Source organism: Luteibacter jiangsuensis (assembly GCF_011742555.1).
GTDB lineage: Bacteria > Pseudomonadota > Gammaproteobacteria > Xanthomonadales > Rhodanobacteraceae > Luteibacter > Luteibacter jiangsuensis.
This window is the reverse complement of the sequence record NZ_JAAQQR010000002.1, coordinates 508,120-694,132: the sequence shown is the minus strand read 5'-3', so window position 1 is coordinate 694,132 and position 186,013 is coordinate 508,120. Positions and strand designations below refer to the sequence as shown.

The window sequence follows — 186,013 nt, the reverse complement described above, 5'->3', positions numbered from 1 at the left end:
GTGGCCGCATCCCGCCGTCGCAATTCGCTGCTCACCACCGCGCACAACAGGACAACAACGCAGTAATCTTCAACCCCGGACTTTCACAGTGATCATTGGTACGGCTGGTGGGGGCAGGTCACAATATCGAAATACAGCGCATCACACGCCCAAGAGCAAAGAACAGGCCGCAAAAAAGTATAGGGACTGCCGGCATGGCTTTCTTGAGGGACTCAGAAAGATTCCGCTGTTTCGCAATGCCATGCGCAATCTTGGTCTATCGGGCGGGCTCGATCCGATTTGATTTTTAGTGCAGTGCCATATCTTGATGGGCTGATACGAAAATGCCCCGACGCAATCGTCGGGGCACGTGTCTAGGTCAGGTTGAAGTCGATTATGGTGGCGGATCGTGTTTAGCCGCGCCAATTGATCTCATCTTAGGTGTACTTCCTACCGCTTCATCGAATTGAAGAACTCGTCGTTGGACTTCGTGTTCTTCATCTTGTCGAGCATGAACTCCATAGCGGCCAGTTCGTCCATCGGATGGAGGAGCTTGCGCAGGATCCAGATCTTGGCGAGCAGGTCGGGGTCGATCAGCAGGTCTTCGCGGCGCGTACCGGAACGGTTGATGTCGATAGCCGGATAGACGCGCTTTTCGGAGATGCGGCGGGACAGGTGCACTTCCATGTTGCCCGTGCCCTTGAACTCCTCGTAGATCACCTCGTCCATCTTCGAGCCGGTGTCGGTCAACGCCGTGGCGATGATCGTCAGGCTGCCGCCTTCCTCGACGTTGCGCGCGGCGCCGAAGAAGCGCTTCGGACGCTGCAGCGCGTTGGCGTCGACACCGCCGGTGAGCACCTTGCCGGAGCTGGGCACCACTGTGTTGTAGGCGCGAGCCAGGCGGGTGATGGAGTCGAGCAGGATCACGACGTCCTTCTTGTGCTCGACCAGGCGCTTGGCGCGCTCGATCACCATTTCGGCAACCTGCACGTGGCGCACGGCCGGCTCGTCGAAGGTGGAGCTGATGACTTCGGCGCGCACGGTACGGGCGATTTCCGTGACTTCTTCCGGACGCTCGTCGATCAACAGCATGATCAGGTGCACGTCGGGATGGTTGTACTGGATGGCCTGCGCGATGTTCTGCAGCATCATCGTCTTACCGGATTTCGGCTGGGACACGATGAGGCCACGCTGGCCACGGCCGATCGGCGCCACGAGGTCGAGGATGCGGCCCGTGATGTCCTCCGTGGACCCGTTGCCGCGCTCGAGCTTGAACGCCTTGCGCGGGAACAGCGGGGTGAGGTTCTCGAACAGCAGCTTGTTCTTCGACGCCTCCGGCGGATCGCCGTTGATGTCGTCGACCTTCAGCATGGCGAAGTAACGCTCGCCTTCCTTCGGGTGGCGGACGCGTCCGGTGATGTAGTCGCCGGTGCGCAGGTTGAAGCGGCGGATCTGGCTGGGCGAGACGTAGATGTCGTCCGGGCCGGCCAGGTAGGACTCGTCGGCCGAGCGCAGGAAGCCGAAGCCGTCCTGGAGGATCTCGAGCACGCCCTCGGCCCAGATGCCACCGCCGGAGCGGGCGTGGGCCTTGAGAATGTTGAAAACGACGTCCTGCTTGCGCTGGCGGGCCACGCCTTCACGGATGCCGAGCGATTCGGCGAATTCCAGGAGCTGGATGGAATTCTTGCGCTTCAGTTCGGTGAGGTTGATCAGGCGGTCGTTGCTGCCGGCATCGGCATTCTCGTCGTCGTCGACGGGGTAGCCGTTGTTGTTGCGCGGATGTTGGTAGTTGCCGCCGCCATTGCCGCCACCGCCCTGACGCTGCTGGTTGCGCTCGTTCCGGCGGCGCCGGCCGCGGCCTTCGCGCTCGTTACGGTCGTTGCGGTTCTGTGGATGCTGCTGGCCGCCGCCTTGCTGCTGGCCCTGCGGTGGGTTCTGACCCTGCTGCGGCTGACCTTCGCGCGCCTCGCCCTGCTGCTGTTGCGGCTGCGGGAGCGGCGGAAGTGCCGGCGGATGGTTGCCGAGCTGCAGTTCCGCCTGCGGAGCGGGAGCGGGAGCGGGCGCCGGGGCAGCCTTCGCGGGAGCCGGCGCGGGCGCGCTCGTCTCTACCGCGGGAGTCTCGGCGGGTGCCGCCTTGCGACGGCCACGAGGACGCGGTTCGGTCGCAGGCTGGTCGCCGGCGCCCTTGGCGTCGATGGATTCTTTGCTTTCGATATCGGACACGGGCAAACCTCACGGGGCGCCGTTGGAAGAAGAAGGGGAGAGGGTTCGCGGCAGGGGGACAAGCGGTGTCCCGGCGAACGCTTAGAGCCTAGCATCGCGTGAGGCGCTGCGTAAAGCGCCCCACGCGGCGGCGGGATGAGTCGGGACGATCAGATCGTCTTTTCGATGAACTGGCTGAGCTGCGCCTTGCCGACGGCGCCTATCTGAGTACCGGCGACCTTGCCGTCCTTGAAGATCATCAGGGTCGGGATGCCGCGAATGCCGTACTGGCGCGGCGTCTGCTGGTTTTCGTCGATGTTGATCTTCACGACCTTCAGCTTGCCTTCGTACTCGCCCGCCAGCTGGTCGAGCACCGGTGCGATCGACTTGCAGGGACCGCACCACTCCGCCCAGAAGTCGAGCAGTACCGGGGTGTCGGATTCGAGCACTTCCTGCTGGAATGCAGCGTCGCTCGTATGGGTGATCTTGTCGCTCACCGGAATCTCCAGAATGGGTGAAATAGGGGGGTTGACGACCGTGACGCTCGCATCGGCTACACTAAGGAGCCCCATGTCGCGGGTCCAACCGGAACCGAAGGTCTTGGCCATTGCGGCCGGTGGCCCTCATTCCAACCCAACTAGGGGCGCGATTCAAGCAATTCAAGGTTGCCGGCGGGTGGTTTCCGTTGACATAGGTAAACCGGTTTCGACAGCCGGTTCACCTATGCCAGCGGGAACCCTCGGGTGCGACCACCTCCGCTTCCGGCCTTCGCGCGCCGGGCGCGTCGCAGGCGCCGCCGGCATGGCATCCGGCCGCTTCCCGACACTCCCGTGACCCGGTCGGACCCTCCTCACGTCCCGCGGGCTCCTCATGCCGCCGGGGCGGCGCCGCACGATGCGGCGCGCGTTTCAGGCCCATCTTCACTATGTCCCAAACCGTTCTCACCGACGTCTTCTACGAAAACCTCGACCTGCACCCGCTGCTCCAGCAAGGTCTCGCCGCCGCCGGAATCACCCGCTGCACGCCCATTCAGGCGCTGACGCTACCCGTCGCCCTCACGGGCCGCGACGTCGCCGGCCAAGCCCAGACCGGCACCGGGAAAACCTTCGCCTTCCTCGTCGCGCTCATGGACCGCCTGCTGAAGCATCCGGCCCATCCCGACCGCAAGGATTCGGACCCCCGCGCCCTCGTCATCGCACCCACGCGCGAACTGGCGATCCAGATCGAGAAGGACTTCCAGGCCATCGGCAAGGCCACCGGCCTGCGCAGCGCCCTCATCTATGGCGGCGTGGACTACGACAAGCAGCGCCAGCAGCTGCGCGACGGCTGCGACATCATCATCGCCACGCCGGGTCGTCTGCTCGACTACTACAAGCAGGACGTGTTCGGCTTCGGCAGCGTCGAAGTCATGGTCATCGACGAAGCCGACCGCATGTTCGACCTCGGCTTTATCAAGGACGTGCGCTTCATCTTCCGTCGCCTTCCGGCCCGCGAGAAGCGCCAGGTCCTGCTGTTCTCGGCCACGCTGAGCCACCGGGTGCTGGAACTGGCCTACGAGCACATGCACGAGGCCGAAAAGCTGGTGGTCGAGACGGAAAACGTCACCGCCGACCGCGTGCGCCAGGTGGTCTACTTCCCCTCCAAGGAAGAGAAGATGCCGCTGCTGTTCAACCTGCTGGAAGAGAGCAAGGCCGAGCGCAGCATCATCTTCGTCAATACCAAGGCCGCCGCAGAGCGCATCACCGACCGGCTCAAGCGGCACAATTTCCGCGTGGGAGCCATCTCCGGCGACGTGCCGCAGGTCAAGCGCCAGAAGCTGCTGCAGCGCTTCCAGGACGGGCAGATCGATCTGCTCGTGGCCACCGACGTCGCCGCGCGCGGCCTGCACATCCCGGCCGTCAGCCACGTGTTCAACTACGACCTGCCGCAGGATGCCGAGGACTATGTCCACCGCATCGGCCGTACCGCCCGCCTGGGCGCCGAAGGCGACGCGATCAGCTTCGCCTGCGACCTCTACGCCATGGGCCTGCCGGACATCGAGGCTTACATCAACCAGAAGATTCCCACGGCATCGATCGAGGCGAAGATGCTGGTGATGCCTGCGCCGCGGCCTCGTGCCGACGGCGTCCAGGACGAAGTGGACGATCCGAACGACACCGGCGGTCACATCCCCACGCGCGGTGCGCCGCCGGAAAAGGGTGGCCGGGGCAGCCGTGACGGCCGCGGCTCGCGTTCGGGCGACCGCTCGGGCAGCCGCGAACGTCGTCCGCGCCCGCCGCGCGAGGACCGCCCGGCCACCGCCGCGTCGTCGACGGAAGTACCGGTGAAGACCGTCGTGGTTGCCGAGACCGTGGCCGAACTACCCGCCGCCACGGAAGCGATGGCCGCCGAGGGCGCCACGAAGAAGCGCCGCCGCCGTCGTGGCGGTCGCGGCCGCGGCGCCCGCGAGGGTGCGGAGAACGCGGGTGCCGGTGCCGCTGGCACGCCGAACGGCAATGCGGCGCGCGGCGACCGTGCGAAGCAGGGCGCGCCGCGTCGTGCCGAGGGCGAGAATCCGAACCGCCGCCCGTCCCGCCAGGTGACCGCCACCCGGCCGGCGTCGGCGCCGACACCGGCCGCCGCGCCGGTGAAGGAAAAGATCGGCCTCCTGCGTCGCATCGGTCGGCTGTTCGGGGGGCGTTGAGCCCCCGCTGGAACGGCTTTTTGTGGGAGCCGCTTCAGCGGCGATGAGTGCTCGCGGCAAGCGTGCCTGCTGCCACGGGATCGCCGCTGAAGCGGCTCCCACATTTATATGAACTGCGTGGGGCGCACTGCCGCAAAATTTCCGGCACATCCCTTATCCTCTGGGACTACACGAGCCAACGGATAAAGCGGTGATCGGTTTCGATCTGGTGAGCAAACGGTACGAGGGCGGTCACCAGGCCCTTACCGATGTGTCGTTCCATGTCGACGCGGGCGAAATGGCCTTCGTCACCGGGCATTCCGGCGCCGGCAAGAGCACGCTGCTGAAGCTGCTGGCGATGATCGAACGCCCCACGAATGGCGTGGTGACGCTCGACGGCCAGAAGCTCAACACCGTTCGCCCCGGCGACATTCCCAGGATCAGGCGCAAGCTCGGCATGGTGTTCCAGGACCATCGCCTCCTGCTCGACCGCACCGTCTTCGCCAACGTGGAACTGCCGCTGATCATCGGCGGCGTCGCTCCCGCCGATCGCGGCCGCCGCGTGCGCGCGGCCCTCGAGAAAGTCGGCCTGCTCAGCTACGAAAAACAACTGCCCGAGGCACTGTCCACGGGCGAGCAGCAGCGCGTGGGCATCGCTCGCGCCATCGTCGCGAAGCCCGCGGTCCTCATCGCCGACGAACCGACCGGCAATCTCGATCCCCAGCTGGCCATGGAAATCATGACCCTGTTTGCCGAATTCCAGGCGGTGGGCACCGCCGTCCTCGTTGCCAGCCACGACCTCATGCTCATCAAGCGGATGAAAAAGCGCGTCGTGGTCCTCGACCACGGCAAGCTCGTTGCCGACGTGCCCGCCACGGAGGTGGTATGAACGCGGTGCGCGACACCCGCAAGGCCCCGGAGCAACCGGAGAAGACGCGCCGCAGCGAGCCGCGAAAGGTCGGCGCGTGGCGCGAGCACCATCTCTGGAGCATGTCCATCAGCCTGCGTCGCCTCGGCACGCGGCCGCTCGGCACCCTGCTCACCGTGGCTGTCATGGGCGTGGCGCTGGCCCTCCCGCTCACCTTCTACCTGCTGCTGGGCAACGTGCAGCGGATGGGCGACGCGCTCGGACGCAACCAGTCCATCAGTGCCTTCATGAAGCCGGGGCAGAACGCCGCCATGGCGGAAACCGCCGCGTCCGCGTTGCGCGGTCGCCCCGAGGTGGCCGACATCGTGGTGCGCACACCCAAGGACGGTCTCGCCGAACTCGCCGAGGTACAGGGGTTCTCGGGTGCCTTGCAGTCGCTCGACGCCAACCCGCTTCCCTATGTGCTGTCCGTGCAGCCGAAGCCGGGCCTCTCGGCGGAGGACGTGAGCCGCCTTGTCGAATCGATGAAGGCGACTCCCGGCGTCGACATGGTCCAGGACACCGGTGCGTGGCGACAGCGCCTGGATGCCCTCGTGGGTGTCGGCGGCCGGGCCGTCGCGCTCCTCGCGCTGCTGCTCGGCATCGCCGCCCTGCTGGTCGTGGGCAACACCATCCGCGTGGACATCCAGAGCCGCAGCGCGGAGATCGGCGTGCTGCTGCTCATCGGGGCCAGTCGTCCGTTCGTGCGACGCCCTTACCTGTATGCCGGCATCTGGCTCGGCTTCCTTGCCGGCGTGCTCGCGGTCGTGCTCGCCGTGGTGCTGGAATTGGCCATGGCCGGACCGGTGGGGCGGCTCGCGGCAGCCTATGACGGCAGCGTGAGCTTCGGCGGGCTCCCCGCATGGCTGCTGCTTTCGGTACCCTTCGCGTCGGCCGTGCTGGGGTGGCTCGGGGCGCGACTGGTCAGCGCGCGGCAGATCCGCCGCGCAGCGGCGGGCTGAAGGGGGTAGGGGTGGGATCCAACATCGGTTCGGGTGTGGCCAGCGCGACGCCGCGCATTCTCATCGTGGACGGCTCGAAGGTCGTGCGCCAGCTCATCGCGCGCGTGGTCGCGGCCGAGGTGCCGGGGGTGGAGATCGTGGAGGCCACCACGGGTGCGGAGGCCCAGTCCGAGCTGCAGCGCGGCGTCTTCGATTTCGTCACGGTGGCACTTCGCCTTCCCGACATGGACGGACTCGACGTCGCCCGCTTCGTGCGCGAATCCGCGCCGCAGATCTACATGCCGATCGTCGTCGTCTCGGGCGACGTCGAGCAACGCCTGCACCGACGCGAACTTGGCGAGTTCGTCACCGACTATTTCGACAAGTCCCTCGGCTTCGGCGCGCTGGCCGAATTCATTCGCGGCTATGTGCGACCCGAGGGCGGCGCCGAGGGCGAGGTGCTGTACGTGGAGGACAGCCGCGTCGTGGCACTGGCCACGCGGCGCATGATGGAGAAATACGGCCTCACCGTGCACCACGTCATCAGCGCGGAGGATGCCCTGCAGCACCTGCGTCAGGCGCGCGAGCGTGGCGAGGTGGGCGCCGATGTCGTGCTGACGGACGTCAGCCTGAAGGGCGAACTCACCGGCGGCGACCTCGTCGAGCGCATCCGCAACGAGTTCGGCTACGGCAAGGGCCAGTTGCCCACGCTGGTCATGACCGGCGACGAGAATCCCGCGAACCAGGCCGCGCTCCTGCGCGCCGGCGCGAACGACCTCGTGGAAAAGCCGGTGGAAGAAAAGCTGCTCATCACGAAGCTGCTTTTCCAGCTTCGCGTTGCCCTGCATCTGCGTGCGAGGGCCACGCATTGAACGACAGGGTGAAGCTGGAGCCGTCGTGGAAAGCCCGGATCGGCGCATACCTCGATCGCCCCGACATGCTGGCCCTGTCCGACTTCCTGCGCAGCGAAAAAGCCCGGGGCAAGACGATCTACCCGCCCGGTCCCGAGATCTTCAACGCTTTCACCCACACGCCCTTCGACAAGGTGCGCGTGGTCATCCTCGGCCAGGATCCGTACCACGGGCCCGGCCAGGCCCACGGCCTCAGCTTCTCCGTACGTCCCAGCGTGCGCGTGCCGCCGTCGCTGCAGAACATGTTCAAGGAAATCGAGGACTGCCTCGGTATCCCGCGCCCCGACCACGGCTGCCTTACGCCCTGGGCCGACCGCGGCGTGCTCCTGCTGAACGCCGTGCTGACCGTCGAAGCGGGTAACGCCGGGTCGCACCAGGGCAAGGGCTGGGAAGGCTTCACCGACGCGGCCATCGATGCCCTCAACCGCGAGCGCGAGGGGCTGGTCTTCATGCTCTGGGGCAGCCACGCCCAGCGGAAAGGCCAGCTGATCGACGGCAAGCGCCACCTCGTCCTCCGTAGCGTCCACCCGTCGCCGCTCTCCGCCCACCGCGGCTTCATGGGCTGCGGCCACTTCGCCAAGGCGAACGCCTACCTGGAATCCCGCGGGGAGCCGCCGATCGACTGGTCGCTGCCGGCCCGCTCCGCCCTTTCCATGTAGGAGCGCGCCCTGCGCGCGACATGTGTTGAGGCCGTGCCGGGGAGCTGGCGCGGGAGGCCGCGGACCGGGGCGAAAGATGTCGCGCGCAAGGCGCGCTCCTACAGCAGTGGTCCAGCAGTTCTTGTAAAACAATGGGTTAAGCCGTAATCCGGCAAGCCAAAGCCGCCCCGACCCATACGGCACATTAACCAGCCTTGCCCTGCGCTGGACATGTCGGACCTATTTCTGTACCATTGCGTACAGTTAACCGATGAACTTCGGGCCGACTTAGCACTCTCATTCCGGGACTGCTAATCTGCGTAAAGACTTTCAGGAGGTTCCACACATGTCCCAAGCCCTCGCCACCCGTAACTACGGGCTACCGAGCGTCGTTGGCAGTCTGGATTCCTATATCTCGGCCGTCCATCGCATTCCGGTGCTCAGCCTTGACGAGGAGCAGTCGCTGGCGCGCCGCTTCCACGACGACGCCGACCTCGACGCCGCCAAGCAGCTCGTGATGTCCCACCTGCGTTTCGTGGTCCACGTGGCCCGCGGCTACAACGGCTATGGCCTGCAGCTTTCCGACCTCATCCAGGAAGGCAACATCGGCCTGATGAAGGCCGTGAAGCGTTTCGACCCGGATCAGGGCGTTCGCCTGGTCAGCTTTGCCGTGCACTGGATTCGCGCCGAAATGCACGAGTTCATCCTGCGCAACTGGCGCATCGTGAAGGTGGCCACCACCAAGGCGCAGCGCAAGCTGTTCTTCAACCTGCGCAAAAGCAAGAAGCGCCTGGGCTGGATGAACGCCGAGGAAGTGCGCGTGGTCGCGAACGACCTGGGCGTGCCGGAAGCCACCGTCCGCGAGATGGAATCCCGTCTCTCGGGCCGCGACGTCGGTTTCGAAGCCCCGGCCGACGCGGACGACGACGACAAGCCGGCTCCGGCTGCGTTCCTCGTCGACGAAGGCGCCGACCCGTATGACAACCTCGCCGAGGAAGACGCCAGCAACAACCAGATGGGCGCGCTCTCCACGGCGCTCGGCAACCTGGACGATCGCTCGCGCGACATCATCCAGCGCCGCTGGCTGGCCGAAGACAACAAGGCCACGCTGCAGGACCTCGCGGACGAGTACGGCGTTTCCGCCGAGCGCATCCGCCAGATCGAGGCGAACGCCATGAAGAAGATGCGCGTCGCCATCGCCGCCTGAGATCGCGGTTCGGCGTAAGATCGGAAACGGCCCCTTGTGGGCCGTTTTCCGTTGAGGTCACCACCGCAGGAGCAAAGCGGATGCCCAGGGCACTGGTCATCGAAGACGACGAGGTCACCGCGCGCGACATTGTCGCGGAACTGCACGCGCACGGTCTGGCCGCCGACTGGGTGGCCGACGGTCGCGAGGGCCTTGCGCGCGCGCTTGCCGACGGCTACGACATCGTCACCCTGGACCGCATGCTCCCGGGCATGGATGGCATCGATGTCGTGTCCGCACTGCGCCAGCGCGGCGTGGACACGCCGGTGCTGATGATCAGCGCGCTGTCCGACGTGGACGAGCGCGTACGCGGCCTGCGTGCGGGCGGCGACGATTACCTGACCAAGCCATTCTCTCCAGACGAACTCGCGGCCCGTGCCGAGGTGCTGTTGCGCCGGCGTCGCCAGGGCCCGAACGAGACGCGCCTGCGCGTGGCCGATCTCGAGCTCGATCTGGTCCGCCACAATGCGCAACGCCGGGACCAGGAACTGACGCTGCTTCCCACGGAATTCCGCCTGCTCGAATTCCTGATGCGCAATGCCGGGCAGGTGGTCACGCGGCAGATGATCTTCGAACACGTGTGGGGCTTTCATTTCGATCCGGGCACGAACGTGATCGACGTCCATATCGGCCGGCTGCGCCGCAAGATCGACGGCGCAGGCCATTCGCCGCTCATCCGTACCGTTCGCGGCTCGGGATACGTCCTTGCGCCCGCTGACTGACGCCTGGCGTTCCGCCACCTCGCGCCTGATCATCATCTATGGCGCGTTGTTCGCCATCTGGTGCGTGGTGCTCCTCGGCATCGTGCAGTGGGAAACGTCGCGCTACCTGTCCGGCGTGATCGACCAGATGCTGGCGTCGCGCGTCCACTACCTGGAAGGCACGGCACCGCGCGACATGCGCGCCACCGTCGACGCCGCCAGCCGGATCGACGTGCAGGGCGCCATGTGGATGGGTCTGTTCGACGCGCAGGGCCGCCACCTTGCCGGCAACATTGCCGCGCTGCCGAAGGGCCTGGACGAAGACGGCATGGCCCGGTCGATCGACGCCAGTCTCGACTCTCCCACGCGCAAGGGCAGCACCCGCGTGCGGGGGCTTTCCCATGAACTGCCCGACGGCACGCGCCTTGTCGTAGCGAAGGAAAGCACGACCATCGACGGTATCGGCACGATCATCCGTCGCGGAGTCCTGTGGGGCCTCTCCCTCACGTTGATCCCCGGGGTGCTTGGCGGCGTGCTGATCGCGCGCGGGCCTGCCCGGCGTATCCGCGCCATCCAGCAGGCGATGGAGCCCATTCGCGAGGGGGACCTGAGCGTTCGCCTTCCGGTGAGCGGCATCGGCGACGAAGTGGACCTCCTCGCGGAAACCGTCAACGCCACGCTGGCCGAGATCGAACGCCTCCTCGGCGAAGTGAAGGGCGTGACCGACAACATCGCCCACGATCTCCGCACGCCGCTCACCCGGATGCGCACGCGCCTGTACCGGTTGCAGCAGGTGTTCGAGTCGCGCCCGGAGGGCGAGCAGCTCGACGCATGCGTCAGTGAGATCGACACCGTGCTGGCGCGCTTCCGCGCATTGCTTCGGGTGTCCGAACTGGAAGACAGGCAGCGCAGCGCCTGCTTCGAGAACATGGATCTGGGCAGCGTCCTGCGGAACGTGCACGAGTTCTATGCGCCCGTTGCCGAAGACCGCGGGCAGCGGTTCGACCTGGAACTCGGCCGACTGCCGCCGTTACGCGGCGATCCGCAGCTGTTGTTCGAGGCATTCGCCAATCTCGTCGGGAACGCGATCAAGTTCACGCCCGACGGCGGCACAGTGCGCCTCGTCGCATCCACCGGTGTCGATGGTGGCGCCCGCGTGGATATTGCCGATACCGGGCCCGGCATTCCGCCGGACGAACGCGAGGCCGTGTTTCGCCGCTTCTATCGCAGCGACGAGACACGGTCCAAGCCGGGGTGCGGCCTTGGCCTTGCCATCGTGAGTGCCATCGTGCGCTTGCACGGGTATTCGCTGTCGGTGGGCGGCAGCGACCGCGGCGCGGTGTTCACCGTCACCTGTCCCGCCAGCGCCTAAATAAATATTAACTACGCCGGCGGCGTGCCGCGGCGCAAAATTCGCGCCGACGCAAACACGCCTCGGAATCCGTCCCCCATGATTGGCATCGTCCGGATCGCGCTCACGCGGCCGTATACCTTCGTTGTCCTCGCATTGCTGATCCTCATCGTGGGCCCGCTTTCCGCGTTGCGCACGCCGACTGACATCTTCCCCGACATCAAGATTCCCGTGATCGCGGTGGTCTGGCAGTACAACGGCCTTCCCCCCGACCAGATGGCCGGCCGTGTGTCGTCGCCGTTCGAGCGCGTGCTCACCACGACGGTGAACGACATCGAGCACATCGAGGCCAACTCGATCCAGGGCTTCGGCATCGTCAAGATCTTCTTCCAGCCGACCGTGGACATCCGCACGGCGAACGCGCAGGTGACGGCAGTGGCGCAAACCCTGCTGAGGCAGTTGCCGCAGGGCACCACGCCGCCCCTGATCCTCAACTACAACGCCTCGACGGTGCCGATCATCCAGCTGGCGCTCTCGGGCAAGGGGCTCACCGAACAGAACCTAGCGGATCTCGGCCAGAACATCATCCGGCCGCAGCTGGTGTCCGTACCCGGCGCTTCCATCCCGTATCCCTTCGGTGGCAAGACGCGCCAGGTGCAGATCGACATCGATCCGCAGGCACTGCAGGCGCGGGGACTCTCCGCGCAGGACGTCGCCAATGCGCTGGCCGCGCAGAACCTCATCACGCCGGTGGGAACGCAGAAGATCGGCCGCTACGAATACACATTGCAGCTCAACAACTCGCCGTCGGACATCGACGAGCTGGGCAACCTGCCGGTCAAGGTGGCCAACGGTGCCACCGTATACATTCGCGACGTGGCGCAGGTGCGCGACGGCTCGCCGCCGCAGACCAACATCGTGCATGTGGACGGCAATCGTTCGGTGCTGATGACGGTGATGAAGAACGGCTCGGCGTCCACGCTGGCGATCATCGCCGGCATCAAGCAACGCGTCGCGGAGATGAAGGACGCGTTGCCGGAAGGCCTGACCATCTCGCCCATCGGCGATCAGTCGCTGTTCGTCAGCGCGGCCATCGAGGGCGTGGCCCGCGAAGGCGTGATCGCCGCGGCGCTCACCAGCCTGATGATCCTTCTCTTCCTTGGCAGCTGGCGCTCCACCGTCATCATCGCCACGTCGATTCCGCTGGCCATCCTTGGCTCGATCGCCGCGCTCTCCGCCATCGGCGAGACGATGAACATCATGACCCTGGGCGGACTGGCGCTCGCCGTCGGCATCCTGGTGGACGACGCCACGGTGACCATCGAGAACATCAACTGGCACCTGGAGCAGGGCAAGGATGTCGAAACGGCGATCCTCGACGGTGCGGCGCAGATCGTGACGCCCGCCTTCGTGTCGCTGCTGTGCATCTGCATCGTGTTCGTGCCGATGTTCTTCCTGGAGGGCGTGGCGCGGTTCCTCTTCGTGCCGATGGCCGAAGCGGTGATGTTCGCGATGATCGCGTCGTTCATCCTCTCGCGCACCTTGGTGCCGACGATGGCGAAGTACCTGTTGAAGCCGCACAGCCATGAAGACCCGCACGGAGAGCACGGTGCCGTCTCGCGCAATCCCTTCGTGCGTTTCCAGCGTGGCTTCGAGAAGCGCTTCGAGAGCATTCGCGCCAGCTACCACGTGCTCCTGGAGATGGCGCTGCTCCATCGCAAGGTGTTCACCATCGGATTCCTCGGCTTCGTGCTGCTGTCGTTCCTGCTGGTGCCCATGCTCGGCCGCAACTTCTTCCCGTCAGTGGACGGTGGCCAGATCCTCATGCACGTGCGAGCCCCGATCGGCACGCGCGTGGAAGAGACCGCCCGCCTGTTCGCCGAGGTGAACGAGGCCGTGCGCAAGGTCATTCCCAAGGAGGACCTCGGCACCGTGGTCGACAACATGGGCCAGCCGATCTCGGGCATCAACACGGCGTACAACAACACCGGCACCGTCGGATCGCAGGACGGCGACATCCAGATCGCGTTGAACGAAGGGCATGCGCCCACGGCCGACTACGTGCGCAAGTTGCGCGAGATATTGCCACGCCAGTTCCCGGGCGCCACGTTCTCCTTCCCGCCCGCGGACATCATCAGCCAGATCCTCAACTTCGGTTCGCCCGCGCCCATCGACCTGCAGATCCGTGGTCCGAACGTGTCCGCGAACTTCGCGTATGCCAAGCGCCTGCTGCGCGAGATTCGCCGGGTACCGGGCGTTGTGGATGCACGCATCCAGCAGTCGCAGGCGAACCCGGGCTTCAATGTCGACGTCGATCGCAGCCGCGCGCAGCAGGTTGGCATCACCGAGCGCGACGTGACCACCAGCCTTGGCGTGAATCTCGCCGGCTCCAGTCAGGTGGCGCCGACGTTCTGGTTGAATCCCAAGAACGGCGTGTCGTACCCGATCGTGATGCAGACACCGCAGTACCGCATCGACAGCCTGCCCGATCTGGAAAACGTGCCGATCAGTCCGAGCACGGGAACCGCGGGCGCGCAGATCCTCGGCGGCTTCGCCACGCTGTCGCGCACGGCCACCAGTTCCGTGGTGAGCCAGTACAACATCAATTCCATGGTGGAGATCTTCGCCACCACGCAGGATCGCGACCTCGGCGCGGTCGCGTCCGACATCCAGACGATCGTCGATGCGAACAGGAAGTTCCTGCCCAAGGCCTCCAGCACCGCGCTGCTGGGCCAGGTGCAGACGATGAACAGCGCTTTTTCCGGGCTCATCCTCGGCCTGCTGGGCGCGATCGTGCTCATCTATCTGCTGATCGTGGTCAACTTCCAGTCGTGGAGCGATCCCTTCGTGATCGTGACCGCGCTGCCGGCCGCCATCGCCGGCATCGTCTGGATGCTCTTCGCCACGCACACCACGCTCTCGGTCCCCGCACTCACCGGCGCCATCATGTGCATGGGCGTCGCCACGGCGAACTCGATCCTGGTGGTGAGCTTCTGTCGCGAGCGTCTTGCCGAGCACGGCGACGCGGCCAAGGCCGCGCTCGAAGGCGGCTTCGTGCGCTTCCGCCCCGTGCTGATGACCGCGCTGGCGATGATCATCGGCATGGCGCCCATGGCCCTGGGCCTCGGCGAAGGCGGCGAGCAGAACGCGCCGCTGGGCCGTGCCGTGATCGGCGGACTGATCTTCGCCACCACCGCCACGTTGTTCTTCGTGCCCATCGTCTTCAGCATCGTCCATGGCCGTCGCGGCCATCCGTCTTCCAACCCGGCGAACGTTTCCGGAGAGCCCGTCCATGTCGCCTGATAACCTGCACCAACCCCCGCCGCGTCGCCTTCGTCTCGCGGCGACCATCGCCGCCATCGTCGTCATCGCCATCGTCGTGGCCGGCGTGGCGACACGCGCCAACGACTCGCGCAAGCTGCGCGACTGGACCGACGCCCAGGCCGTGCCCACCGTCAACGTGGTGTCGCCGGAAAGCGGCCAGGGCGGTGGCGAGCTGGATCTTCCCGGTCGGCTCCAGGCCTATGCGCGCGCACCGATCTTCGCCCGTACGAGCGGATACCTGAAGTACTGGAAGGCCGACATCGGCCAGAAGGTGAAGGCCGGCGACCTGCTGGCCGAAATCGAGACGCCCGACTTGGATCAGCAACTGCTGCAGGCCAAGGCCGACCTGGCCAGCGCGCGTGCGAACGAGGCGTTGGCCCTCACCACGGCGAAGCGCTGGCAGGCGATGCGCGATTCGGACTCCGTGTCGCGCCAGGAAGTGGACGAGAAGACCGGCGACTATGAAGCGAAGCATGCGCTTGCGCAGGCGGCGCAGGCGAATCTCGAACGGATCCAGGCGTTGAAGGGATTCGCGAAGCTGGTCGCTCCGTTCGACGGCGTCGTCACCGCGCGCGAGACCGATGTCGGCGCATTGATCAACGCGGGCGGCGGCGGACAGGAGCTGTTCGTCGTGTCCGACGTGCACAAGCTGCGCATGTACGTGAACGTGCCGCAGAACTATGTACCGTCGATTCGCGACGGGGCCACCGTGAAACTCACGGTGCCGGAATACCCGGGCAAGACGTTCTCGGGCACGGTCGAAGCCACGTCCGCCGCGATCAACGCGGCCTCCGGCACCACCCTTGTGCAGGTCTCGGTCGACAACGCGGACGGCAAGCTGCTGCCCGGTGGATACGCCAGCGTGACCTTCGATCTTCCGGCCGATGCCGCACTGCTTCGTGTGCCGGCAAGCGCGCTCGTCTTCGATGACAAGGGCCTGCGCGTCGCCACCGTGGACGGACAGAACAAGGTGGCCTTCAAGGTGGTCACCATCGCGCGCGACTTTGGCAAGACGGTGCAGCTCGGATCGGGCATCGCCGCAGGCGATCGGCTCATCGAAAGCCCGCCCGATGGTCTCGCGGACGGCGATACGGTGCGCGTGAACGCGCCCAAGGCGGATGGCGACCATGCCAAGGCGTGACGCATTCCAAGGAGCCGTGCTTTGCATGCTTCTGGCCGGCGGTCTTTCCGCCTGCTCCCTGGCGCCGGCATACAAGACCCCCGACGTGCCGACGGCCGCGCAGTACGCCAATGCCGACACCCCTTGGACAGAGGCCAGGCCGGCGGATCAGCTGGATCGGAACGGCTGGTGGAAGCTGTACGGCGACGCGCGCCTCGACGACCTGCAGACGAGACTGGTGGCGAACAATGCCACGCTCGCGGCGGCACTGGCGCATTACGAGCAGTCCGAAGCCTTCACGCGGCAAGTGCGTTCCGGTCTGTTCCCCCAGGTTGGCCTGAACGCGAGCGGCCAGCGCAATCGCGAATCCGACACTCGGCCGCTGCGTGGCGCGACATCGCCGAGCAACTATAACGCCTACACCATCGGCGCCCAGCTCGACTACGAGGTGGACCTCTGGGGCCGCGTGCGCGACAGCGTGGTTGCCGGCAAGGCGGAGGAGGCGGCCTCCGCCGCCGACCTCGCCTCCGTGCAGTTGAGCCTGCAGGCGCAGCTGGCCGACGATTACCTTCAGCTCAATGGATTCGACCGGCAGATCAAGGTGCTGAACGAAAGCATCGATGCGTTCACGCGTGCGCTTTCGCTCACGCAGTCTCGCCACGAGGGGGGGATTGCGTCCGGCCTGGACGTCGCGCGCGCGCAAACGCAGCTTTCGAATGCGAAGTCGCAGCTCACCCAGGCCCAGGCGCAACGCGCCCTCGTGTTGCACGCTATCGCCGTGCTCGTCGGCGACTCCGCGTCGAACTTCTCGCTGGCCACCGACGACGGGCAGGTGAAGGTGCCCACCATCCCTCTGGCGGTGCCGTCGGCTATCCTGCAGCGCCGTCCGGACATCGCCGCCGCCGAACGGCGCACCGCCGCCGCCAACGCCCGCGTGGGCATCGCGCGGTCGGCGTTCTTTCCGCAGTTGACGCTCGACGCGCAAGGCGGCTGGCAGAGCGACCGCTGGGCAAGCATCGCGACGGCACCGAACCGCTTCTGGGCCATTGGCCCCACGGTACTGTTGAATGTCTTCGACGGCGGCCGCCGCAAGGCGGCCGTGGAACAGGCGAAAGCCGCCACCGACGAAGCGGGCGCGCAATACCGCTCCGTGGTGCTCGATGCCTTCGCGCAGGTGGAGGACAACCTCACCTTGCTGCGCGACCTCGGCACGGCACTGGTGGACCAGCGCGCCGCCGCCGAGGCGGCGCAACGCTCGGTGGACCTGTCGCTCAATCGCTATCGCGAAGGTGCGGTCGGATATCTCGACGTGGTACAGGCGCAGACGGCGGCCCTGGACGCGCGACGCAGCGTGATCGACCTCGAAACGAGGCAGTTGCGCGCAAGCGTACAGCTCGTTCGCGCACTGGGTGGCGGTTGGCACGCGTGAGTTTGCGGAATAACTGACGCAAGAAGGGGCCTTTCGGCCCCTTCGTCGTCATTGCTGCGCTGCCTGAAGGTTCAGAGCTTGGCGCCGATCAATGCCTCGAGCTTGCGCTGATCGGCGGCAAACTTGCGGATGCCATCGGCAAGCTTGTCCGTGGCCATCGCGTTCTCGTTGTGGCCCCAGCGGAACTTGGCTTCGTCGATCTTCGCCTGCGCCGGTTCGCGGCGGCCGCTATCTTTCAGCGCGATCGGCAGCGGTGCGTCCGTTTCGTCGAGCTGCTTCAGCAGTTCGGGCGAAATCGTGAGCCGGTCGCAACCGGCCAGCGCCTGGATCTGGCCGATATTGCGGAAGCTGGCGCCCATCACCACGGTTTCGAAGCCGTGCAGCTTGTACCAGTCGTAGATGCGGCGCACGGACTGCACGCCCGGATCTTCCTCGGGAGCGTACGTCTTCTTGTCGGTGTGCTCGACGTACCAGTCGAAGATGCGGCCGACGAACGGCGAGATCAGGAACACGCCGGCCTCGGCACAGGCGACGGCCTGTTCGAAGCTGAAGAGCAGCGTGAGGTTGCAGTTGATGCCTTCCTTCTGCAGTTGCTCCGCCGCGCGGATGCCTTCCCACGTGGAAGCCAGCTTGATGAGGATGCGCTCGCGCTTGATACCGATGTCTTCATAGAAACCGACGAGGCGGCGCGCCTTCTCGATCGAGGCATGGGTGTCGAACGAAAGCCGGGCGTCGACCTCGGTGGACACGCGGCCGGGAACGATCTTGAGGATCTCGCGGCCGATCAATACGGAAAGACGGTCGCTCGCGTCGGTGAGCTGGCTGTCGCGGCTGTTGCTCTGCGACTTCGCCCAGTCCACGGCCTCAGTGATGTAGCCGGCGTACTCGGGAATGCCGGCGGCCTTCAGGAGCAGCGACGGGTTGGTGGTCGCGTCCTCCGGCTTGTACTTCTGCATGGCGGCGATGTCGCCCGTGTCGGCGACGACGGTGGTGAACTTGCGAAGCTGCTCGAGTTGGCTGGTCACGTTGGGGGTTCCGTTACCTGGTAAGAGGTCTATTGTCGCGCCGAACGCGGAGCAAATGTAGGCATCCATACGTTTCGGTTCAGAGATATCCAACAGGTGTGAGCAAGATGCATCCGATTCAACCGTCGTGGCATCGGTCAGTACAGGTCGATCGGGTCCACGTCGAGCGACCAGCGCACCTTGCGCGCGGCCGGCAGCCCGGCGAGCGCCTGTCGCCATGCGCGCAGGAAGGCATGCAGGCGCGCCCGCGTGCCGGCTTCCACCAGCAACTGGCCTCGATGGCGGCCCGCGCGAAGCGGCATGGGCGCCGGCATGGGCCCTGCCACGCGCAGGTCGCCCGGATCGCCGATGGCCCTGTGCGCCTCTGAGAGGAACGCGTCCACCTCGGCACGCCCCAGCGCATCCGCGCGCAGCAGCACCTGGTGGGAATATGGGGGCAGGTCGAGGAGACGGCGTTCTTCGAGCAGGCCCTCGGCCACGGCGGGATAACCGCCGCGAAGGAGGGCGTGCAGCATCGCGTGGTCGGGGTGGTGTGTCTGGAGGAGCACGCTTCCGGGCTTGCTGGCCCGTCCAGCCCTGCCGGCCACCTGGACCACCAGCTGGGCCAGTCGTTCGCCCGCGCGGAAATCCACGCTGTGCAGGCCCTCGTCCACCCCCACGATGGCGACCAGCGTGAGGTTCGGCAGATCATGACCCTTGGCGAGCATCTGGGTACCGACCAGGATCGCCGGTTTGTCCTCGCGCAGGCCGTCGAGGATGTCGCCGAAGGCGTCGCGCCGCCGTGTGGTCTCGCGGTCGATGCGGACGACGGGAACCTCCGGGAAGCGCTCCACAAGCGCCTCTTCCAGGCGCTCCGTGCCCTGGCCCTGGGGGCTGAGGTTCGCCGAGCCGCAGGCGGGGCAGGCGGACGGCACCGGCATCGTGTTGTCGCAGTGGTGGCAGACCAGCCTGCGTCGGCCTGCATGCAGGGTCATGGGCCGTTCGCAGCGTGGGCAGTCCGCGTGCCAGCCGCAGTCGTGGCACAGCAGCACGGGGGCGTATCCGCGGCGATTGCGGAAGACGAGCGCCTGTTCGCCGCGTTCGACGCAAGCGGCAACGGCGTGCACGAGCGTGGGCGACAAGCCGTGGTCGAGCCGTTGCGCGCGCATGTCGACGATCTGGACCCGGGTGGGCTGCGAGGCACCGGGGCGCGCTCGCAGTACCAGCCGCGTGTAGCGGCCGGCCTGCACGTTGGCCAGCGTCTCCAGCGACGGTGTCGCCGAACCCAGCACCACAGGCACGCCCAACGTGCGCGCCCTGAACACGGCGAGGTCCCGCGCGTGGTAACGGAATCCTTCCTGCTGTTTGTAGGACGGGTCGTGCTCCTCGTCCACGACGATGAGACCCGCGTGGGGGAGTGGGGTGAACACCGCGGAGCGTGTTCCCAGGACGACGCGCGCGCTGCCGTCGCGTGCCCTGAGCCATGCCCGTGCGCGTTCGCCTTCGGCAAGGTTCGAGTGCAGTACCTCGACGGCCACGCCCAGGCGTTCGCGAAGCCGGCGGACCGTCTGCGGCGCGAGGCCGATCTCCGGCACCAGCAGCAGCGTTTGCCGCCCTTCGGCCAGGGCCCTTTCGATCAGGGCGAGGTAGACCTCGGTCTTGCCGCTGCCGGTGACGCCGTCCAGGAGGTAGGGACGGAACGCACCGAAGCCTTCGCCGATGGCGGCGACGGCAGCGGACTGCTCGTCGCTCAGGGCGGGGCCGGGGGCCGAAGGCGCGGGCAGGGTGGCTCCCTCGAACTCGATCCGCTCGACCAGGCCGCCTTCGAGCAGCCGGCGGGCAGCCGTGCGCCAACCGGGCAAGGCAGCCGTCAGGTCGTCGGCGGCCCGCGGCCCATGACGAAGTGCGTCGAGGAGCGCGGCGGAGCCGCCCTTGCGGCTTCCTGCGTCGAGCGCCGAGCGCCCCTGGACGGTGAGTGCCCAGGCTTCGATCCCCGTCGCGGGCAACGGCCGGGGCTCGCGCAAGGCCAGCGGCAGCGCGTTGGCGAAGGCCTCCCCTGGCGCGCCCGCCCAGTAGTCGGCGGCCCAGGCAAGGGTCGCCATCAGCTCGTCGTCGAGAAGGGGGAAGGGGTCGAGGACCTCGGCGATCCGTTTGAGGCGCGTCGCGCCCACGGCGGCCTCGGCGGTCGGGTCGATCACCACGCCCACCATTTCCCCGCGTCCGAAGGGCACCCGCACGCGCGCGCCCGTTCGCGCCTCGCCGTCCAGAGGCGGCAGGTAGTCGAAAAGGGTCGGCAAGGGCACCGGAAGGGCGACGCGGACGACGGCGTTCATGCGGAGCCTAGTTTATAGGGAGATGCCGATTTCGCTGGTCAATCATTGACCACTGCCACATGGGTTTGCCTGCAAGTGACGTGTACGGAGGGAGGAAGAAGCTGTAAGTGCCCGCGCCGCGACCGCTTTCCGTGTTATCCACAAGCGCTGTGGATAACTCTGTGGATGAGCCTCGGATGGGGGGCATCCAAGGCGCATGGTTGGGCCGTTCCGGTTAGCTTGGGTACATTTTAACCAAGCTGAAATGTACCATGATTTCAATCACTTGCGAATGGGTCGCAGAGGGCCGTCACCGGCTCTGCATTTTGTCTTGACAAACGCGAAGGGGCCCCGTCGCCTGTGCACAACCGCCCGCCGTTAGGAAAAAATCCTAGTGCGCCGCGCCAATCAGGGCTGCGACCGACAGGGCGAAAAGCAGCAGCCAGAAATAGACGCTGCCTATCAGCCAGTATTTCAGGAGGGTCATGGGCCAGCCCTGGCGATACACCCTCTTCTGCATGATCAGCAGGTAGACAGGCATCCACACCCACATGGCCGCCTGCACCAGCCCGATCGCCTTGCCCGCCAGTGCCACGTGGGGCTCGATCGCATGCTTCGCGAAGCCCAGCAGCATCAGCCCGAGCAGTGAGATGAAAAGGAAAGCGTGACTGTGCAGGGCGACGATCACGTGCTCCATGTAAAGGCGGCGCTTGAAGACATAGAACAGCTTCAGGATGAGCGCGAACACCGGGATCATCACCAGCAGCGTCTGCGGCAGCACCGAGAAGAATCCCTCGATGATGCGGCGGATCGCCTCGCTCTTGCCGGGACCGCCATCCATTACCTGGGCGATGTTGGCCTTGAAATGCGCGATGCCCAGGGCCAGGCGCCGTGTCATCACGTCCGGTAGCCAGGCGATGTCGACAACGGTTGGCCGCGAGAACCAGCTGTCCTTGTCCGCCTCGCGTGGCGCGAGGCCCGTTTCCGCGTTGGTGCCCGGAGCGATGGGCTCGGCCTTCAGTTCGGCCAGACGACGGTTCGCGGCGTCGCGCACCACCTGCTGGGTCAAGCCGATGGCGGCCTTGGCGGCGTCGGGCACGTCGGGCGCCGCCTTGGACGCTTCCAGTTCCTCCATCTGTCCCTGGTAGATCTTGCGCACCTCGTCGGCGGTGTCCGCCGCGTGCAGCGCCGCGACGTCGTCTTTCGCCGGCTTGGTACCGTAGAGGCCTTCGTCCAGGTGCGTGTCGCTGACCGCCAGGTGCATGAAGAAGAAAGCGAGCAGGCAGAAGACGAACATCAGCCGGAAAGGAGCGATGTAGCGCACCCGGCGGCCGGCGAAGTATTCCAGCGTTAGGAAGCCGGGCTTGGTGTACAGCGGCGGCAGGGTATGGACGATGCGTTCGTCCATGTGGAAGAAGAGGTCGCCGGCGTCCTCCAGCATGTGCGACACCGGCTTGATCACGCTCCGGATCGACTGGCCGCAGGCATGGCAGAACTCGCCCTGCAGCGCTTCGCCACAGTTGGCGCAAAGCAGGCCTGGCGACGGCGTGAGTTGATTCATCGCTTCTTCCCCCCGAGATTTTCCCCTTTCGGCTGCGGATGATGGCACGGCAACCGCTACAATGGGCGGCCATCCTTCGACTGCAGTCCCATGAGCATCGACCGCGCCCGCGCGCGCCGGGAGATCGGCGCCACCGTACGGCTGGCCCTGCCGATGATCGTCGCGCAACTTTCCGCCATCGGTACCAACGTGGTCGACGCGGTGCTCGCAGGACACCAGGCCGCGCACACGCAGGCATCGGTCGTGACCGGCGCCAGCATCTGGGTGCTCGCCATCGTCACCGGTATCGGCACGATGATGGCCGTACCCCCCACCGTGGCGCAGCTGGACGGCGCGGGCCGCCGCGGCGAAGTGGGGCCGGTGTTCCACCAGGCCCTGTACATCGCGTGGGTGCTGGGTGTGCTGCTCGGTATCGGCGTGTGGCATGCCTCGCCCCTGATGGTGCTTTTCGGCGTGGTGGAATCGATGCGCCCCGACGTGGAGGCATTCCTGCACGCCATCTGCTTCGCGGCCCCCGCGCTCACCACGTATTTCGCGTTGCGCGGCCTGTCCGAAGGCCTCTCGATGCCGCGGCCGTCCATGTACTTCAGCTTTGGCGGACTCGTTCTGCTGGCGCCGCTGGGCTACGTGCTGATGTACGGAAAGCTCGGCTTCCCTGTCATGGGCGCGCGGGGCAGCGGCATCGCCACGGCGGTGGTGCTCTGGGCGGAAATGCTCGGTTTCGCCACCTACGTGCTGAAGCACCGCAACTATCGTGACCTGAACCTGCGCGGACGCCTGGCGAAGCCCGATCTGCGCCAGATCGGCCCGTTGCTGCACATCGGCCTGCCGATGGCGGTCACCCTGCTCATGGAAGCGGGACTCTTCGTCGCCGTGGCGCTGCTGATCGGCCGCCTCGGGGAAACGGTCACGGCGGGTCACCACGTGGCGCTGAACGTGGCGTCCGTCGCCTTCATGATCCCGCTGGGCCTGTCGATGGCGATCACCGTGCGCGTGGGCAACGCGGCGGGACGGCGCGACGTCGCGGGCGTGCGCTATGCGGGCCTTTCCGGCATCGCGCTGGTGCTCGTCACGCAGTTCGTCTCATCCGGCGTCATGCTGGCCTTCCCGGGATCGATCGCGCGCCTCTACACGAGCGATGCCGGTGTCATCGCGATGGCGTCGCAACTGCTCGTGCTGGCTGGCTTCTTCCAGTTCTCCGACGGCATCCAGGTGGCGTCGAACGGCGCGTTGCGGGGGCTCAAGGACACCCGCGTGCCGATGGGCATCACCCTGTTCGCCTACTGGGTGGTGGGCATGCCGGTCGGCTGGTGGCTGGCGTTCCACCGGGACATGGGGGCGCGGGGCATGTGGATGGGCCTGATCGCCGGGCTCAGCATGGCCGCCATCCTCCTTTTCGCGAGATTCTGGCGCAGCAGTGCGAAAGGCGCCTGGCAGAACGATCCCGACACCGCGGCGCCCATGCCATTCCACACGTGATACCAACGGTCCGACGGGTTACGCTGCACACAATCCCGAAGGAACCACTTAGATGTCGGATCGTTACGACGCCGTGCCGCCGCCCCTGCCACATCGTCCGCAACCCGTTCCCCCGCCGCGCCGGCGGGGCGGCTTCGGCCGCTTCATGCTGGGCCTCGGTCGCGGTCTGAACATCACCCGGCTGGTGATCATCAACGCGATCTTCTTCGGTCTTCTCGCTGTTTTCCTGCTGCTCCTGTTCCTCGGCGGCCGGGCCGGCCAGGTGGACGACCGCACGGTGCTGGTGCTGGCCCCGGAGGGCGCGCTGGTGGAGCAGTACAGCGCCGACCCGCTGTCGCGCGCCATCGGCCGCATGACGGGCGACGGCGTGCAGCAGGTGCAGGTGCGCGACCTCGTCCGCGCCATCGACAGCGCGGCCACGGACGACCGCATCAGCCGCATCGTGCTGCGCCCCGACAAGCTGCAGGCCGGCGGCTTCGCGGCACTGCGCGAAGTCGGTGCGGCGCTCGACCGCTTCCGCAAGGCCGGCAAGCCCGTGCTCGTCTGGGCCGCCAGTCTCGAGCAGGGCCAGTACTACCTGGCCGCGCATGCCGACAAGATCTACATCGATCCCCAGGGCGGCGTCATGGCCGTGGGCCTCGCCAACTACCGTCTGTTCTACAAGGACATGCTCGACCGGCTCGGCGTGCAGGTGCACCTGTTTCGCGTAGGCCAGTTCAAGAGCGCGGCGGAGCCGTTCATCCTCGACCATGCCTCGCCCGAATCGAAGGAAGCCGACACGTACTGGCTGGGCGGCCTGTGGGGCACCTGGATCGACGAAGTGGCACGCATGCGCCATCTCGACCCCGCCGCCTTGCGCGCCGACATCGACGGTCTGGCCGAACGCGTGCGCGATGCGAAGGGCAGCCTCGCCCAGCTCGCGGTCGACGAGAAGCTCGCAGACGGCATCGCTACCGAGCAGCAGTTCGTGAAGATGCTTCGCGACGAGGGCGTGCCCGCTGGGAAGAAAGACCAGGGCTTCCGCCAGGTCGACCTGGCGTCGTACGTCGCCACGCAAGGCCTTTCCACCGTCGACGTGCTGCAGACGGGGCCGGGCGTCGCCGTCGTGGTGGCCGAGGGCGAGATCGCGGGAGGCAAGCAGGCGCAGGGCCGCATCGGCGGCGAATCCACGGCCGCCCTCATCCACGCCGTGCGCCTGGATCGGCGCACGAAGGCACTGGTACTCCGCGTGAACTCGCCGGGCGGCGAGGTCTACGCCGCCGAGCAGATCCGCCGCGAGGTGGAGCTCACCCGCGAGGCCGGCATTCCCGTGGTGGTATCGATGGGCGACGTGGCCGCGAGCGGCGGCTACTGGATCTCGATGAACGCCAACCGGATCTATGCCGAGCCCAACACCATCACCGGGTCGATCGGCATCTTCGGCATGTTCTTCACCGTGCCCGACACTCTCGCCAAGATCGGCGTGAAGAGCGACGGCGTGTCGACGAGCCCCCTGGCGGGCGCATTCGACATGACCCGGCCGCTCGATCCGAACGTGGGGGTGCTGATCCAGAGCATCATCGACAAGGGATACCGCGACTTCGTCGGCAATGTGGCGAAGGCGCGCGGCAAGGACTTCGCGGCCATCGACGCCATCGCGCAGGGCCGCGTGTGGACGGGCCAGCAGGCCCTGGATCGCGGCCTCGTCGACCGCCTCGGCAGTCTCGACGACGCGATCCGCGACGCGGCGGAACAGGCGGGGCTGGGCAAGAGCTTCAACGTACGGTACGCGGAGAAACCCATGGGCGCGTTCGAGCGCTTCCTCACCAGCATCGGCGACAGTTCCGAAGCGCGGGTGGCGATGTCGTGGGGCCTGCGCCTGCCGTCGTGGGTGGCCGAGCTGCCGAAGCTGGCGCCGGAGTGGTCGCTGTTCCGCAATGCCGAAGCGGGCAAGCCGCACGTGTACGCCTACTGCTTCTGCTCGCCTCGCTGAGCGCGGCCCCGAGAGCCGCCACGGCGGCTCGTTCGGGTCACTGCGTCTGGGCGTCGATATCCTTCGCCTGGGCCTTGGCTTGGTCGTCGACGGTCTTCTGCACGTCCTGCGCCTTCTTCTTCTGCGCCTCCAGCGAATCCCAGGGCGTCTCGGCCCTGGCCTGCGGCGTTGGCGGCTCGTGCGGCTGCGGCGGTTTCGAGCAGGCGGCGCAAGCGCCGATCAGAACAAGCAGCGGAAGGTAGCGGGCCATGTCGTGTCCTCCGGTATCGGGGCCGAGTCTGGTCCGGATGACGGTCCCGTGCAATCGGCGCGGACACATCCGACGTTCGATCCCTTACGATCGGCATAACGCACGGAGATGACACATGCACCCACGACTCGCCAGTTGGCGCCTCGACGGCCGTACCGCCCTCGTCACCGGGGCAAGCAAGGGCATCGGTTATGCGTGCGCGCGCGAACTGGCGGCTCTCGGTGCCGATGTCCTTCTCGTCGCGCGCGACGAACTGGCCTTGCAGGAGGTGCGCGACGAGCTCGCCGACGAATGCCCGGATGTCGAAGTGCTGGGCATGGCTGCCGACCTTTCCGATCACGAAGACTGCCTCGCCGTGTTCGACTGGGTGGCCGACCTGGGCGCGAACCTTTCCATTCTCGTGAACAACGTAGGCGGCAACTCGCCAAAGGCCACGCTCGACTATTCGGAAGACGAGTACCGGAGCCTGTTCGAGCTCAACGTGTTCTCCGCATACGAGATGAGCCGGGCGGCGTATCCGCACCTCGTGCAGCATGCGAACGCGGCCATCGTGAACGTGGGCTCGGTGTCGGGCATCGTGCACGTGCGCACCGGCTCGCCCTATGGCATGACCAAGGCCGCCTTGCACCAGATGACCCGCAACCTCGCCTGCGAATGGGCCGAGGACGGCATCCGCGTGAATGCCGTGGCGCCCTGGTACATCCGCACGCAGCGCAGCGAACCCGCGCTGGCCGATGCGGAATACCTGGAGGAAGTGCTCGACCGGACGCCGATGGGGCGCATAGGCGAGCCCGAGGAAGTCGCGGGTGCCGTGGCTTTCCTGTGCCTGCCGGCCGCGAGCTACGTGACGGGCGAGATTATCGCCGTGGACGGCGGATTCCTGCGCTACGGCTTCTGACGTTAGAATCGGGAGTTCCCCCGAGGAACTCCCATGCACATCGGTATCGATTTCGGCACGAGCTACACGGCCGCGGCGACCTTCGTCGACGGTGAGCTGACCCACGTCACCTTCGGCGACGCGAAGCAGTTCCGTACCGCCGTGTTCTTCCCCGAAGTGGTGCCCGACCCGACGAAACGCCGCGCGGCGGACACGGCGGCAGCGACCGTGGAAAGTTTCGAGGACGCCCTGTTCGGCGACGAGGCCGTCGCTGCCTATCTCGAATACGGCGACGGCAATCTGATCGAATCGCCGAAGTCGATGCTCGGATTCCGCATGGATGCGCAGGTACGCCGGGTGATCGTGCATATCGCCACCTACGTGCTCGAGCACATCCGCCTTGCCGCCAGTCGGCAGCTTGGCGAAAACGTGCGCACGGCGGTGATCGGCCGCCCCGTGCATTTCCGCAGTTCGATGGGCGAGAAGGGTTCCGAGCAGGCGGTGGAGATCATTCGCGAAGCGGCCGCCGTGGCGGGCTTCGACAGTGTCTCCTTCCTCGAAGAGCCCGCCGCGGCGGCGATGCACTACCACAAGCGCCTTTCGCATCGGCAGACCGCGCTCATCGTCGATATCGGCGGCGGTACCACCGACGTGGCCTTCGCCGAGCTGGGTGGCGACGAATTGCCGAGGATCGTGCGTACGTGGGGCCTGGCCAAGGGCGGTACCGACCTCGACGTGAACCTGAGCATGCGTGCCTTCATGCCGGAACTCGGCAACAACGTCACCCGTGTGCCGGTGCATCACTTCGTGGAAGCGGCAAGCGTGCACAACCTGCCCAAGCAGCGCGAGTTCCGCCGCCAGGACTATCGCTTCGTGGACGAGCCGTGGCGGTCCCGCCTGCAGGCGCTGCAACAGCCCGGTGCCACCACCCGCCTCAACCAGACGGCGGAACGCAGCAAGATCGCGCTGAGCAGTCGCGACCGGACCGAAGCGGATCTCGGCTTTCTCGACCCCGGACTGGGCGTGAGCATCGTGCGCGACGACATGAACGAGGCGGCCGAGCCCTTCGTCGAACGCATGCAGCGCCTGCTCGCCGAAGTGCGCGAGGAATGGCCGTCCGTGCCCGCCAGTATCTTTCTCACCGGTGGCACCTCGCGCTCGCCCATCGTGAAGGAGGCCGTCCGCCGGAGTTTCCCGGACATCCCGATGGTGGAAGGCGATCCCTCGCTGGGCGTGGTGTCGGGCCTCGCCGTTGCCGCGACGGAACGGGACGCCACCTCGGCCTGAGGCGTGGCGCCGGCGTTCAGTCGCAGCCTTGTAGCTGCTGGCGCAACTGCGCGTCCTTCGCTTCCAGCGGACCGCGTTCGCTCTTGAAGGCCTGGCGGATCGCGCGCTGGTTCGACTCCGCCTCGTCGCGCAGCGCGCCGCAGGCCTCGGCCGGCGACAGCTGCCGGCATTGGTCCTGTACCCATACGTAGTTGCTGGTGGCCACCGCGGCGGCATTGCCCTTGCCGCGGTTCAGTTCGGGCGCCGAGGCGATGGCCGCGCCGCGGCTTCCGTAGGTATCGGCGAGCGGCTGACTGACCGCACCCAACACACCCAGAGGCGCCATGTACGGCTGCGGTTCGCCATCGCGACTGGTGTATGGCTTGCCATCGGTGGCACGGATGCAGCCGAACAAGGTTGGCGGCGGCGTGAAAGCGCGGGCCGCGACCGGTGCGGCAGCGGGGCGTTCTTCGGCGGGCGGCGGCGGACGCGGAGCGGGTGATTCCGCCGGGGGAGCCGGGTCCGCCAACCGGATGGCTTGCTGCCGCTGGTCCCGCGCGCAGGGCGTTTGCTGGTAGATCGTGCGACCGCCGGCCTCGCACTTGTAGACGGTTTCGCCTGACGCGCCAGCGGTCGCGGCCAGCGCGATCGCGACCGCCGCGCCGCGCATCGCGCGCACGTTCAGAACTCCGCCACGTGGTCTTCGGAGGCCAACCCCAGCGTCATGGCGCCTTCCCCCACGTTCACCATGCCGGTGATACCCATGGGGCTTTCCAGTATCTGCACGCCCGCGTCTTCACAGGTGCGAACAAGCCGGCTGTAACCTGGAAGGTCGCGCATCTCGTCGAGGTCACCCCCGTAGCTCAGCGACAGCGAGGGCACCATCAGGCCCGCCTGCACGCGCTTCGCCGCGTACTCGAACAAGGCCAGAGCCCCCTGTTCGAAGCCACGGATCTTGCCGACCGGCCCCGTTTCGCCACGATGGGCGCGGAGGATGGGCTTGATGTCGAGCGCGGTGCCGAGCATCGAACTCAGGAAGCTGACGCTACGGTCGCCCTTGCTGCGGGCGCGAGACCGCAGATAGTTGAGGTCGCGCGGGAGCATGTAACCGTACGAGCAGTCGGCCACCTGCGCCGCCCGCTCGCGCACTTCGGCCGGCGATTTGCCCGCCTGGATCATGCGCACGGTTTCCGCAATGGCGGGGCCCGCGCCGGCGAAAATGTTCCGTGTGTCCACCACGCGCATCAGGAAGGGGCCGGAGCGCCCCACGGCCTCGCGCACGGGGCGGTAGTTCTTGAGGATGGCGAAGCTGGCCTTGATCACGTTGTCGTGAATGGGGCTGCGCGTGGCCATGATGGTGAGGCATACCACGCAGTCGTATTCCTTCACCAGGCGGTCGAGGAAGAGGGACTGCACGTCCTCCACCGAACTGGCCTCGGTTTCGGCCGAATGGCTCCGGCTGCCCAGCTTCCGGTCACGGAAGCGCTGGATCTCGGCCGGATCGCGGTCGTCCTTGAAGCGTTCGTCATCGACCTTTACCGCGATGGGCATCACCGCGATGTCGTTCCGTTCCAGAAAGTCCTGCGGCACGTCGCAGGCCGCATCGATCGCCACGCCGATCCGCATCGGCCACTCCCGCTCGAACCCCCCTGGGTTCCTTGAGGCCGATGCTACACTCGCAGAAATGAATTTGGCACTCCGCCGGCGTGGCGTCGCCGGTAACCGTGCCGTCGGCTTGAAGTCCACGACGGCGCATGCGCATCCGGATTCGACATGAAAACCAAGAACGAGATCGTCTCCAACTGGCTGCCCCGCTACACGGGCACACCCCTGGAGGCCTTCGGCCAGCACATACTGCTGACCAACTTCGGTCACTACGTGGACCGCTTCGCACATGAACACGGCGTGGAGGTGCGCGGCCGAGACCGGCCCATGCCCAACGCCACGGCCGACGGCATCACCCTGATCAACTTCGGCATGGGCAGCCCCAACGCCGCCACGATCATGGACCTCCTGAGCGTGATCGAACCCCAGGCCGTACTGTTCCTCGGCAAGTGCGGTGGCCTCAAGAAGAAGAACGCCATCGGCGACCTCGTTCTTCCGATCGCCGCCATCCGTGGGGAGGGCACGTCCAACGACTACCTGCTTCCCGAGGTGCCGGCGCTGCCCGCATTCCAGTTGCAGCGTGCCGTCTCCACCATGATCCGCGACCTCGGCCACGACTACTGGACCGGCACCGTCTACACGACCAACCGCCGCGTGTGGGAACACGACGACGCCTTCAAGGAATACCTGCGCCGCACGCGCAGCATGGCGATCGACATGGAGACCGCGACGATCTTCGCCGCGGGCTTCGCCAATCACATCCCCTGCGGGGCACTGCTGCTCGTCTCCGACCAGCCGATGATCCCTGAAGGCGTGAAAACCGAGACGAGCGACGCCGCCGTCACGGCCAACTTCGTCGAGCGGCACATCAAGGTCGGCGTGGAAGCGTTGAAGCTGGTACGCCGCCACGGTCGCAGCGTGAAGCACCTGCGCTTCGAGGACGACGGCGAATAGGCCAGGAAACCTGGCTCCGTTCCCGACGACATACAAGTACTCAGTCCTTTGTGTGGGAGCCAGCTACGCCGGCGATCCCGCGGTAGCGGGCAAGCTTGCCGCAGGCACCCATCGCCGCTGAAGCGGCTCCCACAGGAGTGCGGCGCGCCGGTATCGCAGCGCCCCCACGTACCGTCGTGCCTGCGAAAGCAGGCACCCAGCGCCTCGGTCTACGACGATGCGAAAGCAAACCATCGTTGAGCTCTCCCAACAAGAACCTGCACCGTCGGCTACTGGCTCTCAGGCAACGGCACAGGCGCCGATGCGAGGCCGAAGGCGAGCCCACCCTACGAAGCGAAAGCCATAAGCATCAAACAGCGAAGCCGCAATCCCGGAAATGCGCGACAGAAAAACAAAAAAGGCCGCTCCCTCCGGAGCGGCCAATCTGGGGAGTGTTGCCACTTTCTTGTTATGGATCAGAGCGTGAAGTCGTACCGTGCGCCGAGGCGGACGTAGCGCGGATCCTGGAACGAGCGGGCGCGCAGGTAGTTGGGGTTCGGCAGTCCGGCGGCCGTTTCGCCGGTCTCGTAGTACTGCGTCACGCGCTGCTTGCCGAGGGCGTTGAACACGTCGGCCGACAGCGTGAGCTTGTGGTCCGCGAAGGCGGGCTTCCAGGCGGCGCTGAGGTCGAGCGTGTACGTCCACGGCGTGCGGCCGCGGGAGCCGCGCGGCGAAGGCTGCCCGTTACACCAGAAGTAGTTGTTCTGGTAGTTGTACGGATCTCCGCCGGCGGATTCCGGACGAACGCCGAGGCAGCTGACCGGGTAACCCGAGGCGATGCGCGTCACCGTGGAGAACTGCCATTCGTCGGTCGGTGCGTACGTGCCGTAGATGCGCAGCTGGTGCTTCTGGTCGTTCGGCAGGTCGCCGTTCGTGTTCTCCATGATGGCCGGGAAGTCCCAGCTCTCCGTCGTGGAAACATCGGCCTGCACGATGTTGGAATCGAGCTGGCCTTCGGAGTTGCCGTAGCTGCGCGAGTACGTGTAATCGATCTTGCCGTACCACTTGTCGCTGAACTGGTGCTCGGCGTAGAGGTCGAGCATGTAGTACGAGCGCTTCGGCTTCGGCTCGCCGATGTCCTTGGCGGAAAGCGGCACGCTGAGATACTGGCCATCCGCGGGTGACAGCGTGAACGTGTTGGCGCGGCCCGGGTTGTACAGCCAGCAGCCCGTGCTTCGCGCGATGCCGGCGGCCACTTCGTCGCTGAGACCGTTGCGGTCGCCCCATGCCTGCAGCGGTGCCGAATCGCAGGTGTCGTCGATCAGGCTGCGCAGGCGGCGGTACATCGCCTTGGCGCCGACCGTCCAGTTGTCGCCGAGCTGCTTGTCGAAGCCGAAGATGTACTCGTCCTGGTAGTAGGAGTGCAGCTGCTGGGCCGAGACGGTCTTCGCATCCGGCGGCACGCCGTTGGCACCGTTGTTGTAGTAGGTGGCGGACCACGGCCCGGTGCCGAGCCCGGTAGGTATGCCGCTGACCGGGTCGATGCCCGTGAAGCTGTAGAACTGCGAAGGATAGGTGGACGGGCCGGCGCCGCGCACGGCCACCGAGGTCGGCAGGCCGAGGTGATAGCGGCCCGCATTGGCGTAGATCTTCAGCGAACTGTCGCCATAGACGTCCCACGAGGCACCCAGGCGCGGATCGAGCTGGTGGCGCGAGCTTGCATAGGCCTCCCCGGAGCCGTTGTAGTTGGTGAACTGCTCGTTGCGCAGGCCGATGTATGCGTGCCAGCGGTCGGAGATCTGCCAGTTGTCTTCCACGAACTGCGAGCGCTGGTTCGTGCGCGCCGAGGTGCCGGTGGTGAGTGCGGTGGACTCGACGTAATAGCCGTTCGGGAAGTCGGCCGGGTTGTAGAGGTTGGGATCGAGGCCGAGGTTGCTCAGGCGGTTGCGGATCGACTTGCCGTCGCCCACGTCGGCGTAAATGTAACCCGTGCCGCCCACGGGCACCGAGCCCCAGGTAGCGCGGAGTACATAGTTGTCCACGCCCGCACGCAGGTCGTGGTCGCCGATGCGGTATTCGATATTCGCGCTCCAGCCGTTCGTGCGATCTTTCGAGCCCGGCAGCAGGAACGAGGTGGCGCCTACCGTGCACCCGGTCTGCGGGTTGGCGGCGAACTCCACTCGGTTGTCGGTGATGCCCGGGCAGGTGCTCCCGGATGCGGAGCTGATCGTCTGCTGGTGATTGGAGCTGGACTTGCCGTACATCGCGTTGATGGTGAGATCGTCGGTGATGTAACCGGTGTAGTGCCCGATGTACATGTTGCCGCCCGGCGTGGCGTTGGTCTGCGTGCCGTTGTAGTTCTTGGTGTAAGTGTGGCCGAGGTAATCGCCGCGGCCCGTCGCGTAGTCGTAGCCGAAGATGGAGGCGTCGGTGGTTTCGGTGTCGCCGATCCCGGTGAACTCGAGGATGTTGTTGTCGGTGATGTTCCAGTCGATCTTGCCGAGCCAGCGCGTGGTCTTGTTCGAGTCGCGTTCGTCGTCGCTGACCGTGCTGGGTCCGGTGTAGTTGCCGGTCTGATGGATCCAGTCGGCGGCCGCGAAGATGAACAGCTTGTCCTTGATCAGGGCGCCGCCGAGCGAGCCGGAATACTGGAGGTTTTCCTGGTCGCGCAGGGTGTAGGGGTTGCCACGCTGATAGAGCGTGCCATTAGTGAGGCGGATGTCTTTCGGCTGCTGCGCCAGGCCGCTGGGCGAGAACAACACCTGCACGTCACCCTTCCACTCGTTGGAGCCGCGTTTGGACACCACGTTGATCACGCCGCCGGTGGAGCGGCCGTATTCCGCGCCATAGCCACCGATGAGCACCTGCTCCTGGTCGATCGCATCGTAGGGAAGCTGGCGCGAACTCACGCCCGTCAGCGGGTTGGTTGCCTGAAATCCGTTGATGTAATACGCGTTCTCAGACGCCGACGAGCCGCCGAACGACAACGCATTGCCATAGCCGCGCGCGGCGGGCGTGGTGCCCGGCGCGAGCAACGCCACGGAACTGATCGACGTACGCGCGATGGGCAGCTTCGACAGCTGGTCGGCCGTGAGCACCGTGCGCGAGTCGACGGAGCTCACGTCGATGCTGGGCAGGCTGTTCGCCGTGACCTGCACGCTGCCCAGGGTGGTGGCGTCCGCCGAGGTGGTCGCGAACGACACGTCCGTGCCCTGGCTGATGGACGTCTGCACGCCCTTGTGCGAATCGACCACGGCACCGTTGTGCATCAGCGAGACGTCGTAGCTGCCGATCGGGAGCGAGTTGGCACGGTAGCGGCCGCCCGCGTCCACGGTGATGTCGCGGCGGAGGCCGGTGGCGGTGTTTTCGATGTGGACGACGTCGCCGGGCGTGGCCGAGCCGAAGATGGAACCGGTGGCGTTGCTCTGCGCGAGTGCGCCGCCGGCGATTCCCGCGGCGATGGCGAACGCCAGCGCGGTCGCAAGTCGTCGGCGTGCGGTTGCCGGGGCATGGTTTGCGAACTGCATGGAAGTACCCTCCTGTGGGTGACGCGGAACGAAATCGGGGCGGCAGCACCCGTGCCCGCGCGGCACGCGGACAGGCCGCCGAAGAACGGCGGTGGGTTTTGCGGGGAATGGCTTATCTCACCGCCGTCACACAGGGTGCGTGCGGCGGCGCGACGTCATGGCAGGCGGGCGAGCCTGTCCTCTTCGCGGAATGGGGGTACGGACCGATACGGGAACGGCATGGGGTTCTCCCCTGGAAAAGCTCGTGCAAGGACATCGTCCATGGAGCGAAATCGTCGTCGACGAACGCACCGGAACCGATGCGTTTGTAAAACGTAAACCTCCGTTCCACAAAGGAACAATAGGAATAAGTCCTAAGCAGGTAATTACGTATGACGTGCAGCATATTACGGTCGTCGAAGGTTCCTGTTGCCTCTTCCATGGCCGGCCGCTAGCGTCGCGGCATGGACCTCGTCATCACCGTGCTCATCCTCCTGCTCGTCGTCGCGCTGTCCGGTTCGGTGGTGCGCATCCTGCCGGTCAGGCTGCCGCTTCCGCTGTTGCAGATCGCCCTCGGCGCGGTGCTCGCGCGGCCGTTAGGCATGCATGTCGAGTTCGATCCCGACCTCTTCTTCCTCCTGTTCATTCCACCCCTGCTCTTCGCGGACGGCTGGCGCATTCCCAAGCGCGAGCTGTTCCTCCTGTGGCGTCCCATCCTGGCGCTCGCGATCGGGCTGGTGTTCTTCACCATCGTCGGGGTGGGCTACTTCGTGCACTGGATGATTCCCACGGTGCCGTTGGCGGTGGCGTTCGCGCTCGCCGCGGTGCTCTCTCCCACCGATGCCGTGGCCGTGTCCTCCATAACCGGCGGGTCGAAGATGCCGCCGCGACTCATGCACGTGTTGTCCGGCGAAGCGCTGCTGAACGACGCGTCGGGCCTGGTCGCGTTGCAGTTCGCCGTCGCGGCCGAGTTGACCGGCAGGTTCTCCCTGACGTCGGCGGCGGGCGACTTCGCCGTGATGGCCATCGGCGGTGTGCTGGCGGGTGCGTTCGTGGGAGTGGTGTTCGGCGTGGTTCGCCGCCGCTTCATTCGTTGGGCCAGCGAGGTCGATCCACCGAGTCAGGTAGCGCTGGTCCTGGTGCTGCCCTTCGCCGCCTACCTGCTTGCGGAGCACTTCGGTATGTCGGGCATCCTGGCGGCCGTTGCGGCGGGCGTCACGATGAATCGCACGGACGTATCGAAGGGCGGCTATGTGGCCACGCGCGTGCAGAACGGCGCGGTCTGGTCGATGCTGGAATTCGTCTTCAACGGACTGATCTTCCTTCTGCTGGGTCTGCAACTGCCCGGCATCGTCGACGGCGCGGGGCTGGATCTGCGCCAGGCGGGGGGAGGTGAGCCGTGGTATCTCGTGGCTTACGTGGTGGCGATCACGCTGGTGCTCGTGGTGCTGCGCTTCATCTGGGTCTGGGTGTCGCTGCGCTTCATGCTGATGCGGGCGTGGCACCGCGGCGAGCAGCGACCGAAAGTCGGTACGCGCCTCGTCTGGACGACCGCCCTGGCGGGTGTCCGTGGCGCCATCACCATGGCGGGCGTGCTGTCGTTGCCGCTCATGAAGCGCGAGGGCGTGGTGTTCCCGACGCGGGATCTCATGATCTTCCTCGCAACCGGCGTGATCCTCTGCACGCTGCTGTTCGGCGCCATCGGTCTCCCGCTGCTGGTGAGGGGGCTGAACCTGGACGGGGAAGATCCCCGCGTTCGGGAAGAGAGGATGGCTCGCGCGCTTGCGGCGGAGGCGGCGCTGCGTGGCATCGCGGCGGAACAGAAACGCGTGGAGGACGGCGGCGACGAGCATGCCATCGCGCTTGCCTCGCGCGTCGCGGCGCGCGTCATGGCGGATTACCAGCAGCGGCTGGCCGCCGCGGGCGAGGATGGCGACGTACCGGAGAGGGCGCGCGCCGAGGCGGGCACCGAACGCAGTATGCGTCTCGCCGCGCTACACGCTGAGCGAAAGGAGCTTGCCGAACTCCGCCGCACGCACCGGATCAACGATGAGACGTTGCGGGCGCTCACGCGCGAGGCGGACCTGGCCGAAGCGGCGTTGACGGGATTGCATTCGGCCTGAGGCTCAGGCCGGAAGGCCGAAGAATGCTTCCGCCGTGCGCGTGGTCGACTCGGTCAGGGCCTCGCGCGTTTCGCCACGGTCCTTCGCCACCTCGTCGCGGATGTGCGCGAGGTACATCGGTTCGTTGCGGCGGTCCTTGGGCATCGGACGGATCGTGCGCGGCAGCAGGTACGGGGCATCCGTTTCCAGCATCAGGCGATTCGCCGGAATGGTGCGCACCAGTTCGCGCAGATGCGCCCCGCGGCGTTCGTCGCAGATCCATCCGGTGATGCCGATGTGGCAATCGAGATCCAGATAGTCGCGCAGTGCCTCGGCGCTGTCCGTGAAGCAGTGCACCACCGCCGCGGGAACGCGGTCGCGATAGCGCTTCAGGATGGCGAGGAAGTCGTGGTGTGCGTCGCGCTGGTGCAGGAACAGCGGTTTGCCGACCTCCGCCGCGATCTCCAGCTGGCACTCGAACACCTCCCGCTGCACGTCGCGCGGCGAGTAGTTGCGGTTGTAGTCGAGCCCGGTTTCTCCCACGGCGCGGACCTCCGGCTCGCGCGCCAGTTCGCGCAGCAGCGTATCGGTGTGCCGGTCGTAGTCCACGGCATGGTGCGGATGGACGCCGGCGGTGGCGAACAGCCGGCCGCCACTCGCGCGTGCCAGCTCCAGCGCGTGGACACTGCCCTCGCGGGACGCGCCCGTCACGACCATCCGGCCGACGCCGTGCGCGCTGGCCCGTGCCAGCACATCGTCAAAATCCTGACGGAAGGATTCGTGGGTGAGATTGGCACCGATGTCGATCAAGTCCATGTTTTCTTTCGCGTTGACGAGTGGGGGTGTGCGGCGAAAAGAAGCGTTATCGCCGTGCAAGGCCATGAATTGGAAAGGATATGGACGTCCGAACGAACTTTCGCCGAGGTTTCAGCATAGGCCGTAAGGACGATTGGAAAATGCGCGTCAAAAGATTGACGTTCGCTTTTTCTTGCTGCTACGTTCCAGAGACCGCCGTCAAGAAGACGACGCGTGGGACGGAATGGGAAGGATCGCAAGACCAACCTTTTTCGGCAGGGGATGTCCGCCAGGACACCAGAAGGGAATACGGCCTTGGCCGTCTACGGCAATACCACGGGGCAAGGGGAAGTGCAGATGGTAAACCGTTCCGCCGCGGAGCCTGCCAAGGCTTCCTGCATCCAGGGCCACGTGCCCGATGTCACCGGTCCGATGGGCCTTTCCACGTCATGAATCGTCGCCGTCGCGCCTGGCGCGACGGGCAGGATTTGGGTTGGCGTTGAGGGGAACGTCGAATCCTCGAGTGTTTACGCCGGCGAGGGGGTCTTCGCCGGTGGGCGTGCAGGGAGGGGTCCCGGCGCCGCACTAGGGAGGTACTGGTAATGACTTCACGAACACTGGCACAGGCCTTGGGTCTTGTGCTGACGGGCATGTTCACCGTGGCGGGGGCGGCCTATGCTGCCGAGACGCCGTCCACCCAGGCCACACCGAAGGCCACGACCGGGCAGAGCCTGCAGGTCGTCGCCATCGACCCGGCAACGGGCAAGCTGCGTGCGCCGACCGCCGCCGAGCAGGCCGCGTATGCCAAGGGCGCCCAGCTGCGGCAGAGCCGCGTATCGGCACTCACCGGTCAACCGCGCACCAACGCCGAGGCGGTGAAAACCGCCCGCAAGATCACGCTGCACAACGGCGCGAAGGTCACCGGCATGCGGCTGCCGCTGGAGCGCATGACCAGCGTGGTCGCCACGCGCGAGGCAGACGGCTCCCTCTCCATCCACCATGACGACCACGGCGTGCAGGCTGCGCCCAAGGCACCGGAGGCAACACGATGATCCGTCGCGGCCTTCTCTACTCAGCCCTTCTCGCAGCCGGACTGTGCGGTGCCATGAGCGCCACCGCTGCCGAGATCAAGATCGTCAACCAGGACGTCGGTACCGGCCAGGGTTTCGACGACCACACGCCCGCCACGCCTATCGGTGGCAACCCGGGCACCACCTTCGGGCAGCAGGCGTTCAATGTCTTCCTGTTCGCCGCCGAGATCCACGGCGCTTACCTGAAGAGCGACGTCACGATCGTCAACAATGCCACCTTCGAACCGCTGGAATGCGACGCCACGGGCGGTGTCCTCGGTTCGTCCGGTCCCCTTTCCGTGTTCACGTTCGATGCCGCCAACCTCCCTGCGGGCGCCAAGGCCGACACGTGGTACGCGGGCCCGACGGCCGATGCCCTTGCGGGCGAAGACCTCGATCCGGGTCAGGCGGACATCCAGAGCCAGTTCAACGGCGCGTTGGGTTCGCCGGGTTGTATCGAAGGCTCGAAGTGGTACATGGGTCTCGATCACCAGGTACCGGATGGGCAAATCGATTTCCTCAACGTGGTGCTGCACGAGATGGGCCATGGCCTTGGCTTCCTCGGCCTCACGGACCTGAGCACGGGCGAGGATTTCCCGGGCGGGGCGGATTCGCATCCCGACATCTACGGTACCTTCGTCAAGCACAACGGCACGTTCTGGGACGATCTCACCCCCGCGCAACGCGTCTCCGCCGCACTCGACGACGGACACCTCGCGTTCTCGGGCCCGACCGTGGTCGCCGAGGCGCCGCTCGCCCTGAGCCAGCCCGACGTGTATCGCGTGTCGGCACCCGCCGCAGCCGCCGGCGATTACGAGTACGCCCAGGCTTCGTTCGGCCCGAAGGCCACGTCGGCGAATTTCTCGGGCAGCGTGGCGCGCGCCACGCCGAACGACGGTTGCGCCGCCATCACCAACGCATCGGATGTCGCGGGCAAGGTCGCGCTCATCGATCGCGGCACCTGCGACTTCACGGTGAAGGCTCTCAACGCCCAGGCGGCCGGTGCCAGCGCGGTGCTGCTTGCCAACAATCAGCCCGCGGCGGTCACGCCCGGTGGCACGCCCGCCTCGCCGGTCAACATTCCGGTGATCCTGGTGAGCCAGGCGGACGGCAATACGCTCAAGGCGAACCTCGCCGGTCTGACCGGTACGGTGGCGAAGGGTACGGGCCTTTCCGGCACGAACGCGGACGGTGTGCTCATCTATGCGCCAGCGCAACTGTCGCCGGGCTCGTCGTTCTCGCATTACGACACGCGCCTGACGCCGAACGCGATCATGGAATACGCGATCAACCAGGACCTCCGCGGCGAGATCGACCTCGACCTCACGCCCGCGCTGTTCCAGGACATCGGCTGGGGCATCGACCGCGGCAACCAGTTCCTGCTCCAGTGCGACACGGGCATTCCGAAACTGGTCCCGGGCGGCATGGTCATCGGCGCCAACGTGATTGCCAACGCGAAGATCATCGCCGGCAACGCGGACGACGTGGGCGCCTATCGTGCGGGCGTGACGGCATACGCCGCGCAGCTCGCGGCCGATGAGCTCATCACGGCCGACCAGGCAAGCAGCCTCAACGCGTGCCTCACCGATGCCCAGACCCAGGCGCAGTACGACGAGTGGGGTCCGCCGCCGGCACCTCCGGGCATTGCGCTCAACAACAACCAGCCGCTGGCCAACCAGAAGGGCGCGGCGGGTGCGAGCACGGTGTACACGCTCGCGGTGCCTGCCGGTGCGAAGACGCTGAACCTGCGCACCTACGGCGGTTCGGGCGACGTCTCGATCTCGGTCACCGATCCGAGCGGCAAGGTGAAGGACCAGCCGAATCGTCCGGGCAACAGCGAGATGTTTACCGCCGGCAAACCCGCGGCGGGAACCTGGACGCTCACGGTGAAGGGAGTCAAGGCGTACTCCGGCGTGACGGTGCTGGGCGCCTACACGCAGTGACGGCATGAGGCCCCGGTTCGCCGGGGCCTCGGCCTTCATGGGGAACGCGCACCGGGCCGCAGAATGGCGAGCTGCATCGGCGGTCCGGTGCCAGGGGTCATCAATCACAGGACACATCGTCCGCCGCGGCCAGCGACGGACTGGCGATGGGCCGCGCGTTCGCGCGCCCGCGCATCGATCGCTCACAAGCGGACATCTGGGAGGAAGGTTGACGTGAACACCATCTACAGCAAGGTCTGGAACACATCGCTCGGCATGCTCGTCGTTGCCTCGGAACTGGCGAAGGCACACGGCAAGGGCGCTTCCTCCCGACGCCTGCGCGCCGCCATGGCTGCGCTGCCACTGGCTGCCGGCATGGCGCTGGCGCTGGGCAGCGCGCCCGCACAGGCAGGCAACGTATGCGGCGGCTACCTGCTCGGGTTGCAAGGCAAGGCACCGGTGGCAAAGGGCGCCGACGCATTCGCCTGCGGTACAGGGGCAAAAGCCGAAGGCGACTACAGTTCGGCGGTCGGCACGAAGGCGCGTAGCGACGGAGCCTACAGCGTGGCCGTCGGCAATGACGCCCAGTCGCCCGGTCTCTGGTCCACCGCGGTGGGTCAGGCGTCCCGCGCCGTCGGCATCAGTGCCGTTGCGATAGGCGAATCCGCGTACGCCAGCGGCTCGGCCAGCACCGCCATCGGCACGGATGCGCGTGCTACCGCGAAGAATTCCGTGGCGCTCGGTGACAATTCGATCGCGGATCGCGCCAACACGGTGTCGATCGGCAAGGTCAACGAAGATCGCCAGCTCGTGCACGTCGCCGACGGCACGCAGGCGAACGATGCGGTGAACAAGCGTCAGCTCGACAAGGTGTCGACCTCGGTCACCGGTGTCTCCACGCGTGTGGATGCGTTGACGCAGACGGTGGACGGCGTGTCGCAGAACGTGGATGCGCTGGCCGACAGCGTCAGCGACGCCGCGCATTATTTCAAGGCGAACGGCGCGGGCGACGGCAGCGACGACGCGCTGGCGACGGGTCAGTACGCCACGGCGTCGGGCTCGGGTGCGTTCGCGGGCGCTCAAGGTGCCACGGCAACAGGCAGCGGTGCTGTGGCCACGGGGCAACAGTCGACGGCGACGGGTTATGGCGCGGTGGCGACCGGCCAGAACAGCGCCGCTTACGGTGCGGGCGCGCAGGCGGACGGTCCCGGCAGTGTCGCAGTCGGCGGCAACGCCGTGGACGAAGACGGCAACCCGCTGATTACCAACGCCGGTGTGCCGGTGGATACCGCGGCGACGAGCGCGGGCGTCGGCGGCACCGCTGTCGGTGCCAGCGCCAATGCGAGCGGTTTCGCCTCGACGGCGACGGGCGTGGGCGCGTATGCCTCCGGCGCGCAGTCGGCGGCGTTCGGCGCGGTCGCCAATGCGATCGGCGATTTCTCGACCGCGGTCGGCACGCAAAGCGCGGCCACGGGCATCAGCAGTGTCGCCGTCGGCGAGACCTCGCAGGCAACCGGCGAGGAAAGCGTGGCGGTGGGCGGTACCGCTTATGGCGGCTTTATTCCGACAATCGCCAGCGGCGTGGGCTCCGCGGCCTTCGGCAACGGCGCCTGGGGCACGGCCGATTACACGACCGCGCTTGGTTGGTCGAGCACGGCCGACCATCTCAATGCCACCGCCGTCGGCGCGGTGGCGGGCGCGCTCGATGTCGGCGCGGTGGCGGTGGGCTACCGCAGCGCCGCCATCGGCGGACTGACCACCACCGTCGGCACCAGTTCGTTCGTCTGGGGCGAGAACGCGTCGGCCTACGGTTCCAATGCGTTCGTCTGGGGCGACAACGCCACCGGCCTGGGCAGTGCCACGAACATCGACGGCGACGACAGCACGGCGGTGGGTGCGAACACCGAGATCGTCGGCAGCGGATCGACCGCGACCGGTGCCGGCAGCGCCGTGTATGGCGACGAGTCGACGGCTAATGGACACGGTGCGATCGCCACCGGTGCCGCGGCCTCGGCAATCGGCGCGAGCAGCCTTGCCAGTGGCGATTACACGACGGCCGTGGGGCAGGGCTCCTTCGCGGGTGCGCAAGGCGCCACGGCGACCGGCAGCGGCGCGGTGGCGACGGGCCAGCAATCGACGGCGACGGGTTACGGCGCGGTGGCGACCGGTCAGAACAGCGCCGCGTACGGTGCGGGCGCACAGGCGGACGGTCCCGGTAGCGTTGCGGTCGGCGGCAACGCGGTGGACGAAGACGGCAATCCGCTGATCACCAACGGCGGTGTGCCGGTGGACACGGCGGCGACCAGCGCGGGCCTGGGCGGCACGGCGGTCGGCGCGAGCGCGAACGCCAGCGGCTTTGCTTCGACGGCGACGGGCGTGGGTGCGTATGCCTCCGGTGCGCAGTCGGCGGCGGTCGGCGCGGTGGCGAATGCCATCGGCGACCTGTCCACGGCGGTGGGCACGCAGTCGTTCGCCAATGGCGTGCAATCGACGGCGGCAGGCGCGGGCGCTTCTGCTTACAGCGATGGTTCGACTGCACTGGGCACGGCGTCGAGCGCATCGGGTGTGGCAAGTGTCGCCATCGGTGCCGGCGCGGAAACGGGCTTCGGCCTGTTCGGTCTGGAAAGCGCGAACGCGGTGGCGCTGGGCGCGGGCAGCTGGGCGCTGGGCGACAATGCCACCGCCCTGGGCGCGAATGCCTGGGCCGTGGCCGACAACGCGGTGGCGCTCGGTGCGGGTTCGTACGCCGATCGCGCGAACACAGTATCCGTAGGCGACGTGGGCGCGGAACGGCAGATCACGAATGTGGCCGCCGGCACGGAAGACACCGATGCGGTGAACAAGGGCCAGCTGGATGCAGTGGCGGGCAGCGTCAGTGACGCCAGTCACTACTTCAAGGCCAATGGCCTGAACGACGGCAGCGACGATGCAGTAGTCGCCGGGAACCAGGCGACGGCGGCCGGTTCGGGTGCGTTCGCTGGGGCGCAAGGTGCCAGTGCCTTCGGCAGCGGTGCGGTGGCGACGGGCCAGCAGTCGACGGCGACGGGTTACGGCGCGGTGGCCACCGGCCAGAACAGCGCCGCCTACGGTGCCGGTGCACAGGCCGATGGCCCGGGAAGCGTGGCGGTCGGCGGCAACGCCGTGGACGAAGACGGCAATCCGCTGATCACCAACGGTGGCGTGCCGGTGGACACGGGCGCGACCAGCGCGGGCGTGGGTGGCACGGCGGTGGGCGCGAGCGCGAATGCCAGCGGCTTTGCCTCGACGGCGACGGGCGTCGGCGCGTACGCCTCCGGCGCACAGTCGGCGGCGTTCGGCGCGGTGGCGAATGCGATCGGCGACTACTCGACCTCGGTCGGTACATTGAGCGCGGCGACCGGCGTCAGCAGCACGGCGGTGGGCGAAAGCGCGCAGGCTACGGGCGACGAGAGCGTGGCGGTGGGCGGCACCACCTTCTTCGGCTTCATCCCCGCGCAGGCCACCGGCACGGGTGCCGCGGCGTTCGGCGCGGGCGCCTGGGCGACGGCCGATTACGCTACGTCGCTGGGCTGGAACAGCTGGGCCGACGGCGTGAGCAGCACGGCGATCGGCGAATCGGCGATCGCGGCGGCGGCCAACTCGGTGGCGCTGGGTGCCGGCTCGTACAACGAGCGCGCGAACACGGTATCGGTGGGCGACGTCGGTGCGGAACGGCAGATCACGAATGTCGCCGCCGGCACGGAAGACACCGACGCGGTGAACAAGGGGCAGCTCGATGCCTCGGTGAACGATGCGACGCGTTACTTCAAGGCCACGGGCAACAACGACGGTTCCGACGACGCGCTGGCGACGGGTCAGTACGCCACGGCGTCAGGCTCGGGTTCGTTCGCGGGCGCGGATGGCGCCACGGCGACCGGCAGCGGCGCGGTGGCGACGGGCCAGCAATCGACGGCGACGGGTTACGGCGCGGTGGCGACCGGCCAGAACAGCGCCGCGTACGGTGCGGGCGCGCAGGCGGACGGCCCCGGTAGTGTCGCGGTCGGCGGCAACGCGGTGGACGAAGACGGCAATCCGCTGATCACCAACGGCGGTGTGCCGGTGGACACGGCGGCGACCAGCGCGGGCGTGGGCGGCACGGCGGTCGGCGCGAGCGCAAACGCCAGCGGCTTTGCTTCGACGGCGACGGGCGTGGGTGCATATGCCTCCGGTGCGCAGTCGGCGGCGGTCGGCGCGGTGGCGAATGCCATCGGCGACCTGTCCACGGCGGTGGGCACGCAGTCGCTGGCCAACGGCGTGCAATCGACAGCGGCAGGCGCGGGCGCTTCTGCTTACAGCGATGGTTCGACTGCACTGGGCACGGCGTCGAGCGCATCGGGTGTGGCAAGTGTCGCCATCGGTGCCGGCGCGGAAACGGGCTTCGGCCTGTTCGGTCTGGAGAGTGCGAACGCGGTGGCGCTGGGCGCGGGCAGCTGGGCGCTGGGCGACAATGCCACCGCCCTGGGCGCGAATGCCTGGGCAGTGGCCGACAACGCGGTGGCGCTCGGCGCGGGTTCGTACGCCGATCGCGCGAACACAGTATCCGTAGGCGACGTGGGCGCGGAACGGCAGATCACGAATGTCGCCGCCGGCACGGAAGACACCGATGCGGTGAACAAGGGGCAGCTGGATGCGGTGGCGGGCAGCGTGAGCGACGCGAGCCATTACTTCAAGGCGAATGGCCTGAACGATGGCTCCGACGATGCGCTGGCAACGGGTCAGTACGCGACCGCGTCCGGTTCGGGCGCGTTCGCGGGCGCGGACGGTGCTACGGCGACTGGTAGTGGCGCGGTGGCGGCAGGCCAGCAATCGACGGCCACGGGTTACGGTGCGGTAGCGACCGGCCAGAACGCCGCGGCGTATGGCGCGGGTGCACAGGCCGATGGCCCGGGAAGCGTGGCGGTCGGCGGCAACGCCGTGGACGAAGACGGCAATCCGCTGATCACCAACGGTGGCGTGCCGGTGGATACGGGTGCGACCAGCGCGGGCGTGGGCGGCACGGCGGTGGGCGCGAGCGCGAACGCCAGCGGCTTTGCCTCGACGGCGACGGGCGTCGGTGCGTATGCGTCCGGCGCGCAGTCGGCAGCGTTCGGCGCGGTGGCGAATGCCATCGGCGACTACTCGACCTCGGTGGGTACGTTGAGTGCCGCAACCGGTGTCAGCAGCACGGCGGTGGGCGAAAGCGCGCAGGCCACGGGCGACGAGAGCGTGGCGGTGGGCGGCACCACCTTCTTCGGCTTCATCCCGGCACAGGCCACCGGCACGGGCGCCGCGGCGTTCGGTGCGGGTGCCTGGGCCACGGCCGATTACGCCACGTCGCTGGGCTGGAACAGCTGGGCCGATGGCGTGAGCAGCACGGCGATCGGCGAATCGGCGATCGCGGCGGCGGCCAACTCGGTGGCGCTGGGTGCCGGCTCGTACAACGAACGCGCGAACACGGTATCGGTGGGCGACGTGGGGGCGGAGCGGCAGATCACGAATGTCGCCGCCGGCACGGAGCGCACCGACGCGGTGAACAAGGCCCAGTTGGATACCGTGGCCGACAGCGTCAGCTCGGCCGCGCATTACGTCTCGGCCACGGGGGCCGGAGACGGTTCGGACGACGCCTCGGCCACCGGCGAACTCGCCACGGCCACCGGTGCCGGCAGCAGTGCGTCGGGCGACTTGTCCACGGCTTCGGGTGCCTTTGCCACGGCAAGCAACGAGTCGTCAACGGCGGTCGGTGCGTTCGCCACGGCCAGCGGTGCGGGATCCACGGCCATCGGCGATAGTGCGAGGGCCCTGGCCGCCAATTCGGTCGCGCTCGGCAATGGCTCCCTGGCGACACGGGCGAACACGGTCTCCGTGGGCAGCGCCGGTAACAATCGCCAGATCACCAACGTGGCGGCGGGTACGCAGACCACCGACGCGGTGAACCTGGGCCAGTTGAACAGTGCGCTGTCCAGTGCGTTCTCGGGAACCTCGGGCACGGCGGGCAGCGCCGTCGCCATGGCCCTGGGTGGCGGGGCGACGATGGGCGCGAATGGCTTCGTCGGCCCGGTCTATCGGGTGCAAGGCAGTTCCTACGGCTCGGTCGGCGACGCCGTGGGCGCGTTGGACGGCGCACTGTCGTCGCTCGACAATCGCGTGGGTGCGCTCGAGACCCAGTCCGACGGCGGCAGCCTGAAGGCCAGTTCCACGGTGCAGCGCACGGCGGCTCCCTCGATCGCCGCCCGGTCGGCACCGACGCCGGCGGTCGCGCCGGAGGTCACCGCCGCGGTCACGGCGGCGGCGGCGCCGGTCGCGACTGGGACGCCCACGGCGGCGGCCGTCGTGCCGATCACGCCGGCGGCCGTGGACGGTGGCGGTGCGCCGATCACCAATGTCGCAGCGGGTACCGCTCCGACGGACGCCGCCAACGTGAGCCAGGTGGACCAGGCCGTCGCCACGGCCAAGTCCTATGCCGATCAGGGCGACGCCACTACCTTGCAAAGCGCCAAGGCCTACACTGACCAAAAGTTCGGCGATGTGGTCAGCGGCGGTGCCTTCGACGAGTACAAGCGCACGGTCGACCATCGCTTCAATAATCTGAACGACCGCCTCAACAAGGTGGGTGCGATGGGCGCGGCCATGTCGCAGATGGCCTTCAGTACCCAGGGAGTCAATGGGGACAACCGGCTGGGCGTGGGTGTCGGCGGCTACAAGGGTCAGGGCGCCCTGTCGGTCGGCTACTCGCGCAGCCTCACGCCGAATGCGACCCTCACCTTCGGTGCCGCGATCAGCGGCGGCGAGAGTTCCGGCGGCGTCGGTGTAGGCGTGGGCTGGTAATGAACCCGGCGGCGGCCCACAAGGCGCCGCCAAGTCCTTGAAAGCCGGCGGCGACGCCGGCTTTTCCTTTTTGCGCCACGTCGCGGATCACGAGGCTCGCGGTCGCCGTCGACGCACGGTATGTGCTACCAATAGCGGCCCGTGCGGTCAGGAACGATCGCGGCGGAAAACGCATTCAACGGACCGTGTGGAGAAGGCATGTCTGCGATGACCGAGCACAGGGACATGCTCACCGGGGAACCCGGCGAGGCACAGGTCTGCGCGCACCTCGTCGCGCATGGCCGCCTGAAGGACACCGACCTCGCGCGGGCGCGCCGCCTGCACGACGAAACCCCGGAGGGCACCCTCACGGGTCTCATGGCCCGGCTGGGTCTGGTGTCCGAACGCGACCTGGCCGACGCCTGGGCCGACCTGCTGGGCCTGCCCCTGCTGGCGGCCAAGGATGCACCGGAGTTGCCCCCGGCCGACGTCGAACTGTCGACGCGATTCCTGAAGCAGTACCACGTAGTACCCGTGCGCGAAGGCGAGGACGGCCTGGCGCTGCTGGTGGCCGATCCAGCCGATCCTTACCCCTTGCAGGCCGTGCGCCTGGCCACAGGGCGCGAGGTACAGCTTCGCGTCGGACTGCGCTCCGAGATCGACGACCTCATCGAAAGGTATTACGGCCAGGGCCGCTCGGCGATGGGCAGCATTGTGGAAAGCCTGGACGGTAACGCCGCGGTGGAAGACGACGTCGAGCACCTGCGCGACCTCGCCTCGGAAGCGCCGGTGATCCGCCTGGTGAACCTGATCCTGCAACGCGCCGTGGAACAGCGCGCCTCCGACGTGCACATCGAGCCGTTCGAGAATCGTCTCAAGGTGCGCTACCGCATCGACGGCGTGCTGCACGAGGTGGAAGCGCCGCCGTCCAGTTCCACCGCCGCCGTCATCTCTCGCGTGAAGATCATGGCGCGCCTCAACATCGCCGAACGCCGCCTGCCGCAGGACGGCCGCATCCAGCTTCGTGTGCAGGGCAAGGAGCTGGACCTGCGCGTGTCCACGGTGCCGACCAGCTTCGGCGAGTCGGTGGTGATGCGTATCCTCGACCGCGAGTCGGTGGTGTTCGACTTCGCGTCGCTGGGCTTTACCGATAACTTCCGCGACCGCTTCGTGGAGGTACTGGACCGCCCGCACGGCATCCTGCTGGTGACCGGCCCCACCGGCTCGGGCAAGACCACCACGCTCTACACGGCGCTGTCGCAGATCAACACGCCGGATGTGAAGATCATCACGGTGGAAGATCCGGTCGAATACCAGATCGAGGGCATCAACCAGATCCAGGTGAAGCCGCAGATCGGGCTCGACTTCGCGGGCGCGCTGCGCTCCATCGTCCGCCAGGATCCGGACGTGATCATGATCGGCGAAATGCGCGACCTGGAAACCTGCCGCATCGCCATCCAGTCGGCGCTCACGGGTCACCTCGTGCTTTCCACGCTGCATACGAACAGCGCGTCGGGCGGCATCACCCGCCTGCTCGACATGGGCGTGGAGGACTACCTCCTGGGTTCCACGGTCAACGGCATCCTGGCGCAGCGCCTGGTGCGTCGCCTCGATCCGGAAACGGCGGTGCCCTACGAGGCATTGCCCGAGGTCATCGAACAGTTCGAACTGCACAAGTACACCGACGAGCGGCCGATCCGTCTCTGGAAACCCGGTTCCAGCGCCGCCAACCCAACCGGCTATCGCGGGCGCCGCGCCATCATGGAGTTCCTCGTGATGAGCGATCCGCTGCGGCGCCTGGTGATGCAGCGTGCCGACGCCGGCGAGATCGAGCGTCAGGCTCGCGCCGAAGGCATGCGCACCATGTACGAGGACGGCCTGGCGAAGGCGGTGGCCGGCGTCACCACGATCGAGGAAGTCCTGCGCGTCACGCAGGAATCGTAGGCCTGCGCATGAGCCAGTTCCGTTACCGAGCCATCAGCGCCGCCGGCGAAGTCCTCTCGGGAAGGATGGAAGCCACGTCCGTGGAGGACGTGGTCGCGCGGCTGCACGACCAGGGGCACACGCCGCTGGAAGCCGCGCCGGCCGATGGCGAATCCTCGGGTGGCGGCATCGCCGCGATGTTCCGCAAGGGCCCCTTCACCGGCGACCAGCTCGCCCAGTTCACGCACCAGCTGGCGACACTGCTCGGTGCGGGCCAGCCACTCGATCGCGCGCTGGGCATCCTGCTCGACCTCCCCGAGGGCGAGCGCGCGAAGAACATGGTCGAGCGCATCCGCGACCGCGTACGTGGGGGAACCGCGCTGTCGACCGCCCTCGACGAGGAAAACGGCGTGTTCCCGCGTCTGTACGTCAGCCTGGTGCGTGCCGGCGAAGCGGGCGGATCGCTGGACGAAACGCTGCGCCGCCTCGCCGATTATCTCGAACGCGCGCAGGCCCTGCGCGGCAGCATCATCAATGCGCTGATCTATCCCGCCTTCCTCATGGTCGGCGTGCTCGGTTCGCTGGTGTTGCTGCTGGCTTATGTGGTGCCGCAGTTCGTGCCCATCTTCGCCGACATGCAGGTGCCGATTCCGCTCATCACCCAGGTGGTGCTGGCCATGGGCACCGCCATCAGCGACTGGTGGTGGGCGATCATCGTGCTGCTCGTGATGCTCGGCATGGTGCTCCGGCTGCGCCTGCGCGATCCCGACACGAAGCTGGCGTTCCATGGCCGCCTGCTCACGATGCGCGTGGCCGGTCCGCTGCTGCTGAAGGTGGAAACCGCACGCATCGCGCGCACCCTCGGCACGTTGCTGAAGAACGGCGTGCCGCTGCTTTCCTCGCTCGCCATCGCGCGGCAGGTCACCGGCAACCGTGCGCTCGACCTGGCGCTGGAGCAGGCCGCCGATCGCGTGAAAGGCGGCGCCGGACTCGGTAGCGCGTTGGCCCAGACGGAACGTTTCCCCCGGCTCGCGCTGCAGATGATCCAGGTGGGCGAGGAGGCTGGCGCGCTGGATACCATGCTGCTCAAGGTGGCGGACACCTTCGACGTGGAAGCCAAGCGCGCCATCGATCGCCTGCTTGCCGCGCTGGTGCCGACCCTCACCATCGTCATGACCGTCCTCGTCGCCTTCATCATGGCGGCGATCCTGCTGCCGCTACTCAGTCTCACCAGCAACATCAACTGACCGAATCCGTTCCAAGGAGCTTTCCCATGCGTGCCTTCCGTCCCCTCCGTCATAGCCATGCCCGCGGTTTCACCCTGCTGGAAATGCTCGCCGTGATCGTGCTGATCGGCATCATCGGCGCCATCGTGGTCACCCAGGTCGGCAAGAACGTCGACAAGGGCAAGTACGGCGCCGGCAAAGCCCAGCTCACCACGCTCGGGCAGAAGATCGAGAACTACGCGCTGGACAACGGCACGCCGCCGCATGCCCTGGAAGACCTGGTCGCCAAACCGGCCGATGCCAGCAACTGGCAGGGTCCCTACGCGAAGGAATCCGACCTCAAGGATCCCTGGGGCCATGCTTTCGGTTACCGCTACCCCGGCGAACACGGCAGCTTCGACCTCGTGTTCTACGGCCAGGACGGCAAGGCCGGTGGCGACGGCTACGCGGCCGACGTCGGCAACTGGCAGTAAGAAGGACACCTGGCAATGCGTGCGTGGGAAGCGCGCTGGCGCGCGAATGGAACACGCGGAAAGACGGTTCGTACCCCGGCGGGCATAAATGGTCCAGCGCGCTCCTCACGGGGATTCACATTGTTCGAAATGCTGGCCGTGATCCTGCTCATCGGGATCGCCGCGGCCGCCGTATCCATTCCCATCACGCAGGGCCTTGCCAGCGCGCGCGTGAACGCGGCCAGCGGCGAACTGGCCGCCGCACTGCGCTGGACACGTGCGCAATCCATCGTGCGCGGCAAAGCCCTCGCACTGGAAGTGGACACGGCGGCGTCGACCTATAAGGCCCCGGGCAAGCCGGACGTACGCCTGCCCAAAGACATGCGCGTGTCGATCACCAGCGCGCGCGAAGATCAGGCCAACGACACCACGGGCCGCATCCGCTTCTTCCCAGACGGCAGTTCCACGGGGGGGCGCATCACGCTCAAGCGCGGGCAACGCGAGTGGCACGTGAACGTGGCCTGGCTTACCGGCGCCGTCAGCGTCGTGGATTCGAAATGACGTTTCCCCGGCGCCAGCACGGTTTCAGCCTGCTCGAGGTGATCGCGGCCATCGCCGTGCTCGCCATCGCTTTCGCGGCCCTCATGCAGGTCGCCGGCAGTTCGTTGAGCCTCACCGCGCGCGCGAACGAACGCACCCAGGCGGCCCTGCGCGCACGCACGCTGCTCGACGGCGCGTTCGTCATGGAGCCCGTGCGCGAGGGCGCAACCGAGGGCCGCTTCGACGACACGTATCGCTGGCGCATGAACGTCACTCGCTACCAACCGCAGGACGAGGCGCCCACGACCGACGCGCGGCCTGGCGACGACATCGGTGGCGGCTTGTATCGCCTGGATCTCGACGTGGTGTGGGGGCAGGGCGGCGACGAACGCCATGCCCGGTTCTCGACCCTGCGCCTCGCCGGTTCGGGCGGAGGCAACCCGCCGTGAGGCGTGCGCACGGTTTCAGCCTCATGGAGGTGCTGGCGGCGCTCGCGCTGCTCACGATCGTATTGCTGGGGGTGTACTCGGGCATCAGCACGGCCACGCGCATCGTGCGTAGTGGCGACAACGCCATCCAGCGCATGGACGAGATCCGCTCGGCACAGAACTTCCTCCGCGCGGAACTCGCGCAGGCACTGGTGGTGCCGTTCGATCAGACCGACGATGGCGACCCCATCGTGTTCTCCGGCGATAGCAAGGGGCTGCGCTTCGTGGCACCCCTGCCGGGGTACCTGTCGCGGCTTGGGCCGCAGCTGCAGACCGTCTCGCTCGTCGATGACGGCGCGTCCGGCTATCGGCTCGAAGTGCGCCTTGCGCTGTTGCCGCCCGACGGCAGCGATCCACAGCCGCTCGGCGAGCCGGAGGTACTGCTGCGCGGCATTCGCAAGGGGTCGTTCAGTTACCGTGGCATGGACGAGCAGAACCGTCCCGGCGACTGGTCGGACGCGTGGTCCGATGGCCGCCGCACCCCGTCGCTGGTTCGCGTCGAGCTGGAGGTGGACGGCAACGTGGCCTTCCCGATGCTGGTCGCCCCGGTGCGGATCGATCCCTCCGCATCGCGCAACGGCTTCAACGTCGGGCGCCTTCCGCATGGACCGGTGAGGCGATGATGTCCACGCGCGAACGGGGCGTCGCCCTCCTCATCGTGCTTTGGGGCTGCACGCTCCTGGCGATCATGCTCGGCGGCTTCGCCGCACTGGCCCGCACCGAGGGCCTGCAGGCGAGGTACCAGTACGCGCAGACACGCGCGCACTACGCGGCCGAAGCCGGTGTGATGCGGGCCATCGAAGCGCTTCAGGCTCGGGACTTCCGTTCGCGCTGGATCGCGGACGGCCGCGTCTATGCCTTCGACTTCGACGACGCGAAGGTGTCGATATCGATCGTGGACGAAGACGGCAAGGTGGATCTCAACGCGGCCTCCGGCGACGTTCTCGACGGACTCTTCAAGGCGGCTGGCGTCGCGGACGACAGGGCTCACCGGCTCTCCGCAGCCATCCAGGACTGGCGGCGGCCGGGCGACGCCGCTTCGCCCAACGGGGCGAAGAAGCCACAGTACGATGCCGCCGGCCTCGGCTACGGACCGCGCAACGGACCGTTCGCCACGGTCGAGGAAGCACGCATGGTGCTGGGCATGGACGCGACCACCTGGACGGCGGTGGCGCCGGCGCTCACCATCTGGTCCGGCCGCGAGCGGCCTAACGCCGAGCACGCGCAGCCACTGGCGCTGGCGGCGATTCCCGGGCTCGGCCGCGCGGGAGCGGAGGCCATACTGGCCAAGCGCGGTCAGGCCGATGGGGCAAACCTCGCGGGCGGTAACGGCGTCACACACACGATACGTGCGGAAGCGATCCTTGACGATGGAACCAGGAGTTCCCTTACATCGACCGTCCGATTGCGTGGGATAAGATCGGGTAACCAGCCCTACGCCGTATTGCGTTGGCGCGAAGGAGACGTTGAATGAGCACCCTGCAGGACGCCTCGCAACTACAGCTCGACCGCCTGCGCCGTGCCTGGCGCGGCAGCGCGCTGCCCGGCTTCCTGCGCTGGTGGGGCAACGAACTGGCGCCGCTGGTGCCGGTGCGATGGCGCTCCGCGTTCGCGGGCGGTCAGCGCTGGTACGTCGTCGAGCGGGTCGCCGAGGGCTGGCGCCTGCGCCGGGCAGGCGAGGGTGGCAGCCTTGTCGACGTCGCCGACGTCGATCCGCCGGAGCATCGCGCGGGCCTGCTGGCGCACGCGCTGGCGGAAGCCGACCCGGCCGACCGTCGCGTCGCGCTCGTGTTGCCCGCCACACAGGTGTTGCGTCGACGCCTGGTGTTGCCGCTCGCCGCGCGGGACAACCTGCGTCAGGTCGTGGGCTTCGACCTCGACCGGCAGACGCCTTTCCGCGCGGAAGACATCCACTACGGTGTTCGCGAACTCCAGGAGACGGCGGCGGAGGGCCGCTTCGTCGCGGAACTGGCCGCCACGCCGCGGGCCACGCTCGATCCGCTGCTCGACGAACTCGTCGCGCTCGGTATCCACCCCGATCGCGTCGACGTGGGCCAGGGCGAGGCGCTCGCGGGAGTCGACCTGCTGCCGCCGGCGCGGGCGCCGCGTCGTGTCGACCGCCGTCGCCGCCTCAATGCGGCGCTTGCGGCGGCCATCGTGCTGCTCGTCTTCGCCGCCATGGCAGCCTGGCTGCACAATCGCAACGTGGCGCTGGAAACGATGACCGCCACGGTGGAGTCGATGCGCGCCGATGCGCAGCGCGTGTCGGCATTGCGTCAGCGCCTGACCGAGAGCGCCGGCGCTTCCGGATTCCTCGCCCGCAAGAAAACTGAAAGCCCCTCCATTCTTCCCGTGCTGGACGAACTCACCCATCGGTTGCCCGACGACACATGGCTGGAGCGCTTCACGCTCAACGCCACGGGCCAGCTGGGTTTCCAGGGGCAGAGTCCGCAGGCGGCACGCCTCATCGACGCTTTGAAGGGCGCGCGCACCATCGGCGAGCCGAGCTTCCAGGGCACCATTCAGTCCGACCCCACGTCAGGCAAGGAGCGCTTCTACATGCAGGCGAAAGCAGTGATGCCGAAGCAGGAGGCCGTCAATGCGCATGAAGCCCGTTGAGTCCCGCATCGCCGCGTTGTTGCTGCTGCTGGTCGTGGTCGTCGCCGGCTATTTCGCCCTCGTGCACTGGTGGTTCGTAGCCCCCCAGCTTGCCATCGCGGAACAGATGGACGACCTGCGCGACACCCAGCGCCGGTTCGCCGCGGCCATTGCCGAGCGGCCGCAACTGGAAAAGCGCCTGGCCGCGCTGGAGCAGGGGCAAACGCGCAGCGACGCCTTCCTGCCCGGCGACGACACCAACGCCGCGGCCGCCGGGCTCATGCAGCGCATCGTCGATGTTGCTGCGGCCCATCGCGAGGACGGCGCATGCGACGTCGTGCAGAAGATGCCCGTGCCCAGCCAGGAGAAGGCGGGCGACCCCTACCGCAAGGTCACGGTCAACATCAGCCTGCGCTGCCAGATGCAGCCCATGACGGCCGTGCTGCACGACATCGAGGAAGAAACGCCTTATCTCTTCATCGAGGATTTCAGCATCTACCGCAACCCCGTCGCCGCCCGCTCGGGAGCGGCGGCACCGATGGAAGTCCAGTTCACCGTTTCCGGTTACATCCATGCCGCGCGCGCGGCGAAGGCGGCTTCGTGAACGCCGCGGGCCAGCGTCGCCTGACGCCCGTGCTCGCGGCCGTCGCCGCCGTGCTGGCCGCGCTCGTCGCTGCCCTCCTGCTGGGCGTGGGACAAGGCGTGCGCTGGGACGCCCCAGGCACGCCGGAGCCGCTTCCCGCTGCCCGTCCCGTCGCCATGCCCGCGCCCACGCCGCTGGCGCGCTTCGCGGAGGTCTGGCAGCGTCCGCTCTTCATGGCCGACCGCAAGCCTGCCGCTGTCGCGGACGCGGGCGACGACACCGGCAACATCGGCGACCTCGAACTCACGGGCATCATCGTCACGCCCGGCCTTCGCATGGCGCTGCTTCGCGACCGGAGCAAGGACACCACCGTGCGCGTCAAGGAAGGCACCGCACTTGCCGACGGGCACTGGACGCTCGCCTCGCTCACGCCTCGCAGCGCCATCTTCGAAAGCGGTGGCGAACGTCGCGAACTCACACTGAAGGTGGCGGCGCCCGATCCGCTGACCAACGGCGCGCAGAGGCCTGGCGTGCCGCCGGTGCCTGGGCAGCCATCCGTTCCGCCGCGTCCGCAGCCGGCCGGCAATGGCGTGCACGTGGAACGGCAGGTTTCGTCCGGCATCACCGGGCCTTCGCTGCCCAAGCCCGCGCCGGCGTCGACTTCGCGGGCGCCGCAACCCCGGCAGGACGACGACGCGCTTCAGCGAGCCCGCATCGAAGCCTTGAAGCAAGCCGTGCAGCGACGGCGCATGGAACAGCAGCAGCGACAACAACAGGCCACGGATCTGAAGTAGCAGGGCACGCACGCCCTCAGGGAAGGAGGAAACATCATGAAACGCGGAAACATCGGCATGGCCGTGCTCACGGCCATGCTGACGGTGGCTTGCACCCCGAAGAACCTGCGATCCGACGGCGACCTCGAACGGGAGGCCCTGGTGGGGCTCGACCGGCCCGTGCCTTCGGCACTTCCCATCCCGGGGCAAGACGCTGACATCTCGGCCGCCGAAGCCGCCGCGTCGGCCAACGCGAAGGGCGACATCCGGCGCGGCAGCGGTCGTTTCATCGCGCCGAATGCCGCCAAGAACCCCAGACAGGATGCGGAGGGTGCGGGCTCCGTCACGCTCAACTTCGAAAACCAGCCGATCGAAGCGGTGGTGAAGGCGATTCTCGGCGACCTGCTCGACGTGAACTATTCCATCGCTCCCGGCGTGGAAGGCTCGATTTCCTTTTCCACCGCGAAGCCGGTCCGGCAGGAGGAAGCCCTGCCGATCCTGGAGACCCTGCTCTCGTGGACGGGCAATGCGCTGGTACGCGAGCAGGGCCGTTACAGCGTGCTGCCCGCCGCGCGTGCCGTTCCCGGGCGCATAGCGCCCAGCCTGAAAGCCGCGAAACCGGCGCCCGGCCTGCAGGCGCGCCTCTATCCACTTCGACACGTGGCCGCTCCGGCCATGGCCAAACTGCTGGAGCCTTTCGTCGTCCCCGGTTCGGTACTCCTGGCCGACCCCGCGCGCAATGTGCTCGTCGTGGCGGGTACGCGCGACGAACTGTCGAATTACCAGGAGACCATCGACACCTTCGACGTCGACTGGATTTCGGGCATGTCGGTGGGGGTGTTCAGTCTCGAGCACGCGTCCGTCGACGAACTGCTGCCGGCGCTGGAATCGGTGTTCGGGGAGAAGAGCGGCACGCCGATCGGAGGCCTGTTCCGCTTCATTCCCATCACAAGGACGAACGCGCTCGTGGTCATCGCCACCCGGCCGGATCATATCGACCAGGTGGGCGACTGGGTGGCCCGCATCGATCGCGGTGGCGGCAACGAGCCACGGCTTTTCGTGTACGAGGTACGCAATCTGCTTGCATCGGACGTGGCGAAATACGTCGGCAACGTGTTCGGTGGTGCCGTATCGGGCGACACGGCGCCGCGTGTCGCCCCCGGCCTCGCGCCGGCCACGTTGGACGGCGAACAAGGGTTCGGCACCGGCGCGGCGGACGCGCTCGGTAGCGATGCGCAGGCCGACGCCGGCGAGTCGTCGTCGTTCTTTCAGGGGCCGGCCCCGGCCGCGTCCTCCGGCAAGGGGGGCGACGCACGCTCGGGTATCAGCATCACCGCCGTGGACTCGAACAATCAGCTGATCGTGCGCGCGCGGCCGTCGCAGTGGGCCGAAATCCGGCAGGCGATCGAGCGCCTCGACGCCGTACCCCTGCAGGTCCAGATCGAGACACGCATCCTCGAGGTGTCGCTGCGCGACGAGTTTCGCTTCGGCGTCCAGTGGTACCTGGAGGGCCTTGCCGGCGGCAATGGCGGCGTGGCGCAACCCGGCAACCAGCAACAGTGGGCCCTGGGCGCCGCGCCGGCCATCGGCGGCAAGCCGGACACCTTCTTCTATTCGTTCGTCAATAGCGAATTGCAGGTGGCCATCCGCGCGATGGAGCGCGACACGAACACCAAGATCCTCTCCGCGCCGTCACTCGTCGTCGTCAACAACCGCAAGGCCCGTATCCAGGTGGGCGACCAGATCCCGGTAACGCAGACATACGTCAACACGGGTCTGGGCAACAACAACCAGGTCGGCCAGGTGGAATACAAGGATACGGGCGTCATCCTCGACGTCCGCCCGCGCGTGAATCCGGGTGGCCTGGTCTACCTGGACGTTGCGCAGGAAGTGAGTCGCCCCGATCCGGCGCCAGCCGGACAGAACCGGCCGATCGTCAAACGCAAGCTGACCACGCAAGTGGCCGTGCAAAGTGGGCAGACCGTGCTTCTGGGCGGGTTGATACGCGACCTCCGCACGAAAGAGGAGAATGGCGTGCCGGGACTCTCGCGCATTCCGCTCCTGGGCGCACTGTTCCGGGACCGTTCGAACGCACGCGTGCGCACGGAGTTGCTCGTGCTCATCACGCCGCGCGTCATCACCAACGGTGAGGACGCCAAGCGGGTGTCGGACGACTACCGGCGCGCGTTCCGCTCGCTCAGGCCGTTCGAGGATTCGGCCGGCGCGGCTGCGGAACCGGCATCGGCCGTGGAAGGCTGATAGCGGAGATGCTCCGAACAGATCGTTCGGAGCATCATCGGGCCGCTCGGCTTGCGTACCATAGCGGGGCATGGATCCTGTCTTTCCCATTACCCCGCTGCTTCCGGAGATCGTCGCTTCCCTCGAGGCGCATCCTCGACTCGTGCTCGAGGCGCCCCCGGGCGCAGGCAAGACCACACAGGTGCCGCTGGCCTTGCTGCGTGCATCCTGGCTTGGCGACAAGCGCATCGTCATGCTCGAGCCGCGACGCATCGCCGCGCGCGCCGCGGCCGGGTTCATGGCCCGGCTTCTCGGCGAGGAAGTAGGCGAGACCGTCGGCTACCGCATCCGGTTCGAATCGCGCGTGGGCCCGCGCACGCGGATCGAAGTGGTCACCGAGGGCATCCTCGGCCGCATGATCCAGGACGATCCGGCGCTCGAAGGCGTGGGCGCGGTGCTCTTCGACGAGTTCCACGAGCGTCATCTGGCAGGGGACCTCGGCGCGGCACTCGCGCTGGACGTGCAGGCCAGCCTGCGCCCGGATCTCCGTCTCGTGGTGATGTCGGCCACCCTCGACGGCGAGCGTGTCGCGCAATGGCTCGAGGCGCCCCGGTTGGCCAGCCCCGGCCGCAGCTATCCGGTACGCGTGGAGTACCCGCCCGCTCGCTCGCAGGAGACAGTTGAGCAGCATCTCGTGCGTACCGTGCTCCAGGCGCTGCGGGACATCGACGGTGACGTGCTCGCGTTCCTGCCGGGCCGCCGTGAGATCGAACGCGCGCGGAGCATGCTCGAGCGTGCCGAAGAGCACGTTGAAGTGGTGCCGCTGCATGGCGAACTGTCGCTGGCGGAGCAGCAGTGGGCACTCACGCCCGCCGAACCCGGCACGCGCCGCGTCATCCTCGCGACCAACGTGGCCGAATCCAGCGTCACCTTGCCGGGTATCCGCGCGGTCGTGGACACGGGGCTGGCGCGCGAACCGCGCTTCGACCCGTCGTCGGGCTTCGCGCGCCTGGAAACCGTGAACATCTCCCAGGCCTCCGCGGACCAGCGTGCGGGCCGCGCGGGTCGCGTCGCCGAAGGTATCGCCTATCGCCTCTGGCCACAGAGCCGTCGTCTCGAAGCCTCGCGCAGCGCCGAAATCGAGCACACGGAACTGTCGGGTCTCGCGCTGGAGCTTGCGGGGTGGGGCAGCGACGACCTGCCCTGGCTGGACAAGCCGCCCGCCGGCGCGATGGCGCAGGCGCGCGACCTCCTGCGGAGGCTGGGCGGCATCGACGACGCGCTCGCCATCACGGCACTTGGGCGCGACATGTTGGCCCTCGGCGCCACACCCCGCCTCGGTGCCGCCGCGTTGCGGGCACCGGCAACCCATCGGGCGCTCGTGGCGGACATCCTCGCATTGGTCGAGGCACGGTCGCCGTTGCGCGGCGAACAGGCACGTACCGACGACTTCCGGCAACGGGTGGCCGCACTGCACGTGTGGCGCGATGGAGGCGCTCGCGCGGCCAGGGCCGGATCGGCGGACGTCGGCGCGCTGGCGGCGATAGAGAAAGCCGCATCCGGCTGGCGTCGTCGCCTCGGCGTACGCACGGGTGCGAGCGGCGTGCCGCACAGCCACGCCGTGGGCGATCTGCTTGTCCACGCGTTTCCGGACCGCGTGGCACGCCGTGACGACACGCAGCCCACACGCTACCAGCTCGCGAACGGACGCGGTGCACGCCTGCACGAGGCGAGTGCGCTGCATGGCGAGCCGTGGCTCGTCGTCATCGATCTTCGCCTGGAGGCGCGAGACAGTCTGATAACGACCGCGGCTCCCTTCGATCCCGCCACGCTGGAACGCGACCATGCGGAACGTTTCGTGGTCGAGCGCGTGGTGCGCTGGGACGATCAGCGGCAGATCGCCGAGGGATTCGAGGAGCGCCGCTTCGACTCCCTCGTGATGTCGCGCCGACCGGTGCCTTTGACTGACGAGGACGCGGTGCCGGCGCTCCTCGCCGCGGTCCGCTCACGCGGGCTGCGCGCACTGCCTTGGAGCGAGCACGCCTTGCGTCTGCGCTCGCGAATCGGCGCCCTGCGCGCGTGGCGTCCCGAACTGGGGCTTCCCGATGTGGGTGACGACGCGTTGCTGCGCGATCTGGAGACATGGTTGTCGCCGCATCTGGCGGGCAAGCGAAGGCTCGAAGCCCTGCAGGCCGCCGACCTGTCCCACGCCTTGTCGTCGATGCTCGACTACGAACAGCGGCGCGCCGTGGATGCGCATGCGCCGGAAGAATTGAAAGTGCCCAGCGGTATGACGCGAAGGCTCGACTATGGCACGCGCGACGACGATGCCGGCGCGCCGCCGGTGCTTGCGGTGAAACTGCAGGAGTTGTTCGGCCTGGCGGATACGCCTCGCGTGGGCGACGGGCGGGTGCCGGTGATGCTGCATCTGCTGTCGCCGGCGGGCCGGCCCATCCAGGTGACGCAGGACCTGGCGGGCTTCTGGGACCGGACCTATCCGGAAGTGAAGAAGGAACTGAAAGGGCGCTATCCGAAGCATCCCTGGCCCGACGACCCATGGACGGCCACGGCCACCCATCGCGCCAAACCGCGGGGCACGTGAACCGCCGCGGAGATTCCGCTGCCCGCGTCAGCCCAGAGGACGGACGCGGAAGTTCCTGCCCTTGATCTTGCCCGCGCGCAGCCGTTCGAGCGCCTTGTTCGCCAGATCGCGACGTATCGCCACGTAAGCGCGCGTGGCATAGACGTCGATCTTGCCGATGTCCTTGCCGTCGAGACCGGCATCGCCGGTCAGCGCGCCCAGGATGTCGCCGGGACGCATCTTGTCCTTGCGGCCGCCGTCGATCACCAGGGTTTTCATCGGCGCCAGGTTCAGCACCTTTCGCGCGTCCGCGCCCGGTTTCGTGGGGTAGCGGGCAAGCGGGGCGCCAAGGCGCTCCTCGATCGCGCGCAGCTTGTTGAGTTCGCGCGAGCCTGCCAGGACGATGGCCAACCCGGTGGCCCCAGCGCGACCGGTGCGACCGACGCGGTGCGTGTGGGTGTCGGGATCGTGCGCCACGTCGTAGCTCACCACCATGGGCAGGTGGGCGATGTCGAGTCCGCGCGCGGCGACATCCGTGGCCACGAGGATGGTGCAGCTGCGATTGGCGAAGCGCACCAATACCTCGTCGCGGTCGCGTTGCTCCAGGTCACCGTGCAAGGCGAGCGCGGAGAACCCTCGCCTGTCCAGTTCGGCGGCCACGCTCTCCGTGTCCTTGCGCATGTTGCAGAAGACCAGCACGGCTTCGGGCTTCGCCTGGGCGAGGATGCGCGAAAGGACATCGAGCTTCACCGGCGGCTCTGCCTCCACCACCCGCTGCTCGATGCTGGTTTCGTCATGCACCTCGTCCACGGAGACTTCGACCGGATTGTGCTGCATGCGCGCGCTGACGGCGCGAATGGCCTCGGGGTAGGTGGCCGAGAACAGCAACGTCTGGTGATGCTTGGCAATGCGCTTCACGATGTCGTCCATGGCTTCTTCGAAACCCATGTCGAGCATGCGGTCGGCCTCGTCGAGAACGAAAACCTTGATGCCGCCGCCGTGCAGACTGCCGCGCTTCAGGTGTTCCTGCACGCGTCCGGGCGTGCCCACCACGATATGTGGATCGTGTTCGAGCGAGGCGAGTTGCGGGCCGAGCGGCATGCCGCCACATAGCGTGAGCAGCTTCACGTTCGGAATGTTGACGGCGAGGCGGCGGATGGCCTTCGCGACCTGGTCGGCCAGTTCGCGGGTGGGACACAGGACCAGCGCCTGCAGGCGTATCTGCGACACGTCGATACGCTGGAGCAGTCCGAGGGCGAACGCGGCGGTCTTGCCGCTGCCCGTGCGGGCCTGGGCGATGACGTCACGGCCTTCGAGGATGTGCGGAAGCGCCTCGCGCTGGATCGCGGTCAAGGACGGGTAACCGAGGCCATCGATGGCGGCGAGCAGCGCGGGAAGCAGGGGCAATTGCTTGAAATCGTTCATGCCCAATGATGACACGTCCCGCGCCGGACCACCCCGCCCTCAACATTGCGGCGGCGGCGGTTCGCCGATATCCGGATTCCTGAGGTAGGACTGCTGTGCCTCGGGCGTCTCCGCTACCGGAGGCAAGCGAGGCGGCATCAACCTGAACGACCGCTGCCGCCATGACATTCCCCGGAACGATCGGTCCATGCTGTTCGGAGACAGGGCCTGCCGTATCTGGGCTTTCCTTGCCGCCGTGAGTACGTCGTTCGCGACCAGCGGCCTGCCCGACGAGGCGTCCACCAGCATGCCCGCGCGAAGTCGGGCGCTTCCGGCGGCAACCGCAGCTTCCTCTTCGGCGACGGGAAGGCTGCTGTAGAACTGGCTCACGCGAACATCGAGGCCGTGCACCGCGGCGAGACTGCGCATGCCCAACCTGCACGACGAGCACGCCATGCTGCTGACGAACCCCTGGATGCTGCCGCCCGCCGGAATCGCACCGCTGCCGATGTCCTGTTCGATGGTCCGAAGGATCTTCATTTCCGCATCGAGGGCGCCACGTTCGCCGGGAACGGAGAAGGGCGCGAGCACCGAATCGTCGAGGGGGAGGACGCGTGCTCGAACATCCACGGCGTCGAAGCCGGCGAAATAAGCCTCATCTTCCGCATCCCGGAGCACAACCTCCTCTGCGCCGGTGTCCGCGGCTGTCGCCGGCCTGGCGTCCCATTCGTCGAAGTCGGACAGAGGCGAGGTGGGCGTGCTACCCGGTGTCGGCCCTTCGAACAGCGATCTGGCAACGACACTGAGCGGGTCGCCGCTCATGGCATGGTAGACGCGGACCGTGCCTATGCCATTGCGCATGTACCGATATTCGAATCGGGCCAGCTTCGCGTCGCTCAGGGATGTTTCGAGCAGCTCCCACCGTATGGCCCGATGTTCGCCACGGTACTTTTCGGAGATCAGTTTTTGCATGGCGTCGACGTAACGCTGGCTGGTGGCTTCTAGCAAGGCTGCCGCATTCCCCTCGTCGAGGCCGACGGTGTCGAAGACCACCGCGCCGGCCTTCGTCGGCTGGCACACCGTGGCAAACAGGCAGAACGGGACGGACCTGAAGAATCGATGCATGGTCACTCCGGAGCGAGGCAGGTCATCAGGTCGGCTCGATCGGTGGCCGCCGCGGCATCCTCGGCCTCGATGGCTTCGGCCGCCACCAGTTCATCGGCCACCACGGCTTCCACGAATTCCAGGACGGGCGCCATCTCCAACAGCGGAAGGGCCAGCAGGGCGATGGCGGAAAACAAGGAGGTGTGTTCCGGTGGGCGACGCGGCCGGGGCATCGCCTGGAAGCGAACTTCTTCCACATACCATCGATGCACGGCGCGATCCGTGGCGCCTGCAAAGCAAAGGTCGCGTCGGTCGCCTTCCGCACCCGTACCGGCGGTGCGCATCACAGGAGACCCGTCGAGGTGACAGGGCGGGCCTGTGAAATATCCCCGCGCGTCGCGGTAGGCAGCCGCGATCCGGGCAATGCGATATGCCACGGGCAGTTCCCGCAGGCCCGTGGAGGCGCGGCCGCCCGGCCGCCAGTGCAGCATGCGGTGCTGCACGAGGGCGGACAGATAACGGAGATCGTGCGGTGACATCTCCTCGTCTTGGCGCGCGGCCATGACGCGGGCGAAAACGTCGGCGTGAACACCCAGGGCCGCTCGTCTTTCAGGAACGATGTCCTGCATCTGTCGCCGGAGAATCTGCAGGGCCACCGCGTAGTAGGCCGCCTTGGTGGAATGGGCGTACCCGGTGACATCGAGCATGTGCCAGAAAATGTCGGCATCCACGTCGGCCTTCCTCGCGCCGGCGGCGACGAAAGGATCTCTGAAAGACCGGGCGGCGGCGGCCTCGGTCCCCACCTGGGGAGGGGCCTTGGTCACGCCCAGATCCCAGTACAAGACCTCCAGCGCCTCGCGTTCCGATGCCACGCGGTTGCCGAGCGCGTCGAGCGTCGCTCGCCAGTGAAGTTCGTTGAGCAAGTCCGGTGACGCTTTCGTATCGCTATACGGCGAAGCAGGATCTACCAGGATGTCGCGCATGAGCGAAGCGGTGCCATAGCCCTCGGGCCATTGCGGACCCATCCGCGCGATGCGTTCGCGCTGCATGAGCGAAACCACGTCGATACCGGTGATGCGCGTGGCGTGGGAGCAAGCCGGGATCGCCAGCACGAGGGCGGCCACGCAGGCGCCCTTGCTCACGGTACGCATGCGGACTTGCCAGCGTTCAGCCGTCCGGACTGGAAGCCTTCCGCTTCCTCGAGCAGGCTGAGTGCCTCACTCTCGCCTCTGGTAGTGGCAGACCGCACCTTTCCGGTGACTAGCGTTCCGTTGATCAGGGTTCTGCGGCCGCTGAAGAATTCTGAGTAAGCCTTCTGGCTCGAACTCCAACGGGCCGCCGGAACGTCCTTCGTGCTCGTCAGGTGATGCACCACGGTGTTCCGCAGTTTGTACGTATCGGAGAATTGGGTGATGGCCTGGGTGCAGGAGGCGCACGGGGGTTGGCTGACGAAGATCTCCAACTCCCCGCCGGGCGGAATGATCGCCCTGTTCAGGTCTGCCTCCAGTTCGCGCAAAGCCTTGAATTCCGCGTCGCGGCCATGGCGGCCCAAAGGGCGAAGCCGGCTGCCGGCCTGCGAGCGCGCGGAGACGCGAACCTCGTTGGCGTCGAGGCGCGGATAGAAGCGCTGTTCCGCCAGATCTTCCTCGATGTCCACGGCCCAGCTTCCTTCCGAACCGCTTGTGGAATCGCTTCCGGTCGAGGCGCCGGAGTCGGCGATCCAGCGCAGCGTACCCGCGATCGATCGGCCGCTGCGGGAGTGATAGACGCGCGGTGTGCGGGCGCCGTTGTATCTGTACTCCACTCGCGCGACCGTCGACCTCAACGAATGGTCGCGCAACTTCCTCATCAGGCTTTCGTCGTTGACGAACGCGGTGTGCTTCGGCTGCTGCAAGGCATTCTGGAACGCCTGGAGGTGGAAGCGGGATTCCTCCTCGAGGATGCCCTTGGTGTTGGCATCACCCGGAAGGAACTCGATTCCGCTGGCCGCGGCACAGGTGCTTGCCAGCAGAAGGAAGGCGGCCAATGCCGCGCGCATGGTATGGAGGTGGCGGTTCATCAACGGATCCTGCAGGTAATGTTTTCGGCGCGCGCAGCGGGCAGCGCGGCTTCCTCTTCGACAATGGCTTCATCGGCCAGGAGCTCCGACGCGATCGCCTCTTCGGCAAGCTCCAGGAGTGCAATGCCATCGAGCAGGAAAAATGCGGGAGAAAGCAGCTGCACCAGCTTCTCGAACACGGTTGCCTCCTTTGCCTGCGGGTGTCTCACCGCCTGCCACAGGACTTCCCTGTGGTACCAGGAGCGGACGGACCGGTCGGTTGCCGCTGCGAAGCAGAAGGGCTCGCCTGCTTGCGGAATGGGCAGGTCGGCCGCCGTGCAGGTGGGCGCATTGGCGTAGCCGGCGGCGTCGGAATAGGCTGCCGCGATGCGGGCAACGCGGTAGATGGTGGGAAGTCCCGACGGCAGACCGCCGGAAGCATAGGACGGCAATCGGGATGACAATGCACCTCGCAGTACTCCGCCCAGATAATGGCGATCCTCGTCCCTGACGTAGTCGGGGTTGCGTTCGTTCATATAGCGCGCAAGCACCTCGGGCCGAATGGCCATCGCGGTGTACGCGGATGCGTCGTTCCTCTTCATCTGATCGCGCAGGATCTGAAGTGCCACCGCCTCTCCGGCTGCCTCGGCGAACTGGCCACCATTGAGCGTGCGTGCCTGCCAGAAGATGTCCGGGTCGACGCCGGCCTTTATGGCCTGCGCGGCCGGATAGGCTCCGCGATAGAGCGCAGCGACGCGCGGTTCCACCGGGTAGTCCGCGCCAGGCCGTGCCTTCGTCACCCCCATTTGTGTCTGCAAGGCGTGCAGGGCCTTCGCCGCCGGGTTCTCCGCCTGAGGGAACAGCTTTTCGCTCATCGGCTTCCACCAGTCCGACTTGACGATGGACGGTTCGGCTTTCAGATCCGAAAAAGGCGAGGCAGGTGTGACCAGGAGATCGCCGAGGAACGCATCGGTGGAGCCGCTGAAGGCCGCGGCCGCACCGGCGTGCTCGACGCGATGGCTCACGATGGCCGCATAGACTTCCGGGTCCTGCGTTTGGGAAGCCAGGGTCGGGAAAGGTATCAGGCATGCCAGCACGGCACACCGGCGAATTGACATCATGTCGAGTGGATCTCCTTGGAGGGCGGGGTGGCGCAAGTCCGGCGGCGTTCGATTGCGCGGGGTGCCTGTCGGCTACTCGCACACGGGCAGGCGTTCGGGTGGAAGGTTTCCCTCGAGCGGGCGCAAGGGTCTGACGCCCGTGCGGTTGTTCCGTACCCTGCGGAACACCGCTTTGCGGCGCTCGTCGAAGGCGGCGTATGCCTCGCTTCCCTCCTCGGTGTAGGCAATTTCCGCGGACATGCCGAAGCGGTCGGCAAACCTGGCGAAGACTTTCCGGCAGGATTCGCAGGGAATCTTCGAGACCCTGACGCGAAGCTGGCCGCCGGCGGCGACTTTGGCCTCTTTCAGTTCGCGCTCCAGTGTGCGGAAGGCCTTGAGCTCGGCATCGGCGGAATGATCGAGTCCGTCCGCCGTCTCGGCGGCGTGGAGTTCGGATTCCGACTCGTCCAGGCCGCTCGCACGCACATCCCATCGTGTGTCCCGGAACTGGTCCGCCACGGGCGATAGCGGCTTCGGCGACAAGCCGTCTTTCGCGGAGAGCAATCGCGCGAAGGCCTCGTCGGGTTCGACGCCCGACATGGCGTGGTAGACACGGGTCTCCGTGCCGCCTTCGATGGTGAAAGTGTATTCCAGACGAGCCACCGTCGCCCGTTTGAAGCCGCTTTCGAAACTCGAAAACACATTGCGTTGTGTGAGATACGGTTCTTTCTGCGATTCCAGTTTCAACCAGCGGTCGACACTGTAGGCGTAGCGGGTGAACGTGTCGGACAGTTCGGCGACGATGGCGCTGTCGGCGTCGTCGACCGGAACATATTCGACTTCCTGTGCGGGGGCGACGGCGGACATCCCCGCCATGGCGAGAAGAAGGAGCGTGTGCCGTGCAAGATGGGCGATGTGGCTGCGATGTCGAGTCATGGGATGCGGCAGGTAAGCAACGATTCGGATTCCGCCGAGGCCTCGCCCTTCACTTCGGCGACAATCTCTTCGTCCACGAGGTCGGCGGCGATCTCGCTTTCGACGAAATACGGCGATGGAACGATGTCCACGCCAAACAGCACCTCGCTGAGCGCGAAGAACATCAGGGCGATCCATGTCTGCTCGCCGCTGGCCTTCCACGCCGGGTGGGCCTGGTTCCACATCTCGTCGGCGTACCAGCGGTACACCGCGTTGTCGCTGGCGTCGACGAAGCAAAGGGGGCGATGGTCGCCCGGCGCCTGAGTGCCGGCGCCGGGCTGATGCGAGCCATCGGGTCCGCATGGGAATGTGCTGGCGAGGGCGTATCCCTGGCCGTCCCGGTACGCAGCGGCAAGGCGGGCCACCCGATAGGGCGTGCTCAGCCCGCGCAGCCCGTACTGGTTTCGCAGGCCGACTCGCCGCGTTCGCGCTTCCTGCTCGACAAGGAGCGACAGGTAGCGGCGGTCGGGATCGGCGAAGTCTTCCGGAATGACCGACGCGACGAGACGGTCGACGATTCCGGCGCGGATGCCCATGCGCGGCCAGGCTTCAGGGGGGTATGCACGCGCGCGGTCGCGAATGATCTGGGCGGCCACCGCGTAGTTTGCCGCGACGGTCGAATGAGCGTCGGTGGTGACCGCAAGCGCTGCGCTGAAGATGTCGGCATCCACGCCCGCCTTCGCGATGCCGGCGACAACCAGGGGATCCCGGTGTTGCGGGTACAGGCGCGAGAGGTCGACCTTGCTCATCGCCTCGTGCGGAATTTCTTGCCCCGGGCGTGCCTTGGTCGTGCCCAGGTCCCACTGCAGGGCGCGCATCGCTTGTCGTTCTGTGTCGCCGTGCTCTTTCAATGCTGGCAGCGAAGCGAGCATCTTCCGCCAGTACACCTCGTTCACGAACGCCGGCCTGTCCACGGGCGGGCCATAGGGCTCGTTCGCCCTTGGCGAAAGCTGCTCCCGCCACGCCGCCAGCGATCCGTGGACCATCGTTCCGGCCGAGGTCTCGGTTCGCGCCGTCAGCAGCATCTTGGCCACGTCGACGCCGTCGGCGGCATCCATGGCATTCGTGCAGAGCGAGGGCGCGAGGCATGCGACGAACACGGCTGCCACCCACACGTTCTGTGCCACGTTCCCTCCTTGGGTCATGGCGCGCCGGGGTGTCGCGCCGAAGCGACATTAGAAGGGATCTCACGCGACGCGGCTGTCGGATGATTCCGTCATCCGGCCAGGGATAGGATCGCGTTGGCGTAAGCGAATTCGCCAGAAGGCCGGATGGATCACCGGCAGGGTGGCGCGGGCGCGCCTACCAGGTCTGGCGCTCGGGCAGCAGGCCCCGCAGCTCCGCTTCGGTGAGGTTGCGCCACTGCCCGGGTTTCAGGTGGCCGAGCTTCACATTGATGATGCGCACGCGCCGCAGCTGCGTGACGCGGTAACCGAACGCCGCCGCCATGAGGCGGATCTGCCGGTTGAGGCCCTGGGTAAGAATGATGGCGAAGCCGTACTTCGCGATGCGCCGCACCTTGCAGGGGCGGGTCATCTGCCCATGCACCCGGACACCCCGCGCCATGCCGGCGAGAAATTCCTCGGTGACCGGCTTGTTGACCGCCACGAGGTATTCCTTCTCGTGGTGGTTCTCCGCCCGGAGGATCTCGTTGACGATGTCGCCGTTGCTCGTCAGCAGGATCAGGCCTTCGGAATCCTTATCGAGGCGGCCAATGGGAAAGATGCGCTGCGGGTGATCCACGAAGTCGACGATGTTGCCGTCCACCGTGGTGTCCGTGGTGCAGGTGATGCCCACCGGCTTGTTCAGCGCGATATAAACGCCGCGGCTCTTGGCGGGACTGGCAATCAGCGTGCGGGCGACCACCACCTCGCCGTCGACCTTGACGACGTCGCCGTCGAGGGCCTTGGCCCCCATGCCGACGACCTCGTCGTTGATGGTCACGCGGCCGGCGACGAGCAGTTCGTCGGCCTCGCGGCGCGAGCAGAGGCCGGCTTCGCTGATGTACTTGTTGACCCGCATGACCCTGGCCGCTGGGTCAGGAACGCAGGCCGACGCCGCGCGTGAGCAGGCGCAGGGCCACGGCCGCCAGTCCGACCACGAACACCAGCATCACCACGAATGCCGTGACGATGGGTACGTCGCTGACACCGAGCACGCCGAAACGGAAAGCGTTCACCATGTAGAGGATCGGATTGGCGAGCGAAATGGTGTGCCACGGCTCGCCCAGCAGGTCTACCGAATAGAAGACGCCGCCGAGATAGGTGAGCGGGGTGAGCACGAAAGTCGGCACCAGGGCGATATCGTCGAATTTCTTCGCGAACACCGCATTGACGAAGCCCGCAAGGGAGAAGACCGATGCGCCGAGCACCACCGAGAGGAACGTGATGAGCGGATGCGCCACGTGCAGGTCGGTGAAGAACAGCGCGATGACGAGCACCAGGGCGCCGACGATCACGCCGCGCACCACGGCACCGGTGACGTAGCCAAGCAGGATGACCCAGTTCGGCATGGGCGACACCAGCATTTCCTCGACGAAGCGGCCGAACTTGGCCCCGAAGAACGATGAGGAGATGTTGCCGTAACTGTTCGTGATGATGCTCATCATGACCAGGCCCGGCACGATGTACTGCATGTAGGTGAAGCCGTGCATCGTGCCGATGCGGCTGCCGATGAGCTTGCCGAAGATGACGAAGTACAGCGTCATCGTGATGGCGGGCGGGATCAGCGTCTGCGTCCAGATGCGCAGGATGCGCATGATCTCGCGGCGGACGATAGTGCCCAGGGCGACAAGGTTCGTGGCGCCGCTCATGCCGCGTTCTCCCGGCCGTGCTCGACCAGACGGACGAACAGTTCCTCGAGGCGGTTGGCCTTGTTGCGCATGGAAGTGACGGTGATGCCGTGCCCGGAAAGCGCGGCGAACAGGGAGTTGAGATCGTGGGCCCGGGACATTTCGGCTTCGATGGTGTGGTCGTCGAGCTTGCGCAGCGCGACGCCCGGAAGGGTGGGCAGGGCGTCGGGCACACTCGACACGTCGAGCACGAAGGTCTCGACGTCCAGCGTGGCGAGCAGGCTCTTCATCGTGGTGTTCTGCACGATGCGGCCCTGGTCGATGATGGCGATGTTGCGGCAGAGCTGCTCGGCTTCCTCGAGGTAATGCGTGGTGAGGATCACCGTGGTGCCGGCGGCGTTGATGCCGCTGACGAACTGCCACATCGACCGGCGGATCTCGATGTCGACACCGGCGGTCGGTTCGTCGAGGATCAGGAGCTTGGGCTCGTTCATCATGGCGCGGGCGATCATCAGGCGCCGCTTCATGCCGCCGGACAGCATGCGCGCCTGGTGGTGCGCCTTGTCCCAGAGGCGAAGCTCCTTCAGGTACCGCTCCGCGCGCTCCGAGGCTTCGGCCCGGCCGATGCCGTAGAAGCCGGCCTGGTTCACGCAGATGTCGAAGGGTTTTTCGAACTGGTTGAAGTTGATCTCCTGGGGAACCAGGCCGATCAGGCGCATCGCCTCGCTGCGATGCTTGTGGATCGACACGCCAAACACCTCGGCGTCGCCCGACGAGGCGTTCACGAGGGAGGAAAGGATGCCGATGAGGGTGGACTTGCCGGCGCCGTTGGGGCCGAGCAGGGCGAAGAAATCCCCCGGCTGGACGGTGAGGGAGACGCCCTTCAGGGCCTCCACGCCGTTTCCGTAGGTCTTCCGTAAATCGTTGACGTGCAAAGCGGGAGTGGTCATGGGCTGCGCCGAAATGACAAGCCGCCTATTATACCGGGCTTTGCCGGGGTGCTTTCGTTCCCCGGCGTCAACAGAGACTTTCCATGGCCGAACAGTTCCAGTTGCGCCTCGTCGACAGCTTCATGCTCGCCCCGACGGTTCGCCACCTGTCTTTCGAGCGGGTCGACGGCCAGGCACTGGCCTTCGTGCCGGGCCAGTTCCTGCAGGTGCACTTCCATTACGACGACGGCAAGGCCACCAAGCGCAGCTATTCGGTGGGCACGGTCGGCGACGGCAGCAATCCGGTGCAGAGAATCGAAATTGCCGTGAGCTACGTGGACGGCGGCGCCGCCACGGCCCTGCTGGGCGGCCTCCAGCATGGCGACACCATCGACGCCAGCGGGCCCTATGGCCGGTTCTGTCTCATGGACGGCGATACCAACAGCCGGTACATCCTTATCGCCACCGGGACGGGCGTCACCCCGTACCGGGCCATGCTGCCGCAGATCGAAGCACTGATGGCCTCGCGCGGCTGCCGTTTCGTGCTGCTGTACGGCGCAAGGAACGAGGGTGAGCTGCTGTACGGGGAGGAGTTCGAAGCCTTCGCGCGTGCCCATGAAGGATTCACCTTCCATCCCTGCCTGTCCCGCGGCGCCCGCCCCCATCCGCGTCCCCACGACCGCCTGGGCTACGTGCAGGACATGCTCGCCGAGCTCGAGCCGAAACCCGAGGGCGATATCGCCTATCTCTGCGGCAATCCGAACATGGTGGACGCCGCGTTCTCGGCACTGAAGGAGCACGGGCTGGCCGTGCAGCATATCCGTCGCGAGAAGTACATTTCCTCCCGGTAACGCCGCGCGGAGGCAGGAGCCGGGCAGGGCCTATAATCGCCAACCATGCATGCGACCGCCCCTTCGTTGAACCTTTCCCCCGAGATGCGGCGCTACGCGGCGCTCGACCAGCGCCTGCTGGCCGCGGCCGGCACCATCCGTATCCTGCCCACCGTGTCGTGGCCGGCGTCCGTGGAAGAGCGGCTGATCGAGGAATTCGGCGCGGGCCGCGTGTCGATTCCCGACATCCGCTATCACCCCCCGGTGCTGGACCAGACGAAGGCGGAGCTGGAGGCCATCGAAGCGGAGGTCGACGAAGACCATCCGATCGCGGACTACCTGAGGCGCACCGCCGAGTCGTGGCGCATCGCGGCGGACATGCTGCATGGGGCCGGTACGGACCGGGTCACCGAGACGTCGGTGCAGCTGTACGGCAAGCCCGGCGACGCCATCCCGGGCAGCAATCGCAGCAACCTCGACGCGGCGCGCTATTTCGTCGACCTCGCCGACGAACTGGGCGCGGACCTGGAAACCGAGGACGCGACCGGCAACATTCCGGCGGAGGAACTCCGCCGCGACATGAGCGAGCGGCTGGACGCTTTCTTCGCGCCCGGCACCATTTCCGTCCAGGTGGACCCCGAGCTCACGGCGAAGGCCGCCGCCGGCGCCACCCGCATTCGCCTGCGGGGTGGCGTGCGCTTCACCGAATACGACCGCCACCAGCTGCTGGCGCACGAAGCGTTCGTGCACTCGCTTACGGCGTTGAATGGCCGCGAGCAGCCGGTCCTGGCCTCGCTGGCGCGTACCTCGCCGCGCGTCACGGCAACGCAGGAAGGCCTGGCCGTGTTCGCCGAACTGATGTCCGGCGCCATCGACATTTCGCGGCTGAAGCGCATCAGCCTGCGTATCCTTGCCATCGACATGGCGCTCAACGGTGCCGATTTCGTCGACGTATTCCGCTACTTCCGCGACTGCGGGCAGCATGTGGCCGACAGCTTTCATTCCACCCAGCGCGTGTTCCGCGGCGTGCCGCTCACGGGCGGCTCGGCCTTCGCGAAGGACAACGTCTACCTGAGCGGCCTGCTGGCGGTGCACACGTTCTTTCGCTGGGCACTGCGTCAGCGCCGGCTCGACCTGCTACGCAACCTGTTCGCGGGAAAGCTGGCGCTGCACGATGTGATGAGCCTCGAACCGCACTTCGAAAGCGGCGACATCGCGTTGCCGCGCTACCTGCCCCCGTGGATGCAGCACGTGCACGGTCTGGCCGGGAAGCTGGCCTTCTCGCTGTTCGTGAACCACATCCACATGGCGGGCGTCGAGGCCGAGGAAATTTCCCTCGGCCTCTGAGGATTCCTAACGCACCTGAATCCGCGGCGAGAGGGCGAAAAAGCGGCCATCGGCACAGGCGACGCGGATTCGCGCATCGCTCGATGCGGCGATATCGGCGGGTATCTGCACCCTGGCCTGGCCTTCGTTCGGCACCTGCCGCGCGAGCGGCGTGGCCAGGAAGGTGAACCCGCCGTCCACGGACAGGTCGATGCGCACCGACGGGCACGCGATGGGGGGCTTCACCGTATCCGCGGTATCCCAGCGCACGGCTCGCCGGCTGCCGCGCCGAAGGGTTGCCGCCTGTGCCGGCGTCGTGATTGCGAAAGCCCTGCCCGTATCCACCACTCTTACGGTTCGGTCGGCATAGACGGCGGGCGATCGCAGGCCCTCGTGCTCGTCGCGAACCGTCATGCGGAAACGCAGTCGGCGATCGCTTGTCGGCAGGGTGTCGCCTTGGTCGGGGGGCTCGATGCCCAGCAGGACGGCCATGGCGGGAAAGGTCTGCGTTCCGTCGGCATTGGGCTTGCGGGAGCGAAAGAGGGGCCCCGTGCCACGGTCGGAGAGGATCGCGTCGAACTGGAAGTCGCCGAGATCCATCTGTTCGAACGTGTAGCTGAGCTGCGCGTCGGGTTCCGCGAACTGCGCGGTGCCGGCCAACTGGAACGCCGTGCGGGCCGGAACCGTCAACGGGCGCTCCCATCCTTCCGTGTCGAGCCACGGCGTACGAACGCGGGCGGGCTCGGTGACGGCGCATGCGCCGCCCGGGCCGGCCAGCCATGCCCCCACCTCTTCGATGCTGATGCCATGGAAATAGTCGTCCGACTGGCTTTGCAGGTCGTATGCGCCACACAGCCCTGCGTAACCCATCACGGTGGAGCCGCTTCCGGGCTCGAGCGCCGTGCCCGCCGCCCACTGTTCGCGCGCACAGCCATTGAATGTGTGCGATGCACCGAACTGGTGTCCGAGTTCGTGGGCGATGAAATCGACATGGAAGGGGTCGCCAAACGGCTTTGCATTGCCCGTCATGCCGGCGGCCTTGGCCAGTGCGCGATCCTCCGGCTTGCCCGTCCAGCGCGTGCATGTGGTGCCGACCGCTCCGACGATGCCGCTGTCGCGCCGTGCGTCCAGCAGATGGCCCACATCGAACGCATCCTCGCTCAGGGTTCGCGCGACGACTTCCACGTTCCTCAGGGCCATTTCCCTGTCGTATGACTCGTCGTCGGGATCGAGGTCGACGAACGGATCCGTGTGGTTCGGGGTGAACACCAGTTTGTCGTTGTCTTCGGCCAGCACGAGGTGTACGCCGAGGTCCCGCTCGTATATGCGGTTGATGCGGTTGATCGCTGTCACGATGCCCTGCAGCGCCTGGGCCCGCGTTCCGCCGTGGCTTTTCGTATACGAGGGCGTGGCGGTCATGGCGATACGCAAGGTGCGATACACCCCTGTGTCCGTTCGTGGCCGCGAAGTCTCGTTCGTGCCGGTGGCCGCCGTGCCTTCCATGGTTTCGGCATGGGCTCTGGTACGGCTGGCCGATCGCCGCACTATCTCGTGATACCGGTCGGCGGGAGCGATGCCCGGATCGGCGGGTGCTTCCGGGCGGACGAACCAGTCACCGGCGGGATCGCTGACGGCGGCGCCGATGCCGTCGGGCCCCATGTCCACGCGAGCGCGGCGTCCGTGGGCGTCTTCGCCACGCATGCTCTTCAGTTCGGGGTAGCGCGAGGCGAGGCCTGGCGGAATCACTCCGGACGGCCGCAGCGTGAAGGTGCTGCTGCCGCCACCCGGCAGCGGCAGCTCCACGGACGATGTGGCACTTCCCATGCGCCGCATCGTTTTCGCGAAGGCATCGCGGTCGAGGATCACCCGACGGGTGGACGCCGGAGGGGTGGGCGCGAGGCGGGCGGACGGGCGTTGCTGCACCTTGGGCGCGTCGCGCCAGAGGGACTCGTCTGCCCGGACGGCCGACGACACGAGTGCGAGAAGGCCCGACAGGGCATAGATGATCGGATGACGGGTGCGCATGTCGAATCCTTTCCAGGGGGAGGGGCGCGCCCGGCGTCATGCCGGGCAAAAGGCATGAAACCCCCGCAGAAGCGGCAAAATCTGTAGGTGGATTCGTAGCTTCGTGTCGGGAACGTACGCACCCGCACGGGGGCGCGTGGCAGGCGTGCATCGCGTCGTCATGTCGGCGTCCATATCACTGCATGTCGCATTGCCACACAGAGCCGACGGCGGCAGCCATGCTTGCCGGTGATACCATTCCCGCTTGCACCGAGGCCCCATGGGCGCGTGCACCCTTCCGACCCGTTACGTCCCACAGGATCCCATGGCCATTTCCGAGGAACTGAGGCAAGCCGCTCTCGAATATCACCGCCTTCCGCGCCCGGGCAAGATCAAGGTCACGCCGACGACGTCGCTGCTCACGCAGCGCGACTTGTCGCTGGCCTATTCGCCGGGCGTCGCCGCGGCGTGCGACGCGATCGTGGCGGATCCGAAACAGGCTGCCGAGCTCACGGCGCGTTCCAACCTCGTCGCGGTGATCTCGAACGGCACGGCGGTCCTGGGCCTGGGCAACATCGGTGCGCTGGCGGGCAAGCCGGTGATGGAGGGCAAGGGCGTCCTCTTCCAGAAGTTCGCCGGCATCGACGTGTTCGACATCGAGATCGACGAGACCGATCCGGACAAGCTGGTCGACATCATCGCCAGCCTGGAGCCCACGTTCGGCGGCATCAACCTCGAGGACATCAAGGCCCCCGAGTGTTTCGTGGTCGAGCGCAAGCTGCGCGAGCGGATGAAGATCCCGGTCTTCCACGACGACCAGCACGGCACCGCGATCATCGTCGGCGCGGCCGTGCTCAATGCGCTACTGGTGACGGGCAAGAAGATCGAAGACGTGAAGCTGGCCACCACCGGCATGGGCGCGGCGGGTATCTCGTGCGTCGATATGCTGGTGACGCTGGGCATGCGCAAGGAAAACATCCTCGCGTTCGACCGCGACGGCGTGCTGCACACCGGCCGCACCGACCTCGACCCCGACAAGCAGCGCTACGCACGCGACACCGACAAGCGCACCCTGGCGGAGATCGTCGAGGGCGCGGACATCTTCCTGGGGCTGTCGGCCGGCGGCATCCTGAAGCCGGAAATGGTCGCGACGATGGCGGATCGTCCCATCATCTTCGCGCTGGCGAACCCGAACCCCGAGATCCTTCCCGAGGACGCGAAAGCGGTGCGCCCGGATTGCATCATGGCAACGGGCCGGTCGGATTATCCGAACCAGGTGAACAACGCGCTCTGCTTCCCTTATCTGTTCCGCGGCGCGCTGGACGTCGGCGCCACGGTGATCAACGAGGCCATGAAGGTGGCCTGCGTGAAGGCCATCGCCGAGCTGGCCCGCCGCGAATCCTCCGATGTGAGCGCGCGGGCCTATGGCACGAAGCCGCCGAGCTTCGGTGCCGACTACCTCATTCCACAGCCGTTCGATCCGCGCCTTCTCATCCAGCTACCGCCGGCCATCGCCCAGGCAGCCATGGATTCCGGCGTGGCCGAGCGCCCCATCACCGATTTCCCGGCCTACATCGAAAAGCTGACCAGCTTCGTGTTCCGCACGGGGCTGCTGATGAAGCCGGTGTTCGATCGCGCGAAAGCCGATCCGAAGCGGGTGGTGTACGCGGAAGGCGAGGAAGAGACCGTCCTGCGTGCCGTGCAGACGGTGGTGGACGAAGGGCTGGCACGGCCCATCCTCGTCGGCCGGCCGGACGTCATCGAGAAGCGCATCGCACGCGCGGGCCTGCGCCTGAAGCCCGGCATCGACTTCGAGATGTGCAACATTCATTCCGATCCGCGCTTCGAAGCGTATTGGCGGCTGTACCACTCGATCATGGAGCGTCGCGGCGTTACGCCCGCCTCCGCGAAGGCCGTCGTGCGTTCACGTCCGTCGGTCATCGCCGCGCTCATGGTGGAGCGCGGAGAGGCCGACGCGATGATCTGCGGCCTGGTGGGCACCTACCAGAGCAAGCTCGACTACATCCGCGACATCATCGGGCTTGACGAGGGCGTTACCGAGGCGTCGGCCATGGCGGCCGTGGCCACCGAGAAGGGCACGTTCTTCTTCCTCGACACCTACGTGCAGGAAGATCCGACCGCGGCCGAGATCGCCGAAGCCACGTTGCAGGCCGCCATCCGCCTGAAACTGTTCGGTATCCAGCCGAAGATCGCCCTGCTGTCGAACTCCAATTTCGGTAGCCGGGAGACCCGCAACGCGAAGAAGATGCGCGAGGCCCTGAGCCTGATCCGGGAGCGCGCGCCGCGGCTGGAGGTCGAGGGCGAAATGCAGGCCGACGTGGCACTGACGCCGGAGCTGCGCGAGCGGATCTTCCCGAACTCGCGCCTGGAAGGTAAGGCCAATGTGTTCGTCTTCCCGAACCTGGACGCCGCCAACACCACCTACAACATGATCCGCGTGCTCTGCGACGGCGTGGTGATCGGCCCGATCCTGATGGGCGTGGCCAAGCCGGCCCATATCCTCACGCCCCAGGCCACCGTGCGCCGGGTGGTGAACATGACCTCCGTCGCCTGCGTCGAGGCGCAGATCCGGGCCGGGAAGCCGCGGAACGTCGTAACTGATTGATCGGTCGTAAATTCCGTAGGATCGCGCCGTGCGCGCGACATGTTTTGGGGCCGAACCTGGGAGCTGGCGCGCCAGCCTGGGGACAGGGGCGAAAACATGTCGCGCGCACGGCGCGCTCCTACCCGTCAGGGCGTCCGGCCGGCATTTAACACGATCCAAACCTACATACTGCCGCGTATCTCGAAGCCTTGCGCTATCATGAAAAGGTTTTCCCGCCACCCCAGCGGCCTCTCTTAGTCCCCATGAGCGCGCGTCACGCGCGAGCGGAGCATCCATGGACCAGATCGACGACATCCTGAACCAGGACCTCGACCCCACCGAAACCCGTGAGTGGGTCGAATCGCTCAACGCCGTCATCAATCACGACGGTACCGAGCGCGCGCATTTCCTCCTGGAACGGATGGTGGATTCCACCCGTCGCGCCGGCGGTTACCTGCCGTTCGACCCGACCACGGAGTACGTGAACACCATCCAGCCGCACATGGAAGCGCGCAGCCCCGGCGACGCCGCGATCGAATGGCGCATCCGCTCGCTCATCCGCTGGAATGCCCTGGCCACCGTCGTGCGCGCCAACCGCAAGCCCGGCGACCTCGGCGGCCACATCTCCAGCTTCGCCTCGTCGGCCACGCTGTACGACGTGGGCTTCAACCACTTCTGGCGCGCCCCGAGCGCCGACCACCCGGGCGACCTGGTGTTCCACCAGGGCCATTCGGCGCCGGGCGTGTACGCGCGCTCCTTCCTGGAAGGACGCCTGAGCGAAGACCAGATGGACCTCTTCCGCATGGAAGTGGCGGGCAAGGGCCGCGGTCTGTCGTCCTATCCGCACCCCTATCTCATGCCGGACTACTGGCAGGTGCCCACGGTCTCCATGGGCCTCGGTCCGATCCAGGCGATCTACCAGGCGCAGTTCTGGAAGTACCTCGAGCACCGCGGCCTGATGCCGAAGACCGATCGCAAGATCTGGTGCTTCATGGGCGACGGCGAGTCGGACGAGCCGGAATCGCTGGGCGCCATCTCGCTGGCGGGCCGCGAGGGTCTCGACAACCTCATCTTCGTCATCAACTGCAACCTGCAGCGCCTCGACGGTCCGGTGCGCGGCAACGGCAAGATCATCCAGGAACTCGAGGGCGTGTTCCGCGGCGCCGGGTGGAATGCCATCAAGGTCATCTGGGGCAGCTACTGGGATCCGCTCCTCGCCCGCGACACCACCGGCAAGCTGCGCCAGCTGATGATGGAAACCGTCGACGGCGAGTACCAGGCATGCAAGGCCTTCGGCGGCGCGTACACGCGCGAGAAGTTCTTCGGCAAGTATCCGGAGACGGCCGCGCTGGTCGCCAACATGTCCGACGACGACATCTGGCGCCTGAACCGCGGCGGGCACGATCCGCACAAGGTTTACGCCGCCTACCACGCGGCCGTTAACACCAAGGGCATGCCCACCGTCATCCTCGCCAAGACGGTGAAGGGTTACGGCATGGGCGCCGCTGGCGAGTCGCAGAACCCCGCGCACAACCAGAAGAAGATGGACGCGGACGCGGTGCGCGCCTTCCGCGACCGCTTCAACATCCCGGTGCCGGACGACAAGCTCGACGAAGTGCCGTACTACCACCCGGGCAAGGACTCGGAGGAAGTGCAGTACATGCTCGAGCGCCGCCGCGCGCTCGGCGGTTCGCTGCCGCAGCGCCGCCGCAAGGCCGACCAGTCGTTCAAGGCGCCGCCGCTCGAAGCCTTCGAGCAGATCACGAAGGGCACGGGCGACCGCGAGATCTCCACCACCATGGCGCTCGTGCGCGGCATGAACCTCATGCTCCGCGACAAGGAACTCGGCCCGCGTCTCGTGCCGATCGTGGCCGACGAGGCCCGTACCTTCGGCATGGAAGGCATGTTCCGTCAGATCGGCATCTACGCGCCGTTCGGGCAGAAGTACCGCCCGCAGGACGCCGACCAGCTGCTGTACTACCGCGAAGACCAGAAGGGCCAGGTGCTGCAGGAAGGCATCAGCGAAGCCGGTGGCATGAGCGCGTGGATCGCGGCGGGCACCAGCTACAGCATCAGCAACGTGCCGATGCTGCCGTTCTTCATCTACTACTCGATGTTCGGCTTCCAGCGTATCGGCGACCTCTGCTGGGCGGCGGGCGACATGCGCGCGCGCGGCTTCCTCATCGGCGGAACGTCGGGTCGCACCACGCTGAACGGCGAAGGCCTGCAGCACGAAGACGGCCATTCGCACCTGCTGTCGGGCGCGATCCCCAACGTCGTCTCGTACGACCCTACGTTCTCCTACGAACTGGCGGTCATCCTGCAGGACGGCACGCGCCGCATGATGCAGGAGCAGGAAGACGTCTACTACTACATCACGGTGATGAACGAGAACTATGCCCACCCCGATCTGCCGAAGGGCAGCGAAGAGGGCATCGTCAAGGGCATGTACCTGTTCAAGGACGGCGGCAAGGCCAAGAAGAACGAGCCGCGCGTGCAGCTCATGGGCTCGGGCACGATCCTTCGCGAAGTCATCGCCGCCGCCGAACTGCTCGAGAAGGATTTCGGCGTCACGTCCGACATCTGGTCGGTGCCGAGCTTCACGGAAGTGCGCCGCGAAGGTTTCGACGCCGAGCGTTGGAACCGCCTGCACCCGGAATCCGAACAGCGTGTGCCGTATGTCACCGGACTGCTGGCGGATCGCCAGGGTCCGGCCGTGGCCGCCACGGACTACGTGCGCGAGTTCGCGGACCAGATCCGTGCCTTCATGCCGGACGGCATGCGTTACACGGTGCTGGGTACGGACGGCTATGGCCGCAGCGATACCCGTGCCAACCTGCGCAGCCACTTCGAGGTGGACCGCTACTGGATCGCCCACGCCGCGCTGGCGGCGCTGGCGAAGGACGGCAAGGTCAACGCCAAGGATGTCAGCCGGGCCATCAAGGAATACAAGCTGGACATGAACAAGCCGAATCCCATGACGGTCTGATAGCAAGCCCCTGTAATATCGCGAAGGCCGGGTATCCCGGCCTTTGTCGTTTTCGCATCACGCGTCGTCGATGGGCCAGGTGCTATTCCTCCACGCGTCACCGAACCGGACCTTGCCATGCGCTTGATCGCCATCGCCTGCACCGCCGCCGCCCTGGCCGCCTGCGCCACCAACCCGCCGGCTCACGGCTCGCGCTCGCGGTTGCTCTACATTGCCGGCGACAAGGTGCCTTGCAACAACGGCGTGCTGAAGACCGACTGCCTGCAATACCGGGAGCAGCCTACCGACCCCTGGCAGCCGACCTACGTACCGGTGGAAGGTTTCGACTGGAAGGCCGGCAACGAATACCTGCTGAAGATCACCGAGGTGCACGCCAAGGGAAGCTCGCCCCAGGACGCCTCGCGTGTCAGCTGGCACGTCGACAAGGTGGTCGAGCAACACCCCGTGCAGTAAGTACCGTCGCACGCGTTCTTTGTGGGAGCCGGCTACGCCGGCGATCCCGCGGCAGCGGGCACTTTCGCGAACTCGTATCGCCGCTGAAGCGGCTCCCACAGGGGAAGCCAAAAAAAGGCCGGGATCGCTCCCGGCCCCCTACCGCCCTGCGCAGGCAGACAGGTATCAATCGTCGTCGCGAAGCGCGTGGCGGATCAGCAGGAAGGTGCCGATGGCGGCAGCGGCGATGCCGATGGTGACGCCGGGATGACGCTGCACGCGGCGGCGCAGTTTCCGATACTGGTAGGTGGCCTCGTCGGCCAGATCCTCGGCCATGTAACGGATGCGCTGATCGTTCGCCCGGCGGGCCAACTTTCCGGTGATGCGGCGGCTGCGGTCGAGAAGGTCGCTGCCCGCTCCCGCGGCTTCGTCGGCGTAGTGACGGACGCGGCCGGAGACTCCGTTGACGGCGCTCTCGACATGGCGCGCGAACTCGCGATTTCTGCTCATCGGATGACTCCCTCGCTTGCTTCTACAGGCTGCCGACTTTGCAGGCCGTGTCGTGAGGGAGGCGTAAACAGCGGTGGTGTAATTGAGCCTCGATTCAGCGTGGCGACTTCGGAACGAGGTCGTAGTCACCGCCGCGCTCCAGGGCCGCGCGGTACGCGGGCCGGGCATGGATGCGCTCCAGGAACGCGTGCAGCGCCGGCCGCGAGGCATCCAGGGCGGCGCGGCTCGCCGCCGCTTCCAGGGGGAAGCTCATCTGGACGTCGGCGGCGGTGAACTCGTCGCCGGCGAACCAGCCGGTCTTGCCGATTTCGCCTTCGAGGTAGTCGAGATGGAGCTTGAGCTGCGGGTCGACGAACGCCTTCTGCGCACCGCGCGCAAGCATCCGGGCGATGGGTTTGGCGAAGAAGGGTACCGGCGCGGACTCCATGCGCACGAACACCAGCTTCAACAGCAGGGGCGGCATGGCCGAACCTTCCGCGTAATGCATGAAGTAGCGGTAGCGGAGCGCCTCGGGTGTGCCGGCGGGAGGCACGAAACGCCCATTGCCATAGCGCTCCAGGAGGTATTCGAGGATAGCCGCAGACTCGGCGAGCACCTGGTCGCCATCGACCAGCACGGGCGATTTCCCCAGCGGGTGGACGTCGCGGAGGCTCTTCGGCGCCAGCATCGTCTTCGGATCGCGCTGGTAACGGACGATCTCGTAGGGAAGGCCCAGTTCCTCCAGCATCCAGAGCACGCGCTGCGAACGGGAGTTGTTCAGGTGATGGACGACGATCATGGACCGGGCTCGGACTGGCGGGAGCCACGAAGGGTAGCAGTTCCCCGGCCCACGAAAGGGCCGGGGAGCGTCGGTCAGCCGGCGGTGGCAGTAAGCGATTCCTGAAGCTTCTTCGTCTGCTCGGGGAAGGCCTTGCCTTCCGCGGCCACGGTCTCCGCGACGCGCTGACGCGCCTCGTCGTCACGGTGCAGGGCCCGGAGCGCCTTCACCTGGAAGGAGGCGACGGTGATGCGATTCGCCCCGTAGGCCTTCTTCGCGGCTGCGTCCAGATAAGGTAGCCCTTCGGCCGGCTTGCCGTTCTCGACGAGCCGGCGGCCGTAGCGGTAGTTGTACACGTAGTCTTCGGGATAGGCGGCGATCAGCTGCTTCTCCAGCGTGTCCAGTTCCTCGCCGGCCTTCGCACGCACCAGATAGACGCGGAGATTGTCCGCGAGGTTGCGGTCGCTGCGCAGATCGCCGTGCAGCTTCTCGCGGCTGAGGTCGATGGCCTTGCGCAAGACCGCCTGCTCCCCGTCGTGGTCGCCCAGCGCGGCATCCAGATCGGCCGCCGTAAGCACGGCGCTGCGCTGGTCGGCGCAGGCGGGCGATGCGGTGAACACCTGCGTGTCGAGGTACTGCTTATACGGTGCTTCCTGCGGCGCCAGGAGGCGGCGACGCTCGTCGGCCTGTTGCTTTGCGCTTGCCTCGATCAGGTCGTCGAGGACATAGGGTCGGTCGCAGCCGATGTTGCCGGCGAGCACGCGGCCAGCGGCGTCGACGATGCCCTGGTCGTCCTTCTTGTCCTTTGCCTGCAGGAGCAGAAGCCGCTGCTTCGCAAGCGCGACGCGCTTGTCCTTGTCCGATACGTTGCGGACCATGGCAGGCAGGGAGTCGAACCACGCCATGCCTTCCGTGCCCTGATAACGGAGCTGGTAGGTATCGAGCACATCGGCCACGGCCGCCATGGAGCCCTTGGCTGCGTCGGCTTTCTGCTTCGACAGCCGCGCATCGCCGGACAGGATGCCCGCGACCTCGGTGTAGAAGGTGGCGCGCGGCCGCTCCGCGAGGATGCGGCCGAGTTCTTCGCCATCGGGGCCGATGAGCACATAGGTGGGAAGGAAATGGACGTTCAGTTTCTGCATCCATGCCTTGTCGGCAGGCTTGTCCGCATCGGCTTCGTAGAACACGACCTTGGTATTGAGGTCGTTCCACTCCTTGCCGTTGAGTACGTGGCTTGCCATGAAATAGCAGGAGTAACACCAGACCGCCTGGAAATCGACCATCACCGGCTTCTGCTCGCGCTTGCCCTGGGCAAGCGCTTCGTCGAGCGTGGCGGGACCCGGGTGCGCGGCCTGGGCCGCGGCAACGAAGGTGAAGAGCAGGGCGGCGAGCAGTCGCTTCATGGTGGCTTCATCCCCTTTGGAGGTATAGACGTCCACCTAATAGCACGCTTTTGGGCTCGTGTCAGACCGTACCGCTGGCGCCCTCGACCGGCTCGGGGTCCGAAACCAGCCCCTGGCGGCGGCGCAGGGACGGAAACCACCACATCCAGAGCCCCACCACCACGAGGGTGCCGATGCCCCCGATCAGGGTCGCGTTGACCGCGCCCATGGCCGCGGCGAGCAGGCCCGACTCGAATTCGCCGAGCTGGTTGGATGTGTTGATGAAGATGGCGTTGACCGCACTTACGCGTCCTCGCATGTCGTCGGGCGTTTCCAACTGCACCAGGGCGCCGCGGATCACCATGCTCACCATGTCGAACGCACCGAGCGCGAACAGCGCGACGACGGAGAGCCACAACACGTTGGACAGGGCAAACACCAGCGTCGCCAGACCGAACCCCGCCACGGAGGCGAACATGATCGGGCCGACGCGTCGCTCGAGCGAATGCCGCGAAAGCCACAGCGACATCAGCAGGGCGCCCACGGCCGGCGCGGCGCGCAGCACGCCCAGTCCCCACGGACCGGTATGGAGGATATCTTTCGCGAAGATCGGCAACAGCGCGGTGGCGCCGCCGAGCAGCACGGCGAACAGGTCGAGGGAGATCACCCCGAACACCGCCGGGCGGTGGCGGATGAAGTGGATACCGGCGAACAGCGTCTTGAGCGTGGCGGGTTCCCGGCGTGGTGGCAGGTGGTCGTACGCGAGCCGTGTCATCAACACGAGGGCGACGAGGTACAGCAGGGCGGACACCCCGTACACGGTCGCTGGGCCGGCCACATAGAGGAGGCCGCCGAGCGCCGGGCCGGCGATCATGGCGGCCTGGCCTGCCGCCGCGTTGGCCGCCATCGCGCGCGGCAGCACGTGCATCGGCACCAGGGCGGGAAGCATGGATTGCAGTGCGGGAAACTCGAACGTCTTCGCCAGGCTCACGACGAAGACGAGCGCCAGGATGCCGGTTTCGGTCAGGTGGCCGGAGAGGCTGAAGCCGGCGAGGAGCGCGATGGCGACCCATTCGATCGCCTGGCAGACGGCCACGATGCGGCGGCGGTCGAACTGGTCGGCCACGTGCCCCGCGGGCAATGCGAGCAATACCGACGGCACGAACTGCACGAGGCCGATGAGGCCAAGGTCGAGGGCGCGATGGGTGATCTCGTAGACCTGCCAGCCCACGGCCACCGACATCATCTGGAATCCGAAGCTGGACGCGTTCTTCGCGAACCAGAATTGCACGAACGTGCGATAACTGAGCAGCGAAGCGGCTTCCCGGGGAGTGGACGACATCGGCGATCCTTGAGGGGTTGCGACGATTTTACGCCCCCGTGGCGTCGTTTGATCGCGGCCGCGGTATCGGGGAAGCTAGGGGCTTTCCAGCCGGGGTCCGCAAGATCATGCGCCGTATCGCCTCACTCATCGCCTTCGCCGCACTCGTCGCCGGCTGCTCGTCGCCGCAGGACCAGCAGGCCGCGCAGACTCCCCCGCCGGACAACAGCGCTCAGGAAGCGGCGAAGAAGCTCGAGACCTATCAGCAGCTGCTGAAGCTGCACAACGACGGCCCGGCGGTGCAGTTGGGCCACGAGATCGTCGACAAATATCCCGAGACGCCCGCGGCCGCGGAGGTAAAGAAGACGCTGGGCGATCTCGAAACGTCGTACAAGGCCGCGAGTGAGAAAGCCCGCCTGGCGGCTCTGTGGCTTTACCAGACCTCGCCGATGCAGGGCGGCACGCAAAGCACGGCCACCATCCAGTCGAGCCGGCCCACCGGCGAGCAGACGGTTCGCCTGATCCTGCGCCGGCACACGGCGTGGGGCCAGAGCGTGTTCCTCTATGCCACCACGGGCAAGGGCTTCGTCTGCAAGGGCGATTGCTCGCTGAAGGCCAATTTCGACGGCAAGGCGAAGATCATCAAGGCGTTCCGGCCGCCCACGGGCGAACCGGCCCTGCTGTTCCGCAACGACGCCCAGTTCCTGAAAGACCTTGCGAAGACGAAGCGGCTGACCATCGACGTGGTGACCGTCAGCCGCGGCGAGACGACACTCCTGTTCGAAACCGGTGGTTTCGATCCGGCGAAGTGGACCCCGCTGCCGAAGAAGAAATGACGGCGGGTGCCCGGCTCGAAGAGCCGGGCTTCCTCAGTGAAGGAACAGCTTCTCGGTAATGCGCGTGAGCGGCCATTCCAGCATGGAGTTCACCTTCGGCGGCAGGTCGAGCGGACGCAGCAGCATCTTCACCGTCATCTCGGCGGGGATGTGCCGCTTCAGCAGACCTTCGGCACGCGAGGTGACGCGGCGGAACTCCGCGTCGTCGTGCGCCTTCTCCGGATAGCGCACGTTGAACACGTGGCGCAGCGCGATGTCGCTGTCTTCGTTCTTGATCTCGCGCAGGCGCTTCAGCAAGGTGCGGAACGTGCTGACCCGGCCGATGCCGTCGCGCTCGCGATAGACGCGGAAATGCTGGTAGAAGTGCTTGTAGTGCCGCACTTCGTCGCTCTTTATGTAGTTCGTGAGCTCCCGCAGCACCGGCTCGTCGGTCACGTCGTTCAATGCGCGATAGAGACTGGCGGTGCCGGTTTCCACGACGCAGCGCGCCGCGAGTTCCAGGCCGCGGTTCGGCTCCAGTTCCTCGGACGTGCAGACCGAGCCGTAATGGGCGAAGAAGTTCTTGAAGCCGGTGTCCCAGTCGAACTCCGGCCACACATGACGGACGTAGGCGGCCAGCGCGCGGCCGTGCTGCAGTTCCTCGTGTTCCCAATGGTCGCGAAGCCAGCCCTGCAACTCGTCGTCGCCGGCGAAGTGGTCCACGAGATTGTGGGTGTAAAGGTCGGATCCGCTTTCGACGAAGGACGAGCTGCACAGGAGCAGGAAGAGGTCTTCGTTGTCTCTGACCTTCGCGACATCGATGCGCGACAGGTCCAGTGTTTCGAGCGTCCATGGCAAGGTGGCGGCATAGCTCACTGCTGGCGTTCCCCGGTCTCTTTGTAATGTGGCCCGCACGGGCAATGGCAGGATTGTGACAAAGGCGGGCCGTCAGCGCACCACGGTGACCGGAACGTGGGCCTTGGCGAGCACATCCGTGGAGGTGGAGCCCACCAGCCAGCGGGCGAGGGCGCCCCGTTCGGTATGCCCGATGACGATATGGTCGACCCCGTGCTGGGCCACGTACGAGAGCAGGGCGTCGCCCGGGCTGCCGTGGACCAGGTCCACCTCGACGGGCACGCGCGAGCCCGGGTTCAGTCCGGCGACCTCGTCGCGCAGGGCCGTCAGCCGCTCCTCGCCGTTGTCGGTCATCATCAGGGCGGAGGTATCGGCGCCGTTTTCGATCTGGAGCACGGAAACGACATGCACGCGGGCACCGGCGCAGGCGGCCAGTTCCAGAGCGAAAAGACACGCCCGGCGAGCGGTCTCCGAGCCGTCGTAGCCGACCAGTATGTTTTTTGGCATAGCGAAGTCCTTGGCGGAGGGGATGACCCATAGTAGGCCCGGTCTCCCATGCGACGAAGCGGTTCACGGACCATGCACCAACCCACTCGGCGCCTGAACGGCTTCGGTCTCGCTCCGGATTTCTTCACAATCGTGAGTGGAGAATCCGCCTCGCAGTTTCCTGCCACCTTTTCCACGGAGAACGAACATGATCAAGCGCATCACGGGTATGGCCGCCCTGGCCCTGGCGGCGGCAGGTTCCTTCGGCATCCAGCCGGCCCAGGCGGCCGAGGCCGCTACGAAGTGCCACATGACCTTCAGCACCACGGGCTGGGCGGCGATCTACAAGAAGGCGGACGGCCGCGGTCACGTGCGCTGCGACAATGGCCAGAGCGCAGACGTGATGATCCACGTCCGCGGCGGCGGCCTCACCGCCGGCAAGTTCAGCATCGAGGGCGGCAAGGGCGAGTTCACCAACGTCAAGGGTCTCAGCGAGATCTACGGCGAATACGCAAGCGCCGGCGCCAATGCGGGCGTGGTGAAGAGCGCCGAGAGCGCCGTCATGACCAAGGGCGAAGTGTCGCTGGCCATTACCGGCACGGGTCGCGGCATCAACCTCGGCGTGGACGTGAGCAAGTTCGAAATCGAGCGGCTCGGGAAGTAATCCCTTTGGGGGCGCCCTTGCGGCGCCCCCATTTCTTGCGAATCTCACGGGCTGGCGCAACCCCGGGACGTCACGAGTACACTCACGGAATCCCATTCCCCATCCCGAGGTTCCATCCATGCGCCGCCTCATCACGTTCCTTGCGTTGTGCATCGTCACCGCCGCCGCCTGGGCCGCCGCGCCTGTCGTGGGCGACAAGGCGCCCGACTTCCGCCTGCAGGACCAGAAGGGCGATTGGCATACGCTGGAAACCCACAAGGGCAAGTGGCTGGTCCTTTATTTCTATCCCAAGGACTTCACGGCCGGCTGCACCACCGAGGTGTGCACCTACCGCGACGACACCGCCAAGCTGCATAAGGCCGGTGCGGTCGTCCTGGGCGTGAGCCTTGACGACGTCAAGTCGCACAAGGAATTCGCCGAGAAGTACCACGTGCCGTTCCCGCTGCTTTCCGACGCCGATAGCGCCGTGGCCGTGAAATACGACGTGCTCACCACGACGCCCACCGGGCAGAAGTACGCCCGCCGCGAGACGTTCCTCATCGACCCGGCCGGCAAGATCGTCAAGATCTACAAGGACGTGGACCCCGAGAAGAATTCGGGCCAGGTGCTGGCGGACCTCGCCGAGCTGAAGAAAGCGGGCGCCTGATCGTGTTCGGTGCCACCCGGGGCGTGAAGCGCCCGCGTCCTTTCGCGCCATGGCGCATCGTGGTGTGGCTCGTGATGCTGCTGGCCGCCGTCGGCCTGGTCATCAACACCTATGCCTCCGTGATCCTCGCCAAGGCGGTGGGCGCGGTCAGCGCGGAAGCCATTGCCGCCGGTGCCGGCGATCCGCGCGTGGGCATGATGTGGTCGCTTGCATACGCACTGGCGGCCTTCGTCGTGGTGGCCGTCGCGTTGGGCACCCTGCGCTGGCGCGAGTGGGGCCGGCGGGCCATGCGCGTCGTCGCCCTCGTCCTGCTTGTCTGGTCGGCCTACACGGCCTGGGGAGCGTTCGACCAATGGAGACAGCTCGGTGTGGTGCTCACCCAACCGGGACTGCCCGCCGAACTGCTCGCCACGGGCGAGAAACACCGCACGATCCTCCTTGTGGGACTCCTCCTCAAGGCGGTTTCGGTTCCCGTGTTGGGCTGGCTTTCCTGGGCACTCGGCACGGTGCGAGTGCGGCAGCAGTTCGGGTACGTTCCGCTTTAGAGGCCGCAGGGCGGTTCAGCGGGCATTCGTTCGTGTGCGGGTATCGAAGGGCCTTTCCTTCGGCCTCCCGTCATGCGCGCACGTTTCCCCGCTTTCGTCATCCTTCTTTGCGTTGCCGGCGGCGCCGGCGCGCAGGACCTCGCGACCACCTGTCAGGTCGCCAGCACCTACGATCTCACCGTGCGGCCGGACGCACTGGTTTTCGAACGCGCGGACGCCGCGCCGCGAACCGTGCGCATGCACGATGGCGCGCTGGACACCGATGGCAAGCAGGTGCCCTTGCGGCCGGACGAGCAGGACCGCGTGGCGCTTTTCGAGCGCCAGGTACGCAACCTGGTGCCCATGGCGAAAGCCATCGCCAATGACGGCGTGGACCTCGCGGCGCGAGCTGTACGCGACGAGGCAGCGACGGCGGCACCCTCGGCCGTGTCGGACGGCGAACTCGATCGGGTGCTGAATGCCCGCGTGGCCGACATCAAACGCCGCATCGCGGCCAGCCAGAGCACGCGCGACTGGCAGGAAGACGCCATGCGTGCCTACGCCCAGGAAATCGTTGCCGATGTGGGGCCGATCCTCACCCGGGACGTGGGAGGGCAGGCCATGGAGCTGGCCATGAACGGCGATCTCCAGGGCGCGGCAGCGCTGCGCGACCGTGTCGCGAACGTGACCACGGGCGGTCAGGCGCGCGTGGTGGCCAGGTTGGAGGCGGCGCTCAAGCCACGCATCCAGGCACTTTGTCCTTCCATCGGACAGCTCGTGGAGCTTCAGTCGGGACTCCACGACGCCGCAGGCAGGCCGTTGCTCCTCGTCGAGCGCGGCGGATGACCGGCGGCTGACCGCCGGCCGCCGCATTTAAGGCCGGCTAAGTAGGGCAGGACTATGGTCCGGCCCATGGAAAGCACTTCGAATCGCGTCGTCAACGGCCTGATCAAGCGCGTCATCGCGGACCGCGACCTGTACAAGCAGGCCGCACGCGGCGTGCGGGAGCCTGGCCTCAAGGTGATCCTCGAAGAATCCGCCGATGCCCTCACAGCCATTGCCCGGGACCTGCAAGCACAGGTGTCGTCGAAGGGCGGCAGGCCCGCCACCGCCGCGGGAGCGATGAGTGGTGTGCGGCGCACGATGATCGAGGCCTCGGTGAAACTGTCCAGCGATCCTGACGTGACCTACATCCGTACGCTGGAACAGATGGAACGCCGCCTGCTGGATGCCTTCGTGCGTCTGGAAGCGACTTCCGGCGATCGCGCCATGGTGGGGCGACACATCGCGCGTCTTCGCTTGTTGCACCTGGACATGACGAGTCTCGGCAGCGCCGCCGGACGTTAATGCGCACCGCTGTCGCGCCGGCGTCATGCCGCGTCGCGAATCTCCTGCAAGGTTCGATACAGGTGCACGTCGGCCATCACGTGCACCGGGTGGGACGACATGAGCGTTTCGCGATCGGCGAAATAGTTGGCGAACGCGATGGCGTCGACCGGATCTTTCCTGACAGCGATCTGCATGCCTTCGCGAAAGATGCCCCAGGCGTCGCCCACATCGGCGATGTGATATTCGATGGTGTGCGGCAGCATGACGGATGCCCCAAGAGCGCCGGACACAGCGCGTTGCATACAGGATGGACCGCGCACGGGTATCGAGAGAATAAGACAAGTCTGAAAAATTCGACTTGTTTTCTTGAGATGTTCCTGAGGCGACTCGACTCGTCGGCGCCCATAACGTCGTGTAGGGGCAACGCCTAGCGGGCGACGGAAGTCGGCGTATGCCCTCCGTGCGCGTCATGCAGATGCACTCGTCGGCTATCGCTCGCGATATCGCGACGACATGCTGTCCCGATCGCGGTCGCGTGGCCTGCAAGGCCAGAGCGGGGCAAACAGGCGCCTAGGAAATCCCCTTCGGAGCATGGCGTCGCCTGCACGAAATCGGGGCGAGGGAATGACCAATAATCTCAATCAGGTCATGGCGTTCCTTCGAACACGCGCGAACGTTTACTGTAATCTCCGCGCCGTACGACGAGTAACACATCTCACGGATGGCGGCTGCACCTTGCCGCCGGCGAGGAAAGACATGATTCTGCGCACGATCATTGCCGACGATCATCCCGTGGTGCTGATGGGCACGCGCGCGGCACTCGAAGCAGCAGGCGATATCGATGTGGTGGGCGAGGCCTCCAACGGTGACCAGCTTGTCGAACTGCTTGCGTCGCGTCCGTGCGATGTCGTCGTAACCGATTTTTCCATGCCCGGTGGCCGTCACGGCGACGGCCTTTCCCTCATCGATCTCATTCGTCGCCGTTACCCGCGCCTCCCGGTGGTGGTGCTCACGATGGTCAACAACGCGGCCGTGCTGCAGACCATGCGCACGCGCGGAGCGCTGGGGCTGTGCGACAAGCGCGCGCCGCTTACCGAGGTGGCAGTGGCGGTGCGGCAGGCGGCGGCGGGCCATGCATACCTCAGCGAGACCATTCGCCGGCAGTTCGACGAAGCCGGAGTCCTGTGCCGTGCCGACGCGGTGCGCCTGTCGGCCCGCGAGATCGAGGTGGTGCGTCTGTATGTCAGCGGCATGTCGATCGGCCAGATCGCCGAGCGCCTCAGCCGCAGCGTGAAGACCGTCAGCCGGCAGAAGCGCGACGCCATGCGCAAGCTCGGCATCGACCATGACAGCCGACTGTCCGAATACGCCAGGGAACGCGGCCTCAGCTCCTGACCGTGCCGGAAGTCACGGGATGACCAAACGCCCATGCGTCGCCAAGGCGTTCCTTTTAAACCTTGGGACGACAGGGCGCATCCTACCCGCGCCATCCCTGGGGAGAAGGACATGCGACATCCATTGATTCTTGGAACAGCGGCGCTCGCGCTCTCGCTGGCGGCCTCGACCGTGCCGGCGGAAGCGCACGGCTTCAATTTCAGCACGGACCCGTGCAAGTACGACTACTCCACGCCGTACGACGTGGACGTCACGGCGTCCGGTCTGTCGTTCCACCGTGCAAGCGGGACGCCTGCAAAGGTCTTCCTGCACGACGGCGCGCTGCGCGTCGACGGCAAGGACATCGCCGTGTCGCGCGCGGACGCCGATGCCCTGCGCCGTTATGAAGACGGTGTTCGCCGGCTGATGCCGCAAGTTGCCGAGATCGCGAGGGAGGCGACCCAGCTGGGCTTCTCGGCCATGACGACCGTGACCCTCACCTTCGCCGATGGCGACCAGCGTGCGGGCATGCTGGAGAAGCTCAAGCGCAAGCAGGCCCAGGCACTGCGGGAGATCGACGAAGGCATCGGGGCCGGGCACTGGTCGTCGGACCGCATGACCGAGACCCTTGCCGGTTCGATCAGCGATTCGGTGGGCGAGCTGGTCGGTTCGGTCACCTCCAGCGCGGTGACGGCGGCGCTTTCCGGCGATTCGAGCAAGGTGGCCGCCCTGCAGGCACGGGCGGAAGCCCTCGACAAGACGCTGGATCGGGAAATGGACAAGCGCTCGCACGCGCTGGACGCGAAAACCCAGAAGATCTGCCCGCAGATCGACGACCTCGCGGCGGTCCAGCGCGGTTGGGGCATTCGCCTGAGCGACGGCAAGCCGCTGGAGCTGCTGACGATCAAACCGAAGGAAAACAAGGATGACGACGAGAGCGCGCACAAGAAGGTGGCGTCGCCCTGAGCGTGCGGAGGGGAGCGGCGCGCCGGGTGCGCTCCCGTTCATGGTGCGGTGTTCACCTCAGGCCGGCTGGATCAGGTCCCAGGCATTGCCATAGAGGTCTTCGAAGACGGCGACCGTGCCGTAAGGCTCGTGCCTGGGTTCCTCGCGAAAGCGCACGCCATGAGCGCGCATGCGTGTCGCGTCGCGAGCGAAATCATCGGTTTCAAGGAACAGGAACACCCTGCCGCCGCCTTGCCGGCCGATGTGCGCGCGCTGCTCGTCGCTTGCCGCCTGCGCCAACAGCAGCCGGGTGCCGTGGGAGCCGCGTGGCGCGACCGTCACCCAACGCTTGGTTTCGCTCAGCGGCGTGTCCTCTATCAGCTCGAAGCCGAGCGCATCGACGAAGAAGCGAATCGCCTCGTCATAGTCGCGAACGAGGAAGGTGACGGCACCGAGAGAAGGCATGCTACGGGTCCAATGAAGGCGGGCCCGTAGCATCCTCGCCGGCGCGACGTCGGGCAAGCCTGTTGCCGCGACGCGGGCTGGCTCCGTCTGCCGTTGCTACGGGATCACCACGTCGTCGGCTTCGGGTTGCGCTCGTCGAAGCCCTTCTGGTGCCAGTAGGGGTAGGGCGGCGTGGTCTGGCTCACCGCGTCCAGGCGGCCGATTTCTTCCGGCGTGAGCGTCCAGCCGACCGCGCCCAAGTTCTGCGTCAGCTGGGCTTCGTCACGGGCCCCGATCACGATGTTGGACACGGAAGGACGGCTGAGCACCCAGTTCAGCGCCACCTGGGTGATCGACTTGCCGCGCTCGTTGGCGATCGCGTCCAGCACGTCGACGATGTCGTAGAGCTTCTCTTCATCGACGGGCGGGCCGCCGACCGCGCCGCCGGAGGCGATGCGACCGGCATCCGCGGGCCTGCCGCGACGGATCTTGCCGGTAAGCCGGCCCCAACCCAGCGCGCTCCACACCATCGTGCCCACGCCCTGGTCGAGCGCCAGCGGCATGAGTTCCCACTCGTAGTCGCGGCCGACGAGCGAATAGAAGCCCTGGTAGGCCACATAGCGGCCGAGGCCATATTTCTCGGAAACCGCGAGCGACTTCATGAGATGCCAGCCGGAGAAATTGGAGGCGCCGATGTAACCGATCTTGCCGCTGGAAATCAGGTCGTCAAGCGCGCGCAGGGTTTCTTCCACCGGCGTGAGGGCGTCGAAGCCGTGCATGAAATACAGGTCGATGTGGTCGGTCTGCAGCCGGCGCAGGCTGGCCTCGCAGGAGCGCACGATGTGGTATCGCGACGAGCCCTTGTCGTTCGGGCCGTCGCCCATGGTGAAGGTGGCCTTGGTGGCGATCAGGGCCTTGTCGCGGCGCCCCTTGAGGGCTTCGCCGAGTACTCCCTCCGCCATGCCGCGGGAATAGATGTCCGCGGTGTCGAACATGTTGAGGCCATGATCCAGGCACAGGTCCACGATGCGCCGGGCTTCCTCCACCTGGGTGGAGCCCCAGCGCTCGAAGAACTCGCCCGAGCCACCGAAGGTACCGGTGCCGAGGCTGAGAACGGGGACTTTGAGGCCGGAGCGGCCGAGCTGACGGTGTTCCATGGGGAGTCCTTGTGGGGAGGGGGGCTCTCCAGCATGGGGCGTCCCGGACCGCCGCTCAAGCATGCGACCGGGACATCCGTCTCACTGGCTTGGAATTCCCCTGACGGAGCGGTTCAAGGCAAACGAGTGGCCTGTGTGAAGACAACCTGCCAGACACCATCTTGTTCACGCCAGACGTCGGCAAATCGCAGCCGTGCCTTGAACGGCTTCCCTCCGCTGGAGCCGTCGAGCGTTACCACGCCACCCAGGACCGCACCGTGTGGCCAGATCCGGATCACCTCTTGCTCTACTCGGTAAGGTTTCAGGCTGAAGCCATCGGTGGTGTAGTCCCTGATGAACGCCGCTTTGTCCTCGACCTGCGCCCCGCTGTTGAAAAGAACGTAGTCATCGGCTAGCAGGCGCCGGAGTGCAGCGGCATCACCGCCGATCTGCGCGCGATCGAACTCGGCCGCAGCCCGCGCGAGGGAAGCCGGCATCGAGGCAGGATCGGAGCTGGCGTTGTCCATAGGGGCAGCCGCTGCCAGGAATGCGAGGAGAAAAGGGACTTTCATGCGATCGTTCCGGTCAGCGGGAGTAGGTCACCAATATTTGAATCGCCCCCACGATACAAGAGGGCTTCCGCGGTTCTCGCATGCCCGGTGTCGAATGGCCCACGTGATATTCCAGGAATTGGCCCAACCAGCCCGTCCCGCTTCACCTAAAGTCCTGCGCACCGAATCGAGGAGAGCGAAGATGGGGAACGTGTTGAAAACGGGAACGGCGATCGCTGCGATCCTCGTGGGCGCAGCCGCCAGCGCTGGCGATGCGCCGCCACGGAACGGCGCTCATGACTTCGATTTCGTGCGCGGGGTTTGGCATACCCACGTCACGAAAGTGCTCGATCCGTTCGATGGCGGATCCCTCACCGAGACCATGGACGGTACGAAGACGGCGCGTCCGATCTGGGGAGGCCGCGCCTGGCTGGAAGAGATCGAAGCGGATGGCCGAGCCGGGCACTGGGAGGGAGCAACGCTATTCGTCTACAACGCCAAGGCCGGCCAATGGACTCAGGATTATATCGACAGCGACTCTGGGCAGATCGAAACGCCTTCCGTGGGAAGTTTCAAGGACGGCCGCGGAGAGCTCTTTGGAACCACCGTGTACAAAGGTAGCACTGTCCTCTCGCGTGAAGTGTGGTCCGACATCACCGAAGACGCCCACCGTTTCGAAATTTCCTACTCGCGCGATGGTGGCCGCACCTGGGCTACCGTGTTCAAGGCCTATCTCACGCGATTGAAGTGATCCCGCGATTCAGCCGTGGCGGCGCAAGGGGTGCCTGGCGCGTCAGATCGCCTGGCGCAACAGTGACAGCCCTTGTTCGATTTGCTTGAGGTCGGCCGTGCCGTAGCCAAGCACCAGGCCTGTGCACGTGGGCTTAGCCACGAAGTACCTCTCGAAGGAATGCAATTGCACGCCCAATCCCAAAAGGTGACGGGTGACACGCTCCAGACGGCGCGCGGGGAGGAGCGACGACGCCCCCACATGCATGCCATAAAAGGATGGCACTGGCAAAAGGGATTCCGCGAATTCGGCTCGCAGGATTTCGCAAATGAGGTCACGACGTTCCTTGTAAAGACCACGGAGCTTCCGAACGTGTCGCGCCAGGTGTCCTTCGGCGATGAAATGCGCGACCGCAGCCTGCGTCAGGGTTGGGCAATGCCAGTCGAGACAGTTCTTTGCGGTAGTTAATGCCGGCATGGCCCAGGGCGGCGCCACAAGAAATCCGAGTCGAAGCGCAGGTAGCATGCACTTGGAGAACGTTCCGACATAGAAGACATCGCTTGCGGGGGCCGTGGATCGCAGGGACTGGAGCGGTTCGCCGTCGTAGCGGAACTCGCCGTCATAGTCGTCCTCGACGATCACCGCGCCATGCTGCCGGGCAAAGGCATGCAAGGCCAAGCGTCGCTGCGCGGACATCGTCACTCCCGATGGAAACTGGTGCGATGGGCAAACACAGACGATATTGGCACTGCTTGGCAGGGCATCGACGACCAGACCTTGCTCGTCCACGGGGATCGGTACGACACGGGCACCGGCAGCCAGAAACGCGGCGCGCATGGGTGGGTACCCCGGATCTTCGGCCGCCACGGTCGTGACGCCTGGCGTCACCAGAACGCGGGCCAGCAGATCGAAAGCCTGTTGCGCCCCGGCGGTGACCAGTATGTCCTCTGGCTCGCACACAACCGCGCGAGATGCCCCAACGTGGGTGGCGATCGCTTTCCGCAGGGGAAAGTGCCCCTGGTTGCCCTGAGGACTGTCGAAGCGGGGGCGCTTCAGCTCCGTGCGCCGCAGCTGCCTTGCCGTGACGCGCCGAAATACATCGAATGGAAACAGTCGTGGATCGACGAGCGCGGGCCTGAAATCCAGCGATGTCGCAGCTTCCGATGACGTCGCCCGCGGCTTGTCCTGCCAGAAATTGAGCGCCTGAAGCACTTCCGGCCGCCGCCAAAGGGCGTTGAGGCGCCGGTCGGGTGTGGATGGCGTCGTGTGGTGCGGGTGCGGCGGCTGCTTCTTCTTGGGGGCGATGAACGTCCCTGCGCCTTGCCGAGACATGACCAGACCTTCCATGGCCAGACGTGCATAGGCACGGGCAACCGTGTTCCTGGAGACGCCGAAAAAAATCGCGGACTCCCGTTCCGGAGGAAGCCTGGCGCCGGCGACCAGGCGGCCGGCCAGGATGGCGCGGCGTAACTGCCCGTAGACCGAATCCGCGGCTCTGCGACTGCCCTTGGTGGGAAGGTCGATGGCAATCTCAAAGATGCTGGGCATGGTCGCTCCGGGGCGCCTGCTGCAACGCGGCCTGGTTCGTCTGCCTTGCCAGAAGGGTGAGAATGGCCTTCCAGGCGGCTTTGGCGTCGCGCGGGTGACCGGACCAGGCAACGTAGCCGTCCGGCCGCACCAAGACCATTCCCGGGCGAGGCAACACCCGCAGTTCGAGCACGCTTCTCATGGACGCGACCAGGCGTTCGGCGTCCTGGACGACGGCGGGGGCGGAGTCGTTTCCAAGCACCAGCACGAAACGTCGGCCGATGCCGGTGCCACCTTGCAGGGATGCATCGAAGTAACGCTCGCCGGCGCCCGCAACCATGGGGCTACCGGCATAGGCGATACTGAGTCCGGATAGCCTGTCGACGAGCGCATGCTGGAAGGACGTCAGTCGGGACACCGAACGAATGACCACGCCGCGCAACGCCTGAGCTAGCCTGCTTCGTATGCCCATCGTCCTCGTCAGGCGATCGGTGCTTTCAATGACTCGCTTTATCACCGGCAGGCGTTCGTCGTCATAACTGTCGAGCAAGCACTCAGCACCCTGGCCGCCCAGGACGAGATCCAGCTTCCACGCGAGGTTCCAGACATCCTGCAAGCCGGTGTTCATTCCCTGGCCGCCAAAGGGGCTGTGGATGTGTGCCGCGTCGCCTGCCACGAAGATCCGGCCTTTCCGAAGGCTGGGAACATGGCGGTGGTGTATGCGGAAATAGCTGCTCCAGTGCAGCGCGACAGCCTGGATGCCCGGTGGTGCGCGCTGGTCGAGCAACCGTTGCACCAGTTCGAGTGAAGGCGCCTCCCCTTCCATAAGATCGACCATTGCCACGACACGCCGGCGCTGGGCATTGATGGGGAATATTGCCAGCGGTCCCGATGCATGCGGGCAGAGGTGAAGCCGATCCACCGGCAAGTCGCCGTGTATATCGATGTCGGCAAGCAAGAATATATCGCGATATTCGCCACCGTCGAAGCCGAGATCCAGTCCGTGCCTCACCGTGCTGCGGGCGCCGTCGCAGCCAACGACGAACGCCGCGCTCGTTTCCTCATGCACGCCATCGCGCTCCAGTTTCACCACCACGTGGCCCTGTTGCTGCGACGCGCTGATGAAGCACGTTCGGTATTCGACCGTGCCACCCCGCGCCTCCAGGTTGTCGACGAGCAGACGCTCGGTAACGTCCTGCGGAACCATCGCGATGAATGGATAGGGGCTTTCCCTCGGCGAAAAAGACACGTGTGCCAACGTGCGCGCGCGCTCCTCGACAACGATGGACGTGACGCGATTGGCGGCCTTGAGAAAGGGCTTCACAAGGCCCGCCATATCCAGGATCTCCATCGTCCGTGGGAAGATGGCGAGCGCCTTGGAGTGCTCCGATTGCCTCGAGCGCTTTTCCACGATCCGGAAGTCCAGTCCTCGCCGGGCGCACTCGTTCGCCATGAGCAGGCCCACAGGGCCCGCTCCCACAATCAAGACATCGACCCTCTCCCTACTCCGATCCTGCATGGCGATCCTCCCTTTGAAGGTGGGGCGCGAGGGGTGGCTTCGTCGCGGCTTGCGCGTACCATGTATGCAGAACGGACTCAGCAAAGTGCGTCAGCACGTCTTCATCCAGGTTGGTATTGTTCAGCAGCACCAAGGTGCGGTCATCGTGTACAGCATGAACCAACAGCGCCTTGAACCCGCCCATTGAGCCGATTTCCCAAGCGAGCGTCGTTGTGCGACCGCCCAAAGGCTGCTGCAGGACACGCCCGCCGATCGCATAGTGCTCGGAAGGCTCGTGGACTGTCATCAATGCCTTCAAGGCGACTGGCGAGAGCCACGACGTTTCATACACCTGGTGGGCCAGCCGGGATAGATCGGCTGCCGTACTGTAAATGGTCCCTGTTGGAATCAAATAGGGCGGGATGACGTGCACCTCTTCAGGCGCATTTGGAGCTCCCGACGCGTAAGCCACGGCGTGCTGGGGGGGGCGGAAGTCCCCGTGGGTGACGCCGCTGCCTACGAGATGCGCCGGAGCAAGAACGGTCTCGTCCAACAAGGTCTCCATCGGCTCGCCGGACGCTTGCTCAAGGACTGCCTGGACCAGCAGCCAATTCGTATGAGTGTAGTCAAACCGAGTTCCCGGGGCGAACACGAGCGGCCCAAATCCAAAGCGCTTGACCGCCTGGGACGTGGTCATCTTCTCCGAGGCAACCTCGGGGCGATTGATATATTCGGTCGACAAGCGGTCCTTGATGCCGCTCATGTTCGAGAGCAGATGCACCACATCGACACGCTTCCCGACTTCGGCCGGGTAACCAGGCAAGTAGAGGCTGATGGGGGCGTCAATGTCCAACCGCCCCTGATCGACCAGCCGCAGCGCCGCCAAGGTCGTGAACCACTTGGATATCGAGCCTACCTGGAATCGGGTGTCCGACGTGACCGGCCGTTTCGATTTTCGATCCGCAAGGCCGTACGCGCGCTCGAAGACTATCGTCCCGCGATCGGTAAGCAGGACCATGCCATTGAATGCATGGGATCGAGCGAACGAGTCGATCACGTTGTTCAGATCCGGCGAGGGCGCGGCGATGCTCATGCCGAGGCCAACGCAAGAAGTCAGTATCGTCACCGCGGCAAAAGCGAGTCGGATGGTTAGACGCATGGGTTCATCATTGGCGTAGGGCTCCTGGCAGTAGAGTGCAGACCAACGCGAGAATCAGGAGAGAAATTTCCGATTGCCTGCGTCCGCGCCAAACTCGCGATCGGGCTATCGAAAAAACCGATAGGTGCGAGACGACACCTTCCGAACTCAGGCATTTCAAGGATGTTCGATATTCGACTGTGCCGCCCGCACCTGCGACTGCTTGATAAGCAGGCTCTCGGTCATATCGTACGGAATTGTTGCAATGAAGTGATGCGGGCTCTCGCCGGGAAAAAGGCTTCGGCGCCAGGGTGCACCCTCCCTCCACTTTCCAGCGATTGCACGGCGCAGTCCCCCCACTCAAGGCGTGTGCTGCTCGAAAGGTACCGGTGGTGGATTGCGCTCGGCGAACATGCCATTCCAAGGCGATAGTCCATGAGTATGGATCCTTGCGCGGAAATGGGAGTCAATATTCGAAATCACTAGCGGCCGGCGTCCGCCCGTGACAGGCCATGGTCCAGCGCTTCAGCGAATCGAGAGGGATCGTCTATCCACGAGTAGTGGCTTGCCGATGGCATCACACTTTCTTGCACCTTGCCGGCCTCCACTTCGCCAGACCAGGACGCCGCTGCAGGATCGATGTAGTCCCGGTCTCCCTGAATGATTGTGATGGGAACGGGGTGTGCCTCGAGTACGGCCCGGATATCGAAACTGGGCGGAATGGTGCTGCTGATAGCGTCTGCAACATCTGAGTTGTAAAAGACCTTTCCACCAACGACTTCCCGCCAGTGATCGAGGTTAATCACGTTCACAGACGCCTGACTTTCGATACGCCAGCGGATCGTCTTTTGTTCAGCCGTATCATTCTTCGGATCGGCAGGCAGGTGGGCAGCCGTTGTGGCGGCCGCGATCTCGTACTTCCGTTCTCTCAGCGCCTTCTGACGCGGCCGCATCTCGCTTAGCCAGGTCTTGAGTTCGAAGGACGGCGGCACGGAGGCCGCGAGCACGAGGCCGGCAACATGATCTGGATGAGCCTGGTAGTAGCTCAACGTGAGCAGTGTTCCGAACGAGTGAGCAAAGAGGACCAATTTCGGAACGCCAAGCGACTTTCGTAGCGTCTCCAGGTCATCGACCAGCTGTCCCATGCTCAGCTTGGAGGCCGCGGCGTCTGGTACCGGCGACAGCAAGCTTCCTCTTTGGTCGAACAGAACGAACTTGTGTTTGTCGAGTTGAGGCCGCAACGCATCGATAATGTAATGAAAATCGTTGCCTGGGCCGCCATGGAGAAACACCACAAGTGGCCCAGCCCCCAGTTCGGTGACGTAGAGGTTGGCGGCGTGATCCGCGGTCGGCAGATACCAAGCGTTTCGCTGAAGTTGGCCGTATACGTCCTCGGTTCTTTTGGCGTTAGCGTTGGTAGCGCGTGCGCCGGGCGCCAAAGTGCAGGCCAGCGTGCACGTCAAGATCAGGCTCGGCAATTTGCGCATGATGTGCTCTGGTCCTTTCGTGTATGTATGTTGGCTGCCGTCTCGGCCTGGTCCTAAGTCGACGCGTACTAGGCCGTAGCCCGCGCCGGCAACGCAGCCAGCGCAGCGGCTGTGTCCAGCACGGTGGCGAATTCATCCTGAAGATCGCTGAGCGCGGCGGCATGCACTTCGTCGGCAGATCGCATCAGCCCGTCCAACGTCGGCCGCGCAAACGCAGCGCAGGCGTCGGAAACCACATGCGTCTTGAAGCCGAGGTTCCCAGCCATGCGCGCTGTGGTGGAGACGCAATGGTTGGTCGTAAGTCCGACGATCACCACCGTTTGGACCCCGCGGCTACGCAGTTCCTCTTCCAAGCCGGTGCCAATGAACATGCTATTGACCGTCTTGCGGTGCACTGATTCGCCGACGAGCGGCATGAATCCTGGTTTTGGGCGGTTTCCGGGCGTGCCTGGCCGAAACGCACCATCTGCCCCGGGCGAATCATGCTGCGCGTGCATCACGGGCATGTTCTGGGCTCGCCACGCGGCCAGCAAGCGAGTGATGTTTTCTTCGGCATGGGGGTTGTTGCGCTCACCCCATCGCGGATCGTTGAATCCTTCTTGCACATCTATGACGAGCAGCGCGGTGGACGGTGGCAGCTTCATGTGTATCCCCTGCGGATGTAGTGATGGAGAAAGCTTGCCGATTGCTTGCAGGCGCGCCAAACTCACGATTGGGCTATCGGAAAAGCCGATGGGTGGGAAAAAGACACCGTTGGAACTCAGGCATTTCGCCGCACTCGTGGCTTTAGCTGAGGCTGGGGGCGTCGGTAAGGCTGCACGGCGACTCGGGGTAGCTCAATCGACGCTTTCCGAAGCACTGCTTTCGCTGGAGCGAGCGCTAGGCCATCCTGTGCTGGAGCGGATGCCTGGGGCCTCAGCTGCGTTGACGGAGGTGGCCCGTCGGCTCCTTCCGCATGCGCGATCCATTCTCCTCGCCACCGAGCGCGCGCACGCAGAGGCGCTCGCCATGCCCGTGCGACTAGTGGTGGGTACGGTCGAATCGGTGGGTACACATCTGCTCCCGATGGCGCTTCACGCTTGCCGAAGTGCGCACCCGCAATTGGAGTTGCAAGTTTCCGTTGGGCTGTGCGAAACATTGAAGGCTTCTTTCGCCGCTGGCCGTATCGACCTGCTACTCACACTGGAACGGGCACGTACGCGGAGTAGCCGTTCAGCGATACCCGCGCATTCGATTCCGTTGATGTTGCTGCGCGAAGCCGAAGACACTTCTCCCATAGAGGATACGTGGCCGTTGTTGGTACCTGATCCGGAAGGCGCGCTTCACGCGGCCGCGCGAGACTGGGTGCGTCGCGAGGGGGTCTCTCGGCATGTAGTCTCAACGGGCACACTCGATGGCGTGCGCCGCGGGGTATGCAGCGGGCGGGCCTTGGGTTTCCTGCCGCGCCATGCCGTGCTGGACGACTTACGAGTTGGGCGACTGAGCACGGTGAACACACGTGGTGCCCTTCCGTCGCTTGAGTTGCGTGTACGCCTTCGCCGTTCCGTTCCCGCCGCCTTGCGTGAGGGAGCTGGCACCGTCACGAGTGCAGTATCCAAGCAGCTTGTCGCCGAAGCTATGGCAGAGTGAGGAACGATCGGCTGCCGAGGCGGTGCGCCCGCTGTGAAAAGTGCCGGGCGTTCGCTCTCGAGTTCACTAGGGAATCGCGGCGTTGAATGCTGCAACGTTGAGGTTGTAGCCGAGCAGCCGTACGCCGGACACGGTGCGTGGCTGATGCCATGTCCCGGGAGCGAAATGGACCCACGTGCCGGCGCAATGGCGCCTTTCCCCCTCAATGAGTTCCCCATCGATGACATAGAAGCCTTCCCCGGTGTCATGGTGGTCGACATGCGGCCATTGGGCGCCAGGCTGCATGTCGACGATCCATAGCCGAACGCCCGGCGTCGACGGCAGGTCGCGCCTGAGGCACCCCGCGCCGATATCCACCGTCGGGATCCCGTCGATCATAAGGGCTTGGTGAGGTGACGTTACGGATTGAACGAAATTTGGCACTGCAAGCTCCATTAGGATGTCTGGTTGATATGCTTGGCTCGATTCTCCGCCGACGCACAAAGTTCACAAGCGCAAACTTCCATCGCCAGTGACAAATTTTGCTTGAGGCTCGCAATGACCCTTCGCTCGGACTGGCTGCCGACACTCGCTGCATTCGAATCCGCTGCACGCCACCAGAACTTCGCGCACGCCGCTCATGAGCTCAACCTCACGGCCAGTGCTGTCAGCCACCACGTACGCAAGCTGGAAGCCAGGCTTGGCATTGCCCTCTTCCATCGCCATGCGCGGGGCGTCCTCCTTACGCCGTCAGGCCTCCTGCTGGCCGATGCCACAAGCAGCACCCTTGCGGATCTCGATGACGTGATCGGCAGGTTGCGTAGGAGTCCGGCAGACAACGAGCTCGTCCGGATCGTCACCCTGCATTCCTGGAGCTGCGGCTGGTTGCTCCCGCGGCTGCCGAGCTTCGCAGCCCTCCATCCCGGCATCCGGCTGAGCATCGAGACCGGGGCGGCTCTGTCGCAGTTCGAGGAGGGTGGCCCCGATCTCGGTATCCGCCTCGGAGGGGGACACTGGCCCGGGCTTGCTGCCCACCTGTTGATGCCTGAGCACCTTTTTCCAGTGGCCTCGCCGGCAATGGTCCGCATGTGCCCGATCGAATCTGTTGCCGCTGTCGCACGCATGCCCCTGATCGGCGATGCGGGCAGGCAAGGTTGGCATGATTGGTTCCGCGCAGCGAAAGTGCGTGGTGTAACGCCCGACGAACGATTTCACTTCAGCGATTCCAATGCCGCCCTCAATGCTGCCGCGCTGGGGCTCGGCATCGCGCTGGCGCGGGACCGGACCGCCGAGCCGTTTATCCAATCGGGACGGCTCGTTCAATTGCCGGTCCCCGTGCTGCGCGGGCGATGGTCGTATTACATCGTGTACCCCGCCCATCGCCGGCTTCGGGGTCCCGCACAACGCTTCGTTGAGTGGCTCCAAGGCGAAGCTGCGCGCGCCATGCCGTGATCGTGCCGCTGCCTGCAAATTATGGGGCTGCCTCGCGCTTCACATGGGGCGCCAGGAAATTCATGTAATCCGTCTTTCCGATCGGCACGCCGATCTTTCTCAGGATCGCGTACGCGATGGAGATATGGAAATAGAAGTTCGGTAGGAGAAAGTCGCTGACGTACTGGCGAGCCGGAAGTTCGCAATAGAGGCCGGGCCCAAGTCCCACGCGCTTCACCTCGTCCAATTTGGAATCGTCGATGCTCACGGCGGCGACAAGCGCCCTAGTGCCGGCGATGTAATTGCGGGCCAGTTCGACCGAATCGACTTCCGCCGCCAGGCTGTCGACGCGGTGACCCATGGACCATTGCGAGAACCCGCGGGGCTGGTTGCAGGCGAACGCGATCTGCGTGCCAAGCGGGAACATGTCGGGTGCAATTCGTTCCTGCAGAGCCGCGCCTAGATCGGGGAGGCTCATCTCGGCTACATCGAGGATGTGATCCAGCGTATCCAGACGCGAAATGAAGACCCTTTGCAGTTCAGCGATTTCCAGCTTTGTCATGATCGTTTCAGGCAAGGCCCGGGGGGCGATTCGAATGGGCAGGTCACCTGACGCAAAAGAGCAAGCTCGAATTCAATGCCACGTCCCGCGGGTGACTATCGGCGCAGGTTGCCTCGCGCCTGCCAACCCGACAAGCGCGCCTTTTCATCGCTCGCCACAAATCCCGCTTGGTGGCGACTGGCTGGTCCGGTGGTCGCGGGCAGTGGATGAGGCACGCTACCCGCGACACCTCCATGCGAGAATGGGATTCTGTTCAAGCAAGTCGCATCGTTCGTACCTGGGCGAATCGACGGTCCTTCTAAGGTACGATCGAGGCTTGTTTTATAAAAAGTTTAATGGAATTATGGGTTTAGGTCCATCTATGCTGCTGATGATCGACAACTACGACAGCTTTACCTTCAACCTCGTGCAGTACCTGGGCGAGCTGGGGCAGGAGGTCAAGGTCGTGCGCAACGACGCCCTCACGGTCGCGGACATCCGCGCGCTGGCACCGTCGCGGATCATGATCTCGCCGGGGCCGGGCACGCCGGACGATTCGGGCGTGTCCATGGACATCCTCCGCGAGATGGCGGGCGAGCTGCCCATCTTCGGGGTCTGCCTCGGGCATCAGGCGATCGGGCAGGTGTTCGGCGGCAAGGTGGTAAGGGCGCGCGAAATCATGCACGGCAAGACGTCGCCGGTGCGGCATCTCGGGCGGGGCGTGTTCGCCGGTTTGCCGAACCCGTTCGAGGCCACGCGCTACCACTCGCTGGTGGTGGAGAAGGACTCGGTGCCGGAGTGCCTCGAGGTCACGGCCTGGACGGAGCGCGACGATGGTTCCGTCGACGAGATCATGGGCTTGCGCCACCGCACGCTCGACATCGAAGGCGTGCAGTTCCATCCCGAGTCCATCCTTACCCAGCATGGCCACGACCTGCTGCGCAATTTCCTCGGCATGCCGTTGCCGCTCGCCGCTTAAGGAACGCGCTCGATGCCCATCACTCCGTCCGAGGCGCTGCAGCGCACGATCGAACACCGCGAGATCTTCCATGACGAGATGATCGAGCTGATGCACCAGATCATGCGCGGCGACGTCAGCCCGCTGATGACCGCGGCGATCCTCACCGGCCTGCGCGTGAAGAAGGAAACGGTCGGCGAGATCACCGGTGCCGCACGCGTGATGCGCGACCTTTCCTCCAAGGTGGACGCCGGCCCGCACCCGCACTTCGTGGACATCGTGGGCACGGGCGGCGACGGGGCTTCCACGTTCAATATCTCCACGGCGTCGATGTTCGTCGCAGCGGCCGCGGGTGCGCGCGTGGCGAAGCATGGCGGGCGCAGCGTATCGTCGAAATCCGGCAGTGCCGACGTGCTGGAGGCGCTCGGTGCGCGCATCGATCTCCTTCCGGCCCAGGTGGCCGTGTGCATGGCGAACGTGGACATCGGGTTCATGTTCTCGCCCAACCATCATCCCGCCATGAAGGTGGTTTCGCCGGTGCGCAAGGAGATGGGCGTCCGAACCATCTTCAACATCCTCGGGCCGCTGACCAATCCCGCGGGCGCCCCCAACATCCTCATGGGCGTGTTCCATCCCGACCTCGTCGGCATCCAGATCCGTGCATTGCAGGCCCTGGGCGCGCGGCACGCCATGGTCGTGTGGGGCCGGGACGGCATGGACGAGATCTCCCTGGGCGCGGCCACCATGGTGGGCGAACTCCGCGACGGCGTCGTGCGCGAATACGAGATCGAGCCGGAGGATTTTGGCCTGTCCATGGCCTCCGGCCGGAACCTCCGCGTCGACGACGCCGAGGGTTCGAAGGCCATGCTGCTGGACGCCATCGGCGGCGTACCTGGCGTGCCGCAGGACATCGTTTGCCTGAACGCGGGCGCGGCGCTCTATACGGCCGATGTGACGTCCTCGATACAGGCGGGCATCGACCTTGCGCGGGCCACCATTGCAAGCGGCGCGGCACGTGCAAAAATGGACGCGTTCGTGGCCGAGACGCAGCGGCTCGGTGCCTGATATGGTCGGGGCTCCCCAGTCCCCGGCTCTACCCAAGGAACTCCCTCCGATGCCCGACATCCTCCATCGCATCCTCGACCGGAAGCTCGAAGAGATCGCCGAGCGCAGCCGCAAGCGCAGCCTCGACGATCTGGCGGCGCGCATCGCCGACCTCGAGCCGACGCGGGGCTTCGTCGCCGAGATCGACAAGCGCCTGCATGACGGCGAGCCGGCCGTCATCGCGGAGATCAAGAAGGCCAGCCCGAGCAAGGGCCTCATCCGCGAGGACTTCGATCCAGCAGCCATTGCGCGCAGTTACGAGTTGGGCGGCGCCACCTGTCTTTCCGTGCTTACCGATGCCGATTTCTTCCAGGGCCACGAGGATTTCGTGGGCCAGGCGCGTGCGGCGTGCAGCCTGCCGATCCTGCGCAAGGATTTCATCATCGACGAGTACCAGGTGTACGAGGCCCGCACGATCGGCGCCGACTGCATCCTGCTGATCGTCGCCGCGTTCGCCCAGAAGGAGCCCGACGGCGACCGCATCTACGACGAGGAGCGCCTCACCGAACTCTCGCTGCTTGCCGCGGAGCTCGATCTCGACGTGTTGATGGAAGTGCACAACGAGGAAGAACTGGAAATCGCCCTCGGCACGCCTGCGCCGCTGATCGGCGTGAACAACCGCAACCTGCGCACCTTCGAGACATCCCTGGGCACCTCGTTGCGCCTGAAGGACCGTGTGGGCTCGGAAACGGCCATCGTGGCCGAGTCGGGCATCCATACGGCGGAAGACGTGCGCAAGCTGCGCGAAGCGGGCATCCACACCTTCCTGGTGGGCGAGGCGTTCATGCGCGCGGCAGACCCGGGTGCCGAGCTGCACAAGCTGTTCGGCACGCATCCTCACCCCGCGACACACAAGCAGTAACGAGCGAATGGAACAGGCGATGGAAACGGCGGCGTTCGACGAACCCGCCGCCGAGGCAGCACGCGTGGTGCTGTTCGATTTCGATGGGGTGATCGTTCGCCACCAGACGCTGGAATTGTTCTATCGCCATCGCCTTTCCGGCGTGGGCCGCTGGCGCCTCCTGCTGGCGCTGCCCCTGCTGCCGCTCGTGCCGTTCCTCATCGGCGGCGTCGCGGGCAACCGTTTCCTGGGCCGTGTCTTCCTGCGCGTCGTTACCTTCGGCCGCAGCGAGGCCGCATGCCGGCGTTCGATGGCCGCGTTCGGCCGCGCATACGCACGGCGCCCTGGCGTCTTCTGCCGGGACGCGGTGGCGGCGCTGCGGCGACACATCGCTGCCGGCGACCGCGTGGTGATCGTGACGGGCAACGAGCAGAAGATGGTGGAGGCCATGCTCGACGAGGTGAATCTCGGTGGCTACGAACTCGTGGCTTCGCAGGCTCGCATGGGTCTCGTCGGCATGCGTTTCGTCAGCCACAACGTGCACCATGCCAAGGTGCGCACGCTCGATCGCGCAGGCATCGCGCGGCCCTGGGCTGTCGCTTACGGCGACTCCTTGTCGGACGTGCCCATGCTGAAGGCTGCCGAAGCGGCCCGGCTCGTCAACCCCACGCCGAAGACGGCGAAGAAGGCGGGACGCCTGCTGGGCGACAAGCTCGAAATACTGCACTGGTACTAGGAAGCGCCCCGGGGAGCGTCGGCTACCCCAGGAGATACCTGCCGAGCTGGTAGAGGCTGATGCCGACGATGAGGCAGCCCACCGCGGTCATCACGTAGCGCGGCGGCAGGTGCCGCACCAGCCAGGCGGCCACCGGCGCGGCAAGCACGCCTCCGGCGAGCAGGCCCAGCACGATCGGCCAATGCTGGATGCCCATATGCGCGACCAGGGTCGACGAAATGGCGATGGTCACGACGAACTCGGCCGCGTTCACCGTGCCGATCGTCTGCCGCACGGGACCGCCGCGCGCGAGCAGCGTGGACGTGGCGATGGGCCCCCAGCCACCGCCGCCGATGGCATCGAGCAGGCCGGCGAAGAAACCGAGGATGCCCTTGTGCCGCACGCGATGGTGGGACACCACGCGCCCCGCGGCGCGCACGAGCACCACCACGCCGAGGATCAGCAGATAGGCGTAGACAAAGGGCTTCAGCGCGTCGCCCGGCACGCTGGCCAGGAACCATGCGCCGATGATCCCGCCGATCACGCCGGGGATGGCCAGGCGGCGGAACGCGCGCCAGTCCACGTTCCCGAACAGGGCGTGCGCACCGCCGGACACGCCCGTGGTGAACACTTCGGCGGTATGCACGGTGGCGCTGGCGACCGCCGGCGGCAAACCGAGCGCCAGCAATACGGCATTGGAGACAATGCCATAGGCCATGCCCAGCGCGCCGTCGACGAGCTGGGCCAGCAAACCTACGCCGACGAAGATCAGGAATTGATTCCAGTCCATGGTTTTGTCCGGTGGATCATGTAGCCACCATATACGAGGTCGGCGAGATGAGGGCATGAAGACCAACTTCTGGCGCTTGCACGCGTCGTCTTGCCGCAGCTAGCCTGATCCCTCACATCCTGCGAGACCACAGATGTACCTCTCTTCCTTGCGCGAGTTGGCCCTTGGGAGCCGACTCAAGGCCTTGAGCGATCAGTTCTACACGGCTATCGACGAGGTCTATCGCGCGTGCGGCGCGGCCATCGAATCGCGGTGGTTCCCGGTGCTGCGTTACCTCCGCGACGTCGGGCCGACGACGGTGACCGACATGGCCCTGGCTATCGGCCAGACCCACTCGGCCGTCAGCCAGCTCGCCGACCGTCTGGTGGACGCCGGCATGGTCGAACGGCGGCGCGACCCGCACGACGGGCGACGCAGCGTGCTCGCTCTCACCGAGGCCGGCGATCGCGCCCTTGGCGACCTCGGCCCGGTGTGGCTCGCCATCCGGCGCGGCATGAGCGAAACGCTGGGGCCCAGCGGTATGGCCATGCTGGAAGCCATCGAAAACTGCGAGCAGGCGCTGCGCGAACGCCCGCTGGTGCAAACCATCCTGCTGCAGCGGGAAGCGTTGAGCCGCGCGACCGTGCAGGTGGTTCCGTTCGAGCCGGCGCTGCGCGACCACTTCCGCCGACTGAACCAGCAGTGGCTCGAGCGTCATTTCCGCGTCGAGGCGGTGGACAGGAAGCTGTTCGACGACCCCGAGGGCCTGATCATCGCCCCCGGCGGCGCCATCCTCTTCGCCCTTTATGCGGGCGAGGTGGTGGGCACCTGCGCGCTCATCCACGAGGGGGAGGGCGTCTACGAGCTCTCCAAGATGGGCGTGGACGAGAACTTCCGCGGGTTGGGCGCCGGCCGGGCACTGCTCGACGCGGCGATCGCCGAATACCGCCGGCGCGGTGGCCGGGAGCTTTTCCTGGAGTCCAACAGCCGGCTGGACCGCGCCCTGGCCATGTACGAGCGGGCGGGATTCGTCCGGCAAGCCGCCATCCGCCCCGGCTCCCATTACGACCGGGCCGACGTCTACATGGTGTACGGGGGCGGCTGAGCCGGAGCGCGGACCTCAGCGGGTGCCGCGCACCACGATGGTCTTGCCCGAGACGTCGATCATCCGCTCTTCCTCGAGCTGCTTGAGCACGCGGCCCACCATTTCGCGGGAGCAGCCCACGATGCGGCTGACTTCCTGGCGCGAGATGCGGATCTGCGTGCCGTCCGGGTGGGTCATGGCATCGGGTTCCTGGCAGAGGTCGAGCAGGGTGCGCGACACCCGGTTCGTCACATCCATGAACGCCATGCGGCTGACCTGCCGGGAGGTGCGCAGAAGACGCTGGGTGAGCTGCGAGCCGATCGCGAAGAGCAGCTTCGGGCATTCCGCGGCCAGCGGCCCTTCGAGCAGTTGGAAAAGCCGCTCGTAGCTGATTTCGGCCATTTCCACGGCCGTCCGGGTGCGCACCAGCGACTCGCGCTGCGCCTGCTCCACGAACAGGCCCATTTCGCCGATGAACTGGCCCCGATTGATGTAGGCAAGGATCAGCTCGCGACCTTCCTCATCCTCCGTGCAGACGGCAAGCGACCCGTCTACCACGTAGTAGAGCGTGTTGGCCGGGTCCCCCGGCCGGATGATCGCCGTTTTCCCCGGATAACGGCGACGGTGACAGGCGTCCAGGAAGCGACCCATCGAAGCCGGGTCGGGTGCGAAGCTCGAGGGAGCCTGCGACCGTTCGAACGCCTGTTGCAACATGTATTTGAGTTGAGCCACAGCAGATTCCGTTGAGCCTCAATGGCATGGCGTCCCCTTCGGCGGTCTGCTGACGGATTTCCGTCATGCGTCGCCGACTCGCCATGTCCCTTCCCGATTATTGCAGACATCGGGCCGGCAAAATCCACCACTTCGGGGGATGGGGCGCCGACTTGTTCAAATCCTCGCCATCTTGCCCCATAATTTCACCCCCTCGGCGTCCGGACCCCTGTCTCACGCCGTACACAAGCTCCGGGCAGACTTTCCCGTCCGGTGCTTTTTCATCCTGCGGGGACCCTTGCTGCTAACCCGTGTCTGCTGCTGGCCGCCTCCCCCGGCCTCGGAGAGTCGCTGTGGTCAAACCGCTTCCCCGCCTTCGCCTGCAGGGTTTCAATAACCTTACCAAGGCGCTGAGCTTCAACATCTACGATATCTGCTATGCCGTTTCCGAACAGCAGCGGCAGAACTACATCGAGTACATCGACGAACAGTACGATGCCGACCGCCTCACCCAGATCCTCACGGACGTGGCGGAGATCATCGGTGCGAACATCCTGAACATCGCGCGCCAGGACTACGATCCGCAGGGCGCGTCCGTCACCATCCTCATTTCCGAGGAGCCGGTGGTGGAGAAGCTCGGCCGCGATACCATCTCCGGCGCCGTCGTGGCGCACATGGACAAGAGCCACATCACCGTCCATACCTATCCGGAAACGCACCCGCACAACGGCATCGCCACGTTCCGCGCCGACATCGACGTGGCCACCTGCGGCGTCATCTCGCCGCTGAAGGCCCTGAACTACCTCATCGACAGCTTCGAGTCCGACATCGTCATCGCCGACTACCGCGTGCGCGGTTTCACCCGCGACGTGAAGGGCAAGAAGCACTTCATCGACCACAAGATCAATTCCGTGCAGGACTACCTGGCCAAGCACATTCGCCAGAAGTACGAAATGTTCGACGTGAACGTGTACCAGGAAAACATCTTCCACACGAAGATGCACATCAAGGATTTCGACCTCGACACCTACCTGTTCGAGGCCCAGGCCGACGACCTCTCGTTCAAGGAGCGCCAGCGCATCGAATCGCTGCTCCGGCGCGAGATCGAGGAACTCTTCCACGGCCGCAACCTGATGTGACGAGAAGCCCCGCGAAAAGGCGGGGCTTTTTCTTGGCGGGCGACGCCGTTGTGGGAGCCGCTTCAGCGGCGATCCCGCGGCAGCGGGCCAGGTCACAGCGGACCGCCGTCGCCGCTGAAGCGGCTCCCACAAGAGGGCTTCACGTACAGTCCGCTAGCGTCGTTTCATGCGTCCCTTGCTGCTGTTCATTCTCCTGCTGGCCCTGGCCGCGCTCGTCTGGTCGCGGGGCTGGCGCCCGCCCGACCGCTACAACCCGTGGGCGCGCCTGGACCTCGCGGCGGAACCGGACATGTTCCTGCGCTTCAAGCTCGGCAGGCTGGGCGACGACCCGGCCATGTGCAAGGCGGCGATCGGGGAGGCCGGGGCCGTCTTCACGCCCGTGGCGGACCGCAAGGAGCCGAACGGTTGCGGCTGGACCGACGCCGTGCGGCTCTCGGCCATCGGCCCGGCGCGGCTCGCTTCTCCCGCCACGCTTACCTGTCCGCTCGCGGCGTCGATGGTTCTATTCCACCGCCACGTGCTCCAGCCCCGCGCCGAGGCGGCCTTTGGCTCGCCGGTCCGCATCGTGGACCACGTGGGAAGCTACAGCTGCAGGAACGTCTACCACCGGGACCAGGCGCCGCTCAGCCGGCATGCCCTGGCCGACGCCATCGACGTCACCGGGTGGCGGCTGGCCGACGGGCGGCACATCACCGTGGAAAAAGGGTGGGACGCCAGGACCGAGGCGGATTTCCTCCATGGCCTGGAGGCGGAGGGATGCCGCTACTTCGGCGCCATCCTGGGCCCCGACTACAACGCCGCCCACCGCACCCACTTCCACATGCAGGGGCGCGGCTTCGGTTTCTGCCGCTAGCCTAGAACCGGTACGCCACCGCCTTCATCACCGCCGAAGCGGCATGCATGAGGCCCGGGATGGGCCAGGGAAGGTCGATGCCGCCGCGTGCCTGGGCCGCTTCGGCATGTCGGATTTCGTCGGTCTGCATCTGGGTGAGGATGGCGCGGGAGCGCGCGTCCTGTGCCGGCAGCCGTTCCAGATGGTCGGCCAGGTGCGCTTCCACCTGGCGTTCGGTCTCCACCACGAATCCCAGACTCACCGGGTCGCCGACGGCGGCCGCGGCCACGCCGATGGCATAGCTGCCTGCGTACCACAAGGGATTCAGCAGGCTGGGGCGGCTGTCCAGTTGCTTGAGGCGTTCTGCGCACCAGGCCAGGTGGTCGGTTTCCTCCTGCGCGGCGTGCATCAGGTGCCGGCGCGTTTCTTCGTTGCGGGCCAGCGCCGCCTGACCCACGTAGAGGGCCTGGGCGCAGACTTCGCCCACGTGGTTGATCCGCATCAGTCCTGCCGCGTGCCGCCGTTCCGCCTCGGTCAGGTCGGCATCGGGGAGGGCATCGCCCGGCGAGCGGCGGTGGGCTTCCGGGGAGCCTGCGACCGCTTCCATGGCCCGTTCCAGGCCTTCGAGCAGGCGATCCAGGGGGCTCAGGGTGCGAACGGACATCACGGACTCCTGCGTTGGGGGACGACACACGTTACAATGCGCCGCGTCGCCCGCCGGGTGAAGGCGCTGCGGCTCGTTGCCGCGCCCCGCCCCGAATGCGACGGGCTTGTGAAGATTCCCGGTCGTCATGCTATGATTGTCGGCCCGAAGCTCACCGACACCGTGGGCTTGCGCGATGAGGGAAAAGTCCGCTATTCTCTCGCGCCTTTGCTTTCACCGATTCCGTGTTCCGCCGTCCTCGGCGGCAAACCAGGTATTTTCGAAATGAAAACGTTCAGCGCCAAGCCGGAGAGCGTCAAGCGCGATTGGTTCGTGATCGACGCCACGAACAAGACCCTGGGTCGTCTGTCGACCGAGGTCGCGCGCCGTCTCCGCGGTAAGCACAAGCCCGAGTTCACCCCGCACGTCGATACCGGCGACTACATCGTCGTGATCAACGCCGGCAAGGTGGCGGTCACCGGTGCAAAGCTGGACGACAAGATGTACCACCGCTTCACCGGCTACGTCGGCAACCTGAAGACCACCAGTCTGAAGGACCTGCTCGCCACGCATCCGGAGCGCGTGATCGAGATCGCCGTGAAGGGCATGCTGCCGAAGAACCCGCTGGGTCGCGCCATGTACCGCAAGCTCAAGGTGTACGGCGGCGCCGAGCACCCGCATACCGCACAGCAGCCGCAGGCGCTGGAAATCTAAGGAATCGACATGGCTACCCAGCAGAATTACGGTACCGGCCGCCGCAAGACCTCCGCCGCCCGCGTGTTCCTCCGCAAGGGCACCGGTGGCATCGTTGTCAACGGCAAGCCGCTCGACCAGTTCTTCGGTCGTGAAACCTCGCGCATGATCGTCCGCCAGCCGCTCGAGCTGACCGACAACAGCGAGAAGTTCGATATCATGGTCACCGTTGCCGGTGGCGGCATCACGGGCCAGGCCGGCGCCATCCGCCTCGGCATCGCCCGCGCCCTCGTCGAATACGACGAAGCGCTGAAGTCGCCGCTGCGCAAGGCCGGCTTCATGACCCGCGACGCCCGCGAAGTCGAGCGCAAGAAGGTCGGTCTCCACAAGGCCCGCCGCGCAACGCAGTTCTCGAAGCGCTAAACCCCTTTGTGGGGCGGCCCTTCGGGGCAGTGCTTCAAACTTTGGTGCTTCAAGGTCAGAGCGCGCCAAAGCCCGGTTTATTGGGAGATCGTCTAACGGTAGGACAACGGACTCTGACTCCGTTTATCTAGGTTCGAATCCTAGTCTCCCAGCCAAACCCCAAAAGCCTCCGAGAAATCGGGGGCTTTTGTCTTTTCAGCCGATCGGTAGGCGGATGTCCGTCAGGGCCTGCGGTCCATCATGCCCGCGCCAGGGCAGGTTCGACACCCGCCGCGGCCGCGCGAAGGCTGTCCCTGTAACGGCGGCTGCACGGCAGGACGGTACCGTCTGCCATGTGCAGGCGTGCATCTCCCGCATCGAGCGGCTCGATCGACGTGACCTGGCCGATCTGCACCAGATAGCTGCGGTGGGCGCGCACGAACACCGCGGGATCGAGCTTCGTCTCCAGCGCCGCCAGCGTGCTGCGCAGCGGGTAATCGCGGCCCCGCACCCGAAGGTTCACGTAGTTGCCTGCCGACTGGGCCCACTCGATGTCCGCCGTCGCGACGAGGAAGTCGCGGCCGAGCTTGCGGACGAGGAATCGCTCCGGACGCTCCACCGACTCGATCGCCGGGCCTTCATCGGGCGCATCGAGAAGGCTCGCTTCACCCTGGGAGCGTCGGCCGAACCACTCGACCGTGTGGCAGACGGCGACGATGAGGAAGAAGGTCCGTACATCCTTCAGGTACTCGTAGACCGCCTGCACGGCCCACGACCCCGGCTCGTAATGCGAACCCCGCATGCCGTAGAAGAGCCAGCGAAGCAGGTCCATGCCGACGATGTGGACGGCGGACCAGGCCACGCTGCCAAGGACATAGAGCGGCAGGCGCCGGCGCCAGGTATCGGCATGGAGCGGCCAGCGATCACAGGCGCGGAGGAGAAGCGGCAGCATCAGCAGGGAGATGAAGATGCTGGTGAATTCGTTGGTCGCGATCTGCCACGTGGGGTAGACGAGGCCGTTGCGCTGCACGTCGATCCGGGTGGTCAGCGTATTGCCGGTGGCCGCGACGACGAAGGTGAACACCCAGAAGGCGATCATCAGGATGCGGCGGCGACGGTGGGCCCGGTCGAGTTCGCGGCCGGGTGGTGTGGGCGAGGGATCCATGGCCGGGATCATAGCGTCGTCGTGGGCGGCGATCCTCGCGGGTTCATCCCATCCCGCCCTCCATTCGTCCCCAAAACCGGTCCAACCGGCCCCTCGCGCTGGTCCCAGGCCTTGTCCGACGCCGATTCTGGCTCCGGTTCAAAACAAGGACGCCTCGCCATGATCCGCACCCGCCGCCACGACATCGACGCGCTCCGCGTGTTCGCTTTCGCTCTCCTCATCCTCTATCACACGGCCATGGCCTACGTCGGGGACTGGGACTTCCACATCAAAAGTGCCTACACCGCCGACTGGTTGCAGTGGCCGATGATCTTCGTGAACCGCTGGCGGATGTGCCTGCTGTTCCTGATCTCGGGTGCGGCGATCGCCCTGGCGGCCCCCGAGGGCCGCCTGCTCCGCTTCGCGCGGGAGCGGACCTGGCGGCTGATGCTGCCGCTCATCTTCGGCATGTTCGTCGTGGTTCCCATCCAACCGTACTGCGAAGGCGTCGCGAGCGGCCACCTCACCCCCGGTTTCCTCCATTTCCTGCTGAGCTACTGGCACGTGCACCCGTGGCCGAAGGACAGCTTCACGGGTTGGCAGTTCGGGATCACCTGGAACCACCTGTGGTACCTGCCTTACCTGTGGACCTACACGCTTGGCCTCGTCGTGCTGATGCCGTTCCTCGGCCATGGCCGCGTCCATGCCGCAGTCGCCGCCTTCTGCCGGGCACCGGCCTGGCTGCTGATTGGGGCGCCGACGGCACTGCTGCTCTTCTACATCCTGTACCTCGCGCCGACATTCCCCGGCACCAATGCCTACGCCGATGACTGGTACCAGCATGCGAAGTACGCCTCGATCTTCCTCGGTGGCTACCTGCTGGCCCGCGAGGCCGGGTTCTGGTCACGCGTCGCGGCACTGCGCAAGGCCACCCTCGCCGTCGCGCTGGCATCGATCGCACTCTATCTCGGGCTTCGGCTGACCGGCCAGCTGGTCGCGAGCGACTCGTGGGTGTACCGCGTGCCGGAACCATTCTGGACCGTGCTTTCGCAGGCCGCGCAATCGCTGTACCTCTGGACCGCTCTGCTGGCGATCCTCGGCTGGGGCAAGGTGGTCCTCGACCGTCCGTTCCCGTGGCTGCCGTACTGCACGGAAGCGGTGTACCCCTGGTACATGCTGCACCAGAGCCTGATCATCCTGTTGGTGTTCTGTCTGAAGCCGATGGCGCTTGGCCCCTGGCTGGAGCCCGCCCTGGTGCTGGCCGGGACGATCACCGGGTGCTACGTGCTGCACGAGTTCGTGATCCGCCGCGTCGGGTTCATCCGGCCGCTGTTTGGATTGAAGGCGCTCCGGAAGATCGAGACAGGAGACCATGCGGCAAAGGCATCGCGCACGCCATGCCCTCCCGTGGGCGAGCGTAGATAACGCCGCATGCCAGATACCACGATGCGTGTCGAAGCGCAGGACGGCCACTACCTGAAAGAGCCACTGAAGGACCTGTAGAGAAATCTCATTGGCGGTCGTTCGCGGGGGTTCCCGGGTGGCCTCTCCTGCGGTACGCGATGAGAACGTTCGCAAAGTGCGTTCATTTCCAGCGCGACCGATGCGTGTCTGGAAGCGTCCGTCGCCCGGCGATCGAGCATGGTCGACAGGGCGGCAGGGAAGGGCCGCTGCGGCAACCCGGGTGGCTCGCCATGCGAGGTCGTCTCGAGCGCAACAGCGGCCACGAGGCGATACCCGCGCTTGCGCACAGTGGCGATGTAGCGAGGCGACTTCGCATCGTCGCCGAGGGCCTTGCGAAGCATCGCGATCGCCTTGTGCACCGGGTTGTCACCGTAGATGCCGCGCGGCCAGCACCGCTCCAGCAGCAGATCCATGCTCACCACGTCATCGGCATTTTCGGCGAGGAGAACCAATACATCGAGAAGTTTAGGCTCGAGAAAGACGCGCTTCTCTTCGTTCTCGATGAACCCGTGCCGTGGGTAGACGAACCAATGGCCGAGCATGAAAGCGGGGGTGAACATCCTGCGTTGCTCCATCGCGACGCCACGCTCGAAAGCGGCGCCATTCTCCTGGCTTCTCAAAAAAAACATGAACCGTAAGGTTTCCGAAAGGACAATCGCACGTCTTCTCGACGAGGCTTGGCGCGCTCACAAGGGAGTGCCTATATGCCAGATAAGAAGTCCGGGAACCATATGTCCACCAACATTCCATCGCCGTCACTACCGGCAGGGTCCGGTCCGGGCGGCCTGCTGCGGGTGGCGATCGGAGACGAGCACACCATCGCGAGGGAAGGGCTTGCGGCCCTGCTGCATGCGAAGGAAACGATTCGCGTTACCGGCAGCACCGGCGATGGCCGCGAGTGCGTACGGCACGTACTGCGCGAGGAGCCCGACCTCCTCATCTTCGACAACGCGATGAGCGGACTGAACGGCGCGGAAGCAGTGCGGCGGATAGGGGCACAGAAGCCGCGAACGCGATTGCTATGCCTTTCCTCGCGCGACGATGCTCGCTCGGTGCGAGAGGCGTTCGATGCCGGCGTCCACGGATACGTTGCCAAGCGCAGCGGCTTTGCTGCGCTGCTGGAAGCGATCGATCGGGTGTTCCGAAGCGGATGTTACGTCAGTCCCGACATCGCACACGTGCTCGTCGAAGGATTCAGGGGGCGTCACGATACGTCGGCGGCCGACGTCCCCGCGCTGACCGCGCGCGAACGCGAGGTGGCGAGGCTCTACGCCGAGGGTCTGGGTACGCGCGACATTGCGAGCCGCCTCAACCTGAGCATGAAGACGGTCGGTACCCATCGCGAGCACGTGATGGAAAAGATCGGTGCGCGCAGCATTGCCCATCTCACGCGCTACGCGATTCGCGCGGGACTAGTCCGTATCGACGACTAGGCGACGTAGGTATCCGCCGCGAGGTTATGTACGAATCGGGCGGCGCCCGATACCGGGTTCGATCGGGATTTCGCAAAGTGTGGGCCACGGCGAGGCATCGCAGCGGCACGAAAGAGAGGGACATCCATGGCAGATTTTCATCGTTTCGCACCCATCCTGTTCAAGCATGAAGGCGGGTACGTCAACGACCCGGTCGACCCGGGTGGCGCCACGAATCGCGGCATTACCATGGCGACGTTCAGGTCGTGCGCGAAGGACTTGCTCGGTATCGAACCGACTCCGGAAGCATTGCGCCAGCTCACCGAGATGCAGGCCGCGACGATCTACAAGGCCCTGTATTGGGATGCCATTCGAGGTGACGAAATACATTCGCAGCACATCGCGAACATCGTTTGCGATTTCCAGGTGAATGCCGGGGCCAGCTCCGCCCGTCTGTTGCAGCGAGTGTTGAACCTGCTGGGTGCAGAGCCGAGGCTTCGCGTCGACGGGCGCATCGGCAACGCGACGCTCGGCGCGCTGCGCACGGCGGATCCCAAGAATGTGCACGTGCTATTTCAGAACGGACGGCGCGACTACTACCGGGACCTGGTTGCGCGCCGGCCGCCGCTCGCGCGGTTTCTGAAAGGGTGGCTTCGTCGCGTCGATTCGTTCGATCCACCCGTTTCCCGCAGGTAAGCGATAGATGCCTACACAGACACCCCTCCCCGGTTTGATCGAGGCCATGGCAGGCGCCGTCATCGATGCGCAAGAACGCGTGGAGAAGCGCCAGCTTGCCTACCTCGGCGAGTACTTCGACGAAGACAATCGACCGAAAAGCATTGTCATACGCATGCCGTCCATGCATCCGGACGCGACGGAAGAGCACGAGGATCTCTATCGCGCGCCGTTGCTTCCCCTGGTATCGACGAACTTTCTCCGCATCAAGGATGTGGAAATCAGTTTCGATGCGGACCTCAGTGGTCTCCTGGAGGAAATTCCGGATTCGACGGAAGAGGACGCCCCTGCAACGAAACCCAGGCCATGGGGCCGAAGGCGCGAGGGAAAGTCGCGGGTGTTGCAGGTAGACACCTCGGTGAAATCGGGCAAGGGAAAGTCCGGAGCGGTGCACGTGGTGCTCCGGGTGGAGGCCGCCGAACCCAGCGAGGGGGCGGCACGACTCATGAACCATCTGGCACAGACGCAAGGTGTGTTCCGTACGTTCAGGACCGACGAGTGATCGCTCGCCGTGCCGAACCGCGGGGAGCGTGGTGCACCCCGTGTATCCAGTAACAAGTAAAGGAGCTACGCCATGACCGGACTGGTCAACATGTCCCAGCAGTTCCAGGGTTTGCCCATGGGCGACCTGATCGGCGCGCCGCTCGGCGCGGCGTGCGATGCCCAGGTGAAGCTTGCGCAGTCGACGGCCGATTTCATCAGGACCGTCGGCTTCGTGGAGAAGGAGGGTGGCGGTTCCGAGACGCGTACCGCCGACTTCAACTTCAAGCGCCCGGTGATCAACCCGGACGGGACCGCCGGCGAGGAAGAGGTTTCGATGGCGGTGCCGCTGTTGGCCATCGTGAAGGTGCCGAACCTTGGGGTGTCCACGGTAGACATCACCTTCGACATGGAGGTGAAGTCCTCCTTCGCCGAAAAGACATCGAAAGACTCCGCCATGGAGTACGAGGTCAACACCGGTCTGAAAATCGGTCCGTTCTCCATGAGCGCCAAGGTGTCGGGATCGGTCACGTCGCACTCGGAGAACACACGAACCTCCGACAATTCAGCGCGCTATACGGTGAACCTGAAGGCCGAGGACAAGGGCATGCCCGAAGGCCTCGCACGTGTCATGGACATTCTGCAGACCGCCTGCGAGCCGCGGGTAAGGCAGATCGATCCGCCGACACCCGCCGTGGTGCCGTAAGGAATGGACCGGCATGGGCGGGGCTCCGCGCCACGTGACGTCCATGCCGTGACAAAGGGCCGGCCGTGACGGCATGGATGCCGCGGCCGGCCACGAAAGGAGACGACATGTTCGACCTTACCGAGGTGAAATACGTAAAGCGGATCGTGGTGGGAAGCAACGATCCGGCCCAGATGAGTACCGAGGCTCAGGTCGAGCAGGCCAGGGCGCTCCTTAATCGATGCCTTACCGAGTCGCCCAAGGGCAAGATCATCGGCCTGGAGAAAAGTTTCACCATCCTGCAGATCGGCGAGCACCAGGTGGTGTTGCAGTGGCTGTCCTACCACATCGGGTTTCCGCGGAAGCCAGGATGGATCGCCGATGCGTGAAGGGGGCGACGGGCAAACCCTCATGAGCGAGGTGGTCGACTCGGTGCATGCCATGGCGTTGAAAGCGGTGGCGAAACTGCGAGAGAAGAAGGGCTGGCATCGTGCCGCATTTGCCGAGATCGCCGTCGAGTTCCAATGCAGGATGAGCCCGTATTGGAACGAACGCCGGAAGAGCACGGACATGCGCCTGAAGATGGGGAGGCCGCGCTTTCCCTGGCTGGACCGCAGGGTCGTGCACTGTGTTCGCATCGTCTGCCGTCGCGCCGACGCATGGGAGCCACGTGTGTACGTGAATGGAAACCACGGGACGTCCGTTACCGCTGTGGCCGGACTGCCCCTTTCAAACAAGGAAGGAGAAACAACATGAGCGTGTCTTTGGCAAAGTATGTCCTGGTGTTCGCGGGCGTCGTCGCTGCTTCGTTCGATTCCACCGCGGCGCAGGCGTCTTCGTGGGTCGGAGTGATGAAGTCGGACAACGGCAAGCGCACGCGCGTTACGGCGTTCGTGAATGCGGAAACCGTACAGCTCCGCTTCGGCGAGCCGGCCAACTGCACCATCAATGCCAACTTTCTCGATGTGGAAAACGGCACGTCGGTGTATCGATTCCACGTGTCGCAGAACGGTGGCGTGTTCTGCGACCGATTGTATCCCGGCGAGCTGATGGTGACTCCCTCGTCGACGGACTCGCTGCATCTGAACTTTCGTCGCCATCTCGTCCCCTGGTGGGGTGTGCTGGAGCGCGGCACCGACCAGTGAGGAGCATGCCCATGGACAAGGCAGCCATCGCGGACCTGTGGCTCTTATTGGCCTCCGTCGCCGGAGCGATCATGCCGGTGGCTATGTACACCGATAAGTCACAGGGCCGGGCGGTCGTCAGGGTGGTCTGCGGAACCCTCATCGCGGTTTTCCTGGCGCCATTGATAGAGAAACGCTACATGACAGACACCGATCTCGACGTACAGGCGGCGGTATCGTTCCTCGTCGGATGCTTCGGCCTCAACCTCACCGTGCTCGGGCAGAAGATCCTCGCCGACTACGGAGAAATCGTGGCAAAGCGGCTCCTGGGTCGCCTGACAAAGGGAGTGGGAAAGTGATACACACGCTCTTGTTCTTGAACCTCGGCGCATGCTGCCTCATCGTTCTGAGCGCGCTCTGGCTGGTCACGGATCATTCGAAGACGCGCGTGGTCCGCATGTGTTTCGGGTTGATCATGTGCGGTGCGTTCGTGAACGTCGTCGCGCTGTGGTCGGCGTTCGAGCAGTTTCATCCCGATCATCCGATCACCTGGCCTCCCGAGACCATGTTGAACCTGGGATCGTCGATTCTGCTCGGCCGGTGGGCATTTTCGTCGCTGCGCCCGGGCAGGGCGGCAAGCCCTCCGGGGTAGCCCCGTGGGGGCCTGCGTGACGATCTATGCGCGTATTCGGCACCCGCCACCGCATTGGCAGGATTCCTGCGGGAAAGTGGTCTTGTCCCGATCGTCTAGCCATGACGGCCGGGTCGCATGATCTGACGCCGTCCGAGCGCAGACTGCGTTCACCAACCACGAGGAACCCTACCATGCGTAATACAACCCGCACCCTGCTTGCTTCGTTTGTCGCAGTCGCTCTCGGTATCGGTGCCGCTCACGCGCAAACCGCCATGTCCGGTCTGGGCCAATCATGGCCCAATGCCACCGACGTGAGCACAAGTCCGCGCTATCACGTGTACGTGTTCGAGCGCAGCGGCACGCGATACATCCAGGTGAATGATGCCAGCGGCGCCGTTCGTGGTGCCTTTGCCCGTACGCCCTACAGGTTGACCGGCCTTCCTATCGGTACCGATTCGCTCGCCACGCCGGACGAGCGGTTGCCGGCGCCTGTCAGTACCGCGGTCGAACCGGTCTACGACGACGGGACGGTGATGGTGTTCGTCGCGCCGCAACCGGACGGCACCGCACGCCTCATGGCCGTTCCTGCCGACTGCAAGAACGACCCTGTCGAGTGCACAGGTCGGTAATTTCACCAGGGCACCGCTCGTTGAGGAGAGACAGGCTCCTCAGCGGCGGCGTCCGTGCATGGGGAATTCCTGGGTAGCGAGGACATGCTGTGCTGCCTGCCGCCGGGCCACCCGAACGCCGAACAGCAGCGACGTCGTGATGATGAAGGCCAGGATGGCCTGCGCCTGAATCATCGCGGGATCCTTCAACGTGAAAGCGGTCGAGGCGATGGCGATGCTCGCAAGCAGTGAGCTGACGGACCCGCCGTGCCAGCCGTGTCGCAACGACATCGCGATGACTGGCAGGCCCATGGCGACGCGGGCGCATTGCAGCGCGCCGTCGCTGGTAAACGAGGTGAGAGCCGTCAACAGCGCAAGCAATGGTACGGCGATGAAAAGCGTGTCGCGAAACAGCGGACTCCGCCTGACGGCGTGCCACGTGAACATGCCACGCGGCTGCGCGGCCAGGCGTTCGCGGAGACCGAGGATCGTGGGAACCAGTGCGAGCGCGCCAAGGTAGGCGCCAAGGAACCAGACCAGGAAGATCGGTACCGTCACGGCGGGGCCAGGCGCCCCATCGCTCATCACTATGGTCGTCAGCACCAGCGAATTCTCGGTCGCGGTGGCCGCCGCACACAGGAGAGTGACAAAAACGATCAGGCTCATATTGATCTGCCCATCGTCTGATACAAGCCCCGCACGGTTACGCATGAACGCGACGATGGGCATGCAAAATACGATCGGTGGAATCGACGCGGCCAACGCCCAGGCCACGCCGAACACGGAAATATGCAGGAAGGCCATTTCAGCGACGGGAAGGGCTTCGCCTATGGCGAGCGCCGGCCAGAATCGCCTGGGCACGAGGAGGAGGCAGGCCAGCCTGAGGCCAGCGGGCAACATCCAATGGGAGAATGAAAAGTAACGCGTCAGCTCATAGCAGGCGGCATATGCGCCCGCGACCGCGAGATAGCGTCCCCAGACCAACGGATCCCTGTTCGTTCTGCCCACGTTTGTAGCCCCTCCGACGTTCGTCCTGACACGTGTGGCCAACCGATGACGAGGCGCTTCATCCACTGACCGCTGATGGTCCAAGACCCTGGTGGCATCCAGGGGTTATTCCGACCGTATGCCTAGTTTGAAGGTATAGCGGCCCCACCGCTATCGACTGAACGGCGTTTTCGACGATTTGCCGAATTAGCGCCGGGATTTGCCGGGACTCACCAGCGCAGGGCGCGTGGACCGACGAGCGTACCGAGGGCGGCGGGGATCAACATGCCCAGAAGGTACCAGGTGGACCAGAAGGGGGGCGCCATTTCCGGGCAGTGCAGGCAATAGGCCACGGTACCCGTCGCGCCGGCGAGCAGCCCAACCGCGGCCCCGGCCAGCCTTGGCCTGACCGGGGCCATGCCGCGCACGGCCCACAGCATGGCCACGAACGCCGGCATGGCGAGGGTGGCGATAAGGATGGGGCAGACCCGCCAGGTGTGCCCCAGGATCAGCGGCAGGTGCGTGCCCGGGGCTGCATGGGCCAGCACCCAGCCCATGGCCACCCAGCCCAGCGCCACGGGCGTGGCCAATACCGCCCATGCGCCCCCCACCCGCACTCCGGGCCGTGCCAGGCGGGCCGTGACCCAGAGGGCGGCAGCCGCGATGGCACCGGCGTAGCACAGCCGGAACCAGAAGGTGGGCATCCGCACGGCATCTTCGATATCCGGCCGCACGCCCAGCAGCAGCACCATCAGCAGCAGCGCCACCACGAAACCGGCAATCCAGGCGAGGGCGAACCGCCGTGCGGGGGCGTGCTGGTCCACCGGAGGTGTCTGGGCGGCGAGCAGGGCGATGAAGTCGTCGGTCTTCATGCGTTCCCCCGAATACGTGCCGCCAGGGCCTTCAGCCCCCGGTGCACGCCCACCTTCACTGCCGATTCGGACATGCCGCAGCATCGCGCCGCCTCGGCCACCGACAGGCCCTCCAGTTTCACCAGCTGGATGGGCAGCCGATGGCGGTCGGGCAGGGCCTGGAGCAGCGCCGTCACGTCGCGGCGGGCGTCGGTGGGTTCCACATCGGACGCGACGAACAACCCCCCATCGTCGTCGAAGGGGTCGTGCAATGCCTCCCGGCGCGAATGGGCTCGGAAGAAATCCATCAGCTTGTAACGGGCGATCGCATGGACCCAGGCGGTAAGAGGTTGTTCCGGGCGGTAAGTATGCCGGGCGTTGTGCACCGCCAGGAGGGTTTCCTGAAGGATGTCCTCCACGTCGTCCCGCGCCCGTGGCAGGCGGCGGCGAAGGTACGCGCGAAGGTGACCCGACAGGCCGTCGAGGAAGCGTCGATACCGCGCCGCGTCGCCCGCAAGGCCGGCGACGAGGCAAGTGCGCAGTTCGGCCTCGGCCGCGGAGGGCCCGGCCGGTCGTGGTTCGAGGAGGGGCGCACTGGCGTGCCGGTTTTTCATCGGCAGGGTTTTAGCCGCGTTGCGTAGGGCATCGCAAGGGCCCGGGCGCGCGGGCTGCAGGAACAACCATGGGAGTACCTCGGTGGCCATGTACCTGATTCGTCCGAACGAGGTGCCCGGTTACAGATGTTTCGCAAGTTTTTGTCGTTGTAACCGGGGGGGCCATGCCGACGAACTCGGTCAGGTATCCGGACATTCCGTCCGTCATCCGAGGAGATACACATGAACCGTCACGCCGCCACGCTCGCCCTCACCCTTGCCGCCCTGGTGGGCGGTGTCGCCCACGCGGACGACACGCAGGCCGCGAAGAAGCCCGCCATGGAGAAGTGCTGGGGCGTTTCCAAGGCCGGTCAGAACGACTGCGCCGCCGGTCCGGGTACCACCTGCGCGGGTACGGCCAAGGCCGACTACCAGAAGAACGCGTGGAAGCTGGTTCCCGCCGGCACGTGCACCTCGATCAAGACGCCGCACGGCAACGGCTCGCTGACGAAGGTCGGCTGACGCCATGCGCGGACCGCTTGCCGCCGGTATCGGCTTCAAGCCGCAGCACATCGACGACGCATTGCGATGCACGTCGCCCGGACTGTGGTTCGAAGTACACCCGGAAAACTATTTCGGCGGCGGTCCGCTCCCCGCGATGCTCGACGCCCTGGCGGAGAGGCACCCGGTCTCGCTGCACGGCGTGTCCCTTTCGCTGGCGTCTGCCGCGCCGCCCGACGCGAACCATCTGCGCCGCCTGCGCCGGCTCGTCGACCGCGTGAACCCGGTACTCGTGTCCGAGCATCTGGCGTGGTCGTCATGGGGTGGCGCATACCTTCCCGACCTCCTGCCGTTCCCGCGCACGCACGAAGCCCTCGCGCACGTGGTGGAGAACGTGCAGCGCAGCCAGGACGTCCTCGGTCGCGCGCTGTCGCTCGAAAACCCGTCGCATTATCTGCCGGTCGACGGACACGACTGGAGCGAGACCGATTTTCTCGCCGAGCTTGTGCGCCGCACCGGCTGCGGTCTGCTGCTCGACATCAACAACGTGTATGTGAGCGCGCACAATCTCGCCGTCGACGCGCGCGCGTACCTGGCTGCCTTCCCCCTGCGTGCCGTCACCGAGATCCACCTGGCGGGGCATGCCGTCGACGATGGACTTGAAGGCGGATTGCTCGTCGATTCCCACGACAGCCCCGTTGCCGAACCGGTATGGGAGCTTTATCGCCACGCACTGGCGCTCGCGGGCGCATGCCCCACCCTGATCGAGCGCGACGGCCATGTGCCGGCCTTCGACGAACTGCATGCGGAATGCCGGCGGGCCGCTACGTTACTGGGTGAGCGGCGGATGGCGGCATGAACGGGTTCGCCGCATTCCAGCGCGACTTCGCCGCCGCGCTCTTCGCCGACATGCCCTCGTTCGCTCCCGCGAGCCACCCGGCGTTCGCCGTCTACCGTAATACCGTGATGCGCGCATGTCTGGACGCGCTTGAGGCGAACTTTCCGGCGGTGGCATGCCTGGTGGGCCGCGACTGGTTCCGGTCCGCCGCCGCCATTCATGTCGCATCCTCTCCGCCGCGCGACGCACGGCTGGCCATGTATGGGGAATCGTTCGCCGATTTCCTCGCGGGCTTCGAACCGGCGGGCAGCCTTCCCTATCTTGCCGACGTGGCCCGGCTCGACCGCCTGTACGTGGAATGCCTGCACGCCGAGGACGTACCGACGCTGGGTGCGGATCGCTTGGCAGCGCTCGGCCCCGGGGCGCTGGCGCGAACATGCCTCCGTCCCCATCCGGCTACGCGCTGGTTCTCCTCCGCCATGCCCTCGCGAACCATCTGGGAGGCGAGCCGTCGCGGCGAGGCGGTGCACGCGGACCTCTCGTGGCAGCCCGAACAGGCACTCGTGCTTCGCACGCCGCACGGCGTGCACGTGCAGCCCGCCGGGCCGCTTGAGATCGATCTGCTGGAGGCATGCGCGGCCGGCGCCACGTTGGGCGAAGCGACCCTGGCCGCCGCAACGACATACCCCGACGCCCGTATCGACCTCACGCTTTCCGGGCTCCTGCGGTCCGGTGCATTCGCCACCCCATGAAGGAATCCACCATGACATCCGACATCCTCGTATCGAGCCGCCCCACCTTGCGCAACCGCTGGAATGCTTTCGCCGATCGTCTTCAGGCGCGGATCGGCCACGACCTTCTGGCGCTGGCGGGGCGTTTTTCCATCGCCGCCATCTTCTTCCAGTCCGGGCGCACGAAAGTGGAAGGCTTCCTTACCGTGACCGACAGCACGTACGAGCTGTTCAGCAGCGAGTACCGCTTGCCGTTGATTCCGCCGGAAATCGCCGCGCACCTCTCCGCCGGCGTCGAAACCTTCGTGCCCGTTCTTCTGGTGCTTGGCCTGGCCACGCGTTTCTCGGCGTTCATCCTGCTCGGCATGACGACCATCATCGAAATCTTCGTCTATCCCGATGCCTGGCCGACGCATCTCTCGTGGGCCGCCATTCTCCTCTACCTGCTCGGCCGCGGAGCGGGTCGGCTTTCCCTGGATCGGGCGCTCGGCATTCGCTGACATCGCACCTAGAACAAATCTGAAAAGCGGGCCGCGCACGTATTCTGCGCCCACCGTACCGGCAAACTAGCGGATGCGACGCGCGGCCACTCTCGGTTGCGCGCGCATTCGATGGCGGACGGCGCGGCGGCATGACAGGCAAGGCACACGCGGAAGCGGATTCCAGGGTCCACGAGGAAGGAGTTGTGGCGATCGCCACCCTGCGCAGGGAACTCCATGCCGGCATGCGCGACCTTCGCATGACGATGCGCGCCGGGCTGGACCGGTCGGGCCAGACGTTTGCCGCCGACGCCCATCAGACGATGACGGCGGTGCGGCACGAGGTGAGCGAGATGGTGGGGCGAATCAATCGCGCCGCCCGAGGCTTCGAAGTGCATGCGCTTAACCTCGCGCACCTGCGCAGACGGCTCTACCTCGGCATGGGCGGCATGCTCCTTCTTTCCCTTGCAGGCGTCGTACTCGTGTATCAGGCCTTGTACGGGCACTACCGCCAGGAGTACGAGCGCCTCCTCGGAGAAGTCGCGTACCTGAAGGCGGTGAACGGCGCGGACGTCGCGCCATGCGGCGACGGCCGCCTCTGTGCACGTATCGACGGGGCGGCACCTCCCCTGGGCGGCGATGGGCAGTATCGGCTCGTTCTGCCGAGGCCTTGAACCCTCCAGGTGTTCCGTGAACGTCCCATCTTCCCGGTGACGAAAAAGGTATGCTTCTGTAACCGACGGGCCCGGTCGAACGAATCCGACAATGCCATTCCGGCAAACCTTCCTGTCACGGAGAAAGATCATGAATACCGCCACCCACAGCATCGCCGCCGCTGCCGCCGTCTTCGCCGTCTCGGTCGCCGCGATCTCCGCGCCCGCCCACGCCGGGGAGCAGGCCGCCGGCAAGACGGTGCATTGCTACGGCATCAACAGCTGTAAGGGCACGTCGGACTGCAAGACCGCCCACAACGACTGCAAGGGTATGAACAGCTGCAAGGGCCAGGGCTTCAAGGAAGTTTCCGTGAAGGAATGCAAGGCCCAGGGCGGCAGCGAAACCGCCAAGTAATCGCGGTGGCCCGGCCGGCCTCGCGGCGGCCGGGCCTTTGTGTGGAGCATCCGATGTCCCATTCCCCACCGACAGCGATATCCGGGTTCGGACTGGGCCTGCGGGTGCCCCATTACGACGACTTCCTCGGGGCACGGCAGCCCGTCGACTTCCTCGAAGTGATCTCCGAGAATTTCATGGTGGAGGGCGGCAGGCCGCTCGACGTGCTCACCCGCATCCGTGAGCGCTACCCGGTGGTGATGCACGGCGTGTCGATGAACATCGGTTCGAGCGACGGCGTGGACCCCGACTACCTGCGCCGCCTGCGCCGGCTCGCGGATCGCGTGCAGCCGTCGTGGGTATCCGATCATCTCTGCTGGACGGGTGTCGACGGCTTCAATTCGCACGATCTCCTTCCATTGCCGTACTCGGAAGAAGCGCTCGATCTCGTGGTCTCCAACGTGCATGCCGCGCAGGACGCCCTGGGCCGCCCGCTGGTGCTGGAGAATCCTTCCACGTATCTCGCGTTTCCCGAAGCCGCCATGGGCGAGGCGGCGTTCCTCGCCGAGTTGTGTTCGCGCACGGGCTGTTACCTGCTGCTCGACGTCAACAACATCTACGTGAGCGCCACGAACCACGGACACGATCCGGACGACTGGCTTCGCCGTCTGCCGCTCGACCGGGTGCTTCAGGTCCATCTCGCGGGGCACAGCCAGGGCATCGACATGCTGATCGACACGCACGATGCACCGGTGTGCGATCCGGTGTGGGACCTGTACGCGCTCTTTGCCGAACGGCTCGGCGACGTGGCGGTCATGATCGAGCGCGACGACCGTATCCCGCCGCTTTCCGAATTGCTGGCGGAGCTTGCGCACGCGCGCGAGCTGGCCGGTCGCGCCGCGGCATGAACCTCACCGAGCGACAGCGTGCCTTCGCCGCCGCGATCGCGGCGGGCGCCGTGCCCGAGGGCGTCGATCCGCGTGGCATGGCAGTGTATGCGAACAACTATCGTGCCCAGCTTCTCGCCTGCCTGCGCGACACCTATGCCAAGACCGTGCTCTGGCTGGGCGACGACGCGTTCGACGCCAACGCCCGCCGCTATATCGACAGCCATGCGCCGTCGTCATGGACGCTGGACGATTACGGCAGCGAATTCGCCGACTGGCTCGACCGAGCCTATCCGGCGGACGCGGAGGTCGGCGAACTGGCGTGGCTGGACTGGCAACTTCGCCGCGCCTTCGCGGGCCCCGACGTGCAACCCATGGAAGTACGCGACCTGACCGCCGACGACTGGGACCGCGTGGAAATCGACTTCGTGCCGACGCTGCGCTTTCGCCCCATGCGCAGCAACGCCGTGGCGCTGTGGCGCGCGCTGGCCGACGAGGTGTCGCCACCGCCGATCGTTCTGGTGGACGCAGGTGTCGGTGCGCGCGTGTGGCGGCAGGGGCTGTCGCCCCGTTTCGCAAGCATGACGGCAGACGAAGCCACCTGCCTGGATCTCGCGCTCGCGGGAGCCAGCTTTGGCGAAATCTGCGCCGGCCTGCGCCGCACGCACGACGAGGAGCAGACCGCCCGGATCGCCGGCGGCTGTCTGGGCGCGTGGACAGCCGAGGGCATGATCCGCGGCTTGCGCCGATGATCGACGACGCGCACCTCGCGCACGGCCTCGCCGGCGATCAACTCACGCCCGACTGGCCGCCTCTCGCGGCGAACGAAGTGTCGTCGGTCGTCGAGCGTGTCCCCGGCCTGGGCGCGTTGCGTGCCATCGAATGGCGAAGCCCGCGGCCGCTTTCCGCCGCCGCGCTCGTGACCACGGCGAACGGTCGAGTCTTCGTCAAGCGACATCACCGCAGCGTGCGCTCGGAGGCCACGCTGGGCGAGGAGCATCGCTTCGCAGCCCACCTCCGCGAACGTGGCGTTCCCGTGCCGCGCATTCTCCACGACGCCGGCGGCGCCACCGCCTTGGGTACCCGCGACTGGGTTTTCGAGATCCACGAGCCCGCGCGTGGCGCCGACATCTATCGCGACGCGTTCTCCTGGTCGCCCATCGGCGGCAGGGGGCACGCGCTCGCGGCGGGAGCGATGCTCGCGAGGTTGCATACGGCCGCCGAGCACTACGAGGCACCGCAGCGGAACACGCACATCCTCGTCGCGCGTGCGGACATTCTCGCGTCGAGCGATCCGCTGGCGGCCATCGTCGCGCAACTTCCCTCGCGTCCCGCGCTGGCCCGCTACCTTGGCGCGCGCGACTGGCGCAGCGAGATCGGCGCCGCCATCGCTCCCTGGCATGATCGCGTCGCCGCGCGGCTGCGCACCCAGCCGACGCTCTGGACCCATGGGGACTGGCACGTCTCGAACCTGTGCTGGAGCGGTCCGGAGGATGACGCGGTCATCACCGACGTGCTCGATGTGGGCCTCGCCGCGCGCACCTTCGCCATGTTCGACCTTGCCACCGCCATCGAGCGCAATGCCATCGCCTGGCTGGAGGTGGCGCGGGGGGACATCGCGCGGCACGACCTCGCCCTCGCTATCGTCGCGGGGTACCGGTCCATCCGGCCGCTCGACGCCGCCGCGATGGACCTGCTCGCGGACCTTCTTCCGCTTGTACACCTGGATTTCGCGCTGTCCGAGGTCGAGTATTTCGAGGGCATCACGAAGCGCCGGGATCACGCCGATGTGGCCTACCACACCTTCCTGCGCGGCCACGCCGCGTGGTTCGCCGGCTCCCACGGCCGGGCCCTGCTCGAGGCCATTCGCAGCGCCGCCTGACGATTCGTGGTTCAATACGCGTTCTAGAAGCGGGGGTGCCTGGCAATGCCGGGCTGAGAGAGTCCCTTGGAACCTGACCCGGTTAGTACCGGCGTAGGGAGCTTGCAGAATCACGAAAGGCCGGTCGCGCCCGTGGTTCGCCGTCGCTTCGTCCGTGGACCCGAAGACGACGATGACCCTCTCCCGCACTCCGCTTTTCCTCGCCCTGCTGTTCGCCGCCTCTGCCCATGCGGCCGACGAGCCGGCCACTCCGCAGCAGGCCCGCACCTTGCCCACGGTGGACGTTCACGCGACCACCGCCAACAGCTACCGCGCGACGGATTCGCAGCTGGATACCTTCGGCAGCTTCGGCAGCGCGCCGCTGCACGACACTCCTGCGTCCATCACGGTGCTGACCCGGGCGCAGATCGACGATCGCCAGCCGCGCACGCTCAGCGAACTCGTGCGCGGCGACGCCGCGATCAACGACAACTACGCCCCCGCGGGGTATTACCAGGACGTGTCCATTCGCGGCTTCCCGCTCGATCTCGCCACCGGCTTCCGCTTCAACGGCATGATCATGTCGGCGGAACAGCTTCTGGCGCTCGAAGGCAAGGAGCGCGTGGAGGTGCTGAAAGGCCTGGGCGGACTGGAAGCCGGCGTGGTGGAACCGGGCGGCCTGGTGAACTACGTGAGCAAGCGCGCGGCGAACGTGCACACGGCCACCCTCGGCACCGACTCGCACGGATCGAACTACGAAGCCCTGGACCTCGGTACCTGGTTCACGCCTGACTTCGGCATGCGTGTGAACGCCGCCAATGAGAAGACGCACTCGTACATCGAGCACGCCGACGGCCGCCGCAGCTTCGTTTCCGTGGCCGCGGACTGGAAGATCGGCGACAAGGCCACGCTGCTGCTGGACACCGACTACCAGACCAGCGGCCAGCGCTCGGCGTCGGGCTACCAGTTGCTGGGCGGGACGGATCTGCCGCGACACCCGAGCCGCACACGGCTGCTCGGCTATCAGCCGTGGCAGCGCCCGGTGGGCATCCATTCGAGCAACACGTCGCTTCGTTTCAACTACCGCTTCAGCGACAACTGGAACGCGCAGGTGTCCGCGGGACACAGCCACACCGCGATCGACGACAACGTGGCGTTCGCGTACGGCTGCTTCTACGCCGAGGCGTGCGCTTCCGGCGCCACGCCGGGCTATTTCTTCGCACCCAACGGCGACTACGACGTCTACGACTACCGCAGCCCCGACGACACGCGGCAGAACGACGAGGTGCGCGGCGTGGTTACCGGCAGCTTCGCCACGGGATCTGTCGACCACGAGTTGAACGTCGGCGCGACGTCGTTTCGCCGTACGGTCGACCAGCGCGCCTATGTATACGACTACGTGGGTACCGCCAATATCGACGACCGCGCGGTGCCGGTGTTCGACCCCTCGCCGAACCAGCCGGGACCGTCGGTGCGTCGCCTCACGAGCTGGCAGCGCACCTTGTTCGCCATCGACCGCGTGCACCTGGGCGAGACCTGGCAGGTGCTGGCGGGCACGCGTTTCGTCCGTCTCGACGAGCGTTCGTACGACAGCGACGGCGCGCTCGAACGCAACACGCGCATGAGCAAGTCGCTGCCGCAGGCGGCCGTGCTCTGGCAGCCCACGGCGCCCCTGACCACGTACCTGAGCTACGGAGAAGGGCTGTCGCTGGGGCGCGAGGCACCCTACTGGACGTCGAACGGCGGCACCACGCTCGCGCCGCTGCATTCCCGACAGGTGGAGGCCGGCGTGAAGTACGCCGTGAACGACGCGCTCGACGTGCAGGCCGCCGTGTTTCGCATCCGGCAGGTATACCAGTTCGCACGGCCCGACGATACGGCCGAAGGCTTCACCTTCGTGCAGCAGGGGCAGGAAGTGCACACGGGCGTGGAGTTGAACCTCGCCGGTCGCGTTACCGAGAACCTGCGGCTGACCGCCAGCGCCAACGCCATCCGTGCGCGCGCCGAAAACACCGGCGTTGCGGCTTACGAAGGCCATCAGGTCGTGAACGTGCCGCGCTGGCGCACGGCGGTCTACGCCGACTACAGCCTGCCGTTCGCGCCCGGCCTGGCCCTCCTCGGCGGGTGGCGCTACGCCGGCGCGAACGTCGCGACGCCGGACGGTCAGCGCCGGGTGCCGGCCTACCACGTGTTCGATGCGGGTCTGCGCTACGCGACGAGCGTAAGCGGCCACGCGCTCACGTTCCGGCTCAATGTCGACAACGTCTTCAACCACTTCTACTGGCGCGACACGGGATCGTCCGGCGGCGACAGCTATCTGTTCCCGGGCATGCCGCGCCTGGCACGCCTGTCGATGACGTATGACTTTTGAATTGTCCCCCTTCGAGGTGTTCGCCGCGCTGGTGAGCGCGGCGGGCGTGTGGCTCACCGCGCGGCGCAGCCCGTGGTGCTGGCCGGTGGGTCTGGTGTCGGTCCTCGCATACGCGTGGATATTCGTCGATGCGCGGCTGTACTCGGACACCTTGCTGCAGGCCATCTTCGCCGTGCTGATCCTGTACGGATGGCATCGCTGGCTGCGCAACCTGGACGGCAGCGGCCATGTCCGTATCGCCGCGCTGCCGGTGCGCGACGCGGCGCTGCACCTGGCGATCGGCACGGCAGCCGCACTCGCGCTGGGCTACGGCATGCATCGCTACACGGACGCCTCGCTACCGTGGCTGGACGCGGCGTTGACCGCGTTCAGCCTGGTCGCGCAGTGGTGGCAGGCGCGGCGCCACGCGGCGGCATGGTGGCTGTGGATCGTGGTCGACGTGTTCTACGTGGGGGAATACGTCTACAAGTCGCTGCCGGTGACGGCGGTGCTGTATGCGGGTTTCATCGTGCTGGCGGCGATGGGGCTCAAGGCGTGGCGCGGAGGCCTGGACGGACAACAAAGTCCGCGATTTTCAGACTAATTCCATTGGTTGGAACAGCTGAAGTACCGCATCATTGCGGGGTCGCCGCGGGTTGGTGGAGTTCGCTCAAGGACTTGAGTGCCACACGCCAGCCGGTGAACGGCAACGGCCGGGGCGTGGGACGCGCCCCGGCCGTTCTTGTGTCAGGGCTGCTTCTGCGGCGTGGTGCCCCAATCGTCGGGGCCGAACGACAAGTGCAACACCGCGTGGGCATCGTCCTCCTGGGGCGGGGCGTACTCCAGGCTGGTGCAACCGCTCGCCTGTTGCCGCTTGGCGGCCAGCGTGGCCGTCCTTGCCACTTCCGCCGCGTGGTCCACCGTGCCGGCGCGGCCCGGCTTCAGCAGCAGGCGGTAGCCGTCAGGGCTCACGCCATCCTTCAGGCCCGAAGGCGGCGGCTGGCCGGGAGTCGACACCATGATGTCCATCTTCTTGCCGCACGTGCCCGTGCTCACGATGTCGAGGCCGCCGAGGAGGTTGCCGATGAATGGGTCGGCGTCCTCGGCCAGCGAGTCCACCGCTTCCACCGCCGTGCTGAGGCGGATCTTCACGAAGTACAGCTTCCGATAGAAAAGGTAGGCGCGCGACGTGAGCATGTCCTGCTGGGCATCGAACACGATGGGCAGGAAGCGGCCCTCCACCTTTTTCCCATTGGGCAGCGTGGCGGTGTAGGGACTCTCTTCGCCCCACCACACGTTGCGGTAGATCTGCTGGCGCTCCGCGAATGCCACCGATTCGCGGAAATCTTCCATCGCCCGCTTCAGCATGCTGGCGTTGTCGCCTTCGCCGGCCGGGTAGATGAATACGTCCGCGACGATCCATTCGGCGTTGTCGATCCGGTAGCGCAGCGACACCCCGGCGGCGATGTCGCCCTCGTCCGCATAGTTCTTCGTCGCGACGAGAGTCGCATCGCCCAGGCGCTTGGGCGCGACGATCCAGGTGTCGTCCACCACGCCCCGATGTGCCACGGGGCCAGGCGCCGCCAGTGGCGGCTCGGCCGCGGCAACCTGCGCACGCGCGCCCGTGCCGGCCAGCAGGCACAGTGCGACGGGGATCACCTTCCAGCGAAACATCTTCACCACGGCCCCAACATCATTCGAACGCAATCCCCCGGTCGCGCACTATAGCCGTCCATTCGTCTCAACGGGAGCGCTTCGCCGCACGAAGCCGCCGGCGTAGAAAAGTCAGGGTTGCTGCTTCCAATTTCCGCGGAAATCGAAGGCAGGTCTGTGGAACCCAACGATGCAGGTGGCCGTCGGTCCAGCCGGTGAAGACCTCCGGGTGGATATACGAGGCGCGGCACACGGCGGGCGTGTTTCCGAGCACGGCGGCCACTTCCTTCACTGCACCGGCGAGCATGGATTTCACGGCGCGGTCCCCGCCTTCTTCGGGAAGCGTGAGGGCGGCCAGCGCGGCGACAGCCTGGACGGTGCCGCCCCAGGTTCGGAAGTCCTTCGCGCTGAACTCGCCGCCGGTGATCTCGCGCAGGTAGTCGTTCACCATGCCCGAGTCCACCGGCTGCGGCTGCCCGTCGTCGTCGATGTACTGGAACAGCCGCTGTCCCGGCAGTTCCTGCACCCGGCGCACGGCCTTCACCAGACGGCGGTCGTCCAGTTGCACGTCGCGCCACAGGCCGCTCTTGCCGCGGAAGTGAAAGCTGAGGCGGCCCTTCCGCACGGCGACGTGGCGGGAGCGCAGGGTGGTGAGCCCATATGAGTTGTTCTGCTTGGCGTAGACGTCGTTGCCCACGCGGATCATCGTTTCTTCCAGCAGGCTCACCACGAGGGCGAGCACCTTGTCCTTCGGCAGCCCGGGCAGGGCCAGGTCCTTGCGCAGGCGGCGGCGAAGGCGCGGCAACGCTTCGCCGAATTCGAGGATCCTTTCGAACTTTCCCTGGTCGCGCACGTCGCGCCAGCGGGGGTGGTAGCGGTACTGCTTGCGCGACCGGGCGTCTCGTCCCGTCGCCTGCAGGTGGCCGCGTTCGTTCGCGCAGATCCACACGTTGGTGTATGCCGGAGGAATGGCGAGCGAGCGGATGCGCTGGAGCACGGCCTCGTCGGTGATCCGGCGGCCGTCGGCGTCTGTGTACTGGAAGGAACGTCCCCGTTTGCGGCGCGCGATACCCGGGTCGGTGTCGCACACGTAGACCAGGCCCGCCGCTTTCGCGTGGGCCTGTTCCTCACTGACCAGCGCGAGCGCTTCGGGCGGCGGATTCCGGGACATGGCCGGAACTATGTCCCGGCGCGCGATCAAGGCACGGTGAATGCCGCGTCAGGCGACCCGGCAGAACACCGCTTTGAGGTACCTGTTCTCGGGCACGTTGCTCGCCACCGGATGGTCAGGCCCGGCGCCTGTGACGTCCAGCACCTGGATGTCGCGGCCGGCGTTGAGCGCCACGCGCCGGATCATTTCCAGGAAGTCGGCTTCGCCGACCAGGCCGGTGCAGGAGCAGGTGAGCAGGACGCCGCCGGGGGCCAGCACGTCGAGCGCGGTGCGGTTCATCGCGAAGTACTTCTTCAGCGCGTTGATCACCTGGTTCCTGTCGCGCGTGAGCTTCGGGGGATCGAGCACCACGGCGTCCCAGGTTTCCCCGCGTTCGATGGCGGCGCGCAGCCACTCGAAGACGTCGCCCTGTTCGAAACGCGCCGCCACGCCATTCATGCGCGCGTTTTCGCGTGCCACCTCGAGGATGGCCGCGTCGGCATCCACGCCGGTGGCTTCCAGAGCCCCGGCCTTCATGGCATGGACGGCGAAACCGCCGGCGTTGCAGCAGAGGTCGAGCACGCGGCGCCCACGGGCGAGCGCGGCGAAGCGGCGGCGGTTCTCGCGCTGGTCGGCGAAGAAGCCGGTCTTGTGGCCGAGGCCCGGCGCCGCATGGAATGCGAGGCCATGCTCGTGCACGTCCACCGCGGCAGGTGCTTCGTTGGAGCGCACGTCGAACGACTCCTGGCGCTGCACGTGCTGCTCGGCGAACCAGTACAGCGAGGCCCCGGGGAAGTGACGCAGCAGTTCGGCGTGGATGGTCTCACGGAAGCGCCACATGCCCGCCGCGAAATACTCCACCACCAGGTGGTTCGCGTAACGGTCGACCACGAGCCCGGACAGCCCGTCGCCTTCGCTATGCACCACGCGCCAGGCATCGCTCACGTCGTCCAGGCGCAGCAGTTCGCGGCGCAGTTCCACCGCGCGCGCGAGCCGGGCCGCGATCCAGCCGTCGTCGATGCGTTCGTCGGGACGGGTGGTCAGGAGCCGCAGGGCCACGCGCGCATGGCCGTTCCAGAAGCCACGGCCGACGAAGCGGCCCTTGGCGTCCTCCACGTCCACCACGCTGCCGGGCGGCAGGCGATCGGCGGGTTTGACGACCTGGGCGGACCAGATCCAGGGATGGCCCGGCGTGCGGTCGGACTTCAGGCGAATGACGGGGAGTGCGGGAGCGTTCATCGGTGAATGATACCGGCCCTTATCGACCGAAGCGCAGGACGAGCCACGACGCCAGTGCGAGGAGGTTGATGCCGATGTGCGCGGCCGACGGGCCGCCGAGGGCCAGCAGCCATCCGTGCTCGGCGATGGCCCAGTCGAAACCCAGGCGGGGCGAGTGCTGCAGTGTCATCGAGAGGTTCGCGTACGCACCGCTGGAAAGGGCGTAGCTGAAGAAGGGAGTGGCCACGAGCGGCGCCTGCAGGAACTGCGCCCAGATCGACATGCTGGTGCCGCGCCCGTCGTTGCTCGCCAGCAGCACGCCCGCCACGAGGATGAAGGCGAACAGCAGCACGCCCAGGACCGCGACGATCGCGTCCACGCCGCCGAAGCGTCCGCCGAGCAGGCGGTCGAACTGATGCACGAGGCCGAAGAGCCCGCCGGCGATCTCGAAGACGGCGATGACGCGGGTGAGGAAGGAATGCATGGGGTCTCCCGGTAATGGCAGGGGCGATTATCGCTTGTCGAAGCTCATATGTTCTCCCGCGGACGCAGTGCTTTCTGTGGGAGCCGCTTCAGCGGCGATGGGGCTTGCGGCAAGCCTGCCCGCTGCCGCGGGATCGCCGGCAAAGCCGGCTCCCACAGAGGTTCGAGTCACAGGTCGTCGGCGATCTCGTGCAGGTCCGCGATGTGTTGTTCCCACCAGCGGGCCTCTCCCGCAAAGGGGAAGGCGGCGGGGAAGGCGGGGTCGTGCCAGCGCTCGGCGATCCAACCCGCGTAGTGCACCTGGCGCATCGCCCGCAGAGCGGGCACCAGGGCGAGCTCCACCGGATCGAAATCCCGGAACTGGCCGTAGCCTTCGAGCAGCGCGTCCATCATCGCGTCGTCGCCGGCCAGCATCCAGAGGTCCTGCACCGCGGGACCCATGCGCGCGTCGTCGAGATCGACGAAGTGCGGGCCCGCGTCCGTCCACAGCACGTTGCCCGGATGGCAGTCGCCGTGCAGGCGGATCTGGCGGAGGGGGCCGACGGCTTCGAACCGGTTCGCCACGGCCATGTCCACACGGTTCGCCGCGTGGCGATACGCATCGAACAGGTGGGCCGGCAGCAGGTCGGAACCGAGCGCGGCGCGCATCGGCGCGTCGATCATGGTTGCCCTGTCGAGCGTGCCCCTCGCCTGGAAACGTTCGCGCGAACCCACGGCGTGCATCCTGCCGAGCAGCCGTCCGAGCCATTCGAGCTGGTCCGCCGATTCCAGCGACGGCGCGCGTCCGCCCCGGCGCGGATAGACCGCGTAACGGAAGCCTTCGTGACGAAGCAAGGTGCGCCCGTCCACCACCAGCGGCGCCACCACCGGCAGTTCGGCTTCGGCCAGTTCCAGCGCGAAGGCGTGTTCCTCCTCGATGGCGGCGTCGGACCAGCGGCCGGGACGATAGAACTTCGCGACCACGAAGCCACCCTCGTCGAGGCCGACCTGGAAGACGCGGTTCTCGTAACTGTTCAGCGTAAGCAGGCGCCCGTCGCTCCAGCGGCCCGCCGCGTCGACGGCGGCGAGCACGAGGTCCGGCGAAAGCTCGGCGTACGGCGCGGCGCCGCTCACGCGCGCAGGTTCCCCGGCGCACCGCCCGGCGACGGAATCACCGCCATGGTGAGGCGGGAAAGGCACACGAGCCGGCCCTGTTCTTCCTCGATCCGTATCTCCCACACCTGCGTGGTGCGTCCGAGGTGCACGGCTTTCGCCGTACCGGTGACGATGCCGCCGCGCACGCCGCGGATATGGTTGGCATTGATGTCGAGGCCCACGGCCACTTCCTTCTCCACGTCCAACGTCAGCAACGAGGCGGAGCTGCCCAGGGTCTCGGCGAGCACGACCGATGCGCCGCCATGGAGCAAGCCGAACGGCTGCTGGGTGCGGTGGTCCACCGGCATGGTGCCCCGCAGCCAGTCGTCGCCGAAAGCGGTGAAACGGATGTCGAGGGTTTCCATCATCGTGCCGCGGCTCCAGCCGTTGACGCGGGCGAGGTCGATGGGTTCTTTCCAGATGGCCATGCCTGAGCGATTCCTGTGGGGCAAGCCCTCATTGTCCTACAATGCACGGGTGCCCACCGTAACCCTTACAGCGTCCGGCAAGCGCTTCGACGCCGCCGCCGGCGAGACCGTGCTCGAAGCCGCCCAGCGAGCGGGCATCGCCCTCCCGTATTCGTGCCGCGGCGGTGTGTGCGGCAGTTGCAAGGCCACCCTTGTGGATGGCGAGTGCGATTACCCGCGCAATCCACCCGTGGCGCTTGCCGGGGTTCCGCCCTCGCGCCATGCGATCCTGCTTTGCCAGGCGGTGCCTCGTGGGGACATCGCCATACAGGCACGCGAAATCGCCTCGGTGGAAGACATCCCGCACCGGCGGGTCGAGACCGAAGTGGCGGAGCGCCGCGCGCTTGCGCCGGATGTGGTCGGCGTGTGGCTACGCCCGCGCGACGGCAGCCGCGTGAACTGGTTGCCGGGCCAATACCTGGACGTGGTGCTGGAAGACGGCAAGCATCGGCCGTTCTCGATCGCCAGCGGCCCCCGCCCGGACGGCCTTATCGAACTGCACGTGCGGCATGTGCCGGGCGGTGGCTTCACCACCTGGGTGTACGACTCGCTGCGCGTGGGCGATCGCCTCACGATCGAGGTCCCGCTCGGCACGTTCGTGCCCCGCGAGGATTCCGAACGGCCGATGCTGTTCATGGCCGGCGGTACGGGCTTCGCGCCGGTGAAGGCCATCGTGGAACATTTCATCGCCTTGGGCACCCGGCGCCCGATGCATGTGTACTGGGGCGCGCGCAACAAGGCGGACCTGTACCTGCTCGACCTCGCCACGCGATGGTCCGAAGACGTGCCCAATGTGCATTTCACGCCGGTGCTGTCCGACCCCGAAGCGGCGCGTGCGGCCGGCATGCGAGAGGGACTCGTCCACGAGGCGTTGCTGCAGGACCACCCGGACCTCTCGGGTTTCGACTTCTACATGAGCGGCCCACCGGCGATGATCGCCGCAGGCCGCCAGTACCTCATCGACGCGAAACTGCCGGAAGACCGGCTGTATTTCGATTCGTTCGACGTGGCGCCCGACGTGCTCACCGAGATCCTGCAGGGCCGCGCAGGCATCCACGGCCTGTAGGAGCGCGCCTGTGGGAGCCGCTTCAGCGGCGATGGGTGCTTGCGGCAAGGTTGCCCGCTGCCGCGGGATCGCCGGCATAGCCGGCTCCCACACAGGAAAGCCTTATTTCTTGCCTTTCGCCACCGGCAGCTGCGCGGTCTGCCAGGCGTAGGTGCCGCCGTCGAGCACGAAGACGCGCGTGAAGCCTGCCTTTACGAGGCGGTTGGCGGCCTTGCCCACGCCGCGGCCGTCCTTGTCGACGAGCACCACGGGCAGCTCCTTGGCCTTGGCGAGGTCCTTCTGCGTCTCCGGGTCGAACTGGCTCATGGCCACGTTCTTGGCGCCAGGGATGTGGGCCTTTTCGAAATCCGCGCTCGCGGACAGGTCGACGATCAGCGGCGTGTCGCGGTTGATCAGCTGGGTGAGTCCCGCGGGCGTCAGCGACTTCCACTTGCGGAACAGACGGCTCACCTCGCCCGCGACCAGCGCGATGAGGATCACCACGAACGTTGCCACCAGCAGGGCATGGTTCGTCACGAAAGCGGGCAGCTTCTGCATTACGTCGTTCATCGGGTCTTTCCGCGTCCCGGGATGGGATCAAACGGCCGATTATATCCCAAGGCCGGTGGGCCCAAGGCCGGCGAGGGCTCAGTGTGGCGAGAAGTCGGGCAGGCCGGTCATCAGGGTCCACTTGTTCGTTTCGCGGTCGTAGTGCCAGCGCTGCCGGTCGACGATGCCGCGCTCGGCCTGGGTGTTCACGTTCACCACGTTGATCTGCACCACCTGGACCACGTCGTCTTCACCGTCCGGCCGCGGACCGGAGCCTTCGTCGTAACCGGTGACGCGCAGCTGCTGCAGGCGACCCTGCTCGATGGAGCTCATCGGGTGCTCGGCGGCGTACGCCTTGTCGACGAAACTCTGCGCCCCCGCGAAATCGCCCCAGCGGATGGCCGCGGCGTAGTTCATCAGGGTCTTGTTCAGTGCCTGGTTGCGCTTGTCGGTGGCGCAGCCTGCGAGGGCCATGAGGGCGATTGCTAGAGCGGGCAGGGCGAACGGGCGCATGGTGGCTTCCATCGTGGCGTCGGCGGGCATTATGCCCGGCGCTTGGCGACGAAGCGCGCGTCGAGGCTGGCCGCCGGCTTGCCTCCCGTGCCGGGAACGACGCAGGCGAAGTCGGCACGCGCCCGGCCCCGGGTCTCCAGCGTCGCGAAGAACGGCTCCCACGAGGCACCGGGCGCGAGTGTGGCCTCCGCGCGCAGGTCGTCCCAGACGGTGTCGAGGTAGCGGATGGTGGAGTCGGCCACGAACACGTCGCAGTCGAGGCCGCGTTGCCGCAGCCGTGCTTCCACCAGCGCCCAGCAGGCCACGGTCATCAGGCTGGCGAGGCTGCCGCCGAAGGCACAGCCCTTGTCGTTGATGTTCGGTGCCAGGGGCGCCGTCATCACCAGCCGTTCGCCGTCGAATTCGGCGATATGCAGGTCCATGGCGCGGGCGAGGGGAATGCCGTCGCGGATGAAGTGTTCGAGTTCGGGGAGGGGGGAGGGGATCGCGGTCATAAGCGGCGAAGTCTAAGTGGCGGAGTTAACCGTTCGCACGCGTATGTGAAGACCCAACCTTCGGCATTGGCAGCGTCGCCCCAACGTTCCTAAGCTGAACCTCAAGTCGCAGGATGCCAGACAGGACTCTGAACGTAGTGAGTCGCTCCCTCCCCCTTCGTAACGTCACGGTCGTCATCACCCGTCCCGCAGGCACCGCCGGCCCCCTCGCGCGGCGCGTTCGCAAGCTCGGAGGCATACCCATCAGTGTGCCGGGCCTGTCCCTGCGCGCGACCGAGGACGCCTCCGCCGTCGATGCGGCACTGCGCCGTGCGCTGGACGGCGATGTGCTGGTGTTCACCAGCCCCGCCGCCGTGCGCTTCGCCGCCGACGTGCTGCCCCTGGCCACCCAGGCCACGGTCGTCGCGGTTGGGCGGGGCACCGCGCGTGCCCTGAAGACCGCCAACGTTCCCGATGCCCGTTTTCCGGAGAAGTCGCAGGACAGCGAAGGTGTCCTGGCCATGCCCGAACTGGCCGACCTGACCGGTCGCCGCGTGGCACTGGTCGGCGCGCCGGGCGGGCGGGGCCTGCTGCGCGAGCAACTTGCCCGGCGCGGCGCCGCGCTCGACGAGATCCACGTGTATCACCGTGTGGCGCCGCGTATCGATCGGCGTCATATCGACCCCCTGCTCAAGCTGGGCCGGCGCTCCGCCGTGCTCCTGTCCAGTGCCGAGGCCCTCGACCATCTGCGTCGGGCGCTGATCGCGCCCGCCTGGCGCAAACTCGTCCAGGCGGTGGCGGTGGTGAGCAGCGAGCGAATGAGGGACATCGCCATCGAGGCCGGTTTCGAACGCGTGGCCGTGGCCCGCTCGGCGCTGCCTGGCGACCTTCTGAAGGCCGCCACCGAGGTCTCGTTCACGGGCCGCTGAGGCACCGGCGCATCGTCGTGCCGCGCGTGCACCGTGCGTTGCCGTATGGCCTGCTAGCATGGCGGCCATGACGACCGAGACTCCCCCGACCGATACCGCGCCGGCCACGCCGGCCCCGGCCGCCGCGCCCTCGCCCGCCACGTCGCGTCCGCCCGCCGCGGCCACGCCCAGACGCGGTGGCGGGGCGCTCGCGCTTGCCATCCTCCTGTCCCTCGCGGCCCTGGGCGCCGCGTGCTACACCGCGTGGACAGTCTGGGAAATGCGGGCCGACCTCAGCGAGGCCAATGGCCTGCGCGGACAGGTCGACACCTTGCAGGCCGGGGTGGACGGCATGCGCGAGGAAAACGCCAACCTGCGCCGCAGGCTCAACGACGCGGACGCGGTCAACCGCTCGGCGCGCGAAGAGGTGCTCGGCGTGTCGGAACGCACCCGTAACCTCGAAGACGCCGTGGCCAACCTCTCCGAGCGCAGCCTGAGCGGCCACGACGCCATGTTGCTCGACGAAGCGGAGTCGCTGCTGCGCATGGCGAAGGAACGTTTCGCGTTGTTCGGCGACGCCGCTGGCGCGCTGTCCGCGTACGACCTTGCCGACAAGACGCTCGCCGCCGTGAACGACAGCGCGTTCGCCGCGGTGCGCCAGGACGTGACGGCCGAGCGCGAGGCGCTGGCCGCCGTTGCGCCCGCCGCGCGCGGCAACGATCTCGCCACCCTGGCCGACCTGCGTGCCCAGGTGCCGACCCTGCCGCTGAAACGCGACGACAGCACGCCCGAGGACGGCACACCGCCGGGCTTCTGGCAGCGCGCCGGCAACGCGTTGGGCAGCATCGTGCGGGTCAGCCGCGACGACGGCTCGCCGGTGGCCCTGGCCGACGAACGCATCGCCCGCGAACTGGCCGCGCTCGATGTGGCGCACGCGGAAGCGGCACTGCTCGCGTACGACGACGCCGGCCGCATCGCGGCGCTGAAGCGCGCGGACGCCGCCCTTGCCGCGTATTTCGACACCGCCGCGCCGGCCGTGAAGACGGCCCGCGCGCGCATTGCCGCGCTCATGGGCAGCCAGGCCCGCGGCAACGAGCCCAAGCTGGGTGCGGCACTGGCTGAACTGCGTAACCTGCGCTCCGTGCATGCGCTGCAGGGTCCGGCACAGGGCGCGCATCCCGCCCCCGCGGCTTCCACGTCTGCGCCCGCGCAGGCAGGCAGCAGCGGGGCACCGGTCGGGGGCACGCCATGAAGCCGTGGCGTTGGATCGTCGCTCTCATCTTCGTCGCGATGGTTGCCGCGTTCGCGTGGCACTGGGTCGCGGAGGATCCGGGCTATGTGCTCATCCGCCTGCGCGGCACCAGCGTGCAGATGACCGTGGTGACGGCACTGGCGCTGCTCCTGCTGGCGTGGGCCGCCATCGCGCTGATTGTCGCCATTATCCGCTGGCCGTTCGGTGCCATGACACGCCGGCATCGACGGCTCAGCCGCCGTCGCCTGGCGGACGGCATGGTGTCCCTGATCGAAGGACGGCACGGTGAAGCCGAACGCGATCTCAACAGGGCCGCGCGTTATCCGTCCGTGCGCGGCCCCGCGCTGCTCGCGGCCGCGGAAGCCGCGGAGCGTCATGGCGAATCCACGCGCGCACTGGAAACGCTCGATCAGGCGGCGCAAGAAACACCGCGCGCCGCGCGCGTGCTGCGAGCTCGCTTCCTGCGTACCAGCGGCAAGCCTGCCGAGGCCGCCACCTTGCTGGCGCCCGAGGCCGGTGCAGGCACGCTTACTCCGGCGGGATGGCTCGAATACGCGGAAAGCTCCCTTGCCGCAGGCGAAGCGCGCAACGCGTTGCGCGCTCTCGATCCGTTGCAGAAGAGCGGCGAACTCGGCGCGCGACGCTTTGCCGACGTCGAAGCCCGCGTGCTCGCCGCCTACGTTCTGAGTGCGGGCGACGGCGCGACGCTCGCCACGCTGTGGTCGCAGCTACCGAAAGCGCAGCGACGCCTGCCCGCTGCGGTGGATGCCTATGCCCGCCAGGCGGCCCGCTACGGACAGACCATGGCGGCCATGGACGAGATCGAAACCGCGCTCCGTCGCGAGTGGTCGCCCGCCCTCGTCGCCACCTATGGCGGCATGGGCGCCGAAGACATCGAGCAGCGGCTGCGCCGGGCCGAGGCCTGGGTGGACACGCATCCCAACGATGCCGCGCTTCTCACCGCCGTCGGCCGGATGTGCGTGCGCGTGCGCCTGTGGGGCAAGGCCAGGCCGTATCTCGAGCGTGCCCTGGCCATCGAACCCAGTGCCACCGCATGGGAAGCGCTGGGCGATGTCTACGCCGGCGAAGGACATCCCGAACTGGCCCAGCGCTGCTATCGCAATGCACTGGCGCTCGCGCGGGGCGAAGCGGCCGAACCGCTGCCCGAGGAACTGCGGGCGCGGCGCATCGACACCCGCGTTACCGCGGTGGAAGAGCGCGACCAGCACGGCGTGCCGCGGCTGTCGCCCTAGTTGCTTCCCCGCTTGGGCGGGTGCCAGTGCCCGTCGCTTGCGCAGTGGGCGCCGCGCTCCTTCAGCGCGGTGATTTCCTCGTCGTCGAGGCCCGCGAATGCATCGGGCCTGTCCATTCGAAGGTAGAGCGCGGCGCATTGCTCCGCAGTGTCGTGCGGCGTCCAGGCCGTCGTCGGTGCGATGCGTTCGGCGTTCAGAAGATAGTGCGCGCTGTTGCCCAGCAGGAAGAGGAAGAAGCCGGCCACCGGCCACATGGTGAGACGTTCGCGCCAGCGTCTTCGCACGGGCGCGGGGCGCTGCGGCCAGTACAGCGACGCCGGTGGCGCCATGCGCCTGTAAGTGTCCTGCATCGATGCGGGCTGCGCGTCGAACGCCGTCTGCCAAGACTGCAGCGTATCGGCCGACACGTGCAGGCTCACCCACGCCGGGAACCGTTCGTTCAGCCGCTTCATCTCCGGCCAGCGCCGCAAGAGCGAAGGGTCGAGGGAAGATTCCGCCTGTGCGAACATCTCGATCCACGCGCGGCGACGATCTTCCGGTAACGCCAGCCAGTCCTCGCGCTGCGCGAGCACCACTTCGATCCATTGGCCGCGTTGCCCGAGGGCGGCGAGGTGGCCCACCTCGCGCCAGTGGAACTGCTCTTCCGCGGCAGCGAACACAGCCGCGCGGTGGGCGATGCGCTGCAGGCCGAGCAGATCGATGAGGTATTCCTCGAAGCGGCCCGGCGCGTCGATGTACTGGGTGCGCAGGTAGACCAGCGCCTCCTCGAGCAGTTGCGGAACCGCCTCGGTCCGTCGGGCGCCCACGTCGGCAGCAAAACGCCAGGCGAGCGTGACCGTCGGATCGACAAACGGCTGTGCTTCCGGCTGCTCCGGCGTAGCGCCGTCGTCCACCGATCCCTCGTCCAACGAGGTGGGCACTTCCGCCGGAGCCGTTTCCTCGGCGGCACCGGCTTGCTCGCACCAGGCGCGCGCTGCCTCGTAGGCTTCACGCAGGCGGGCGAAGCCGGCAGGATCCGCCGCCTGGTCGATGCCACGCAATGCGGCCGCATAAGCGCGGCGCACCGCAACGAGGTCCGCATGCGCGGGAAGGCCGAGGGCTTCGAGGTGCCAGTGCATGGTCAGTCCACCTCGTCCGGCGCGAACCGGCTGTCGCGCTCGATCGCATCCAGCGCTTCGCGGAACGCGCCGGCCTCGCGGGCGATGACGCGTGTGTCCTGTGTGGCCAGCGCCTGTTCGAAGCGCAGGATGAACTGGCCCACCTGATCGCGCATGGCGCCGAGCAACTGTTCGTAGAGCCGCTCCGCGCGTGCGAGGAGCGTGCGGTTCTCGAGCGTGTCGCGCGGATGGATCTTCAGCGCCGACAAGGCCGCGAGCCGCTGTGCGATCTCTTCGGCGGAAAGGTGGTTGCCTCCGCTTTCGATCACGAGCCGTTCCTTCGCGCCGGTCGCAACGACCGTCACCTCCACTTCGAGCAGCCCGTTCACGTCATAGGTGAAGCGCACATCCGCACCGTCCGCGTGACCGGGGCCCGGCACGATCGGGACGACCACCTCGCCCAGAGGGATGTTGTCGCGCACCAGGCGCGATTCCCCCTGGTAGACGCCGATGCGGATCTGCGTCTGCTGCGGAGAGACGGGCGAGAATCGCTGCACCCTGCTCACCGGCACCACCGTGTTGCGCTCGATGATCGGCGCGTAGAAGCCGCCCGTCTGCGCGCCGCCTTCGAGGACGCGGACCACGTCAGTGCCGAGCGTGTACGGACAGACGTCCGTCATCACCATCTCGTCGAGCGCCTTGTCCTTCATCTTCAGACCCGCCTGCACGGCGGCACCGAGCGCCACGACCTCGTCCGGGTGGTGGCCCACGGCGGGGAAGCGGCCGAACATTCGCGTCGCCAGCGCACGGATCATCGGCATGCGCGTGGCACCGCCGGCCAGTACCACGTTGTCCAGATCGGCCGCGCGGATGCGTGCGTCGCGCAACGCGCGCTCGATGGGGCGCCACAGACGATTGAGGAGCGGCTGCGCGAGTTTCTCGAACGTCTCCGGATCGATCGTCACGCTCGCCGGGACATCCTGGTAGCGCACGTCGAACCGTGCGGCGCCACCGTTGCCGAGCTCGCGCTTGGCGGCTTCCGCCTTTGCCGCGAGGCGCTGCATGAACAGGGCGTCGTTGCGCGCCGCGGCGGGAATGCCCTGGGCGAAAGCGAGCTCGGCGATGAGGGCGGTGAAGTCCTCGCCGCCGAGCATGTTGTCGCCGGCGCTTGCCCGAACCTCCATCACGCCTTCGAACATCTCCAGGATGGAAACGTCGAAAGTGCCGCCGCCGAGGTCGAACACGAGGAACTGCGTTTCGCCTTTCGCATCGTGAAGGCCATAGGCCAGCGCGGCGGCGGTCGGTTCGTTGAGCAGGCGCTCGACCTTCAGGCCCGCCAGTTCGCCGGCGACGCGGGTCGCCTTGCGTTGCGCGTCCGAGAAATACGCGGGGACGGTCACGATGGCCTCCGTGACCGGTCGTCCGAGAAAAGCCTCGGCATCCGCTTTCAGCGAGCGCAGCACGAGGGCGGAAAGCTCTTCCGGCCGGTAGTCGCGGCCGCCCAGCGTCACGGTGCGCGCGCTGCCCATGTGGCGCTTGAACAGCGCCGCGGTGTCGTCCGGATGCGTCTGCAAGCGCTCGCGCGCAGCCTGGCCCACGAGCACGCTGCCGTCGGCGTCGATGCTGACGCACGAAGGCGTGATCGTGCTGCCCAGCACGTTCGGAATGAGCCTGGGCCCGCCGTCGAGCCATGCGGCCACGAGGCTGTTGGTGGTGCCCAGATCGATGCCGACGATCATGTTGTCCCCTTTCGTCCTTATCCGCCCCCGGAACCCCCACAATGACCTGGGCGCTGCAGGAGCCGCTACAGCGGCGAGGAAACCCCGCGACACCGCGGCAAGATTCCCTCGCCGCCATGGCGGCTCCCACAACCGCGGGTCAGAGCGCGGTCAGATTCGCGTAAGCGTAAACCAGCCACTTGCTCCCGGCATCCTCGAAATTCACCTGCACGCGCATGTGCGCGCCGGCGCCCTCGGCGCTCACGATGGTGCCCTCGCCGAACTTCGGGTGCGTCACGCGCTGGCCGAGGCGGATCGGCGAGGATGCCTCTAGCGACGGCGCCGCGGCGAAACGGTCGGCGTAGGCGGGGCGCGATACCTGCACGCGAGGACGCAGCTCGTCGATGAGTTCCGGCGGAATCTCGCCGAGGAACCGGGACGGACGCGCAAGCATCTCCGTGCCGTGCATGCGGCGCGATTCCGCATGGGTGAGGTAGAGCCGTTCGCGTGCCCGCGTGATGCCGACGTACGCAAGGCGGCGCTCTTCTTCCAGCCGGTTTTCTTCCTCCGTGGAGCGCTGGCTCGGGAACAACCCTTCTTCCATGCCGACGAGGAAGACCACCGGAAACTCCAGCCCCTTGGCCGAATGTAGTGTCATGAGCTGCACGCAATCGTCCCAGGCCTCGCCCTGTCCTTCGCCGGCCTCCAGTGCCGCGTGCGACAGGAAGGCGGAGAGTTCGTTCAGGCCCGCATCGATGTCCTCAGGCGTCATCTCGAAACGGCTGGCCACATTCACGAGTTCGTCGAGGTTTTCCACCCGCGCCTCGCCATTGCCGCGCTTGTCGTTCTCGTAGAAGTCGCGCAGTCCGGTGTGCACGATGGCGTGTTCGATCTGTTCGGCAAGGTCCAGGGCCGAGGCGCTTTCGCCGTCGTCGTTTTCGCCATGGCCCGCGAAGGTGCGGGCAAGGTTGTCGATGAGTCCGATGAAGGCTTTCACCGCGTTCTTCGCCCGGCCGGCCATCGAGCCGATCGACACTTCGGTGAGCGACGCTTCCCACATGGAGCTGCCGTCGGCGCGCGCGCGGCGGCGCAGCTCGTCGAGCGTGCGGTCGCCGATGCCGCGTGGCGGCGTGTTCACGGCGCGCTCGAAGGCCGCGTCGTCGTGGCGGTTGGCGGCGAGCCGCAGATAGGCGAGGGCGTCCTTGATTTCCGCGCGCTCGAAGAAGCGGAGGCCGCCGTACACACGGTAGGGCAGGTCGCGCTGGATCAGCTGTTCCTCGAAGTTGCGGGACTGGGCGTTAGAACGGTAGAGGATGGCGCAGTCGCGCGCATTGCCGTGTTCGGCGATGTGTTCGCGAATGCGCTCGATGACGAAACGCGCTTCGTCCTGCTCGTTATAAGCCGCATAGAGGGCGATGCGCTCGCCCTCGCCGCCATCCGTCCACAACTGCTTGCCCAGGCGGCCGCCGTTGCGGGCGATCACCGCGTTCGCCGCGTTGAGGATGGTAGAGGTGGAGCGGTAGTTCTGTTCGAGGCGGATCGTCTTCGCGCCGGGGAAGTCGCGCAGGAACTGCTGCACGTTCTCCACCTTCGCGCCGCGCCAGCCATAGATGGCCTGGTCGTCGTCGCCGACCACGAAGGCCTGGCCCGTATCGCCCGCCAGTACGCGGATCCACGCGTACTGCAAGGTGTTCGTGTCCTGGAACTCGTCGATCAGCAGGTAGCGCCACCGTTCCTGGTAGTGCCTGAGCACCTGCGGGTCCTTGAGCCAGAGCTCGTGCGCGCGCAGCAGCAGTTCGGCGAAATCCACGAGGCCGGCGCGCTGGCACTGCTGCTCGTAGGCCTTGTAGATCTCGATGAACGTGCGGGTGACGGGGTGGTCGCGGTGCTCGATGCCGTCCGGCCGCTTGCCTTCGTCCTTCCAGTTGTTGATCTGCCAGGCGGCCTGCCGTGGCGGGAACCGGGCTTCGTCGAGTCCCATGCCGGCGACGACCCGCTTGATGAGGCGCTGCTGGTCGTCGGAATCGAGGATCTGAAAACCCTCCACCAGCTCCGCCTCGCGCCAGTGCCGGCGCAGGAGCCGGTGGGCGATGCCGTGGAAGGTGCCGACCGTGAGCCCCTGGGTGCCGCCGGGAATCAGGCCGTCCAGCCGGGAGCGCATTTCGCCCGCGGCCTTGTTGGTGAAGGTGACGGCGAGGATCGCCCACGGCGGCACTCGCTCCACCTGCGTGAGCCAGCCGATGCGGTTGGTCAGCACGCGGGTCTTGCCGGAGCCCGCTCCGGCGAGGATCAGGTAATGCCCAGGTGGCGCACTGACCGCTTCGCGCTGGGCGTCGTTGAGGGAATCGAGCAGGTGGGAGACATCCATCTGCCTATTGTAGCGGCGTGAGTCGGCCGCTTCGCGGCCTGTGAAGAGTGAACCGTGAACCGTGAACCGTGGGTCGTGAGCCGCTAGGGCCGGGGTCTCCGGCCCTGCGGCGGCAGCTCACGGTTCACTCTTTACGGTTTCACTGCTTCCTTGCAATTCCCGCGACCGCCACGATGCCGCCGATCACGATGCCGGCGATGCCTACCCACTGGGGAATGGCCTTGTCGTGGGTGGCCTCGATCTTGGCCGGTCCGATGGACGCGACGGTATCGGTTTTCCGGTAGCTGCCGTTGCCGAGCGTGACCCACAGGCCAAGCCCGATAAGAATGACGCCTACGACGATGAGACCTGCACGCATATGGATTTCCTCCCGGTTCGATGTGGCGCCGAGGATGGGATCACGGATGTGCAGGATTCGTGTGCAGTGCACCGATTGCCGCACTGCGCCTTGGCCCCCTGGCCGCACGGGTTAGAATTGGCCGACGCCGTGGGGGTGGAGCCAGCCCATGAAGATGCCCAGCGCCACCATGGCGATGAGCAGCAGGGACAGGCCGATGCGGCGGGTGAGGGCCCAAACCGTGCGCTTGCTCTGACCCTTGTCGGTCATCATGAAGAACAGTGCCTGGCCGAGGTTGAACAACACCACCAGCAGCAGGATCACCAGCGCGTACTTATAGATGGTTTCCACGTGACCGTTCCGCCCCATTGCGACAATCCGAGTATAGCGGCGGCCACGCGGGGTCTTGCATGACCTTCATGCGCCGTCCGACGTGGTTCGCTGTCGCACTCACCATCGCCGGCATCGCGCTGTTTGTGCGGCTGGGCGTGTGGCAGCTGGATCGCGCCAGCGAAAAGGACGAACTGCTGCGGCGCTTCGCCGCAGGGGCGGCCGCCGGCGTGGAGGATTTCGGCAAGGTGGCCGACACGCCGCCGTTGGACCGCTACCCGCGCCTCGACGTGCGCGGCCGCTTCGTGTCCGGCCACTACTACCTGCTCGACGACCAGACCCACGCAGGCCAGGTGGGCGTACACGTGTACGTGCCTTTCTCGCCGGCCGGTGCCAGCCCGTACCTGCTCGTGGACCTCGGTTTCCTTCCCAAGGAACGCGGCGCGAATCCCCGTCTGCCGCCCTTGCCGGCGGGCGAAACCCGTGTGCGCGGACTCTATGTGCCATCGCCGGGGGTGGGCATGCGCATGGGCGGCGACAGCCTCCCGGGCCAGCATGGCGCCGAAAAGACCATGGTCTACGTAGACCTCAGGGAGATAGGCGCCGACCTGGGCCACACCCTGTATCCTCGCGTGCTGTTGCTGGACGCCGATCCCGCGAGCATCTACACGCGCGACTGGACCCCGGCGGTCATGCCGCCGGCCCGGCACCGTGCCTATGCCTTCCAGTGGTTCACCTTCGCCCTGGCGGCGGTGGTGATCTTCGTCCTCCTGCATCGCAAGCGACGCTAGCTGCCGCCCGAGAACCATGACCGACCCGAACGCCAAAACCCCGCCGACCCGCAGCGGCCGCCTGAAGCTGGTGCTGATCATGCTCGTGTTTCTCGCGCCGATCGTCGCCGCCGGCCTGCTTACGCTGTCCGGCTGGCAGCCGGAGGGGAAGGGCAACGGCAAGCCGATCGTGCCGCAGCGCAGCCTCGCCGATATCCGGGTCGAGGTCGACGGCAAGGCCTGGGCCTGGCGCGACAGCGAACCCCGCCTCACGCTCGTGGCGCTCCCGGGCCCGAATTGCGCCGACCGCTGCATCCACACCCTCACGCTCATGCGCAACGCGCGCATCGTGCTCAATCGCAATGCCGACCGCCTGCGCCTCCTTTACATCGGTGCGCCGCCCGTGGCCGCGGATGCCCAAGCGGTGATGCGCGACTACAGGACGGGGACGGATGCCGCCGACGCCTTTGCCGAGTTCCGCCCCGCCGAGCCCGACTCCGTCGCCGCCGTGCTCGTCGAATCCAATGCCACGGCGCTGGCCTGGTACCCGGCCGGCTTCGATCCGAACGGGCTTCGTAAAGACTTGCAGAAGGTGATCCGCTGATGTCGCCGCGTGCCGTGAAATTCCTTCGCACCCTGGCCCTGCTGGCGGCGCTGTTCGCTTTCTGCGTGGTGATGTTCGGCGCGTTCGTGCGCCTTTCCAATGCAGGCCTTTCCTGCCCCGACTGGCCCACGTGCTACGGCAAGGCCACCTGGCCTGGCCACGCGCAGGACATCGCCCGCGCCAATGAAGCTTTCCCTGATCGGCCTTACGAAACGCACAAGGCGTGGCGCGAGCAGGTGCATCGCTTCCTTGCCGGCAGCCTGGGCGTGATGGTGCTGGCCATCGCGCTCGTGGCGGCGTGGCGTCGCCGCTTCGCCGTGGCGGCAGTGCTGCTCGCCGCCGTGTTCGCCGCCGTCGGCGTGGTCATGTACATGCGCGGCGAACATGTCGTCTCGTCGTGCCTCTCGGCGCTGGCCATCGCCTTGCCCCTGCTGGCGGCGGCGACGCTGGATCGTCCGGGCGCGTGGAAGGTCGGTGTCGCCGTTCTCGCGGTGATCATCTTCCAGGCCATGCTTGGCATGTGGACGGTGACGCTGCTGCTGAAGCCCATCGTGGTCATGGGGCACCTCCTCGGCGGGCTCGCCACGTTCGCGCTGCTGGCGTGGGCGGCGTTGCGCTGGTGGCGCGTCGGCACGCCGGACGACCGCTTCGCGCGCCTGCGTGGGCCGGTGGCGCTGGGTATCGCGGTACTCGTCTGCCAGATCGCCCTCGGCGGCTGGACCAGTTCGAACTACGCGGCGCTCGCCTGCGGTACCGACTTCCCGAAGTGCCTCGGCCAGTGGTGGCCGCAGACCGATTTCGGACAGGCCTTCGTGCTCTGGCGCGGTGTGGGCGTGAACTATGAAGGCGGCGTACTCGACATGGCCGCGCGTAGCGCCATCCAGATCGCGCACCGCATCGGTGCGCTGGTGACATTCTGTTATCTGGCATGGCTGTCGCATCGCCTTGCGCGCGCAGGCCTGCGCAAGGTGGGCATCGCGGTGGCCGTGGTGCTCGTGGCGCAGGTGCTGCTGGGCATCGGCAATGTGCACCTGGGCCTGCCGCTGCCGGTGGCCACGGCGCACAATGGCGTTGCCGCCCTGCTGCTGTTCACCTTGCTGACGGCACTGGCGAGCACCCAGCGCCTGCCCGTGTCGGAGTCCCCGTGAGCGCCCTTGGCCAATACCTCGAACTGACCAAGCCGCGCGTCGTCGCGCTGCTGGTGTTCTGCGCCGTCATCGGCATGTTCCTGGCCGTGGATGCGAACGGGCAGCGCGTGCTGCCGACGTGGCACGCCGTCGTCTTCGGCACGCTCGGCATCTGGCTGGCCTCGGCGTCGGCCGCCGCCTTCAATCATTTGATCGACCAGCGCATCGACAAGCTGATGGCGCGCACCTCGCACCGGCCGCTCGCCACGGGACAGCTCACGCCCATGCAGGTGTTCGTGTTCGCCATGGTGCTCGGTATCGTCTCCATGCTGGTGCTGGTGTTCCTGGTGAACATGCTCACCGCGGTGCTCACCTTCTTCTCGCTGATCGGTTACGCCGTGATCTACACGGCCTATCTCAAGCGCGCGACGCCGCAGAACATCGTGATCGGGGGCATCGCGGGCGCCGCGCCGCCGATGCTGGGCTGGACGGCCGTGACGGATTCGCTGCATCCGTACGCGTTGCAGTTGCTGCTCATCATCTTCGTGTGGACACCGCCGCATTTCTGGGCGCTGGCGATCTTCCGCGTGGACGACTACTCGCGGGCCCAGGTACCGATGCTGCCGGTGACCCACGGCGTCACCTACACGCGCTGGCACATCCTGTTCTATACGATCCTGCTGTTCGTGGTGACGCTGCTGCCGTTCTTCACCGGCATGAGCGGGCTCATCTACCTGTTCGGCGCGGTGGTGCTGGGCGCGGGCTTCCTCTGGTATGCGATCCGCCTGCTGAATCCGCCTGACGAACTGTTCGCGATGAAGACGTTCAACTATTCCATCGTGTACCTGATGGTGCTGTTCGCCTTCCTGCTAGCCGACCACTGGCTGGTCGACCCGGTGATCCAGACGGGTTTCCGTTTCGAGCCGGTGGCGTAACCGGCTCTGCGTCAAGCCCGTGACGCAGGAGCGCGCCTTGAGCGCGACAGCTTTCGTCCCAGTCCTCACCCTGGCGCGCCAGTTCCGAGGCACGGCCTCAAAATATGTCGCGCGCAGGGCGCGCTCCTACAGTGCGCCACGCAGCCAGGCGGCCACTTCGTCCGGCTTCTCGATGTGCAGATGGTGTCCGCCATCCATGTGCGTGACGCGGATGTCGCCCACGCAGTCGATGCGCACCTGCAAGGATTCCGGCTCCAGGTAGGGCGCATGCGGCCGCGCCAGCAGAAGCGACGTCGGCGCGGCCAGGCCCAGCAGCAACGCCATCACCTGCGTTTCGGCCAGGCGAATGGCCGTCGGGCGCGAAAGCCTTGGGTCACTTCGCCAGCTGTAGCCGCCATCCACCGCGCGCAAGCCGCGCTCCACGATAGGCCGCGCCAGCGCGGCATCCAGGCCGCCCACGAGAGCTCGCGCCGCCGCCGCGTCGTCGATGCTCGGGAAGACGCGCAGTGGCCGGTGCCCTCCGGCTTTGGACGCCATGGCTTCGCGGAAACGGTCCAGCGTGCGCGAGCCGTCGTCGCCGAGCGGCCCGAGGCCTTCGATAAGGGCAAGACGGCGGACCCGTTCCGGTGCCGCGATCGCCACCATCGTGGCGATGCCCGCGCCCAGCGAATGCCCCAGCAGGTGGAAACGAGGCAGCGCGAGGGCGTCGGCTGCTGCGAGGACGGCACGTGCGTAATCCACATGCTGGTAGACCGTGCTTTCCGGCAGGTGCTGCGAATGCCCATGGCCGGGCAGGTCGAGCGCGATCACATGGAACCGGCTGGCGAGCAGCGGGGCGAGCGAGGCGAAGCTTGCCGCGTTGTCCAGCCAGCCATGCAGCAACAGCAAGGGCGATGCGTCGGGTTCGCCCCAGGCGAGGCCCGCCAGTTCCAGGCCGGGAATGGAAACGTTCAATTCACGCATCGTCACGCGCCGTGCGGGGCGAGAATTCGGTCCAGCCCTGGCCGTGCCTGAGCACGAGCCCGGCCAGCGCGTTCGCATGGGCCGCCGTGGCGTTGAGGCAAGGGATGTAACGTAGGGTCTCGCCACCCGCCTCGCGGAAGAACTCCGCGTTCTGCATGGCGATTTCCTCGAGCGTTTCCAGACAGTCCACCGCGAACCCCGGGCTGATGGCGTCGATGCGTTTGACGCCCTGGGCGCCCAGCGCCTTCACTGTCTCGTCGGTATACGGCTGCAGCCAGCGTTCGCGGCCCACTCGCGACTGGAAACTGAGGGGCGCCTCGGCCTCCGAGAGCCCCAGGGCCTCGCGAAGAAGCCGGGCGGTGGCTTGCGACTGCTCGAAGTACGGATCGCCTTCGCGGACATAGCGCTCGGGAATGCCGTGGAAACTCATGAGCAACTTCTCGCCACGGCCATGGGTGGCCCAATGCGCGCGCACGCTGTCCGCCAGCGCGGCGATATAGGCCGGCTCGTCGTGGTAGTCGTTCACCTGGCGCAGTTCCGGCGGCCAGCGCAGGCCCTTGATCGTATCGGCCACGGCGTCGAACACGCTGCCGGTGGAGGTGGCCGAGTACTGCGGATAGAGCGGCAGCACCAGGAGGCGCCGCACGCCTTCGCGCTGCATGGCGGCGATGGTGCCGGCGACGTCGGGGCGCCCGTAGCGCATGGCCAGAGCCACGCGCACGGAACCGCCCACCCTGGCGGAAAGCTCGGCTTGCAGCCCCTTGGCCAGGGCTTCGCTGTACACGCGCAGCGGCGAGCCCTCGGGGGTCCAGATGCGCGCGTACGCGTGCGCCGAGCGTTTCGGGCGCACCCGCAGGATCACGCCGTACAGGATGGCCTTCCAGAGCAGCGGCGGGTAGTCGATGACGCGCCGGTCGCCGAGGAACTGGGCCAGATAGGGCCTGACGGCGGCCGCGGTGGGCGCGTCAGGTGTACCGAGGTTAACCAGCAGGACGCCTGCCTTCGGGTGGGTGTCGTGGGATTGACCGGCAGGGCCGGTATAGTCTGGATGACCTGGCATTGGCGTTCGGCGCTCGCGGGGATCGTTGCAGTCTGCCATACGGCGGCGTAGCGGGGCTCGCAAAGACACGGCCGCAGCCGATGCCCACCCGCGCCAGAAAGGAGCCACCGATGTCCCCACGCCTCGTTACCCTGTTTGCCCTGGGATTGCTCACCCTGCTGCCTTCGATGGCGGCGCAGGCGGCGGATCCGCCGCGGAAGCAGGCCACCGAGGCCGTGCGCGTGCTCAGGGACATGATCGACGATGCGCCGGACAAGTCCCTTCCCACGGACATGCTCCGGAACGCCCACGCCATCGCGGTCATTCCCAAGATGGTGAAGGGAGGCTTCGTGTTCTCCGGCACCAAGGGCGAGGGCCTGATCTCCATCAAGCACGACGGCGTGTGGTCGAACCCGAATTTCATCTCCCTCGCCGGCGCCGGTTTCGGCTTCCAGGCGGGCATCCAGTCCGCCGACGTGATCCTGGTCTTCATGACCGATCGCGGCGTCAACGAGATCATCGACGGCAAATGGACCATGGGCGCCAACGCCGGCGCGGCCGCGGGGCCGGTCGGCCGCTCGGCCACGGCCGCCACGGATGGGCGGATGAACGCCGAGATCTACACTTACGCCCGCGCCAAGGGCCTGTACGCGGGCATCGCGCTCGACGGCGCCCATTTCAGCATCGACGACGACTCGAACGAGCAGATCTACGGCCCGGGAATCACCCCGCGGCGCATTTTCGAAGGCGGTGTGACGAACGTTCCAAGCGAAGTGGTGAATTTCAGGGATAAACTGGAGGAGTACACTAACCGCTGACCCCCGTCCCACTGGCCGCCCGAGGCGGCCCGAGAGGTTTCCATGAGCATTACCCATATCGTCCTCCTGCTGCTCGTCGTCGTACTGATCTTCGGTACGAAGAAGCTGCGTAACATCGGCTCGGACCTGGGCGGTGCCATGCGCGACTTCAAGAAAGGCCTGGACGGCGACGAAGAAGCCCGCCAGCAGCGCGAGCGCGAGGAAAAGCTGCGGGCCGACCCGCCGGCGTCCACCCAGGTGCCGCCGGTCCATAGCGAGACGAGCGAGCCGCGCGACCGCGCGCCCTGATCCGGCGGCGCCATGATCGACATCAGCCTCACCAAGCTGCTGCTGCTCGCGGTGGTGGCGCTCATCGTCCTCGGACCGGAGCGCCTGCCGCATGCCGCCCGCACGGCGGGCGCCTTGCTGCGGCGGATGCGCAACGGCTGGGACAGCGTGCGGGCCGAGGTCGAGCGGGAAATCCAGGCCGAGGAAATCAAGCGCACCCTGCGCGAGACCGCGGAGAACGCCCGTGCCACCCACGACAGCGTGCGTGAGGACCTCCGCGCCGCCGGCGCCGGCATTCGCGAAACCGGGGAGCAGGTGCGCGACACCTTCACCGATACGCAGGCACCGGCACACACGGAGCCCCGGCAGCCGGACCCCGCCCTCGACATGCTTCCGCTGAAGAACGACTCGCATGACCGCACGTGAGCCCGATCCGTCGCCCGACGACGTGGTCGAAGAGGGCCTTTTCTCGCACCTGATCGAACTGCGCTCGCGCCTGCTGCGCGCCATCGTGGTGCTGCTGCTGGTGCTGCTGGCGCTGGTGCCGGTGGCGAACCACCTCTATGCCGAGCTGGCCAAACCGCTGGTGGAGCGCATGCCGCAGGGCGCGCACCTGATCGCCACCGAAGTGGCCAGCCCGTTCGTCACGCCGTTGAAGCTCGCGTTCTTCGTCGCGCTGTTCATCAGCATGCCGATGATCCTCTACCAGCTGTGGGCATTCGTTAGCCCGGGCTTGTACCGGCACGAGAAACGCCTGGCGCGTCCTCTTCTGGTGGCCTCGCTGGTGCTGTTCTATTCCGGATGCGCGTTCGCTTATTTCGTCGTACTGCCGGCGGCGTTCAAGTTCCTCAACGCCGTCACCCCCGACGGCGTGGCGATGATGACGGACATCACGCATTACCTCGATTTCGTGATGCTCATGTTCTTCGCCTTCGGACTCTGCTTCGAGGTGCCCGTGGCGGTGGTGATCCTCGCCGCCGTCGGCATCGTGGATGCCGAGAAGCTGAGCAAGGGGCGCGGCTACGCCATCGTGGGCGCCTTCGCCATCGCGGCCTTCATCACCCCGCCCGATCTGCTTTCCATGATCATGCTCGCGGTGCCGATGTGCCTGCTTTACGAGCTGGGCCTGCTGGCGGTGCGCTTCCTACTCAAGCCCGCCGCAACGGAGTAAGTCATTGGCGACGTCGATCGGCTGGCTTGCAGTCAAGGGCAAGGGCGGCGACGACGTACTCGCCGAACTCGACCTGGTGCGCAACGAGCAGACGACGAGCCATCCCCGGCGCGGTTTCTCTCTCGCCCTGCCCAATGGCTGGTACGCGGTGGTTACCCGCTTCGCCGCCCCACTGATCGCGGAAGAGGCCATGCGGCGCCTGTCGCGCGGCTGCGTGGTCGTCACCTGCGAGTACGACGACCAGGTGATGGTGAGTTCGGCCACCTGTTACGTGAACGGCCTGCGCAACTGGCGCGCGGAGCACGACGGCCAGCAGGACGACATGCGTAACCTGTTCACCAGCGGCAGCCTTCCCGCCGCCTTCGACGCGCTTCACGCGCGCATGGAGTCCATGCAGGACGCGGCGGACGCCGAGGGCGACGATGTCGATCATTACTATTCGCTGCCGATCGAACTGGCGCAAAGCGTCACGACGTTCCATGCGGACTTGCCCGCATCGGCGTTCGGCGCGGCGCTCTGCGAGGGCTGGACGCCGGCGGAAGTCGTGGCACCGACGCCAGCCGATCCGGAGCTGCCGCGCAAGGTGCGCAAGGCCGTGGCGAAGGCTACCCGGCCGTGGTGGAAGCTCTGGTAGCCGGTCCGTCGTGGTAGCACGCCGCGCCACTCAGCACCGTCATTCCTGCGAAAGCAGGAATCCAGAGCCTCGCGGCACGATCGAGCACGGAGTCTCTGGGCCCCTGCTTTCGCAGGGGCGACAGCAGGGATTAACGCGAACGGTTCAGCGCCATTCCCTTCAGCACGTTCAGCGCCTGCGACAGCGCGTAATCCTCGATGGCCAGCTTGCCGTCGTCGTCGCCTGAAGCCTTGTCGTCAGCCGCGGCTTTCTCGTTCACCAGGTGGTTGGGCAGGTCGGCTTCCGATCCGATCAGCTGCGGCGGCGTGTCGGCCTTGTTCACCGAAAGATCGGCGAGGGCGATGTCCGGCTTGATGCCTTCGGCCTGGATCGACGTGCCGTTCGGCGTGTAGTAGCGCGCGGTGGTGATCTTCACCGCATGCGTTTCGTCGAGCGGAAGCACGGTCTGCACCACGCCCTTGCCGAACGTGCGGCGGCCCATGATCAGCGCGCGGTGGTTGTCCTTCAGGGCGCCCGACACGATCTCCGCAGCGGAAGCCGTGCCGTTGTCGGCCAGGATGACGATGGGCGCGCCATGCAGCATGTCGCCCGGATGCGCATCGAAATGCAGGTTGGCGTCCGGCAGCCGTCCCTTGGTGGTGACGATGGTGCCGCTGTCGAGGAACGTGTCCGCGACCCCCACCGCCGTGGTCAGCAGGCCGCCCGGGTTCGAGCGCAGGTCCAGCACGGCGCCGCGCGGCGCGCCGTTTTTCGCAATGTAGTTCCCGAGCTTCTTGTCCAGGTCGCTGGCTGTGTCTTCCTGGAACTGGCTCAGGCGGATGTACACGTACCCCGGCTCCAGCTGGCGCAGCTTCACGCTGGTGACGTTGATGCGCTCGCGTACCATCGGCACATCCAGCGGCTTGTCCGATTTCTCGTGCAGGATGGTGAGCGTGATCTTGCTGCCCGGGTCGCCGCGCAGTTTCTTGAAGGCCTCGTCGATGTTCTGGCTGTCGACCACCATGCCGTCCACCTTGAGGATGGTGTCGCCCGGCTTGATGCCCGCGCGCGAGGCCGGCGTGTCGTCGATGGGGGAGACGATCTTCAGCATGCCGTCCACCTGCAGTACCTCGATGCCCAGGCCGCCGTACTGCCCGGTGGTGTCCTCGTCGAGTTCGTCGAGGCCTTCCTTGTCGAGGTACTCACTGTGGGGATCGAGGTTCTGCAGCATGCCGCTGATCGCCGCGTTCATGATGGTCTTGTTGTCGAGCTTCTCGACGTAGGCCTGCTGGACGATGTGGTACACCCGCGTGAAATTGCGGATGTCCTCGAGGCTTACCGAGTTGTCGGCGTCCTTCACCACCGCCGCGGCGCTGGTCGAGGACGCGGCCGGCGCGTCGGGTTGCTTCAACGGCTTCTGCTGGGCCTGGGCGGCGGGAATCGCCAGCGCGCCGAGGGCGACTGCGAGGGCGAGGCGAAGAGGGTGCTGCCGCATACCTTAGTCCTTAATGCCGTTTGCTCAGCCAGCCGCGCGCGTCGATGGGCTTGCCGCCCTGGCGCAGCTCGAAATAGGCGCCGTTGTCGCCCGCGGGCGCCGCGGCGGTGCCGACGGCTTCGCCGGCCTCCACCATGTCGCCCACGCCGTGCAGCAGCGTTTCGTTGTTGCCGTACATGCTCATGAAGCCGTTGCCGTGGTTCACGATGATCATCATGCCGTAGCCGCGCAGGAAGCTGGCGAACACCACGCGGCCCCGCGCCACCGCCTTCACCTCGCTGCCGCGCGGCGCCACGATGATGACGCCGTTGCCGTAAGCGTGCACCGGGCCGCTGGTGGGCCAGGGCAGGTTCCCGCGCAGGTTGGACAGCGGCGACGCGGCTGGAGTGCCCTTCGGGGCAGGCGCCGGTTCCGCCGCCTTGGCGGCCTCGTCGATCACCTTCTGCAACCGGGAGACGAGGGCGTTCATGTCGTGCTCGTTCTGCTTCAGGGCGGCCATCCGCTGGGTCTGGTCCTTGTACCGGGCATCGGCCTCGGCCACCAGCTTCTGCTGGGCGCCGCGCTGTTTTTCCAGCTCGGCGGCGCGCTTCTCGCGTTCGGCACGGGTGGCTTCCAGTTTCTGCTGCTCGGCGGTGATGGCGGCTTCGACCTCCTGCAGGCGGGAAAGATCCGCCAGGAGGCCGCGGATACGCTCCACCCTGTTTTCCTGGAAATAGCGCGAATAGGCGAGGGCGCGGGAGATCCGGTTGACGTCCTCGTCGCCGAGAAGCAGCTGCAGGTCCGACCCCCGGCCGAGGGTGTAGGTGGCCCGGAGCAGGTCGCCGAGGGCGCCCTTCTGCTTGTCGAGCCCGGCCTGCATCTCCGCGCGCTGGGTGCTCAGCTGGTCGAGATCGTGCCGCCGCTGTTCCAGTTCGGCTTCCGTCTCGCGCACGGCCTTCGCCGCCGCCGACACCTGTTCCGCCTGTTTCGCGAGGGCGGCGTTGGCGCTGTCGCGTGCGTTCGCCGTCTCGCGCTGCTCGCGGGTAAGGGATTCGATGTCCTTGCGCACCCCTTCCAGCTTCTGGCGGGCGTCCTGCTGTTCCGCGCGCGCCTTGGCGTCCTGCGCGGCCCGGGCCTGCGGGAGGGTGGCGACACTGACAAGGGCGAGAACGAGGGCGAGAACGGGGGAGGATGGGCGCATGGTCCGGATTATCGCCCATCCCGCGCGCCCGGCGGGGGCCTGTAGGGACCGCCGCCCTACGGCAGCGGGCCAGCCTGCCGCGAGCCCCCATCGCCGCTGAAGCGGCTCCCACACAACGCCCGGCTGCCTTGTTTGCCGAGGAGGCCTATGTGATGTGGGGCATTGTTTGATGAGGCAGGCTTTGTGTGGGAGCCGGCTGTGCCGGCGATCCCGCGGCAGCGGGCCAGCTTGCCGTAAGCTCCGTCGACGCCGAAGTGGCTCCTGCGCAAAGCTGGAACTGGTATGGCCCGCGAGGCCTGCCCGCTCGCCTTTCTTCCCAGTGGTCTCTTCCGGCCCTCGTAAGAATTCCGTTTAGACGTCCAAATTGTTTTGACGCAACGCGTCAATTGTGTCAAGAATGGGTCCGCATGCTCCTGCGTGTACGTGATGGTCGGCCGTTCCAGGCCGCGGGGCCACGTGCGCGCTTCCCAGCGAAACCAATGCCACGAGGAGGCGGATGGTGAAGCAAGGCACTCCGCGCCTCTACGACGAGGCGTTCGAACACGACAGCTGCGGCTTCGGTCTCGTTGCGCAGATAGACGGTCACGCCAGCGCGGCGCTGGTCGACACGGCCTTCGCGGCACTGGCGAAGCTTTCGCACCGCGGTGGCGTCAATGCCGACGGCATCAGCGGCGACGGTTGCGGCGTGCTCCTGCGGCGTCCGGTGGAATGGCTGCGCGCGCTCGCCGGCGAGTCCGGCATCCGGCTTGCGACGCATTTCGCCAGCGGCCTCGTGTTCCTCGATCCGCAGGGTGACGAGGCGGCCGCGCGCGTGCTGGAAGCCGAGCTTGCCCGCGTGAACCTTTCGGTGGCCGGCTGGCGCGACGTCGCCGTGGACGCTTCCGCCTGCGGCCCCCTTGCCGCCTCGTCGATGCCGCGCGTCCGGCAGGTATTCGTCGATGCGCCGGGCGATCTGCCCTCCGCGCAGTTCGAGGCGAAGCTGTTCCGGGCACGCCGCCGTGCCGAGCTCGCCTTGGCGGACGATCAGCACTTCTACGTCGTTTCGCTCTCCGGCGAGGTGGTCGGGTACAAGGCCATGGCCGCGCCCGGCCGCCTCCGCGATGTGTATCCCGACCTTGCGCATCCCGCCCTCGTCGCCGATGCCGTGGTATTCCACCAGCGCTTCTCCACGAACACGTCGCCGCAGTGGCGCCTGGCCCAGCCGTTCCGCTTGCTGGCCCACAACGGCGAGATCAACACCATTCGCGCGAACCGCCGCTGGATGCAGGCGCGCACATCGGTGCTGAGGTCGGAACGGGTCGACCTTTCCGACATCGGGCCGCTCGTGCGCCAGAGCGGATCGGATTCGGAAAGCCTCGACAACGCTCTGGAAGTGCTGCTCATGGGCGGCATGGACCTTCTCGCCGCCATGCGCGTGCTGGTGCCGCCGGCTTACGCCGCACGCGAGGACATCGACGAAGACCTCGCGGCGTTCTACGAGTACTACGCGCTGCATAGCGAGCCCTGGGACGGTCCCGCCGGCCTCGTGATGTGCGACGGGCGCTACGCCGCGTGCACGCTCGACCGGAACGGCCTGCGTCCCGCGCGCTGGTCGCTTTCGGACGACAACCACCTCATCGTCGCATCGGAAGCGGGCCTCTGGGATGTTCCGTCGGCTCGCATCGTCGCCAAGGGGCGTCTTGCGCCCGGCGAAATGATCGCCGTGGATTTCCAGGAGCATCGCCTGCTGCGCGACGCCGACATCGACGCGATCAATCGCGCCCGTGCCCCCTTCCGCGACTGGCTGCGCAAGGGCGTCACCTATCTCGAATCCGACCTCATCGATCCGAGCCTGGCTGCGGAACCGCTGCCGGCGGACGAACTGCGTCGTTATCAGAAGCTCTACGGCCTGTCGCGCGAGGAGTGCGAGTCCGTACTGAAGGTACTCGCGGAAACCGAGGCCGAGGCCACCGGTTCGATGGGCGACGACACGCCGATGGCGGTGCTGTCCCGACAGATCCGTCCGCTCTTCGACCGTTTCCGGCAGGGCTTCGCGCAGGTGACCAATCCGCCCATCGATCCGCTGCGCGAGCGGCTGGTGATGTCGCTGGTCACGCAGATCGGCCAGGAACGGAACATCTTCGACCTCGGGCCGGAGAACGCGAAGCAGATTCTCCTGAACTCGCCGATCCTCTCGCAACGCAAGCTGCGCCAGATCCTCGCCAATCCCGCGTATGCCGACACGCCTCGCTTCGACCTGATGTACGGGGCGGACGAAACGCTCGAGCAGGCGCTGCGGCGCATCTGCGACGAGGTGGAAGCCGCCGTGCGGCGCGGCGTGCAGATGGTGTTCCTGAGCGACCGCTACCCGCGGCGCGACCTTCTGCCCATCCATGCCTTGCTCGCCACCGGTGCCGTGCACGCGCGTCTCGTCGACACCGGCCTGCGTTGCCAGTGCAACATCATGGTGGAGACGGCCACGCCGCGCGATCCCCATCATTTCGCATGCCTGCTGGGTTTCGGCGCGACGGCCATCTACCCGTGGCTCGCCTACCAGAGTCTCTTTGACATGGGCCGCACCGGCCACATTCGCAACGGCGAGGGCGCCCCGCGCGAGATCGGCCGCAACTATCGTCGCGGTATCCGCAAGGGCCTGCTGAAGATCCTGTCGAAGATGGGTATCTCCACCGTCGCCGGTTACCGTGGCGCGCAGCTTTTCGAGATCGTGGGCCTGGCACCCGAGGTGGTGGCGCTATGCTTCCCCGGCACGCCGTCGCGCATCGGCGGCTCCGGCTTCGCCGACCTCGAACAGGAGCAGCGGCTGCTGGCCGCCGAGGCCTGGGACGAGGCGCAGGCGCTGCGCGCCGGCGGCCTCTTCAAGTACGTCCATGGCGGCGAGTTCCACATGTACAACCCGGACGTCATCGCCAGCCTGCAGGTGGCCGTGCGCACGGGCGACTGGGCCGACTACGAAAAGTACGCGCGGTATGTCGATACGCGGCCGCCTTCGGCGCTGCGCGATCTCCTCGTGCCTCGCGCCGCCACGCCGATTCCATTGGATGAGGTGGAGCCGGTCGAGGACATCCTGAAGCGGTTCGATTCCGCGGGCATGTCGCTGGGCGCCTTGTCGCCGGAAGCGCACGAAGCGCTGGCCATCGCGATGAATCGCCTGGGGGCGCGCAGCAATTCCGGCGAAGGCGGTGAAGATCCCTCGCGCTACGGCACCGACCGTGCGTCGAAGATCAAGCAGGTGGCATCGGGCCGCTTCGGCGTCACGCCGGCTTACCTCGTCAATGCCGAGGTACTGCAGATCAAGATCGCCCAGGGCGCGAAGCCGGGCGAGGGCGGCCAGCTGCCCGGGCACAAGGTGGACGCGACGATCGCACGTCTGCGTTACGCGAAGCCGGGTATCGGCCTCATCTCGCCGCCGCCCCACCACGACATCTATTCGATCGAAGACCTCGCGCAGCTCATCCACGACCTCAAGGAAGTGAACCCGCAGGCGCTGGTGTCGGTGAAGCTCGTGTCCCACGCGGGTGTGGGCACCGTCGCCGCCGGCGTGGTCAAGGCGGGTGCCGACCTCATCACTGTGTCCGGCCATGACGGCGGCACCGGCGCGAGCCCGCTCACGTCCATCAAGTACGCGGGCACACCGTGGGAGCTGGGTCTCGCCGAGACACAGCAAACCCTGCGACTGAACGATCTGCGCGGTCGCGTGCGCCTGCAGACGGACGGTGGGCTGAAGACAGGCCTCGACGTCATCAAGGCAGCGATGCTCGGTGCGGAAAGCTTCGGCTTCGGCACGGGGCCCATGGTCGCCCTCGGGTGCAAATACCTCCGCATCTGCCACCTCAACAACTGCGCCACCGGCGTCGCCACCCAGCACCCCGTGCTGCGCGAGAAGCACTTCCTTGGGCTTCCGGACATGGTGATGAACTACTTCCGCTTCATCGCGGAAGACGTGCGGCGCCATCTTGCGCGGCTGGGCGTGCGCTCGCTGGCCGAACTGATCGGGCAGGGCGACAGGCTCGAACAGCGGGACGGTGTCACGCCGGTGCAGGAGCGCCTGGACCTGTCGCCCCTCATCGGTACCGACGGGCTCGGCACGCAGGTGGATTTCGCCTGCACGTTCGCGCGCAATCCTCTGCGCGACCCGGCCGCACTCGCCAACCGCATCGCGGCGGACAGCCGCCTCGCCGTGGCGGAAGGCTCCGGCGGCACCTTCCATTACCCCATCGTCAACACGGATCGGGCCATCGGTGCCCGGCTGTCCGGCGACGTGGCGCGGCGCTGGGGCGACGCGGGCATGGCGGAGCGGCCGGTGAATCTGCACCTCACCGGCGCGGCCGGGCAAAGCCTCGGTGCCTGGAACGCGGCGGGCGTGCACATCGACCTCACCGGCGAGGCCAACGACGGCGTGGGCAAGGGCATGGCTGGCGGTCGTCTGGTCATCCGGCCCCCGGCCGACTCGCCCTTCGCGAGTCAGGACGCCTCCATCATCGGCAACACCTGCCTCTACGGCGCCACCGGCGGCGAACTCTTCGCGGCGGGGCAGGCGGGCGAACGCTTCGCCGTGCGCAATTCCGGCGCGCTTGCTGTGGTGGAAGGCGCGGGCGACCATTGCTGCGAGTACATGACCGGCGGTGTCGTCGCGGTGCTCGGCCGCACCGGTCTCAATTTCGGCGCGGGCATGACCGGCGGTTTCGCCTATGTGCTCGACACCGACCGCAACTTCGTCGATTGCTACAACCATGAACTCGTCGACATCGTGCGCATCTCGCACGAAGGCATGGAACACTACATGCAACACCTGCGCCGCCTCATCGCACGCCACGCCGAACTCACGGGCAGCGCCTGGGGCGCCCACCTGCTCGGCGATTTCCGTGGCCTGTTACAGCGCTTCTGGCTGGTGAAGCCGAAGGCCGCCAGCCTGGACGCGCTGGCGGAAGAACTGCGGAGCGCGGCATGAGCGCGAAGGATTTCCGTTTCCTCGATATCCCCCGGCAAACGCCGCGCACGGTGCCCGTCGCGGTGCGCGTGCTCGGCTACGGCGAGATCTCGGGCGACTTCGCGCCCTCGGAGGCCAGTTCGCAATCGGGTCGCTGCATCGACTGCGGCAATCCCTATTGCGAGCACGCGTGCCCGGTACACAACTACATTCCGAACTGGCTGAAGCTGGTGCAGGACGGGCGCCTTTTCGAGGCCGCCACGCTCATGCACGAGACCAATCCGCTGCCGGAAATCTGCGGCCGTGTGTGTCCGCAGGACAGGCTTTGCGAAGGCGCCTGCACGCTGGAGCAGGGCGATTTCGGCGCGGTGACCATCGGCAGTGTGGAGCGCTGGGTCACCGACGAGGCCATCCGTCAGGGCTGGCGTCCCGACCTCTCGCGCGTGCGCGAAACGGGTGCGCGCGTAGCCATCGTCGGTGCGGGTCCCGCGGGGCTCGCGTGCGCCGATCGCCTGCGTCGCGCCGGCATCGCCGCCGATGTCTTCGACAGGCAGCATGAGATCGGCGGCCTGCTCACCTTCGGCATTCCTCCGTTCAAGCTCGACAAGACCGTGGTACGCACGCGGCGCATGGTGCTGGAAGGCATGGGCGTACGCTTCCATCTCGGCGTGGAGATCGGCCGCGACATCGCCTTCGACGAACTGCTGGCTGATTACGATGCTGTGTTCGTCGGTACCGGCGCTTACACGTACGTGGACGGACAGCTCGACGGGCGCGATCTGCACGGCGTGCACGACGCCTTGCCTTTCCTCATTGCCAATACCGAACGCCTGCTGCGCGACGAAGCACCGGCGCCCGGGTACGACCTCGCCGGCAAGCACGTGGTGGTGCTGGGCGGGGGCGATACCGGCATGGACTGCAATCGCACGGCGATCCGCCTCGGCGCAGCCTCCGTGACGTGCGTGTATCGCCGCGACGAACCGAGCATGCCGGGCTCGCGGCGCGAAGTGGGTTACAGCCGCGAAGAAGGTGTGCGCTTTCTTTTCCAGCGGCAGCCGGTCGCCCTCGTGGGTAGTGACGACGGCCGCGTGAAGGCCGTTCGCGTGGTGGAAACACAGCTCGTCGAAGACGGCAATGGCCGCCCGTATCCACAGAACGTGGCAGGCAGCGAAACGGACCTTCGCGCCGACGTCGTGATCCAGGCCTTCGGCTTCCAGCCCAGCCCGCCGGACTGGTGCGATGCCTTCGGCATCGAGCGCGACCGCCAGGGGCGCATCGTGGCGGGTGGCGAAGGCCGGTTGCCGTTGCAGACGAGCAACCCGCGTGTGTTCGCCGGTGGCGACAACGTGCGTGGCGCCGACCTCGTGGTGCGTGCCGTCTACGACGGCCGCGAAGCCGCCGCTTCCATCGCAAGACTTCTCGCGACGAAGGAAACGAGAAATACCGTCGCCGCCTGACCCGTCGCCCTTGCGAAGGCAGGGGCCCAGCGACTTCGCTTTCGCCCTTGGCTTCAGGCCCACGCGCATCCACAATGGCCGCATGCTCCCCCGGGCCGACACCCCATGTGCCTGATCGCTTTCGCCTGGCAGGCGCATCCGCGCTGGCGCCTGGTGCTCGTCGGCAACCGCGACGAATTCCACGCCCGTCCCACCGCGCCGCTCGCGGCATGGGACGAGGCACCACAGATCGTCGCGGGCCGTGACCTCGAAGCCGGCGGCACCTGGGCCGGGGTCGGCGCACGCGGCCGCGCCAGCGTCATCACCAACGTGCGCGATCTCGCCGCCGACCACAGCGGCCTGTCCCGTGGACTACTGGTAGCCGATTACCTCGGCTCCACCGTCGCCGCCCGCACGCATGCCATCGAACTGATGGGCAGTGCCGCGCAATATCGCCCTTTCAACCTGCTCACCTTCGACCGCGAGGATGCGTACTACCTCGGCAATCACCCCCATGCGCGGGCCCAGCCCGTCTCGCCGGGCGTGCACGGTTTGAGCAACGCCGACTTCAACGCGCCGTGGCCCAAGACCCGGGCCCTGGTGAACCGCCTCGAAGGCTGGCTCGCCGCGGGTGGGCACGACGATGTGGACGCACTTTTCGAGATGCTTTCCGATCAGGGCCGCTGGCCGGACGATGTCCTGCCCGATACCGGCATCGGCATCGAGCGCGAGCGTTTCCTCTCGAGCGCATTCATCGTCGGCGAGCACTACGGCACCCGCGCCAGCACCGTCGTTCTGGTGGACAACGAGGACCGCACCACCATCGTGGAGCGCCGCTTCGGCCCCAACGGCGTGCCCGACGGTCAGACCCGTTTCGACCTCTGAGAGCGGGGCATTCACCGCGCCGAGTGGAAAGACTTTTGCTTTTTCGGTAATTGAATCGACGCCCGCATGCCCCGAAGCTGTGGGAATCACTTTCCCCTTACGGAGCTTCCCATGCAGATCGACCTCAGCAAGCGCAGTGCCATCGTCACCGGTTCCACGGCCGGCATCGGCCTCGCCATCGCCACCGGCCTCGCCAGGGCTGGCGCTTCCGTCGTTATCACCGGACGCACCCAGGCCCGTGTGGACGAAGCCATTGCCGCGGTAAAGAAGGATGTGGCGAACGCCAAGGTGAGCGGCATCGCCGCGGACCTCGGAACGAAAGAAGGCGCCGACGCGCTGATGAAGGCGGTTCCCCAGACCGACATCCTCGTGAACAACCTCGGCATCTTCGAGCCGCGCGACTTCTTCGAGATCGACGACGCCGAGTGGACGCGTTTCTTCGACGTCAATGTGATTTCGGGCGTGCGCCTCTCCCGTCACTACGCCAAGGGCATGGCCGAGCGCGGCTGGGGTCGCGTGCAGTTCATCTCCAGCGAATCGGGCATCCAGACGCCGCCGGAGATGGTGCATTACGGTGTGACCAAGACGGCGCAGCTTGCGGTATCGCGCGGCCTGGCAGAAGTGCTGACGGGTACGGGCGTCACGGTGAACGCTGTGCTGCCGGGCCCGACGCTCTCCGAGGGCGTAAGCGAGTTCTTCGGCAAGATTGCGAAGAACGGCGGCAAGACGCAGGAAGAAGTGGAAGCCGAATTCATCAAGACGCACCGTCCCACCTCGCTCATCCAGCGCCTGCTGAGCGTGGAAGAAGTCGCGAACGTCTCGGTGTTCCTCGCGTCCGAGCAAGCCTCCGGCACCACCGGCGCATCGTTCCGCGTGGATGGCGGCGTGGCTCGCCTGATTCTCTGACCACTGTACTGCCGGCTCCCTCACAAGCATGCGAGCGTTGTGTGGGAGCCGCTTCAGCGGCGACGGGGGCTCGGCAAGCGTGCCCCGCTGCCGCGGGATCGCCGGCATAGCCGGCTCCCACAGAAAAACCTCCCCAAGCACAGAGGTTTCCTGACAGGCATGCGAGCTTTGTGGGAGCCGCTTCAGCGGCGACGGGGGCTCGCGGCAAGTTCGCCTGTCGCCGCTGGCTCGTCGCTCAATCGCTCACTTGGCAAAGGATGCGCGCAAACGCCCCGTCGTTGCGCTGGAACTCCGGCCGCGGCGAATGGAAGCGGCGATCGCTCAAGGCGACCGACGTCACCTTGTCCATGCGGAAGAACTTCCACCCCGCCGACGCACCCGAAGCGCTTCCACCCGCAACCTGATAGGCGCTCAGCAGGCGTTCGCCCGCATGGTACTCGCCATACACGTAAGGCTGCACCAATCGCTCTTCGTCGCCATATACGACGACCAGAAGACGCATCGAGCGGATCGCCTCGCAGATGGTCTCCTCGAAGCGCTTCACGACAGCTCGCCGTCAACGTAGAACCACCGCCCATCCTCACGCACGAAGCGGCTGATCTCGTGCATGCGTTCCGCCTTGCCGCCGCCGATGCGCATGCGCGCGATGAATTCGACGATAGCGGTATCCGGCGTGGGATTCTCGTGACGCTTCACGGAGAGGCCGAGCCACGTGGGCTGAGGCGATTGCGTCACGAGATCGAGGGACGATGGCCGCGTATCGCAGTGCCACGTGGCGAGCAGATAGTCCTCCAATCCGAGTACATACGCGCTGTAGCGAGAACGCATCAGGGCCTCGGCCGTCGGTGCCGGCGAGCCGGCATGCCACGGACCGCAACAGGCGGCATAAGCGGCCTTGTCGTTACACGGGCAGACGGAGGGAGCGGTACGTTTCGTCATTGTCGTTCTGATGTTGGAACGCCAGGATGCACTCAGTCCACCTTACCGGACACGACCAGCGGTGTGAGGTCGTAACCCATGCTGACAGCCTTCGCCTTGAGCGACTCGAACGTGGCTCGGTCCATGGCGGGCGTGCGGGAAAGAATCCACAGATATTTCCGGCTCGGTTGCCCGACCATGGCCCAGCGGTAGTTCTCGTCGAGTGCGATCACCCAGTATTCGGCCCATACCATGGGCAGCCATGATAGCCAGGCCGGGGCGAAGCGCACTTCCAGCTTGCCTTGCGAGAACGGCTCGGGCCGTCTGGCTACGCCGTCGCTGGCAATGGTCTTGCCTTCGGCGGTGACGCACTGATTGTGCACCCCGATGGTTCCATCGGCGCGGGGCGTGTAAGTGGCCGTCACGCCGGTCGCGCACTTGCGCTGGAAATACATCGGCAACCGGGCGATCTCGTGCCAGGTGCCGGCGTATCGCTCCAGATCGAGGTGGCTGACGGCGACGACGGGTGCCGTTGCGATGACTGGCATGGCGGGTTTCCGGTAGGACGAGAACGACCCCCTACGATGCGCATCGGGAGTGAACCTCGTTTGAACCGTGCCGTCGCCGCATTCCCTGGACCGCGTGAATACGCTCAGTCGCGAGCCTGGACGATTCTGACCAGCAGTGCGACGGCCCCGTCATCGAGTTCGACCGATGGCGCCCCAATGACGCTGTCGCCGGTGGCGCAGGCGATATCGCCGAAGAGCGCCGTGCCACGGGCAAGATGAAGCAGCGCGACATCGTGCGCCTCCACGTGGCCCGGCCCATGCACGACATCGATCCTGCCCTGCACCGCGCCACGACGAACCATCAGGTTGAAATCGCGTGTCGCTCCGCCGGCAAGCGTGACCTCGACCTGCGCTTCGCCCGGGAAGGCGAATGGCTTGAAGGGTGTCGTCAGGGCGTGCTCACGCTCGCCGTCGAGCGTCATCGTGAAGCCATCACCCTGGAGCAGGACGATGGTCCGGTCGATGCCGGGGAATCGCGAGAAGGGTGACGCGGTGTCGACGTCCGCGATGCTCACTCGCCAGAGGAAGTCGTCCATTGAGGCGCCGGGCGGCTCAACGGCGATTTCGCGCGTGATGCCGAGGCCGTTCTTCCACGGCACGGCTTTCAGTTCGTCGAAGCGGACGATCTTCATGCGACGCGCTCGATGTCGCGGGCGAAAGGCGGCAGGGCGCGCAGCATGCCCGTGCCGTATCGCTTGGTGACGACGCGGCGGTCGAGCAGCACGATGCGGCCGGTGTCGGTTTCCGTGCGGATGAGGCGGCCGCAGTACTGCGTGAGCAGACGCGTGGCATCGGGCACGCTCACCTCGATGAATGGATTGCGGCCGCGCGATTCGAGCCATTCGGCATACGTGGCGCCGACCGGATCGGTGGGCACCGCGAACGGCAGCTGGGTGACCACCACCGTTTCGCAGAGCTTGCCGGGGAGGTCGAGTCCTTCGCCGAACGATGCCAGCCCGAAGAGTGTGCTGCCCTTGCCGGCTTCGATGTCTTCGCAGTGCTCGGCGATCAACTGGGCTTTCGACAACGAACCCTGCGCGCGCACCTTGCGCACGAATTCGATGGGCAGGATCTGCAGCACGCGGTCGAGTTTCGCGCGCGAGGTGAACAGCACGAGATTGCCCGCGTTCCAGTCGAGGTGCTTCGCCAGCCAGTCCGACACCTCGCGTGCGTGACCTTCGCGATCGTCCGGCAACGACTTGAGGGCAGGCACGGCCAAGGTGGCCTGTCGTTCGAGATCGAACGGCGAGGGCAGGCTGATCGTCACGGCCTCGTTGGGTAAGCCCACCGAATCGGCGAAGCCGCGGAAGTTGCCGCCGGCGCTGAGCGTGGCCGAGGTCATGACCACGGCGGACGCGTTGTCCCAGAGCACGCTGCGCAGCAGCCCGCCCGCCGATACCGCCGATGCGTGGCATACGAGCTGCTGCTCGGGCGTCATGCTCACCCAGCGGGCGAGGGGCGGGCCGTTCTCGCGGTCGTCGGTGGACCATGCGTACCAGGTGCGTACCTGGCGATCGAGGCGTTCCAGCGCCACGCCGAGTTCGCGGGACAGCGCCTCCTGCGTGGGGCCGCCGGCCTCCATTTCCACGACCGTGCGGCGCACCGTGCGCAGCCAGCGCTGGATGTCCTTCGTGACCAGGTGCAGGTAGTCCGCGTGCGCCTTCCAGTTCTCCGGAAGCTGGCCGAGCGAAGCGCGGAACACGGGCTCCGTTTCGCTCGACGAGGGTGTCCACGAGAGACGGATCTCCCGCTCCATCTCTTCCAGCGCGTTCGACATCTCCAGCATCTTCTCGTCGCCCTGTTCGAGGGTGAGGTTGCCGATGCTTTCCTTGTCCGTGAGCGAATACGCCGCGTGGATCTGGTTCTGCAAGCGACCAATGCGGCGTACGGCGGTGGCGAGGTGCACGTCCGCGGCACCGCGGTCGATCGCCTTGCCGGGCACGTGGTGCGCTTCGTCGAAGATGTAGAGGGTCTCTTCCGGCTTCGGCAGGATCACGCCGCCGAAGGTGTCCTCGTCGCGCGGCATCGTGAGGTCGGCGAGCACGAGGTCCTGGTTCGCCACGACGATGTCGGCATCGCCGATCGCCCGGCGTGCCACAAAGAACGGGCATACGGCGAAGGCGCCGCATTTCCGTCCCGTGCATCCGCCGGCGCTGGTGGTGACCATGCCGCGTACCAGGTCGGAGAGCGGCTCCGGGCTGGTGTCGATGTCGCCGTTCCACTCGCGCGACTCGAACGCCTTGCCGAGCTTCTCGATGGCCTTGGTGTCGCGCTCGGCGGGCGGGCGCGACCACAGAGCGAGCTCCGCATCGAAATCGAAGCCGCCCTGCGCCGAAGGCTCCGCCCCAGCCATGCGCAGGTTGCGCGGGCAGAGGTAGCGGGCACGGCCCTTGGCGAGTGCCACCTTGGCCTCGACGCCGCACAGGGTCAGGTACTGCGGAATGTCGCGCTGGACGAGCTGCTCCTGCAGCGCCACGGTGGCGGTCGCGATGACCAGCTTCTTCTTCTGTGCCCGGGCAACTTCCAGTCCGGCGATGAGGTACGCCATCGACTTGCCGGTGCCGGTCGGGGCCTCGATCACGGCCGCGCCGGCCGGCTCGGCCAGCGCCTTGGCCACCTCGGCGATCATCTTCAGCTGCGAGGAGCGGCCGCGGAACCCCGTCAGGCCGTCCTTCAGCCGCGCATAGGCGGCGCGGATCGCGGCTTTGGTGTCGTCGGTGAGCATCGATGGGCGCGGGTACGGGAGGGGTAGCCTTGCAAGGTTACCCTATCGCCGTCCGAAGCCCACGAACCTCAGGCGTGGCGGTTCATCCCGGCCGGCGGCGTGCCGACTCCGGCGACGAGGCCGGCCACCACGTAATTGTGCTCGCTCCAGGTGCCGTCGGCCTGCTGCACGTGGATTTCCACGGGGCGGCCCAGTTCGGCGGACAAACCGGGGGCGATGTTCTCGGCCGCGGCGAGGGCGGCGGCCTGGGAATCGTACGGACCGAGCAGGAGGGATGCCGCACGGCGCACGATCCACGGTCCCTGTGTCGATTCGCTGTACGGAATGAACAGTTGGGCGGAGCTCGAAGCCATGGAACCCTCACGAAGTCAGGTGAACCAGACGATCGAGGCCGCTGGATGCGGCCTCGGGATCCACGCTACGCCGGGATGGCTAAAAAACCCGTTAAGCCTGTTTGTCCAATGGGTTACAGCGCACTTCGTGGCGTCGGAAACAGTCCGGCGCGTGGCTGTTGATGAGGCCCGTGGCCTCCATCCAGGCGAACACGATGGTCGGGCCGACGAAGGTGAAACCCCGCTTCCGCAGGGCCTTCGATACCTGTTCCGACAGGGGGCTGTTGGGCGGCACGGGTCCTTCCCAGTCGATGGGCCGGTCTCCGACGAACTTCCAGGCGAAGGTGGCGAGATCCTCGCCGGCTTCCCGCATCCCCAGATAGGCGCGGGCGTTGCGGATGCTTGCCTCGATCTTGCTGCGCGAGCGGATGATGCCGGTGTCGGCCAGCAGGCGAGCGACATCGCCGTCGCCGTACGCGGCCACGCGCTCCGGGTCGAAGCCCTCGAAGGCCCGACGAAAACCATCGCGCCGGGCGAGGATCGTGCGCCAGGACAACCCCGCCTGGAAGCCGTCGAGCACCAGCTTTTCCCATAGCTTGCGGCTGTCGCGTTCGGGCACGCCCCACTCGTTGTCGTGGTAGTCGCGCAGCAGCGCATCGGTTTCGCCCCAGGGGCAACGTACGAGGGCTTCGGTCCGGGGCAAGGTCATTCGCCAAGCCTCGCACCCATGCGCGTTCGGGTCTACCATCGCCCGCTTACCCACCGAACAAGCGGGTCCCCATGCCGCCACTCGATGCCTCCATCTCCATGCCCGACGCCATCGTCTCGGTGCAAGGCCTCTCCAAAACCTACAAGACCGGCTTCCAGGCGCTCAAGCGCGTGGACCTGGAAATTCGCCGCGGCGAGATTTTCGCGCTGCTCGGGCCGAACGGTGCGGGCAAGACCACCCTGATCAGCATCGTCTGCGGCATCGTCAATGGCAGCGAGGGCACGGTGACCGTCGACGGTCACGACATCGTGCGCGACTACCGCGCCGCGCGCGGCCTCATCGGCCTGGTGCCGCAGGAACTCTCCACCGACGCCTTCGAAAGCGTCTGGGCCACGGTGAAATTCAGCCGCGGGCTGTTCGGCAAGGCGCCGGACCCGGCGTACCTGGAAAAGATCCTGCGCGAGCTGTCGCTGTGGGAGAAGAAGGATTCGAAGATCATGACGCTTTCCGGCGGCATGAAGCGGCGCGTGCTGATCGCGAAGGCCCTGGCGCACGAACCTCGCGTGCTGTTCCTCGACGAGCCGACCGCGGGCGTCGACGTGGAGCTTCGCCACGACATGTGGCAGATGGTGCATCGCCTGCGCGAGTCCGGTGTCACCATCATCCTCACGACGCATTACATCGAGGAAGCCGAGCAGATGGCCGACCGCATTGGCGTGATCAATCGCGGCGAGCTGGTGCTGGTGGAAGACAAGCACACCCTGATGCGGAAGCTCGGAAAGAAGCAGTTGTCGCTGCAATTGCAGACACCGCTCGAGTCGGTGCCGGAAGGTCTCGGCGAATGGCCGCTTGAGCTGTCGGCCGACGGCAGCTGCCTCACCTACACCTTCGACGCGCAGGGCGAACGCACCGGCATCGCCGAGCTGCTGCGCAAGCTCAATGCTCTTGGCATCGACTTCAAGGACCTGCATTCGAGCGAGAGTTCGCTCGAGGACATCTTCGTCAGCCTGGTGAGGAGCCGCGCATGAACCTCTACGCGATCCGTGCCATCTATCGTTTCGAAATGGCCCGCACGTTCCGCACGCTGATGCAGAGCATCGCGTCGCCGGTGCTCTCCACGTCGCTCTACTTCGTGGTGTTCGGCGCCGCCATCGGCTCGCGCATGGGCGAAGTGGGCGGTGTGAGCTACGGTGCCTTCATCATCCCCGGCCTCATCATGCTGTCGCTGCTCAACGAGAGCATCTCGAACGCGTCGTTCGGCATCTACATGCCGAAATGGGCGGGCACGATCTACGAGCTGCTTTCTGCGCCGGTGTCGTATGTGGAAGTGGTGCTCGGCTACGTCGGCGCCGCCGCGACGAAGTCGGTGATCCTGGGTCTGCTGATCCTGGTCACGGCGCGCCTGTTCGTGGCCTATGAAATCCAGCATCCCTTCTGGATGGTGGCCTTCCTGCTGCTGACCGCCGTTACCTTCAGCCTGTTCGGTTTCATCATCGGGCTTTGGGCGGACGACTTCCAGAAGTTGCAAGTGGTGCCGCTGATGGTGATCACACCGCTCACCTTCCTCGGCGGAAGCTTCTATTCCATCTCGATGCTGCCGCCGGTGTGGCAGAAGATCACGCTGTTCAACCCGGTGGTGTATCTGGTGAACGGCTTCCGCTGGAGTTTCTACGGAACGGCGGACGTGAACGTGGTCGTGAGCGCGGCGGCCACGGTCGGTTTCCTGCTGGTGTGCCTGGGTATCGTGTGGTGGATCTTCCGCACGGGGTGGAAGCTGAAGTCGTAGGTTTGCGATGAGGCGGTGACGGCTGGCGGGGGAGACCGGGTCGCTGGGTTCCTGCTTTCGCAGGAACGACGTGCGAGCGGTTCATCACGTCATTCCTGCGAAAGCAGGAATCCAGTGTCTTGCACCACCATCGGGCGGTGAGTCGCTGGGCCCCCTGCTTTCGCAGGGGCCCAGCGACTTCCGCGCCCTTACGGCTTGCCGATGAAATCCATCTTGCCCAGCGCCACGCCTGCGCCGCGCAGGATCGCGTACGCCGTGGTGCAGTGGAAGTAGATGTTGGGAAGCACGAAGCCCAGCAGGTAGTCCTGGCCGCGGAAACGCAGTTCATTCGTGCGCGTCTGCAGCACGATTTCGCGTTCCTCGCTGCCGTCGATCTCTTCCGGCTTGAAGCCCTTCAGCAGATCGATGACGTACGCGATGCGCTTCTGCAATTCCTCGAAGGTGGTCTCGTTGTCTTCCATCTTCGGCACGTCCTTGCCGGCAAGACGGAAAGCGGCACCCTTCGCCATGTCGGTGGCGATCTGCACCTGGCGAATCAGCGGAAACATGTCGGGCGTGATGCGCGTATGCAGCAGCACTTCCGGCGCGATGTTCTTTTCGGCGGCATGCGCCGCGCCCTTGGTCAGTACGCCGGAAAGATTGGTCAGCGCGCGGACGAGCACGGGCACGCAGGCCTGGTACATGGTGATGGACATGGGGTCGTGGGCTCTTCTGGTGAGGGCGGCCGGCCGGCCGCGGCGGCATATTGTGCGGCGCCTTTGGCGGCGCGTCGACGGCGATCCCGGTTAGGATGGCGGCATGAGCCCCATGGACGCGCACCCCGAACGTACCGAGACCGTCCAGCGCGCCAGCCGCCTCCGTCGCGCCGAGCGTCTGCTCGATCGCCTGTTCCGCAGCATGCCCCTGGAAAGGCGCTTGCGTATCGGCGCCTTCATGGCTTTCAAGGTGGCCTTGTCGGCCAGCGTCGCCTATGCCATCGGCCAGGCACTGCACACGGAACAGGCCTTCTGGGCGGCGATCAGTGCGGTGGCCGTCACGCAACCCCATTTCGGCGACACCCGGGGTGCGGGCCGCGACCGCTGCCTGGGCACCGTGCTCGGCGGCATCGCGGGATTCCTCGGACTGTGGACCGGCGGTAGCGGCAATATCCTGGCCTTCGCGCTGGGCCTGGGACTGGTGACGATCGTCTGCTGGATGGCCAACGCGGCGGCCGCGGCGCGCATCGCGGGAATCACCGCGGCCATCGTGCTGCTGGTTCCGAGCGTGGGGCCGAGTTGGGAGGTGCCCCTGATGCGCCTGGGCGAGGTCGTGCTCGGCACGCTATGCGCCCTCGTCATCGGCTGGGCGGTGTCGCGGCTGGAAGAACGGGTGGAACAGAAGGAAGAAGAGGGAACCGCATGATCGTGCGAACGCGACACAGCGAACGGCATCGACTTTCCCGCATCGGCTGGCTGCGCGCCGCGGTGCTCGGTGCCAACGACGGCATCCTGTCCACCGCCAGCCTTGTGGTCGGCGTGGCCTCGGCGCCCCAGGCCCGTCCCTCCGACATCCTGATCGCCGGCGTGGCCGGCCTGGTGGCGGGCGCCATGTCCATGGCCGCGGGCGAGTACGTCTCGGTGAGTTCCCAGGCGGACAGCGAAAGCGCCGAGCTGGAGCTGGAATCGCGTGAACTGCGCGACGATCCGAAAGGGGAGCACAAGGAGCTGGCGGAGATCTACGTGCAGCGCGGACTCGACCGGACGCTGGCGGAGCAGGTCGCCACCCAGCTGATGGCGCACAACGCGCTCGAAGCTCATGCGCGCGACGAGCTGGGCCTTTCGGACACCACGGCCGCTCGCCCCTTGCAGGCTGCCATCGCCTCGGCCATCAGTTTCGCCAGCGGCGCGCTGCTGCCTCTTCTGGCTGTGATTTTCTCGACGCGGAACCTCGCGGCGCCGGTCACCGTGATCGTCTCGCTGCTGGGGCTGGCGATCCTCGGCGGCCTCTCGGCGGCGATGGCCGGATCGCCCGTGGTCCGCGGCGTGGTTCGCGTGCTGTTCTGGGGCGCGGCGGCAATGGCGCTCACCGCGGCCGTGGGGCGCCTGTTCGGCGTGGCGGCGTAGCGCTGCGGCAAGTAGGCCCGCTGCCGCGGGATCGCCGGCAAAGCCGGCTCCCACAAGGGGGGCTTCGGTGAGGGGGCGGACGCTTTGTGTGGGAGCCGCTTCAGCGGCGATGGGTGCTTGTGACAACCTGAACCGCTGCCGCGGGATCGCCGGCAAAGCCGGCTCCCACAGGGGGGGGGCTTTGGTGAGGGGGCGGACGCTTTGTGTGGGAGCCGCTTCAGCGGCGATGGGTGCTTGCGACAACCTGAACCGCTGCCGCGGGATCGCCGGCACAGCCGGCTTCACAAAGGGGAGCCTCTGCGATTCAGCCAGCCACGCAACGATTCCTGCCGCCATTCTTCGCCGTGTAGAGCGCAAGGTCGGCGCGGTCGAATACCGACTGCGGTGTGTCGCCGGGCTGGAACTGCGCCAGTCCGATCGATGCGGTGACGCGTACCGGCTGCCGGCTGGCGTGGAAGGCCAGGTGCTGGATCTTGCCGCGCAGGCGTTCGCATACCTGCAACGATTCGGCTTCGTCCGCGCCGTCGAAGATCACGATGAATTCCTCGCCGCCATAGCGCGCCACGAAGTCGCAAGGCCGCACGTGTTTCAGCAGGGCCTGGCCGATGATCCGCAGCACGGCATCGCCGGCGGTATGGCCGTAGGTATCGTTGATGCTCTTGAAGTGATCGATGTCGATGGCCGCGACGCACAAGGGGCGCGACGTGGACTGCCAGCTTTCGAAAGCCGCCTCGATCCGCTTCTCGTAGGCCAGCCGGTTGGGCATGCCGATCATGGTGTCGGTCTGCGCCAGTTCGTGTTCGCGTTCCAGCGAGCGCTGCAAGGTGGTGCGCTCGGTTTCCAGCTGTTCGATGCGCTGGCGCATCTTCTCCGCACGTTCGCGGTACGCGGTGAGGCGTGCGCCTTCGCGTTCGCGGAAATCGCGGAAGCAGAGGGCGATCGTTTCGAGGCTGCGGTTCACGCGCTCGCGCAATTCGTGTGCATCGTCGATCTCGAGCGCCGCCTCGCCGAGCAGACGCATCTCGTGCGCCACGGACGCGTCGAGCGCCTGCCCGTTGGCTTCGCCCGTGGACTGGTCGGCCAGCTCGCGGGACATGTACTGGCTCAGCTCGTCGAGGCGACCGGTGACATGGCGAAGCACCACCTGCAAGGCGTCGATCTCGCGTTGCAGGCCGATGCGCTGCTCGTTGATCAGGTCGGCCAGACGGTCGCCGCAGGCGGCGAGGGCCACGAGGTCGCCCGCGTCGGCCACCTGGTGGCGCAGATCGTTGGCCCGGTCGGCCAGGCGCGGTAGTACGACGATGCGGTCCACCAGCCTGCTGAGCGACGATTGCACGGACGAGCCGTGTTCCGTGCGAGGGGGCCGCCCGATGGAAATGGAGCGTTCCTGGTACCCGGCGACGGGTTGGTCGCCCAGCATCTGGATCGCCTCGGCCAGGTCGGCCACCAGCGGCTCGAGGGCCATCGGCTCCATCGGCCCCGAGAGGGCGGAGGACAGTCGTTCGATGTGCGGATCGACCTGGTCGTGGGCGCCGTGCGCCACCCGCCCCAGGCAACCTACCAACTGGCGGAGAAGCGATTCCGCGGTGCGCCATTGCGCTTCTTCACGGGTCAGGCGATCCACAGCCTCGTGGTATTTGCTTTCCCAGAGCTGGTTGTCCAAACGCACGCTCCGACCGTCGCGTCAGTTGCTGATTCGGGTCACATCATACGATGAAGTTTGCGAATTAGCTCACGTTTTCCGGGCTCGGCGCGGGACCCCGTTCGCCCCGGGTGGCCCTCGCCGCGACCACGATACCAACCGCCACGAGGGCGGCCGCGAGGAGGAACGGCATGCCCGAGACATGGAAGGTCCGGGCCGGGTCGATCCAGTAGGCGAAGATCTGCGCAAACAGGTAAGGCCCGAAGATCCCGGCGAAGCTGCCCAGGCTGGTGACCCCGCCCTGGAGCCGGCCCTGTTCGTCGGGCGCCACGTGCCGGGTCATGATCGACTGGATGGGCGGGCCGGCCAGGCCCCAGAGGGACATGAGCGGAATGCCGATGAGGAAGGCCCAGCCAACCGACGCGAGTCCCATGACGGCAAACGCCGTGGCCCCGAAGAACAGGCCGGCCAGCATCACCCGCCGTTCGCCGAAGCGGGTGACGAGGCGCCCGGTGAGAAAGGCCTGCACCGTGCCGTCGCACGCACCGACCAGGGCCAGCACGTATCCCACCTGTTGCGGTCCCCAGCCGTAGCGGTAGTCGGCGTAGAGGACGAAGACGGTCTGCAACACGTAGTGCGCGAGATAGAAGGTGAACATCACCACCGAGAGTCCGAACACCTGCGGATTCCGCCGCAGGAGTTTCATCGCACCCAGTGGATGGGCTGTGCGCGGTTCGAACCGGGCAGCCCGTTTCTCGGGCGGCAGCGACTCGGGAAGAATGAAGAACCCATAGAGGAAGTTCGTGAGGGCTAGTCCCGCGGCGACCCAGAAAGGCAGGCGCAAATCGATACCACCAAGGAAGCCGCCCAAGGCCGGTCCGATGATGAAGCCGATACCGAACGCGCCGCCGAGCATGCCGAAGGCTGCCGCGCGTTTCTCGGGCGGTGTCACATCGGCGATGTAGGCATTGGCGGTGGTGAAGCTCGCCGCGGTCATGCCGGAGATGACGCGCCCGACGAACAGCAGCCACAGCGACGGCGCGACCGCCATGAAGATGAAGTCGAGGCCCAGCCCCAGGTTCGAGAGCAGCACCACGGGCCGTCGGCCGAAGCGGTCGGACAGCGCGCCCTGAATGGGCGAGAAGATGAACTGCACGATGGCGAACACCGTGCCGAACACGCCCACCCACCATGCCGCGTTCGACACCGTGCCGCCGGTCATCTGTTCGATCAGATGCGGCAGCACCGGAATGATGATGCCGAACGCCAGGATGTCGATCAGCACGGTGATGAAGATGAAGATCACCGCGGCGCGGCGAACGGGGGTGTGGCTGTGCGCGTCCATGGGTTCCGTCTACACGAGTTGTTTCAGGCGCGGCTTCACCACGGGCATCGTGAGCATGGTGCTCGCCACAGCCATCAAGAGCAGCGCGGTGAAGGTTTCGCTGGTGATCACCTGCCGGTCGAGCAGGATATTCACGAAGATGATCATGATCAGCGCTTTGGTCTGCAACAGCCAGCCGATCGTCCAGGCGTCGCCGCGCGCCCAGCCGAGCAGTTTGCCGGCCAGACCGACACCGGCGAGCTTGCCGACGACCGAAGCCACCAGCAGCACACCCGCCGCGACGAAGACGGCCGTGCCGCCCATCGCCCAGTTGGTGCGCAGTCCCGTGGACAGGAAAAAGACGGGCATGATCACCAGCAGCACGTTGTGGCGAAGCTTGTCCACGTCACGCAGCGTGAACCAGTCGCGATCCATGACGGCGCCGGCCAGGAAGGCACCCACCATGTAGTGCAGGCCGGACCAGTCGGCACCGTAGGCGCAGACGGCCAGCCACACGAGGCCCACATACCAGCGGTCGGATTCCGCAAGGCGCGCCATCAACTTGCGGAACAGCCATGCGACGACGGCGAAACCGACGAGGAATGCCGCTTGATGGCCCACCCGCTGCCAGTCGAGCAGGATGATGGCGAGTACGCCCCAGATGGCCACGTCGTCGAGACTGGCATAACGGAGTACGCGCATGCCCAGCGGTTCGCGGAGAACGTCGAGCTTTTCGAGGAAAAGGATGAGGATGGGCAACGCCGTCACGGCACACGACATGCCGATGCCCAGCACGAACTGCCAGGGCACGGCGGCCGGCCCCATCCAGCCGTCGCGCCATGCCAGCATGCCGACGGCCACCAGACAGCCCGCGATCAATGGCCCGGCCAGCGCCAGCCCGGCCGTGGTTCCGCATTCGCGTCGCCGCCGCCAGACCTCGTGCAGGTCGAGTTCGATACCGGCAAGCCAGACGAACACCATCACCGCCCACCACGCGATGCCATTCAACGCGCCGATCACCGGCGGCGCGAATACGGTGGCGTAGTAATCGGGAAACACCTTACCCAGCACACCGGGCCCCAGGACGATGCCGGTAACGATCTGCACCACCACAAGCGGCGCCCAGTGATCGGTACGCCCCACGCGCCAGATGAGGTACGGCACGGCGAGGATGATCGCCATGGCGATCAGGAACATTTCGGTCGTATTCATCGGCCCTCCCCGGGAGCGCCGAGGATAGCCGAAACCAATGGCGTTTCCCGCAGGTTATTGCGGCGGCTGCGCCAGCTCCTTCGCGCCCAGGAAGCCGTCGTGGTTGCGGTCGAGCTTGTGGAACTGGTGGATGAGGTTGCGCTGGAATTCGTCCAGGTGCACGGGTCTCGCCCCGGGCCGCATCGGGCCGTCGTTGGCGTCCAGCACGCCGTCGCCGTTCACGTCCATGCGCAGGAAGCCCTGGCTCATGTAGCGCACGTATTCCGTCTCGTCGATGCGGCCGTCGCCGTTCGCATCCATGCGGCGCAGGTATTCCGCCGGGGTACGGGGGAAGTCCTGGGCGAAGGCGGGCGCGAGGAAGACCAGGCCGGCAAGCAGGGCAAAGGGACGTCTATTCATGGACCGGCAGTCTGCGCGAACGCAGGGCGTTTGTCGCCCCGTGCCGCGCCGGAGTACCTTTGGACTCTGGCAGACCCCATCCAAGGAAAGCTTCCATGATTCATGACAGCATCCTCGACACCATCGGCCGCACGCCGATCGTGCGCCTGCACCGCGTCGCCCCCTCGCACGTCACGCTGTACGCGAAGGTGGAATCGTTCAATCCCGGCGGGTCCGTGAAGGACCGGCTGGCCATCGCCGTGATCCTCGACGCGGAGCAGAAGGGGCTGCTGAAACCCGGCGATACCGTGATCGAAGCCACCTCCGGCAATACCGGCGTGGCCCTCGCGATGGTGTGCGCGGCCAAGGGCTACAAGTTCGTGGCGACCATGGCCGACAGCTTCTCCGTGGAGCGGCGTAAGCTCATGCGCGCCTATGGCGCCAAGGTGATCCTGACGCCGGCGGCCGAGCGCGGCAGCGGCATGGTCCGCAAGGCCGAGGAACTGGCCGCGAAGCATGGCTGGTTCCTGCCGCGCCAGTTCCAGAACCCGGCCAATCCCGCCTACCACCGCAATACCACGGCCGCCGAGATCCAGCAGGATTTCGCGGGGCGCAGACTGGACGCTTTCGTCACGGGCTGGGGTACCGGCGGCACGCTTACCGGCGTGGGCGAAGTGCTCAAGGTGGCCCGGCCGGAGGTGAAGATCGTGGTCTCCGAGCCCGCGGCCGCGCCGCTGCTCCAGGACAAGCCCTGGTCGCCGCACAAGATCCAGGGCTGGACGCCGGACTTCGTGCCCGAGGTGCTGAACCGGAACGTGTTCGACGTGAACATTCCGGTGGATGAGGTCGTGGCGCGCGATACGGCCCGCCGACTGGCGTCCGAGGAAGGCGTGTTCGTGGGTGTGTCGGCGGGCGCGACGGTGGCCGCCGCACTCGAATACGCCAAAAGCGCGGAGGAGGGCAGCGTCATCCTGGCCATGCTGCCGGATACCGGTGAGCGCTACCTCTCGACGTTCCTGTTCGAGGGTGTGGAGGAAGGCACCGACGAGGCGTGGTTGAGCAGTCTGCCCTGACTGTGGAGCTTCTGTAGGAGCGCGCCTGCGCGCGACAGCCTTTCGCCTCTGTCCACGACCTCGCGCGCCAGCTCCAGGTCATGGCCTCAAAAGCTGTCGCGCGCGAGGCGCGCTCCTACGCTGGTCACGGCGGAGCCACATCGGCGCTGCATTTCCGTCACGTGCCAGGCGTCAGGTTGGTCTCCTCGAACCAAGGAGGCCACCTGTCATGACATTTTTCCGTAGCAAGAGCGTGCGCGAGGAACTGCTCGGCCGCGCCCATCGCATCGCGGGTGCGAGCATGGGAAGCCATCCGCGCGAGGCCTTCGGTGCGGCGCGCGAGTACGCCGGGCGCGCCGGCATGATGGCGAGCGACGCGTTCGG

General features: G+C 66.5%; 179 protein-coding genes, 1 tRNA gene and 1 riboswitch (1 of these 181 cut by a window edge). Of the genes, 104 read left to right on the top strand and 76 right to left on the bottom strand.

Translation table 11 applies throughout. The features are described 5' to 3' along the window. Positions 1-283 (top strand): hypothetical protein (locus HBF26_RS19405; protein WP_205287599.1); only part of this gene is annotated, 283 nt, incomplete at its 5' end. A gap of 146 nt (positions 284-429) precedes the next feature. On the opposite strand, the gene rho is transcribed toward HBF26_RS19405, so the two are convergent. Further along, the gene (gene rho, locus HBF26_RS06810; protein ID WP_167124333.1) at positions 430-2,202 is read right to left on the bottom strand and encodes a transcription termination factor Rho; all 1,773 of its coding nucleotides are present in this window, start codon (positions 2,200-2,202) and stop codon (positions 430-432) included. 149 nt (positions 2,203-2,351) lie between these two features. After that, on the bottom strand, positions 2,352-2,678 hold the full coding sequence (trxA, locus tag HBF26_RS06805; RefSeq protein ID WP_338039638.1) for a thioredoxin TrxA: 327 nt from the start codon (positions 2,676-2,678) through the stop codon (positions 2,352-2,354). Positions 2,679-3,106: 428 nt separating this feature from the next. Between trxA and rhlB the strand changes: the two genes are divergently transcribed. The 11 genes from rhlB (at position 3,107) to HBF26_RS06750 (ending at position 17,411) form a co-directional block, all read left to right on the top strand. After that, positions 3,107-4,864: an ATP-dependent RNA helicase RhlB gene (rhlB, locus tag HBF26_RS06800; RefSeq protein WP_167124331.1), complete on the top strand. Its 1,758-nt coding sequence runs from the start codon at positions 3,107-3,109 to the stop codon at positions 4,862-4,864. Between the two features lie 190 nt (positions 4,865-5,054). Next, entirely contained in the window at positions 5,055-5,732 is a 678-nt protein-coding gene (gene ftsE, locus HBF26_RS06795; RefSeq protein WP_167030754.1) for a cell division ATP-binding protein FtsE, read from the top strand. Continuing rightward, a complete protein-coding gene (gene ftsX / locus HBF26_RS06790) occupies positions 5,729-6,712 on the top strand; it encodes a permease-like cell division protein FtsX (protein WP_167124329.1) in 984 nt (327 codons plus the stop codon). Before ftsE ends, ftsX begins: the two co-directional genes overlap by 4 nt. An 11-nt stretch (positions 6,713-6,723) precedes the next feature. Next, positions 6,724-7,563: a response regulator gene (locus tag HBF26_RS06785; RefSeq protein WP_338039637.1), complete on the top strand. Its 840-nt coding sequence runs from the start codon at positions 6,724-6,726 to the stop codon at positions 7,561-7,563. Further along, positions 7,560-8,261 carry a uracil-DNA glycosylase gene (ung, locus tag HBF26_RS06780; RefSeq protein WP_167124325.1) on the top strand — a complete coding sequence of 234 codons (702 nt, stop codon included), beginning with the start codon at positions 7,560-7,562 and terminating at the stop codon, positions 8,259-8,261. The genes HBF26_RS06785 and ung overlap by 4 nt, the downstream gene beginning before the upstream one ends. 325 nt (positions 8,262-8,586) lie before the next feature. Then, the gene (gene rpoH, locus HBF26_RS06775; protein ID WP_167030766.1) at positions 8,587-9,447 is read left to right on the top strand and encodes an RNA polymerase sigma factor RpoH; all 861 of its coding nucleotides are present in this window, start codon (positions 8,587-8,589) and stop codon (positions 9,445-9,447) included. A gap of 80 nt (positions 9,448-9,527) precedes the next feature. After that, the gene (locus tag HBF26_RS06770; RefSeq protein ID WP_167124323.1) at positions 9,528-10,208 is read left to right on the top strand and encodes a response regulator transcription factor; all 681 of its coding nucleotides are present in this window, start codon (positions 9,528-9,530) and stop codon (positions 10,206-10,208) included. After that, positions 10,192-11,559 (top strand): sensor histidine kinase, encoded by a 1,368-nt coding sequence (locus HBF26_RS06765; RefSeq protein ID WP_193569786.1) that lies wholly within the window; start codon positions 10,192-10,194, stop codon positions 11,557-11,559. Before HBF26_RS06770 ends, HBF26_RS06765 begins: the two co-directional genes overlap by 17 nt. Before the next feature lie 78 nt (positions 11,560-11,637). Continuing rightward, the gene (locus HBF26_RS06760; RefSeq protein WP_167124321.1) at positions 11,638-14,841 is read left to right on the top strand and encodes an efflux RND transporter permease subunit; all 3,204 of its coding nucleotides are present in this window, start codon (positions 11,638-11,640) and stop codon (positions 14,839-14,841) included. Further along, positions 14,831-16,003: an efflux RND transporter periplasmic adaptor subunit gene (locus HBF26_RS06755; protein WP_167124319.1), complete on the top strand. Its 1,173-nt coding sequence runs from the start codon at positions 14,831-14,833 to the stop codon at positions 16,001-16,003. The genes HBF26_RS06760 and HBF26_RS06755 overlap by 11 nt, the downstream gene beginning before the upstream one ends. Positions 16,004-16,028: 25 nt before the next feature. Beyond that, the gene (locus HBF26_RS06750) at positions 16,029-17,411 is read left to right on the top strand and encodes an efflux transporter outer membrane subunit (RefSeq protein ID WP_205287597.1); all 1,383 of its coding nucleotides are present in this window, start codon (positions 16,029-16,031) and stop codon (positions 17,409-17,411) included. 71 nt (positions 17,412-17,482) lie between these two features. Here HBF26_RS06750 and tal read toward each other — a convergent pair whose 3' ends face one another. From tal to HBF26_RS06735, 3 genes are all read right to left on the bottom strand, one after another. Continuing rightward, positions 17,483-18,436 carry a transaldolase gene (gene tal / locus HBF26_RS06745; RefSeq protein WP_167030781.1) on the bottom strand — a complete coding sequence of 318 codons (954 nt, stop codon included), beginning with the start codon at positions 18,434-18,436 and terminating at the stop codon, positions 17,483-17,485. 137 nt (positions 18,437-18,573) lie between these two features. Then, positions 18,574-20,748 carry a primosomal protein N' gene (locus HBF26_RS06740; protein ID WP_167124315.1) on the bottom strand — a complete coding sequence of 725 codons (2,175 nt, stop codon included), beginning with the start codon at positions 20,746-20,748 and terminating at the stop codon, positions 18,574-18,576. Between the two features lie 370 nt (positions 20,749-21,118). Then, the gene (locus HBF26_RS06735) at positions 21,119-22,288 is read right to left on the bottom strand and encodes a DUF3667 domain-containing protein (RefSeq protein WP_167124313.1); all 1,170 of its coding nucleotides are present in this window, start codon (positions 22,286-22,288) and stop codon (positions 21,119-21,121) included. Positions 22,289-22,378: 90 nt separating this feature from the next. Here HBF26_RS06735 and HBF26_RS06730 point away from each other — a divergent pair, with 90 nt between their 5' ends. Further along, the gene (locus HBF26_RS06730) at positions 22,379-23,767 is read left to right on the top strand and encodes an MATE family efflux transporter (RefSeq protein ID WP_167124311.1); all 1,389 of its coding nucleotides are present in this window, start codon (positions 22,379-22,381) and stop codon (positions 23,765-23,767) included. A gap of 52 nt (positions 23,768-23,819) precedes the next feature. Beyond that, a complete protein-coding gene (sppA, locus tag HBF26_RS06725; protein WP_167124309.1) occupies positions 23,820-25,739 on the top strand; it encodes a signal peptide peptidase SppA in 1,920 nt (639 codons plus the stop codon). Between the two features lie 37 nt (positions 25,740-25,776). On the opposite strand, the gene HBF26_RS06720 is transcribed toward sppA, so the two are convergent. Then, on the bottom strand, positions 25,777-25,989 hold the full coding sequence (locus HBF26_RS06720) for a hypothetical protein (protein WP_167124307.1): 213 nt from the start codon (positions 25,987-25,989) through the stop codon (positions 25,777-25,779). A gap of 115 nt (positions 25,990-26,104) precedes the next feature. On the opposite strand from HBF26_RS06720, the gene HBF26_RS06715 reads away from it, so the two are divergent. Beyond that, positions 26,105-26,887, top strand: a complete 783-nt coding sequence (locus tag HBF26_RS06715; protein WP_167124304.1) for an SDR family oxidoreductase — start codon at positions 26,105-26,107, stop codon at positions 26,885-26,887. Positions 26,888-26,920: 33 nt separating this feature from the next. After that, positions 26,921-28,153: an Hsp70 family protein gene (locus HBF26_RS06710; RefSeq protein WP_167124302.1), complete on the top strand. Its 1,233-nt coding sequence runs from the start codon at positions 26,921-26,923 to the stop codon at positions 28,151-28,153. Between the two features lie 16 nt (positions 28,154-28,169). Here the strand turns inward: HBF26_RS06710 and HBF26_RS06705 are convergent, their stop codons facing one another. After that, complete coding sequence (locus HBF26_RS06705; RefSeq protein ID WP_484496943.1) at positions 28,170-28,811, bottom strand: DUF4124 domain-containing protein; 642 nt, start codon at positions 28,809-28,811, stop codon at positions 28,170-28,172. A gap of 2 nt (positions 28,812-28,813) precedes the next feature. Then, complete coding sequence (locus tag HBF26_RS06700) at positions 28,814-29,758, bottom strand: DegV family protein (RefSeq protein WP_193569784.1); 945 nt, start codon at positions 29,756-29,758, stop codon at positions 28,814-28,816. 147 nt (positions 29,759-29,905) lie between these two features. On the opposite strand from HBF26_RS06700, the gene HBF26_RS06695 reads away from it, so the two are divergent. Next, on the top strand, positions 29,906-30,691 hold the full coding sequence (locus HBF26_RS06695) for an AMP nucleosidase (RefSeq protein ID WP_167124299.1): 786 nt from the start codon (positions 29,906-29,908) through the stop codon (positions 30,689-30,691). A gap of 455 nt (positions 30,692-31,146) precedes the next feature. Here the strand turns inward: HBF26_RS06695 and HBF26_RS06690 are convergent, their stop codons facing one another. After that, a complete protein-coding gene (locus HBF26_RS06690) occupies positions 31,147-34,197 on the bottom strand; it encodes a TonB-dependent receptor (RefSeq protein WP_167124297.1) in 3,051 nt (1,016 codons plus the stop codon). A gap of 443 nt (positions 34,198-34,640) precedes the next feature. On the opposite strand from HBF26_RS06690, the gene HBF26_RS06685 reads away from it, so the two are divergent. Continuing rightward, positions 34,641-36,299 (top strand): Na+/H+ antiporter, encoded by a 1,659-nt coding sequence (locus HBF26_RS06685; RefSeq protein ID WP_167124295.1) that lies wholly within the window; start codon positions 34,641-34,643, stop codon positions 36,297-36,299. A gap of 3 nt (positions 36,300-36,302) precedes the next feature. Here HBF26_RS06685 and HBF26_RS06680 read toward each other — a convergent pair whose 3' ends face one another. Next, positions 36,303-37,094, bottom strand: coding sequence for a TatD family hydrolase (locus HBF26_RS06680; protein WP_167124293.1), 792 nt, complete (start codon positions 37,092-37,094; stop codon positions 36,303-36,305). Between the two features lie 581 nt (positions 37,095-37,675). Between HBF26_RS06680 and HBF26_RS06675 the strand changes: the two genes are divergently transcribed. From HBF26_RS06675 to hrpB, 15 genes are all read left to right on the top strand, one after another. Continuing rightward, positions 37,676-38,125 (top strand): post-PEP-CTERM-1 domain-containing protein, encoded by a 450-nt coding sequence (locus HBF26_RS06675; protein ID WP_167124291.1) that lies wholly within the window; start codon positions 37,676-37,678, stop codon positions 38,123-38,125. Between the two features lie 53 nt (positions 38,126-38,178). Continuing rightward, entirely contained in the window at positions 38,179-40,086 is a 1,908-nt protein-coding gene (locus HBF26_RS06670) for a PA domain-containing protein (protein ID WP_167124289.1), read from the top strand. A gap of 213 nt (positions 40,087-40,299) precedes the next feature. Then, positions 40,300-46,887 carry an ESPR-type extended signal peptide-containing protein gene (locus tag HBF26_RS06665; protein WP_167124286.1) on the top strand — a complete coding sequence of 2,196 codons (6,588 nt, stop codon included), beginning with the start codon at positions 40,300-40,302 and terminating at the stop codon, positions 46,885-46,887. A 207-nt stretch (positions 46,888-47,094) separates the two neighbouring features. Further along, positions 47,095-48,810 carry a type II secretion system ATPase GspE gene (gene gspE / locus HBF26_RS06660; RefSeq protein WP_167124414.1) on the top strand — a complete coding sequence of 572 codons (1,716 nt, stop codon included), beginning with the start codon at positions 47,095-47,097 and terminating at the stop codon, positions 48,808-48,810. A gap of 8 nt (positions 48,811-48,818) precedes the next feature. Next, positions 48,819-50,036: a type II secretion system inner membrane protein GspF gene (gene gspF, locus HBF26_RS06655; RefSeq protein WP_167124284.1), complete on the top strand. Its 1,218-nt coding sequence runs from the start codon at positions 48,819-48,821 to the stop codon at positions 50,034-50,036. A gap of 26 nt (positions 50,037-50,062) precedes the next feature. Next, the gene (gene gspG / locus HBF26_RS06650) at positions 50,063-50,488 is read left to right on the top strand and encodes a type II secretion system major pseudopilin GspG (protein ID WP_167124282.1); all 426 of its coding nucleotides are present in this window, start codon (positions 50,063-50,065) and stop codon (positions 50,486-50,488) included. 129 nt (positions 50,489-50,617) lie between these two features. Further along, entirely contained in the window at positions 50,618-51,028 is a 411-nt protein-coding gene (locus HBF26_RS06645) for a GspH/FimT family pseudopilin (protein ID WP_240151246.1), read from the top strand. Next, positions 51,025-51,456, top strand: a complete 432-nt coding sequence (locus HBF26_RS06640) for a prepilin-type N-terminal cleavage/methylation domain-containing protein (RefSeq protein WP_167124278.1) — start codon at positions 51,025-51,027, stop codon at positions 51,454-51,456. Before HBF26_RS06645 ends, HBF26_RS06640 begins: the two co-directional genes overlap by 4 nt. After that, positions 51,453-52,118 (top strand): type II secretion system protein GspJ, encoded by a 666-nt coding sequence (locus HBF26_RS06635; RefSeq protein WP_167124276.1) that lies wholly within the window; start codon positions 51,453-51,455, stop codon positions 52,116-52,118. Before HBF26_RS06640 ends, HBF26_RS06635 begins: the two co-directional genes overlap by 4 nt. Beyond that, a complete protein-coding gene (locus HBF26_RS06630) occupies positions 52,118-52,969 on the top strand; it encodes a type II secretion system minor pseudopilin (RefSeq protein ID WP_240151225.1) in 852 nt (283 codons plus the stop codon). The genes HBF26_RS06635 and HBF26_RS06630 overlap by 1 nt, the downstream gene beginning before the upstream one ends. Further along, positions 52,966-54,114, top strand: coding sequence for a PilN domain-containing protein (locus HBF26_RS06625; protein WP_167124272.1), 1,149 nt, complete (start codon positions 52,966-52,968; stop codon positions 54,112-54,114). Before HBF26_RS06630 ends, HBF26_RS06625 begins: the two co-directional genes overlap by 4 nt. Next, a complete protein-coding gene (gene gspM / locus HBF26_RS06620; RefSeq protein ID WP_167030871.1) occupies positions 54,095-54,697 on the top strand; it encodes a type II secretion system protein GspM in 603 nt (200 codons plus the stop codon). The genes HBF26_RS06625 and gspM overlap by 20 nt, the downstream gene beginning before the upstream one ends. After that, a complete protein-coding gene (locus HBF26_RS06615) occupies positions 54,694-55,470 on the top strand; it encodes a type II secretion system protein, XpsN-like (protein WP_167124269.1) in 777 nt (258 codons plus the stop codon). The genes gspM and HBF26_RS06615 overlap by 4 nt, the downstream gene beginning before the upstream one ends. Positions 55,471-55,506: 36 nt before the next feature. Then, a complete protein-coding gene (gene gspD / locus HBF26_RS06610; RefSeq protein ID WP_167124267.1) occupies positions 55,507-57,708 on the top strand; it encodes a type II secretion system secretin GspD in 2,202 nt (733 codons plus the stop codon). Between the two features lie 70 nt (positions 57,709-57,778). Continuing rightward, positions 57,779-60,289 (top strand): ATP-dependent helicase HrpB, encoded by a 2,511-nt coding sequence (gene hrpB, locus HBF26_RS06605; RefSeq protein WP_167124265.1) that lies wholly within the window; start codon positions 57,779-57,781, stop codon positions 60,287-60,289. A gap of 27 nt (positions 60,290-60,316) precedes the next feature. Here the strand turns inward: hrpB and dbpA are convergent, their stop codons facing one another. The 10 genes from dbpA to HBF26_RS06555 all read right to left on the bottom strand — a co-directional run bounded on the left by dbpA (position 60,317) and on the right by HBF26_RS06555 (position 70,630). Continuing rightward, the gene (gene dbpA, locus HBF26_RS06600) at positions 60,317-61,693 is read right to left on the bottom strand and encodes an ATP-dependent RNA helicase DbpA (RefSeq protein WP_167124263.1); all 1,377 of its coding nucleotides are present in this window, start codon (positions 61,691-61,693) and stop codon (positions 60,317-60,319) included. 39 nt (positions 61,694-61,732) lie between these two features. Continuing rightward, positions 61,733-62,797 carry a hypothetical protein gene (locus HBF26_RS06595; RefSeq protein WP_167124261.1) on the bottom strand — a complete coding sequence of 355 codons (1,065 nt, stop codon included), beginning with the start codon at positions 62,795-62,797 and terminating at the stop codon, positions 61,733-61,735. A 2-nt stretch (positions 62,798-62,799) separates the two neighbouring features. Next, positions 62,800-63,927, bottom strand: coding sequence for a hypothetical protein (locus HBF26_RS06590; protein ID WP_167124259.1), 1,128 nt, complete (start codon positions 63,925-63,927; stop codon positions 62,800-62,802). Then, positions 63,915-64,835, bottom strand: a complete 921-nt coding sequence (locus tag HBF26_RS06585; protein ID WP_167124257.1) for a hypothetical protein — start codon at positions 64,833-64,835, stop codon at positions 63,915-63,917. Before HBF26_RS06585 ends, HBF26_RS06590 begins: the two co-directional genes overlap by 13 nt. After that, the gene (locus tag HBF26_RS06580; protein ID WP_167124254.1) at positions 64,835-65,971 is read right to left on the bottom strand and encodes a hypothetical protein; all 1,137 of its coding nucleotides are present in this window, start codon (positions 65,969-65,971) and stop codon (positions 64,835-64,837) included. Before HBF26_RS06580 ends, HBF26_RS06585 begins: the two co-directional genes overlap by 1 nt. Positions 65,972-66,007: 36 nt before the next feature. Then, positions 66,008-66,850: a hypothetical protein gene (locus HBF26_RS06575; protein ID WP_167124252.1), complete on the bottom strand. Its 843-nt coding sequence runs from the start codon at positions 66,848-66,850 to the stop codon at positions 66,008-66,010. Then, positions 66,847-68,016 (bottom strand): hypothetical protein, encoded by a 1,170-nt coding sequence (locus tag HBF26_RS06570; protein ID WP_167124250.1) that lies wholly within the window; start codon positions 68,014-68,016, stop codon positions 66,847-66,849. Before HBF26_RS06570 ends, HBF26_RS06575 begins: the two co-directional genes overlap by 4 nt. 175 nt (positions 68,017-68,191) lie before the next feature. Beyond that, positions 68,192-68,911, bottom strand: a complete 720-nt coding sequence (locus HBF26_RS06565) for a pseudouridine synthase (protein ID WP_167124248.1) — start codon at positions 68,909-68,911, stop codon at positions 68,192-68,194. A 16-nt stretch (positions 68,912-68,927) separates the two neighbouring features. Then, positions 68,928-69,701, bottom strand: coding sequence for an ABC transporter permease (locus tag HBF26_RS06560; protein WP_167030922.1), 774 nt, complete (start codon positions 69,699-69,701; stop codon positions 68,928-68,930). Then, positions 69,698-70,630 (bottom strand): ABC transporter ATP-binding protein, encoded by a 933-nt coding sequence (locus HBF26_RS06555; RefSeq protein ID WP_167124246.1) that lies wholly within the window; start codon positions 70,628-70,630, stop codon positions 69,698-69,700. The genes HBF26_RS06560 and HBF26_RS06555 overlap by 4 nt, the downstream gene beginning before the upstream one ends. Positions 70,631-70,713: 83 nt before the next feature. On the opposite strand from HBF26_RS06555, the gene HBF26_RS06550 reads away from it, so the two are divergent. Both HBF26_RS06550 and HBF26_RS06545 read left to right on the top strand, forming a co-directional pair. Then, positions 70,714-71,460: an FAD-binding oxidoreductase gene (locus tag HBF26_RS06550; protein ID WP_167124244.1), complete on the top strand. Its 747-nt coding sequence runs from the start codon at positions 70,714-70,716 to the stop codon at positions 71,458-71,460. 45 nt (positions 71,461-71,505) lie between these two features. Beyond that, positions 71,506-72,786: a peptidase MATCAP family protein gene (locus HBF26_RS06545; protein ID WP_167124242.1), complete on the top strand. Its 1,281-nt coding sequence runs from the start codon at positions 71,506-71,508 to the stop codon at positions 72,784-72,786. A 6-nt stretch (positions 72,787-72,792) separates the two neighbouring features. Here the strand turns inward: HBF26_RS06545 and HBF26_RS06540 are convergent, their stop codons facing one another. After that, positions 72,793-74,790 carry a reprolysin-like metallopeptidase gene (locus tag HBF26_RS06540; protein ID WP_167124240.1) on the bottom strand — a complete coding sequence of 666 codons (1,998 nt, stop codon included), beginning with the start codon at positions 74,788-74,790 and terminating at the stop codon, positions 72,793-72,795. 304 nt (positions 74,791-75,094) lie between these two features. Between HBF26_RS06540 and HBF26_RS06535 the strand changes: the two genes are divergently transcribed. The 3 genes from HBF26_RS06535 to HBF26_RS06525 all read left to right on the top strand — a co-directional run bounded on the left by HBF26_RS06535 (position 75,095) and on the right by HBF26_RS06525 (position 80,816). Continuing rightward, positions 75,095-77,395, top strand: a complete 2,301-nt coding sequence (locus HBF26_RS06535; RefSeq protein WP_167124238.1) for an NADP-dependent malic enzyme — start codon at positions 75,095-75,097, stop codon at positions 77,393-77,395. 274 nt (positions 77,396-77,669) lie between these two features. Beyond that, positions 77,670-80,363: a pyruvate dehydrogenase (acetyl-transferring), homodimeric type gene (gene aceE / locus HBF26_RS06530; protein WP_167124236.1), complete on the top strand. Its 2,694-nt coding sequence runs from the start codon at positions 77,670-77,672 to the stop codon at positions 80,361-80,363. A 117-nt stretch (positions 80,364-80,480) separates the two neighbouring features. Then, positions 80,481-80,816: a DUF4377 domain-containing protein gene (locus HBF26_RS06525; protein WP_167124234.1), complete on the top strand. Its 336-nt coding sequence runs from the start codon at positions 80,481-80,483 to the stop codon at positions 80,814-80,816. Between the two features lie 165 nt (positions 80,817-80,981). On the opposite strand, the gene HBF26_RS06520 is transcribed toward HBF26_RS06525, so the two are convergent. From HBF26_RS06520 to HBF26_RS06505, 4 genes are all read right to left on the bottom strand, one after another. After that, entirely contained in the window at positions 80,982-81,305 is a 324-nt protein-coding gene (locus HBF26_RS06520) for a hypothetical protein (protein ID WP_167030945.1), read from the bottom strand. A 94-nt stretch (positions 81,306-81,399) separates the two neighbouring features. Further along, positions 81,400-82,083: a glutathione S-transferase family protein gene (locus HBF26_RS06515; RefSeq protein WP_167124232.1), complete on the bottom strand. Its 684-nt coding sequence runs from the start codon at positions 82,081-82,083 to the stop codon at positions 81,400-81,402. A gap of 74 nt (positions 82,084-82,157) precedes the next feature. Next, entirely contained in the window at positions 82,158-83,465 is a 1,308-nt protein-coding gene (locus tag HBF26_RS06510; RefSeq protein WP_167124230.1) for a thioredoxin fold domain-containing protein, read from the bottom strand. A 61-nt stretch (positions 83,466-83,526) separates the two neighbouring features. Continuing rightward, positions 83,527-84,786, bottom strand: coding sequence for an MFS transporter (locus HBF26_RS06505; protein WP_167124228.1), 1,260 nt, complete (start codon positions 84,784-84,786; stop codon positions 83,527-83,529). Positions 84,787-84,893: 107 nt separating this feature from the next. Between HBF26_RS06505 and HBF26_RS06500 the strand changes: the two genes are divergently transcribed. Further along, positions 84,894-85,601, top strand: a complete 708-nt coding sequence (locus HBF26_RS06500) for an outer membrane protein assembly factor BamD (protein ID WP_167124226.1) — start codon at positions 84,894-84,896, stop codon at positions 85,599-85,601. A gap of 33 nt (positions 85,602-85,634) precedes the next feature. Here HBF26_RS06500 and HBF26_RS06495 read toward each other — a convergent pair whose 3' ends face one another. Both HBF26_RS06495 and HBF26_RS06490 read right to left on the bottom strand, forming a co-directional pair. Beyond that, on the bottom strand, positions 85,635-86,456 hold the full coding sequence (locus HBF26_RS06495) for a ferritin family protein (protein ID WP_167124224.1): 822 nt from the start codon (positions 86,454-86,456) through the stop codon (positions 85,635-85,637). Positions 86,457-86,528: 72 nt separating this feature from the next. Beyond that, positions 86,529-86,942, bottom strand: a complete 414-nt coding sequence (locus HBF26_RS06490; protein WP_167124222.1) for a universal stress protein — start codon at positions 86,940-86,942, stop codon at positions 86,529-86,531. A gap of 187 nt (positions 86,943-87,129) precedes the next feature. Here HBF26_RS06490 and HBF26_RS06485 point away from each other — a divergent pair, with 187 nt between their 5' ends. The 5 genes from HBF26_RS06485 (at position 87,130) to HBF26_RS06465 (ending at position 90,102) form a co-directional block, all read left to right on the top strand. Further along, positions 87,130-87,585 carry a hypothetical protein gene (locus HBF26_RS06485; RefSeq protein WP_167124221.1) on the top strand — a complete coding sequence of 152 codons (456 nt, stop codon included), beginning with the start codon at positions 87,130-87,132 and terminating at the stop codon, positions 87,583-87,585. A 118-nt stretch (positions 87,586-87,703) separates the two neighbouring features. Further along, positions 87,704-88,231 (top strand): peroxiredoxin, encoded by a 528-nt coding sequence (locus tag HBF26_RS06480; protein WP_167124219.1) that lies wholly within the window; start codon positions 87,704-87,706, stop codon positions 88,229-88,231. Between the two features lie 2 nt (positions 88,232-88,233). Next, positions 88,234-88,776 (top strand): hypothetical protein, encoded by a 543-nt coding sequence (locus HBF26_RS06475; protein WP_167124217.1) that lies wholly within the window; start codon positions 88,234-88,236, stop codon positions 88,774-88,776. Positions 88,777-88,848: 72 nt separating this feature from the next. Further along, positions 88,849-89,601: a DUF2884 family protein gene (locus HBF26_RS06470; RefSeq protein ID WP_167124215.1), complete on the top strand. Its 753-nt coding sequence runs from the start codon at positions 88,849-88,851 to the stop codon at positions 89,599-89,601. A gap of 66 nt (positions 89,602-89,667) precedes the next feature. Then, entirely contained in the window at positions 89,668-90,102 is a 435-nt protein-coding gene (locus HBF26_RS06465) for a PA2169 family four-helix-bundle protein (protein ID WP_167124213.1), read from the top strand. A 23-nt stretch (positions 90,103-90,125) separates the two neighbouring features. Here HBF26_RS06465 and HBF26_RS06460 read toward each other — a convergent pair whose 3' ends face one another. Then, the gene (locus HBF26_RS06460) at positions 90,126-90,347 is read right to left on the bottom strand and encodes a hypothetical protein (protein WP_167124211.1); all 222 of its coding nucleotides are present in this window, start codon (positions 90,345-90,347) and stop codon (positions 90,126-90,128) included. Positions 90,348-90,840: 493 nt separating this feature from the next. Here HBF26_RS06460 and HBF26_RS06455 point away from each other — a divergent pair, with 493 nt between their 5' ends. Both HBF26_RS06455 and HBF26_RS06450 read left to right on the top strand, forming a co-directional pair. After that, positions 90,841-91,479, top strand: coding sequence for a response regulator (locus HBF26_RS06455; RefSeq protein WP_193569783.1), 639 nt, complete (start codon positions 90,841-90,843; stop codon positions 91,477-91,479). 111 nt (positions 91,480-91,590) lie between these two features. Beyond that, entirely contained in the window at positions 91,591-92,424 is an 834-nt protein-coding gene (locus tag HBF26_RS06450; protein ID WP_167124210.1) for a DUF2884 family protein, read from the top strand. A 57-nt stretch (positions 92,425-92,481) separates the two neighbouring features. Here the strand turns inward: HBF26_RS06450 and HBF26_RS06445 are convergent, their stop codons facing one another. The 3 genes from HBF26_RS06445 to HBF26_RS06435 form a co-directional block, all read right to left on the bottom strand. Further along, positions 92,482-92,868, bottom strand: coding sequence for a VOC family protein (locus tag HBF26_RS06445; RefSeq protein WP_167124208.1), 387 nt, complete (start codon positions 92,866-92,868; stop codon positions 92,482-92,484). A gap of 104 nt (positions 92,869-92,972) precedes the next feature. Beyond that, complete coding sequence (locus tag HBF26_RS06440; RefSeq protein WP_167124206.1) at positions 92,973-94,004, bottom strand: aldo/keto reductase; 1,032 nt, start codon at positions 94,002-94,004, stop codon at positions 92,973-92,975. Between the two features lie 113 nt (positions 94,005-94,117). Beyond that, on the bottom strand, positions 94,118-94,555 hold the full coding sequence (locus tag HBF26_RS06435; protein ID WP_167124204.1) for a nuclear transport factor 2 family protein: 438 nt from the start codon (positions 94,553-94,555) through the stop codon (positions 94,118-94,120). Between the two features lie 181 nt (positions 94,556-94,736). Between HBF26_RS06435 and HBF26_RS06430 the strand changes: the two genes are divergently transcribed. Further along, positions 94,737-95,285, top strand: coding sequence for a hypothetical protein (locus HBF26_RS06430; RefSeq protein WP_167124202.1), 549 nt, complete (start codon positions 94,737-94,739; stop codon positions 95,283-95,285). A 42-nt stretch (positions 95,286-95,327) separates the two neighbouring features. On the opposite strand, the gene pdxR is transcribed toward HBF26_RS06430, so the two are convergent. The 5 genes from pdxR to HBF26_RS06405 all read right to left on the bottom strand — a co-directional run bounded on the left by pdxR (position 95,328) and on the right by HBF26_RS06405 (position 101,558). After that, complete coding sequence (gene pdxR / locus HBF26_RS06425) at positions 95,328-96,812, bottom strand: MocR-like pyridoxine biosynthesis transcription factor PdxR (RefSeq protein WP_167124200.1); 1,485 nt, start codon at positions 96,810-96,812, stop codon at positions 95,328-95,330. Further along, positions 96,796-98,310, bottom strand: coding sequence for an FAD-dependent monooxygenase (locus HBF26_RS06420; protein WP_167124198.1), 1,515 nt, complete (start codon positions 98,308-98,310; stop codon positions 96,796-96,798). Before HBF26_RS06420 ends, pdxR begins: the two co-directional genes overlap by 17 nt. After that, complete coding sequence (locus HBF26_RS06415; protein WP_167124196.1) at positions 98,294-99,448, bottom strand: serine hydrolase domain-containing protein; 1,155 nt, start codon at positions 99,446-99,448, stop codon at positions 98,294-98,296. Before HBF26_RS06415 ends, HBF26_RS06420 begins: the two co-directional genes overlap by 17 nt. 461 nt (positions 99,449-99,909) lie before the next feature. Beyond that, complete coding sequence (locus tag HBF26_RS06410) at positions 99,910-100,914, bottom strand: alpha/beta fold hydrolase (RefSeq protein ID WP_167124194.1); 1,005 nt, start codon at positions 100,912-100,914, stop codon at positions 99,910-99,912. A gap of 68 nt (positions 100,915-100,982) precedes the next feature. Further along, complete coding sequence (locus tag HBF26_RS06405) at positions 100,983-101,558, bottom strand: cysteine hydrolase family protein (RefSeq protein WP_167124192.1); 576 nt, start codon at positions 101,556-101,558, stop codon at positions 100,983-100,985. On the opposite strand from HBF26_RS06405, the gene HBF26_RS19945 reads away from it, so the two are divergent. Continuing rightward, a complete protein-coding gene (locus tag HBF26_RS19945) occupies positions 101,455-102,543 on the top strand; it encodes a LysR family transcriptional regulator (RefSeq protein ID WP_425482969.1) in 1,089 nt (362 codons plus the stop codon). The two genes, HBF26_RS06405 and HBF26_RS19945, sit on opposite strands and share 104 nt — an antisense overlap. A 66-nt stretch (positions 102,544-102,609) precedes the next feature. Here the strand turns inward: HBF26_RS19945 and HBF26_RS06395 are convergent, their stop codons facing one another. Then, the gene (locus HBF26_RS06395) at positions 102,610-102,921 is read right to left on the bottom strand and encodes a cupin domain-containing protein (protein ID WP_205287595.1); all 312 of its coding nucleotides are present in this window, start codon (positions 102,919-102,921) and stop codon (positions 102,610-102,612) included. 159 nt (positions 102,922-103,080) lie between these two features. On the opposite strand from HBF26_RS06395, the gene HBF26_RS06390 reads away from it, so the two are divergent. Then, the gene (locus HBF26_RS06390; RefSeq protein ID WP_167124186.1) at positions 103,081-103,974 is read left to right on the top strand and encodes a LysR substrate-binding domain-containing protein; all 894 of its coding nucleotides are present in this window, start codon (positions 103,081-103,083) and stop codon (positions 103,972-103,974) included. 19 nt (positions 103,975-103,993) lie between these two features. On the opposite strand, the gene HBF26_RS06385 is transcribed toward HBF26_RS06390, so the two are convergent. Next, on the bottom strand, positions 103,994-104,515 hold the full coding sequence (locus HBF26_RS06385) for a DUF1993 domain-containing protein (protein WP_167124184.1): 522 nt from the start codon (positions 104,513-104,515) through the stop codon (positions 103,994-103,996). 361 nt (positions 104,516-104,876) lie between these two features. Between HBF26_RS06385 and HBF26_RS06380 the strand changes: the two genes are divergently transcribed. From HBF26_RS06380 to HBF26_RS06365, 4 genes are read left to right on the top strand one after another with little or no spacing between them, the layout of a single operon-like run. Beyond that, a complete protein-coding gene (locus HBF26_RS06380) occupies positions 104,877-105,473 on the top strand; it encodes an anthranilate synthase component II (RefSeq protein ID WP_167124182.1) in 597 nt (198 codons plus the stop codon). A gap of 12 nt (positions 105,474-105,485) precedes the next feature. Continuing rightward, complete coding sequence (gene trpD / locus HBF26_RS06375; RefSeq protein WP_167124180.1) at positions 105,486-106,517, top strand: anthranilate phosphoribosyltransferase; 1,032 nt, start codon at positions 105,486-105,488, stop codon at positions 106,515-106,517. Positions 106,518-106,566: 49 nt separating this feature from the next. Further along, complete coding sequence (gene trpC / locus HBF26_RS06370) at positions 106,567-107,418, top strand: indole-3-glycerol phosphate synthase TrpC (RefSeq protein WP_167124178.1); 852 nt, start codon at positions 106,567-106,569, stop codon at positions 107,416-107,418. 7 nt (positions 107,419-107,425) lie between these two features. Continuing rightward, positions 107,426-108,133 carry a haloacid dehalogenase-like hydrolase gene (locus HBF26_RS06365; RefSeq protein ID WP_167124176.1) on the top strand — a complete coding sequence of 236 codons (708 nt, stop codon included), beginning with the start codon at positions 107,426-107,428 and terminating at the stop codon, positions 108,131-108,133. A 22-nt stretch (positions 108,134-108,155) separates the two neighbouring features. Here the strand turns inward: HBF26_RS06365 and HBF26_RS06360 are convergent, their stop codons facing one another. Next, positions 108,156-108,902, bottom strand: coding sequence for a sulfite exporter TauE/SafE family protein (locus HBF26_RS06360; protein WP_167124174.1), 747 nt, complete (start codon positions 108,900-108,902; stop codon positions 108,156-108,158). Between the two features lie 133 nt (positions 108,903-109,035). Here HBF26_RS06360 and HBF26_RS06355 point away from each other — a divergent pair, with 133 nt between their 5' ends. After that, positions 109,036-109,986, top strand: a complete 951-nt coding sequence (locus HBF26_RS06355; protein ID WP_167124172.1) for a bifunctional helix-turn-helix transcriptional regulator/GNAT family N-acetyltransferase — start codon at positions 109,036-109,038, stop codon at positions 109,984-109,986. Between the two features lie 15 nt (positions 109,987-110,001). Here the strand turns inward: HBF26_RS06355 and crp are convergent, their stop codons facing one another. Continuing rightward, complete coding sequence (gene crp / locus HBF26_RS06350; RefSeq protein WP_193569815.1) at positions 110,002-110,679, bottom strand: cAMP-activated global transcriptional regulator CRP; 678 nt, start codon at positions 110,677-110,679, stop codon at positions 110,002-110,004. A gap of 350 nt (positions 110,680-111,029) precedes the next feature. Here crp and speD point away from each other — a divergent pair, with 350 nt between their 5' ends. Together speD and HBF26_RS06340 are read left to right on the top strand one after the other, a co-directional pair. Continuing rightward, positions 111,030-111,815 carry an adenosylmethionine decarboxylase gene (gene speD, locus HBF26_RS06345; protein ID WP_036109987.1) on the top strand — a complete coding sequence of 262 codons (786 nt, stop codon included), beginning with the start codon at positions 111,030-111,032 and terminating at the stop codon, positions 111,813-111,815. A gap of 166 nt (positions 111,816-111,981) precedes the next feature. Further along, entirely contained in the window at positions 111,982-112,668 is a 687-nt protein-coding gene (locus HBF26_RS06340; RefSeq protein WP_167124170.1) for an extensin-like domain-containing protein, read from the top strand. A 1-nt stretch (position 112,669) separates the two neighbouring features. Here the strand turns inward: HBF26_RS06340 and coq7 are convergent, their stop codons facing one another. Further along, a complete protein-coding gene (gene coq7 / locus HBF26_RS06335) occupies positions 112,670-113,311 on the bottom strand; it encodes a 2-polyprenyl-3-methyl-6-methoxy-1,4-benzoquinone monooxygenase (protein ID WP_167124168.1) in 642 nt (213 codons plus the stop codon). A 264-nt stretch (positions 113,312-113,575) separates the two neighbouring features. On the opposite strand from coq7, the gene rplM reads away from it, so the two are divergent. The 3 genes from rplM to HBF26_RS06320 all read left to right on the top strand — a co-directional run bounded on the left by rplM (position 113,576) and on the right by HBF26_RS06320 (position 114,561). After that, positions 113,576-114,004 carry a 50S ribosomal protein L13 gene (gene rplM / locus HBF26_RS06330; protein WP_166699779.1) on the top strand — a complete coding sequence of 143 codons (429 nt, stop codon included), beginning with the start codon at positions 113,576-113,578 and terminating at the stop codon, positions 114,002-114,004. A gap of 9 nt (positions 114,005-114,013) precedes the next feature. Further along, positions 114,014-114,406 (top strand): 30S ribosomal protein S9, encoded by a 393-nt coding sequence (rpsI, locus tag HBF26_RS06325; RefSeq protein ID WP_144916175.1) that lies wholly within the window; start codon positions 114,014-114,016, stop codon positions 114,404-114,406. A gap of 81 nt (positions 114,407-114,487) precedes the next feature. After that, positions 114,488-114,561: transfer RNA gene (locus HBF26_RS06320), tRNA-Gln, on the top strand. Between the two features lie 83 nt (positions 114,562-114,644). On the opposite strand, the gene HBF26_RS06315 is transcribed toward HBF26_RS06320, so the two are convergent. Then, entirely contained in the window at positions 114,645-115,550 is a 906-nt protein-coding gene (locus tag HBF26_RS06315) for a LytTR family DNA-binding domain-containing protein (protein ID WP_240151224.1), read from the bottom strand. Between the two features lie 159 nt (positions 115,551-115,709). Between HBF26_RS06315 and HBF26_RS06310 the strand changes: the two genes are divergently transcribed. After that, positions 115,710-116,954: an acyltransferase family protein gene (locus HBF26_RS06310; protein ID WP_167124166.1), complete on the top strand. Its 1,245-nt coding sequence runs from the start codon at positions 115,710-115,712 to the stop codon at positions 116,952-116,954. A gap of 47 nt (positions 116,955-117,001) precedes the next feature. Here the strand turns inward: HBF26_RS06310 and HBF26_RS06305 are convergent, their stop codons facing one another. Next, positions 117,002-117,622 carry a winged helix-turn-helix domain-containing protein gene (locus HBF26_RS06305; protein ID WP_167124164.1) on the bottom strand — a complete coding sequence of 207 codons (621 nt, stop codon included), beginning with the start codon at positions 117,620-117,622 and terminating at the stop codon, positions 117,002-117,004. A 75-nt stretch (positions 117,623-117,697) separates the two neighbouring features. Here HBF26_RS06305 and HBF26_RS06300 point away from each other — a divergent pair, with 75 nt between their 5' ends. From HBF26_RS06300 to HBF26_RS06255, 10 genes are all read left to right on the top strand, one after another. Further along, positions 117,698-118,426 (top strand): response regulator, encoded by a 729-nt coding sequence (locus HBF26_RS06300; RefSeq protein WP_167124162.1) that lies wholly within the window; start codon positions 117,698-117,700, stop codon positions 118,424-118,426. Positions 118,427-118,552: 126 nt separating this feature from the next. Next, the gene (locus tag HBF26_RS06295; protein ID WP_167124160.1) at positions 118,553-119,101 is read left to right on the top strand and encodes a glycoside hydrolase family 108 protein; all 549 of its coding nucleotides are present in this window, start codon (positions 118,553-118,555) and stop codon (positions 119,099-119,101) included. Between the two features lie 7 nt (positions 119,102-119,108). Next, positions 119,109-119,642 carry a DUF2589 domain-containing protein gene (locus HBF26_RS06290; RefSeq protein ID WP_167124158.1) on the top strand — a complete coding sequence of 178 codons (534 nt, stop codon included), beginning with the start codon at positions 119,109-119,111 and terminating at the stop codon, positions 119,640-119,642. Positions 119,643-119,714: 72 nt separating this feature from the next. After that, positions 119,715-120,326: a DUF2589 domain-containing protein gene (locus tag HBF26_RS06285; protein ID WP_167124156.1), complete on the top strand. Its 612-nt coding sequence runs from the start codon at positions 119,715-119,717 to the stop codon at positions 120,324-120,326. A 107-nt stretch (positions 120,327-120,433) separates the two neighbouring features. After that, a complete protein-coding gene (locus tag HBF26_RS06280) occupies positions 120,434-120,694 on the top strand; it encodes a hypothetical protein (protein ID WP_167124154.1) in 261 nt (86 codons plus the stop codon). A 22-nt stretch (positions 120,695-120,716) separates the two neighbouring features. Beyond that, the gene (locus HBF26_RS06275; protein ID WP_167124152.1) at positions 120,717-121,061 is read left to right on the top strand and encodes a hypothetical protein; all 345 of its coding nucleotides are present in this window, start codon (positions 120,717-120,719) and stop codon (positions 121,059-121,061) included. Further along, positions 121,058-121,450, top strand: coding sequence for a hypothetical protein (locus tag HBF26_RS06270; protein ID WP_167124150.1), 393 nt, complete (start codon positions 121,058-121,060; stop codon positions 121,448-121,450). The genes HBF26_RS06275 and HBF26_RS06270 overlap by 4 nt, the downstream gene beginning before the upstream one ends. An 11-nt stretch (positions 121,451-121,461) precedes the next feature. Next, positions 121,462-121,788, top strand: a complete 327-nt coding sequence (locus tag HBF26_RS06265; RefSeq protein ID WP_167124148.1) for a hypothetical protein — start codon at positions 121,462-121,464, stop codon at positions 121,786-121,788. Further along, positions 121,785-122,081, top strand: coding sequence for a hypothetical protein (locus tag HBF26_RS06260; RefSeq protein WP_167124146.1), 297 nt, complete (start codon positions 121,785-121,787; stop codon positions 122,079-122,081). The genes HBF26_RS06265 and HBF26_RS06260 overlap by 4 nt, the downstream gene beginning before the upstream one ends. A 173-nt stretch (positions 122,082-122,254) precedes the next feature. After that, positions 122,255-122,692, top strand: a complete 438-nt coding sequence (locus tag HBF26_RS06255) for a hypothetical protein (protein WP_167124144.1) — start codon at positions 122,255-122,257, stop codon at positions 122,690-122,692. A 39-nt stretch (positions 122,693-122,731) separates the two neighbouring features. Here HBF26_RS06255 and HBF26_RS06250 read toward each other — a convergent pair whose 3' ends face one another. The 3 genes from HBF26_RS06250 to HBF26_RS06240 all read right to left on the bottom strand — a co-directional run bounded on the left by HBF26_RS06250 (position 122,732) and on the right by HBF26_RS06240 (position 125,123). Then, positions 122,732-123,679 carry an MASE1 domain-containing protein gene (locus HBF26_RS06250; protein WP_167124142.1) on the bottom strand — a complete coding sequence of 316 codons (948 nt, stop codon included), beginning with the start codon at positions 123,677-123,679 and terminating at the stop codon, positions 122,732-122,734. Positions 123,680-123,888: 209 nt separating this feature from the next. Further along, positions 123,889-124,530, bottom strand: coding sequence for a DUF1109 domain-containing protein (locus HBF26_RS06245; RefSeq protein ID WP_167124140.1), 642 nt, complete (start codon positions 124,528-124,530; stop codon positions 123,889-123,891). Continuing rightward, positions 124,527-125,123 carry a sigma-70 family RNA polymerase sigma factor gene (locus tag HBF26_RS06240; RefSeq protein ID WP_167124137.1) on the bottom strand — a complete coding sequence of 199 codons (597 nt, stop codon included), beginning with the start codon at positions 125,121-125,123 and terminating at the stop codon, positions 124,527-124,529. Before HBF26_RS06240 ends, HBF26_RS06245 begins: the two co-directional genes overlap by 4 nt. A gap of 222 nt (positions 125,124-125,345) precedes the next feature. Here HBF26_RS06240 and HBF26_RS06235 point away from each other — a divergent pair, with 222 nt between their 5' ends. From HBF26_RS06235 to pnuC, 11 genes are all read left to right on the top strand, one after another. Further along, positions 125,346-125,624 (top strand): BufA1 family periplasmic bufferin-type metallophore, encoded by a 279-nt coding sequence (locus tag HBF26_RS06235; protein WP_167124135.1) that lies wholly within the window; start codon positions 125,346-125,348, stop codon positions 125,622-125,624. Between the two features lie 4 nt (positions 125,625-125,628). Then, a complete protein-coding gene (gene bufB, locus HBF26_RS06230) occupies positions 125,629-126,462 on the top strand; it encodes an MNIO family bufferin maturase (RefSeq protein WP_167124133.1) in 834 nt (277 codons plus the stop codon). Next, positions 126,459-127,193, top strand: a complete 735-nt coding sequence (locus tag HBF26_RS06225) for an HvfC/BufC N-terminal domain-containing protein (RefSeq protein ID WP_167124131.1) — start codon at positions 126,459-126,461, stop codon at positions 127,191-127,193. The genes bufB (HBF26_RS06230) and HBF26_RS06225 overlap by 4 nt, the downstream gene beginning before the upstream one ends. Before the next feature lie 11 nt (positions 127,194-127,204). Next, entirely contained in the window at positions 127,205-127,672 is a 468-nt protein-coding gene (locus HBF26_RS06220; protein WP_167124129.1) for a DoxX family protein, read from the top strand. 131 nt (positions 127,673-127,803) lie between these two features. After that, on the top strand, positions 127,804-128,325 hold the full coding sequence (locus HBF26_RS06215; RefSeq protein WP_167124127.1) for a hypothetical protein: 522 nt from the start codon (positions 127,804-127,806) through the stop codon (positions 128,323-128,325). 130 nt (positions 128,326-128,455) lie between these two features. Continuing rightward, positions 128,456-128,719: a BufA2 family periplasmic bufferin-type metallophore gene (bufA2, locus tag HBF26_RS06210; protein ID WP_167031106.1), complete on the top strand. Its 264-nt coding sequence runs from the start codon at positions 128,456-128,458 to the stop codon at positions 128,717-128,719. Positions 128,720-128,772: 53 nt separating this feature from the next. Beyond that, positions 128,773-129,606, top strand: a complete 834-nt coding sequence (gene bufB, locus HBF26_RS06205) for an MNIO family bufferin maturase (RefSeq protein ID WP_167124125.1) — start codon at positions 128,773-128,775, stop codon at positions 129,604-129,606. Beyond that, positions 129,603-130,337, top strand: coding sequence for an HvfC/BufC N-terminal domain-containing protein (locus tag HBF26_RS06200; RefSeq protein WP_167124123.1), 735 nt, complete (start codon positions 129,603-129,605; stop codon positions 130,335-130,337). The genes bufB (HBF26_RS06205) and HBF26_RS06200 overlap by 4 nt, the downstream gene beginning before the upstream one ends. Next, positions 130,334-131,467, top strand: a complete 1,134-nt coding sequence (locus HBF26_RS06195) for a phosphotransferase enzyme family protein (protein WP_167124121.1) — start codon at positions 130,334-130,336, stop codon at positions 131,465-131,467. Before HBF26_RS06200 ends, HBF26_RS06195 begins: the two co-directional genes overlap by 4 nt. Before the next feature lie 21 nt (positions 131,468-131,488). Beyond that, positions 131,489-131,584, top strand: a riboswitch (TPP riboswitch). Positions 131,585-131,639: 55 nt separating this feature from the next. Further along, positions 131,640-133,817, top strand: coding sequence for a TonB-dependent siderophore receptor (locus HBF26_RS06190; protein WP_167124119.1), 2,178 nt, complete (start codon positions 131,640-131,642; stop codon positions 133,815-133,817). After that, positions 133,807-134,400, top strand: a complete 594-nt coding sequence (gene pnuC / locus HBF26_RS06185) for a nicotinamide riboside transporter PnuC (RefSeq protein WP_425482968.1) — start codon at positions 133,807-133,809, stop codon at positions 134,398-134,400. Before HBF26_RS06190 ends, pnuC begins: the two co-directional genes overlap by 11 nt. Positions 134,401-134,543: 143 nt before the next feature. Here pnuC and HBF26_RS06180 read toward each other — a convergent pair whose 3' ends face one another. From HBF26_RS06180 to HBF26_RS06155, 6 genes are all read right to left on the bottom strand, one after another. Then, the gene (locus tag HBF26_RS06180; protein ID WP_167124117.1) at positions 134,544-135,479 is read right to left on the bottom strand and encodes a hypothetical protein; all 936 of its coding nucleotides are present in this window, start codon (positions 135,477-135,479) and stop codon (positions 134,544-134,546) included. A 58-nt stretch (positions 135,480-135,537) separates the two neighbouring features. Beyond that, on the bottom strand, positions 135,538-136,620 hold the full coding sequence (locus HBF26_RS06175) for a DNA topoisomerase IB (RefSeq protein ID WP_167124115.1): 1,083 nt from the start codon (positions 136,618-136,620) through the stop codon (positions 135,538-135,540). Positions 136,621-136,668: 48 nt separating this feature from the next. After that, positions 136,669-137,838 (bottom strand): class I SAM-dependent rRNA methyltransferase, encoded by a 1,170-nt coding sequence (locus tag HBF26_RS06170; protein ID WP_167124113.1) that lies wholly within the window; start codon positions 137,836-137,838, stop codon positions 136,669-136,671. A gap of 19 nt (positions 137,839-137,857) precedes the next feature. Then, a complete protein-coding gene (locus HBF26_RS06165) occupies positions 137,858-138,301 on the bottom strand; it encodes a hypothetical protein (protein ID WP_167124111.1) in 444 nt (147 codons plus the stop codon). Between the two features lie 167 nt (positions 138,302-138,468). After that, the gene (locus HBF26_RS06160) at positions 138,469-139,413 is read right to left on the bottom strand and encodes a serine/threonine protein kinase (RefSeq protein WP_167124109.1); all 945 of its coding nucleotides are present in this window, start codon (positions 139,411-139,413) and stop codon (positions 138,469-138,471) included. Next, entirely contained in the window at positions 139,410-139,862 is a 453-nt protein-coding gene (locus HBF26_RS06155; protein WP_167124107.1) for a hotdog fold thioesterase, read from the bottom strand. Before HBF26_RS06155 ends, HBF26_RS06160 begins: the two co-directional genes overlap by 4 nt. On the opposite strand from HBF26_RS06155, the gene HBF26_RS06150 reads away from it, so the two are divergent. Further along, positions 139,861-140,967, top strand: a complete 1,107-nt coding sequence (locus tag HBF26_RS06150; protein WP_167124105.1) for a 2Fe-2S iron-sulfur cluster-binding protein — start codon at positions 139,861-139,863, stop codon at positions 140,965-140,967. The genes HBF26_RS06155 and HBF26_RS06150 overlap by 2 nt on opposite strands. 102 nt (positions 140,968-141,069) lie before the next feature. Here the strand turns inward: HBF26_RS06150 and HBF26_RS06145 are convergent, their stop codons facing one another. From HBF26_RS06145 to HBF26_RS06135, 3 genes are all read right to left on the bottom strand, one after another. Continuing rightward, complete coding sequence (locus tag HBF26_RS06145; protein ID WP_167124103.1) at positions 141,070-141,516, bottom strand: rhodanese-like domain-containing protein; 447 nt, start codon at positions 141,514-141,516, stop codon at positions 141,070-141,072. A gap of 78 nt (positions 141,517-141,594) precedes the next feature. Continuing rightward, a complete protein-coding gene (locus HBF26_RS06140; RefSeq protein ID WP_167124101.1) occupies positions 141,595-142,008 on the bottom strand; it encodes a hypothetical protein in 414 nt (137 codons plus the stop codon). Positions 142,009-142,037: 29 nt separating this feature from the next. Next, positions 142,038-142,502, bottom strand: coding sequence for a YiiD C-terminal domain-containing protein (locus tag HBF26_RS06135; protein ID WP_167124099.1), 465 nt, complete (start codon positions 142,500-142,502; stop codon positions 142,038-142,040). Positions 142,503-142,639: 137 nt separating this feature from the next. On the opposite strand from HBF26_RS06135, the gene HBF26_RS06130 reads away from it, so the two are divergent. The 3 genes from HBF26_RS06130 to HBF26_RS06120 all read left to right on the top strand — a co-directional run bounded on the left by HBF26_RS06130 (position 142,640) and on the right by HBF26_RS06120 (position 145,894). Beyond that, positions 142,640-143,410, top strand: a complete 771-nt coding sequence (locus HBF26_RS06130; protein ID WP_338039636.1) for a uroporphyrinogen-III synthase — start codon at positions 142,640-142,642, stop codon at positions 143,408-143,410. Positions 143,411-143,477: 67 nt separating this feature from the next. Then, positions 143,478-144,641 carry a uroporphyrinogen-III C-methyltransferase gene (locus HBF26_RS06125; protein ID WP_167124095.1) on the top strand — a complete coding sequence of 388 codons (1,164 nt, stop codon included), beginning with the start codon at positions 143,478-143,480 and terminating at the stop codon, positions 144,639-144,641. Continuing rightward, positions 144,638-145,894 (top strand): heme biosynthesis protein HemY, encoded by a 1,257-nt coding sequence (locus HBF26_RS06120; RefSeq protein ID WP_167124093.1) that lies wholly within the window; start codon positions 144,638-144,640, stop codon positions 145,892-145,894. Before HBF26_RS06125 ends, HBF26_RS06120 begins: the two co-directional genes overlap by 4 nt. On the opposite strand, the gene HBF26_RS06115 is transcribed toward HBF26_RS06120, so the two are convergent. From HBF26_RS06115 to HBF26_RS06095, 5 genes are all read right to left on the bottom strand, one after another. Then, a complete protein-coding gene (locus HBF26_RS06115) occupies positions 145,891-147,012 on the bottom strand; it encodes a hypothetical protein (RefSeq protein ID WP_167124091.1) in 1,122 nt (373 codons plus the stop codon). The two genes, HBF26_RS06120 and HBF26_RS06115, sit on opposite strands and share 4 nt — an antisense overlap. Before the next feature lie 2 nt (positions 147,013-147,014). Next, positions 147,015-148,730: a molecular chaperone HscC gene (locus tag HBF26_RS06110; protein ID WP_167124088.1), complete on the bottom strand. Its 1,716-nt coding sequence runs from the start codon at positions 148,728-148,730 to the stop codon at positions 147,015-147,017. 139 nt (positions 148,731-148,869) lie between these two features. Next, positions 148,870-151,077 carry a DNA helicase II gene (gene uvrD / locus HBF26_RS06105; RefSeq protein WP_167124086.1) on the bottom strand — a complete coding sequence of 736 codons (2,208 nt, stop codon included), beginning with the start codon at positions 151,075-151,077 and terminating at the stop codon, positions 148,870-148,872. Between the two features lie 139 nt (positions 151,078-151,216). Beyond that, positions 151,217-151,435 (bottom strand): hypothetical protein, encoded by a 219-nt coding sequence (locus HBF26_RS06100; RefSeq protein ID WP_167124084.1) that lies wholly within the window; start codon positions 151,433-151,435, stop codon positions 151,217-151,219. A 111-nt stretch (positions 151,436-151,546) separates the two neighbouring features. Then, positions 151,547-151,783, bottom strand: a complete 237-nt coding sequence (locus HBF26_RS06095) for a twin transmembrane helix small protein (RefSeq protein WP_072322441.1) — start codon at positions 151,781-151,783, stop codon at positions 151,547-151,549. A 41-nt stretch (positions 151,784-151,824) separates the two neighbouring features. Between HBF26_RS06095 and HBF26_RS06090 the strand changes: the two genes are divergently transcribed. Genes HBF26_RS06090 through cyoE form a run of 4 tightly spaced genes read left to right on the top strand, consistent with a single transcriptional unit; the run spans position 151,825 to position 155,180 of the window. Further along, positions 151,825-152,535 carry an SURF1 family protein gene (locus HBF26_RS06090; RefSeq protein WP_167124082.1) on the top strand — a complete coding sequence of 237 codons (711 nt, stop codon included), beginning with the start codon at positions 151,825-151,827 and terminating at the stop codon, positions 152,533-152,535. Between the two features lie 16 nt (positions 152,536-152,551). Beyond that, positions 152,552-153,118 carry a redox-active disulfide-containing membrane protein gene (locus HBF26_RS06085; protein WP_167124080.1) on the top strand — a complete coding sequence of 189 codons (567 nt, stop codon included), beginning with the start codon at positions 152,552-152,554 and terminating at the stop codon, positions 153,116-153,118. Next, on the top strand, positions 153,118-154,266 hold the full coding sequence (locus tag HBF26_RS06080) for a COX15/CtaA family protein (RefSeq protein WP_167124078.1): 1,149 nt from the start codon (positions 153,118-153,120) through the stop codon (positions 154,264-154,266). Before HBF26_RS06085 ends, HBF26_RS06080 begins: the two co-directional genes overlap by 1 nt. Beyond that, the gene (gene cyoE, locus HBF26_RS06075; RefSeq protein ID WP_167124075.1) at positions 154,263-155,180 is read left to right on the top strand and encodes a heme o synthase; all 918 of its coding nucleotides are present in this window, start codon (positions 154,263-154,265) and stop codon (positions 155,178-155,180) included. Before HBF26_RS06080 ends, cyoE begins: the two co-directional genes overlap by 4 nt. 126 nt (positions 155,181-155,306) lie before the next feature. Here the strand turns inward: cyoE and HBF26_RS06070 are convergent, their stop codons facing one another. Beyond that, positions 155,307-156,143, bottom strand: coding sequence for an alpha/beta fold hydrolase (locus tag HBF26_RS06070; RefSeq protein WP_167124073.1), 837 nt, complete (start codon positions 156,141-156,143; stop codon positions 155,307-155,309). Next, positions 156,136-157,203, bottom strand: a complete 1,068-nt coding sequence (hemH, locus tag HBF26_RS06065; protein ID WP_167124071.1) for a ferrochelatase — start codon at positions 157,201-157,203, stop codon at positions 156,136-156,138. The genes HBF26_RS06070 and hemH overlap by 8 nt, the downstream gene beginning before the upstream one ends. Positions 157,204-157,313: 110 nt before the next feature. On the opposite strand from hemH, the gene HBF26_RS06060 reads away from it, so the two are divergent. From HBF26_RS06060 to HBF26_RS06040, 5 genes are read left to right on the top strand one after another with little or no spacing between them, the layout of a single operon-like run. Next, on the top strand, positions 157,314-158,000 hold the full coding sequence (locus tag HBF26_RS06060; protein ID WP_167031193.1) for a lipid-binding SYLF domain-containing protein: 687 nt from the start codon (positions 157,314-157,316) through the stop codon (positions 157,998-158,000). A 42-nt stretch (positions 158,001-158,042) separates the two neighbouring features. Further along, entirely contained in the window at positions 158,043-158,288 is a 246-nt protein-coding gene (gene tatA, locus HBF26_RS06055; protein WP_167031196.1) for a twin-arginine translocase TatA/TatE family subunit, read from the top strand. Positions 158,289-158,300: 12 nt separating this feature from the next. Next, the gene (gene tatB, locus HBF26_RS06050; protein ID WP_167124069.1) at positions 158,301-158,693 is read left to right on the top strand and encodes a Sec-independent protein translocase protein TatB; all 393 of its coding nucleotides are present in this window, start codon (positions 158,301-158,303) and stop codon (positions 158,691-158,693) included. After that, the gene (tatC, locus tag HBF26_RS06045) at positions 158,680-159,438 is read left to right on the top strand and encodes a twin-arginine translocase subunit TatC (RefSeq protein ID WP_167124067.1); all 759 of its coding nucleotides are present in this window, start codon (positions 158,680-158,682) and stop codon (positions 159,436-159,438) included. The genes tatB and tatC overlap by 14 nt, the downstream gene beginning before the upstream one ends. Positions 159,439-159,442: 4 nt before the next feature. Beyond that, on the top strand, positions 159,443-160,072 hold the full coding sequence (locus HBF26_RS06040; RefSeq protein WP_167124065.1) for a hypothetical protein: 630 nt from the start codon (positions 159,443-159,445) through the stop codon (positions 160,070-160,072). Between the two features lie 130 nt (positions 160,073-160,202). On the opposite strand, the gene HBF26_RS06035 is transcribed toward HBF26_RS06040, so the two are convergent. Continuing rightward, entirely contained in the window at positions 160,203-161,546 is a 1,344-nt protein-coding gene (locus HBF26_RS06035) for a S41 family peptidase (protein ID WP_167124063.1), read from the bottom strand. A 10-nt stretch (positions 161,547-161,556) separates the two neighbouring features. Then, a complete protein-coding gene (locus HBF26_RS06030) occupies positions 161,557-162,726 on the bottom strand; it encodes a murein hydrolase activator EnvC family protein (protein WP_167124061.1) in 1,170 nt (389 codons plus the stop codon). A gap of 496 nt (positions 162,727-163,222) precedes the next feature. Here HBF26_RS06030 and gltB point away from each other — a divergent pair, with 496 nt between their 5' ends. From gltB to HBF26_RS06010, 4 genes are all read left to right on the top strand, one after another. Next, complete coding sequence (gene gltB / locus HBF26_RS06025) at positions 163,223-167,674, top strand: glutamate synthase large subunit (RefSeq protein WP_167124059.1); 4,452 nt, start codon at positions 163,223-163,225, stop codon at positions 167,672-167,674. Next, entirely contained in the window at positions 167,671-169,110 is a 1,440-nt protein-coding gene (locus HBF26_RS06020) for a glutamate synthase small subunit GltD family protein (RefSeq protein WP_167124057.1), read from the top strand. Before gltB ends, HBF26_RS06020 begins: the two co-directional genes overlap by 4 nt. Before the next feature lie 105 nt (positions 169,111-169,215). Further along, a complete protein-coding gene (locus HBF26_RS06015; protein ID WP_167124055.1) occupies positions 169,216-169,974 on the top strand; it encodes an NRDE family protein in 759 nt (252 codons plus the stop codon). Between the two features lie 111 nt (positions 169,975-170,085). Then, a complete protein-coding gene (locus HBF26_RS06010) occupies positions 170,086-170,880 on the top strand; it encodes an SDR family NAD(P)-dependent oxidoreductase (protein ID WP_167124052.1) in 795 nt (264 codons plus the stop codon). Between the two features lie 235 nt (positions 170,881-171,115). Here the strand turns inward: HBF26_RS06010 and HBF26_RS06005 are convergent, their stop codons facing one another. The 7 genes from HBF26_RS06005 to HBF26_RS05975 all read right to left on the bottom strand — a co-directional run bounded on the left by HBF26_RS06005 (position 171,116) and on the right by HBF26_RS05975 (position 176,133). Beyond that, positions 171,116-171,424 carry a hypothetical protein gene (locus HBF26_RS06005; RefSeq protein WP_167124050.1) on the bottom strand — a complete coding sequence of 103 codons (309 nt, stop codon included), beginning with the start codon at positions 171,422-171,424 and terminating at the stop codon, positions 171,116-171,118. Further along, complete coding sequence (locus HBF26_RS06000; protein ID WP_167124048.1) at positions 171,421-171,819, bottom strand: YchJ family protein; 399 nt, start codon at positions 171,817-171,819, stop codon at positions 171,421-171,423. The genes HBF26_RS06005 and HBF26_RS06000 overlap by 4 nt, the downstream gene beginning before the upstream one ends. Positions 171,820-171,851: 32 nt before the next feature. Continuing rightward, positions 171,852-172,346 (bottom strand): lipocalin family protein, encoded by a 495-nt coding sequence (locus HBF26_RS05995; protein WP_167124046.1) that lies wholly within the window; start codon positions 172,344-172,346, stop codon positions 171,852-171,854. A gap of 104 nt (positions 172,347-172,450) precedes the next feature. Continuing rightward, on the bottom strand, positions 172,451-172,999 hold the full coding sequence (locus HBF26_RS05990; RefSeq protein ID WP_167124044.1) for a HutD/Ves family protein: 549 nt from the start codon (positions 172,997-172,999) through the stop codon (positions 172,451-172,453). Further along, positions 172,996-175,092, bottom strand: coding sequence for an ATP-dependent DNA helicase DinG (gene dinG, locus HBF26_RS05985; RefSeq protein WP_167124042.1), 2,097 nt, complete (start codon positions 175,090-175,092; stop codon positions 172,996-172,998). The genes HBF26_RS05990 and dinG overlap by 4 nt, the downstream gene beginning before the upstream one ends. Before the next feature lie 68 nt (positions 175,093-175,160). Then, positions 175,161-175,445: a DUF2188 domain-containing protein gene (locus HBF26_RS05980; protein ID WP_167124040.1), complete on the bottom strand. Its 285-nt coding sequence runs from the start codon at positions 175,443-175,445 to the stop codon at positions 175,161-175,163. A 91-nt stretch (positions 175,446-175,536) separates the two neighbouring features. Next, positions 175,537-176,133: a DNA-3-methyladenine glycosylase I gene (locus HBF26_RS05975; protein ID WP_193569782.1), complete on the bottom strand. Its 597-nt coding sequence runs from the start codon at positions 176,131-176,133 to the stop codon at positions 175,537-175,539. 98 nt (positions 176,134-176,231) lie between these two features. Between HBF26_RS05975 and HBF26_RS05970 the strand changes: the two genes are divergently transcribed. Then, positions 176,232-177,161, top strand: coding sequence for an ABC transporter ATP-binding protein (locus HBF26_RS05970; RefSeq protein WP_167124408.1), 930 nt, complete (start codon positions 176,232-176,234; stop codon positions 177,159-177,161). After that, complete coding sequence (locus HBF26_RS05965) at positions 177,158-177,919, top strand: ABC transporter permease (RefSeq protein ID WP_167031244.1); 762 nt, start codon at positions 177,158-177,160, stop codon at positions 177,917-177,919. The genes HBF26_RS05970 and HBF26_RS05965 overlap by 4 nt, the downstream gene beginning before the upstream one ends. Positions 177,920-178,107: 188 nt before the next feature. Here the strand turns inward: HBF26_RS05965 and HBF26_RS05960 are convergent, their stop codons facing one another. Beyond that, the gene (locus tag HBF26_RS05960; protein WP_167124036.1) at positions 178,108-178,614 is read right to left on the bottom strand and encodes a DUF1993 domain-containing protein; all 507 of its coding nucleotides are present in this window, start codon (positions 178,612-178,614) and stop codon (positions 178,108-178,110) included. A gap of 103 nt (positions 178,615-178,717) precedes the next feature. Between HBF26_RS05960 and HBF26_RS05955 the strand changes: the two genes are divergently transcribed. Both HBF26_RS05955 and HBF26_RS05950 read left to right on the top strand, forming a co-directional pair. Continuing rightward, entirely contained in the window at positions 178,718-179,320 is a 603-nt protein-coding gene (locus HBF26_RS05955; RefSeq protein WP_205287594.1) for an FUSC family protein, read from the top strand. 2 nt (positions 179,321-179,322) lie between these two features. Further along, positions 179,323-180,021 (top strand): VIT1/CCC1 transporter family protein, encoded by a 699-nt coding sequence (locus tag HBF26_RS05950; protein WP_167124405.1) that lies wholly within the window; start codon positions 179,323-179,325, stop codon positions 180,019-180,021. Positions 180,022-180,325: 304 nt separating this feature from the next. Here the strand turns inward: HBF26_RS05950 and HBF26_RS05945 are convergent, their stop codons facing one another. The 4 genes from HBF26_RS05945 to HBF26_RS05930 are packed head-to-tail and all read right to left on the bottom strand — an operon-like array spanning position 180,326 to position 184,598. After that, positions 180,326-181,690: a diguanylate cyclase gene (locus HBF26_RS05945; protein WP_167124034.1), complete on the bottom strand. Its 1,365-nt coding sequence runs from the start codon at positions 181,688-181,690 to the stop codon at positions 180,326-180,328. 58 nt (positions 181,691-181,748) lie between these two features. After that, positions 181,749-183,008: a TCR/Tet family MFS transporter gene (locus HBF26_RS05940; RefSeq protein WP_167124032.1), complete on the bottom strand. Its 1,260-nt coding sequence runs from the start codon at positions 183,006-183,008 to the stop codon at positions 181,749-181,751. Between the two features lie 9 nt (positions 183,009-183,017). Further along, on the bottom strand, positions 183,018-184,199 hold the full coding sequence (locus HBF26_RS05935) for a cation:proton antiporter (protein ID WP_167124030.1): 1,182 nt from the start codon (positions 184,197-184,199) through the stop codon (positions 183,018-183,020). Between the two features lie 54 nt (positions 184,200-184,253). After that, positions 184,254-184,598 (bottom strand): EF-hand domain-containing protein, encoded by a 345-nt coding sequence (locus HBF26_RS05930; RefSeq protein ID WP_167124028.1) that lies wholly within the window; start codon positions 184,596-184,598, stop codon positions 184,254-184,256. A gap of 95 nt (positions 184,599-184,693) precedes the next feature. Here HBF26_RS05930 and cysK point away from each other — a divergent pair, with 95 nt between their 5' ends. Continuing rightward, the gene (cysK, locus tag HBF26_RS05925; RefSeq protein ID WP_167124026.1) at positions 184,694-185,650 is read left to right on the top strand and encodes a cysteine synthase A; all 957 of its coding nucleotides are present in this window, start codon (positions 184,694-184,696) and stop codon (positions 185,648-185,650) included. Positions 185,651-185,858: 208 nt separating this feature from the next. Beyond that, a protein-coding gene (locus HBF26_RS05920; protein ID WP_167124023.1) for a hypothetical protein crosses the window boundary here: on the top strand, positions 185,859-186,013 show its 5' end (the start). The gene runs 226 nt beyond the window's last position; 155 of the gene's 381 nt are visible here — the first part of the coding sequence; the start codon lies at positions 185,859-185,861; its stop codon lies off the right edge, out of view.

Coding starts and splice junctions, on each gene's coding strand:
- gspF (WP_167124284.1), top strand. CDS start 48,819: ATGAGCCAGTTCCGTTACCGAGCCATCAGCGCCGCCGGCGAAGTCCTC.
- HBF26_RS06140 (WP_167124101.1), bottom strand. CDS start 142,008: ATGCGCCCGTTCGCCCTGCCCGCTCTAGCAATCGCCCTCATGGCCCTC.
- HBF26_RS05930 (WP_167124028.1), bottom strand. CDS start 184,598: ATGAATAGACGTCCCTTTGCCCTGCTTGCCGGCCTGGTCTTCCTCGCG.
- cysK (WP_167124026.1), top strand. CDS start 184,694: ATGATTCATGACAGCATCCTCGACACCATCGGCCGCACGCCGATCGTG.
- HBF26_RS06145 (WP_167124103.1), bottom strand. CDS start 141,516: ATGAACGACGTAATGCAGAAGCTGCCCGCTTTCGTGACGAACCATGCC.
- HBF26_RS06235 (WP_167124135.1), top strand. CDS start 125,346: ATGAACCGTCACGCCGCCACGCTCGCCCTCACCCTTGCCGCCCTGGTG.
- gltB (WP_167124059.1), top strand. CDS start 163,223: ATGGTGAAGCAAGGCACTCCGCGCCTCTACGACGAGGCGTTCGAACAC.
- HBF26_RS06410 (WP_167124194.1), bottom strand. CDS start 100,914: ATGCGCAAATTGCCGAGCCTGATCTTGACGTGCACGCTGGCCTGCACT.
- HBF26_RS06625 (WP_167124272.1), top strand. CDS start 52,966: ATGAGCACCCTGCAGGACGCCTCGCAACTACAGCTCGACCGCCTGCGC.
- HBF26_RS06310 (WP_167124166.1), top strand. CDS start 115,710: ATGATCCGCACCCGCCGCCACGACATCGACGCGCTCCGCGTGTTCGCT.
- HBF26_RS06220 (WP_167124129.1), top strand. CDS start 127,205: ATGACATCCGACATCCTCGTATCGAGCCGCCCCACCTTGCGCAACCGC.
- HBF26_RS06225 (WP_167124131.1), top strand. CDS start 126,459: ATGAACGGGTTCGCCGCATTCCAGCGCGACTTCGCCGCCGCGCTCTTC.
- HBF26_RS06150 (WP_167124105.1), top strand. CDS start 139,861: ATGCCTGAGCGATTCCTGTGGGGCAAGCCCTCATTGTCCTACAATGCA.
- HBF26_RS06630 (WP_240151225.1), top strand. CDS start 52,118: ATGTCCACGCGCGAACGGGGCGTCGCCCTCCTCATCGTGCTTTGGGGC.
- HBF26_RS06515 (WP_167124232.1), bottom strand. CDS start 82,083: ATGATCGTCGTCCATCACCTGAACAACTCCCGTTCGCAGCGCGTGCTC.
- HBF26_RS06115 (WP_167124091.1), bottom strand. CDS start 147,012: ATGCACTGGCACCTCGAAGCCCTCGGCCTTCCCGCGCATGCGGACCTC.
- HBF26_RS06390 (WP_167124186.1), top strand. CDS start 103,081: ATGACCCTTCGCTCGGACTGGCTGCCGACACTCGCTGCATTCGAATCC.
- ftsX (WP_167124329.1), top strand. CDS start 5,729: ATGAACGCGGTGCGCGACACCCGCAAGGCCCCGGAGCAACCGGAGAAG.
- HBF26_RS05995 (WP_167124046.1), bottom strand. CDS start 172,346: ATGCCAGTCATCGCAACGGCACCCGTCGTCGCCGTCAGCCACCTCGAT.
- HBF26_RS06385 (WP_167124184.1), bottom strand. CDS start 104,515: ATGACAAAGCTGGAAATCGCTGAACTGCAAAGGGTCTTCATTTCGCGT.
- HBF26_RS06170 (WP_167124113.1), bottom strand. CDS start 137,838: ATGAACGCTCCCGCACTCCCCGTCATTCGCCTGAAGTCCGACCGCACG.
- HBF26_RS06215 (WP_167124127.1), top strand. CDS start 127,804: ATGACAGGCAAGGCACACGCGGAAGCGGATTCCAGGGTCCACGAGGAA.
- HBF26_RS06380 (WP_167124182.1), top strand. CDS start 104,877: ATGCTGCTGATGATCGACAACTACGACAGCTTTACCTTCAACCTCGTG.
- HBF26_RS06000 (WP_167124048.1), bottom strand. CDS start 171,819: ATGACGAAACGTACCGCTCCCTCCGTCTGCCCGTGTAACGACAAGGCC.
- HBF26_RS06470 (WP_167124215.1), top strand. CDS start 88,849: ATGCGCGCACGTTTCCCCGCTTTCGTCATCCTTCTTTGCGTTGCCGGC.
- HBF26_RS06740 (WP_167124315.1), bottom strand. CDS start 20,748: ATGAACGCCGTCGTCCGCGTCGCCCTTCCGGTGCCCTTGCCGACCCTT.
- HBF26_RS06240 (WP_167124137.1), bottom strand. CDS start 125,123: ATGAAAAACCGGCACGCCAGTGCGCCCCTCCTCGAACCACGACCGGCC.
- HBF26_RS05990 (WP_167124044.1), bottom strand. CDS start 172,999: ATGAAGATCGTCCGCTTCGACGAACTGAAAGCCGTGCCGTGGAAGAAC.
- gspE (WP_167124414.1), top strand. CDS start 47,095: ATGACCGAGCACAGGGACATGCTCACCGGGGAACCCGGCGAGGCACAG.
- HBF26_RS06455 (WP_193569783.1), top strand. CDS start 90,841: ATGATTCTGCGCACGATCATTGCCGACGATCATCCCGTGGTGCTGATG.
- HBF26_RS06280 (WP_167124154.1), top strand. CDS start 120,434: ATGTTCGACCTTACCGAGGTGAAATACGTAAAGCGGATCGTGGTGGGA.
- HBF26_RS06685 (WP_167124295.1), top strand. CDS start 34,641: ATGGACCTCGTCATCACCGTGCTCATCCTCCTGCTCGTCGTCGCGCTG.
- HBF26_RS06430 (WP_167124202.1), top strand. CDS start 94,737: ATGGGGAACGTGTTGAAAACGGGAACGGCGATCGCTGCGATCCTCGTG.
- HBF26_RS06030 (WP_167124061.1), bottom strand. CDS start 162,726: ATGCGCCCATCCTCCCCCGTTCTCGCCCTCGTTCTCGCCCTTGTCAGT.
- aceE (WP_167124236.1), top strand. CDS start 77,670: ATGGACCAGATCGACGACATCCTGAACCAGGACCTCGACCCCACCGAA.
- HBF26_RS06640 (WP_167124278.1), top strand. CDS start 51,025: ATGACGTTTCCCCGGCGCCAGCACGGTTTCAGCCTGCTCGAGGTGATC.
- gspD (WP_167124267.1), top strand. CDS start 55,507: ATGAAACGCGGAAACATCGGCATGGCCGTGCTCACGGCCATGCTGACG.
- HBF26_RS06020 (WP_167124057.1), top strand. CDS start 167,671: ATGAGCGCGAAGGATTTCCGTTTCCTCGATATCCCCCGGCAAACGCCG.
- HBF26_RS06420 (WP_167124198.1), bottom strand. CDS start 98,310: ATGCAGGATCGGAGTAGGGAGAGGGTCGATGTCTTGATTGTGGGAGCG.
- HBF26_RS06155 (WP_167124107.1), bottom strand. CDS start 139,862: ATGGCCATCTGGAAAGAACCCATCGACCTCGCCCGCGTCAACGGCTGG.
- HBF26_RS06445 (WP_167124208.1), bottom strand. CDS start 92,868: ATGCCTTCTCTCGGTGCCGTCACCTTCCTCGTTCGCGACTATGACGAG.
- HBF26_RS06035 (WP_167124063.1), bottom strand. CDS start 161,546: ATGCGGCAGCACCCTCTTCGCCTCGCCCTCGCAGTCGCCCTCGGCGCG.
- dbpA (WP_167124263.1), bottom strand. CDS start 61,693: ATGAACGATTTCAAGCAATTGCCCCTGCTTCCCGCGCTGCTCGCCGCC.
- HBF26_RS06085 (WP_167124080.1), top strand. CDS start 152,552: ATGACCGACCCGAACGCCAAAACCCCGCCGACCCGCAGCGGCCGCCTG.
- HBF26_RS06480 (WP_167124219.1), top strand. CDS start 87,704: ATGCGCCGCCTCATCACGTTCCTTGCGTTGTGCATCGTCACCGCCGCC.
- HBF26_RS06415 (WP_167124196.1), bottom strand. CDS start 99,448: ATGCGTCTAACCATCCGACTCGCTTTTGCCGCGGTGACGATACTGACT.
- HBF26_RS06285 (WP_167124156.1), top strand. CDS start 119,715: ATGACCGGACTGGTCAACATGTCCCAGCAGTTCCAGGGTTTGCCCATG.
- HBF26_RS06710 (WP_167124302.1), top strand. CDS start 26,921: ATGCACATCGGTATCGATTTCGGCACGAGCTACACGGCCGCGGCGACC.
- HBF26_RS06450 (WP_167124210.1), top strand. CDS start 91,591: ATGCGACATCCATTGATTCTTGGAACAGCGGCGCTCGCGCTCTCGCTG.
- HBF26_RS06735 (WP_167124313.1), bottom strand. CDS start 22,288: ATGAATCAACTCACGCCGTCGCCAGGCCTGCTTTGCGCCAACTGTGGC.
- dinG (WP_167124042.1), bottom strand. CDS start 175,092: ATGCTCACCGACGACACCAAAGCCGCGATCCGCGCCGCCTATGCGCGG.
- bufB (WP_167124133.1), top strand. CDS start 125,629: ATGCGCGGACCGCTTGCCGCCGGTATCGGCTTCAAGCCGCAGCACATC.
- rplM (WP_166699779.1), top strand. CDS start 113,576: ATGAAAACGTTCAGCGCCAAGCCGGAGAGCGTCAAGCGCGATTGGTTC.
- HBF26_RS06465 (WP_167124213.1), top strand. CDS start 89,668: ATGGAAAGCACTTCGAATCGCGTCGTCAACGGCCTGATCAAGCGCGTC.
- pnuC (WP_425482968.1), top strand. CDS start 133,807: ATGACTTTTGAATTGTCCCCCTTCGAGGTGTTCGCCGCGCTGGTGAGC.
- HBF26_RS06645 (WP_240151246.1), top strand. CDS start 50,618: ATGCTGGCCGTGATCCTGCTCATCGGGATCGCCGCGGCCGCCGTATCC.
- HBF26_RS06590 (WP_167124259.1), bottom strand. CDS start 63,927: ATGCGTACCGTGAGCAAGGGCGCCTGCGTGGCCGCCCTCGTGCTGGCG.
- trpD (WP_167124180.1), top strand. CDS start 105,486: ATGCCCATCACTCCGTCCGAGGCGCTGCAGCGCACGATCGAACACCGC.
- HBF26_RS06095 (WP_072322441.1), bottom strand. CDS start 151,783: ATGGGGCGGAACGGTCACGTGGAAACCATCTATAAGTACGCGCTGGTG.
- HBF26_RS06575 (WP_167124252.1), bottom strand. CDS start 66,850: ATGACTCGACATCGCAGCCACATCGCCCATCTTGCACGGCACACGCTC.
- HBF26_RS06595 (WP_167124261.1), bottom strand. CDS start 62,797: ATGCATCGATTCTTCAGGTCCGTCCCGTTCTGCCTGTTTGCCACGGTG.
- rpoH (WP_167030766.1), top strand. CDS start 8,587: ATGTCCCAAGCCCTCGCCACCCGTAACTACGGGCTACCGAGCGTCGTT.
- HBF26_RS06560 (WP_167030922.1), bottom strand. CDS start 69,701: ATGAGCGGCGCCACGAACCTTGTCGCCCTGGGCACTATCGTCCGCCGC.
- HBF26_RS06275 (WP_167124152.1), top strand. CDS start 120,717: ATGAGCGAGGTGGTCGACTCGGTGCATGCCATGGCGTTGAAAGCGGTG.
- HBF26_RS19945 (WP_425482969.1), top strand. CDS start 101,455: ATGTTTTCTTCGGCATGGGGGTTGTTGCGCTCACCCCATCGCGGATCG.
- HBF26_RS06010 (WP_167124052.1), top strand. CDS start 170,086: ATGCAGATCGACCTCAGCAAGCGCAGTGCCATCGTCACCGGTTCCACG.
- HBF26_RS06290 (WP_167124158.1), top strand. CDS start 119,109: ATGCCTACACAGACACCCCTCCCCGGTTTGATCGAGGCCATGGCAGGC.
- HBF26_RS05955 (WP_205287594.1), top strand. CDS start 178,718: ATGAGCCCCATGGACGCGCACCCCGAACGTACCGAGACCGTCCAGCGC.
- HBF26_RS06490 (WP_167124222.1), bottom strand. CDS start 86,942: ATGCCAAAAAACATACTGGTCGGCTACGACGGCTCGGAGACCGCTCGC.
- pdxR (WP_167124200.1), bottom strand. CDS start 96,812: ATGCCCAGCATCTTTGAGATTGCCATCGACCTTCCCACCAAGGGCAGT.
- HBF26_RS05965 (WP_167031244.1), top strand. CDS start 177,158: ATGAACCTCTACGCGATCCGTGCCATCTATCGTTTCGAAATGGCCCGC.
- HBF26_RS06090 (WP_167124082.1), top strand. CDS start 151,825: ATGACCTTCATGCGCCGTCCGACGTGGTTCGCTGTCGCACTCACCATC.
- HBF26_RS06360 (WP_167124174.1), bottom strand. CDS start 108,902: ATGGACTGGAATCAATTCCTGATCTTCGTCGGCGTAGGTTTGCTGGCC.
- HBF26_RS06120 (WP_167124093.1), top strand. CDS start 144,638: ATGAAGCCGTGGCGTTGGATCGTCGCTCTCATCTTCGTCGCGATGGTT.
- HBF26_RS06300 (WP_167124162.1), top strand. CDS start 117,698: ATGCCAGATAAGAAGTCCGGGAACCATATGTCCACCAACATTCCATCG.
- crp (WP_193569815.1), bottom strand. CDS start 110,679: ATGTTGCAACAGGCGTTCGAACGGTCGCAGGCTCCCTCGAGCTTCGCA.
- HBF26_RS05960 (WP_167124036.1), bottom strand. CDS start 178,614: ATGTCCATCACCATGTACCAGGCCTGCGTGCCCGTGCTCGTCCGCGCG.
- HBF26_RS06520 (WP_167030945.1), bottom strand. CDS start 81,305: ATGAGCAGAAATCGCGAGTTCGCGCGCCATGTCGAGAGCGCCGTCAAC.
- hemH (WP_167124071.1), bottom strand. CDS start 157,203: ATGCCAGGTCATCCAGACTATACCGGCCCTGCCGGTCAATCCCACGAC.
- HBF26_RS06755 (WP_167124319.1), top strand. CDS start 14,831: ATGTCGCCTGATAACCTGCACCAACCCCCGCCGCGTCGCCTTCGTCTC.
- rpsI (WP_144916175.1), top strand. CDS start 114,014: ATGGCTACCCAGCAGAATTACGGTACCGGCCGCCGCAAGACCTCCGCC.
- sppA (WP_167124309.1), top strand. CDS start 23,820: ATGTCGGATCGTTACGACGCCGTGCCGCCGCCCCTGCCACATCGTCCG.
- coq7 (WP_167124168.1), bottom strand. CDS start 113,311: ATGTCCGTTCGCACCCTGAGCCCCCTGGATCGCCTGCTCGAAGGCCTG.
- HBF26_RS06305 (WP_167124164.1), bottom strand. CDS start 117,622: ATGTTTTTTTTGAGAAGCCAGGAGAATGGCGCCGCTTTCGAGCGTGGC.
- HBF26_RS06485 (WP_167124221.1), top strand. CDS start 87,130: ATGATCAAGCGCATCACGGGTATGGCCGCCCTGGCCCTGGCGGCGGCA.
- HBF26_RS06715 (WP_167124304.1), top strand. CDS start 26,105: ATGCACCCACGACTCGCCAGTTGGCGCCTCGACGGCCGTACCGCCCTC.
- HBF26_RS06270 (WP_167124150.1), top strand. CDS start 121,058: ATGAGCGTGTCTTTGGCAAAGTATGTCCTGGTGTTCGCGGGCGTCGTC.
- HBF26_RS06695 (WP_167124299.1), top strand. CDS start 29,906: ATGAAAACCAAGAACGAGATCGTCTCCAACTGGCTGCCCCGCTACACG.
- HBF26_RS06200 (WP_167124123.1), top strand. CDS start 129,603: ATGAACCTCACCGAGCGACAGCGTGCCTTCGCCGCCGCGATCGCGGCG.
- HBF26_RS06125 (WP_167124095.1), top strand. CDS start 143,478: ATGACGACCGAGACTCCCCCGACCGATACCGCGCCGGCCACGCCGGCC.
- HBF26_RS06750 (WP_205287597.1), top strand. CDS start 16,029: ATGCTTCTGGCCGGCGGTCTTTCCGCCTGCTCCCTGGCGCCGGCATAC.
- HBF26_RS06255 (WP_167124144.1), top strand. CDS start 122,255: ATGCGTAATACAACCCGCACCCTGCTTGCTTCGTTTGTCGCAGTCGCT.
- HBF26_RS06720 (WP_167124307.1), bottom strand. CDS start 25,989: ATGGCCCGCTACCTTCCGCTGCTTGTTCTGATCGGCGCTTGCGCCGCC.
- HBF26_RS06265 (WP_167124148.1), top strand. CDS start 121,462: ATGGACAAGGCAGCCATCGCGGACCTGTGGCTCTTATTGGCCTCCGTC.
- HBF26_RS06295 (WP_167124160.1), top strand. CDS start 118,553: ATGGCAGATTTTCATCGTTTCGCACCCATCCTGTTCAAGCATGAAGGC.
- HBF26_RS06525 (WP_167124234.1), top strand. CDS start 80,481: ATGCGCTTGATCGCCATCGCCTGCACCGCCGCCGCCCTGGCCGCCTGC.
- HBF26_RS06760 (WP_167124321.1), top strand. CDS start 11,638: ATGATTGGCATCGTCCGGATCGCGCTCACGCGGCCGTATACCTTCGTT.
- HBF26_RS06060 (WP_167031193.1), top strand. CDS start 157,314: ATGTCCCCACGCCTCGTTACCCTGTTTGCCCTGGGATTGCTCACCCTG.
- HBF26_RS06700 (WP_193569784.1), bottom strand. CDS start 29,758: ATGCGGATCGGCGTGGCGATCGATGCGGCCTGCGACGTGCCGCAGGAC.
- HBF26_RS06690 (WP_167124297.1), bottom strand. CDS start 34,197: ATGCAGTTCGCAAACCATGCCCCGGCAACCGCACGCCGACGACTTGCG.
- HBF26_RS06510 (WP_167124230.1), bottom strand. CDS start 83,465: ATGAAGCGACTGCTCGCCGCCCTGCTCTTCACCTTCGTTGCCGCGGCC.
- HBF26_RS06195 (WP_167124121.1), top strand. CDS start 130,334: ATGATCGACGACGCGCACCTCGCGCACGGCCTCGCCGGCGATCAACTC.
- HBF26_RS06100 (WP_167124084.1), bottom strand. CDS start 151,435: ATGCGTGCAGGTCTCATCGTCGTAGGCGTCATTCTTATCGGGCTTGGC.
- HBF26_RS06460 (WP_167124211.1), bottom strand. CDS start 90,347: ATGCTGCCGCACACCATCGAATATCACATCGCCGATGTGGGCGACGCC.
- HBF26_RS06365 (WP_167124176.1), top strand. CDS start 107,426: ATGGAACAGGCGATGGAAACGGCGGCGTTCGACGAACCCGCCGCCGAG.
- HBF26_RS06315 (WP_240151224.1), bottom strand. CDS start 115,550: ATGGATCCCTCGCCCACACCACCCGGCCGCGAACTCGACCGGGCCCAC.
- HBF26_RS06500 (WP_167124226.1), top strand. CDS start 84,894: ATGCGCCGTATCGCCTCACTCATCGCCTTCGCCGCACTCGTCGCCGGC.
- HBF26_RS05970 (WP_167124408.1), top strand. CDS start 176,232: ATGCCCGACGCCATCGTCTCGGTGCAAGGCCTCTCCAAAACCTACAAG.
- HBF26_RS05935 (WP_167124030.1), bottom strand. CDS start 184,199: ATGAATACGACCGAAATGTTCCTGATCGCCATGGCGATCATCCTCGCC.
- HBF26_RS06550 (WP_167124244.1), top strand. CDS start 70,714: ATGGCCGAACAGTTCCAGTTGCGCCTCGTCGACAGCTTCATGCTCGCC.
- tatC (WP_167124067.1), top strand. CDS start 158,680: ATGACCGCACGTGAGCCCGATCCGTCGCCCGACGACGTGGTCGAAGAG.
- HBF26_RS06545 (WP_167124242.1), top strand. CDS start 71,506: ATGCATGCGACCGCCCCTTCGTTGAACCTTTCCCCCGAGATGCGGCGC.
- HBF26_RS06405 (WP_167124192.1), bottom strand. CDS start 101,558: ATGAAGCTGCCACCGTCCACCGCGCTGCTCGTCATAGATGTGCAAGAA.
- HBF26_RS06730 (WP_167124311.1), top strand. CDS start 22,379: ATGAGCATCGACCGCGCCCGCGCGCGCCGGGAGATCGGCGCCACCGTA.
- rhlB (WP_167124331.1), top strand. CDS start 3,107: ATGTCCCAAACCGTTCTCACCGACGTCTTCTACGAAAACCTCGACCTG.
- HBF26_RS05975 (WP_193569782.1), bottom strand. CDS start 176,133: ATGACCTTGCCCCGGACCGAAGCCCTCGTACGTTGCCCCTGGGGCGAA.
- HBF26_RS06535 (WP_167124238.1), top strand. CDS start 75,095: ATGGCCATTTCCGAGGAACTGAGGCAAGCCGCTCTCGAATATCACCGC.
- HBF26_RS06135 (WP_167124099.1), bottom strand. CDS start 142,502: ATGACCGCGATCCCCTCCCCCCTCCCCGAACTCGAACACTTCATCCGC.
- uvrD (WP_167124086.1), bottom strand. CDS start 151,077: ATGGATGTCTCCCACCTGCTCGATTCCCTCAACGACGCCCAGCGCGAA.
- trpC (WP_167124178.1), top strand. CDS start 106,567: ATGCCCGACATCCTCCATCGCATCCTCGACCGGAAGCTCGAAGAGATC.
- HBF26_RS06015 (WP_167124055.1), top strand. CDS start 169,216: ATGTGCCTGATCGCTTTCGCCTGGCAGGCGCATCCGCGCTGGCGCCTG.
- HBF26_RS06190 (WP_167124119.1), top strand. CDS start 131,640: ATGACCCTCTCCCGCACTCCGCTTTTCCTCGCCCTGCTGTTCGCCGCC.
- gspM (WP_167030871.1), top strand. CDS start 54,095: ATGCGCATGAAGCCCGTTGAGTCCCGCATCGCCGCGTTGTTGCTGCTG.
- HBF26_RS05940 (WP_167124032.1), bottom strand. CDS start 183,008: ATGGACGCGCACAGCCACACCCCCGTTCGCCGCGCCGCGGTGATCTTC.
- hrpB (WP_167124265.1), top strand. CDS start 57,779: ATGGATCCTGTCTTTCCCATTACCCCGCTGCTTCCGGAGATCGTCGCT.
- bufA2 (WP_167031106.1), top strand. CDS start 128,456: ATGAATACCGCCACCCACAGCATCGCCGCCGCTGCCGCCGTCTTCGCC.
- gspG (WP_167124282.1), top strand. CDS start 50,063: ATGCGTGCCTTCCGTCCCCTCCGTCATAGCCATGCCCGCGGTTTCACC.
- HBF26_RS06245 (WP_167124140.1), bottom strand. CDS start 124,530: ATGAAGACCGACGACTTCATCGCCCTGCTCGCCGCCCAGACACCTCCG.
- HBF26_RS06080 (WP_167124078.1), top strand. CDS start 153,118: ATGTCGCCGCGTGCCGTGAAATTCCTTCGCACCCTGGCCCTGCTGGCG.
- HBF26_RS06110 (WP_167124088.1), bottom strand. CDS start 148,730: ATGATCGTCGGCATCGATCTGGGCACCACCAACAGCCTCGTGGCCGCA.
- HBF26_RS06175 (WP_167124115.1), bottom strand. CDS start 136,620: ATGTCCCGGAATCCGCCGCCCGAAGCGCTCGCGCTGGTCAGTGAGGAA.
- HBF26_RS06440 (WP_167124206.1), bottom strand. CDS start 94,004: ATGGAACACCGTCAGCTCGGCCGCTCCGGCCTCAAAGTCCCCGTTCTC.
- bufB (WP_167124125.1), top strand. CDS start 128,773: ATGTCCCATTCCCCACCGACAGCGATATCCGGGTTCGGACTGGGCCTG.
- HBF26_RS06340 (WP_167124170.1), top strand. CDS start 111,982: ATGCGTCCCTTGCTGCTGTTCATTCTCCTGCTGGCCCTGGCCGCGCTC.
- HBF26_RS06565 (WP_167124248.1), bottom strand. CDS start 68,911: ATGCGGGTCAACAAGTACATCAGCGAAGCCGGCCTCTGCTCGCGCCGC.
- tatB (WP_167124069.1), top strand. CDS start 158,301: ATGATCGACATCAGCCTCACCAAGCTGCTGCTGCTCGCGGTGGTGGCG.
- HBF26_RS06680 (WP_167124293.1), bottom strand. CDS start 37,094: ATGGACTTGATCGACATCGGTGCCAATCTCACCCACGAATCCTTCCGT.
- HBF26_RS06165 (WP_167124111.1), bottom strand. CDS start 138,301: ATGCATTCCTTCCTCACCCGCGTCATCGCCGTCTTCGAGATCGCCGGC.
- HBF26_RS06675 (WP_167124291.1), top strand. CDS start 37,676: ATGACTTCACGAACACTGGCACAGGCCTTGGGTCTTGTGCTGACGGGC.
- HBF26_RS06555 (WP_167124246.1), bottom strand. CDS start 70,630: ATGACCACTCCCGCTTTGCACGTCAACGATTTACGGAAGACCTACGGA.
- HBF26_RS06585 (WP_167124257.1), bottom strand. CDS start 64,835: ATGAACCGCCACCTCCATACCATGCGCGCGGCATTGGCCGCCTTCCTT.
- HBF26_RS06540 (WP_167124240.1), bottom strand. CDS start 74,790: ATGCGCACCCGTCATCCGATCATCTATGCCCTGTCGGGCCTTCTCGCA.
- HBF26_RS06770 (WP_167124323.1), top strand. CDS start 9,528: ATGCCCAGGGCACTGGTCATCGAAGACGACGAGGTCACCGCGCGCGAC.
- tatA (WP_167031196.1), top strand. CDS start 158,043: ATGAGCATTACCCATATCGTCCTCCTGCTGCTCGTCGTCGTACTGATC.
- HBF26_RS06070 (WP_167124073.1), bottom strand. CDS start 156,143: ATGCGTGAATTGAACGTTTCCATTCCCGGCCTGGAACTGGCGGGCCTC.
- HBF26_RS05980 (WP_167124040.1), bottom strand. CDS start 175,445: ATGGCTTCGAGCTCCGCCCAACTGTTCATTCCGTACAGCGAATCGACA.
- HBF26_RS06670 (WP_167124289.1), top strand. CDS start 38,179: ATGAGCGCCACCGCTGCCGAGATCAAGATCGTCAACCAGGACGTCGGT.
- HBF26_RS06395 (WP_205287595.1), bottom strand. CDS start 102,921: ATGATCGACGGGATCCCGACGGTGGATATCGGCGCGGGGTGCCTCAGG.
- HBF26_RS06505 (WP_167124228.1), bottom strand. CDS start 84,786: ATGTCGTCCACTCCCCGGGAAGCCGCTTCGCTGCTCAGTTATCGCACG.
- HBF26_RS06355 (WP_167124172.1), top strand. CDS start 109,036: ATGTACCTCTCTTCCTTGCGCGAGTTGGCCCTTGGGAGCCGACTCAAG.
- HBF26_RS06435 (WP_167124204.1), bottom strand. CDS start 94,555: ATGAAAGTCCCTTTTCTCCTCGCATTCCTGGCAGCGGCTGCCCCTATG.